Source organism: Streptomyces sp. NBC_01261 (genome assembly GCF_036226385.1).
GTDB lineage: Bacteria > Actinomycetota > Actinomycetes > Streptomycetales > Streptomycetaceae > Streptomyces.
On sequence record NZ_CP108463.1, the window covers coordinates 10555426 to 10786111 of the forward strand.

Below are 230686 nucleotides of genomic sequence, written 5' to 3' on the forward strand. Positions count from 1 at the left end.
ACTCATCGGACCCAACGGGGCAGGGAAAAGTACCCTGTTCGACGTCGCCTCCGGACTGCGCAGGCCCTCCTCGGGACAGGTCCGGCTGGACGGCCGGGACGTCACCCGGGCCCGACCCTCCGCCCGCGCCCGGCACGGACTCGCCCGCACCTTCCAGCGCCTGGAACTGTTCGGCCGGCTCAGCGTGCGCGACAACCTCCTCGTCGCCGCCGAACTCGGCCCCGAACGCCGCCGCGCCGACCAGGTCGTCACCGAGATCCTGCACCGCCTCGGTCTCACCGACCTCGCCGACACCTCACCCGACGCCCTCCCCACCGGAGTCGGCCGTCTCGTCGAGGTGGGAAGGGCGCTCGCGATCCGGCCGAAGGTGCTTCTTCTCGACGAACCCGCCGCCGGACAGGACGCGGAGGAGACCGAACGCTTCGCGGAACTCCTGCGCGCCCTCACCGACGACGGAACCGCCGTCGTCCTCGTCGAGCACGACATGAGCCTCGTGATGGCCGTCTGCGACGAGGTGTACGTCCTCGACCTCGGCAAGATCATCGCCGTCGGCCCGCCCGAGGTGATCCGCGGCGACGAAACGGTTCTCGCCGCCTACCTGGGGGACGCGTGAGCGCACTTCTCGAACTGCGCGGCATCCGCGCCGCCCACGAACGCATCACCGTCCTGCACGGCGTCGACCTCGACGTCGCCGCCGGACAGGTGGTGGCGCTGCTCGGCCCGAACGGCGCCGGAAAGACCACCACCCTGCGCGTCGCCGCCGGAGTCCACCCCGTCGAGTCGGGCCAACTCGTCCTCGGAGGACGGGACATGACCGGCGCCGACCCCCGCGACCTGGCCCGCGCCGGAGTCTGCCTCATCCCCGAAGGGCGAGGCGTCTTCCCGAACCTGTCCGTCCGCGACAACCTCCTCATGATGACCTTCACCGGCCGCAGCCGGGAGGAGATCGAGGAGATCGCGTTCGCCCGCTTCCCCGTCCTCGCCCGGTGCGCCGGACAGGCGGCGGGCACCCTCTCCGGCGGCGAACAGCAGATGCTCGCCCTCGCCCGCGGCCTCGCCACCGACCCCGCCGTCCTGCTGCTCGACGAACTCTCCATGGGGCTCGCCCCGTTGGTCGTCGGCCGGCTCTACGAACAGGTCGGCGAGATCGCCCGGCAGGGCGTCGCCGTGCTCGTCGTCGAGCAGTTCGCCGCCGCGGTCCTCGACATCTGCGACCACGCCGCCGTCCTCGTACGCGGCCGGGTCGAACGGCAGGGCCACCCCGACGGCGGGTTGCGTGCCGAACTGTCCGCTCTCTACCTGGGGAGTTCCACATGACGTCCACCGAGACGCGAGCGGACCGCTTCGTCCGCGAACTCACGGTCCTGAAAATCCCCGACCCGGCGGCCGGAAGGGCCGTTCTCTGGCTGCGCGCGGGCGCCGCCCTGATGACGATCGGCGTCGTCCTCGGCGTGTGCGCCTACTTCATCTCGCACGACACCAGCGACCCGCTGGTGCAGAACGATGCTCTCACCCTCGGCCTGGCCGCGGTCGCCGGGAGCGTCGTCGGTTCCGCGCTCTTCCTGCGGTACTCGCTCACCGGCTTCCTGCGGTACTGGATGGCCCGTCAGTCCTACGACGTGGAACTCCTCGCGGACCGACTGCTCGAAAGGGAACTCCGCCATGACCCCACCGGCACCGACGCTGCGCCCCGGTGACCAACTCGCCAGCACCGTCTGCGGCACCCGCGTGGTCGTCATCCGCGCACCCGGCGCGGCCCAACCACAGCCCCAACTGGCCTGCGGTGGAAGCCCGTTGGTTGCCGCGGCCGACGTGCCCCCGGCGAAACCCGGACCGGTCGGCACCACCACCCTCATCGGCAAGCGGTACGTCGACCCCACCGGGACGCTCGAACTCCTCTGCACCGCCTCGGGCGCGGGCGAACTCACCTGCGACGGCGCCCCCATGGCCCTGAAGGCGGCCAAGCCGCTGCCCGCCTCCGACTGACCGACCCACCCCTGTAAGGAGCCGTCATGGACCGCGACGACCTCATCCTCATCAGCGTCGACGACCACATCATCGAACCCCCCGACATGTTCGTGAACCACCTCCCCGAGCGCTACAAAAAAGAGGCGCCCCAGCTGGTGCACCGGGACGACGGCACCGACGTGTGGCAGTTCGGCGGCGCGACCATCACCAACTCGGCGCTCAACGCGGTGGCCGGTCGGCCCAAGGAGGAGTACGGCGTCGAACCGCAGGGCCTCGACGAGATCCGCCCCGGCTGTTACGACGTGCACGAGCGGATCAAGGACATGAACGCGGGCGGCATCCTCGCCCAGATGAACTTCCCGTCCTTCCCCGGCTTCTCGGCCCGCCTGTTCGCCACCAAGGACGTGGACTTCTCCCTCGCGCTCGTGCGGGCGTACAACGACTGGCACATCGACGAGTGGTGCGCCGCGTACCCGGGACGCTTCATCCCGATGGCGCTGCCCGCCATCTGGGACGCGGAGCTGTGCGCGGCCGAGGTCCGCCGGGTCGCCGAGAAGGGCGTCCACTCGCTCACCTTCACCGAGAACCCCGCCGTCCTCGGCTACCCGAGCTTCCACGATCCGTACTGGAACCCGCTGTGGCGCGCGCTGTCCGACACGGACACCGTCATGTCGGTGCACATCGGCTCCTCCGGCAGGCTCGCCGTCCCGGCCGCCGACTCGCCGCCCGACGTGATGATCACGCTCCAGCCGATGAACATCGTCTCGGCTGCGGCGGACCTGCTCTGGTCGCCCCCGATCAAGCAGTTCCCGAATTTGAAAATCGCCCTCTCGGAAGGCGGAACGGGCTGGATCCCGTACTTCCTGGAGCGCCTCGACCGCACCTTCGAGATGCACTCCACCTGGACCCTCCAGGACTTCGGCGGCAAGCTGCCCTCCGAGGTCTTCCGGGAGCACTTCCTGACCTGCTTCATCACCGACAAGCTGGGCGTACGGCTGCGCCACGACATCGGCATCGACAACATCTGCTGGGAGGGCGACTACCCGCACAGCGACTCCCTGTGGCCCGACGCCCCCGAGCAGCTGCACGACGTGCTGTCGAGCTGCGACGTTCCCGACGACGAGGCCCGGAAGATCACCTACGAGAACGCGATGCGCTGGTATTCCTTCGACCCCTTCACACACATCCCGCGCGAACAGGCCACCGTGGGCGCACTGCGCAAGGCGGCCGAGGGCCACGACGTCAGCACCCGCTCCCGCAGCCACCAACTCATCGAACCGGCCGAGAAGTTGGAGGCGTTCCGCTCCAAGGCCCGGGCGGCCGTGGCGGCGGCTGCCCGATGAGCGACCTGGTCCTGACGGAACGGGTAGGTGCCGTCTTGGTGGCGACCATGAACCGTCCGGAGTCCCGAAACGCCCTCAACCCGGAGCTGATTGACGAACTGTCAATCGTGCTCCGGGAGGCGGACACCGACCCGGCGGTCCGGGCGGTCGTTCTCACGGGCGCCGGACCGGTCTTCTGTGCCGGCATGGACCTCAAGGCGTTCGCGAAGGGCGGCGGCAAGTTCGACGGCCTGGTGTGGTTCTTCCGCGAGGGCATCACCACACCGGTGATCGCCGCCCTCAACGGCTCGGCACTCGCCGGTGGCTTCGAACTCGCCCTGGCCTGCGACCTGGTGGTCGCCGCGGAGGACGCCAAGCTGGGGATCGCGGAGGTGAAGCGGGGGCTTTTCGCGGCCGGTGGCGGTACGACCCTCGCAGACCGGGTACCGCTGGCCGTCGCCCTGGAGATGGGGCTGACCGGTGAGCTCGTCACCGCGGTGGACGCCAAGCAGTTCGGCCTGGTCAACCGCGCCGTCCCGGCCGGAGAGGTGCGAGAGACGGCACTGACGCTGGCCGGACGCATCGCCGAGAACGGCCCTCTCGGCGTCGCGATGACCAAGAAGCTGATGCGAGAACGCCGTTGGGCCGAACCGGCAGAGGTCGACTCGGTGTTCAGGAGCGCCGACGCGGTGGAGGGGGCACGGGCCTTCGCCGAACGCCGTAGCCCGGTATGGAGGGGGAAGTGACCGAACTCCGGTGTCCCCGAGGCCGCGGGACGGTCTCGGGGACACCGGTGCGAAGCGCGCGGTGCCTCAGTGCTGGAAAGCCCGCCGAGAGTCCGCAGCCGCGTCGTCCAGGTCGCTGATCTCGTCGACGAGCCCCCAGCGCAGCGCTTCCTCCACGCTCAACTCCAGCCCGGACAGGGCGAGATACGCCGTCCGCTCCCGGCCGACCCGGACCGGGATACTCGCCGTACCGCCCGCGCCCGGAATGAGCCCCATCCCGATCTCGGGCAACCGGATCACCGTGTCCGACGCGGCGACCACCCGCCCAGCGAACGCCGCGAGCTCGATCCCCGCGCCGACACACGCACCGTGCAGATACGCGGTCACCCGGCGAGCGCAACGGTGCAACAGCGCGCCCGGACTGCGGTGCACCCGCACCAGATGAGCCCGCGCCGGATCGCGCGACGTACCGAACTCGGCGAGATCGCCGCCGCTGCAGAAGGCCGGGCCATTGCCGCACAGATCGACCCGGCCGATCGACGGATCGGCGAGGGCCACCTGGAGCGCCTCGCAGAGCGCGTCCCGCGTCGCCGCGTCGAACGCGTTGCGCACCCAGGGCCGGTCGAGCGTGATGGACAGCCGGGGACCGTCACGGCCGAGCCGTACGGGAGTCTCGGCAGGGCGGTGGGTACGCCGGGGCGCGGCGGCCAGCCAGGAGCGGAAGTCCGCTCCGCCCTGAAGCGTCGAGTACGCGAGGGATTCGAGAACCAGCCTGTCCGGGATCGAGAGCCCGTCGCCCATCCGCAGCACCTGTACAAGTGCGACGGACGCGGCGGGTCGGCTCTCGACGAGGTCACTCAGTTGCCGGGCCGTGGCATGCGGATCCGCGCACCCCACCCACGGCTTGGGCGGATCGGGAACCCCGGTGAGCAGGATGTCGAAGCCCTCGACCGTCTCCCTGGGGTCCGCAGCCAGGCCGATCAGCACGCGGTCCCGGTCGCGCGGTTCCGTTTCCTGCGCCAGGGCGAGGTCCTCGGGGGCGTGGTCCAGGTCGACGATCACGAAGGGCGACTCCACAGTGATCTCCCTCCAGGCGTGGACCGGAGTGTAATTTGAGATCACCTCGGGAGAGAAGGGGGTTCGACTCATGGAGAATCACGTTCTCCGCGACTGGATGGACTCCGTCGAGCCGTTCCTGGACCCCCTCGCCGATGTCGCCCGCTCGTTCACGGACCTGACGGGCGTGCCGGTCGACCTGCCGACCGCCCTGTTCCTACGGGCCCAACTGGCCGGCCTGGAACGTCCGGGCAGGACATCCGCCAACGGCTCCTGTCACCTCCTCCAAGCCACCGACGGCTGGGCCGCCGTGAACCTGGCCCGCCCCGACGACCTGGCCGCCGTACCCGCACTGCTGGCGCTTCTCGGCTCACCGGATGAGCCCGAGGGTCTGCGGGCCGCGGTACGAGGGTGCAAGGCGGCCGAGGCCGTAGAGGGTGCGCGGCTGCTCGGTATCGCCGCTGCGGTACCAGGATCGGCCCAAGGCGTACGGCCCGCGGTTCACGCCGAGCGGTTCGGGGAACGGTGTACCCGCGCGATGACGGAGATACGGATCGTCGACTTCTCCGCGCTCTGGGCGGGGCCGTTGTGCGCGCGGCTGCTGGGGCTGGCGGGTGCCCGGGTCCTGAAGGTGGAGAGCGCGACGCGTCCCGACGGTGCGCGCTTCGGGACGCCCGCCTTCTATCGCTGGCTGCACGACGGACACGACAACCTGGTCGTGGATTTCGCCCCCGGCGCGCTGGACGAGATCGTCGCCGAGGCCGACGTCGTCATCGAGGCGTCACGGCCGCGCGCGCTGCGCCGACTCGGTCTCCGCGCCGAGGAGTTCCTCGCCGCCCGCCCCGGCCGGGTGTGGGTGGGCATCACCGGATACGGACGCGAGAACGACCGTATCGCTTTCGGAGACGACGCTTCCGTCGCCGGCGGACTGACGGGCTACGACCCGAACGGCGACCCCGTCTTCCTCGGCGACGCGCTCGCCGATCCCGTCACCGGCGTGTTCGCCGCTCAGGCCGCGGCCCGTTCACTCGCCGAGGGAGGCGGAGAGCTCCTCTGTGTCTCCATGGCGGCCTGCGCCGCGACACTCGCGGACGCGCGGACCCGGGTCCAACCGCCGTGCTGATAGGGAACGTTGAGGTCGAGGGCCACGCGGAGGCGGTGGACGTACGGATCAACGGCGGGCGGATCGCCGAGATCGGGTCCGGGCTGTCCGGGCCGGGTGACCTGGACGGTCAGGGCGGTGCGCTGCTGCCTGGCTTGCACGATCACCACGTACACCTCGCGGCGCTGGCCGCCGACGCCGCCTCCGTGCGCGTCGGGCCGACGGATGTGCGAGGCCGAACGGCGTTTGCGGCGGCCTTGGTTGGTGGGCCGCCGGAGGAGTGGGTGCGGGCGGTCGGCTATCACGAGAGTGTCGCGGGGGAGTTGGACCGGTGGGTGCTGGACGCGCTCGCGCCGGACCGGCCGGTGCGGGTGCAGCATCGGACCGGCGCGCTGTGGGTGTGGAACAGTGCCGCGCTCCGGGCGGTCGGGCTTGACGGCGACGGCCGGTTCTGGCGCGAGGACGAGCGGCTGCGTGGGCTTGTGCCGCCAACGCGGTTGGATCTGCAGGGTGTTGGGCGGCGGGCAGCGGCGCTCGGTGTCACGGGGTTCACCAACGCCGACCCGCACCCCGCGAGCGGGCTCACCCAGATGCTGGCGGTCCTTCCGCAACGGCTCCTGGTGATGGGTGTCGAGGAGCCCGTGAAGCTGATGCTCGACGATCCGACACTCCCCACGCCCGCCCAACTCGCCCGCACCATAGGGGAGATCAGACCCCGACCGGTCGCCGTGCACTGTGTGACCCGGGTGCAGTTGCTGGTGACGCTACTCGCCCTGGACGAGGTGGGACCGGCCGACGGCGACCGGATCGAGCACGGGTCGGTGATCCCGGCCGAGACGATTCCGTGGCTACGACGGCTCGGCGTGACGGTCGTGACCCAGCCCCACTTCCCGGTCGAGCGGGGCACCGCGTACGCCACCGACGTGGACCCCGACGACCGCCCGCACCTCTACCGCTGCCGGACCCTCATCGAGGCGGGCGTCCCGCTCGCCGCCGGCACCGACGCGCCGTACGGCACCGCGGACCCCTGGGCGGTCATGCGGGCGGCGACCGGGCGGGACGACGCGGAACGACTCCAACCCCGCGCCGCTCTGCGGCTGTTCACCGGTGAGCCCCGACACCCGGCGCGGCCACGCCGGTTGACGGTCGGCGCGGTCGCCGACCTGTGCCTGCTCCACGTACCGCTGCGCGAGGCCCTCCGTACGCTGTCCGGGGAACTGGTCCGTGCCACCTATGTGGCCGGCCGGCGCATCGGCGCCCTCTGACCTACACGCTGTACCCGCCGTCAACTCCCAACGCCTGCCCGGTGATGAACCCGGCCCGGTCCGAGGCGAGGAACGCGACCGCCTCCGCGATGTCGGTCGCCTCGCCGAAGCGGCGCATGGGGATGTTGCGCCGGGTGACGGCGAGGGCGGCCTCGTCCAGTTCGCCGGAGCTGATCAGACGGCCGGCGATACCGTCGTTGAGCATGCCGGGGGCCACGCAGTTCACGCGGACGCCGTAGCGGCCCTCCTCGGCGGCCAGTGCTCGCGCGACCGCCTCGACCGCGCCCTTCGCGCCCGACGACAGCCCGTCCCGTACCGGGAAGCGGCGGGTGGCGACGGTCGTGACGGCGACGATGTTGCCCCGGCTCTCGCGCAGCAACGGCAGCGCGGGATGCACCAGGTTGAAGAACGCCACGGCGTCGCCTTCGAGTTGGGCGCGGTACTCGCCGGGCGTCACCTTGCTCAGGTGGCGCATCGGTACGTGCGGGCCCGCCGCGTACACGAGGGTGTGGATGCCGCCGCCCACCTCGGAGACGGCCTCGGCGGTGGCGGACTCGTCGGTCAAGTCCACCCGCAGCGACCGGACTTGACGGCCCAGCTTCGTGACCTCGGCGGCCACCGCGTCCGCCGTCTCCTGGTTGGCCCGGTAGGTGAACACGATGTCGCTGCCCCGCTCGGCGAGAAGACGGACGATCGCCGCCCCGATCCCGCCCGAGCCACCCGCGACGAACGCGACACCTGGTCTGCTGGAGAAGTCCGGCACCGTAACCGCCTCACAATCCGAGGGACTTGGCGATGATGACCTTCATGACCTCGCTGGTCCCGGCGTAGATGCGGGTGATGCGTGCGTCCGCGTAGAGCCGGGCGATGGGGTATTCCAGCATGTAGCCGTAGCCGCCGAACAGTTGCAGGCAGCGATCGACCGCACGGGCCTGCATCTCGGTGCAGAACAACTTGACCTTTGCGGCGTCGGGTCCGCTCAGTTCGCCGGCGACGAGTTCGAGCACCGCGCGGTCCAGCATCGCCTGCGCAGCCTCGATCTCGGCGGCCACGGCGGCAAGTTCGAACTTCGTGTTCTGGAAGGAGGCGACCGTCTTTCCGAACGCCTTGCGTTCCTTGACGTAGGAGATCGTCGTGTCGAGAGCCGCCCGTGCCTGGGCGACCGACCCGATCGCCACCGTCATCCGCTCCTGCGGCAGGTTGTTGCCCAGATAGCCGAACGCGGCGCCCTCCTCGCCGAGCCGGTTGGCGACCGGGACCCGTACGTCGTCGAACGCCAACTCCACTGTGTCCTGCACCTTGATGCCCATCTTGTGCAGCACCCGGCCGCGCGTGAACCCGGCCATGCCGTCCTCGACGACCAGCAGGGTGAGCCCGGCGCGGCGATTGTCCGGGTCGGTCGACGTACGCGCCACGACGATGACGAGGTCGGCGAGGAGCCCACCGGTGATGAACGTCTTCGCGCCGTCGAGGACGTACGAGTCCCCGTCGCGCACGGCTGTCGTACGGATACCGGCGAGATCGGACCCCGTGCCCGGCTCGGTCATCGCGATGGCGGTGAGCAACTGCCCGGAGGCGAGGCCGGGGAACCAGCGCCCGCGCTGATCCCGGTCGGCGTAGGTGAGGAAGTACGGCAGTACGACGTCGAGTTGGGTGCGCACGGTCCCCAACGTCACCAGGGCACGGGCCGATTCCTCCTGGAGGACGACGTTGTAGCGGTAGTCCGCGAGGCCCGCTCCGCCGTACTCCTCGGGGACGGCCGTGCCCAACAGGCCCAGCGCACCCAGCTGTTCGAAGAGCGCGCGAGGGAGTCGGCCGGCCTCCTCCCACTCGGCGTAGTGGGGGACCACCTCCTTGGCGATGAAGTCCCGCGCGAGCCGGCGGAACGCCTCGTGGTCGTCGGTGAAGACGTCTCGGCGCACAACATCCCCTGTCAGGAAGCGAGTTCGACGACGGTGGCGTTGGCGGTGCCGCCGCCCTCGCACATGGTCTGCAGGCCGTAGCGGATCCCGTGGTCCCGCATGTGGTGGATCATGCGGGTCATCAGGACGGCACCCGACGCGCCGAGCGGGTGCCCGAGCGCGATGGCGCCGCCGAGCGGGTTGAGCAGCGCCGGGTCCGCGCCGGTCTCGGCCAGCCAGGCCAGCGGGATCGGTGCGAAGGCCTCGTTGACCTCGAAGACGCCCACCTCCGACAGGCCGATGCCGGTCTTGCGCAGCACCTTCTCGGTCGCCGGGATCGGTCCGGTCAGCATGAGGACGGGATCGGAGCCGGTGACCACGCCCGCGCGGTAGCGGACGATCGGCGTCAGCCCCAACTCCCGTGCCTTTTCAGGGGTGGTGACCAGCAGGGCGGCGGCTCCGTCGGAGATCTGGGAGGAGTTGCCCGCGTGGATCACCCCGTCCTCCTGGAAGGACGGTTTCAGCCTCGCGAGAGTGTCGACGCTGGTACCGCGCCGGATGCCCTCGTCGGCGGTCACCGGGCCCGCGCCGTCGGTCACCGGCACGATCTGCGCGTCGAACGCCCCGCCGTCCTGCGCGGCCGCCGCCCGCTCGTGCGACAGCGCGGCGAACTCGTCGAGGACACCCCGGCCCAGTCCCCACTTCTGCGCGATCTTCTCGGCCGAGACACCCTGATTGAAGGAGAACCCCTCGTAACGGGCGAGGACTTGGGGGCCGTACGGCATCCCACCGGCCCGCGAGGCGCCGAGCGGTACGCGGCTCATCACCTCCACCCCGCCCGCCACCACGACGTCCTGCTGACCCGACATGACCGCCTGGGCGGCGAAGTCCAGCGCCTGCTGGCTCGATCCGCAGGCTCGGTTCACTGTGGTCCCCGGGATGCTTTCGGGCCAGCCCGCGGCCAGCACCGCGTAGCGGCCGATGTTGCTCGACTGGTCACCCAACTGGCCGACGCAGCCCCACACCACGTCGTCGACGACCTCGGGGTCCAGACCCGTACGGTCGACAAGGGCCTGAAGGACGACGGCGGAGAGGTCGGCCGCGTGCACACCGGCCAGTCCGCCGTTCCGTCTGCCGACGGCGGTGCGGACCGCTTCCACCACCACTGCCTCACGCATCACATGTCCTCCGTAGCTGTCGGCGCGGCCGTTCCTGGCACCGCTGTTCCCGGCACCGCCCAGCGCCCCGTGTAGCGAGGCGGGCGCTTCTCCACGAAGGCTGCATACGCCTCCGGGACGTCTGCCGTGGCGAAGCTCATGGCCTGCGCCCGCGCCTCACCGGCAAGGGCCTCGCGCAGGGTGCGATCGGCGTTCTCGTTGAGGAGCGCCTTGTTCTGCGCGAGCGCGACCGGCGCTCCGGCCACCAGCCGGGCGGCGAGGTCGTCCACGAAAACGTCGATCTCGTCGGCGCCCACGACCCACGTCACCAGGTTCAGGGCGCGGGCCTCCTCGGCGTCGATCGACTCGGCCAGCAGCACGAGCCGCTTCGCCTGCTGCAACCCCACCAGCTTCGGCAGCAGCCACGAGCCGCCGCAGTCCAGGGACAGGGCGCGGCGCGCGAAGATCTGCGAGAACGTGCTCTCCGGAGTCGCCACGACGAAGTCGCAGCCCAGAGCGAGGTTCCAACCCGCCCCGAACGCTGCGCCGTTGACCTTGGCGATGGTGGGGATCGGCAGCTCGTGCAGCAGCAGCGTGACCTCGCTCAGGGTCCGCATCCGGTACAGGGGGTGCTCGCTGCTGACGCCGTTGCGGATGTCGGCCCCGGAGCAGAACGCGCCGTCGGCACCGGTCAGGACCAGTGCCCGCACCGTACGATCGCTGCCCGCCGCGGAGAGCGCTGTTCTCAGGGCGTCCCACAGCTCGGCGTCGATCGCGTTCTTGCGGTGGGGCCGGTTCAGGGTGAGCGTCCGAACGCCCTCGGTGTCGGTCGTGAGGAGGACCGGGTGTGCGGTCATCGCACAGCTCCCTGCGCCCGGAGAACGGCGATCTCCTCGTCCGTCAGCCCGAGTTCGGCGAGTACGGCGTCCGTGTGCTGGCCGAGAGCGGGAATCGCGCCCATCGGCGGGTCGTACCCGGCGATGACCGGGGGCGGTAGCAGGGCCGGGACCGGGCCCGACGGTGTGTCGATCTCGCGCCACCGGTCGCGGGCCCGCAGATGAGGGTGGGCGATGACGTCGCTGGGCGTGTTGTAGCGGGAGTTGCCGATCCCGGCCGCGTCCGCACGCTCCTGCACGTACGCGAGGTCGTGCCGTGCGCACCAGGCGCTGATCTCCGGCTCCAGCTCGGCGCGGTGCGCCACCCGCCCGGCGTTGCTCGCGAAGCGCGGGTCGTCCGCGAGGTCGGGCCGGTCGATCAACTCCCTTGCCAGGCGCTGCCATTCACGGTCGTTCGTCGTGCCGAGGACCACGGTGTGGCCGTCGGCGGTGCGGTGGGCGCCGTACGGTGCGACGGCGGGGGAACTCATGCCGAGCGGCTGTTGCTCGATGCCTGAGTGGCGGGTGTAGGTGAGCGGATAACCCATCAGCTCCGTCATCGTGTCGAACAGACTCACCGCGACGGACGAGGCCGCAGGCCCCGGTCCCACCCCGCGTTCCCTGCCGCACAGCAGCGCGACGATCGACAGGGCGGCGTACAGGCCGCTGCACACGTCGGCCATCGGCGGACCCGGTTTGGCCGGTGCCCCCGGGTGGCCCGTCACCGCGCAGGCGCCCGACTCGGCCTGTACGAGGAGATCGTAGGCGCGCTTGTGGGAGAGGGGGCCGCCGGCGCCGTATCCGTCGATCTCGACGGCGATGAGGTCGGGGTGACGCGTCTTCAAGTCCCTTGGGGAGAAGCCGAGTTTGGCCGTGGTGCCGGGTGTGAGGTTGGAGACGAGGACGTCGGCCCGTTCCAGCAGGCGGTGCAGGACGCCCATGCCACCGGGTGTCTTCAGGTCCAGGGCCACCGACTCCTTGCCGCGGTTGACCCAGACGAAGTGCGCTCCCAGACCCTTGACCACGTCGTCGTAGTGGCGGGCGAAGTCGCCGCCCTTGGGGTTCTCGACCTTGATCACGCGGGCGCCGAAGTCGCCGAGCGTGCGGGTGCACATGGGGGCCGAGATCGCCTGCTCCAGCGCGACCACGGTGATTCCGGCCAGCGGCCCGGTCGTTGTCGTCGTTCCAGAACTCGGCATGTCGGAACTCGTCATCTCAGATCGCCGTGTCTCGGATCGCGGCCGTGAACTGTGCCCGGAGTTCGTCCTTCAGCACCTTCTGGCTCGCGTTGCGCGGGAGTTGGTCGACGAGGCGGACATGCCGGGGCACCTTGAAGTTGGCCATGTTCTCGCGCGCCCAGGCGATCACCTCGGTCTCGGTCGGCGTCCGCTCCGGGGGCGCGACCACGAAGGCGCAGCCGACCTCGCCGAGCCGTTCGTCGGGAACCCCGATCACGGCGACCTGCTGGACGTTCTCACAGCCGAGAAGCAGCTTCTCTATCTCCGCCGGATAGGCGTTGAAGCCGCCGACGATGTACAGCTCCTTCTTGCGGTCGACGATGGCGAGGTTGCCGTCGTCGTCGAGCCGTCCGATGTCCCCGGTGTGCAGCCAGCCCTCGGCGTCGATCGTCGCTGCGGTGGCGTCGGGGTCGTCCCAGTAGCCGCGGGTGACGTTGTAGCCGCGGACGAGGATCTCGCCGTCGAGGCCGATCGGGACGTCGAGTCCGTCGGCGGCGACGATGCGGACCTGGACACCGGGAATGGCGCTTCCGGTGGTGTGGGCGACCGTCTCCTCGGAGTCGCCGACGCGGGTCGTGGTCACCAGCGCCGTCGACTCGGTCAGGCCGTAGGCGCTCATCACGATGTCGAACGACAACTCCGTTTTCATGGCGTGGATCAGTGATTCCGGGATCGTCGTGCCGCCCGTCATGGAGACCCGCAGTGACGACAGGTCGTACGTGGTCCGGTCCGGGTGGTTGACCAGGTCGTGGAAGATGGTCGGCGGTCCGAGGAGGATGCTCACCTTCTCCCTCGCGATGAGGTCCAGCGCCCGACCGGCGTCGAAGACGGGCATGGGGATGACGGTCACGCCGTGCATGAGCGAGGCCAGCCAGCCCGCCTTGTATCCGAAGCAGTGGAAGAACGGCGGGATCACCAGGAAGGTGTCGGACGCCTCGAAGGCGTACTCCTTCGCCATCCACCCGTAGGCGCGCAGGGACTGGCCGTGGGTGAGCATCACGCCTTTGGGGTGGCCGGTCGTGCCGGACGTGAACATCACGTCGGACACGTCGTCCGGGGTCAACCGGTCGATCGACTCATGGGCCGCGGACGCGGAAACGCCCTCTCCAGCACCGAGAAAGTCGTTCCAGGCCAGTTCGGCAGCCCCTTGCGGACCGAGGACGGACACCGTCTTCTGCAGCGCCGGCAGTCCCGGATCGGCCTTCCGCAGTTCGCCGATGTAGTCGTTGCCGAGGAAGGGCGAGGCGAACACGGCCGCCGCCTCCGACTTCCGCAGGATGTACGAGATCTCCTGCGCCTTGAACCGCGTGTTGAGCGGAACGAGGGTGGCTCCGGCGCCGTGGATGCCCAGCGCGGCGAAGATCCACTCCGCCGAGTTGGGGGCGCACAGCCCGACCCGGTCGCCCGGCTCGACGCCGAGTGCCATGACGGCGCGGACCGAGTCGACCATCTGCTCCTCCAGCTCCCGGAACGTCCACCGGCGGTCACCGTCGATGAGCGCCGTGGCGTCCCCGAAACGCCTGCCCGCCAGCCTGATGACGTTCGGGATGCTCAGGAATTCGTCGTCGTAGCGCATCAGTTGGCTCCAGGGCTAGCCGTTCGAGGGCAGATGCAGGATCCGCTTGGCGATGATGTTCCGCTGGATCTGTGAGGTGCCGCCGTAGACTGAGGCCGCACGGGAGTACAGGTAGTCGCCGAACAACTCGCCCCCTTCTCGCGACAGTTCGGCCGGGAACACCTCAAGTGCCGTGTCGTAGAGCCGCTGTTCGCTCCTCGTCATCAGCAGTTTGTCCACGGACGACTCCGGGCCGGCGACCTGCCCGGCGAGCCGTTCGGCGGTACGGCGACGGGCGTGCGCCACCAGGACCTCGTAGTCCACGACACACCGGCCGATCCGGGACAACAGCCCGTCGGGCAGGCTGCCTCGGTGCTCGGCGGCATGGCGCCGCAGCCGTTCGACGAGCAGCCCGTACTTCGAGATGTGCCCGGTGTCGAGGGCGTTGCGCTCGTACGACACCGTCGTCATCGCCAGCGCCCAGCCGACGCCCTCGGCGCCGATGCGCTCCGACGCCTCGATGCGGACGTCGTCCAGGAACAGCTCGCAGAACTCGTCGTCGCCGTTGGCCGCGCGCAGCGGTCGTACCGTCACGCCGGGCCGGTCCAGGGGCAGCACGAACGCCGAGATCGACTTGTGGGCGGGTGCCGCGCGGTCCGTGCGGGCCAGCAGCAGGCACAGGCCGGAGTACTGGGCGTAGCTCGTCCAGAGCTTCTGCCCGCGCACCGTGTAGTGGTCGTCGTGCCGCTCGGCGAAGCTGCTCATGCTTGCCAGGTCCGAACCGGCACCCGGCTCGCTGAAGCCCTGGCACCACACCTCGTCACCGGCCAACATCCTTGGCAGGAACCGGAGTCGCTGCTCCTCCGACCCGAACTCCAGGAGCGCGTGGGTGAGATAGCCGATCCGGGGGACACCCGGGGCCCGGCACACGCCCAGTTCGTCACTGATCGCCACCTGGTGCAGCGCGGTCAGTCCCCGGCCGCCGTAGCGCTCCGGGACGTCGAGGCCGACCCAGCCGCCCGAGTGCAGCAACCGGTGCCAGCGGCGCAGGAAGACCGGTACCGGTTCGTCCGACTGCCGCTCGGGGAGCGGGTGTTCGGCCAGCCAGGCACGGAACTCCCGCCGCAGCCGGTCCAGATCGGCCGGGTCGCCGAAGTCCAGCGGGGTGTCGGTCATCGCGACACCTCCGGTACGGCCAGCGCGGCGAGCAGCTCGTCCGTCGTGGCCAGCAGCGTCGCGCCCAGCCGCACCTTGCGCAGATACAGGTGCGCGATGTGCTCCCACGTCTGCGCGATACCGCCGAAGACCTGCATCCCCGCGTAAACCGCTTCCAGCGCCGAGGAGTTGACCTCTGCCTTGGCGACGCGGGCCGCCGTCAGGGCCCGCTCGGGTGGTTCGTTGTCGAGACACCAGGCCGCGTACCGCGTGACGCTGGTGCACGCCTCCACCAGGACGGTCGCGTCCGCGAGGAGATGCTGTACGGCCTGGAAGGAGCCGATCGCCTGTCCGTACTGGCGGCGGACACGGGCGTATTCGACCGCCCGCTCCACGAACGAGCCCGCCGCGCCTGCGAGTTCGGCGGACACGACGACAAGCGCGTAGGCCTGCCAACGGAGTAGGTCCGCTGGGGCGAGATGGCCGACGACCTCCACGGGGCCATCGGATGGCACCGCGCGGACCGAGCGCACGAGGTCCGTGCTCGGTGCCGTCGGGCCCAACTCGACCCGGGTGACCGCGCCTTCGGCGGTGACGCGGAGCGCGCAGTCGGCTCCCTCGCTGTCCCAGGCGACGAGATCTGTCGGCGTCCGTCCGGGGAAGCGGAGTTCACGGGTGAGCACGATGGTGGGGGTCGACTGCGGGGTGCCGTCGCCGAGCAGGCGGAGCAGCTCGGGGGCCAGCAGGACCGTGCCGAGCAGGGACGTCGTGAGCGGGCGGCGGCCGTGTTCCTCCGCGAGCAGCGCGCACTCCTGTGCGGTCGCCGCCGGGGGCGACGTGCGCCGTAGATCTCCCAAACCCAGTTCGGCCAGGGCCTGTTGGGCGGACGTACGGGTCGACGGCTTCACCTCGTCCGCCGATGTGACGGCGAACCGGGTCGCGAGTGAGCGCACCATGTCGCGGACCAGGACGAACTCCTCGCGGTCCACGCTCAGTTCTCCTCAGAGGGGTTGGCGCGCCGTTCGGCGCGGGCCGCGAGTTCGGTGATGATGCGGATATGGTCCGGGCTGGTCATCGTGGCCCGCTCGGCCATCAGCGCGGCCTCCATGCCGCCGCGCGACACCTGCTCGACGACCGCGGCGAGGGCCAGCTTGGTGGCGCGGAGGGCCTCGGCGGGCTGCGCCGCGAGCCGGTGGGCCAGTGCGAGCGCCTCGCGCATGAGGTCGTCGGGCGGGACCGTGCGGTTGGCGAGGCCGAGTTCGACCGCCTTGGGGGCGGGGATGCGGTCCCCGGTGAAGAGGTACTCCTTCACGCGCAGCAGGCTGGTGAGCATCGGCCACAGGGTGACCCCGCCGTCGCCGGCCACCAGGCCCACCGAGATGTGCGGGTCCGCGAAGTAGGCGTCCTCGGCGATCAGCACCAGGTCGCAGGCCAGGGCGAGACTGCAACCCAGGCCCACCGCAGGGCCGTTGACGGCGGCGATCACCGGCAGCGGGAAGCGGATCATCTCGGTCTGGATGGTGCGGTCGAGACGGATCGACCGCTCCCGCAGCTCCGGGTCGGTGTGGTGCCGCAGAAGATGGTCGAAGTCGCCGCCGGCGCTGAACGCGCGGCCCGCGCCCGTGAGGACGACGGCCCGGGCCGACGCGTCGTCCAAGAGTTCGCGCCACACCTCCGACAGGCGGCGGTGCAGTTCCTCGGACACGCCGTTCAGCCGGTCGGGGCGGTTCAGGGTGACGATGCGGACGTCTCCGTCGGCGGCCACGGTCAGCACGGGGGTCACCTTGCTCATACCGGGATGGTATTAAAGGTCAGACCGATACTGTCAATGGTGTTGCACGAAGAGGAGAATCACATTCTCCCCTTAGGTTGAGCCAGTTCTCCGGTCCAGCCGGTTCTCCGGTTGGGTCAGTTCTCCCGCCTGGTCAGTTCTCCGGATCGACGAGCTCCACGCCGTCCCGGCGGTCCACCTCGGCCGCCGCACGGGCGAAGCCGCACACATGGCGCGTCATCCGGCGCGTCGCCGCCTCGCTGTCGCGGTCCCGGATCGCCTCGGTGATCCGTGCGTGCGCGCGGGCGGTGAGCTTGCGGATGTCCACGTCCATGAACTGCTCGATGTTCGTGGCCGCGTGGATCGACTGCGAGAGAGCGCTCATGAACCCGATGAGAAGCTCGTTCTCACCGGCCCTCGCCACCGCGTTGTGCCAGTGGATGTTGGCGCGCAGGAAGCGCTGGATGTCCTCGCCCGCCGCGACGAGGTCCGCGTGGGCGTCGTTCAGCTCCACGAGATCGGCGTCCGTACGCCGCCTGGCCGCCAGTGCCGCGCACGCGGGCTCGATCGCCTCCCGGGTCTCGTGCAGGTCCTCCAGCCGGATCCGCTGCCCCCGGATCACCAACCGCACGGTGTTGGCGAGGGATTCACGCCCCGGCCGGTGCACGAAGGCGCCGCCCCCGCGCCCCGGCCTGATCTCCAGCAGCCGTTCGACCTCCAGGATGCGCAGCGCCTCGCGCACCGTCGCGCGGCTCAGCCCGGTCTGCTCGACCAGTTGCCGTTCCGGCGGCAGTGCCGTGCCCTCCGTGAACTCCCCGGAGAGAATCCGCTCGCGCACCTCCGCCGCCAGCACGTCCGACGCCTTCGGGACGGTGAGCGTGTCGAAGCGCGGCCGGGGCTCACCGGCCGTAGCGCGTCCCCGAAGGGTGCGGGAAGGGTGCTCGGCGCTCTGCACAGGTTCAGGCCTCTCGTCGGAAGCCGCGCTCTTCGGCCTCTTTGGCTGAACCATTCAACACAGCACGCGCGCCGGCTGTCACATCACCGTGCCGCGCAGCAGGCCTGGCGCCCGTCACATGACCATGCCGCCGTCCACCGGCAGGACCTGCCCGGTGATGAAGGACGCGGCGTCCGAGGCGAGGAACACGAAACTGCCCGCGATCTCCGCCGGCTCGGCCCAGCGGCCCAGCGGAATGCGCGCGAGCATCCGGGCCGAGAACTTCTCGTTGGTGCGGATGGTCTCCGTCATGGGCGTGGCGGCCAGCGGCGCGAGGGCGTTGACCAGCACCCGCCGGCGCGCGAGTTCGCGGGCCAGGGACTTCGTCAGCCCGATGATGCCCGCCTTGGCGGCCGAGTAGTTGACCTGTCCGAGGGTGCCGACCAGGCCCGCCGACGAGGTGACGTTGATGATCCGTCCCGTGCCGTCGTCCGGCAGGAACGGCAGCGCGGCCTGTGCGCAGTGGAACGTGCCCATCACGTGGATGTCGAGGACGCGCCGGAAAGCCTCCTCCTCCAGCTTGTCGAACATGGCCGGCGCGATGACCCCGGCGTTGTTCACGAGGATGTGCAGCGTCCCGTCGGCGAGTGTCGCCGCGCGGGCCATCGCCGCGTCGGCGGCGGACCGGTCCCGTACGTCGAGTGCGGCGCTGTCCGCCGTCAGGCCCGCGGCGTCGATCTTCCCCGCGACGGCCGCGGCGGCCGACTCGTCGACGTCGGTCACCAGTACCGCGGCACCCGCGCGCGCCAGCGCCTCCGCGACCGCGGAACCGATGCCGCCCCCGGCGCCGGTGACCAGTGCCGACCGGCCCGTGAGGTCGAACAGCCCTGTGCTGTCGGTCATTCAGTAGCTCCTCGGGAGTCCCAGTGTGTGTGATCCCAGGTAGTTCAGGATCATTTCCTGACTGATCGGCGCGATGCGCATGAGGCGGGCCTCACGGAAGTAGCGGGCCACGCCGTACTCCTCGGAGTAGCCCATGCCGCCGTGGGTCTGCAGGGCCCGGTCGGCGGCCGTGAACCCGGCGTCCGCGCACAGGTACTTGGCGGTGTTCGCCTCCCGCCCGCAGGGTCTCCCGTTGTCGTACAGCCACGTGGCTTTGCGCAGCACGAGTTCGGCGGCGTCGAGGTGCGCCAGGGAGTCCGCGAGGGGGAACTGGATGGCCTGGTTCATGCCGATCGGGCGGCCGAAGACGACGCGCTCCTTGCCGTACTGGACGGCCTTGTCGAGCGAGGCCCGGCCGATGCCGAGGGCCTCCGCGGCGATCAGCATGCGTTCGGGGTTGAGGCCGTCGAGGAGGTAGCGGAAGCCCTGGCCCTCCTCGCCGACGCGGTCCTCGACCGGGATGCGCAGGTCGTCGATGAAGAGTTCGTTCGAGGTGACGGCGTTGCGGCCCATCTTCGGGATGGGGCGGATGTCGATCCGGTCGCGGTCGATGTCCGTCAGGAACAGGGTCATCCCGTCGGTCTTCTTGGCGACCTCGTCGGCCTTGCTGGTGCGGGTCAGCAGCAGGATCTTCTCGGACTCCATGGCCTTGGAGATCCAGACCTTGCGGCCGTTGACGACGTAGTGGTCGCCGTCCCGTCGTGCGTACGTCGTGATGCTCGCGGTGTCGAGTCCGGCGCCCGGCTCGGTGACGCCGAAACAGACGTGCAGGTCGCCGCCGGCGATGCGCGGGAGCGTGCGCCGCTTCAGCTCCTCGGAGCCGTGCACCACCACCGGATGCATGCCGAAGATGGACAGATGGATCGCGCTGGCCGCGTTCATGCCGCCGCCCGACCGCGCCACCTCCTCCAGCAGCAGGCTGGCCTCGGTGATGCCGAGGCCGTGGCCGCCGTACGCCTCCGGGGTCGTGATCCCGAGCCAGCCGCCGCCCGCGACGGTGTCGTAGAACTCCGTCGGGAACGCGTGCGCCTGGTCCTTCTCCATCCAGTACCGGTCGTCGAAGTCGCGCAGCAGTCCGGCGACGGACTTGCGGATCGTTTCCTGGTCCTCGGTCAGCTCAAAGTCCATGGAATGCCGACCCTTCTCCGGTTCCGATTGCGAAACATATCAAAGGTCAGACCGAAGCAGTAGGGTCCAGATGTACGGCGATCCGCGCGACCGTGCCGGCGTTGTCCTCGAACAGGTGCGCCCGCATCCCCGCCGCGCGGGCGGCCTCGACGTTGGGGGCGAAGTCGTCGACGAACAGGCAGTCGCCGGGCCGCACTTGGAGCCGGGCGCAGGTGACGGCGAAGGCACGGGGGTCGGGCTTGCGGACGCCGATCTCGTGCGAGTAGACGATCTCGTCGACCAGTCGGTCGAAGTCGTACGCCGCCGACTCCAGCTCGCGGGCGCCCACGAAACTGTTGCTGAGGATGCCCAGCCGGCAGTGCGGGCGCAGCCCCGCCACGTAGTCGATGAGTTCGGTGTTCGGGGTGCCCAGGTACTCGTCCCACAGGTCGGCCAGGAAGGACTCGGTGTCCACCGGGCCGAGTCCGAGCCGGGCGGCGACCTGCTCGCGCACCTCGTCCTCGGTGACGGTCCCGATCTCCCCGGCGTCCCAGACCTCGGCCAGGCGTCGGTCGGCCGTGCCCGGCGGCAGGCCGAGGCGCTCGTCCCATCGGGCGAGCCAGCCGGTCCGGGGCGTCAGCTCCAGGACACCGCCTATGTCGAGGATCAGGCAGCGCGCGTTCATGCGGATTCCTCTCGGTCGTCTCCGCACGACCGTCGGGCCTCGCCTTTGGGCAAGGTCAACCGCCGCCGCCCGTCTACCGTGGAGTAACATCGCGCGGCAGGTCATCAGAGGAGGAACCGTGCCACGGTCCGAACGCTCGTCGCTGCTGCTCGCCGGTCTGTTGGCGACCGCGGGAGTCGCCCATCTCGCCTCGCCGAAACAGTTCGACGCGACGGTCCCGCGCGCCCTGCCGGGGTCGCCCCGGGCCTGGACGTACGCGAGCGGTGTCGTCGAACTGGCGCTGGCCGCAGGGGTCGCGGCGCCGCGGACCCGGCGTACGGCCGCACTGGCCACGGCGGGCTTCTTCGTGGGCGTGTTTCCCGCCAACGTGAAGATGGCGCTGGACTGGCGCGACCGCCCGACTCCGCAGAAGGCGGCGGCCATCGGGCGGTTGCCGCTGCAGGTACCTCTCGTACTGTGGGCCCGTAGTGTCGCGAAGAATGGGGAGGGACGGTCATGACGGGACGCCTGAACGTCGGTGACAAGGTCGAGGACTTCACGCTGCCGGACGAGACCGGTGCCGAGCGCGGCCTCACCGAACTGCTCGCCGAGGGGCCGGTGGTGCTGTTCTTCTATCCGGCCGCCCTGACCGCCGGCTGCACCGCCGAGGCCTGCCACTTCCGGGACCTGGCCGCCGAGTTCGCGGCCGTCGGCGCGCAGCCCGTCGGCATCAGCGGCGACTCCGTCGACAAGCAGCAGGAGTTCGCCGGGAAGCACACCCTCGGCATGCCGCTCCTCTCGGACACCGACGGCACGATCCGGGAGCGGTTCGGGGTGAAGCGCGGATTCTCCCTCGCGCCCACCAAGCGGGCCACCTTCGTCATCGGCGAGGACCGCACGATCCTGGAGGTCGTCTCCAGCGAGCTGCGGATGAACACCCACGCCGACCGCGCCCTCGCCGCCCTCCGCGCCCACCGGAAGTGACACAGGGGCCACAAATGCCGTATCGCGGTTGTTACGACGCGGTATAGGGACCATCCTGGACGATATGGAGCAGGCCTCCGCCGCGGCGGTCATCAATGCCCGAGGCATCGTGACGGGGTGGAGCGACGGTGCCCGGACACTGACGGGATACCCGGCCGAGGAGGCCGTGGGCCGGTCGGTGGCGGCACTGCTCGCCGAACCTCCCTCCACGGCGGCCCTGGCCGCGCTGACGGGAACGTTGGTCCTACGACACCGGGACGGAACCCCGCTTCCGCTCACCGTGCGGGCCTGCCCGGTGAGCGGGGCGGACGGCGCACCCGACGGATACGTCCTCACCGCCGAACCCCCCGCCGAACCGACGCCCGCACCCGAGCCCACCTTGGCGGAGCAGGCTTTCCAGCAGGCGTCGATGTCGCTCTCCGTCTTCGACACCGAGCAGCGCTACGTCCGTCTCAACGAGGTCGCCTGCCGGGTGATGGGCGTGCCCGAGGACGTCCTGATCGGCCGGTTCTTCCCGGAGAGCGTGGAGGACGCCGAACACAGCCACAGCTTTCTGAGCAACCTGCGCCTGGTCGCCGAGGCGGGCAGGCCGGTCCGCTACAACAGCTGGGCGGGCGCTCCGGCCCTGAACCGGGAGCACGCCTGGAGCATCGAGATGTGGCCCCTCAAGGACGACTCCGGCGAGGTGACCGCGGTCGCCCTCGCGGCGTTCGACAGCACCGAGCAGTACCTCGCCCAACAGCGACTGGCCCTGCTGAACGAGGCGGCGGCCGGCATCGGCACCACCCTCGACGTGGTTCGCACCGCCGAGGAACTCGTGGAGATCCTCGTGCCGCGCTACGCCGACTTCGCCAGCGTGGACCTGCTCCCGTGGGTGCTCGGCGCGGACGAACAACCACCGGCCCCGGACGGCGAGATCGTGCTGCGGCGCGTCGCCCACGGCTCCGTCACCGAGGGGGTGCCGGACGCCGCCGTGCGCCTGGGGCAGACGGACGTCTACCCGACGTTCTCGCCGCCCGTGCGGGCCCTGCGCGAGGGCAGGGCGGTGCGCAGCCAGGCCGGTGAACCCGACTTCGTCCGCTGGGTCGACGACCGCAACGCCCTTTCTCCCGAGGGGATTTCGCACCGCAAGGGAGTCCACTCGATGATCGCGGTGCCGCTGCGGGCCCGGGGCACCACCCTCGGTGTCGCGGTGGGCGTCCGCATGGCCCACCCGGACGACTACGTCGCCGACGACGCCGTACTCGCCGAGGAGTTGGCCAGCCGGGCCGCCGTCTGCATCGACAACGCGCGTCGCTTCGCCCGTGAGCGCTCCACCGCCCTCGCCCTCCAACACGGCCTGCTGCCCAGGGACTTGCCCGGGCAGGCGGCGGTCGAGGTGGCCCATCGCTATCTTCCGTCCGGGTCGCTCGCGGGCATCGGCGGCGACTGGTTCGACGTGATCCCGCTGTCCGGCAGTCGCGTCGCGCTGGTCGTCGGCGACGTCGTCGGACACGGCATCGCGTCCTCGGCGACCATGGGCCGTCTCTGCACGGCCGTCCGTACGCTCGCCGACGTGGACCTGCCGCCCGACGAACTCCTCACCCACCTCGACGACTTGGTCACCCACCTCGCGACGGACGACACCGGCGCCGAGGTCGCGGAACTCGGTGCCACCTGCCTCTACGCGGTCTACGACCCGGTCTCGCGCCGCCTCACGATGGCCGCAGCCGGGCATCCGCCGCCGGCCGTCGTGCTGCCCGACGGGACCGCGAGCCTCGTCCCCATGACGGCGGGACCGCCGCTCGGCGTCGGCGGACTCCCTTTCGAAGCAGTGGAGTTGGAGCTGCCCGAGGGGGCCACCGTCGCCCTGTACACGGACGGCCTGATCGAGGACCGCGACCGCGATGTCGACCACGCCACCGCGGAACTGTGCCGCACGCTGACCACGTCCGCCGAGTCGCTGGACGCGCTGTGCGACGTGGTGCTGAAGGCCGTGATGCCGGAGGAACCCAGCGACGACGTGGCCCTGTTGCTGGTGCGCACGCGGGCACTGGGCGCCGACCGGGTCGCCACCTGGGACATCGAACCCGACCCCGCGCGCGTGGCCGGGGCCCGGCAGGCCGCCACCGACCAACTCGCCGTCTGGGGGCTGGACGAGGAGTCCTTCGTCACCGAACTCGTCGTCAGCGAACTCGTCACCAACGCGATCCGGTACGGCGAACCGCCCATCCAGCTCCGCCTGATCCGCGACCGCGCCCTCATCTGCGAGGTCTCCGACGGCAGTTCGACCTCACCGCATCTGCGCCGCGCCCACGCCAACGACGAGGGCGGACGCGGCCTTCTCCTCGTCGCCCAGCTCACCCAGCGCTGGGGCAGCCGGCAGACCGGCAGCGGCAAGACCATCTGGGCGGAACAGCCGCTGCCGCCACCGGACTGACCGGACAACTCGCTCACCGGGCCGCCTATTCGAAGGGGCACCCCGGGTTCGGCGCGTCCTCCGAGAACGGCGCTCCGTGCGGCAGGACGTACAGCACGTCGAGGACGAGAGGGACGTTCCCCAGATTGCGGCCGATGTGCACGTTGCCCGAACCGGCCGGCTCCTGGATGGGGCTGCCCGCCCGGTACACGCCGTCGGAGGCGCAGCTGGAGTCGAAGTGGCTGAGCGTGCCCTGCTTGACGACGCCGTAGAGGGGGCCGTCGTGGTAGTGCCAGCCGGTGGCCTGGCCGGGCGGAATGGTGATCTCGCGCAGGGTGTAGTCGGTGTCGCCGATCGTGGTCTGGCTGATCAGCGTGGCGGTGACTCCGGGGCCTGCCGGGGTCGCCTGGGCGGTGCCGCCGACCAGCAGGGCGGCGGCGGCCACCGAGCCGGTCACGGCGGTACGGAACGCGGTGCGCATACGAGAACCTTCCGGTGAGATCCTGGGTATCCGCCGTGAACATAGAGGCAGGGAAGGCGAGTTGGGGGCAGAAACGCCGACTTCCACCTCGGGAACTCCCCGGAACTTCCTGAACTTCCGTGACTCCCCGGAACGGTCAGAACTCCTCGTGCGTCTCCGGGTCCCCGCCCAGCCGCTGAGGCGCGTGGTCGGCGATGGCGGCCAGCTGGGCCGGGCCCAGCTCGAAGCCGAAGATGTCGAGGTTCGCGCGCTGCCGGTCGGGGTCCGCCGACTTGGGGATCGGGATGGCCCCGAGCTGGGTGTGCCAGCGCAGCACCACCTGGGCCGGTGTCACCCCGAAGGCCTCGGCGACCGTCACGACGGCGGGGTCGTTCAGCAGCTCGGAACCGCGCCCCAGAGGACTCCAGCTCTCGGTGAGAACACCCTTCTCGGTATCGAAAGCGCGCAGTTCGTCCTGCGGGAAAAGCGGGTGCAGCTCGATCTGGTTGACGGAGGGCAGGACGCCGGTCTCCTTCTCCAGCTGCTCGATGTGTCCGGGGGTGAAGTTCGAGACGCCGATCGACCGGACGAGACCCTCCTCGCGGAGCTTGATCATGGCCTTCCAGGAATCGACGAATTTGCCGACACGGGGCAGCGGCCAGTGGATCAGATACAGGTCCACGTACTCCACGCCGAGCCGCGCCCGGGACTCCTCGAAGGACGCGAGGGTCTCCTCGTAGCCGTGGTGGCGGCCCGGCAGCTTCGTCGTCACGAGGATCTCCTCGCGCGGTACGCCACTGCGGGCGACGCCACGGCCGACACCGGTCTCGTTGCGGTAGTTCGTCGCCGTGTCCACCAGGCGATAGCCCATGCGCAACGCACCGGCGACGGCCTCCTCGGCCGTCGCGTCGTCCATCGGCCAGGTGCCCAGGCCGATGGCGGGGATCTTCGTGCCGTCGTTGAGCGTGTGCGTCGGGATGCTGATCACGGTCGACCTTCCCTTGACTGTGCGGTACAGCCAGTATGGGCGACCCGAACACCTGTCGCCCTGCGCGGGGATCGCTGACACGATCTTCCTTGGAACCCGTACGACCTGGGTACGACCCGGTAGGGAGGACCCGGTACGGACGACCGGCCGGGCACGGACGACGACGGAGCGGGCATGACGACGGACAGCGGCGGAGCGACGACGGACGAGACGGTGCGGGTGGCCGGCCTGGAGGTGCGGCCCGCCTCCGGGCACATCGGGGCCGAGATCACCGGTGTCGACCTGGCCGGTGAACTCGACGACGCCGTGGTCGCCGCGATCCGCGCGGCGGTCCTGCGCTGGAAGGTCGTGTTCTTCCGGGGGCAACGCCTCGACCACACCGGGCATATCGCGTTCGCGCGCCGCTTCGGGGAGCCCGTCGTGCTCGGGCGGCGCGGCAGCGCGTCACCGGCCGGCTTCCCCGAGGTCGAAACGACCGCCGACCGGCTGGAGCTGGGTGGCCGGTTCGGCATGGAGCACGAGGAGTGGCTGGAGCGACGCAGGCACACCCTCCTGCGCGGCTGGCACTGCGACCACGGCGCCCGCGTCGATCCGCCCGCCGCGACGATCCTGCGCGCGGAGACCGTCCCCCCGTACGGCGGCGACACCACCTGGTCGAATCTGGCCGCCGCGTACGCCGGACTCTCGCGGCCGGTAAGGGAGTTCGTGGACGGGCTGCGGGCCGAGCACCGGCTCGGCGTCGGCTACCAGCCGCGGCCCGGTGACGACGCGTACGTCCGTCACCTCCTGGACCACCAGGTCGCCTCGGTGCACCCGCTGGTACGGGTGCATCCCGAGACGGGGGAGCGGGTGCTGTTCGTCAACGGCTACTACCTGGAGCAGATCACCGACGTCTCCCGTGCGGAGAGCACCGCGATCCTGGAGATGCTGCTCGCGCAGGCGACCCGGCCCGAGTACACGGTCCGGTTCCGCTGGGAGCCGGGCAGCGTGGCCTTCTGGGACAACCGGGCCACCATCCACCTCGCCCCCAGCGACAACGCCCACCTCGGCTTCCCGCGCACCATGCACCGCGTGATGCTCACCGGCGACATACCGGTCGGTGTCGACGGCAAGCCCTCGGACCCGATCGTCGGCACCGAGCCCGGCCGCTGGTGACACCGAGGTCAGGCGGTGGGCTTCCACCCGAGCGCCGGTCCCAGCTTCGTCGCCATGTCCGTGAGGATCTGCACGTAGTCCTCGTGCTCGAACGTGAACGGCAGCGCGAACGCCACCTCGTCGATCTCCCTGAACGCGGCGTGCGCGTGCAGGAGTTCAGCGATCTCGTCGGAGGTGCCGACGATGTCCGGCGCGAACATCAGCCGGGCCGGACCCTGCGGTGACGCCGTCCGGGGAGTGCGCTTGCGGGCGAACTCCCCGTACTTCGCGCGCTGTTCGGGCGACGCGGAGTCGGTTGGGATGACCACCAGCCCCTGCGAGACGCGCGCGGCGTCGCCGTCGGGGTGGTGGGCGCGGAACGCGCGGACGTGGGAGAGCTGGATCTCCGCGAAGACCCTTGACTCGTCCGGCCCTTCCGCCTTGACGACACTGCTCGTCAGGAAGTTCATCCCGTGCTCGCCCGCCCACTTCGCCGAGCCCGTGCTGCCGCCGCCGTACCAGAGGCGACGGCCCAGGCCGGGGGAGTGCGGCTGGACCCGGTCGGAGAACACCTCGAAGCCCTCGACCCCGCTGAAGTCGGTGGCCGGTTTGCCCCGCACGAAGTCCAGGAGGCGGCGCACCCGCTCGTAGCCGAAGTCCTCGACGTCGGCCGTGTCCGGGTACAGCGCCTCCTTGAGCTGGTCGAAGTGCATCGGCGGGCCCACGCTCACGCCCGGGTTGATGCGGCCCCCGGACAGGATGTCGACGGTCGCCAGGTCCTCCGCCAGCCGCAGCGGGTTCTCCCAGCCGAGCGGGATCACCGCCGTGCCGAGTTCGATACGGCTGGTGCGCTGCGAGGCCGCCGCCATGACCGCGACGGGGGAGGAGATGCCGTACTGGAGATGGCGGTGGCGCAGCCACGCGCTGTCGAAGCCGAGGCGCTCGCCCAGTTCGATGATCTCCAGCGTCGACTCGTGGCCCCGGCGCGGATCGGCCTCGTCGAAGAGGCCGATCGTGAGGAAGCCCAGCTTTCGCAGCGGGCGTGAGGTGGGCGGCACGGGCTCCTCCGGCGGTCGTACGTCAGTTCCGTTCTGTCCTGATGGTGACAGGTGAACGTTGCGGGCGTGTGATCAGTGCAGCGGGATGGTGATCTCGTCCTCGACCGGCGGGTCGATCTCCTGGACACGGTTGCCGGTGGCCGCGAAGCAGCGCAGGCGGATCGCGTCCGGGGTCACGTCCAGCCGCAGGAAGCACTTGAAGAACGGCGGGCTGTACGTCACCGAGCTGGGCGAGAAGAGCTGCGTGTAGATCTTGCGCACCGGGAGGCGGAAGCGCGAGCGGCGGTCGGGACGGCTGCCGGCGCCCAGCAGACTCGCGACCAGTCGGATGCGGCGGGTGATGCGGACGGGCGGGCCCGGGGTGCGGGTCGGCGGGATGCCGAGGCGCTCGCAGATCACGGCCGACGCCTCTGCCTCGGTCAGGGTGAAGAAGCGGCGCAGGTGCAGGCGGCGCCCGTACAGCCTGCTGTAGAAGGCCAGGGAGTCGCCGCGCAGCGGGTAGCAGCGGAAGTCCTGCTCGGTCATGTTCGCGATGTCGACGCGCGGCACGGTGTGCGTCGCGTGCATGAACGCGCCGCCGCCACCCGAGACCACGTACTGGAGCGTGCGGCCGTCCGCCAACTGCACCGGATACCGCTGGTAGTTGTGGATGTCGCCGCCGATCGCGGCGACGAAGTGGTGGGCCGGGTCGCTGACGATGTCGTCGACCGTGCCGCCGCCCTCGATCGCACACGGGTGATGCTCGCCGTCCACGTACAGGGGCGAACCGGTGATGAGGATCTTCGGCGTGGGCCCCTTCGCCACCTCGCGCAGCCAGGCGCCCTGTTCGGCGTCGATCGTGCCCAACAGGCCCGTGTCGATACCGATGATGCGCACCGGACCCGCGTCGATCGCCCAGTACGGGCCCGGCTGCACGGCCGCTTGGACCGGCGAGGAACGCAACTCCCTTGCCTTGTGCAGGCGTTCGCCGTCGGACCGGGTGGGCCGGTGCCACAGCAGCGAGCGCAACCAGGCACGCGTCAGCGGGCGCGGGGCCTTCGGTGCGGGCAGCGCGGGCGCGTCGTCGCAGAAGACGCGCATGAAACCGCCGAGGCCCTCGTACCAGTCGTGGTTGCCGGGTATCGCGTAGATGGGCGCCGGATAGGCCTGGTACGGGCGGAAGAACTTCGTCTCGTAGTCGTCCGCGGTGCCGACGGGATAGATGACGTCACTGGCGACGACCGCGAACGCCGTGTCCTGACTGACCTTCAGAAAACCCGGCACGACGGCGTATTGGGGATCGTCACCCTCGCCCGTGTCACCGATGACCATGAAGGAGAAGGTGTCGGGATCGTCGCGCCGGATCACCTTGTCGGCGGGAGCGCCGACGGCCGCGCGCTGCGCCACCCAACGGCCGCGGGTGGAGCCGGTCGGGTCCCCGAACCAGGAGGCCAGCACGCCGTTGCGCGCGGCCCAGAGAGTCTTCGGGCTGAGCCACGAGACCTTCTCGACATGGGACGGCATGAGCTGCTGATACGCGCCGCGCTCCGCGGTGCCCCAACCGGCGCCCTCGGGAGTATCGCGTGAAGATTCAGACACCGGTGAACCGTAACAACGAGCCAACGCGGTACGAGAGGCAGGGGCCTGGCAACATCAACTCGACGTTGCTCAACCGAAAGGCCCCCGCATGCCCGGCGAAGCCGACTTCATCGATCTGATCCCCGACCCCGAACTCCGTTCGGACCGGCTGCTGTTGGGCATCCGTCACTTCGACGAACCCTTCCTCCTCTCCGTCTCCCTCTCCCAGGGTCTGGGCTCCAGCGACCTGTGGCTGGACCGGGGGAAGGCGGGCCGGACCTGGCTCGCGGAGTTCCGCCGGGTCGGCGACCGGGTCCTGTTCGCGGTCCGTAACAAGCACTTCCTGACCTCCGGCGACGCGGCCGCCGTACGGGCCGGGGACGAGTCCTTCGCGCTGTCCGTGCTGTGGAGCGGGCCCGTGCTGCGCGAGGAGAACGGCGCGGCGGTCGTCGACGCCACCGGGCTCGTCCTCGCCGACCACGACGGGATCGCCGAGCATCTGCACGCCCGCGAGCAGGGCGACTACACGATCGACGCGTCCACGAGCCTCCCGCTGGTCGCCGACAGCCGCACCGGCCCCACCGCCGTCCGGCTGCCCGCGCTGCTCACCTTCCGGGGTCCCGGCCGCGGCTCGGCGGTCCGTGCCGTCGCCGCCGACCCGCGCGCCCTCACCGTCGTCCAGCAGCTGAACCTGCTGCGGCTGCCCGCGTCCCCGCTGCCCGTCCGGCGCTACCACCCCGCCTCGGGCGGCTACGGCATCAGCTACGCCGACCACGGCCTCGTCGGCCGGGCGAGCACCCAGGTCAAGTTCCAGCCCCGCTTCCGCGCGGAACCCGGCGGCGCCCCGATCGTCTTCCGGATCGACCCGGCCGTCCCCGAACCCTTCCGCTCGGCGGTCGTCGAGGGCGGCAACTGGTGGCAGCGGGCCTTCGCCCGGATCGGCCTCCCCGACGCCTACCGGGTCGAGCCCGGCGGCGACGACTTCGACCCCTACGACTCCGACGTCAACGGGGTGGTCTGGGTGCACCGGGCGGGCCGCGGCTGGTCCCTCGGCCAGGGCCTGACCGACCCCCGCACCGGCGAGATCCTGCACGCCCGGGTCCGCCTCGGCTCCCAGCGCGTCGAGCAGGTCCGCGCGCTCGGCGAGTCCCTTCTCGCACCCTACGGCCGTCCGGACGAGGCCGAACGGCGCGCCGCCGTCGAGGAGTTGGTGCTGGCCCGGCTGCGTCAGCTCGCCGCGCACGAGATCGGCCACGCGCTCGGCTTCATGCACAACTTCGCCAGTACGGGACACCCCGAGCCGTCCGTCATGGACTACCCGCACGCGCGGATCGGCGTCACGGAGGAGGGCGATCTCGACCTGTCCGCCGCGTACGGCACGGGACTCGGGCCGTGGGACCACTTCCTGGTCGAGCACGGCTACGGCCGGTTCGACGACGGCGCGGAGGAGACCGCGCTCGCCCAACTCCGCCGCGAGGCAGCCGAGTCGGGCCTCGTCTACCTCTCCGACGAGGACGCGCAGGGCCCGAACGCCGCGCATGCCGACGCCGTGACCTGGGTGACCGGGCCGGACGCCGTCGAGGCGCTGGAGACGATGCTGCGGGCCCGCCGTATCGCCCTGGACGGCTTCTCCCGCGGAGTGCTGCCGCCCGACCGGCAGACCGGCGAACTGGAGGAACGGGCCGTCCTGCTGCACCTCCTGCACCGGCACGAGGTGACGGCCGTGGCCCGGCTGGTGGGCGGGGTGCGCTACGCGTACGGCCTCGCGGGCGAGGACGGCCCGGGCGTGCGGGCCGTCGACGCGGCCACCCAGCACACGGCGCTGACCCGACTCGCCGAACTGCTGCGCGCCGAGCAACTCGCCCTGCCGGGAGCGGTGTTGGACACGCTCACCCCGCCCGCGATCCGCTACGACCGGACGGAGCAGTACCTCGACACGGGTGCCGGCCGGATCTTCGATCCCTTCGAGGCCGTACGGGTCGCGACCGCACTGGTCACGGAGCAACTGCTGGACCCGGCCCGGCTCAACCGGGTCGCCTGGCAGCATGCCGCCGACCCCGCGACGCCCGGTGTCACCGACATCGTCGACGCGCTCCTCGCCACGACCTGGCGCCGTACCGATCCGGTATCCGCCGAACTGCCCGGCGGGGTCGCCGTGCAGCACGCGGCGGACTGGACCCTCCTGAACCATCTGCTGACCCTGCTCGACGACACGGCTCTCCACGCACCGGTCCGCATGGCACTGCGCGGCGCCGTCCGACGGGTCGGCACGGAGCTGCGCTGTCAGGGCGACGAACAGGCGCGTGAGGCGGGCGAGTTGATCCGGGAGTTCCTCGCCGACGCCGGGTCGGTGCGGGTCGACCCACTGCCCCGGGTGCCGCCGGGCGCACCCAACTGAGCCCGCCGTGGGGCCACGTGACGGCTACGGCGGTGGGCGGCTCAAGTCGGGCGGTGGCGCGCGGTGTCGGTCACCGCTCTTTGGGGCGCCTCGGTGTGCCGTACGGATCCGGGCGGCCGCGTGCGGGAGCGGTCGGGGTGCTGTAGGCGCCGCGGGGACTGGGCGGCGACGGGATGGCGGGACTGCCGTACGGGGTCGGTCGGCCCGGTGCCGGGGCGGCGGGGTTTCTGCGGGTGCTCCGGCTTCTGCTCCGGCGGCTGCCCGGTGGGGCGGGCGGGTTCTCGTATCCGCCTGGTTGGCCGGCTGCCGGGCGGTCCGGTGCGTTGAAGAGCGAGTCGGGGCGCTGGGCGGGCTGCTTGCCGCCGGTGTCCGGGCCGACCGGGTGGCGGGCGAAGGAGCGGTCCCAGTCGCCCTCGCCCATCACCAGCAGCGGGTCGAACATCACGACCACCCCGGCCAGCAGCAGGAAGATCGCCGGCCCCAACAGCATGGGCAGCAGTATGGAGTTGGCGGAGTCGCCCGTCCACGCGCCGGCGGTGCCGTGCAGATGGACGCTCACGGCGGCCATGCCCGTGTAGTGCATCCCGGACACGGCCACGCCCATCACCAGGCTGGCGCCCAGGCTCGCCAGGAAGCCCCGGATGGAGACGGCCGCCCACAGGGCCGCCGTCGCGGCGACGATCGCGATCACCACGGAGAGCGCGACCGTGCTGGTCCGGTACTCGATGTCGCCGTTCAACTTCAGGGCGGCCATGCCCAGATAGTGCATGGCGGCGACCCCGAGGCCGGTGATGACGCCGGCCGCTGAGAGCGTTCCGGCCGTGGCGCCGCGGTAGCCCACGGCGAACACGCCGATGCCGACCACGACGATCGCCACGGCCAGACTCAGCACCGTGAGGCCGACGTCGTAGCCGATCCGGGTCTCCTCGACCTGGAAGCCCATCATCGCGATGAAGTGCATCGTCCAGATGCCGCTGCCGATCGATGTCGCGCCGAGCGCGAGCCAACCCGCCTTCCACGACTGCTTGTTGTGCAGGGACCGCACCACGCAGCGCAGTCCCAGCGCCCCTCCCAGGCAGGCCATCAGATAGGCCGCCACCGGGGTCACCGCACCGTAGCGGAACCCGTCGATCGTGCCTTGCATGAGCCAACTCCCCCCAGAGTTGTGGCTTCTTGTGGGGGGAGTATGTACGGATCGGGCCCGGGGCGCGCAACCCTTTCACATCAGCAGTCGATTAACTCTGTGCATTCCGGGGTGCACTTGGGTCGCATCGAGGTCGATACGGGGACAGATGCGGTCAGGGCTGCTGCGGCTTCTCGCGGTCGATGAAGTCATTGGCCTTGTCCTGCGCCATGTCGACCTGCTTGGCGTGCTTGCCGCCCGTGCGCTTGTCGACCATGTCTCCCGCCCGTTCCACACCTTGCTTGGCCTGGTCGGGGTGCTGGCCCAGCATTCCCTTGACCTTGTCCATGAACGACATGGCTGTCCTCCTTCGGACGTGCGTTGGCCCTCCCAGCATCCCCCGGCTTCCCGGGTGCCGCATTTCGGTGCCGGAACCGTGGGTGGTGGCGGGTTCGCCGCCCCTCTGACGTCGCGGTTCCCGACCACTTCGGAAAGGCGTGGCGCTCCCTCGGCTCAGGCCCGTACAAGAGGCTCGACCCCGTCGGTGTCGCGGGCCTCCCGGGTGCGCGACACGGCGAGCAGAAGGGCCTGGAGGACCGCTCCGGACAGGCCCACCCACAGGGCGAACCGGTAGCCGACCCGGTCGGCGAGGAGGCCGCCCAGAGGTGCGCCGATCGCGACCGTGCCCCAGTTGAACGAGCGGATCGTCGCGTTCATGCGTCCCCGCAGCCGCTCGGGCGTGACCGCCTGGCGGTAGCTCATCTCGACCGGGCCTTCGAGCGAGATGGCGCCGGAGACCAGGAAGAAGGCCAGTGACACCGAGACCAGGGCCCACGATCCCCGCTGGGCGAGGATCAGCGGCAGCCAGCCGACGGCGGCGACGAGACGGCCCGCGATCAGGACGGCGGCGACGTCGAACCTCCGCGCCGCGCGTGCGGAGAACGCGCCGCCGGCCACTCCGCCGAGGCCCGCGCAGGCGTACGTCACGCCCAGGCCGAAGTCCCCGATCTTGAGGTCACGCAGCGCGAAGACCACGAAGACCGTGCTGACGACGGTGTTGAAGAGGAGCATCAGGTGCGAGGTCAGCGCGATGGACGCCAGGGTGCGATGGCGGTAGACCCAGGCAACTCCCTCACGCAGTTCGTTGAGCAGACTGCGCCGCGCGCCGCGATCGGGAACCGGGTCGTGGGCCCGTACCGAGGTGAGCAGCAGACCGGACACCAGATAGCTGACGGCGTCCACGAGTACGGCGAGCGGCGCGCCGACCAGCTTGATCAGTACTCCGGCGAGCAGCGGCCCGGTCGACCCGGCCGCCGCGTCGGCCTGTCCCACCCGGGCATAGCCCGCGTTGAGGAGTTCCTTGGGGACCAGCTGCGGGACGTAGGAGTGGTTGGCCGCGTCGAAGAACAGACAGAGCGAACCGAAGGCGAAGACACACGCGCACAGCGCGGCGATGCCGAGCCGGTCCAGGGTGTACAGCAGCGGGATCGCGCCGAGGAGGACGGCCCTGCCGAGGTCCATGGCCACCATGACCGGCCTGCGCCGGCAGCGGTCGACGAGCACCCCGGCCACGAGCCCGAAGAGCAGATACGGCGCCCAGCGGGCCGCGCTGACCAGACCCACCTCCGTGGCGGACGCGCTCAACGTGACGGCGGTGAGGATCTGCAGTGCCAGGCTGGTGATCTGCGAGCCGAACGACGAGATCGCGGAGGCGGTCCAGAAGCGTACGTACCCAGGAACGTCCACCAGGCGCGGCATGATCGGATCATATCAAGTAAGCGGTTTCTGATGGTAGTTGGAGGCGGCGTCGAGCCCCCGGGCGCGATGACCGGGGGCTCGACGGCGGCGACGGCTCCTACGTCACCGTCCGGTCAGCACTGCGGAAGGCTCCCGTTGTGGAAGGCCGTGTTGGTGTCGACGTACGCCCCGTACGTCCACCCGGTGGCGGTCAGCTCCAGTCCGTTCAGGTGGGCGTAGCGCTCGTCGACCGTGCGGTACCAGACGTTGCCCGCACCGAGGTTGTCGCCTCGGCTCCAGCAGGTGGCGAGGATCGTGTCGCCGGGCCAGAGGTCCGGGACGCCGACCGTGCCGGAGGCCACGGTGGTGCCGTTGAAGAGGGCCGCCCCGTCACCCGTGGTCAGGGGGATCAGTGCGCTCGCGGACGCGCTCGCCGCCGTTCCGAGAATCAGCCCGCCGGCGCTGAGTGCGGCGGCCACCGCGATCATGGCGCCACGGCGTCGTATCGTGCGTCTCATGTCTGCCTCCCGAGTACTTGGTCGAGTTCCTCGACCAGGGGTCAAGTCCATTGGCCGGCGGTCGAGTTGTTCGATCAGTGGTCGACTGCCGCCACGCACCAAGGTGTCGGTCGGGTCAGGGACAAACGTTGGACAATCCTTGAAGCGCGGGGGGAGGCGGTCGGGATGACGGTGGAATTCGGGGTGTTGGGCGGCGTCGAGGCCCACATCGACGGCCGGCCGGTCGCGCTGGGCCACACCCGGCAGCGGGGTGTGCTGGCGGTGCTCCTGGTCGACGTCGACCGCCCGGTGACGACCGATCAACTCACCGAACGGGTCTGGGGAAACCACGCACCCCGGCGGGCCCGCACCACCCTCCACAGCTACCTCTCCCGGCTGAGACAGGCCTTGGCCGCGACCGGTGAGGCGGTCATCGCACGGCAGCCCGGCGGCTACGTCCTCACCACCTCCGACACCGTGACCGTCGACCTGCACTCCTTCCGCCGTACGGCCGCCGAGGCCCGCGCCACCGACGACGACGCCCGGGCCGCCGGCCTTCTCGAACAGGCCCTGGGGTCATGGCGCGCGGAGCCCTTCGCCGCTCTGGACACGCCCTGGTTCAACGCCCTGCGCGACACCCTCGTCCAGGAACGCCTCGCGGCCCAACTCGACCTGGGCGACCTGCGGTTACGGCTGGGACAGCACGCCGCGCTGCTGCCGGAACTGTCGGCCCGCGCGGAGGCACACCCCCTGGACGAGCGGCTGGCCGGCCAGTTGATGCTCGCGCTGCACCGCTGCGGCCGTTCCGCCGATGCCCTGGACCACTTCCACCGCACCCGCGGCCGACTGGGCGAGGAGCTGGGCATCGAACCGGGCCCGGCGCTGCGGGACATCCAAACCGCCGTCCTACGCCAGGACACCGCACCCGCTCCGACACCCGGACCGCCGGCGTCGCCGTGCGCGGTTCCCGCTCAACTGCCCCTGGCTGTAGCCGCATTCACCGGACGCGACGGCGAACTCGCCCAGCTGGACGCCATTTTGCCCGCTACGGCCGATCCGGGCCCGGTGCCGCAGGCCGCCGTGGTCATCTCGGCGGTGTCGGGTACCGCCGGGGTCGGCAAGACCGCGCTGGCCGTGCACTGGGCCCACCGGGTCCGGAACGCCTTCCCCGACGGGCAGTTGTACGTGAACCTGCGCGGCTTCGACCCCGGCGGATCAGTGGTGGACCCGACCGAGGCCGTCCGGGGATTCCTGGACGCCTTCGGGGTGCCACCGGCCCGCATCCCGAACGGCCTGAACGCACAAGTCGGCCTGTACCGAAGCCTGTTGGCCGGGCGGCGGGTGCTTGTGGTGCTGGACAACGCCCGCGACGCCGCACAGGTCCGCCCGCTGCTGCCCGGCGCGGCCGGTTGTCTGGCACTGGTCACCAGCCGCAACCGGCTCGCCGGTCTGGCCGCGACCGAGGGCGCGCACCTGCTGGCCGTGGATCTGCTGACCACGGACCAGGCCCGGGAGTTGCTGACCGGCCGCCTCGGTGCCCGCAGGACCGCCGCCGAGCCCGCCGCCGTCGACGAGATCGTCACCCGGTGCGCCGGACTGCCCCTGGCGCTGGCGATCGTGGCCGCCCGCGCCGCCGACCGGCCGCACATCCCACTCGGCACCCTCGCCCATGAACTGCGCTCTGTCGACGGCCGGTTGGACGCCCTGGACGGCGGGGACGGGGACCCGGCCACCCAGGTGCGGGCCGTCCTCTCGTGGTCGTACCAGGCACTGAGCACCGACGCCGCCCGGCTCTTCCGGCTCCTCGGCCTGCACCCCGGACCCGACACCGCCCTGCCGGCCGTCGTAGCTCTGGCCGGACTGCCGCCCGCGCGGACCCGCGTACTGCTGACCGAGCTGATCCGCGGCAACCTGCTCACCGAACACACCGCGGGCCGCTACACCTTCCACGACCTGCTGCGCGCCTACGCCACCGAACTCATCACCACGCACGACAGCGACGCCACCCGGCGCTCGGCGACCCACCGGATGCTCGACCACTACCTCCACACCGCGCACGCCGCCGACGCCCTGCTGACCCGCAGACAGGACCCGATCACGCCGGCCCCGGCCCAACCGGGCGCCAGGCCGGAGGAGTTGGGCAATCGCCGGGAGGCACTGGCCTGGTTCACCGCCGAGCACTCCGTCGTCCTGGCCGCCGTGGAGCAGACGCCCGCCGGGTTCGAGGCCCACACCTGGCAACTCGCCGCGGCCGTCGCCACCTTCCTCAACCGGCAGGGGCGTTGGCCCGCGCTGGCCGCCGCCCACACGACCGCCCTGAACGCCGCCAGTCGACGCGAGGACAGGGCGGGACAGGCTCAGGCCCACCGCGGACTCGGCCTCGCGCACACCCAGTTGAACCACCGTGAGGACGCCCGCGCCCACTACGCCCTCGCGCTGGGCCTGTTCGAGCAGCTCGGCGACCACACCGGCCAGGCCCGCATCCACAAGCACCTCGGCAGGGTGGCATCGGACCGGGGCGAGTACCGGGAGGCACTCGGTCACGCGCACGAGGCGCTCGCGCACTACAGGGCCGTGCGCAACCGGCTCGGGCAAGCCGTCGCCCTCGACCACATCGGCCGGTACCAGGTCAGACTCGGGGACCAGGCGCGGACGGCCCTCGCCCACAGCAGGCAGGCCCTCGCGCTGGTAGAGGAGATCGGGGACGTCAATGGCCAGGCCTACACGTGGGGCAGCTTCGGCTACATCCACCAGCACCTCGGCGAGTACGGGCAGGCCGTCGAGTGCTACCGGCAGGCCATCGACCTGTTCCACAAGACCGACGACCGCTTCCACGAGGCCACCAGCCTCGCCGACCTCGGCGACACCCACCGTGCCGCGGCCGATTCCGACGCGGCCCGCGACGCCTGGATCGAGGCCCTGACCATCATCGACGAGATCAGCCTCCTGGGCACGGCTCCGCTGCGCGCCAAGATCCTGCACAGCCTCGACGCGCTTCCGTCACACCGCCGCGCCGGCACCGGGTCACCGGTCACGGCAGCACCGACGACGCCACCGCCCTCCCCGCCAGCAACGCGGCGACCGGATCGGCCGCCTCGTCCAGTTCGATGAGCACCGTGTCGGCGCCGGGTGTACGGGACATCACGTCGGCCCAGCCCTTCCAGTCGACGATGCCCGAACCCAACTCGGCCATGTAGGGCTGCTGTTGGGCGAACACTGTCTCGTCGATGGTGAGTTCCACGTCGATGGGCCTGACCGCGTCCTTCCAGTGCGCCAGCGCGACGCGCCGCGCGTGACGGCGTGCCACGGCCACCGGATCTCCGCCGCCGAGCGCGATGTGGCAGGAGTCGGGGCACAGCCAGACGTAGCGCGGATCGGTGAAGGCCATGAACAGGTCGATGTCGCGCTCGTACCAGAGTGTGCTGTTGGACTCGGTGTGGAAGGCGAGTCGCACGCCCTGCCGGGAGACGGCCTCGCCCACCGCGTGCGCGATGTCGGCCATGCGCGTCATGTACGGCACGTCGACGAAGAAGGGCGGGCGCGTCCCGAACGTCGTGCGCATCGGGAGTCCCGCGACGAGGAGTTCGGCCCCCACGTCGACGAGGAAGGCCGCTCGTCGCTCGGCGTCGGCGACGATCGCGGGCAGGTTGTCGGCGTCCCGCCAGTCGGGGCTGTCCTCCCCGGCGACGAACGCGCTCACCACGGCCAGCCCGCGGGACACCAGCTCGCGCCGGAAGCCCTGCGCACTGCCGAAGGCCCGCAGCGCCGACTCGATGTCGCCCGGCGCGAAGGTGAGTTCGATGCCCGTGACGCCGGCCTCGTCCAGCGCGTCCATCACCCGCGCCCAGAAGAGTTCGGGATGAGCCAGCGCCCATGCGCGTACGGCGTCCGGGGACGGGAGTTCCCAGAAGTCCGGGTGGTAGAAGGTGACGACATCGGTCGCGAAACGCGGGGTCACTCGGCACCTCCGCGCGCGTTGTAGACGACCACACCGTCCGCCTCGTCGACGGCCTTGCGGTAGCTCCGGAACACGGCCAGCGCCTCGTCCCGGAGTACGTCGCCCACGACCTCGATGCCCCGCGCCTCGAACTGCTCGGCCCAGTCCGCGCCCAGCGGGCCCTCGTCGAACGTGGTGATCTCCTCCAGCTCCGGGCCCTCGCCCGCGACCACCAGACCGCGCACTCCGGACCACAGGGCGGCGCCGTAACACTGGACGCAGGGGCGCCAGTTGACGACCAGCTCATGGGTCGGGAGGCCGGTGGCACCCAAGTCCCAGCCGCCCGCGGCCATGTGGGCCAGACCGAGGGCCATGACCTCCGCGTGTGCGCTGGACACTCCGGAGGCGAGAACGACGTTCACGCCCACCGAGACGATCCGGCCGGTGTCGCGCTCGGCGACGAGCGCCGCGAACGGACCGCCGTTGCCCTCCCGCCAGTTGCGGTCCGCGAGCCGGTGCACGAGGCGCATCCGGTCCTCGCGGCCGGGGACGACGGCGGGCACGTCGGCCAGCTCGTCGTCGATCCACGCCGGCAGTGCCACGCGGTATTCCTTCACGATGTCGATCACTTTCGGGCTTCCTTCACGTTCGGGTTTCCTCTCAGCGCGCGGTGAGCGGCGCGGTGCGGGTGGTCACCGCGCGGGCGGTCCGTACGGCCGTTACCGCGCCGGTCAGGGTCACGTTGGCGGCCATCGGGGTGGGGATCACGCCGGTACCGGCGACGTACAGGTTGTCGAAGCCCCACACCCGGCCGTCCGGGTCGCACACGCTGGTCCCGTCGTCGGCGGTGCCCGAGCGGACGGTGCCGGTCAGGTGCAGGGACGAACCGGGCGCGAGCAGGGCGAGTTCGGTCGCGGGGTCGAAGGGGCCGAACTCCTCGGCCAGGGAACGGACGTCGGCGAGTCCCCGGTCGATCAGCGCACGGTCGGCGTCCGTGTAGGCGAACTCGACGCCGATACGCGGCAGTCCGGCGAGGTCGGTCTCCAACGCGGAGAAGACGAGCCGGTGTTCGGGGCGCGGCTCGACAGGGACGAACAGCGACAGACCCACCGCGTGGGCGAGCGGGCGGCCGTGCTCGTCGACGTACGTCCGGTTCATGATCTGGCCGTGGAACGGCTGGGCGGGCCCGTTCTGCGGCAGCCACAGCGAGTCCGTGCTGAACTCGCCGGTGCGCGCGAGCGGCAGCTCGTCCAGGGCGATCCCGAACCGGTCCAGATCCAGGAGCACTTGGGCGGTGATGAACGCGTGCTCGTTGAGGTGGCGGCCGAGCGCGTCGGGCCGGATGCCCGAGGCGAACAGCAGTTGGGGGGTGCGCAGCGCGTCGGCGCACACGATCACGGTGTCCGCGTGGAGTTCGGAGTCCGTGCCGTCGGCGACGCGGCGCAGTCGGGCGCCGGTGACCTGGCCGTCCGTGATGAGCAGTCGGGTGGCGAGCGTCCCCGTCAGCAGGGTGAACGCCGGGTCGCCGCCCGCCGCGATCGCCGGGAAGATCGTCCCCGGCGCCGTGCGCGGCATGGGGCCCGAGTCCGTCGGCGTGACAGCCATGGGCATCGGCTGCGGGCGCCGGTCGGCGGGTGCGGTGTCGTCGTAGCGGCGGTGCAGGACGTCGAGGACGGTCCGGCCGACCTCGGTCGGGCCGATGGGGGAGGGGGAGACGGCGAGCAGACGGCGCGCGGTGTCCAGGTCGGCCGCCCAGCCGGTCGGGTCGCCGAAGTCGAAGACCTCGGGCCCGGCCGGCCACGGGGTCGCGGCGGTCCAGTGCACGCCCATGCCGCCCGCGTTCCACGCCAGCGCGGTCGCGGGCATCGCCTCGGCGTCCTCGCCGAAGGCCAGCGCGTGGAACATGCCGGGCGTCAGTCCGCCGAGGCTGTCCGCGACCTCGCGCACCACCTCGGCACCGGTGTACATGCCCTGGATACCGGATTCGACCCGCTCGTTGTACCGCGACCAGAGGTCCGGATCGGCGACGTCGTGCAGATGCAGCCCGGGTGCTTCCCCGATCGCGCTGCCGCCGTCGACCATCGTGATGCCCAGTCCCGGATCGCTCTCCCGCAGCAGCCGGGCCACCACGGAACCCATGATGCCGCTGCCCACGATGAGGACGTCGGTGCGCGGGGTGTCGGTCACAGGGAAACTCCAAAATCGTTTGCTGTGGGGGGAGTTAGGGACTGAGGACGAGCGGGCCGAACAACTCGGTGTCCATGCGGTCGAGTGCCAGCTTCACGGCGCCGATCAGCGCTGCGTCGCGGCCCAGGCCGGTGGCGCGCAGTTCGATCGCGGGGGTACGGGCGGCGCGCATCGCCGCGCGCACCCGGGGGAGCAGTACGTCGGCCGCGTCCTCCAGACCGCCGCCCAGCACGATGAGCGAGGGCGCGACCGTCCACGACAGGGTGGTGAGGATGGAGGTGATGTTCTCGACGAACTCGTCGACCTCGGCGAGCGCTTCGGCGTCCCCGGCCCGGGCGGCCTCGAAGCGGGCCAGCGCCACTGTGCGTTGCGCCGCCTCCGGTGAACTCAGCAACGCCACCGGGCGGTCCTGGACCGTGCCGGTCGGGATCGAGCGCGCCTCGACGATCTCGCCCGCCGCGCCGTCCAGACCCCGGTGCACGGCCCCTCGGATCAGGATGCCGAGACCGGTCCGGTTGCCGAGGATCGCCCACACCACGTTGTCGTGATCACCGGCCACACCCCGCCAACGCTCCGCCAGCGCACCGAGGTTGGAGTCGTTGTCCGCGAACCAGGGCATCCGGATCCGCTGTTCGAGCTCCTTGGGCAGGTGCACGCCTTCCCAGCGCGTGGTGTGCACGAGACGTCGTACGACACCCTCGTCGTCGATGGCGCCACCGCCCGCCACCGCACCGGCGCGCAGCCGGTCCGGCGAACCACCCGCGTCGTCGAGCGCCTCCCGCACCAGGGCCGCCGCGTCGTCGAGCGTGACCTTTGGGTCCTGGTAGGCGCGCAGCGGGCGGTGTGCCCGGCCGACGATACGGCCGCGTACGTCGGCGATCACGGCCGAGGCGTCGGCGGTGTTGATGTACACGGCCGCCAACAGGGCGTGTTCCGCGCGCAGTTCGTACCGCCGGGCCGGTCGCCCCGCACTACCGCTGATCGGTATCCGCTCCAACTCGGCGACCCAGCCCGCCTCGACGAGCGAGTCCAGGATCAGCTCGATCGTACGGCGGGACAGCCCGGCCCTCTCGGCGAGCGCGGTCAGTGTCGTGGGCCCCGCGGAGACCGCGAGCGCGCGCAGGACGACCGAGGTGTTGACGCGTCGCACGGCGCTCTGGTTCATCCCCGACATCAACACCCCTCCGCCCCCTCGGACCTGCCCCGTGCGACGGGCGCGAACCCACAGGTCTCGGTCACATGCGTCACCGCATCCCCGATCCGGCGATGCCCTGCACGAAGTACCGCTGCAGGAAGAGAAAGAGCACGAGGACCGGCAGCATCACGACGATCGCGCCGGCGAGGACCAGGCCGTAGTCGGTGACGTGCTGGGCCGCCTGGCTGGTGGCGGCGAGGCCGACCGGGAGGGTGTAACTCGCCGTGCTCTGGGCGACGATGAGCGGCCAGATGAAGTTGTTCCACGAGTTCAGGAACGACATGATCGTGATCGTCGCGACCGCGGGACCGGCCAGCGGCAGGAAGACCCGGAAGAAGATCCGGAACTCGCCCGCGCCGTCGATGCGCGCCGCCTCCAGCAACTCGTCGGGGACCGACTGCGCGTACTGCCGCATGATGAACACCGAGAGCGGCAGCGCCACGCCGGGCAGCGCGATACCGGTGAGCGTGTCGGCGAGGCCCATGTCGACGGTGATCACGAACTGCGTGACGAACACCGTCGTGAACGGCACCATCATCGCCGCCATCACCGCGCCGAACGCGAGCCTCCTGCCCGCGAACTCCAGCTTGGCCAGGGCGTATCCGGCCGCCGAGGCCGCCACGATGTTGCCGATCACCACCATGAGGGCGACCAGGACACTGTTGGTGAGGAAGCGCCCGAAGCCCTCGGTCCGGAACAGCCGCACGAAGTTGCCGAGCGTGACGTGCCGCGGCAGCCACGCGCCCGGGTCGGAGCGGATCTCGTCGAGACCACGCAGCGAACCGCTGACGACCCAGAAGAAGGGCAGCAGCGTGAGCAGCGCGCACAGCAGCAAGGCGCCGTAGAGCAGGGGGCGGCCAACGGACCGGTGTCGTACGGCGGTCCGGTCCTCGGCGGCGGCAGCAGCGACGGTCAGGTCGGCTTCTGCGTCGGTCGACGACGCGGCTACGGCGGTCATGTGCGGGGCCTCAGCAGTCGGAACTGGACGACACTCACCAGCATGACGAGCAGCAGCATCACGAAGGACGCGGCCGAGGACATGCCCAGCTGGCCGGACCCGAACTGGTGGTAGGTGTACAGCGATACGGACTCGGTGGACCCCAACGGCCCGCCGTCCGTGAGGAGATAGGGCTCGTCGAAGACCTGGAGGTAGAACACGGTCAGCAGCACCGACACCATGAGGGTGGTCGGAAGCAGCAGCGGTAGCGTGATGTGCCTCAACTGCCGCCATCTGCCCGCCCCGTCGAGTGCGGCGGCCTCGTACACGTCCTCCGGTACGGCCTGAAGTCCGGCCAGGAACAGGACCATCGCGGTGCCGAAGTTGCGCCAGACGCCGAGCAGGATCACCACGGGCATCGCGAGGTGCGGATCGTCCAGCCAGTTCGGGCCGGCGAGACCGACGTAGCCCAGCGCCTTGTTGACGGTGCCGCCCGCGCTGAAGGCGTACCGCCAGATCAGCGCGACGGCGACGACGTTGGTGACGACCGGTGCGAAGAAGACCGTACGGAACACGCCACGCAGCCGCCGGATCCCGGAGTTCAGCGCGACGGCCAGCGCGAAGCCGATCGCCATGGTCAACGGGACGCCGACGGCGACGAAGACGCCGGTGTTCAGGATGTCCCGCAGGAAGGTCGGATCCTGGAACAGGCGCAGGTAGTTGTCCAGGCCGGTGAAGTCGACCGCGAGCGGGTGGCGCAGGTCCGAGCCCCGGAGGTCGGTCAGGCTGAAGCCGAGCGCGGCCACCGTGGGGATCGCGGTGTAGAGCAGGAACACGACGGCGAACGGCGCGAGGAACAGCCACGCGACCGCCGTGCGGCGGGAGTTGCGTGCTCTGCGCAGCGCTCCCGGGACGAGCGTGGTGGTCATCCGCGGCTCACTCCGTGCCCGTGCCGAGGCTCTTGGCGTACGCCTGGATGCTCGCGGCGGCCTTCTCCGCGGTCTGCGTGCCCTTCGCGACGGTCTCCGTCTCCTTGCCCAGCCGGGTGGCGACCTGCTGCCAAGTGCCCATCTGTGGAAAGGCCTTGGTGTTCTTCAGCTGGGTGAGGAAGGCGTCCAGGAGCGGCTGCTTCTTGACGGCCGGAGCGTCCCAGGCGGAGATCACCGCGGGCAGCGAGCCGTACGTCGCGTACTGCGCGACCTGCGTGCTGGGTTTCGTGACGTAGCGGACGAACTTCCACGACGCGTCCGTGTTCCCGCTGTCGGCGAGGACGCCCCAAGTGCCCCCGGCGGAGAAGGAGACGCTGCCCGAGGCGCCGGCCGGCAGGGGTGCCGTGGCGACATGGGCCGCCGTCCAGCCGGTCTTCTTCGCGGCGGTGTCCAGCTGCCCGAGCACCCATGGACCGGTGATCATCGTGGCCGTCCTGCCGGACACGAAGTACGGCTGCGCGTCGAGGAAGGTGGGCGTGGCGGTGTCGGCCGAACCCGAGGTGAAGAACGACGCGTTGTACTTGAGGGCGTCGACCATCGCCGGTGTGTCGAGGGTCCAACTGCCTTTGGGTGAGAGGAGATTGCCGCCCGCCTGCCAGGCGTACATCGCGACGTCCTGGCCGTTGAAGATGTCCCAGCCGTTGTCCGCCCCGAGGCCGCGCACGGCTCCGGCACCCTTCAACGCCGCGAAGAACGGCACCATTTCGGCCCAGGTCGTGGGCGCCTCGACGCCCGCCTTCCTGGCGAGGTCGGCGCGGTAGACGAGGGCGTACGTGTACGCGTACCAAGGCACTGTGTAGGCCACGTCCTTGACCAGACCCGCGTCCCAGAGGCTTTTGAAGAAGGCGCCGGAGTCGACGAGTCCGTCCGGCACGGGCCGCAGGATCGACGGGTCGAGGAACTGCGCCTGCGACTCGGGGAAGAACTGGGCCACATCGGGGCCCTTCCCCGCCGCGACCGCCGCCTGGAGTTTCGTGTAGTACTCGGAGTTCGGTATCAGCGTGAACTTCACGGTGACGTCCGGGTTCGCGGACTTGAAGGGCTTGATCACCTTGTCGAGGACGTCGGCGTCGCCCTGCGCGGCCCAGACGTTGACGGTGCCGGTGGCCGGCTTGTCGTCGATCGGCTCGGCCGCGGTGTTCGCGGTGGCGGTCGCTGTGTCACCGCGCCCACAGCCCGTGAGGGCGAGGGTACCGAGCAGGGCGGTGCCGGCGGACAGTCTGAGGACGCCGCGGCGGGAGGGGTCGGACACTCGGGGCTCCTGTCTCATGGGGCGCTGAGGACAGTGAAGGGAATTCCGGAGCACCGCCGTATTCGGGTTCCGGGATTTTCGGGGAAAGCAGCGTTATCGGTCCGACGGCCGTAATGCGGCTGATGGGACCTCTGTGGCTGACTGCGACGTTAGGAAGGGTCTGTTTCGCCGGCGTGGCTCAGCCGTCACGAATAATTTCGGAACTTGTAGCGAAATCCCTGACAGAGGGAAAACCCTTGAGTGCCCCTGACCTTGGTGACATGGACGGGTCAAGACTGTCATCCTCCACCCAGCCACCCCCACGGATCCTCCACGGATTGGTCAAAGTTCGTACCGGTCCCGCACAGCTCGGCTCTTCCCGGACAGCAGACCCGGCTGCCCGGTCTGTCACCGGCCGCGTCCGCGGTCGTCGCAGTAGGAGTTAAGAGTGAGACGCATCCCCCGCAAGCGGATGGCGGTAGGAGCCCTGGTCTCCACCGCCGCCTTCCTGGCCGTCGGCATCCAGTCGGTGCCCGCGACCGCGAAGCCCGCATCCCCCCACCCGAGCCCGCTGCTCACCGGCAGCCTGGAGGCGAAGCTCACCCCGGCCCAGCGCACCGCGCTGGTGAAGAGCGCCACGCAGAGCAGCACGGCGACCGCCCGCACCCTGGGCCTCGGCGCCAAGGAGAAGCTGGTTGTCAAGGACGTCGTCAAGGACAACGACGGCACCGTCCACACCCGCTACGAGCGCACCTACGCCGGTCTCCCCGTCCTCGGTGGCGACCTCGTGGTGCACACCCCGCCCGCCACCGAGGCGACCGGCACGGTGAGCGCCACCTTCAACAACAAGCACACCCTCACGGTCCCCTCGACGACCCCGTCCTTCGCCAAGTCGGCCGCCGAGACCAAGGCCCTGACGACCGCGAAGGCCCTCGACGCCAAGGCGGCCGGCACCGACAGCGCCCGGAAGGTCATCTGGGCCGGCGACGGCACCCCGAAGCTCGCCTGGGAGACGGTCGTCGGCGGGTTCCAGGACGACGGCACCCCGAGCCAGTTGCACGTCGTCACCGACGCCACCACCGGCAAGGAACTCTCCCGCTTCGAGGGCATCCAGACCGGCACCGGCAACACCCAGTACAGCGGCGCCGTTTCACTGAGCACCACGCTGTCGGGTTCGACGTACCAGCTGTACGACACCACGCGCGGCGGCCACAAGACGTACAGCCTCAACAACGCCACGTCCGGCACCGGCACGCTGATGACGGACGCGGACGACGTATGGGGCACCGGCGCGGGCTCCAACACCCAGACCGCAGGCGCCGACGCGGCCTACGGCGCCCAGGAGACCTGGGACTTCTACAAGAACACCTTCGGCCGCAGCGGCATCAAGAACGACGGCGTCGCCGCCTACTCGCGCGTCCACTACAGCACGGCGTACGTCAACGCGTTCTGGGACGACAGCTGCTTCTGCATGACGTACGGCGACGGCACCAGCAGCACCCACGCGCTGACCTCGCTGGACGTGGCGGGGCACGAGATGAGCCACGGCGTCACCTCCAACACCGCCGGGCTCAACTACTCCGGTGAATCGGGCGGGTTGAACGAGGCGACCTCCGACATCTTCGGCACCGGCGTCGAGTTCTACGCCAACAACTCGACCGACGTGGGCGACTACCTCATCGGCGAGAAGATCGACATCAACGGCGACGGCACGCCGCTGCGCTACATGGACAAGCCGAGCAAGGACGGCGGCTCCGCTGACAGTTGGTACTCCGGCGTCGGCAACCTCGACGTCCACTACTCCTCGGGCCCGGCGAACCACATGTTCTACCTGCTCTCCGAGGGCAGCGGCACCAAGGTCATCAACGGCACCAGCTACACCAGCACCACCTCCGACGGTGTCGCCGTCGCGGGCATCGGCCGGGCCGCGGCCCTGCAGATCTGGTACAAGGCGCTGACGACGTACATGACGTCCAGCACCAACTACGCCTCCGCCCGCACCGCGGCGCTCAGTGCCGCCGGAGCGCTGTACGGCACAACGTCCGCCCAGTACGCGGGAGTCGGCAACGCCTTCGCCGGCATCAACGTCGGCAGCCACATCACCGTGCCGACCACGGGCGTCACGGTCACCAACCCGGGCAGCCAGTCCACCACCGTGGGTACGGCGGTGAGCCTGGCGATCACGGCCAGCAGCTCCAACAGCGGCACCCTGACGTACGCCGCGACCGGACTGCCGACCGGCCTGTCGATCAGCAGCTCCACGGGCGCCATCACCGGCACCCCGACGACCGCGGGCACCTACAGCACCACCGTCACGGTGACCGACTCCACCGGCGCGACCGGCACGGCGTCCTTCACCTGGACGGTGAGCGCCTCCGGCGGCGGCAGTTGCACCTCGACCCAGCTCCTGGGCAACGCGGGCTTCGAGTCGGGCGCCACGACCTGGACCGCGAGCAGCGGGGTCATCACCAACGACACCGACGAGGCGGCCCGCACCGGTTCGTACAAGGCGTGGCTCGACGGCTACGGCTCGACCCACACCGACACGCTGTCCCAGTCGGTGACGGTCCCGAGCGGCTGCACGGCCACGACGTTCACCTTCTACATCCACATCGACACGGCGGAGACGACCACCAGCACGGCTTACGACAAGCTGACGGTCACCGCCGGATCGACCACCCTGGCCACCTACTCCAACCTCAACGCGGCCAGCGGTTACGTCGCGAAGTCCTTCAGCCTGTCGGCCTTCGCGGGCACCACGGTCGCCCTGAAGTTCAGCGGAGTCGAGGACTCCTCGCTCCAGACCAGCTTCGTCGTCGACGACACCGCCGTCACGACCAGCTGATCCGCCCGTGAGTCCGGCACCCCGCACGCGCCCCCAGGCGTGCGGGGTGTTCCGGTCTCTCAGCTCAGCGGGTCCAGCGTCAGGTAGGCCTGCTGCGGGTTCCCGTCGTTCACCAGGGACTCCTGGGCGCCGACGTCGTCGAACGCGAACGCGTACGCCTTGCCGTCGGCCATCTGCGCGTGGATCTTGCGGGCGTAGTGGTTGGTCACCACGTCCTGGTAGAAGTTGGCCGTCGAGGTGTCCGGCTGGTTGGGGTTGACCAGGAGCGTGGAGCGGTTGAAGCCCGCGCAGAGCGTGCGTGAGATCGGGCCGCGCACCAGGTCGTTGGGGGCGTCGAGGTACTTGGAGCAGCCGAAGATGCTGGCCGCGTCCGGCTTCTGGAAGGTCGTGACGACCGCCCCGGAACTGTTGGTGAAGTTCATGACGTTGCCCGACACCCGGCCGAAGTACTTGGTGTTCGGCTGGTTGGCGAACGGCGTGACGGTCAGCGTCGACGACGAGTACTTCGACCAGACCCGGTTGATGTAGTCGTCCATCACGGTGCTCGGCAGAGCGCCCGTCTCGATCCCGTACGTCGGTGAGAGCGCTCGCAGAACCGTTCCGTCGGACCGGGTCTGGATCAGGTTGGCCCAGCCGCCCGGCTGCCCGCGCAGCGCGTTGAAGAACCCGGTGTAACCACCCGACTTGAGATGCCCGGTGGTCGCCGTGGACCCGTCGGACCGCTGCACGCCGACCGCGTACGGCGCCGAGAACATGTCGACCTGGGTGCTGTTGATCCACAGTCCGGAGTCGTTCAGCGTGTACTCGGACCAGTTGAAGAGGATGTTGCGGTTCGGGTCCGTGGGGTTCTGTACGGCCGGCTGTACCAGACCGCCGGTCGTCAGCTTGAACACCAGCTTCTGGCCGTACGAGAAGTAGATGCGGCCCGAGAACTTGGGGATCCGGATGGTGCTGGACTGCCCTGCGGCAGGGCCCGCGATCGACGCGTCCGGCGCCGGGGTGGGCGGGTTGCCACCGGCCGGCCAGGCGTGGAACGTGCCGTTGGCGTCGGCCCAACCCTGTTGGCCGGTGGCCAGGTTGGTGCCCAGGTCGTAGATGTAGACCGCGTCGCCGCGGCCCGAGTTGTTGGTGATCTTCAGCGGGATCGTGGCGGGCACCGCGGCGTCCGCCGTCACCGGCGTGGCCAGCGCGAGCATCGTGGCCACCGCGGTCGCGGCACCCAGTCGACGTACGAGTCTGAGGAGCACTGCTCACCTCCGTGTGGGGGGTGTACGAAAATTGGTCCGTACCTATGTGAGAGCGCTCTCAGAGTCGCGCCGAGGCGCGGGCATGTCAATGAGTTGAACGAAAGGTGCCCGCGGCGACTCGCTCCGTGGGCACCTGGATTGAATCAGTGAAGGCGGTCCGCCGATCAGAACGTACGGTTCAGCAGGTCGAGCAGCGCGACCCAGTGACGCTCGTCGGCCTCCGCGTCGTACGACGAGGTGTCGGCCTGCGTGTAGCCGTGCTGCGCGCCCGGGTAGACCTCGCAGCGGTGCCGGACGCCGGCCGCGGTGAGCGCGTCCTCGAACCGCTTGATCTGGTCCTCGGGCAGCGAGGGGTCCTGATCGGCGTGGCCGAAGTACAGCTCGGCGGTGATGTGTTCGGCGGCCAGATGCGGGCTGGTCGGGTCGTCGGTGGCCAGCCGTCCGCCGTGGAAGCCGGCCGCGGCCGCCACCCGGTCCGGGTAGGCACCGGCGGTGTACAGCGCCAGCCGGGCGCCCATGCAGTACCCGGCGATCGCGACCGGCCCGTCCGCGACCAGCGGGGACTCGGCCAGCCAGCGCAGGTACGCGTCGGCATCGCGCTCGACCAGGTCGGGCGTCAGCCCCATGAGCAGCGGACCGAGCTTCTGAAAGATCTCCGGACGCTCGTGCGGGTCGATGAACTCGGGCAGCTCCACCACCGGCGCGCGACCCTGCCGGTAGAACACGTTCGGCACCAGGACCGTGTAACCGGCCTCGGCCAGCCGGTCGGCCATCGACTTCAGGTGGGGGCGGAGCCCGAAGGCGTCCTGGTAGAGCAGCACGGCCGGACGGGGACTCTCGTCACCGGGATGCACCAGATAGGCGTCCGCGATGCCGTCCTCGGTGGGGATGTCCACGGCTGTGCCCTGTACGGCGGTCATGGCGGGTGTGCCTCCCTGGCGGATGGGCGCCGGGCCGACAGCCGGCCCGGAGCGGCGTGTTCCGATCATCGTGGCACGCCGTTCCACAGCCCCTCCGCCGGGGTCACTCGAAGCGGGAGACGTCGCCCGCGCCATTGCGGACGATCTCGGCCTCGCCGTTCGAGAAGTCGATGACGGTCGTCGGTTCCGTACCGCAGTCCCCGGAGTCGACCACCGCGTCCACCACGTGGTCGAGCCGGTCCTTGATCTCCCAGCCCTGGGTCATCGGCTCCTCCTCGTCGGGCAGGAGCAGGGTGCTGGACAGCAGCGGCTCGCCCAGCTCGGCCAGCAGCGCCTGGGTGACGACGTGGTCGGGGATGCGCACGCCCACGGTCTTCTTCTTCGTGTTCAGCAACTGGCGCGGCACCTCCTTCGTCGCCGGCAGGATGAAGGTGTAACTCCCGGGCGTGGAGGCCTTGATGGCGCGGAACACGTCGTTGTCGATGTGCACGAACTGGCCCAGCTGGGCGAAGTTCTGGCACACCAGCGTGAAGTGGTGCCGGTCGTTCAGCTGCCGGATCGTCTTGATCCGCTCCATGCCGTCACGGTTGCCCAGCTGACAGCCCAGCGCGTAGCAGGAGTCGGTCGGGTACGCGATCAGCGCACCCGAGCGCACACTGTCCGCGACCTGGGAGATGGTGCGGGGCTGCGGATTGTCCGGATGCACGTCGAAGTACTTGGCCACCCGCCGAGCTTATGCCGTGCCCGCGCCGGCCGCCGCGCGGGCCCGCTGTGGGCGGTCGGTCCGGCGGATGTGTACCTCGCCGAATCAGGGGAATCCGACGAGAGCGCTCGGGTCTCCCCCCCCCCGAACCCGGGCAGGACCGGCTCCGCCCGCGGCCCATCCCCCGTGGCCGCGGCGGGGCGGTTCCACCGCCGTCGAGTACAGGGGCGGTCCGTACTGGTGGTGCGGGGGCGCGGCTCAGCCGTGCAGCCGTACCGGTACTTCCTGCCAGCCGAAGGCGATGAACGACGGCACCTGGCGCAGCTCGTCCGCCACTACGGCGAGCCGGGCGTCCGGGAAGCGGTCGAAGAACGCGGGCAACGCGGTCAGGGCCTCCACGCGGGCGAGCGGAGCCCCGATGCAGCGGTGCACGCCGATGCCGAACGACAGGTGGTCGTCGGCGCCGCGGGCCGCGTCGAAGTCGTCCGCGTCCGGGCCGTAGTGCGCGGGGTCGAGCCCCGCCGCGGCGAACGTCGTGATGATGGCGTCCCCGGCCGGGACGGTGATCTCGCCGACGGTGAGGTCACTCACCGCGAACCGCAACGGCAGCGAGGCGATGGAGGGGTGGACACGCAGGGTCTCGTCGACGACAGCGTCCCAGCCGATCTTCCCGGCGCGTACCTCCGCCAACTGCTCGGGGCGCCGGAGCAGTGCGACGATCGCGTTGCCTATGAGGTTGACCGTCGTCTCGAAGCCCGCGCCGATCACCAGCAGCAGGGTGTAGAGGAGTTCCTCGTCGCTGAGCCGGTCGCCGTCCTCGTCGCGGACCCGGATCAGTTCGGTGGTGAGGTCGTCGCCGGGGTGCTCGCTGCGGTGGGCGATCAGCGCGGGCAGCACCGTACCGATCTGCCGCTGCACGGACGCCGCGTGCTCCGGGGACGGGTCCGAGGTGTCCATGATGGCCGCGATCAGCCGACCCGTGTCGTCCACCAACTCGTCGGGCACACCGAATAGTTCGCAGATGATCCGCATCGGCAGCGGACGGGCGAACGCCGCCCTGACGTCGACCACTTCGGCATCGTCGGCCGCCATCGCGTCGAGCAGTTCCACGGTGATCGTCTCGACCCGGGTCCGCATCGCCTCGGTACGCCGGTGCGTGAAGCTGGGCGCGACGAGTTTGCGCAGGCGGGCGTGGTCGGTGCCGTAGGTGGAGAGCATGTTGATGACGCCGATCCAGCCCAACACCCAGCCCCAGGAGGGGTGTTCGCCCATCTCCGACCACAGGTTCCAGTGCAGCCGGGGGTCCTTGCTGACCTGCGGGTCGAGGATCAGTTCCTTGAGGGTGTCGTAGCCGGTGGGGGCCCAGGCGGGGATGCCGCCGGGCAGCTCGACGGGCACGATCGGGCCGAGGGCACGCAACGTGGCGCTCTCGGCGGCCATGTCGGCGCCGAACGGGTCGAGGGCGATGCGGTCGGACACGGTCACGACAGGTCTCCTGGCTGGTCGGGGGAGTGGGGGCTGAACCGCACGGGCAGGGACGTCAGCGAGCGATGGAAGGGACCGGGACGCCAGGTCAACTCCGCACGCGGTACGACGGGTTCGAGGTCCGGCAGCCACAGGGTGAGCCGCTCGATCGCCTCCGTCGCGATCAGCAGCGTGTGCTGCTTGACCGGGCAGGCGTGCGGGCCCGCCGACCACGACAGGTGCGAGGCGTCCTTGGGATGCCGGCCGGTGACGACCTCCTGCTCGGCGAAGTGCGCGAGCGCGCCGTACGAGACGACGACCGGGATCGCGGGCCTGATCCACGCGCCGTGGAACGTCACGGGCGAACGGGCGTAGTGGATGCCGTAGTTGGCGAGCGGGGTCTCGTGGTGCAGGACCTCCACCACGGCGTCCATGACCGGCCGGGCGCCGCTGGTCAGTGTGGAGTAGTAGACCGAGGTGCCGAGGATGCGGGACAGGGCGTTGGACACCAGGTTCGCGGTCGGCTCGTGGCCCGCGCCGAGCGTGAGGAACACCTGCCAGGTGACCTCCTCCGGGGTGAGTCCGGCCGGATGGTCGAGCAGCCAGCTCGGGAGATCGTCGCCGCGCGACTCGGCCTTGGCGGCGATGAGTTCGAGGACGTAACCGCCGAACTCGGCCTCGCCCTCGGCCGCTTGGGCCCCGCCCTCCATCATCTTGCCCAGCGCCCGGTCCAGCCGCTCGCTCTGGCTGTCGGGCAGCCCGAACAGGCTGTTGAACACCAGCGCCATCAGCGGCCTGGCGAACTCGCCCACCAGATCGGCCTGTCCGCGCGGCCCGATCCGGCTGACCAGCACATGCACCGCCCGATGGACCCGGGTGCGCAGGTCGTGCGGCTCGATGCGCTCGAAGGCGTCGATCAGCGAGGCGCGGTAGCGGACGTGCTCGGTGCCGTCCGAGAACAGCGAGTTGGGCCGCCAGCGCATCATCCCGAGGACCGGTGAGTCCTCGGCGACCGTCGACTCCCACGGCCGGGGATCGTGCGAGAACGTGCCGGTGTCGCGCAGCAGCTCCAGCGCGGCCTGCCGCTCGGTGACGACGTACGCAGGTACGCCCGGGGCGAGTTCGGCCCAGCCGACCGGTCCCTGGGCGCGCAGGGCGGCGTAGTAGCCGTAGGGATCCAGCGCGAAGCCGTCCTCCCACAGTCGGACGGGTCGCGTGGGGCCGACGGGGGAAGTGGTGGTCACCGGTGCTCCGGAGGGTCGCGGTCGATCAGATGCTGGACCAGGGCGAGCAGCGCGTCGAGGGACGAGTCCGCGTCCCGGGCGTCACAGGTCACCAGCGGCGTGCCGGGCTCCAAGTCCAGTGCGGCGCGCAGTTGTTGCTCGGTGTGGTGCCGGGGCGCGTCCGGGAAGGTGTTGAAGGCGACGGCGTACGGCAGGCCGCTCTCCTCCACCAGCGCGAGCACGTCGAACGAGGCGTCGATGCGGCGGCTGTCGACCAGGACAAGCGCTCCGAGCGCGCCGTACGCGATGTCCTCCCACAGAGCCCGGAACCGCTCCTGCCCGGGCGTGCCGAACAGGTACAGCACGATCCCGCCCGGCAGGCTGATCCGGCCGAAGTCGATCGCGACGGTCGTTGTCGACTTCTCCCGCACCCCGTCGAGGTCGTCCACCGCGACGGACGCCTCGCTGAGCCGCTCCTCGGTGTGCAGCGGCCGGATCTCCGACACGGAGTCGATGAGCGTCGTCTTGCCCACCCCGAAGGGGCCCGCGATCAGGATCTTGACCAACTCGCGGGCGGTGTCCGGCAGATGGACACCGCCGGTCGTGCCGCCGCTAGTGGTGCTTGAGGGCGCGTAGGCCATCTGCGACTCTCTTCAGCAGGTCGGGATCGAAGCGTTCGGCGGGCGGGATCGGGGCGCGGGCGAGCACCAGGCTCCGGTCGAGCAGACCGGCGGCCAGGACCCGCACCGCGGACACGGGCAGCTCCAGCAGGGCCGCCGCCTCCAGCACCGTCAGTGAACCGCCGTACAGGGCGTCCAGCAGGGCGAGTTGAGCCGCGGGCAGGTCGGCCGGGGCGGGCTCGCCGCTGCCGCTGAGCACCGTCAGCCGCTCCAGATGCGAACGGCTGGGCCGGGCCACACCGCCGGTCGACAGATACGCGGGAACCAGAGGACGGCCGCCGCGGCGGCCCGTCATGCCGGTGCGCCGCCGTCAACTCCCCGCGGGGCGGCGGCCATCGCCTTCTCACCCAGCCGCGCCACCTGCGAGTGCACCCGGTGCGCCAGCAGATCCAGCCGCACCTCGGTGTCCCCGTAGGCCGCCACACAAGTCCCGTGATCCGTGGGGACGATGAGCACATAGCCGTGGTCCGACTCGATGACCACCTGCCGAATCTCGGCCCCCTCCCGGTCGGCGAACGCCGCCGCGGCGGTACGGCACGCCCCCTGCACCGTGCTGGTGATCGCGGCGACCCGTTCGCCCGAGGCCTGGGACAGCGCGTCGGTGTACCCCCGCACCAGCCCGTCCCGGGTCAACAGCACCGCCGCCACCACATGCGGCACCTCCAGGATCGGATCGAGCGCCCATGCCGTGTCGCCCCCATCGCGGCTGATCATCTAGCCGCTCCCCCTTCGTAGTCGGTCTGATGCGTCTCGTGCGCTGTCACTGCTTCGGCCGCCGCGGCCCGCTCTCCTACGGCGGTTCCGGCGTCGTCGTTCGCGGCGCGCGCGGCGGCGGTGCCGGACTGGAGGGCGCCGAGCGCGGCGGCGGCCTGCTCCGGGCTGCGCTCCGGCTGGTGTGTCTCGCGGGCGTGCGGGGTGGCCGGTGCGACCGGTGCGGTGGCCGCGGTCCGGCGACGCCGTCGGGGCAGGCCGCCCGCATCGGGTACGGCCTGATGCCCGGCCGCGTCGACTCCGGCCTGTTCGTCGCGCTCCGAGCCGTAGGAATGGGACGGTGCGGGGGCGGGCGTGCGGGTGGGTGCGGGGGCCCGGCGGGTAGAGCGCGGGGCGCCGGCCGCGGGCGGCTGCCGCTCGGGGTCGATGCGGCTGAGGAGATGGCTGTCGATGCGCAGGACCGCGCGGACACCGCCGTACGGGGAGGGCGAGGACACGTCGACGCTCAGGTCGAACTGCCTGGTCAGACGGCCGATCGCGGCGAACCCCATGCGCGGCGGGTCGCCCAGGTCGGTGAGCAGGATCGGGTCGGAACCGGCCACCATGCGCCGGGCGTGGTCGCGTTCGTCCTGGGTCATGCCGAGCCCCGCGTCGTCGACGGTGACGCAGGCGCCGTGGTGCACGTGTTCGAGGTTGACCACGACGTCGGTGTCCGGGGCGGAGTGCCGCAGCGCGTTGTCGATGAGTTCGGCGACGATGACGGCGACCGGTTCCACGGCGTGCGAGACGAGCGCGGTACCGGCTTCGAGGTGGTTGTGCACCCGCACCCGGTGGTACCCGGCGAGCCGGGCCTGCCCGCCGGTGACCGCCTCGACGAGGTGCGACTCCTCACGCGCGAGCCCGACCCACGCCCCGCACACCACGGCCGCGACCTGCGCACGGCGCAGCGACTGCTCGTTCTCGTGGTCCAGCATGAACAGGGTCTGCGCCAACTCTGGTTCGTCGTACCGCTGTTGGAGCGAGCGCAGGGCATCCTGCAGCCGGTACAGCGCGGCCTGGATCTCCCGGGTCGCCCCGCGCATGCCGGCCTGTGCGGCGGCGTCGATGCGGGTGCGCTGCGCGACGAGTTCCGAACGCGCCGCGTTCAGCACGCTTTCGAGGGCGATCCCGAGGGGCGAGCCGATGAACTGCGGCTGCCCAGGCCCCGGAACGGCGACCCGCGGATGCGTCAGCTGCCGGGCGGCGGCCGGAATCCGCTGCACCGCGAGATGCTCGACCTCGGCCGCCAACGCCGCCTGAACACCGTCCAGTCGGTCCCGTAGCGCGGTTATCTCCGCACGCTGCAGGGCACGTTGACGCCGCGACCGCAGCAGCCCGGCACCGAGCGCCAGCGCGGACAGCGTGCCGGCGGCGAGCGCACCGGCCACCATGTCCGGTAATTCGGTCATCGAATCGAGTCCAAGCGAAGTCGGGCAGGGCTGAGTTGGGGCCCTTGAGGCTGAGTTCCGGTCCCTCAGGCGGGGCGCCCGCAGCACAGTACACACCGTCATCGACCGCTCTCGCACGGTGTAACAGGACTTCCCTTCGAAACTGACCGGCCTCTGTTTGCTTCTGTGGCAAGTGTCTGAAATGGCCTGTGGGAAAGGAGAGTTGAGTGAATGTCTCTATGCCGGGTCGGAACGAGAGCGTGAATCGATCGTCATCACAAATGATTCAGCGGCAAAACCTTGTCTCCTCGCCCCTTTCGGTCATATGGTCCGGACATTCCGTCGTCGACGCCACCGAGGTACCCCATGGACCGCACCCGCCTGCAGGACCTCCTCGCCCGTGAGAGCGCCGACGCCGAGCGGCTCAACCCGCTGTCGAAGGCTGCCTACGCGCGTGCCGAGCATCTCTTCGGGCGGGTGCCGATGACCTGGATGAACAAGACGGCCGGAGCCTTTCCGCGCTACCTCGACACCGCCCGGGGCGCCCGGGTCACCGACATCGACGGTCACGAGTACATCGACTTCAGCCTCGGTGACACCGGAGCGATGGCCGGGCACTCGCCGGCCGTCGTCGCAGAGGCGGTGCGGCGGCGGTTCGCGGAACAGGGCGGTGCCACGGCGATGCTGCCGACGGAGGACGCCGAGTGGGTCGGCGCGGAGCTCACGCGCCGGTTCGGGCCCGCCCGGTGGAGCTTCGCGCTGACCGCGACGGACGCCAACCGTTGGGCGATCCGGCTCGCCCGGGCCGTCACCGGCCGTTCCAAGATCCTGGTGAACAGTTACAGCTACCACGGCAGCGTCGACGAGTCGCTCATCGTCGTCGGACCGGACGGCCACGGCACCGCCCGCCCAGGCAACGTCGGCGCCCCCTGCGATGTCACGCTCACCAGCCGTGTGGCCGAGTTCAACGATCCGGCCCAGCTGGAACGGGAGTTGGCGCACGGCGACGTCGCCGCCGTCCTCATGGAACCCGCGCTCACGAACATCGGCATCGTGCTGCCCGAGCCCGGCTACCTGGCCGCCGTCCGCGAACTGACCAGGAAATACGGCACGTTGCTCATCAACGACGAGACCCACACGTTCTCCGCGGGCCCGGGCGGCTGCACCGCGGCCTGGGATCTCGAACCCGACATGCTCACCATCGGCAAGGCGATCGGCGGGGGCATCCCGGCCGGTGCCTACGGCCTCTCCGTCGAACTCGCCGACCGGTTGCTCGGCCGCGCGGATCTCGACCTGATCGACATGGGCGGCGTCGGCGGCACCCTCGCGGGCAACGCGCTGTCCGTCGCCGCGATGCGCGCCACGCTCGAACACGTCCTGACCGACGAGGCGTTCGCCCACATGGCCAAGCTGTCCGAACGCTTCGCGGCCGGCGTGCAGCAGGGCATCGACGCCCACGCCCTGCCCTGGACGGTGAGCCGCCTCGGCGCCCGCAGCGAGTACCGCTTCGCCTCCCCGGCGCCGCGCACCGGCACCGAGTCCGAAGCCGCCGGGGACCCGGAGTTGGAGGACTTCCTGCACCTCTACCTAGCCAACCGGGGCATCCTGCTCACCCCGTTCCACAGCATGGCGCTGATGTGCCCCGACACCACCGAGCAGGACGTGGACACCCACACCCGGGTCTTCGCCGACGCACTCGCCGAACTGGCCTACTGACACAAGGAGTTGGGGACAAGCACGTGGACGACATCGACCGGGCCATCCTGCGCGAGCTGCAGACCGACGGACGTATCGCGTACGCCGACCTCGGACCGAAGGTCGGGCTGTCCGCGTCCGCCGCCCGACAGCGGCTCCAACGCCTCTTGGATTCCAAGGCGGTTCAGGTCGTCGGGGTGACGGACCCGATGGCCATGGGCGGGCAGGCCATGGCCATGCTCGGCATCGAGGTGGACGGCGACCCGCGTGCCGTAGCCGACCAACTCGCCCTGCGCGACGAGGTGGTGTACTCCGTGCTCACCTCCGGCGGCTTCGATCTGTTCGCCGAGGTGGTCACCCCGGGACCACGGGACCTGCTCGACTTCGTCAACGACGTGGTGCGGCCGATCGAAGGGGTGCGGAGTGTCCGGTCGTTCCCGTACTTCGGCATCCACACGCACCGGTTCCTGTGGGACGTGGGCTGACGCGCGCCCAAGAAGCTCAAGATGCCGGAGTGATCGCACAGGCGTCTAATGGGGATGTCGGAAATGTCACCCGGCGGAAAAGGCCGAGGCCATGGCGCCCACGGAATCCAGCGCAGGGGACGGCCGGACGGCTGCCAAGGGGATGCTGAGGTGTCTGGGGGAGTGGTGTGCCCGGCACTTCGTCATCGTCATCGTCGCCTGGCTCGTCGCTCTCGCCGCGCTCCAGGTCCTCAACAGGTCCTTCGGGGGCGACTATTCGGACGACTTCTCGCTGTCCGGTGTGCAGTCCCAGCACGGTCTGCAGGTCCTCAAGGAGCACGACCCGGCGGCCGGGGGCTACAGCAGCCAGATCGTCCTGCACGACAAGGACAAGCAGCTCACCTCCCTGAACTCGCAGATGTCCGAGACCGTCGGCGACCTGCAGAAACTCCCGCACGTCCTGTCGGTGCAGAACCCGCTGCCACAGCCCGGAACGCAGCCACCGGCGTCCACCGGCCCGAACGTCGGCCCCCTCTCCTCCGACGCGAGGACCGCGTACATCACCATCCGTTTCGACATCCAGCCGTCCACTCTGGGCGACGGCTACCTCCACGGCGTCGACACCTCCGTGAAGCCGCTGCGTGCCGCCGGCGCCCAGGTCGAGTACGGCGGACCGCTCGGCGAGCTGGCCCGGCCCGCCGCCAACGACCGGATCAGCGAACTCATCGGGTTCGCCGTGGCGATCGTCGTCCTGCTGATCGGCTTCGGCAGCGTGGTCGCCGCCGCGATGCCCCTGGTGACCGCGCTGATCAGCGTGATCGGGGGACTCGCGTGCCTGGGACTGCTGGCGACGGCCTTCACCTTCGCGACGGTGTCACCGACCCTCGCGACGATGATCGGCATCGGGGTCGGCATCGACTACGCCCTGTTTCTGATCACCCGGCACCGGCAGAACCTCATGAACGGCTCCGACCCTGTGAGCGCCGCCGGACAGGCCACGGCGACCAGCGGCCGGGCGGTGCTCGTCTCGGGCTGCACGGTGATCATCGCGCTGGCCGGACTGTTCGTGTCCGGCGTGCCCTTCATCGGCAAACTTGGGCTCGCCGCCGCCGTGACGGTCGTATCGGCGGTCATCGGCGCGCTCACGCTCGTCCCCGCCCTGCTCGGGCTCCTCGGCAAGCGGATCGACCGCTACCGGGTACGCCGCCCGGTCGCCGAGACCGACGCCGCGCCGGGCACCGAACCCACGGGCACCTGGCACCGGTACGCGCAGCGCGTGGAACACCGGCCGTGGACGTTCCTCGCGGCGGGTGTCGCGGCCGTCGTCGTCCTCGCGATCCCGGTCTTCTCCCTCCAGCTCGGCCACATCGGCGACGGCGCGGACCCCACCTCGTTCACGGACCGCCGCGCCTTCGACCTGATGACCGACGCCTTCGGGCCCGGCTCCAACGGCCCGCTCACCATCGTCATCGACCAGACGGGCGTCCCGACCTCCCAGCGCTCGGACCTCTCCAGCCAGGCCCAGAAGACCCTCGACGGGGTGCAGGGCGCCGCCAAGGTCACCCCGCTGACGACCACCAAGGACGGTGACGTCCTCGTCGGCACCGTCTACTCCAAGCAGTCCCCGCAGAGCGCCGACACCACCGACCTCACCAACCGTCTGGTCCACAACACGCTGCCCGACGCGGTCTCCGGCACCACCGCCAAGGGCTACGTCACCGGCACCACAGCAGCACAGGTCGACTTCCGCGACATCGTGTCGAGCCGGCTGCCCCTGATCATCGGCGTGGTGGTCGCGCTGGCCTTCATGATCATCCTCGCCGTCTTCCGCGGCCTCCTCGTCGCCCTCAAGGCCGCCGTCCTCAACGTGCTCTCCATCGCGGCCTCCTACGGCGTCGTCGTCGCCGTCTTCCAGTGGGGCTGGGGCGGCCCCGCGCTGGGCGTCTCCGGCAAGGTCCCCATCGAGAGCTACGTCCCGATGATGATGTTCGCGATCATCTTCGGCCTGAGCATGGACTACGAGATCTTCCTGCTCTCCCGCGTCCACGAGGCCTGGCTGCGGACCGGCGACGCCGAGGCCTCGGTCGCCCACGCCCTGGAGATCACCGCGCGCGTCATCACCTGCGCCGCGCTGATCATGGTCAGCGTCTTCGCTGCCTTCGTCGTCAGCGACAACATCGTGGTCAAGATGCTCGGCCTCGGCCTCGCCGTCAGCGTGCTCATCGACGCCACGGTCGTACGGCTGCTGATGGTGCCCGCGGTCATGACCCTGCTGGGCCGGCACGCCTGGTGGACACCCCGTTTCCTGGACCGGATCCTGCCGCACATCGACGCGGAGGGCGACCACGAGCAGCAGGCGTGAGCCTCAACTCCCGTACGGCGTCCGGGGTGTGCGTCTTCATCAGCTGACCGGTCGGGCCCGGGGCGTGAGCACCAGCATCGTCACATCGTCCCGGATCTCCGGGGAGTACCGCAGGAGGTCGGCCCACACCCGCTCGGCCATCAAGGCCGGTTCCCCGTCGCCGAGTTGGGCGAGCCGCTCGGTGAAGGGGTAGAAGGCGCCGCCCGTGTCCCGTGCCTCCCACACCCCGTCGGAGGCGAGGAACAGCCGGTCGTCGGGCCGCAGTTGGAGGCTCACCCCGCTCAGCGGACCGGCGTCGGAGAGCCCGAGGCCGAGTGGCGTCCACGCCTCGACGTCGATCTCCGTGACCCGGCCCGCGCGGAGCAGCACGGGAGAGGGATGCCCGCAGGCCACGATCCGCACCGCGTCCGCGTCCGCCGTGAACTCCAGCAGCACCGCCGTGGCGAACAGCTCCGCGTGCGCCGACCGCGCCGAGTCCACCACCAGCCGCCGGTCCAGCCGCGCCGCGACCGCCTCCAGGTCCGGCAGATCGAGCACCGCCTCCCGGAACGCCCCCAGCAGGGACGCCACCGTCGCGACGGCCGACAGCCCGTGCCCCTGCACATCGCCCATGACCGCCCGCACGCCGTACGGCCCGTCCCGCACGTCGAAGAAGTCCCCGCCGACCAGCGTCCCGCGCTGGGCCGCCCGATACAGCCCCACGCACCCCACCGGCCCCACCCGCTCCGGCAACGGCGGCACGACGGCCCGCTGCGCCGCCTCGGCCACTGTCCGCTCCAGATCCAGCTGGGCATCACGGCGACTGCGCACGAAGGACACGAACACGCTCAGCACCGCGACGAACAGGACCGTCAGCAGATCGGTCTGACCGGGATCGTTGAGATGGAACGCGGGGACGGTGAGCAGCCCGATCGTGGCCCCGCCCATCAGCGCGGTCGCGAGCGGCCCGTACGACAGACCCGCCAGCGGCGGAATGGCGCCCAGCAGAAAGCCGATGTCGATCGAGTGCGGGCTGACCAGCGTCGCCACGCCCACGCCCACGACCAGGGCCCCCGGCAGCACTCGCACCCACCGCGGCGCCGGCGCGCCCCGAAGCCACCCCCGCCGGGCCGGCTCCCGGACCCGGCGGAACGACGGCACGCGCACCTTTCCCACACCACCACGCTCCTACGGCGGGACCGGCCCCGCACGCCGAGCGCCTAGAACGGCGTGAGCGTCAGCCGTATCCCCGTGGGCGCCGTGTCCTGGACGTACGACGCGAAGTCCGCCACGTCGTCGAAGGCGAAGCCGTACGCCTTGCCGTCGGCGGTCGCCGCGTGGATCGCCTTCGCGTAGTGGTTCGTGAGGTCGGTGGCGTAGAAGCTCGATGCGTCGATGGTCGGCTGGGCGGGGTTCGACAGGAGCGTCGAGCGGTTGAAACCGGCGCCGAGGACGGCCGCGACCGGGCCCGTGGTGCCGTCGTTCGGGGCGGCCAGGTTGCCGTCGCAGAACAGCACGTCCCGGGTCGACGGTTTGGCGAACGAGACCGAGGCCGGGCCGGTGAAGGTGAACTGGCCGGCGCGCACCCGCCCGGTGAAGGCGCCCGCGTTCGTGGTGACGGTGAGGTCCTTGCCGGTGTACGTGCTCCACACCTGGTCGATGTACGGCGCGAAGTAGTCCGCGGCGAACAGGCCCGCGTCCAGCCCGTGCCCCGGCGCGATCACCCGCGTGTCGCCCACGACCAGCGGGGCGAACGCCTCGACCTTCCGTACCGCGTCGAAGACCGACGCCCGGCCGCCGTCGCGCAGGGTGCCCGTCGTCTGGTCCTGCGCACCGGTCAGCCGGATGCTCAGGGGCACGCTGAACATGTCGACCATCGTCGTGTTGCAGAACATGCCTGACGCGTTGTGCGTGAACTCGGCGCAGTCGTGCAGGACTTCGTAGTTGGGGTCGGACGTCACCCACCCGGCCGGGTACTGCAACGCGGGGTCGCCGTTGCCGTCCGCCACGGCCTTGAACCTGAGCTTCGCGCCGAGCGAGACATAGATGCGGCCCGAAAGGTACGGGAGCGAAATGGTCGTCTCCGCACCGGAGTCGAGGGTGATCGCGTAGTCGGTGAAACCGTCGGCACCGTTGTCGGAGAGCGCGATCGGCGCGATCGTCCCGTCGGGAGTGACCCGCACCTGCTTGCCGTCCACGTTTCCCACGACGTAGACGTGCACGTCGGCGTTGTCGAACGAGCCGCTGTTGTTGACCAGCGTCAGCGGGAGGGCGCCCGCCTGATCGGCTCTGGTCTCCGTGGACTTGGTGTCCGCGAGGGCGTGCGGTGCGAGCGCCGCGACGGCTGGGGCGGCCACCGCCGCACCGGCGAGGGTGAAGAGGAGCTTGCGGCGGCCGAGCGTGCGCTGGTGACGGGGAGTCATGTGGGGGACCTCCGGGCGAGTCGGACTGTTCGGAGCGACGGTGCCGACGCATTGAGAGCGCTCTCACAGCGAGCGCCGACACCGCCGCCGAGGCCCGATGTTACGCACGGCCAGGGGTTGAGCCAACGGTTCTGCGGGAAGTCGCCACCGTGCTGACCTGCACAGACGTGGCGGGATGGGTGGCTTAACCCGCACTTAAGGATCACTTAAGCGCCCGGCGAAGCGTTCACCCGTACTTCACCACCCGTACCCGGGAGCCTCTTCCCTCCCATCGCGCGGCCTCCTAGCCTCACGACGCCCCCTGTCACTTCGGCCCCATGTGCCTTCCTGTATCTCTCCCCATGTCCCTTCCCCGAAAGGCGACTTGACGCATGCGTCACCAACTCCTGGGCACGGCAAGACGGTTCGGCGTCGGAGTCGCGGCCGTGGCGGTCACGACCGCGCTCGCCGCGGCTGCCCCTTTCCCCGCCCCCGCCGCGGTGAGCGGCCCGTCCGAGCGGCCGTCCGCGCTCGTCGACCCGCTGATCGGCTCCTCCAACGGCGGCAACACCTACCCGGGCGCCACCCTCCCGTACGGCATGATCGCCTGGTCCCCGACCAGCACCACCGGCGACCAGACCAGCACGGGCGCCGCCAACGGGTACGAGTACGGCGCGACCCGCATCCGCGGCCTGAGCCTCACCCACGTCAACGGCGCCGGTTGCAACCCGGGCGCGGCGGGCGACGTACCGATCATGCCGTTCGTCGGCGACGTCACCTCGTCCCCCTCGGCCGACACCAAGGACGCCGTGTACGCGTCCAACTTCTCGCACGCCGACGAGAAGGCCACCCCCGGCCGCTACACCCTCGGCCTCGCCTCCGGCGCCACCGCCGACCTCGCCGTCAGCAAGCGCGCCGGAGTCGCCGACTTCACCTTCCCCGCCGACCGCCCGGCGAGCCTGCTCTTCCGCGTCTCCAACTCCCTCAACGGCAGCCAGGATGCGCACATCGACATCGACACCGTCCACCAGAAGGTGACCGGGTGGGTGTACACCGGCGCCTTCTGCGGTCGCCGCGCCAACGGCGGCGTCAACAACCGCAAGAGCTACTACAAGCTCTACTTCAGCGCCTCCTTCGACCGCGCCTTCTCCTCCGTCGGCACCTGGCACGACAGCACCGTGTCACCCGGGTCGACGACCGCCTCCGGAGGCGAGGGCTACGCCACCGGTGCCGACCGCGCGGGACGCGGTTCCGGCGGCTGGGTCGGCTTCGACACCACCTCTGACAACGATGTCCGCATGCGGATCGGCATCTCCTACGTCAGCCTCGGGGGAGCCGAGTCCAACCTGCGCCAGGAGATCGCACCGCACGCGCGCGTGGCCGACGTCGCCGAAGCCGGTGCCCGCGCGTGGGACCGCGAACTGAGCACCGTACGCGTCGACGGCGGCACCCCCGCCCGCCGCCAGACCTTCTACACGGCGCTGTACCACGCCCTCATGCAGCCCAACCTGATCAGTGACGAGGACGGCCGCTACTGGGGCATGGACCAGGCCGTGCACCGACTCGCTCGCGGGCAGCGGGCGCAGTACAGCAACTTCTCCGGTTGGGACCAGTACCGAGCCCAGATCCAACTCCTCGCCCTCCTCAAGCCCACCGTCGCGGGCGACTTCGCCCAATCGCTCTACAACTTCTCGAAACAGAACGGAGGGATCTGGGACCGCTGGGTGCACATCAGCGGCGCCACCCACGTCATGACCGGCGACCCCACCGCCGCGACCCTGGCCACCTTCTACGCCATGGGCGTCCGCAACTTCGACTACAAGGGCGCCTTCGACTCCCTCGTCCACCAGGCCACCGTCCCCAACCCGGACGAACTCTCGGACGCCGGCTGCCCCGGCCAGTGCGTGGGCCAACGCCCCAATCTCGCCCAGTACACGACCTCCCACTACGCAGCCCAGGACGCCTGCCACTGCTGGGGCGGCGCCGCCGAGACCCTGGAGGACGCCGTCGCGGACTCCGCCCTCGGACAGTGGGCGAAACTGCTCGGCCGTACCGCCGAGGCGAAGACCTTCACCGAACGCGGCGCCTACTGGCGCAACGCCTTCAACCCCGCCACCGGCTACATCCAGGCCCGCAACCTCGACGGCTCCTGGGTGGGCCCGTTCAACCCGGCGAGCGATCTCGGCTTCGCACAGGGCTCGGCCGCCGCGTACGTCTGGATGGTCCCCCAGGACGTACAGGGCCTGGCCGAGGCGATGGGCGGCCGTGAGACGGCGGCGACCCGGCTCGACGGCTTCTTCCACACCGCCGACGGCGCCTGGTCGGTCCGCGGCGGCGACGCGCTGCGCTACGACCCGACCAACGAACCCGACATCCACGCGCCCTGGCTCTACGACTCCCTCGGACAACCCTGGAAGACCCAGGCGACGGTCCGCCAGATCCTCGACACGGCCTACGGCACCGGCCCCAAGGGCCTACCCGGCAACGACGACCTCGGCACCATGTCCGCCTGGTACGTCCTCTCCGCCCTCGGGATCTATCCCCGCACCCCGGGCAGCGCCGACCTGCTGCTCGGCGCACCGCTCTTCCCGAAGGCGGTCGTCGACCGGCCCGGCCGCACGGACATCGTCATCACCGCACCCGACGCCGACGACACCCACCAGTACGTCGACGCCGTACGCCTCGACGGCCGTGACCTCACGCGCGCGTGGACCTGCGCGGGCCTGACGCTCAAGGGCGGCAGGCTGGACTTCCGGCTCTCCACCGAACCGAACACGAGCTGGGGGACCGACCCGGGACAACTGCCGAAGTGATGCGCATCGGGTGACGCACACCAGGTGACGCACACCGGCCCGGCGGAGTCCCGCTCCGCCGGGCCGGCCCGAAAATACGGTGGACGGCCGGGAGATCAACCGCCTACCGTGTGCCTGCACGCCCTGAGACCAGCGGAAGGAGGCGAGTGCCATGAGGTTCACAACACCCCAGCGCTCCCTCCCCGTTGACCCGGCGTGCCTCGCCTGACCTGACCGGGAGCGCTCCACGCAGCACCCCTCCCGGAGGAAACCCCATGACCGATCTGGTCATTCGCACGCTCGACGAGAGCGACGCCCACCTTTTCGACACCCTTCCCGACGCCCTCGGCGCCCGAGCCCAACACCGCCTGACGACCTGGCGGCCCGACCGGCAGCGGGTGGCCCTCCGCGACGGCACGGTCGTCGCACGCGCCGCCTGGTGGGGCGGCCCGAACGACACCGAACCCCTCGCCGTCGACTGCTTCGACCTGATCGAGGGCGAGGAGGAGGCCGGGGCCGAACTCCTGCGCAGCGCACCCTGGCGCGTCGACGTGGAACTGAACCTCCCCGCCGGCTGGCGCGACAACCCCGAGAACCGCGCGGCGGCCGAGGCACGCTTCACCGCCCTGCGCGCGGCCGGTTACGACCTCCTGGTCGAGCGTTTCATCTACCGATGGACCCCGGAGTGCGGCCTCCCCGAACGCCCCGGCCGCCTGGTCTTCGCCCCCGAACCGGACGACGCTGTGTTCTTCGACGCCCTGCGCCGCATCCACTCCGTCACCCTCGACGCCCACGCCCAACGGGCCATCCGGGAAGGGGGAGTTGACAAGGCCGCGCAGGAGGAGATCGACTTCTTCCGCTGGTGCCCGTCCCCGCGCGAGTGGTGGCAGATCGCCCGCACCCCCGAGGGAGACCTCGCGGGCGTCCACATTCCGGCCCACAACCCGTCGGGCCCCTGCATCGGCTTCATCGGAGTCGTACCGGAACAGCGCGGCCACGGCTACGCCCGCGACCTGCTGGCCGAGTGCACCCACTTCCTCGTAGAGCGCGGCGCCGAGTTCATCGCCGCGGCGACGGACCAGGGCAACTTCCCGATGGCCGCGCACTTCGCGAAGGTCGGCTATCCGGTCATCCGTGAGCGGGCCAGCTTCCATTTCGTCGAGTAGGCGAGTAGGCGCGTCGATTCGTAGATCCGTAGGGCCATAAGGCGGTCGGCCCGGGCTGTCATCAGTTCCGGGCCGACTGTCAGTGCCGGGTGCCATGCTGGCGGCAGGTCGATCTACGGCGGGATGGAGGCGGGCATGGGGTTCGTCGGCGAGGTGTGGCAGGTGCGCAGGGGCGAGGAGTCGGTCGGGGAGATCCTGATCGACGACGCCGACTTCCCGTGGCTGTCGGGCAAGTTCACCGCCGGTCCGGGGTTCGGTGACGTAGAGGAACTGTTCGCGCGGGAACTGGCCTTGACGAAGGCGGACGACGACGGGCACTGGGCACGGTGGGAGGAGGCCTACGACGAGATCAGCCGACAGGTGACGCTGACCTGTCCGGACGGGCCCGTGCCCGAGTTCCTGCTGCACATCGAGGGAGAGCGGGCCTGGTTCCGGTGGAGCGACGAGCCGTTCGACGAGGACGAGGAGCCGCCCGGTGGCGAGTGACCAGGCGACCGACCAGAGCGTCCGATCAGACAGGCTCGCTGTCCACCATCGCCTCGGCCGCGGCCAGGATCTCGGTGACCCGCTGCCCGAAGACCGCGTCGCACGCGTGCGGCTGCCCCGTGCGTACGGCCTCGCTCAGCGCGTCGGCGGCCCGTACCAGGGCGGACACCGCGTCGCCCGAGCTGTCCGGAAGGCTGGTCACCCCGGCCGCGCCGCGCAGTTCGACCGTGGCTCCCGCCGCGGCGGTCGGCGCGGTGAGGCTCAGCGTCAGCGTGCTGGACGCACCGCCGACGTGGTCCAGGACCAGCACGACCGTGTCTCCGGGACCCCGCACGGCGGCGGCCACCCGCCGTGCATCACCGAGGACCGGCAGCAACACGGACAGGGCATGCGGGCCCACGTCCCACAGCGCGCCCTTCTCCTGCCGCCAGGGCGAGGCCGCGAACGGGCTGTCGCTGGTGAACACCGAGCCGAGCCACTCGGCCCGAGCCGTGAACCAGCCCTCCGCGGCGGCCTGTTCGGCGATCCACGCCTCGGTCTCCGGCTGGAAGCGGGTGGTGAAGAACACCACCGACGCGACCCCGGCCTCCCGCACCGCGTCGACCACAGCCCGCCCCTGCTCCACCGTCGGCGCGAGGGGCTTGTCCAGCAACAGATGCCGACCCGCCCGCGCGGCCCGCACCGCCAACTCGGCCTGGATCGAAGGCGGCAGTGCCACGGCGACGGCGTCCACGTCCGCGAGCAGGGCGTCGACATCGTCGTAGGCCGGCACGCCGTACTGGTCGGCCAACTCCTTGGCGGCGTCGGGGCGGCGACCCCACACGCCCGCGAACTCCCACGCGTCGTGCCCACTGAGGGCGGGGGCGTGAGCCATCTGGGCCCAAGGGCCGGTGCCGAGCAGTCCGATGCGCATAGCGGTGCCTTTCCACGGTCGAACCTGGTGACGAGACCGGACCCGATCCGACCGGCCGGTCGCCGGTGAGCGTGCCATATGAACGGGGCGGGTGCGCAAGCCCTTACCGCGACCTGGCCCGCCGACCGAGGCACCGAGAACCTTGCGGCTGAGGCTCGGGCCCGCCCTGAGCAATCTCATCGCACGTGCGCGCCAAGGTCGTTGATAGCGGCCGGCACCGGTTTGCGGGGTTGTTCAGGCGTCGGGGGTCAGGGCGTTGATCGTCTCGACCTCTTCGGTGGTTGGGAGGAGTGCGGTGGGCTCCAGGACCTCGCGGATGCGATCCCCCTGCCCGGTCTCGTTGAGAGTGACCGGATGCCAGGGGGAGAACACCGCGCCATTGTCCGCGGCGGCCTTCAGCGGATCCGCCCCGGTGCGCATGATGGCAACGCCCGTGCGGGCAGCTGCCACTTGCCGCCCGCAACGCGTATGTTCCGTCCCGGACACGGTAGTTGGACGGCGAGGAGCGCCGCTGGATCCACGGCCCTCCTCGAAGTCCCGCTCACGTGAGCCGAGTTGAGCCGCAGTGCATCCGCGATCCTGCGCAGCCGAACTCAGCCGAACTCAGCCGATCCCGGCCTCAGCCCCGGCCCCGGTCGCAAAAGCCCCGCCGTCTCCGAACACCAACCGCGCGAAGTTCTCCCCGATACGCCGATGCCCCGCCGGATCGGGATGGACCTGGTCGGGGAGCGGCAGTTCGGCGTAGTCCTCATCGCCGTAGAGGGAACGGCCGTCCAGGTAGTGCAGGTTCGGGTCCTCGGCCGCTCGCTGCTCGACGACGCCGGCGAGTGCCTCGCGGATGACGGTGAGTGTCAGCCGCCCGAGGGCGCGTTCCGCCGGGTCGCCCGTTGCCCTGAACTGCAGCGTGCCGCCGTCGGGATCGGGCATGAGGGGGCCGGGAGTGTCCTCCTGGACCGGGCAGAGGATGGGGGACACGACCAGGAGCGGAGTGGTCGGATGGCCCTCGCGGATGGTGTCGAGGAAGCCGTGGACCGCCGGGGTGAAAGCGCGCAGGCGCATCGAGTCGGCGTTGACGATGTTGATGCCGATCTTGACGCTGATCAGGTCCGCCGGGGTGTCCCGCATCGCGCGAGCGGTGAACGGGTCGAGCAGCGCGCTGCCGCTGAACCCCAGGTTGACGAGCTCCACTTGGCCCCGGGCGGCAGCCAGAGCGGGCCAAGTCGCCGTCGGATGCGTGGCGTTCGAACCGTGGCTGATGGAACTGCCGTGGTGCAGCCACACCTTGCGCCCGTTGTCCGGCGCCGCTTCGACGGGGGCGTCGGTGCGCAGGGCGATCAGCTCGGTGGCCTCCGTGTGCGGGAGCCAGATCTCGATGTCCTTGTCGCCGGCCGGCAGGTCGGCGAACCGGGCGGTGCCGGGCCGCCCCTCCGTCAGCTCGAAGGACTGGGTCGCCATGTCGGTGATCGTGCGAACGTTGCCGTCGGCCACCGTGGCCTGGGCGGTGAGACGGCCGTCGACCAGAAGGTCGTACACACCGTCCGCCGGAGCGGGGAACCCCCGGTAGACACGCTTCGTGGGCAGCGTCTCCAGTTCGATCGTGGTGGCCCGGGTGCGGAAGACCAGCCGTACACCGGAGGGCTGTGCCTCGGCCACGGCGAGTTGGTCGTCGGGGATCTGGCGGCGCGCCCGCGCGGGCAGCCGATGCGGCAGCAGACCGTGCGCGGTTCTCTCCACGTCGAGGAAGCCGCGCAGCATGTCGGTGGTGACGGGTGTGGTGATCGTGTCGTGGTCGGTGCTCATCGCCTCAGCCTGTTGATCGAGATGTCCGGAAGGGGTGGTCAGGCCCTGAACTGGGATAGGTCGGACCTGGAATCGGAGTACGTCCAACACGGGATCGGAGTACGTCGGATCCGGAACCGGGACATGTCGGACCCGAAGCCGGGACGCGCCGGATCCGGGTTTCGTCAGTCGTGGGGCGCGGCCCGGTTCCGCAGCAGCTCGTCGAGGGAATCCACGACCCAGGCCCAGGATTCGCGCGCGTCCGGCTCGCTGTGGTCGAAGCCCCCGGCCAGTTCCAGGCTGACGTAGCCGTGGAAGACGCCGCCCAGCATCCGGACCGCGTGCGTCTGGTCCGGTTCCGTCAGGTCGTAGCCGCGCAGGATCGCCCGGGTCATCTGGGAGTGCCGCACCCCGGCGCTGGCGGCGGCCGTCTCGGGATCGAGCCGGAGCCGCGCGGCCGCGTACCGGCCGGGGTGCTTCCGGGCGTAGTCCCGGTAGGCCTCCGCGAAGGCGGCCAGGGCGTCCTTGCCGGCCCGCCCGGCCACCGCGTCGGAGACCCGGTCGGCGAGTTCCTCCAGCGCGAACAGGGCGATCCTGGTCTTCAGTTCCTGGGAGTTCTTCAGGTGCGAGTACAAGCTCGCGACCTTGACGTCGAACCGTCGCGCGAGTGCCGAGACGGTCACCTGGTCGAAGCCGACCTCGTCGGCCAGCTCCGCCCCCGCCAGGGTCAGCCGCTCCGGCGTCAGTCCTGCTCTGGCCATAACCATCCTCCCAATCGACGATAGTCATTATGCATTTGCCTAAAGGTTTTAGGCAAACTAGCGTGCCGTTCATGAAACCACTGACCGAGCGGGAGATCCGCGCCGCCTTCGTGAACTGCACCAAGGGCGAGGCCAAGCGCCTGTCCGTGCCCCGGGATCTGGCCGAACGGCCGTGGGACGACCTGGACTTCCTAGGCTGGCGGGACCCCCAGGCTCCGGACCGGGCCTACCTCGCCATCGAGCAGGGCGACCACCTGACGGCGATCGCCCTGCGCAGCCCCGGCGCCACCTCCTGGCAGACGCGGCGCAGCATGTGCTCGATGTGCATGACCATGCACACCGGAGGCGTCTCGCTGATGACCGCCGCGAGGGCGGGCAAGGCCGGGCAGCAGGGCAACTCCGTGGGCGCCTACATGTGCAGCGACCTCGCCTGCCCGCTGTACGTGCGCGGCAGGAAGGACGCGGGCGTCGGCGGACGGATGCCCGAATCGCTCACCCTGGAGGAGAAGATCCAGCGGACCGTCACCAACGTCACGGCGTTCATCGCCAAGGTCGCCGCTCGTTGAGCGGTCCCGAATCTCCAGCTCCGACTGGGCGGTTCCGATTGAGCAGTCCCGCTGCTGGATGCGTTCGATTTCTTCTATTGGACCTGCGGACCCGGGCCGGACAGGCTGGAGGATGCGTCCTGCCCGTCGTGACCCCGATCCGAGAACCGGGTTCGGGCTCCAGCGGTGCGGGACGGCACGTTTCCGCGTGACAGCCGGAGGAGGAGCACCCGCATGGACACCCGCCGTATCGGTGACGTCGAGGTCAGTGCGATCGGCCTGGGCGGTATGCCCATGTCGATCGAGGGGCGGCCGGACGAGGCACGCTCCCTCGCGACCATCCACGCCGCACTCGACGCGGGCGTGACGCTGATCGACACCGCCGACGCCTACCACCTGCACGCCGACGAGGTCGGGCACAACGAGACGCTGATCGCCAAGGCCCTCGCCTCCCACGACCGGGGCGCGGACGTCCTCGTCGCGACCAAGGGCGGCCATCTCCGCCCCGGGGACGGCAGTTGGACCCTGAACGGCAGTTCCGCCTACCTGAAGGAGGCCTGCGAGGCATCCCTGCGCCGACTCGGCGTGGAGGCCATCGGGCTCTACCAGTTCCACCGCCCCGACCCGAGGATCCCGTACGCCGAGTCCGTGGGCGCCGTACGCGAGTTGCTCGACGAGGGCAAGATCCGCCTGGCCGGCATCTCCAACGCCGACCCGGAGCAGATCCGACTGGCGAACGAGATCCTGGACGGCCGACTGGTCTCCGTGCAGAACCAGTTCTCCCCGGCCTTCCGCTCCAGCGAACCGGAGTTGGACCTCTGCGACGAACTGGGCATCGCGTTCCTGCCCTGGAGCCCCCTCGGCGGCATCACCCGCGCCGGTGAACTCGGTTCCGCCTACGCCCCGTTCGCCCGCATCGCCGAGAAGCACGGCGTCAGCCCGCAGCGTGTCTGCCTGTCCTGGATGCTCGCCAAGTCCCCGGTCGTCGTACCGATCCCGGGCGCCAGCCGCCCCGAGACGATCCGCGACTCGGCCGCCGCACCCGAACTCGCTCTCTCCGCCGAGGAGATCGCGGAGCTGGACGCCGTTTGAGAAGACCTTGATGTCTGAGGTGTAGTAGGGGCGGGCAAGGGTGGAAAGCGCTTGCCCGCCACCTGGCCACAGGGGGCCGGCCGGTCACAGGGGGAGGACCACCACCGATGGCATCGTCCACGGAGAAACCGCTCGACCACCGCTACCGCGACGAACACCCGATCCGCACCCTCGCCTATCTCTTCCGCGCCGACCGAAGACAACTGGCCCTGGCCGTCGCCGTGTTCACGGTCAAGCACAGCCCCATCTGGCTGCTCCCGCTGATCACCGCGTCCATCATCGACACGGTCGTCCAGCACCAGCCGGTCAGCCGCCTCTGGACGAGCACCGGCATCATCCTGTTCATCCTGCTGATCAACTACCCCCTGCACGTGCTCTATGTCCGCCTCCTCTACGGCAGCGTCCGCCGCATGGGCACCGACCTGCGCTCGGCCCTGTGCACCCGCATGCAACAGCTCTCCATCGGCTACCACTCCCGGGTCAGCGCCGGAGTGCTCCAGGCCAAGGTCGTGCGGGACGTGGAGACGGTCGAGCAGATGGTCCAGCAGACCGCGGAGACCGGCCTCGGCGCGATCACCGTGCTCACCGGCGGCCTGGTCATCATCGGCTTCCGCACACCGGAGTTCGTGCCCGTCTTCCTCGTCGTCGTACCGGTCGCCGCGCTCCTCGTGTCCCGGCTGCGGGCCCGACTGCGCACCCACAACGAGCGCTTCCGCCACGAGGTGGAGACCCTGTCCTCACGCGTGACGGAGATGACCCGCCTCATCCCGGTCACCCGCGCCCACGGCCTGGAGGGCAAGGCGCTGCGCCGCATGGACGGCACCCTGCGCCGGCTCCTCACCTCCGGAAACCGCCTCGACCTCCTCAACGGCCGCTTCGGCTCGCTCGCCTGGGTCGTCCTCAACGTCGTCGGCGTCCTGGTCCTCGCCGGCGCGGCCCTGGTGTCGTACTACGGCGTCTGGGGAGTCACCGCCGGAGACGTCGTCATGCTGAGCGCCTTCCTGACCACCCTCACCAACTCCACCACGTCCCTCACGACCCTGGCCCCGGTCATCACCAAGGGCCTGGAATCGGTCCGTTCGGTCGGCGAGGTACTCCAGGCCCCCGAGTTGGAGGACAACGAGGGCAAGGCGGAGGTCACCGAGGTACGCGGAGCCGTCACCTTCCGACACGTCGGCCACGCCTACGACAACGACCAGCTCCGGCCCGCCGTGCACGACTTCACCCTCACCGTCGCCCCCGGCGAGACGGTTGCCCTGGTCGGCGCGTCCGGCGCCGGCAAGTCCACCGTGCTCAACCTCGTCATCGGCTTCATCCGCCCCACCACCGGCCAACTCCTCCTCGACGGCACCGACATGAACACCCTCGACCTGCGCACCTACCGCCGCTTCGTCTCGGTCGTCCCCCAGGAGTCGATCCTCTTCGACGGCACGATCCGCGAGAACGTGGCCTACGGAATGGACGACGCCGACGAGGAGTCGGTGCGCGCGGCACTGCGGGACGCCAACGCCCTTGAGTTCGTGGAGAAGCTGCCGCAGGGTCTGGAGACCACTGTCGGCGAACGCGGGGCCCGACTCTCCGGCGGCCAGCGTCAACGCCTCGCCATCGCACGGGCGTTGATCCGCGACCCCAAGGTGCTCGTCCTGGACGAGGCGACCTCGGCCCTGGACACCCGCTCGGAAGCCCTCGTCCAGCAGGCCCTCGCCCGGCTGCTGCGCGGCCGTACGACCTTCGTGGTCGCCCACCGGCTGTCCACCGTCCGGGGCGCCGACCGGATCGTGGTGATGGGTGACGGGGAGATCCTGGAGGTCGGCACCCACGACGAACTCCTGCGCCGGGGCGGGGCGTACACGGCACTGCACAGCGGGCAGGTCGCCTGACCGGATCTCGCGGCCGTCCGTGTGGAACGGCGCGGGCTGGGCACACGGAGCGAAAAGCGAGAGAGGGGCGTTTCGTGCTGGTGCCGGACCCGAAGGCCGTCAGAAAACTGCTCACCCGGTACGCGGTGCTGCGCATCTCCCAGGCGGAGCGCCACCGACCGCAGGCGGCCGCCGAGTTGAACGACGTCGTCTACACCCTCTGCGTGATGATGGGCACCACCGGCATCCGGGAAGCCATCGTCAAGGCGGACACCCTGTTGGCGGCGGCGCGCAGCACACCGGGAGGCGTGGTCGCGGACGGCCGCGCCGCGGCGTAGAGCCGTCGGTGGATCCCTCAGGAGAACGCCACTTCGGGGACCGCCCTGCCGTGGAACGCCGAGCGGTACGCCTGCGGACTGGTGCCGACCACCCGGCGGAAACGCTCGCGGAACGCGGTGGGGGAGCCGAACCCGGCCTGCTGGGCGATGCGTTCGATGGCGTGGTCGCTGCTCTCCAGCAGGTACTGGGCGCGTCGTACGCGGGCCCGAAGCAGCCACTGAAGTGGTGTGCTGCCCGTCTGTTCGCGGAAACGGCGGCTGAACGTCCGCTCGCTCATACCCGATCGCGTCGCCAGCGCCCCCAGGGTGATCTCGTGGGAGAGGTTGTCCTCGATCCACTGGAGAAGCGGTTCGAGGGCCGAGCCCTGCGGGACCGGCGGGTGCCGGTGGACGATGAACTGCGCCTGCCCGCCCTCGCGTTCGAGCGGCGTGACCGACAGCCGGGCCGCGTCCGCGGCGACCGCCGAGCCGTAGTCCCGCCGAATGAGGTGCAGACACAGGTCAAGGCCGGCGGCGGCCCCGGCCGAGGTTAGGATCTGTCCGTTGTCGACGTACAGCACGTCAGGCCGCACCTCGACCAACGGGTAGGTGCGGGCCAGTAGTTCGGCTGCCACCCAGTGCGTGGTGGCCCGCAGCCCGTCCAGCAGTCCGGCCTCGGCCAGCACGAAGGCGCCCACGCAGATGGACACGATCCGGGTACCCGCCGCTGCCGCCTCCCGCAGTGCCGTCAGCACCCGGGGGGAGGGTGGCGCGGCCCGCTCCGAGCGCCCCGGGACGATGATGGTGTCGGCGTCCACCAGCGCTTCGAGCCCGTGGTCGACCCGCAGCGCGAACCCGTCCGTCCGCACGTCCGGCGTCTCGCCGCACACCCGCACCCGATAGGCGTTCTGCCCGTCCGGCAGCCGGGTACGGCCGAACACCTCCATCGGTGTCGCCATGTCGAACGGCACCACATGATCGAGGACGAGGATCGCGACGTTGTGCATGAAGTCCACGATAGACGGATTCCCGCCAGAGGTCTGACGAGCCTCTACATCGCAACTATCAAGTGAGAAGCAGTGGCGAGAATCCGTTGGAAGCTGTCGTTTCAGCCTCTGTGCTGCCGCACCGGACATCCCTAGCCTGGGCCGGTGACCAAGATCCTTCTCACTCTGCACGTCCTGGCCGCCATCGTCGCGGTCGGCCCCGTGACCGTCGCCGCCAGCATGTTCCCACCGGCGGCCCGCCGCGCCCTCACGGGCCCGGACGGACCCGACGCGGGCGTGACGACCGTACGACTGCTGCATCGCATCTGCCGGGTCTACGGCGCCGTCGGACTGGCGGTGCCCCTCTTCGGCTTCGCGACCGCCTCCGCCATGGGTGTCCTGGGCAGCGGCTGGCTCATCGCCTCCATCACGCTCACCGCGGTGGCGGCCGGCATCCTGATCGCGTTCGTGCTGCCCCGCCAGGACGAACTCCTGGAGCAACTCGGCGCACAGCGGCCCGTGGAGCGTTCCGGGACCGTTCAACTCGCCATGTTCACCGGCATCTTCAACCTGCTGTGGGCGACCGTCACCGTCCTCATGATCATCCGCCCGGGCTCGACCACGGGTGCCTGACCGGAGAGGTCAACCGGTGACGCGGACCAGGAGCAGTGCCACGTCGTCGTCGGGCTCCGGGCGCAGCGCGTCGAGGAGCATGTCGCTCGTCTGCTCCAGGGGGCGGCGGGAACTCTGCAACAGCCGGGTCAGCGCGTGCAGTCCCACGTCGATGTTCTCGCCGCGGTTCTCCACCAGCCCGTCGGAGTAGAGGGCGAGCAACGCGCCCGTGGTGAAGTCGACTTCGGCTGTTCCGAAGTCCACGCCGCCGACGCCGAGCGGGACTCCGCCGGGGATGTCGAGGAGTTCCGCGCTGCCGTCGGGGTGGATCAGGACGGGTGGCAGATGTCCGGCGCTGGAGAGTTCGCAGGTGCCGCGTCCGAGGTCGACGACGCCGTACGCGCAGGTGGCGATCGTGTCGCCGAGGGAACCGGTGAGGTCGTCGAGGTGGTGCAGCAACTCGGCGGGCGGCAGGTCGAGTCGGGCCAGTGCGCGGGTCGCGGTGCTCAACTGGCCCATGATGGCGGCGGCTTGGACACCCTTGCCCATCACGTCGCCCACGACGAGCCCGGTGCGGCCCGGGCCCAGTGGCAGCACGTCGTACCAGTCGCCGCCGACCTCGCTCAGCGCCGGGAGGTAGCGGGCCGCGATGTCGAGGCCCTCCTGCCGGGCCGGGGCCGGTGGCAGCAGGCTGCGTTGGAGGGTCAGCGCGGTGGTGCGTTCGCGGCCGTAGAGGCGGGCGTTGTCGATGCAGATCGCGGCGCGGGCGGCGAGTTCCGTGGCGAGGACGCGGTCCTGTTCGTCGAAGGGGCGCTCGTTGACGGTGCGGTAGAGGCTCAGCGTGCCCAGCACCTCGCCGCGGGCCATCAGCGGGACGGCCAGGTAGGAGTGGACGCCCGCGGTGCGCAGGGTCTGGGCGGCGCGGCCGTCCCGGGCGATGCGGCGCATCATCGGCGGGTCGACCCGCTCGACCAGGATCGGTCCGGCCTCGCGGACGCACTGGGTGATGATGCGGTGGGGGCCGTAGGTGGCCAACTCGCCCACCGGGTCCGCCGCGTGGATCGCGTCGGTGAGATAACCGGCGGCGACCGCCAGCGCGCGGAACTCGACCTGCGCGTCCTCGGCCACCGGGGTGATCGTGCCGTCCGTGACGACCGATTCCAGTACGTCGACGGCGGCCAGGTCGGCCACGTGCGGGACCGCGACGTCGGCCAGTTCCCGGGCGGTCTGCTGGAGGTCCAGCGTCGTGCCGATCCGCACCCCGGCCTCCGCCACGACGGAGAGGTGCTGGCGCGCCTGCGCGACCTCGGCCGCCGCCTGCTCCCGCTCGGTCACGTCCAGGACGGCCATCGCCAGCCCGAGGACCCGGCCCTGCGCGTCCTCGATGCGGTGGTACGACTCCGAGTACGCCCGGTCCACCACGTCGGCCGCCGTCCGGCCCACGGTCTGCTGGTCGAGCAGCGGCTTGCCGGTGATCAGCACGTGCCGCATCCGCGACTCGATGGCGGCGACGTCCAGACCGGGCAGCACCTCACCGACCCGGCGCCCGACGACCTCCTCCTCCGGGACGCCGTTGATGCGCTCCAGGGCCGGGTTGACCCCGACCCACCGCAGATCGGTGTCGAACACCGCGATGCCCACCGGCGTCTGACGCACCAGGCTGTGGGACAGGGCCAGGTCCCGCTCCACACCCCGTACCGTCGTGGCGTCCGCCGCAAGGCCCAGCAGATGCGGCTGACCGTGGCTGTCGCGCAGCCGCATCGTGCGGAACTCCACCATCCGCTCCGTGCCGTCCCGGTGCAGCAGCGGGAACACCCCCGCCCAGCGGGCGCCCGTACCGACCTGCGCGAACAGCTCACGGGCCCGGACCCGTTCGTCGGGCGACACCAGCAGCCGGTCCGCGCGCTGGGTCAGCGCCTCCTCGGGGGAGTAGCCGAGCAACTGCTCCGCCTCGGGACTCCACAGCCCGATGTACCCGCCGACGTCCAGCACCACCGCCGCGACCCGCAACAGGTCCAGCAGCCCGCCCGGGGCGGTCGAGAAACCGTCCTCGGCACCGTAAGCGTCCATCCCAGCCGCTCCTTCCGGCGCGGCGCGGCACCGCCAAGATCCGAACCGCGGGTCATCCGATTACGGCACAGCACGCCCCGCGGGGCAACACCGCGCGAGGTGAACAGGGGAAGGGGGCCGTATGGAGCACGCGCCCGCGCGGACGCCGCCGGACCCCCGGATTCTGGTCGTGCCCCGACCCCAAAGCCCTCAGGACACTCGATGCCCCTGCCGCTCCGCCTCGTCTCCCTCCTCGTCGCCACCTGCGTGGGCGCCCTCGCCCCCGCGTCGCCCGCCGCGGCCGACGACCACTCCCTCCAACGCGGCCTCGACGGCCTGGTCGCCGCCCCCGACGGCCCGCCCGGCGTGATCGTCGTGCTCCGCGACGGCGACCACCAGCGTGTCCTCCGCGCCGGAACCGCCGACATCACCACCGGCCGCCCCCTCGAACCGAGCGACCACACCCGGACCGCGAGCACCAGCAAGGCGTTCAGCGGAGCGGTGGCCCTGCATCTCGTACGACAGCACCGGCTCGCCCTCGACGACACGATCGGGACCCGGCTGCCCCACCAGCCCCGGGCCTGGCGGAAGGTGACCCTGCGCCAGCTGCTCCAACACACCAGTGGCCTCCCGGACTTCAGCGAGAGCACCCGCTTCCGCAGCCTCCTCCAGGCCGACCCGCACCGGCACTTCGACTCACGACGCCTGCTCGACTTCGTGGCCGGAGAGCCGCTGCGCTTCACGCCGGGCTCGCAGTACCGCTACTCCAACTCCGACAACATCGCCGTAGCGCTGATGGCCGAGGCGGCGACCGGCACGCGCTACGAGGACCTGCTGCGCCACGATGTCTACAAGCCGCTGGGGCTGCACGACACGAGCCTGCCGCTGGGGTACGAGATGCCGGAACCGTACATGCACGGATACGCCGTCGGCGGAGCGGCCGGGCCGGAGGACGTCAGCGAGGCGATCGGCATGTCGGGCGTGTGGGCGTCGGGCGGGATCACCTCCTCGCCCCGCGACCTGACCGCGTTCATCAGCGGCTACGCCGCCGGGGCCCTCACCTCGAAGGCGGTCGTGCGGGAACAGCGGCACTGGGTCCCCGGCGCCTCCGAACCGGCCGGCCCCGGCCGCAACAGCGCCGGACTCGCGCTCTTCCGCTACGACACCCGATGCGGGGTCGTTCTCGGACATACCGGGAACACCCTCGGTTACACACAGTTCATCGCGGCGACCCCCGACGGGCGGCGCTCGCTCACTTTCTCATTGACAACTCAGGTGAACCAGGCGGGGAACCCGGAACTGCTGCGGAAGGTGCGCGCGGTCGAAGAGGACGCGGTGTGCGGTCTGTTGGGGACATACGGGGCAGAGCGCCACTCCTGACCCGGGGTGCGCCCCTTCGCCTCAGGCGAACCGTTACTGCTCAACCGACCGTGCTGTCCGACCCGTTGACGAGGCCCTCCCGTTCCGAGGCGGCGGGCAGGGCCAGCCACTCCGCGATGGTCCGGGCGATCGGCTGACCGGTCTCCGCCTCGACGAAACCGAACTGGCCCGACTGGTTGCACTCCAGGAACCACCAGGTCCCGTCGCCGTCCTCGGCGAAGTCGAAGGCGCCATAGGCCAGTTCGGCATCGCGCATGTACGTCAGGACGGCCTCGGCGATGCGCGGCGGGACCTCGGTGGGGCGCCACGGCTGCCCTGACACGGCGAAACGGACGTCGACCTCGACGGGGTCGGGGTCCGGGGCGGTCGCCGTGCGGGCGGCCAGCATCCGGTCGCCCACCACGGTGAGCCGGATGTCGGCGCGCTTGGCGACCCGGCGTTGCAGCAGCGTGGGGCCGAACGCGACGGCGGCGAAGTCGGTGTCCGGCGCGACCCGGCTCGTCGGCACCGCCCGGGGCGGGTCCTGCGGATGGGCACCGGAGACCGGCTTGACCACCAGGTCCGGGAAGCGCCGCGAGAACTCGCGGGCGGCCTGCGGGAACGTGGTGATCAGGGTGGCCGGCACGGGCAGACCGCTGCGCTGCGCGAGACGCAGCTGCCAGGGCTTGTGCCGGGCGCGGCGGGACGCGTCGGGGTGGTTCATCCAGCGGGCGCCGGAGCCGCGGAGCATGCCGTAGAGCGCCTGTGAGGCCTCCTCGGTCAGCCACGCGGAGGGCTGGGGTGCGCGGGTCGCCGGCGTGCCCGGTCTGCGCACCCAGATGGACCGCAGCCCGCTCACGCTCACCAGCCGCCCCCCGGCGGACAGATGGCCGCGGAAGGCTCCGTGCACGTACTCACCGGACAGCGCGACCCCGCCGGTGAGGTCGGCGGGATCGATCCGGACCACGGGGACGCCGGACGCGTGCAGGTGGACCACCACCATGTCCGCCGTGACGTCCTCTTCGCAGGTAAGGACCAGGACGGTCATTTTCGTCGTTCCGTGTTCAGTCGTCGAAGTGAGTCTTCGATCCCGCGGTGGACGTCGTGGTCCCCAGTTCTCTCAGCAGAGCGAGATCATGGGCGGCGACCCGTCCGTCGGCGAGCACGTTCAACTGCAGTCCGGAGTCGTAGCTGTACGGAGCGCTGAGCTCCAACTGTGCTGCCGGGCGAGCGTAGTTGAGCGCGAACGGTTGCATCGTCTCTCCCTCGTCGGTACTGCCTCGTGCAAGCGGTGGCCACCCTGCGAGGTCGCTTGGCCCGCTGACTTCCGTCTGCTTCCAGAGACTTATACGAATCGAACGAGTGAATGGTTTCCTTACTCTGCGTAGTCAGAGTAAGGAGCGCGCCACGCGTGCCGGGGTCAGTCGAGCTCGCCCGGCAGCCCCTTCTCCTGCTCGCCGAGGGAGTTGCGCATCGTGCGAAGAGCGAGGAGAAGTACGGCGATGTCGTCCAGATACACGGGATCGGGCATCAGGTCGGTCGGCAGCACGAAGTAGAGGACGGCACCCCAGAAAACCCACTTGGGGCCGGTCGGAAGCCCTGCGCGCCGCATGGAGCGTCGCGTGCGGACGAGCCGCACCAGCACTCCGACGGCCACGGCGAGCAGCATCACCGCGAGCACCGCGGCGATGACGATCACGGTCGTGGTCGAGTCCACTGGCGCCCCTTTTTCCGGTACGGCCGCACGGCATGTGCCCTATCCGGATGCCCGGTTACGGCCCTGGTATGGCCGACGAGGGGAACATCACACCCGAACGCTTCGAAGAGCCTTGACAGCCGTTGACCCCTCGTCAGGCGCTGGTACGTTTTCACCGTGAGCGCGACCAACGGCACCGGAACCCACGTACGGATCGGCCTCGACGCCCCACCGCGTGTGGCCAGCCTCGGCGTCGGCGTGCACGGGACGGTGAGCCCGCGCGACGTGTTCCGACTGCCCGACCTCTGGCAGCTCCACCTGTACGGCTACGAGGCCGAGTTGACCGTCGACGGCGTGGTGCACGAGATCAGGCCCGGCCATGTGAGCCTGGTGCCGCCCGGCGCCCTGGTGCGGTTCCACTACCGGGGCCGCTCCGAGCATCTCTTCGCCCACCTGGAACTCCCCTCGGCCGGCGAGCGGTTGACCGTGCCCGTGATGCAGGACGCCGGCCCGCAGACGCCGGTGCTGACCGACCTGATGCGGCGGGCCGTGGCGGCGGCACCGCGCAACTCCGCCCGCGCGGCGGCCGAGTTGTGGACCGTGCTGTGGCGCGTGGCCGACCTGGCGACCCCGGCCGCGGGCGGAGCCACCGGCCCCCACCCGGCATTCGCCCTCGCGGTGGCCCACATCGAATCGAACCTGGCGGCCCAACTGACCGTCCCCGACGTCGCGCACGCGGCCGGCGTCTCGCACAACCACCTCATCCGCCTGTTCCGTGCCGAGACCGGCACCACGGTCGTCGCCCACCTCCGACACCGCCGCATGGAACGCGCCCGGCACCTGCTCCGCGAGTCGACCCTGTCCATCCCGGCGATCGCGGCCGCCGTCGGCATCGGCGATCTGCAGGCCTTCAACAAGGCGTGCCGACGCGAACTGGGGGCGTCACCCAGGGCGGTTCGCGCCGGCACCTCGTGACTCAATCCCGGCCGGCGCCCCTGTAGAGGTCCAACTCCCCGTCCAGCTCGACCGCCAGGACCGTCGCCGACTCGTCCACGTCGGCCGCGCCCGGGGCGTCGATCCATGTCACGCCCGGCACGTCGCCGAGGCCGCCGGTGACGTCGTGGCCGAGTTCGGTACCGGTGCCGAGGACCGTGACGCGCTTGACGGGCGTACGCAGGCCGCGCACCGACACCGACTCGCGGGGCGGGTCGAAGCACACCAGGTACAGGGTGCGGCGGTCGGCGGAGAGGGTGCTGGGGCCGTAGTGGTGCCCGGCGGGCAGACCGGCGACCGTGCCGTACACCGCCTCGGAGTGCCGGGCGATCCACGCGCCGAGCCCCTCAAGTCGCTCCGTCTGAGCGGGCGTTATCGTCCCGTCCTCCCTCGGGCCCACGTCGAGGAGCAGATTGCCGCCCATTCCGATCGTCTCCGTGAAGTAACGCACCAGCTGCCGCACCGACTTGTGGTGCTGATCCCCGTGCTGGAATCCCCACGAGTCGTTGACCGTCAGGCACAACTCCCATGGCCCGTCCGGAGCGTGCAGCGGCACGCCCTGCTCGGGCGTCGCGTAGTCCCCGTAGCTCAGCATGCGGGCGTTGAGGACGGTGTCGGGGTTCCCGGCGAGGATCAGCTCGGCCAACTCCCGCATGCCCCACTGCTCTTCGCTGCGCTCCCACTCGCCGTCGAACCACAACAGGTCGGGCCGGAAGCGGTCGACCAACTCGCCGACCTGGCCGTTGCGGTAGGCGAGGTAGCGCGCCCAGGCGGCCGGGTCCTCGTGGCCGGGCCGGGCGGAGGAGTACGGGTTGGTGCGAACCTCCTCCTCGGGCGGCTGGGGGTGCACCGCGCTGGCGTAGTCGGGGTGGTTCCAGTCCGAATGGGAGTAGTACAGGCCGACGTTGAGGCCCTCCTCGCGCAGTGCCTCCGCGTACGGCCCGATCAGGTCGCGGCCCGCCGGGGTGCGGCGGACCACGTCCAGGTCACCGTGGGCCGAGTCCCACAGGGCGACTCCGTCGTGGTGACGTGCGGTCAGTACCGCGTACTTGGCGCCGGCCCGCGCGAACAGCCGTGCCCAGGCCTTCGGTTCGTAGCGTGCGGCGGTGAACCCGTCGAGCTGCCGCATGTACTGGTCGTGCGGGACCTCGCCCGAGTAGAAGGACCAGGACTCCGGCACACCGTCGACGGCGTAGATCCCGTAGTGGACGAAGATGCCCAACTTGGCATCGCGGAACCAGGGTTGCATCGGCATGCCCCCAAGCTAGGACGAGGGGCTCGGCGGGCGCGTGGGCGTTGATCACCACTGGTGGTCGATTTTCACCATCAGTGTTGCGCTGCGTAGGCCTTCGGCACGGCAAAGGGGCCGGGAGGTCGTCCACGTGACGATGTCTCCCCGGCCCCGACGCCGATGGGCTACTGGTCCTCAGTCGGTCGGCCGCCGTCACTCGGCGGATCAGCGCGGTCGCTGTCGGTCGGCGGTGCGGGGCGCCGCGCCTTCGTCGCGCCCCTCAGCCGACCGAACGTCCGCTGGAACGAGGACCCGCCGGGCTGGGACGGTGCCCCGGGCATGGCGGCTCCGGCGGAGTCGCGCAGCGCGGCCAGCGCCTCGTTGGCCCGGTCCGCGGACTCCCGGTACAGGTCCCGGGACTTCGTCATCGCTTCGAGCGCCTCGGCGTACATGGCCACGAGCCTGCGCTCCCTGGCCAGTTCCTCCTCCATCGTCATCAGCTTCCACTGCTCGCGCAGCGCGGTGACGGCCTCCTGGCCGCCGTCCGGCAGGGGGCGCGCGGAGGCGGCGTAGCGGCAGAGGACGTCCACGAGTTCGGTGGGCTCGGAGCCGTCGAGGAAGACGCTGCGCACGGAGAACTCGCGCACGTCGTAGGAGGGAGCCACCGGACTGGTGGGCAGCACCACGGCACCGCCGCGCGGCACCTGGAAGTCGAACTCGCGCAGCAACGCCCAGTTGACGGAGCGTAGTTGGTCGGGTGTGGCCCGGTGCTCCACCACACAGTGCCGAAGACTCGCGGGCAGCAGCCGGGCCAGGGGCTCTCGGCCGTGCGCGTCCGGGGTCATGGCCTCGTGCACGACGACGTGGATGCTCCAGCCGTCCTGCGCGCAGCTGCGGAACAGGCGCCGCAGCTCCTTCTCGTCGGAAGGCAGCGGATTGACCTGCCCGAAGAGCAGCCCGGGGACCGTCACCTGGTCCCAGCCGGCGTCGGCGCTCTCGGGGTCCTCGGGCCAGAACATGGTCGCGGGGGAGGGCCACCGGGGATCCCAGACCCGCTCGGCCTCCGCGACCAGGACCCACTCCTGCCCCTCCGTCGAGACGGAGGAGGAGGCGGCGGAGCCGGAACCGGGCTCCGGGACATGCGGAAGCGTCAACCGTGCTCGAACGGTCACCGTCCCCTCGACCCGCCACCGCGCCTCGAAGACCCGGTCGAGCGGATCATGGACCTGATCGTGAACCTGACCCTGACCGGGGTCGGGTTGCTGATCCTGGTCCTCGTCGGGTTCCAGGTGGTCGTCGATGACCTCGCGGTCCTTGAGCCGTTGCAGCTGTCGCCGTACGACATCCGCGGCGTCGGCGGACCCGACGTGGCGGCCGCGAGCCAGCCACACCGTGTGGGGGATCGTGGGCGGAGCTGTGGAGGAGTTCGACATAGGCCAATCTGCGGGCGGGGGCGGTGCTGACCCACCAGTATCACCGTCGGAGATCTTGGCGGGTCAAGCGGGGGGTCGAGCAGGGATCGTGGAGTCTCGTATGCCCGTTTTTCCTGGGATACCGCGTGAGCTTACGCGCGGGGTGTGATCGGTTCGCTCCGGGCGGCCGGGTTTCACGCGTGCCTCTGACGTGGACCTGTCCGCAGAATGATGGGGCGGACGGGACCCGCCCACCATCCGCTCGGGGCGGGTCCCGTCCGTGTGCCACCGGGTCTCACCGTCCCCGACGCCTGTCCGCGGCCCCCGGGCGGGACGGGACGCCCGGTTCGGGCGGGGGCGCGCTGAACCCGGCCGGTACCGAGCGGGTCGTGCTCGTCGGGGACGGCGCCTGGAGGGGTACGACCGTCTCCTCGCGCGGCGGCCGGGTGCGCGGCAGCGGCTTGCCGACGATGCGGGTGTGCGTCATCCGCGAGGCGCAGGCCGCGCAGACCTCGGCCAGGGTCCACACCTGGCCGACCGCGGGATCGTGGCGCAGCACGAGCAGCACCGAGCCCGAGCAGTCGACCCGGGTCCCCTCGTGCGCCGCGCACCGCTGACGGCGGCAGCCGCAGGCCGCGTCGGGGCGTACGGTCGCCGCTCTGACGTGGGCCGCCGCATGGGCTTCGGCGAAGCGGCGCAGGGCCGCGATGTCACGCGACCGGGCGGGCATGCCGCACCCGGAGGAGCAGCTGACCGACGCGGTACGGTCGCGGTGACCTGTGATGCGAATAGTCCAGGTACGCCCGGGTCGACGGGCTGACGGGGCGTCAGGGTACGCGAGAGCCAAGACCACAGTTCCTTTGAGTGGAGGTGTTCACGCGGAGGAGGCGCTGAGTTAAGGGCTAGCTGAGTTAAGAACTACCCGTCGTGGGGCAGTTCACATCATTTGCGGACCCCAAGTATTCGTTCGACACCGCGATACGGTCGGCGCATGTCTGACGCGCGGCTGACCACCTCCTCCTTCCTCGTCCTCGGCATCATCGACAGACTGGGGGAGGCGAGCCCGTACGACGTGAAGACGGAGGCCGCGCGCACGGTCGCGCCGTTCTGGTCGGTGCCGCACGCGCAGGTGTACGCCCAGTGCGACCGGCTGCTGGAGGCCGGGCTGTTGTCCCAGGTGCGGCAGGAAAGTGGCCGCAACCGCCGGGTGTTGACCCTCACCGACCAGGGCCGGTCCGTCCTCCGGGGCTGGCTGGACGACCCGGAGTTCGTGCCGGTCGAGGCCAGGGAGCGCGGCATTCTCAAGTTGTGGTTCGGCGGCCGGCCCGACGTCCTCGCTCCGGTCCAGCTCGGCGAGCACGAGAAGACCCTGCGGGGCTACGAGGAACTCGCCGACGGAGTGAGCGAGTTGCTGACCCCGGGGCAGCGCGAGGCGCTGGAGTTCGGCATCCGGTACGAGCGGATGATGGTCGACTTCTGGCAGTGGGTGCGGCACCGCGACGAACGCGCGCAGGACCGTTGACCCCGACGGCGGTCGCCTCTACCGTTTCGATAGTCCAGACGAGACTATCGAGGGCCGGGCCGAGGCCCTGAGCCCGCAGGGGGGCCACCGTGCGTCGTCCGACGAACAGCACCTGGCGCCGCGCCACGATGATCGCGGTGACGGTCGTGTGCCTGGCGTACGCGCCGATCGCCATGACCGAACTCTGGCCCTACGCCAGCCCCGGAGCCCCCGCCCTCGGCGAGCGGGTCATGGGCCGCGTCGTCTCCCCGCACTACGTCACCGACGCCCTCGCCGGCCGCATCGCTCCCTACCGCCACAGCCTCGTCCCGATGATCGTGCACTCGGTCCTCGGCGGCGCCCTCATGCTCCTGGGCCCCGCCCAACTCCTCACCGCCGCACGCCGACGCACCCGTCTGCACCGCACGCTGGGCGTGGTCTTCGCGGTCACGGTGTACGTCTCGATGGCAGGCGCCGGCATCTACCTGGCGCGCACGGCCCCCAAGGACGCGTTCAGCGGCCCCGCGTTCTGGATCGTGCTCGCCACCCTCCTGGTCGGCACCGTCATGAGCGTGACCTTCGGCATCCTCGCCGCGGTCGGCGGACTCCCCGACCTGCACCAGCGCTGGATGCTCCTCTGCTACGGATTCCTCCTCACCGCACCGCTGCTGCGCCTCGAATGGGGCTTCCTGCCCCGGCTGTTGCCCGGCCTGACCATGGAGCAGATCAACCAGGTGGCGATCATGCACCTGGGCTCGGTGGTCGCGTTCGGCGCGCTGATCGCCTCGCGCGCACGAGACCGCCGTACGACGGTCGAGGGCGTGTCGGGTTCCTGGGCGCCGCTGCCCGTGCTCGTCGTCGCGCAAGTCGCCGGTGTGGTCGCCCTGTTGTGGATCGGGCGCTCCTTTGTCGACTTCGGTGCGACCGGGCGGCGACTGCTGGGGGCCTATCTCCTTCCCTACGCGGTCAGTTACGCCGTGACGGCCGTCAACGCCCGTCGCGCCGGACGGCAGGGTCGGCTCTGGGCGCGGGAGGAGTGGCGGCTGCATCTGACGGCCCTGTGCCTGGCGCCGGTGCTGTCGGTCGGTGCGGCTCCCGTCTTCCAACGTGCCCTGGGACTCGACCGGTTGACGGCGCTGTCCGCCGGGGTCGCCATCGGCTGCGGCCTGCTGGCCTTCGCCGCGACCACTGTCGTGAGCCTGCGCGTGATGTACGGCCGTGAGCTGCTGAAGCGGACCGCGCTCGCCGCCCCGGGCCCAACGCCCCGTCTGTCCACGCCGGTTGCGCAGGGCCGGCCATGACGAACGCACCGGCCGCACCACCGACGGGCGGACGTCCCCTCACGGCCGGAATCGCCATGCTGGCCACCGCCGTTGCGGTCGTCAGCCTCCTCGTCGGTGGACTCCTGACCGTGGTGAGTCTCACCGGCCATGTCTTCGGGGCGTGGCCCTCGCCCGAGTCCGTGAGCCCGGGGCTGATCGGCGCGGCGATGCTGGGCACCGCGCCGGGTCTGTTCACGGTCGCCAGGGCACGCCTCTGGGAGGAAGTACGCACGCTGGTCTACCCGTTGGGGATCGTGCTGGTGGGCCTGTTCGCCGTGACGCTGCTCAACGCGGGGCGGCTGTACATCGCGCGCGGCGGCTCGGTCGTCCCCGTTCTGTTCAGCCTCGGCTGGCTGTTCACGCTGGGGCTGCTGTGCGTGGCCGTGCTGATCACCCTGACCTGGCAGCACCTCACCCCGGCCGACCCACCGCCGTCCCGCACGTCTCCGCTTCCAGGCTGGTCGAAACCACCGCTCGCCGTGCTCGGTTCGGCCTGGCTGGGCATCGGCGCGGGCCTGTTGACGCGGCCCGGCTTCTGGGCCGACTTCGTCCCCTGGACCGTGAACCGGGTCGACGCCCAGGCCCTCGGCGTCTGGGCGCTGGCCCTGGGCGTCGGTGTCCTCGGAGCCCTGGCCGAGGACGACCTCGACCGAACTCGGCCCGCCCTGCTCGCACTTCCCGGCACTGCGATCGCCACGGCCGTCGTGCTGGCCTTCCGGGCGTCCAGCGTGAACTGGTCGTCCGGACCGGCCCTCGGCCTCGTCTGCATGCTGACGGGCCTGTTCCTCGCGGGCGCGAGCGGACGACTGCTGCTCGGTTCGGTCAGTGGGGATAGGCGCGCGGTGGCCGCTGCCGGGGCAGTTCGTCGCGGAACTCCTCGATGAGCGAACTCACTTGGCGGATCAGCGCGGTCCGCTCCAACCGGTCGAGGCAGAGGTTCCGGCGCGCGAGTCCCGGCGCGTCCACGCAGAAGTACAGCGCCATCAGCGGATTGATGAACAGTTCCCCGCCGCGCGTGCGTTCGGTGAAACGTACGTCTCCGAAGTCCCCGCGTACGGCCGCCGCGACGGAACCGTTGACGATGCTCGGATGGTCCGGCGTGGACTCCTGGGCGTGCGCCACCGCATCGAGACACAGCTGCCCCTCGCGGCTCTCGCGCGGAAGCGATAACGCGCCGAGATAGGCACCCTCACGTTCCAGCGCGGCCAGATTCTCCAGCACCAGCGAGTGGTTGACCCCGTGATCCGCGTCCACACCGAACCCGAGGCACGCCACCAGCCGCACCGGCACCTCGTCGAGCCCGTTCACCGCCGCGAGGCTGACCATGTCCTCCTCCGGTGTGCCCAGCCCGTGTTCGTCACCCCGCATCAGGATGTCGGTGCCGCCGTCCACCAGCACGACGGCGTCGACACCGCCGAGATGCCCGATCAGCGTGCGGTACGCGTCTCGCAGCGGCCCCACACCGGTCAGCGGGAACGCGTACACGGTGGACGGCATGTCGTGCAGGTCGAGCCAGCGGGCGAGGGACCGCTCGGGGAAGTGGTCGCCCCGGGCCGCCGTGTCCGGGCGTACGGCGGCGACGTCCTGGTCCACCCACACGTCCTGGTCGAGGCCGTACAGATCGGCGAAGGACAGGTTGGCGAGGTGCACCTCCTTGCCGGCCGAACGCAGCGCGAGGGCCGGCGGCAGCCCGGCGTGGACGTCGAAGCCGCCGCCCGCACCGGCGACGAGGATCCGGCGGGCATCGCGCAGGCGGCTGAGGAACGGGGGTTCGAGGAGAGGGAACACCGAGGGACGTCAACAGGCTCGTACGCCATGATGGGCGGGTGGACTTCGAGCCGTACCGGGGCGAGTTGGTGGCGTACTGCTATCGGATGCTGGGCTCGTTCCACGAGGCCGAGGACCTGGTGCAGGAGACGATGCTGCGCGCGTGGAAGGCCCGCGACCGGTACGACCCCGCCCGCGCGTCCGTGCGCACCTGGCTGTACCGCATCGCCACCAACGTGTGCCTCACGGCGCTCGAAGGACGGGCGCGCCGCCCCCTGCCGTCCGGCCTCGGCGCACCGGGCGAGGACCCCGGGACACCCCTCATCCCCGCGGCCGACATCCCCTGGCTGCAGCCCTTCCCCGACACGCGCTACGACATGGAGGTCCGGGCAGACATGCGGCTGGCCCTCGTCGTCGCCCTGCAACGGCTGCCCGCGCGCCAGCGGGCCGTGCTCGTGCTGCGCGAGGTGCTCCAATTCAGCGCGGCTGAGGTCGCCGACCAACTCGACACCACCGTCCCGGCCGTCAACAGCACACTCCAGCGCGCCCGCGCCGCCCTCACGGACGTGGGTGACGGCGACGCGATCGCCGAACCGGACGACCCCGAGGCACGCGAGGTCGTCGATCGCTACCTGCGGGCGTTCGAGGCCGCTGATGTCCCCGCCCTGATACGGCTGTTGGCCGACGCCGTGGTCCTGGAGATGCCGCCGGTCCCGCTCTGGTTCCGGGGCACCGATCACTACGGCGCGTTCATGCACCGGGTCTTCGAACTCCGGGGAACGGACTGGGCGTCGAGGCGCCTGGTCGCCAATGGACAGCCCGCGCTGGCCGCGTACGCACCGGACCCCGCGGGCGGTCACCGTCTGCACAGCCTTCAGGTCTTCGCGGTCACCGGCGACCGCATCACCCGCAATGTCGTCTTCACCGATCCGCGGGTGCTGGACGCCTTCGACCTGCCCCAACGGATTTCTGCGAACCAACCCCGCAAGCGGCGATGAGTTCGGCCGACGCCACCGGTACGTACGGGTGAGCAACGACCGAAAGGACACCCATCATGAGCGTCATCGTCATCCAGTTCAGCACACTGGACGGGATCGTCTCCGACCCCGACGGGTCCGAGGGCACCCCGGACGGCGGCTGGATCTTCCGCTACGGCCGTGAGGAGATCGACGGCGACAAGTTCCGGCTGGACAGCACCCTCGACGGCGGGGTCATGCTGCTCGGCCGCAGGACCTGGCAGGCGTTCTCGCGGCTGTGGCCGGGCCGCGACGACGAGTTCTCAGCGCGCATGAACGCCGGGGCGAAGCTGGTCGCGTCCCGAACCCTCACCGACGTGTCGGCGTGGGCGAACTCAAGCGTCCTCGACGGCGATCTCGTCGACGCCGTGAAGCGCGAGGAGCGGGATGTGATCGTCATCGGCAGCCTGCCCGTCGTCCGCTCGCTGATGGCGGAGGACCTGGTCGACGAGTACCGACTGATCACCTTCCCCACCGTCCTCGGCACCGGCGAACGGCTCTTCCCGGCGGGCGGTCCGCCCCTCCACCTGGAGTGCCAGGAGATCGAGAGGAGGGCCCACACCGTGTTCGCGCGGTACGGGAGGGCGCCACGCTGACATGCGCGAGGGGCCCGGCGGTACGGCCGCCGGGCCCCTCGATTTCAGCTGTGCGGGAGTGAGGCTTACGCGCCGCTCGCCCTGAGCATGTCCTCGCGCTCGACGAGCTTCACGCGCTCGCGGCCCTGCGGTTCGCCCAACGCCTTTTCGGCGGCGTCGAGTTGGTACCAGCCGTTCCAGGTGGTGAAGCGGACGTCGCGCTCGGCGAAGAACGCGTCCACGGACTCCGGGTCGGGCGAAGCGGGCGTGTGCAGACGGCCGTTGGCGTGGTCGTCGAGGAGGTTGGCGACCGTCTCGTTGGCGTCGCCCTTGGTGTGGCCGATGAGGCCGACCGGGCCGCGCCGGATCCAGCCGGTGACGTACGTCGACTGCAGGTGCTCGCCGGTCTCCTGGATGACCCGGCCGCCCTCGTCCGGGACCGTGCCGGAGTCGATGTCCCAGGGGAGCTTGGGGAGTTTGTCGGAGAGGTAGCCGACCGCGCGATAGATCGCGGTGACGTCCCAGTCCTTGAACTCGCCGGTGCCCTTGACGTTGCCGGTGCCGTCCAGCGCGGTGCGTTCGGTGCGCAGGCCGATGACCTTGCCGTCCTCGCCGAGGATCTCGGACGGGGACTCGAAGAAGTGCAGGAACAGCTTGTGCGGGCGGTCGCCGACATCGCGGATCGCCCAGTTCTCCAGGGTCTTGGCGACCATGTCGGCCTGCTTGTTGCTACGCCGGGTGGTGATCGAGCCCTCGTCGTAGTCGATGTCCTCGGGATCGACGATGACCTCGATGTTCGGGGAGTGGTCCAGCTCCCGCAGCTCCATCGGGGAGAACTTCGCCTGCGCCGGGCCGCGGCGCCCGAAGACGTGGACTTCGAGCGCCTTGTTTGCCTTGAGGCCCTCGTGGACGTTCGGCGGGATCTCGGTCGGCAGCAGTTCGTCGCCGGTCTTGGCGAGGATGCGGGCCACGTCGAGAGCCACGTTGCCGACACCGAGAACGGCGACCTTCTCGGCCTCCAGCGGCCAGGTGCGCGGGACGTCCGGGTGGCCGTCGTACCAGGAGACGAAGTCGGCGGCGCCGTGGGAACCGTCGAGCTCGATGCCCGGTATGGACATGTCGCGGTCGGCCGTCGCGCCGGTGGAGAAGACCACCGCGTCGTAGAAACTGCGCAGGTCGTCCAGGCTGATGTCGGTCGGGTAGTCGACGTTGCCGAAGAGGCGGATCTGCGGCTTGTCGAGGACCTGGTGCAGGGCCTTGATGATGCCCTTGATGCGCGGGTGGTCGGGGGCGACGCCGTACCGGATCAGGCCGAAGGGCGCGGGCATCCGCTCGAAGAGGTCGATGGACACGCCGGGTTCGGCGGCCACCCCGGACTTGAGCAGGGCGTCGGCGGCGTAGATCCCGGCGGGGCCGGCTCCGACGATGGCTACCCGCAGGGGGCGCGGCATGATCAGGTTCCCTTCGAGCGAAAACAAGCGACTCGACGGGAAGCCTAAACTAAGGCATGCCTAAGTCGGTATGCGGGTCCGATCTATGACCTCATAAGGCCGACTTATGGGGTGCCCAAGGCTGACGTTTGGCCGGTGTCATGGACCGTACGGGGGTTTTCTCAGCCCGCCGGCCGGATGTGCACCACGTCCTGGACCACCTCGGGCGGCGTGCTGAGCAACTGGACCATGACCCGGGCGACGGTCGCCGAGGGGAGCGGCTTCATGGCTCCCACCCTGGTCAGATAGCCGTCCGCCTCCCATATCGGGGCCGCGCGCTGCCGGTCCTCGCCGGGGAAGTTCTCGATGAAGGCGCTGTCCGAGATCGAGCCCAGGATCACCAGGGCGACCCGGATCCCGTCGCCGCGCAGCTCCCTGTGCATCGCGGCGGTGAAGCCGTTCAGGCCGTGCTTGCCGGCCGCGTACATCGCCATCAGCGGCATGTGGTCCAGCGTGATCTCGGAGGAGATGTTGAGAATGTCACCACCTCCCGCCGCCCGCAGCAGCGGCACCGCCGAGCGGATCGTGTGGATCGGACCCAGGAGGTTGGTGCCGATGCAGCTGTGGATGTCCTCGTCGGCGGTGTCCTCGATGGCGCGGATACGGGCTGCGCCGGCGCTGTTCACCAGGATGTCCACCCGTCCGAACCGCTCCTCGACCTGAGCGAACGCGGCACGGACGCTGTCTCCGCTGCTGACGTCGGTCGGGATCGTCAGCACCGACCCCGTCATCTCCCGCGCTGCCGCCTCCAGCCGGTCGGCGCGCCGGGCGAGCAACACCACCTGCGCCCCGTTCTCGGCGAGCTGCGCCCCGACGGCCCGCCCCACGCCGGTCGAACCTCCGCTGATCACGGCGACCTTGCTCTGCATGCCTGCCATGACGGCCTCCCCGGCGGGACGTTGACGAGTCGGAACGAGCTGTGACGATCAAGTGAGAGGCTACCTCTCGATAATAGAGAACGCCATATTCATCACAGGAGATCGGTCCTACGTCGCGGCGGTCCCGCCCGGCAGTCGGCGACGGGCTGCTTCCGTGCGGGAAACGGCTCGGTCATGCCCGCGCGGTTTCCCGGGAGAAATCGAGATTCACATCAGGAATCCCCGGATGCTGGGAGCCTCCCGTGGCGATGGACACCGCGGCCGTACGGCCCACGACCACAGACCCGGCACCGACGAACGACCCGGCGTCGACCACCGACCCCACGCCCCACCTCGCCGCCCAAGTCCGCGCCGACGGCGTCGAGTTCGTCCTGGCCGCCGTCGTCGACCTCGCGGACAAGCCCTGCGCCGAGCTCGTCCCCGTCGAGGCGGTCGAGGAACTCCAGTCCGACGGCGTCGGATTCGCGGGCTATGCCGCCGGCGCCCTCGGCCGGCAGCCCAGGCGACCCGGACGTCATCGCACTGCCCGACGTCGCCTCGTACACCCCACTGCCCCTCGTGTGCCCGGGACTTGCCCTCGTGCCCTGCGACCCGCACGTCGAGGGCAAACCCTGGCCGTACGCGCCCCGGATCATCCTGCGCGCCGTACTGGCGCGAGCCGCCGACCTCGGGCTCTCCCTCGCGGTCGGCGCGGAGATCGGGTACTTCCTCGTCCACCGCGACGAGCACGGCGCGCCGCGGCCATCGCGCACGGCGGCCTGTTGGTGATCGAGGGCAACGCGGCGGCCCGGTGCGGGACTTCGATGAAGGGCGTGGACATCGTCATAAGGGGTAACGTCGGCCTCATGAGCGCGTTCATGGGGCAGGTGGGACGGCTGGTGGTCTGCGGCATCTCTGGAGCGGCCCTGTGATCGCCGTCGTAGGAGCGGGCCTCATGGGCGCCGCCACGGCCTGGCAACTCGCCCGGCAGGGCCACGAGGTCACGCTCATCGAGGCGTACGAGATCGGCCACAAGTCCGGCAGTTCCCACGGCAGTTCGCGCATCTACCGCCGCGCCTACGGCGACCCCCTCTACGTCCGCCTGACCGGCCGGGCCCGCGAACTCTGGCAGGAGCTGGAGCACGACACAGGTACCCAACTGCTGCGCCTCACCGGGGGCTTGGACTTCGGCGCGGGCCGTGACCCCGAGGGCATCGCGGACATCCTGGCGGCAGCCGCCGTACCGCACGAACTGCTGACCGCGGCCGAAGCGGCGGACCGCTGGCCGCAGTTCCGCTTCGACGGACCCGTGCTCCATCACCCGGACGCGGGTACCGTCGACGCCGACGCGACGGTGGCCGCCGCCGTACGACGGGCCGCCGAACTGGGCGCCCGCGTCCTCACCGGCACCCGCGTCACCGGCGCGGAGATCCTCAACGACGGCCGCGTCGCGCTGAGTTCGGACGGCCCCACTGTCGTCGCGAACACGGTCGTGATCGCATCCGGCGCCTGGCTGCCCCAACTCGCCGCCCCACTGGGCATTCCCGAGCCCCTGCCGCCCCTCCAGGTGACCCAGCAGCAGGTCTTCCACTTCCGCCGCCGCGACCCGTCGGCGACCTGGCCCGTCTTCGTCCACAAGGACGAACTGAACCTCTACGGCCTCCCCTCCGGCAGCGACGGCGGACCGCTCCCGGCGTTCAAGGTCGCCCAGCACGACGAGGGCACCCCCACAACTGCCGACACCCGCACCGGCATTGTCGATCCGGCCTCGCGCGACAAGGTCACCGCGTGGGTGGAACGCACGCTCCCGGGCCTGGACCCCACACCCGTCGCCGAGGCGAGCTGCCTCTACACCACCACCCCCGACGAGGACTTCGTCCTCGACCGCACCGGGCCCTTCGTGATCGTCTCCCCGTGCTCGGGCCACGGCGCCAAGTTCACGCCACTCATCGGCGCGATGGCCGCCGACCTCGCCCTGGGCCGCGCCGAGCCCCACCCACGCTTCACGCTGAGCCGCCGATGACCTCCGACCCGCAACTCCCGGCAAACACAAGCCCATCGGCCGGAATGACCGCCATGGGCGCCGGCCGCGACGACGTCGGACTCCCCGTCCGCTTCCTGTCGGTCACCGCTCCCGATGATCACGGGAGGGACTGAAACGGTCTGGTGACAGGCCCGTTCGCTCGCTAGGCTGTTCGGCAGTACAGGGATCCTTCACGCGTCGGAGGCCGGGGTAGCGCGTCTCTCCGACGTGCTCGTTGGAGACGCCGATGGCGTACCGATCCCTGCTGCGTGTGCCCGGCGCGGCCTTCTTCCCGCTGGGCTTCCTGGCCCGCCTTCCCTATGCCACCTCGTCGCTCGCGACGCTCGTTCTCGTCCAGGCCGCCTCCGGCAGTTACGCCTTCGCCGGACTCGCCGCGGCGGCCCAGGGCATCGCCAACGCACTCGGCGCCCCCATCGCCGGGGCACTGGCCGACCGCCACGGCCACCGCCTCGTCGGGACGGTCACCGCACTCGCCAACGCCGCCGCCCTGACCGCCCTCGTCGTGGCGAGCCACAGCGGCCGCGCGAGCACGCTGACAGCCGCGGCCCTGTCCGGCCTCACCCAACCCCCGGTCGGCCCCCTCGTACGGGTCCACTGGTCCCGCCTGCTGCGCGCCCGCGCCCGGCCCGACCTCATACCGACCGCCTTCTCGTACGAGGCGACCGCCGACGAGATCAGTTTCGTCGCCGGACCCGCGCTCGTCGGACTGCTCACCGCCCTCGGCCCGACAGCGCCGACCCTGGCCGCCATCGCCCTCCTCGTCCTGGCCACCCTGCCCTTCGCCCTGTCGCTGGCCAAGGGGAGCACCGAATCCCGGCAGGACCCACGCGCGGAGCGAACTCCCTTGCCCCGCCTGCCACTTGTCGCGATGTTCCTCGCCATGGCCGCGATGGGCACGATCTTCGGCGCCGTCCAGACCGGTGTCACCGCCTACTCGAACGAGAGCGGGCACCCCGGCAGCGCCGGACTCCTCTACGCCGTCTTCGGCATCGGCAGCGCCCTGGCGGGCGTCGCCTGCGCCTGGCTCCCCGCGCGCTTCACCCTCCGCCGGCGGTACGTGACCTTCGCCGCGACGCTGCTGCTGGGCGCGCTCACCCTGGTCGCCGGGGAGCGGGGGCACGTGCTCCCCGCCGCCATGGCCGTCGCCGGGGTGACGGTCGCCCCGTACCTGATCAGCCTCTACGCCCTCACCGAACGCCTCGCGCCCGCCGACCGGGCGACCGTCGCCCTGACGATCCTGTGCGCGGGCGGCCCGCTCGGCACCGCGACCGGGCAGGCGCTGGCCGGATATCTGGCCGACGGCCACGGCAGCGGTGGAGCCTTCCTGGTGGCGCCGGTCGCGGCGGCAATGGCGTTTCTGCTGGCAGTCACCGTGGTTCTCGCACACTCCGCCCGAACCCGAGATCAACGATCCACCGGAACCCGGACATGAACGAGAGACGGCCATCCGCAGGGTCGGCCCTGTATCCGTTGCCGTCGCGCGCGAGACACCGGAGTCTTGGGGAAGGTGCCGGGCCACGAGGAGGACACACGATGGGGACGAGCGGTGACACGCCGGATGCCGAACGGCGACGGCTGGCCGAGGCCGACGATTCCGGGGTGCCCTGGCGCCGTTGGGGCCCCTATCTGAGCGAGCGCCAGTGGGGGACCGTACGGGAGGACTACAGCCACACCGGTGACGCCTGGTCGTACTTCACCCACGACCAGGCCCGCTCCCGCGCCTACCGCTGGGGCGAGGACGGCATCGCGGGCGTCAGCGACGACAAACAGCGGTTGTGCTTTGCGCTCGCGGTGTGGAACGGCCGCGACCCGATCCTCAAGGAACGGATGTTCGGCCTCACCAACTCCGAGGGAAACCACGGCGAGGACGTCAAGGAGTACTACTTCTACCTCGACAGCACGCCCACGCACTCCTACATGAAGTACCTCTACAAATACCCGCAGTCGGAGTTCCCGTACGAGGACCTCAAGGCCACCAACCAGGCCCGGGGGCGAGGCGACTTCGAGTACGAACTCCTCGACACCGGCATCTTCGACGAGGACCGCTACTTCGACGTGTTCGTCGAGTACGCCAAGGCGGGCCCCGACGACCTGCTGATCGAGATCACCGCGCACAACCGCGGCCCCGACGAAGCCCCGCTGCACCTGCTGCCGACCCTGTGGTTCCGGCACACCTGGTCCTGGGCCGGCGGCACCGCCGTACCGTCCATCCACCAGGAACCCGGCGGCCCGCTCCGTGCCGACCACGAGGAGTTGGGACCGCGCTGGCTGTACCGCGACGCGGACGCGGAGACCCTGTTCACCGAGAACGACACCAACAACGAGAAGATCTTCGGGAGTTCGAACTCCTCCCCGTATGTCAAGGACGGCATCGACCGCTACGTCGTCGGCGGCGAGACCGGAGCCGTGAACCCCGAACGGACCGGCACCAAGGCCGCCGTCCACCACGTGCTGACCATCCCGGCCGGTCAGAGCGCCACCGTCCGCCTGCGCCTCACCGCCACCGAACTGCCCGACTGGACCGGCGACTTCGACACCGTCATGACCCAACGGCGGGCGGAGGCCGACGAGTTCTACGACGGCATCACCTCCGCCGACGCGTCGGTCGACGAACGGCGGCTGGTCCGGCAGGCGTTGGCCGGCATGCTGTGGAGCAAGCAGTACTACTACCTCGACGTCGAGCGCTGGCTGTCCGAGCACGGCGTCGACCCGCTCGCCTCCGACCCCCGGGTGCGGAACAGCAACTGGTACCACATGGTCAACGACGAGATCATGTCGATGCCGGACACCTGGGAGTACCCGTGGTTCGCGGCCTGGGACCTCGCCTTCCACACCGTCGCCCTGTCGATGGTCGATCTCACCTTCGCCAAGGGCCAGTTGGACCTGCTGCTGCGTCGCCTCTACCTCCATCCCAACGGCCAGATCCCGGCGTACGAATGGAACTTCGGCGACGTCAACCCGCCCGTGCACGCCTGGGCCACCCTGTTCCTCTACGAGTTGGAGAAACACCGCACCGGCAAGGCCGACCGCGCCTTCCTGGAGAACGCCTTCCAGAAGCTGATGAAGAACTTCAGCTGGTGGCTCAACCGCAAGGACACCGACGGCAACAACGTCTTCCAGGGCGGCTTCCTCGGCCTCGACAACATCGGCGTCTTCGACCGCAGCGCGCCGCTCCCCACCGGCGGCCACCTCGACCAGGCCGACGGCACCGCGTGGATGGCGCTCTACTGCCAGAACCTCCTTGAGATCGCCATAGAGCTGGCCGTCGACAACCCCGTCTACATCGAGCAGGCACAGTCCCTCTTCGAGCACTTCGCGTGGATCGCCGTCGCCATGAACCGCATCGGCGCCGACAACGCGAGCCTGTGGGACGAGGAGGACGGCTTCTTCTACGACGTGCTGCGGCTGCCCGACGGCACGGCGACCCGGCTCAAGGTCCGCTCCCTCGTCGGACTGATCCCGCTCGCGGCCACCAGCCTGGTCGGCGGCTGGGCGGACCAGCGCTTCCCCGAACTGGTCGCCGGGGCAAGGGAGTTCATCGACCGCCACCCCGCCGTCGAAGCCACCATCTCCTCGCACGAGGCGCTGGGCCCGAACGCCGACGGCCGCTACCTCTTCGCCCTGTTCGGCGAGGACCGACTCCGGCGCATCCTGTCCCGGATGCTCGACGAGGGCGAGTTCCTCGGCCCGCACGGCATCCGCTCCCTCTCCCGCCATCACGCCGAGCACCCCTACACCTTCGAGGTGCACGGGGAGTCGTACGGCGTCGGCTATCTGCCCGCCGAGTCCGACTCCGGGATGTTCGGCGGCAACTCGAACTGGCGTGGCCCCGTGTGGTTCCCGGTCAACCTGCTGCTGATCCGCGCGCTGCTCAACCTGCACGCCTTCCACGGCGCCGACTTCACCGTCGAGTGCCCCACCGGATCCGGCCGACAACTCACGCTCTACGAGGTCGCCCGCGAGATCTCCGACCGGCTCACCGCCACCTTCCTGAGCGACGCCGACGGACACCGGCCGGTGCACGGCGCCCAGGCCAAATTCGCGAAGGACCCGCACTGGAAGGACCTGATCCTCTTCTACGAGTACTTCCACGGCGACAACGGCGCCGGTCTCGGCGCCTCCCACCAGACCGGCTGGACCGGCCTGTCCGCGGTCACCGCCACCCTCTTCCACACCCTGGGCGGCGAGGAGTGGTCGGCCCGGGGCCGCGAGAGCCTGCGCCCGACCGGCGACCGAGAGGAGCCCCTGTCATGACCGCCTGGCCCGAGCACCCGGTGATCTACGAGATCAACACCCTGATCTGGCTGGGGGAGTTGAGCACCCGCTACGGCCGCACCGTCACCCTCGGCGAGGTGCCCGCGCCCGCCTGGGACGAGGTCGCCCTCCCGGGTGTGGACGCCGTCTGGCTGATGGGCGTGTGGGAACGCAGCCCGGCCGGACTGGAGATCGCGCTGCGCGACGCCTCGCTCCAGGCGTCGTTCCGGGCCGCGCTGCCCGACCTCCGCCCGGAGGACGTCGCCGGATCGCCGTACTGCGTCCGCAGCTATGTCGTGGACGCGTCCCTCGGCGGCCCGGAGGGGCTGGCGGCGGCCCGCGCCCAACTGGCCGCCCGAGGCGTCCGGTTGATCCTCGACTACGTCCCGAACCACGTCGCCCCCGACCATCCGTGGCTGACCGAACGCCCCGACTGCCTCGTCCAGGGCACCCAGGACGACCTGTCCCGCGACCCCGCCGCCTTCCTGGAAGCCGGCGGCAAGGTCTTCGCCCGGGGCCGCGACCCGTACTTCGCGCCCTGGCCGGACGTCGTCCAACTCAACGCCTTCAGCGAGGAGTTGCGCACGGCTGCCGTCGACATCCTCGCCTCGATCGCCGACCAGGCCGACGGCGTCCGCTGCGACATGGCCATGCTGCTGATGACCGACGTGTTCACGAAGACCTGGGGCGAACGGGCCGGCACCGCACCGGCCGAGGACTTCTGGCCGTACACGATCCCCAAGGTCCGCGAGCGCCACCCCGACTTCCTCTTCGTCGCCGAGGCGTACTGGGACCTCGAATGGGCCCTGCGGCAACAGGGATTCGACCACTGCTACGACAAACGGCTCTACGACCGGCTGCTGCACGAGGGCGCCGATTCCGTGCACGGTCATCTGCAGGCCGACGTCCGCTACCAGCGCGGTCTGGTCCGCTTCCTGGAGAACCACGACGAACCCCGTGCCGCCGCCACTCTGTCACCCGAGCGGGAACGGGCGGCGGCCGTCACCATCGCCACCCTGCCCGGCGCGACGCTCTGGCACGAGGGCCAGTTCGAGGGGCGACGGGTACGCCCGCCGGTCTTCCTCTCCCGTCGGCCGGAGGAGCCAGTAGACAAGGAACTCCACGCGTTCCACCACCAGTTGCTCGCCGTCGTCGCCTCCTCAGGCATGCGTACGGGAGGGGAGTGGCAGTTGCTGGACTGCACGGGCTGGCCGGACAACCCCACCCACGAGAACCTGATCGCCTGGTCCTGGACAACGGATTCCAGCCGCCACCTCGTCGTCGTCAACCTCTCCGAACAGCCCGCGCAGGGCCGGGTCCGCGTTCCGTGGGCCGACCTCCGCGGCGGCTCCCACCAACTCGCAGAGCTGCTCACCGACATGACCTTTGATCGGGACGGCGACGAACTGGTCGACCCCGGCCTCTATGTCGAGTTGGAGGGGATGCGCTGGCATCTACTCGCGGTGATGCCCTGATCTTGACCTGTGGCCAACTGGTGAAGGATTGACGGGAGTTGTGAAAGGTGACAAGAATTCAGCTTGCTTCGCTGTGCTCTGGCTGAGCGGAGCATCTGCGAGCGGTCCGGTCGCGCACGCCCCCGATCATTTCCTTCCGTGCGCCCGCCGCTCGTTCTGCCACCTCCCACACCTTTTACCATCGTCGAGGCCCACTTTGTCACGTTCGCACCACCTCCGATCCCTGTCCGCCCTCGCGGCCACCGCGTTCATCGCCGCCGCCGCGCCCGTGCTCGCGGCCGGCCCGGCGAGCGCCACCGACGCCGACGCGTGCCAGTCCGCCACCGTGCAGTACCGCATCGTCGGCGCTGATGGAAACGTTGTCGGCGCCGACTGGACCTCGCAGGGCGGGTTCCTCCAGTGGGACACCATCCCCGGCACCGTCGAGGTCCGGCTGGCTCCCGACCAGAGCGTCGGGGACAGCTGCAAGTACCCCGTCTCGCTCGCCGAGTACACCGCCGAGGGCCCCAACTGGTACACCTCCGGCCACCAGACCATGGTCGACAAGGCCACGGTCTACCTCACCTCCAAGGACGTCGCCGGCGCGAGCGACGCCCAGCGCACCTGGCAGCAGCTGAAGGTCAAGTCACCTGACTGCTACGGCCAGATCGACCTGTACGGCGACGACGTCACCTACGACGGCGGTACGGGCGAGGGCCACGGCCCCCTGCCGTACGAGCCGGACAACATCATGACCCCGTACCACCTCATCGCGGCCTGGAACGGCGGCGACAAGGAGTGCACCCCGAGCACCCCGGACTCGCCCACCCCGACGCCGACGCAGCCCGCCTCGGCGCCGCCCGCGACGCCGTCGACCCCGGCCGGCAGCACGCCTCCCGCCGAGGAGTCGACCCCGCCGCCCAGCCCCAAGCCGTCGACGACGCCTCCCACGTCCGCGCACGTGCCGCCGCTGAAGTCGTCGCCCTCGCCCAGTCCGAAGGCGACGCCGAACGGCGGCAACCAGCCGCTGGCGGAGACCGGTTCCAACGCGCCGGTCGGCCTCATAGCCGGTGGCGCGGCCCTGGTGATCGCCCTGGGCGCCGGCGGGGTCTACGCGGCCGGCCGCGCCCGCCGTTCCTCCTGACACAGGCAGGCCCGGCGTGAACTGACCGCCCCGCTCCGTGAGTTGTCACGGGGCGGGGCTCACGGCCGTGGCCAGGGACGCCCGCCGAGCCGTTCGATGTCGGTGTTGAAGCGTCGTAGAAAGGCCGCGAAGGCGTCGATGTCCTCGTCCGACCAGGCGTCCATGATCTGGTCCAGGGACTGGACGAGACCCTCGCGTTCCTCGTCGAGCATCCGCGCGCCCTGGTCCGTGATGCGGAACTTGCGGGCCATGCCGCCCTGCGGGTCGGGGATGCGCTCGACCAGTCCGGAGCGCATGGCGGCCGCCGTCTGCCGGTTGAGGGTGGACGTGTCGAGACCGAAGGCGTCGCTCAACTCGCCGATGGACATGGGCCCTTGGACGCGGATCCGGCTCAGCAGGATGTAGGCGCTGCGCTCCAGCACGCCGTCCTTGCGGCGCCCGCCCTTCTGCGCGAGCAGCCCGTGCCGGCTGAGAAGCATCTGCTCGTACTCGACCTCGCGCGTGCGCCTGTCCATCGGTCCGCCGCCTCCTGCTTCCAGCCGGTGCCGCCGCCGTGTCCTGCGCTCCGGGGCGGCCCGGCCCATCCTCGCACGACGGTATGCATCATCCCCATCACATGGCTGATACATACGATGTGTACGATGCACATTCCTTCACGTCCCGACTGAACAGACATGCCGAGGAGTCCCGTCATGGACGCCCCCCAGCCTTCCGCCCGCGCAGGCGGCGTGATCGCCACGCTGGCCTTCGCCGGCACCACCGCGGCGATCATGCAGACGCTGGTCACGCCGCTCATCGCCGACCTGCCGGAGATGCTGCACACCTCGTCCTCGAACGCCGCGTGGGTGATCACGGCGACCCTTCTGGTGGCCGCGGTCTGCGTGCCGGTCGTCGGCCGCCTCGGCGACCTGCTGGGCAAGCGCCGCATGCTGCTCGCCTGCTCCGTCCCGCTGATCGTCGGCTCGGTGGTCTGCGCGCTGTCCTCGTCCGTCGTCCCGATGATCGTCGGCCGCGGTCTGCAGGGCATGGGCATGGGCATGGTCCCCCTCGGCATCGCCCTCCTCCGGGACGTCGTACCGCAGGAGCGCCTCAGCCCCTCCATCGCCCTGGTCAGCGCCTCCATGGGCATCGGCGGCGGCCTCGGCCTGCCGATCGCCGCGGCCATCGCTCAGTACGCCAACTGGCGTGCCCTGTTCTGGGGTTCGGCCGCTCTCGCCGTGGTCGTCGCCACGCTGATCTGGTTCCTGATCCCGGACGTACCGGCCGCCGCCAAGGGCCAGCGCTTCGACGCCCCCGGCGCCCTCGGCCTCGCCGTCGGCCTGGTCTGCCTGCTGCTCGGCATCTCCAAGGGCGCCGACTGGGGCTGGGGTTCGGCCACCGTCCTTGGCCTGTTCGCCGTCGCGCTCGTGGCCTTCCTGGCCTGGGGCGTATGGGAACTGCGCACCAGCGACCCGCTGATCGACCTCCGTACGACGGCCCGCCCCCGGGTCCTGATCACCAACATCGCCTCGGTCTTCGTCGGTGTCGGCATGTACTCCAGCATGCTGGTCGTCCCGCAGCTGCTCCAGTTCCCCGAGGCCACCGGCTACGGCCTGGGGCAGTCGATGCTCGCGTCCGGCCTCTGGATGGCACCCGGCGGCATCATGATGATGATCGTCTCCCCGCTCGGCGGAAAGCTCACCAACGTCCGCGGCCCGAAGTTCACCCTGATCAGCGGCGTGCTCGTCATCACCGCCGGCTACGCCCTGTCGATGGGCCTGATGAGCTCCGCCTGGGGCCTCATGGTCGTCTGCATCGTCATCAACAGCGGAGTCGGCCTCGCCTACGGCGCGATGCCCGCCCTCATCATGAGCTCGGTCCCCCTCTCCGAGACCGCCGCGGCGAACGGCTTCAACACCCTGATGCGCTCCCTCGGCACCTCGATCGGCGCCGCGGTGATCGGCGTGGTCCTCGCCCAGATGACCACCACGGCAGGCGGTTACACCTTCACCTCCGAGGGCGGCTTCCGCACGGGCCTCATCATCGGCGGCAGCGTCGCCCTGCTGGCGGCCCTGGTCGCGGCTGCCATCCCGGCGGTACGCGCAGCCGCCCCGAGCGAGGAGAAGGCCGAGGCGGTCAGCGAGCTGGAGGACGCGGGGGTCGAGTCCTGACCTCGGTGGGCTGAACGTACGGGGGGTGCTGCCCGGCGCCGGAGGACCGAGGGATCGCTCCTCCGGCGCGGCGGTGCTGACTAGCCCAAGTCCATTACCCCGGTGGGCAGTTGAGGGTCGGGCCACTGAGATTCGTAGCGCCACGTCCCCAACCCCCGTTCCGCGGCGAACGGTCCGGCACCCCTCTCGATCATCGCGACCGCCTCCCCGCGAGCCTTCTCCACCGCCCGGTGATCTGCCTCGCTCACCACTCCCAACCGGCGGCCGTGGGCGTACTCGTCCTCGTCCTTCCAGTCCCAGCGCGACAGGTCGGGCGCCACCACCAGGTCCAGCAGCAGGTCGAAGGTGTCGAAGCCGATGGACGTGCGGCGCATCGGATGCTGGAAGTTGACGTACCAGTGGGTGAGTTGGCCGTCACCCGTGGCATCGAAGAACGCGTTGACGCTGAACCACGTGTCGGGCGGCACCCATTGGAGCAGGGCCGTGTCCCGCCAGGACCACGGGCCGAGCTGCCAGTCGCCTGCGGCGAGGGTCGGCAGGGCGCGCAGGCGGGCGGTCTCGTCGCCGGTGAGGAGCCACTCGATCCAGGTCGTCGGGGCCAACAACTCGGCGCCCGGCCGGCACCCCAGGACCAGCGCCTCGGCGGTGTCCTCGACGACCCGCGACGCCTGAGCGCTCCACACCTTCCGGCGGAACACATCACGCCGTACGGCGGTCCGACCCGGCTGGAACTCCTGCATGCGTACCTCCGGACGCTCGGCTGACTCATGTCTGCCCGCGTGCCACCGCCCGGAACTCCAACGGCGTACGACCCTCCCGCTTGCGGAAGAACTTCGCGAAGTCGGTCGGCTCGCCGAAGCCGAGCGTGCGGGAGACGTCCGCCGCCGTGGCATCGGTGTGGACGAGGAGGCGCTTGGCCTCCAGGAGGACGCGGGCGTCGAGGTACCGCTTCGCGGTCGTGCCGGTCGCCGCGAGAGTCGCCCGGGTGAGGGTGCGCGGGCTGTAGCCCAACGCGGCGGCGTAGTCCGCGACTTGGTGACTGGTGCGGAAGTCCCGTGCCACGGCGGCGCTGTAGCGGCGGAACGTGTCGTCGGGCGGTGCGGACGACACCGGGTCCGGGCGGACGTGCGAGAGGCGGAGCAGGAGGACGGAGAGGAGCGTGCGCAGTGTCTGGAGGTGCGCGTCGAGGGGCAGTGAGGCCAAGTCGGTGTATTCGTGCGTCAGATGACGGAGTGTCAGGCGTGCCGCTCGCGCGTGCGGGCCCGTCGGGAGCAGGGGTGACTGGTCGAAGGGCGGATCGGCCAGGACGAAGCCGGGCTGCCAGATGACGATCGTGCCCCGGGTCGTCGTCAGGTCGGCGGGGACGTACTGGTGCACCTGCCCCGAGCTCACCCACAGCCAGCCGCCCTCCTCCACCGCGCAGTCCGTGAAGTCCACCCGGTGGCGCAGCGTGCCCTCGGTGACGTGGATCAGGTGGTGGAAGTCCGGCCGCTGCGGCGCCGACAGGTCGATGCCCCGACGCTCACCGCGCGCCAGCAGCTCGGTGAATCCCACGACGTCCATACCGATGGGCGCACTGAGTGACGGACGGTACGACACGTCCGCGATCTCGGGCCGATACTGACCGTTTTTTCCCATGGTGAGTCCCGAGCCTACCCCTGCCGGGCAGCGAACCGCTCCTACGGTCGAAAGCGCAGAGACCGGACTGGGCAAGGAGCTGGCGACGTGCGACTGATCGTGGGGATGACCGGAGCGACCGGGGCCGTCCTCGGTGTCCGACTGCTGGAGCAGCTCGCCGAGCTGCCCGAGGTGGAGACCCATCTCGTCCTGAGCCGCTGGGCCCGGACCACCGTCGAGCTGGAGACGGGACGCACCGCCCGTGAGGTCGCCGAGCTGGCCGACGTCGTCCACAGCCCCGAGGACCAGGGGGCCATCATCGCCTCCGGGTCGTTCCGCACCGACGGCATGGTCATCGTGCCCTGCTCCATGAAGACCCTGGCCGGCATCCGCACCGGCTACGCCGACGGGCTGATCGGACGGGCCGCCGACGTGATCCTCAAGGAACGGCGTCCGCTGGTCCTCGTGCCCCGCGAGACACCCCTGAGCGAGATCCACCTGGAGAACATGCTCGACCTCGCGCGCAAGGGCGTCCGCATCGTGCCGCCGATGCCCGCCTTCTACAACCACCCGGCCACGGTCGACGACATCGTCACCCACATCACCTCCCGCGTCCTCGACCAGCTCGACCTGCCCGCCCCCGCCGCCAAGCGCTGGGAAGGCATGCGACCCGCCCGCGACGCACGCGTCCACCCCGCCGCCTGACACACCACCAGAGACACCCGAGGCACCCCAAAACCCCTGCGCCACACGCCCCTTCACGTACGGAGCCCTCATGCCCTACGACGACCTCCGCGGCTTCCTGGACACCCTCGACAAGGAGAACCAGCTGCTGCGGATCACCGAACAGGTCCTTCCCGAACCGGACTTGGCCGCCGCCGCCAACGCGGCCGGACGCATCGGCGAAGGCGCTCCCGCCCTCTACTTCGACAACGTCAAGGGCTTCACGGATGCCCGTATCGCGATGAACGTCCACGGTTCCTGGCGCAACCACGCCCTCGCCCTCGGACTGCCCCCGGACACCTCCGTGCGCGAGCAGGTCGAGGAGTTCGCCCGCCGCTGGGACGCCTTCCCGGTCGCACCGGAGCGCCGCGAGGACGCGCCCTGGCGGGAGAACGCCCAACAGGGCGCCGACATCGACCTGTTCAAGGTCCTCCCGCTGTTCCGGCTCAACGACGGCGACGGCGGTTTCTACCTCGACAAGGCCGCCGTGGTCTCCCGCGACCCGCGCGACCCGGAGCACTTCGGCAAGCAGAACGTCGGCACGTACCGCATCGAGGTCATCGGCCGCGACCGCCTCGCCCTCCAGCCCGTCCCCATGCACGACGTGGCCCAACACCTGCACGCAGCCGAGGAGTTGGGTGAAGACCTCCCCATCGCGATCACCCTCGGCAACGACCCCGTCATCACGATCGTCGCCGGCACGCCGATGGGCTACGACCAGTCCGAGTACGAGATGGCCGGCGCCCTGCGCGGAGCCCCCGCACCCATCGCCACCGCGCCCCTCACCGGCTTCGACGTCCCCTGGGGTTCCGAGGTCGTCATCGAGGGCGTGGTCGAGAGCCGCAAGCGCCGGATCGAGGGGCCCTTCGGCGAGTTCACCGGCCACTACTCCGGCGGCCGACGCATGCCGACGATCCGCATCGACCGCGTCTCCTACCGCACGAACCCGGTCTTCGAGTCCCTCTACCTCGGCATGCCGTGGACCGAGGTCGACTACCTCGTCGGCCCCAACACCTGCGTCCCCCTCCTCAAGCAACTCCGCGCCGAATTCCCCGAGGTGCGGGCCGTCAACGCCATGTACACCCACGGCCTCGCGGTCATCGTCTCGACGAAGAAGCGCTACGGCGGCTTCGCCAAGGCGGTCGGCATGCGCGCGATGACCACCCCGCACGGCCTCGGCTACGTCACGCAGGTCATCGTCGTGGACGAGGACGTCGACCCGTTCGACCTGCCCCAGGTGATGTGGGCGATGTCCGCGAAGGTGAACCCCCAGGACGACGTGATCATCGTCCCCAACCTGTCGGTCATGGCCCTGGCACCGGCCGCCGACACCCCGGGAATCACCAGCAAGATGATCATCGACGCCACGACCCCGGTCGCACCGGACAACCGGGGCCACTTCGACACCCCGGTACGGGACCTGCCCGAGACCCCGGAGTGGGCCGACCGGCTGCGCGCCCTCATCGCCGCCCGATAAGAACCCGCGGAACCGACCTCAGGAGTCACCCGTCATGATCTGCCCCCGCTGCGCCCACGACACGGTCGACACCGTGACCACCTCGCCGGTCCCCGGCGTGTGGGACGTACTCCAATGCGCCCGCTGCCTCTACATGTGGCGCACCACCGAACCCGACCGCCGCACCCGGCGCGAGGCGTACCCCGTCGAGTTCCGCATGACGCGGGCCGACATCGACGCGGCGCCGGAGGTGCCTGTCGTACCGCCACTGGTCGTCCGCTGAGCGACTTGGCGCGAGGCCGGGTCAGATGGCCAGGATCGCGCGCACCCGCTTGCCGCCCCCGGTGAGCGGGGTGACGTCGAAGCGGTGGGCCAGGCAGCGGACCATGGCCAGGCCGCGTCCGCTCTCGCCCTCGGCCGTCATCGGCCGCACGCGGGGCGGGGCCGGGTTGTCGTCGTAGACCTCGACCGTGACGCGCTCGTCGGACAGTTGGAGGCGCAGCCGGCACTCGCCGCGGCCGTGCTCGGTCGCGTTGGCGACGAGTTCGGACACGATCAGGGTCGCGTCGTCGATCTGCTCCGCGTCCACCCGTGCCAGTTGATGGCGGGAACGCGCGAGGAACTCCGAGGTCAGCTTCCGTGCCTGACCCGCCGACGCGGCCTCGTCGGGCAGCAGGTACTCCACGCGTACGGAACGCCTATGGGTACGCCGATGCGTACGCATGGCGAATCACTTCCCCTCCTAGGACAACCCGGTATCCCCGCGGCGCCACCGCACCGGGGCCGCCGCAGATCTTGCGCGGCCGGTCCTACACAGTTCACTTGCCCTGAGTCCGTGATCGGCAACCAGGCGGCGACAGATGGTTGCCGACTGGTTTTCGTCGATCAGGAAATGTCCGTTCTCGGACTCAATTGGGTAAAGCGCCGGGCACGTCGAGGGGATTGCCTGGCAACCTGTCGATGTCCAAAGGTGGGGGAGGGGCCCCTGCGGAAGGCGGCTCCCGAAAGCCGCGACGCCCTTGGAGTGGACCATGGCCGCAGCGAAGCCGCAGCGCAGTCTTTCCGTGCTGACCTGGCTGCCCGCCGCGGTGATGGCGGTGGTGGCGGTCGGGGACGTCGTCACGGGCCCCGGACTCGGCTTCCTGCCACTGGCCTCCCTCGGCCCGGCCTTCGCCGGGCTCGTCGGCGGCTGGCGCCGTACCGCGTGGTTCGGCGCGGCGGCCCTCGCCCTGTGCGTCGGACTCGGTCTCTACGACGGCCTGTTCCAGGAACGCCGGGGCTTCCTGGCGATGGTGTCGGTGGTGGGCGTGACCGGCGCGGGCATCGCCGCCGCCGTGATGCGAGGCCGCCGCGAGGCCGAACTCGCCAGCGTGCGCTCCATCGCGGAGGTCGCGCAGCGAGTTCTCCTTCGGCCCGTGCCCCTGACCGCGGGACCCCTCCAGGCGGCGGTGTCGTACACCTCGGCCGTCGCGGAAGCGCGCATCGGCGGCGACCTGTACGAGGTGGTCGCCTCGCCGCACGGCGTGCGGGTGATCGTCGGCGACGTACAGGGCAAGGGGCTGGCCGCCGTGGAGACGGCCGCCGTGGTGCTCGGCGCGTTCCGCGAGGCCGCGCACGACGAACCCGACCTCGTCGGACTCGGCGAGCGCCTGGAACGCAGCGTCTCCCGCGTGCTGTCCGACGAGAAGTTCGTGACCGCCGTCCTCGCCGAGATCGGCACGGACCACGAGGTGCTCTTCCTCAACTACGGCCACCCGCCTGCGATGGTCGTCCGCCGCGACGGCACCGCCGACTTCCCCGCACCGCCCTCCTACGCCCCGCCGCTCGGCCTGGGCGGTGCGCAGGGCAGCGAGAGCCCGAAGCCGTTCTCCGTGCGCTTCGCGCCGGGTGAGCAACTGCTGCTGTACACCGACGGCGTCACCGAGGCCCGCGACGGCCGCGGCACCTTCTATCCGCTGGGCGAGCGGGCGCACCTGCTGAAGGAGCCCGACGCGCAGAGCGCCCTGGACTCCCTGCGCGAGGACCTGGTCCGGCACACGGCCGGACCGCTCCACGACGACGCGGCGATGCTCCTGCTGCGCTACCACGGCCATGCGTCCACGACGGAGGACGCGTCACCCCTCCGGTGAACCCGGGAGGTCCTGGGCGGCGACAGTGATCGGCTCATTTGCTTGTTTCGTCAATCAAGTAAACTGGTGGCATGACCACGCCCGAGCAGCCACTGCGCCCCATGAGTCCGCACGAGGAGGAGCTGGTGCGTGAACTCGCGCGGGTGATGCTCGTGCTGCCCCGGGCCGTCGACGCCGACATGGTGCGGGAGCAGCGCCTGCCGCTGTCCGAGTACACGACCCTCATGCATCTGTCGGAGGCGACGGACCGGCGTATGCGCATGAGCGAGCTGGCCTCCGTCTGCAGCCTCTCGCTGAGCGGCATGACCCGCGTCGTCACCCGTCTGGAGACCCAGGGGCTGGTCGGACGCGAGCGGTGCGCCGAGGACGCCCGGGGCTGGAACGCCGTCCTCACCGACCAGGGCCTCGCCCGCCTCCAGGAGGCATGGCCCGCCCATCTGTCCAGCGTCCGGCGCCATGTCCTCGACCACGTCGACGCCGACGACCTGACCCGGCTCCTCGGCGTGATGCGCCGTATCGCCACCTGACCCACCGAGCGGAACCAAGGAGTACGAGATGACCGCCCCGACCACCCCCTTCGCCATCACCCTCGGCCTGGACACGTTCGGTGACGTCACGAACGACGCCGACGGCACGCCGCTGACCCACGGCCAGGCCATCCGCCGTCTCGTCGAGGAAGGTGTCCTCGCCGACCGGGCCGGCGTCGACCACTTCGGCATCGGCGAGCACCACACCGAGTCGATGCCTCTGTCGGCCGCCGACGTCGTCCTCGCGGCCATCGCCGCGCGCACCGAGCGGATCCGCCTCAACTCGGCCGTGACGGTGATCAGTTCGGACGACCCGGTCCGCGTCTTCCAGCGCTACGCCACCCTCGACGCCGTCTCCGCGGGCCGCGCCGAGGTCATCCTCGGCAGAGGGTCGAGCACCGAGTCCTTCCCGCTCTTCGGCTACGACCTGAACGACTACGAGGAGCTGTTCGAGGAGAAGGTCGCCCTCTTCGCCGAACTCCTCAAGGAGAAGCCCGTCACCTGGTCCGGCACTACGCGTGCCGCCCTCGACGGAGTCTCCGTCTACCCGCACAGCGAGACGGGCTCGATCCCCACCTGGATCGGCGTCGGCGGCAGCCCCCAGTCGGTGATCCGCACCGCCCAGTACGGGTTCTCCCTGATGCTGGCGATCATCGGCGGGGACGTGGCCCGCTTCGCCCCGTTCTCCGAGCTCTTCCGGCGGGCGCTGGCGGAGTTCGGGCACCCCGCGCGGCCCATCGGCGTGCACGCGCCCGGCCATGTCGCGGCCACCGACGAACAGGCGGTGGAGGAGTTCGTGCCGGCCTTCCAGCAGCTGATCGCGAGCGTGGCGCGGGAGCGCGGCTTCCGCACCCCGACCCGCGAGAGCCTCATGCGGGACGTCGGCCCCGGCGGCGCCCTGCACGTCGGATCGCCCGAGACCGTGGCCCGCAAGATCTCCGGCACCCTCAAGACCCTGGACGCGACCCGCTTCAACCTGAAGTACGGGATCACCGGAATGCCCCACGACACCCTCATGACCAACATCGAGCTCTACGGCACGAAGGTCGCGCCGCTGGTGCGCGAGATGATGCAGGACTGACGCGACGCCGCCTCGGGGGAGGCGGCGACACGCAGTCCGCCGAGCCGCTAGTGGTGGTAGCCGAAGTCGCGCGTGAACGACTTGAAGGTGTGGCTGAAGTACCAGGTGTCCTGGGCGATCCCGGAGCAGTTGTTGGCGCCCCCGGTGCCCACACAATTCCCGTTGTCGCGCTGAAGTGCCCAGAACGAGAGCGTGTTGATGCCCCGGGCGACGGCCCACTTCTTCACCGTGACCGCGTTCTGCGTGGTGAAGGTCTCCGCCGGGCCGAAGTCGTCGATGCCGGGCATCTCGGTGACGCCGATCGTCTTCCACAGCTTCGCCGGGTTCTTCTTCGGGTAGAGCGCGGCGAGTTGGGAGTGCAGGCCGGTCGCGGCGGTCTTGGTGTCCTCCGCCATGTCGTGGGTGGCGCCGTCGTAGTAGTCGAACGTCATGATGTTGACGACGTCCACGCGCGCGCCGTTGTCGACCGCGTTCTGCAGCAGGGCGACGCCGTTGGGCGCGAGACCGGTGGTGGTCGTGGGCAGCGTGTAGGAGAACTCCACGCTGCGGCCGGTGCGTTGGGCCCAGTGCTGCACCTTCGCGATCGCCTTGTTGCGGCGGTCGATACCGGCCGTGTTGTTGATGGAGTCGGCCTCGATGTCGAGGTCGATCCGGCTCACGCCGTAGGTCGTGACCAGGCTCTCGTAGACCTTCGCGATGGCGTCGACGTCGGTGCAGCTGTCGGCCAGTTCGGTGTTGGTGGTGTCCGCCGCGTAGCCGCCGAAGGACGGGATGACGTTGCCGCCGCGCGCCTGGATCGTCGCGATGTCCTTGCCGAAGGTGGACTTCGCGATCGGCTGAGCGGGCAGGCCGTTCCAGTACGCCGAGCACGAACCGGCCGCCTCGGTCTGCAGGAAGGCCATCGTCAGGTACTTGTTCCCGGACGCGGCGGCCAGCGCCGCCGGGCTCTCACCGGTCCACGCCTCGAAGTACGGCGCCGCGACATGGTCGGGCATGGGCGGCACGCGGTGCGTCGCACTCGCGCCACCCCCGCCGAGCCCGACAAGCCCCGCGGACAAGGCGGTTACGGCCGCGCAGGACAGCGACGCGCGAAGAGGCCCAGGTCGTCTCATTGACGCTCCCATGCTGAGAGGAGAGAAGCCGCCCCTGACCGGGACGAACAGCGACCATATTTGGACTAGACCAATCACCTGTCAAGGTTCTTGACCGTGAACTGACCGTGTCGGCGCGGGAATTCGGCGAGGGGTGACCTGGGAGCTGGGAGTGTCACGCGCCAAGCCGCTTTTCAACGGTTCGGCAAACCCATTGGTTCGGACGCAGCGCGGGTCGGTGACGACGGCTGACAGGTCCGTTCCCGCCCGGAGCAGTCCTACGGTCCGTAGCGCGATCCCGTCGAGACGTGCGCGCAGGACACGCTGGGCCTCTTCCGCGCCGTCGAGCTGACGCAGGGAACCCACGATCTCGCGCACCGCCGGAATGCCGTAACCGGTACTGCGGAGGGCCGCGACGATGCGTGCCGTCCTGATGGCGGAGAGGTCGTAGCGGCGTGCCTGGAGGGAGGTGACGCGCTCGGGGGTGACGAGTCCTTCCTGTTCCCAGAAGCGCAGGGTCGAGGGGCGCACGCCGAGTGCTCTGGAGAGTTCGGTGATCGTCATCGCGTCGCTGTCCTGCTCGGAGGCCTGCTCGAACTCCGGTGTGTCCGCCTCGGCTTGGATCGCTCGCAACGCCCGTTGGGCACGCAGAGCCTCCTCGCGCTCGTGCGCGAGCCGCACATGGACCTCGTTGATCGCCGAGGCCGCCTCAGCGATCGTCCTCGTGCGCAGTTCCGCGAGCAACTTCCTTGCCACGACCGGCCCTACAGCACCCGCGATGCCTCGATAGGCGCGAAGTGCGTGGACGTGCAGCGGTGCGTAGGAACGGTATCCGTTGCTCGACCGGGCCGCCGGAGGGATGACGCCCAGCCGCTCCAGGTCGCGCACCTGTTGTACCGAGTATCCCGACTCGCGCGCGACATCGGCGGTCCTGAGCGTCTCCTGTCGCGGACCACTCGTCGGCTCACCCATCGCCCAACCCCACATGAGCACTTGAAGGTCATGCTTGAACCATGAGTATGGAACAGATCATCGCGACCGTACGAGACCTCACCGGCGCGCTCGTGCTCGTACCGGAACCAGGCAGCGCGTTTCCCGAACTCGCATGGGGAGACGCCTTCTTCTACTACGCCCCCGACGGCCAACTCCCGCGGCACGTCCAGCCGTACGCCACCGTCGTCACCAAGGACTACCCCGACGACACCGCGTCCGACCTCGACCCTCCGGGGCGTTGGCGCGTGAACGTCCACGTCGGCCGGGCGGCGTTCCGCGAACTCACGGGGGAGGAGCAGCCGCACAGCCTCGATCGGTCCCACGATTTCGCGGCCACCGACACCGTGCTGCCGCACCCGGTGTACGGGGCGCTCGGCTGGATCTGCGTCGTCAACCCCGGTGTGAAGACGGGGGAGTTGGTCGTGGAGTTGTTGCGGGGCGCACATGCCGACGCCCGTGCCGGATTCGCGCGGCGTATCCCCTGAACACTCCTGGAGCACCCCTTGAACCTCTCTGCCCCAACGGGCAGTTGTAGTGGATCCGCGGCGCGAATCATTGCCCCGGAAGACCTGGTGGGAGCATCCGGCCTGCGGTTACACAACGGTGATCACGATGTCAGGCCGGCCAGGAAGTGAGCACGTGCACGCCCGAGATGAAGTCCGACCGAAGGGCGCCGGAGCCCGGCGTACCTCGGTGAACGCCCCCGCAGTCAGCCCTGTCAACACCGTCACGCCTTCGCACGAGTTGCTGTCGCTCCAGGGCAAGGCGGGCAACGCCGGGGTCGTACGGATGCTCGGCCAAGGGGGCCACTCCTGGGCCGGAAGGGCGGGCGAGCCCGGTTCGACCGTGCAGCGGGCGGTGGTTCAGCGGAACAAGTTGTCGCACGGGAACATCTCGTTCACCAACGTGTCGCTCAAGTACCCGGAATCGCAGGGGAAGGCCACGCGGGTCCTGGAGCTTCTCTCCTCCAACAGCAAGGTCAAGTCCTTTCTCGGCGACCGGAGTTGCCGGATCACGCTGGAGAAGCGGACGACGGAGGCGCCGGCCAACGTGGTCGACAAGGGGGCCGAGGGCGTCTTCGTCACGCTGGCCTCGTACTACCTGGAGAACTACGACATCGGCTACATCGTGGGCATGCTGTGCCATGAGTTCGGCATGCATCCGATGGCCCAGGCCGCCCCCAACATGAGCGAGGAGGAGGAGAACTTCCGGGGCATGCCGTACCCGGTGCCGGGCCTTGAGGGGAAGGAGGTTCCCGACGGAGTCGCGTCGATGAACTCCGACACCGCCCAGCAGGCCGACCACGTGCTCGGCGTCATCCCCGGAAGCCCGCGGTACACCGTCTACCGTGACGTCACCCTGGAGATGGCGGACCTGCTGCTCCGGGACGTGCGCAACAAGGAGGAAGGCGCCCGGGAGCAGGACGTCACCGACCTGATCGACTGCTTCCTCATGGACGTGGCGTCGATCGCCGCGACGAACGACGACCGTAAGCGCGGTATGCCGCTCCTGGGCAACAGCGAGGGCGAGACGATCCGCAAGGACATCGCCGCGGTGTACAACGCCTACAAGGCCCGCCTCTCCCAGGACCTGCCCTTGGAACGCCGGCCCATCAAGCCCCTGTTCCCGCCGGAGAAGACCCCGGAAGCCGTCAAGGCCGACTTCAACACGCTCCTCAAGCGCATCGCCAAGGGGAAGATGTGGGCCTGGAGCATCGACAACAGCGGGTGAGGCCGACGTCGGTCGGAAAGGCGTCGGCCGGCGAGCGGTGCGCACCGGATTCGTACGGTCCGGGCTGTCCGGAGTATCGGACATCGCGCATGCTCACTGTTACGATTCAGTAGCGTTCGCCGCTCAGTCGACGCCCCGCAATCGCTCCGCGATCAGGACTGCCCGAGACCTTCCCCAGGAGACTCCCATGGCGCGCAGTACCGGCCGCGTGACGGCGACCGACGTCGCCAAGGAGGCGGGGGTCTCGCAGACCACGGTCAGCTATGTGCTGAACGACGTGTCGCACCAGAAGATCTCCGACCGGACCCGGCGCAAGGTGCTCGACGCGGTGGAGAAGCTGGGCTACGAACCTTCGGCCGCCGCACGCGCCCTGCGTCTGGGCCGCAGCGATCTCGTGCTGCTGTTCCTTCCGGACGTTCCCGTCGGCGGCACCCTGACCGCCCTGGTCGAACTGCTCGGCGACGAACTGGAGCGGCACGGCCTGAACCTCGTCACCCGACGCGAGCGGCACGCCCCGCTGAAGTCGCTGTGGCGTGAGCTGATGCCGGCCGCCGTGATGACGGCCTTCGATGTCGGCGCCGACGACGTGGCCAGCATGCGCGCGGCCGGTATCCACGTGGTCAGCGCCGGGATGGGCCCCGCGGTCGCCCCGGGTGTCCTGACCGTGCCCCAGACCCTGATCGGCGCGATGCAGGTCGAGCGGCTCGCGGCGACGGGACACACGCGCATCGGCTACGCGGCCCCCGGGGACGCCCGGCTCCGGGACTTCCTGGACCTGCGGCTCGACGGCGCCCGTACCGCCTGCGCCGAGCGCGGACTTGAGCCGCCGGTCGTGCTGGACGTGCCCCTCGACATCTCGGCGGCGGCCGCCGCGGCCGAGCAGTGGCACGCGGCCGTGCCCGCCGTCACGGGAGTGTGCGCCTACAACGACGAGACGGCCTTCGCCCTCCTCGCGGGGATGCGCCGGGTCGGCCTCGCCGCCCCCGGCGACCTGGCCGTGATCGGCGTCGACAACGACAAGTTGGCCCCGTTCGCGGTACCGCCGCTGACCACGATCGACAACAACCTCGATGTCGCCGTGGGCCGCATCGCCCGCATGATCGTCAACGGTGTGACCGGCCAGTCCCAGCCACCGGCACCCCAGGTGACCCCGCTGACGCTGGTCGTCCGCGAGTCCGCCTGACCCAGGCCGGTGTGACCAGGGCGTCTTCGGCCGACCGCGGGTAGGCCCGGCTCCCGGCGCGCGACAGCGCGGACTCCCCGCGTGCCCTGGCCCCGGCTCCCCGTGCCCCATGGCTCCACCGTCCGTCGCCGTTCGTCCGGAATCCCCCTTTCCAAAAAGCTGCTGCACGGCCCTTGTGGTCCTCCAGGCGCGGGGCTACGTTACGCATACGTTTCACTTGTACGTATCAGTGGCTGATTTCGGACCCACCGAAAAACGGTGGACATATAGCCCCTTCCGCCAGGAACGGCTGACCGCCAAGAACGGTCCAGGCCGCGTCAGGACCTGGTTTCCCACTTCCTCCGAGGCCCTTGAGGGCGGCTCGCCGCGCGATGCCGTCCGGTCAACCACTCACCAGCGGAGCACCCATGCGAAGAATCGCGCTGACCGCCGTATCGGCTGTCCTGATGTTGTCCGCGGCAGCCTGCGGCTCGGGATCGGGTTCCGGCTCGGGCAAGGCGGCCACCGGCGGCACCCTGACCCTGGCCCCCCTGGTCGCGGCCCAGCCGTGGGATCTGGCCGACGCCGGTCTCGGCAACAACACGCAGTACTACCAGCCCGTATACGACTCGCTGCTCCGGCTGTCCCCGACCGCCGAGGTCAAGCCCAACCTGGCGACCAAGTGGTCGTACAACGCGGCCCGCACGGTCCTCACGATGACCCTGCGCACCGGCGTGAAGTTCACCGACGGCACCGCGCTGGACGCGACGGCGGTCAAGATCAACCTGCTGCACACCGAGAAGGGCACCAGCGAGGCCGCGGGCCAGCTCAAGGGCATCACCGGCGTCAACGTCGTCAACGCCAGCACGGTCGCGATCGAACTCTCCGCCCCCGACCCGTCGTTGGTGCCGAACCTCGGCAACGTGGCCGGCATGATCGCCAGCCCCAAGGCCATCGCCGCGGGCACGATCAAGACCACCCCGGTGGGATCGGGACCGTACACCCTGGACAAGTCCGCCACCACGGACGGCAGTACGTACACCTTCGTGCGCAACCAGGGCTACTGGAACAAGGCCGCCTTCCCCTTCGACAAGATCGTCCTCAAGCCGCTGACCGACCCGACCGCCGTGCTCAACGCGCTGCGCTCCGGGCAGGTCAACGGCGCGCTGCTGGCCAGCGCCAAGAACGTCGCGCCGGCCAAGAGCAGCGGACTGACCGTCACCAAGTACACCTCCGGTGACGTCGAGGGCGTCTACATCTGGGACCGCGAAGGGAAGATCGTCAAGGCGCTCGGCGACGTCCGGGTGCGCCAGGCCCTGAACTACGCCTTCGACCGCTCCACGATCGTCAGGACGGCGAAGCAGGGACTGGGCAAGGCGACGACCCAGATCTTCAACCCGGGCGGCTCGGCCTTCGACAGCTCGCTCGACTCCACGTACTCCTACGACCCCGCGAAGGCCAAGCAGTTGCTGGCCGAGGCCGGCTATCCGCACGGCTTCTCGGTGACCGTCCCGGACGTGTCGTCGGTCTTCCCGGACCAACAGGCCGCCATGGTGCAGCAGTTGGAGGACATCGGGATCAAGGTCAAGGTCGACAAGATCCCGGTCACGCAGTTCGTCAGCGCCCTCCTCGCGGGCAAGTACCCGCTGTCGTACATGACGTTGGCCTCCTTCCGACCCTGGGACACCATCCAGATCGAGGTCGCGAAGAGCGCGCTGTGGAACCCGCTGCACAGCTCCGACCCGAAGGTCACCGACCTCATCACCAAGGCGCAGTCCGCGACCGGTGCCGTCCAGGACGCGCTGTTCAAGCAGCTCAACACCTACCTCGTCGACCAGGCGTGGAACGCGCCCTGGGACTCCGTGGAGAACACCTACGCCACGACCAAGAACGTCACCTTCACACCGCAGACGTTCGCCGCCGTCCCGCCGATCTACAACTTCAAGCCCGCTGGCTGACCGGGAGCCGGACCGGGCGGGAGCAGTGACACGGCTTCCGCCCGGCCGCCGATGAACTCCGGTCAGGGAGAGGCAAGGTGGAGAGACAGATGATCGTTTTCTTGGTCCGGCGCATCGTCGCCGGGCTGGTCCTGGTCCTGGTCATCGCGACCACGACCTTCGCGCTGATGGGCCTCACCGGCTCCGACCCGGTCCGCCAGATCGTCGGGCAGACCGCCACCCAGCAGCAGGTGACCGCCAAGTCCGCCGAACTCGGGCTCGACCAGCCCTTCGTGGTCCGCTACGGCCACTGGCTCGCGGACGCGGTGCACGGCAACCTCGGCAGCTCGTGGTTCAGCGGCGAGTCCGTGACGAGTTCGCTTGAGAACAGACTGCCGGTCACCCTGTCGATCGTGCTGGCAGCCCTCCTGGTGTCGGCCGTTCTGAGCACGGTGCTGGGCGTGGCCGCCGCGGTCCGCCGGGGCGCCCTGGACCAACTGGTGCAACTGCTCGCGGTGTTGGGGTTCGCCGTACCCAGCTTCCTGGTCGCCCTGGTGTTCGCCGTCGTGATCGGCGTCGACCTGGGCTGGCTGCCGGCGACCGGCTATGTGCCGCTGGCGGACTCGGCGGGCGGCTGGCTCCGGTCGATCACGCTGCCCGCGCTGTCGCTCTCCGTCGGAGCGATCGCCGCCACCGCCCAACAGGTACGCGGCTCCATGGTCGACGTCCTGCGCGCCGACTACGTACGCACCCTCCGCAGCCGTGGCATCGGCGAGCGCAGCCTGCTGTTCCGGCACGCCCTGCGCAACGCCGCCCCGGCCGCGCTGACCGTGCTGGCCCTGCAGTTCATCGGCCTGGTCGGTGGCGCGGTGGTCGTCGAGAAGGTCTTCGGCCTCAACGGGATCGGCAGTCAGGCGACCAGCGCCGGCTCGCAGGGCGACACCCCGGTGGTCATGGGCGTCGTCGTGGTCATGGTCGCCCTCGTCGTGGTGGTCAACATCCTGATGGACCTCGCATACGGCTGGCTCAACCCGAAGGTGCGTGTCGGATGACGCTTCCCCAGTCCCAAGAGCCGGCGGGCGCGGTCGCCACGGCCGTAGCCGCGCGGGGACGGGCCGGACTCCCGCGCCGACTGCTGCGCGACCCGGTGGCCGTCACCTGCCTGATCCTCCTCGCCCTCATCTCCCTGGCCGGCCTGTTCGCACCGCTCCTCACCAGCCAGGACCCGGCCCACACCTCACTGACCGACAGCCTCGCCCCGATCAGCGGCACCCACCCGCTGGGCGGCGACGGCGTCGGCCGTGACGTCCTGGCCCGACTCCTCTACGGCGGCCGGACCAGCCTGCTCGGCGCGCTGCTCGCGGTGGCCGTCGCCGTGGCGATCGGCGTGCCCGCCGGTCTGGTGGCCGGGTACTACCGCAAGTGGTTCGACGCGGTGAGCAGTTGGGTGTCCAACCTGCTGATGGCCGTACCCGCGATCATCGTGCTGCTCGTCGTGATGTCCGCGGTGGGCCAGAACACCTACCTCGCCATGGCGGTCTTCGGCCTGCTGATGTCACCGGGCGTCTTCCGGCTGATCCGCGCCTCGGTGATCTCCGTACGCGAGGAGCTGTACGTCGACGCGGCACGGGTGTCCGGCCTGACGGACGCCCGGATCATCCGCCGGCACATCCTGCCCGTCGTGCAGGCGCCGACCATCATCCAGGCCGCCCAGATGCTCGGCCTCGGCATTGTCATCCAGTCCGGGCTCGAATTCCTCGGCCTGGGCTCGGCGACGCAGGCGAGCTGGGGCTCCATGCTCAACGACGCCTTCGGCAACATCTACACGAAGCCGGTCCTGATGGTCTGGCCCGGAGTGGCGCTCGCCGTGACCGTCGCCGCCTTCGGCCTGCTGGGCAACGCCCTGCGGGACGCGCTGGACGGGGGCGCGACCGGCGGGCGGAAGAAGTCGCGTGGCACTACGACCCGTAAGCCGGCCGCGGACAAGAAGGCACCGCCCGTCACAGTTGAGGCGGGTGAGACGGACGACGCCCTGCTCGTCCTGGAAGGCCTGACCGTCTCCTACCCGACGGCCCAGGGCGAGAAGACCGTCGTCGACGGCGTCTCCCTGACGGTCTACCGGGGCGAAGTCCTCGGACTGGTGGGGGAGTCCGGCTCGGGCAAGAGCCAAACCGCCTTCGCCGTCCTTGGATTGCTCCCCCGTGAAGCCCAAGTCACCACCGCCCGGCTGGAGTTCGACGGCACGGAACTGGGACGGCTCGGCCGCGCCGCGATGAACCGCTACCGCGGCCACCGCATCGCCTACGTCCCGCAGGAACCGATGTCCAACCTCGACCCCTCCTTCCGCATCGGCGCCCAACTGGTCGAACCGGTACGCCGACACCTCGGGCTGTCCGCGGCCGAGGCGAAGGCGAAGACCCTAGGCCTGCTGGAACGCGTCGGCATCTCCGACCCCGAACGGGTCTTCCGCGCCTATCCGCACCAGATCTCCGGCGGTATGGCGCAGCGCGTCCTCATCGCCGGCGCCGTGTCCTGCGAACCGGACCTGCTGATCGCCGACGAGCCGACCACCGCCCTCGACGTGACCGTGCAGGCCGAGGTGCTCGACCTGATGCGGTCCCTTCAGCGCGAGCGGAACATGGGCGTGATCCTGGTGACCCACGACTTCGGCGTGGTGGCCGACATCTGCGACCGCGTGACGGTGATGCGGACCGGCGCGGTCGTGGAGTCCGCACCCGTGGCGGAGTTGTTCGCCGCTCCGCGGCATCCCTACACCCGCATGCTCCTGTCCTCCACGCTGGAGGACGCCGAGCCGCGGTCCGCGCTGAGCCCGAGCCGCACCGTGTCGGCGAGCGCCGCGGGGGCCACGGACACCGCAGGCGTCACGAACGGCGCGGGCATCACGCACACCGGACGTCAGGAGGGTCCGGCATGACCGGGACATTGAACGGGGCCAAAAACGGAGCCATGAACGGGACGCCGGACAAGGAACTCCCGGCCGAACCCCTTCTGGTCGCCGACCAGTTGGTCGTGGAGTACCCGGCGAAAGGCCGGCGCAAGCCGCCGTTCCGGGTACTGAAGGGCGTGTCGATCACCATCGGCGCGGGCGAGACCCTCGGACTGGTCGGCGAGTCGGGATCGGGCAAGACCACACTGGGCCGCGCCGTCCTCGGACTGGCCCCGATCGCCTCCGGCACCGTCCGCTACGACGGCAAGGTCGTCTCGGGTCTCGGCGCGAAGGAACGCCGGGCGCTCAGCAGTGACATCCAGGTGGTGTTTCAGGACCCGTACACCTCCCTCAACCCGGCGATGACCGTGAACGACATCCTCAGCGAACCGCTGCGCGTCGCGGGAACCCCTCGGACGGAGGCCGAGAAGCGGGTGCGGGACCTGCTCGACCACGTACGGCTGCCCGCCGACGCCGGGGACCGGCTGCCGCGCGAGTTCTCCGGCGGGCAGCGCCAACGCATCGCCATCGCACGGGCGTTGTCCCGGGACCCGCGCGTCATCGTCTGCGACGAACCGGTCAGCGCACTGGACCTGTCGACCCAGGCCCGGGTACTGGACCTGTTCGTCGAGATCCAGGAACGCACCGGCGTCGCCTACCTCTTCGTCACCCACGACCTGTCCGTCGTCCGGCACATCAGCCACCGGGTGGCGGTGATGCGCGGCGGAGAGATCATCGAGACCGGCGACGCGGCCAACGTCACCACAGCACCTCAACACCCGTACACCCAGCGACTGTTGCTTGCCGCGCCGGTGCCGGACCCACAGCGGCAGGCGGAACGCCGGGCCGAGCGCCGACGGCTGGTGGCCGCCACGGCGAATTCTCCGGGCGACTCCACAGCCGTATCCACGACCGCCCCGACGTCGGGAGACCGAGCATGACCCTGCCCAACCCCGTCCTCCCCGGCTTCCACCCGGACCCCAGCATCACCCGCGTCGGCGACGACTACTACCTCGCCTGTTCCAGCTTCGAGTACCTCCCCGGCGTACCGCTGTTCCACAGCCGCGACCTGGTGCGGTGGGAGCAGATCGGCAACGTGGTCACCCGGCCCGGTCAGTTGGCGGTGGAGAAGGTCCCGACGCTCGGCGGGGCCTGGGCGCCCACCATCCGTTTCCACGACGGCCGCTTCTGGCTGGTCGTCACCGACGCGATGGGGCGCGGCAGCCTCATCTTCACCGCCGAACGGGCCGAGGGACCCTGGTCCGACGGCATTGTCATGCAAGGCGTGCCGGGCATCGACCCGGACCTCGCGTGGGACGCCGACGGCACCTGTTTCGTCACGTACTCGGGACTCCAACTCGACGGCGACCACGCCGGCGAGCACCTCGGCATCCAGCAGGTCCGCATGGACCTGGAGACGGGTCAAGCCCTCGAAGAACCCCGGTCGTTGTGGTCGGGCACGGGCCTGATGTTCCCCGAGGCGCCGCACCTCTACGAGATCGACGGCACCTGGTACCTCCTGATCGCCGAGGGAGGCACCGAGCGCGGGCACTCCGTGAGCATCGCCCGCGGCACCCGTCCCGACGGCCCCTTCGAAGGCGGCCCGGCCAACCCGGTGCTCAGCGCCCGCAGCACCGCCCGCCCGGTCCAGAACACCGGCCACGCCGACCTCGTGCGCACTCCCGACGGCGGCTGGGCGCTGTTCCTGCTGGGGATGCGGCCCGGTGGTCTGACGAGGGCGTTCTCTCCGATGGGCCGGGAGACATTCAGCACGACGCTGGAATGGGTTGACGGCTGGCCGGTGGTCCAGCCGGTCCAACTGACCCCGCCCACCGCACCGGTTGAGCACCACGAAGACTTCACCGGCGCCCAACTCGGCCCGGAATGGCTCTCCATACGGACACCGGCCGCCGACTGGTCCTCACTCACCGAACGACCGGCCCACCTCGTCATACATGCCGACGGCTCCACCATGGACGACCCGCGACCGCGGTTCGTCGGCCGCCGTCAGCAGCACCAGGCGGCCGTCTTCTCGGTCCGCGTGGACAGCGCCGGAGGAGTCGGCGGGCTGAGCCTGCGGATCGACGAACGGCATCACTACGACATCGAGGTGGGCGCCGGAATCGCCCGCGCCCGCGCTCGGGTGGGCGGGCTGTGTCAGACCTGGGAGCAGCAGATTCCCCCGGGGCCGGGACCGGTGACCGTACGGATCGAGACCGAGCCGGTGCGGGGCATGGGCCTCGACGCCCTGGGCCCCGACATGGTCCGCCTGTCCGTCGAGACCGACACCGACACCGACAGCGGACCGGTCGAACTCGCCGCACTCGACGGCCGCTACGTCTCCGCGGAGACCGCCGCGTCCTTCACCGGCCGAGTCGTCGGCATGTACGCCGCTGAAGGAGCCGTCGCCTTCCACCAGTTCAGGTACCGGGGCGAGGACTGACACCTTCGCCCCCTCCACGACACCGACCGGCACCTGAGAGAAAGTCACCAGCACCGTATGGGCACCTCCTCCTCACGCATGCTCTTCGGAGCCGCGTACTACACCGAGTACCAGCCGTACGAGCGGCTCGCGCAGGACCTCGATCTGATGGCCGAGGCCGGGTTCAGTGTCATCCGGGTCGGCGAGTCGGTCTGGTCGACCTGGGAACCCCGTGAGGGCCACTTCGAACTCGACTGGCTGCAACCGGTGCTCGACGCCGCCAACGACCGAGGCATCAAGGCGATCGTGGGCACCCCGACCTACGCCGTCCCGCCCTGGCTGCGCCGCAAGTACCCGGAAACGGCGGCCCGTTCGGGCACCGGGCAGCCCATCCCGTACGGCATGCGCCAGGACGCGGACTACTCGCACCCCGCCTTCCGACATCTCGCCGAGCGGCTGGTCCGCGAGATCGTGGGGCGTTACGCCGACCACCCGGCGGTCATCGGCTGGCAGGTCGACAACGAACCCGGACTGCGGCTCTTCCACAACGACTCGGTGTTCCAGGGCTTCCTCGACCACCTCCGCGAACACTACGGCGACGTCGAGACCCTCAACCGCCGCTGGGGACTGACCTATTGGTCCCACCGGCTGCGGGACTGGGCGGACCTGTGGACCCCCGACGGCAACTCCACCCCGTCGTACGACCTCGCCTGGCGCCGCTATCAATCGCGGCTGACGCAGGAATACATCACCTGGCACGCCGAGTTGGTCCGCGGCCTCGTCCCTGAGCACCACTTCGTCACCACCTGCGTCGCCCTCGGCCAACAGGGTCTGGACATCGCGACGATCGGCCGGCCGCTCGACATCGCCGGGGCGAACATCTACTACGCCACGCAGGACGGGTTGGCCCTTCCAGGTCCCGACGAGCCGGAGGGCGGCCTGTATCCGTTCTTCGTCGCCTGGTCCGGTCCCGCCTGGCTCTACCTCCAGAACGACATGGCACGCGGCATCCGCCAGGAACCCTTCCTCGTCATGGAGACCAACGCCACCTCGATCGGCGGCTCAGCCGACAACTTCCCCCTCTACCGCGGCCAAGCCCGCCAGGCCGTGTGGAGCATGGTCGCGCGCGGCGCCAGGATGATCGAGTACTGGCACTGGCACTCCCTGCACTACGGCGCCGAGACCTACTGGGGCGGCATCCTCGGCCACAGCCTGGAACCCGGCCGGACGTACGACGAACTCTCCGAAATCGCGGGGGAGTTCAAGCAGGCCGGCGCCGCGATCGAGGGCCTACGGCCCCGCAGCGACGTGGCGATGCTGCTGTCCGCCGACAGCCGCTGGGCCATGGAGTTCATGGCACCGCTCCGGGGCAACACCCCTGCCTGGTTCGGTGATCCACAGTCCTACGACCGCATCGTCGCCGTCTTCTACCGGGGGCTGTTCGACGCCGGGCTGTCCGTCGACATCGTTTCCCCAGAGCAACTTCCCTCCATTCCGGAGGAGTTGGCGGACCGGTGGCCGGTGCTGGTCGTCCCGGCGCTGTACATCGCGGACGACGCGACGCTCGACCTGCTGCGCCGGTACGCCGAAGCCGGCGGCCATCTCGTCCTCACCCCGCGCACCGGCTACGCCGACGAGGAGGCTGTCGCCCGGCACACGGTCATGCCCGGAGTGCTGCGGCCTGTGGCGGGCGTGCGCTACCAGGAGTTCACCAATGTGCTGACCCCGGTCACGATCACCCCAGGGGACATGAACGGCCCCGCTCTGCACGGGCACGCCACCGCCTGGGCCGATGGACTGATCGCGGAGGGTGCCGCGGTCCTCGCCGGGTACGACCATCCGCACCTCGGCCAGTTCGCCGCCGTCACCACGCACGAGTGCGGCGCCGGCCGCGTGACCCACGTCGGCACGGTCCCGGACCGCGAACTCTCGCGCAGCCTCGCCGAGTGGGTCACCGCGGTCTCGCTCCCCTCCGACACCTGGCGCGAGGACCGGCCGCCGTCCGTCACCTGTACGTCGGCCACCACCGCCGACGGCGCCGTCCTGCGTTTCGTCCACAACTGGGCCTGGGGCACGGTCAGTTACCGCCTTCCTGGGCGCGTCCACGACTTGTTCACCGGTGAGCCCCTCGCCGCCGGAACCGCGCTCGAACTCGGGCCCTGGGACGTCCGGTTGCTCATCGAACGCGACGACGATCCCACTTCACCCGCACCCGCACCCGCATTTTCACCGTCACCTTCACCGAGGAGGACGCCGTGACCCGGCAGCCCACCACCGACGCCCCCTCCACCCCCTCCGCAACCGACGAAGCCGAGCTCGCCAGGCGCCTCGGTGCGCTCACCCTGGAGCAGAAGGTGAGGCTGCTGACCGGCGCCGACTTCTGGTCCCTCCACCCCGAACCCGCCGTCGGACTACGCCGGTTGGTCGTCTCGGACGGACCCGCCGGAGTCCGCGGCGAGTTGTGGGACGAACGCAGCCCCTCCGCCAACGTGCCCTCGCCCACCGCACTTTCCGCCACCTGGGACGAACCGCTGATCGAACGACTCGGCGGACTGCTCGCCCACGAGGCACGCGCCAAGGGCGTCGACGTCCTCCTCGCCCCCACCGTGAACCTGCACCGAACCCCTTACGGCGGACGGCACTTCGAGTGCTTCAGCGAGGACCCGCTGCTCACCGCCCGCATCGGCGTCGCCTACGTCCGAGGCGTCCAGGACGGCGGCGTCGCGGCCACCGTCAAGCACTTCGTCGGCAACGACTCCGAGACCCAGCGCATGACGCTCGACGCGCGCATCGGCGAACGCGCCCTGCGTGAGCTGTACTTGGCGCCGTTCGAGCGGATTGTCGGCGAGGGCCGGGTCTGGGCCGTGATGGCCGCCTACAACGGCGTCAACGGGCACCCGATGACCGAGAGCCCGCTGCTGCGCCAAGTGCTGCACGACGACTGGGACTTCGACGGCCTGGTGATGTCGGACTGGTTCGCCGCCCGCACCACCGAGCCGTCCGCCCGCGCCGCCCTCGACCTGGTGATGCCCGGCCCGATCGGCCCCTGGGGCGACGCGCTGGTCGCCGCCGTACGCAAGGGCAAGGTCGAAGAGTCCCTCGTCGACGACAAGGTGCTACGACTGCTGCGCCTCGCCGCCCGGGTCGGCGCGCTGACCGATGTGCCCGCCCCCGTCCTTCCGCCCCACTACGACGCCGAGTCCGTGGCGGCCCGCCTGCGCGAAACCGCAGCCGCCGGATTCGTCCTGGCCCGCAACGAGAACGCCCAACTACCCCTGCACCGGGCTGCGTTGACCAGGGTCGCCGTCCTCGGCCCCAACGCCGCCGCGGCCCGAACCCTCGGCGGAGGCAGCGCCACCGTCTTCCCGCCCTACACCGTCTCACCTCTCGACGGCATCCGTGCGGCCCTGGGCGCCGACGTCGAGGTCACCCACGGCGTCGGTGTCACCCCGCAAACTCGCGTACCCGCGGCGGCACTTGCCTACCTCCGCCACCCCGACGGCTCCGGCGAGGGCGTGGAGGTGAACTTCCTCTCCGAGGACGGAACTCTCCTCGGCTCCGAGCGCCGCGCCGGGGGCGCCTACACCTGGATGGGGTCCTACGGCCCCGGTGTGCCCACCGGTCAGGTCGCCCGGGTCGAGGTGCGCACCGTGATCCGCGCGACCGACGCCGGCCGGTACGCCATCGGCGGCTCGGGCATCGGACGCTTCCGGTTGTCCGTCGCGGGGTCCGAGGTGTTCGACGCGCGCCTTCAACTCCCGCCGGGCGCCGACCTGGTGGAGGGTCTGATGACTCCGCCGCAACGTCTGCACACCGTCGATCTGGCGGAGGGCGAGGAGACCGAGGTCGTCCTCACCCACGACACGGTCGCTCACGCCATGGTCACCCACGACGTCGACTCGTCGGACGACGCCCTCGGCGACGCGGTCACCATGTTCCAGCTCAACCTCCAGCCGCCGCACGGCAGCGACGACGAGGAGATCGAGCGGGCCGTGGCACTCGCCCGCGAGGCCGACGTCGCCGTAGTCGTGGTCGGCACCACCGAAGAGGTCGAGAGCGAGGGCTTCGACCGCGACAGTCTGGCCCTGCCCGGCCGGCAGGACGAACTCGTCCGCCGGGTCGCCGCGGCCAACCCCCGTACCGTCGTGGTGGTCAACTCCGGTGCGCCGGTGCTGCTTCCGTGGTCCGAGGAGGTGGCGGCGGTGCTGCTCGCCTGGTTCCCCGGCCAGGAGTTCGGCAACGCGCTCGCCGACGTCCTGCTGGGCGTCGCGGAACCGGGCGGCCGACTGCCGACCGTGTGGCCCGCCACCGAGCAGGGACTGCCCGCCACCGAGCCGATCGACGGCGTACTCGCCTACGACGAGGGGCTGTTCATCGGCTACCGGGGCGACGGCCGCACCGGCTCCCAGCCGCCCCGTTACGCCTTCGGACACGGACTCGGCTACACCACCTGGGACTACGTCTCGATCGACGCCCCCGGCGAGGTGCCGTCCGGCGCCGATCTCACCGTAGAGGTGCGTATACGCAACAGCGGCACCCGGCACGGAAAGGAGGTCGTGCAGGTCTACGCCGGCCGTCCGGGAGGTGCCGTCGAGCGCCCGCTCCGCTGGCTCGCCGGGTTCGCCGTGGTCGAGGCGGCACCCGGCGAGGAGACCGTCGCGACGGTCACCGTGGACGGGCGGGCGTTCCAGCACTGGGACACCGAAGTGGGCCGCTGGGAGGTCGAGTTGGGGACCTTCGCCCTGGAAGCCGGACCGTCCTCGGCGACCCTGCCGCTGGCCGCGGACATCGCCGTCGGCGACTCATGAGTGATACGCGGCCGGAAGCGGACCCGGTGGTCGCCCCCTGGCGGCAGACCGAGATCACCCTCACCGGGGCCCGCGACCACGCCAACCCGTACACCGACATCGACGTATGGGCCGAGTTCACCCACGACTCCGGCACGGTCCTGCGCCGCCCGGCCTTCTGGGACGGCGGCCGGGTCTGGAAGGTCCGGTTCGCCTCCCCGGAGGCGAACGGCCGCTGGACCTGGCGCAGCGGCAGTTCCGTCGCGGACGAAGGACTGTCAGGACAGGGCGGAACTCTCGTCGTGCACCCCGCCGTCGATGACACCAACTCCTTCCACCGGCACGGCTTTTGGCGGATGTCGCCCGGCGGACGGAGCCTGGTGCACGCCGACGGGACGCCCGCGCTGCTGGTCGGCGACACCGCCTGGGCCCTGCCCTGGCGGGCCACCGAGGAGCAGGTCACGGAGTACGCCGCCGACCGGCGGGACAAAGGCTTCAACGCGGCCCTGTTGATGAGCGTCCAGCCCGACATGGACGCGCGCGGACCGCGCGACCGCACTGTGGACGAGGGGTTCGACGTCGGCTTCGAGGACCTGCCCACCGGGCACGTCAATGTGCTCAACCCGGCGTATTTCCAGTACGTGGACCGGCTGATCGGCATCCTGCGCGACCATGGAATCGTCCCGGTACTCCAGCCGCTCTTCCACGGGTTCGGCTGGAAGGGCCTGCGGGTGGCCGGGCCGGTGGTCCCGCCGCAGGAGTACGCGCGCTACTGCCGTTATCTGGTGGCTCGTTACGGCGCCGGTCCCACCGTCTATCTGGTCGGCGCCGACGGTGAGGGCCACGAACCGCAGATCCCGGCGGGCGGTGCGGAGATCGGCCGCTGGGACGACCACGGCCAGCCCTGCGGCATCCACTACCGGCCGCACGCCGACAACTCGGCGCACCAGAGCGAGAGTTGGCTGCACTTCCAGTGGTGCCAGACCGGCCACATGGGCGGGCACGTCCAGGAACGCGTCGCCGACATGTGGCGCAACACCCCCGCCAAGGCGGTCGCCAACGCCGAGCCGACGTACGAGAACACCGGGCGTCCAGGCCGCGCCGCGGGCTGGTGGCAGGGACACGAGGCCTGGAGCAACCTCTGCGCCGGCGGCACCATGGGCGTGGTCTACGGCGCGGCGAGCCTGTGGCAGTGGCGGTTGCACGCCGCCGAACCCGGCCACGAGGAGTTCTTCCTGGCCGAGGACGCCGGCTGGCGCGAGGCACTGCACTTCGAGGGCTCACGCCACGTCGGGCTGATCTCCCGCATCCTCGAAGGTCTCCCTCTGACGGACATGCGGCCCGACTGGCGCTCCGCCCTGGCGCCCCGGGGCCTGTCCGTCCCCGGCGTGCTGTACCTCTGCTACGCGGAGGAGGGCGGCCCGCTGTTCATCACCGACCCGGAGAACGTCCCGCTTCCGTACCGGGTGGTCGATCCCCGCACCGGCGGTACCGTCCGCGAGGGCGTGCGCGCCACCGCCGTAGAACCCGTACCCGACGAAGGCGGAGCCCCACGGGTGTACATCTGCCATGACCCGAGCCGGAGTTGATCCCCGTGCATGTCTCACCACCCACCTTCGAGCACCACCGTGAACCCCTGGGCATCGGCGAATCCGCTCCCCGCCTCAGCTGGCGGACGGTCACCGACACCGGGGACTGGCACCAGGCCGCCCACCAGGTGGAGATCACCGCCGTCGACGGCACGGTCCTCGCCGACACCGGACGCCTGGAGTCCGACGCGTCCGTCCTCGTCCCCTGGCCGGGGCCACGCCTCGGCTCCCGGGAACGCGTCGGTGTACGCGTACGCGTCTGGGGCGAAGGGGAGGACGCGCCATCCCCCTGGTCGGAGCACGCGTACGCCGAGACCGGGCTCCTGGACGCGGCCGACTGGACGGCCTGCCCCGTCACCCCGGACCTCGGCACCCCCGCCGAGGAACCACTCCCCGTGGCACTGCTCCGCCGCGACTTCACCCTCGCCGGTCCCGTCGCCTCCGCCCGGCTGTACATCACCGCGTACGGCGTCTACGCGGCCGAGATCAACGGGGAGCACGTGGGGGACGAGGTCATGGCCCCGGGCTGGACCTCGTATCAACACCGCCTGCGCTACCAGACGTTCGACGTGACGCCGTTGCTGCGAACCGGTGAGAACACCATCGGCGCCCTGCTCGGCGAGGGTTGGTACACCGGACGCCTCGGCTTCCACGGCGGTAGCCGCGACATCTACGGTGAACACCGCGCGCTCCTCGCCCAGTTGGAGATCGCGTACGCCGACGGCACGACGCAGACCGTCCGCACCGACGAGCGCTGGCGTACGACGACCGGCCCGGTGCTGCGTTCGGAGATCTACGACGGTGAGGCGTACGACGCGCGGCGGGAGCGGCCGGGGTGGTCCGCGCCGGGACATGACACGTCCGGTTGGCGTCACGTCCGCGAACTCCCGCCCCCTGGAGCCGAGTTGGTGGCACCGACGGGTCCGCCCGTGCGACGCACCCAGACCGTCGCCCCGGTGGAGGTCATCACGACGCCGTCGGGGAAGACCGTCCTGGACTTCGGACAGAACCTGGTCGGCCGACTACGTATCCGAGTGAAGGGTCCCGCCGGCCACGAGGTCACCCTGCGCCACGCGGAGGTGCTGGAGCACGGCGAACTGAGCACCCGCCCCCTGCGGTTCGCCGCCGCCACGGACACGTACGTCCTGCGCGGCGAAGGCGTGGAGGGTGACGCAGGGGAGGGAGATGAAGGGGAGGGAGATGAAGGGGAGGGAGCGGTAGGCGAAGACGAGCGGGTTGAGACCTACGAACCTCTCTTCACCTTCCACGGCTTCAGGTACGCCGAGATCGGGAACTGGCCCGGACCGCTCGACCCGGCCGACGTCGAAGCGGTCGTACTCCACACGGACATGGCCCGCACCGGCTGGTTCGAGTGCTCCGACGCCCTCGTGAACCGGCTGCACGAGAACGTCGTGCAGGGCATGCGCGGCAATTTCCTCGACATCCCCACGGACTGCCCGCAGCGCGACGAACGCATGGGCTGGACCGGCGACATCCAGGTCTTCGCGCCCACCGCGTCCTTCCTCCACGACTGCTCCGGCATGCTGACCGGCTGGCTGCGCGACCTGTCCGCGGAGCAGCTGGCGCGACCGGACGGAGTGCCGCCCCTCGTCGTCCCCGATGTGTTGCCGGGCGCCTTCCAGGACGCGGGTGCGCAGGCGGTGTGGGCCGATGTCGCGGTGCTCCTGCCGTGGACCCTGTACCAGCGGTTCGGGGATCTGGAGGTGCTGCGCGCCCAGTACCCGAGCATGCGGGCCTGGGGCGAGGCCACGATCCGGCTCACCGCCGAGGGCGACGGACTGTGGCGCCAGGACTTCCAACTCGGGGACTGGCTCGACCCGCAGGCCCCGCCGGACCGTCCGGGTGAGGCGCGGACCGACGGCGACCTCGTGGCCAACGCGTATGTCATCCGCTCCGCCGAGGTCCTCGCCGAGGTCGCCCAACTCCTTGACGACACAGGACACTTGGACGGGAAGGAGGACGCCGCCCGCTTCCACGAGCACGCGCAGGCCGTACGCGAGCGGTTCGCCGACCGGTTCGTCACGCCGGACGGCCGGCTGTCCTCGGACTCCCAGACCGCGTACGCCCTGGCCATCGCCTTCGCGCTGCTGCCGACGGAGCGTCAACGGCGGGGCGCTGCCGAGCGGTTGGCGCAGATCGTGCGCCGCGCGTCCTTCCGTATCGCCACCGGCTTCACCGGCACGCCGTTGATCTGCGACGTCCTGTGCGCGGCGGGCGAGCCCCAACTCGCCTACCGCATGCTCCTGGAGAAGGACTGCCCGTCGTGGCTCTACCCGGTGACCATGGGCGCCACCACGGTCTGGGAGCGCTGGGACTCGATGCTGCCCGACGGCACCGTCAACCCCGGCGAGATGACCTCGTTCAACCACTACGCCCTCGGTGCGGTCGCCGACTGGCTGCACCGCACGGTCGCGGGTCTCGCCGCCGCCGGACCCGGCTGGCGCCGACTGCGTATCGCCCCCGTCCCGGGCGGCGACCTGACCTGGGCGAAGGCGGCCCACGACACCCCGTACGGCAGGGCCGAGGCGGGCTGGCGTATCGAGCATGTCCCGGGCAGCGAACGGGACGTCCTCGTCGTCGAGGTGTCGGTACCCCCGAACACCCGGGCCGAGGTCCAACTACCGGACGGCAGCGCCCCGTTCGAGGTGAGTTCGGGGCGTCATACGTTCCACCGCCCCTACACCGCCCCGGCCTGGCCGCCGGCCGCGATCCGGTTCCCGTGACTTGGGCGGCCTCCTCGCTCTACCCCGCGCTGTGGGCCAGTTCGGCGATGGCCTCGACGGCCTGGTCGAGTTCGGCCTCGGTGTTGTAGTAGTGCGGGGACAGCCGCACCAAGGGGTGGACGCCGCGGTGTTCGGTGTCGAACTGGCTGTGCTCGGCCACGGTCGTGGTGACGTTGATCCCCTGCTTCGCGAGCGCCGCGGCGACATCGGCCGTGGGGACGGCATCGACCTTCACGGTCACGATGGCGCACCGGTCGCGGCCCAGGTCGTACGTGGTGACACCCGGCAGTGCGTCGAGGCGGTCACGCAGATACGAGCCCAGGGCGATGGCGCGGTGGCCGATCTCGTCCATGCCGAGTTCCAGGGCCTGTTGGACGGCCGCGCTCAGCCCGAGGACGTTGGAGTAGCTGACCTCCCATGTCTCGAAGCGCCGCGCACCGTCGTGCCAGCTGAAACCGCGCTCGCCGTCCCAGGTCGCGGCCTCGATCTCGGTGACGTACGGGTCCAGGTACTCCAGGGCCTCGGGACGCACCCACAGGAAGCCCGTGCCGCGCGGGCCCCGCAGGAACTTGCGGCCGGTCGCGGTGAGCATGTCGCAGCCGATCTCGGCGACGTCGACGGGGAACTGGCCCACGGACTGGGTGGCGTCCAGCAGGAAGGGGACGCCGGCCGCGCGGGTGATCCGGCCGATCTCGGCCGCCGGGTTGACCAGACCGCCGCTGGTGGGGATGTGGGTGACGCCGACGAGCCTGGTGCGCTCGTCGATCAGGTCGGCCAGGGCCGCGGTGTCGAGCTGTCCGTCCTCGTCGTCGGGCACGACGACGACCTCGGCGCCGTGGCGCCGGGCGGTCTGCAGATAGGCGAGCACACTGCTGCCGTACTCGTCCCGGCCGGTGAGGATGCGGTCGCCGGGCTTGAACGTCATGGAGTAGAAGGCCGCGTTCCACGCGTGGGTGGAGTTGTCGAACAGTGCGATCTCGTTCGCCTGTCCGCCCACCAGCCGGGCGATGGCCCCGTGGGTGGCGTCGATGCGGTCCCGTTCCTGGCCTGCGGCTTCGTAGCCGCCTATGGCCGCCTCCAGCTCCAGGTGGGAGGTCATGGCCTCCAGGGTCCGACGGGACAGGAGACCGGCTCCCGCGTTGTTGAGGTGTACCCGGTTCGCGGTGCCCGGGGTGTCCTGGCGGAGCGCTTCGATGTCCATGTCCTGTGCTTCCCGTCTGTCCGAGGAACCCTTTCCTTCACGTTCTCAAGCCGCACCCGTTCAGTAAAGTGAATGTTTCTGGATGTGAAAGGTTAGGAATGCTGATGAATGAGGTGGCCCGGCGACGTCACCCCGTGCGAGCGGGCAGCCTGCCGACCGCGTACCCCAGAGCGGCGAGGAAAGTCCGGATCAGGGGATGCTCCCCGGCACCGGCGCGCACGGTCGCGAGTACGGTGCGGACGTGGACGGCGGAGGTGTCGAGCGCCAGCCGGGGCGTGCGGTCGAACCAGAGCATGTCGGGCAGGAAGGCCACCGCGTGGCCCTGTTCGACCAGCCGTGCGTGGGTCAGCATGTCCGCGGAGACAAAGGCGACGTCCGGCTCGAAGCCGGCCGCGTGGCAGACACCGGTCGCCCATGCGCGGGCGGGCGTGCCGACGGGTTCCATCACCCAGGGGTGCTCGGCCAGTTCGGCCACGGTCGTCACGGGCGCGGGGGTCGCGAGCCGCATGGCGTCCTCGTACAGGGGGTGGTGTTCGACCTCCGAGGACCGCGCCGGTCGCGGGTGACCGGGGAACGTCTCGTCGATCACGAGGTCGAAGTCCCGGGTGAGCAGGCCGGGCAGCGAGGTGTCGGGCTCGGCCTGCGTGGCCTCCACCCGCACCCGGGGATGGTGCTCGCGCAGCCAGGTCAGCGCGGCGGGCAGCAGCGCGAGCATGGCGGTCTGGAAAGCCGCGACCCTGAGCGTCCCCGACACCTCCCGCAGCGAGGCCGCGATCTCCGTCTCGGCGCGCTCCAGTTCCCGTAGGGCCTTCTCCGTACGGGCGACGAGGATCTCGGCCTGTGGCGTCAGCCGGACCCCACGCCCCTCCCGCTCCAGCAGCGGTGCGCCGACCTCGGACTCCAGGAGCGCCAGCTGCTGGGAGACGGCCGAGGGGCTGTACGACATGGCCGTCGCGACGGCGGCCAGCGTGCCGCGGTACTTCAACTCCCGCAGCACCTCCAGGCGGCGCAGGTTGTACATGCCCTTCACTCCGTCCATTGTCTACGACTGTCTACGGCCCGGTCGGCGGCGTCTGCTCGTCGTGGGAGCGTGTGCGCAGGGCGCGGAGGCGGGTGATGAGCGGACCGCCGTAGGTGGCGGACAGCGGCGCGAAGATCCACAGGACGTAGGCGTAGGAGAACACCCAGGCGAGACCGAGGCTCAGGACGAACCAGAGGCCGACCGCCCAGGAGGCGTCGGCGTGTCTGCGGGCCCGTGCGACATCGCCGATGACGAGGCCGCCGTCGGCCGAGACCTCTTTGAGGGCGACCTCGCAGAAGACGATGCCCGCCATGGTCCCGGCGAAAAGGGTCTGCGCCATCGGATTGGTGATCGCGGAGCCGATGACGGTCGTGGGGAACGGCAGGAACGCGACCAGCAGCAGATAGGGCGCGTGCCAGAACACGAAGGTCGGCGACAGCACGCGGATCTGGTCCATCAGCTGGTGGTGCCGCCGCCACACCGACCACAACAGGACGAACGCCAGCGCGAACGCCAGATAGGAATTCCGCTGGTCGACCAGGAAGCGGGCCAGCGCACCAGCCGACGCCCGCTCCTCCGTGTCCGGTCGCTCCAGTTCGACGGCCAGGAGCGTCATCGCGATCGCGAAGACAGCGTCCGTGAAGAAGGCCAGTCGCTCCGGCGAGAGCCCAGGCTCCGGCCGCACATCCTCGCTCATCCGAACTCCCACAGGTCAAGATCGTGCACCGATCCTAGAGAGTGCCGGGACAGGCACCCGTCAGGCGCGCTTGAAGTTTCAAACGGAGTCGGTCAGACTCTCGTTTGAGGGTTCAAACGACCCGATCCGTCTCGGGGCTTCGGGCTCTGCCCGAAATCTCCCTCCCTGGAGTTGTCATGTCACTCGCCTCTGAAGCCGTCGCCGTCCGCCGTGGTCCGCTCGTCGTCGCGGGAGGTGTCGTCGCCGCGATCGTGCTGGCCTCCGCGGCGGACACCGTCATCGCCCAACTCGCCCTGGCCGCAGGCGCGCCCGACGACTTCCAGCCCCTGAAGGCACCGTCGTACATCTTCCTGACGACGCTCGGCATCGTCGCGGGCGCCATCGGCTGGGCCATCCTGCGCAAGGCGTCGAAGGACCCCCAGGCGCTGGTGCGATGGCTGGTCCCGGCCCTCGTCCTGGTGTCCTTCGTCCCCGATTTCCTGCTCTACGGCGACGGTGGCGCGACCGGTGTCGGGGCGCTGCTCCTGATGCACGTGACGGTCGCGACGGCGGCGGTGGTCACCTACCGCAAGGTGATGCCCCTGTCGTAGGGACACCGGCGGCCACCGATCCGATGGCCGCCGTCGGCTGAGCTAGGCGGCTCCGACCGTCGAACGCCACAACTCCCCGACCTCCGCCGCCGCTTCCGGTGCCACGAGCAGCAACGGCTCACCGTACGAAGGGAGTTGCGGCATGGCCACCGCGCCCGCCTCGGTCGCGATGAGCAGGGCGGGCAGGCCGTCCACCGGGTGGAACTCGCCGATCGCGGCGGCCGTCGCCCGGCCCGCCGCGACCTGGACCAAGGACAGCGCGGTCGAACCCATGACGCGGGCCGTGCAGTGCCGGTCGGCCAGTCGCGCGAGGAGCGCGTCGAGGCCGGGCCAGTGCGCGTGGGCCGCCCACTCCGTCAGGAACACATGGCCGGTGAGCGTGGTGTGGTCCGCCGCGTGGATCGAAGTCCCGTTCAGGTGGGCCCCCTTGCCCCGCACCGCCGTGAAGACCTCACCCCGCCACGGGTCCGCCACCAACCCCAGCAGCGGACTGCCGTCCGGCTCCGCCAGCCCCAGCGAGAAGGAGCACCAGCCAAGCCCGTGGGCGTAGTTGGTGGTTCCGTCCACCGGGTCGATCACCCAGTGCGGAGCGTCGTCCGATGTCCCCTCCTCGGCGCCGTACTCCTCGCCGTCGATGCCCCAGTCGGGGAACTCCCGCCGCAGCACCGCCCGCACGTGGCGTTCCACCGCCTCGTCCGTGTCCGTGACGATGTCGGCCGGGCTCGCCTTCTGCCGGACCGGACCCGCACCTCCTCGGTTCCCGCCACGGATCGCCTCCGTCGCCCACTCGGCCAACTCCACGGCCACCCGCAGAGCACCGTCCAGGTCATGTCCGTTCGGCACGTTCGGCACAGCTCTTCACCACCCCGTTCAGGTCGTTGCCAATGATCGCGTCCACACCCCAGGCGAGCAGTTCGCCGCGCCGGTCCGCGTCGTCCACCGTCCAGCAACTCACCAGCACGTCCCGCGCATGCCAGTGAGCCACCGCCCCCTCGCTCAGGAACCGGTGCTCAGGATTGAAATGCAGCGGGCGTACGGCCCCCAACACACCCTCGGACGGCGGCAGTTGGCCGTACCAACTGAGGAACAACGTGATCCGCGCGTCCCGCACCGTCGTCACCGCCTCCGCCGCGCCACGGCCAACGGTCGCCGCGTGCTTATAGGGATGCCATCGCCGTGTACAGCCCGATCTTCGGGAACGCGTTGACGGAGAGCAGCGCCACCAGGAAGAACCGGCGCCCCGCCGCCACCAGATCCGGATTGTGCGCGACCGCCGTCCACCAGCGCGGGGTCCAGCCAGTCGAGTGGGCCGAGGCAAGGCGGTGAGGGAACGGCCAACGGTCCGGAAGGGCATGGTGGTTGCTCCGGGCATTCTGGTTCGGGGGCGGAACACACTGCTCCGGCGCACGATAGGCAGGGGCGCCGGTGAGGTTCGGGAACAACCGGATGAACGTGGACTTTTTTCGGGGCGACACTTCGGCGGGCGGCGTCTAGGGGGCCTCCGCCATGCGGCGAGCGACGCGTCGATCCTGCCCTGGGCAGTGATGGCCGAGGCTGTCGGCAGACCTAACCGTTCGTCAAGTGCAGAGCGGTTACGCCCGCGAGGACGAGGTCGATCCCGGCGAGGAACTGCTCGCGGTCGTCGTGCCCGCGCACTTGGTCCGCGACGGCCCGGGTGAACGGGTAGTCGTCGGGGTCGAGTTGCTCCCAGGCCGTCGATACGGCGTCGAGGAACTGGGCGCGGTCGGTGTCGGGCCCGAGAGTGCGGGCGCTCATGGTGTTCGCGGCGTTCTGGCCTGCGGCGCCGAGGATGTAGTGCATCAGCGCCGAGGTCGCGGTGAACCAGCCGGCCTCGGGCACCCCCAGTGCGCGGACCTGCCGGCCGATGGTCTCGAAGAGCCGCGGCGCCACCGGCCCCCAGGGGCTGTGGGAGATCTGCGTCGCGAGTTGCGTGGCGAGCCAGGGGTGCTCCTCGATCGCGTCGAACAGGCCGAGCGCGACGGCGCGGATCCCGTCCTGCGGCGCGTCCGGAGACCCGGCGGGCTCGACGGCCAGGGCCGCGGCTACGACGGCGTCGGTGGCGGCGCCGAGCAGCTCGCCCTTGTTCGCCACGTGCCAGTAGATCGCCCCGGGCCCGGTGGCCAGGCGCTCGGTCAGCGTCCGGAACGTCAGCCCGTCCTCGCCGACTGCGTCGAGCAGCTCGACGGCGGCCTCGACGATGCGCTCACGGGAGAGCGCCTCCGTACGCCGCTGTGACCGGCCCGTCCGTGTTGCCATGCGGCCATCTTGACATAACTGGAGCGCTGTTCCAACAATGGAACGGCATTCCAGAGAGGTCGGCCGGAGCTCACCCGGCGACCCGGATCCCGACGGAGTCACCATGGACACGCACATCACGATCATCGGCGCCGGACTCGGCGGCCTCACCCTCGCCCGCGTCCTGCACGTCCACGGCATCCCGGCCACCGTCTACGAGGCGGAGCCCGCCCCGACCGCGCGTGCCCAGGGCGGGATGCTCGACATCCACGAGGACAACGGCCAGCCGGCCCTCGCCGCGGCAGGCCTGACCGAGGAGTTCCGCGGCCTCGTGCTGGAGGGCCGCGAGGCGACACGCGTCCTCGCCCCGGACGGGACCGTCCTCTTCGACGACGACAGCACGCGCGGACGCCCCGAGGTGCTGCGCGGCGAACTGCGCCGCATCCTGCTCGACTCGCTCCCGGCCGGCACCGTCCGGTGGGGGCACAAGGTGAGCGGTGTCCGCGCCCTCGGCGAGGGCCGCCACGAAGTGACCTTCGCCGACGGCACCGCCGTCACCACCAGCCTCCTGGTCGGCGCGGACGGCGCATGGTCACGGGTCCGCCCGCTGCTGTCCGGCGCGGCACCCGAATACACCGGCAAGTCGTACATCGAGACGTACCTGTACGACGCCGACACCCGCCACCCCGCGGTCGCGAAGGCGGTCGGCGGCGGGTCCCTGTTCGCGCTCGCCCCGGGCAAGGGCATCCAGGCACACCGTGAGAGCGGCGGCACCCTCCACACCTACGTGGCGCTGTCCAGGCCGCGGGAGTGGTTCGCCGACATCGACTTCACCGATTCCGTCACGGCGGCCGAGCGGATCACGCGGGAATTCGACGGCTGGGCCCCCGAACTCACCGCCCTGATCACCGAAAGCGACACCCCGCTGGTCCTACGGCCCCTCTACGCCCTACCCGTCGAACACCGCTGGGACCGCGTGCCCGGGGTAGCCCTGCTCGGCGACGCCGCCCACCTCTCGGCCCCGAACGGCGAAGGCGCCAACCTGGCCATGTACGACGGCGCCGAACTCGGCAAGGCCCTCGCCGCGCACCCCGACGACCCCGAAGCCGCCCTCACCGCATACGAGCAGCCCCTCTTCCCGCGCAGCGCCGCGGCCGCAGTCGACGGCGCCGACCTCAACGAGGTGCTCTTCGGCGACAACACGCCGCAGAGCCTGCTCGACATGTTCACCGGAGGCGAGTCGACCCGGTGAGTCATGTACCCCGTGACCCGAGGGGCAGAGGACTCGCTTACTCCGGCAGGTCGGCGCTGTCGAGGTGGCGGTGCAGGAATTCGGTGATGACGTTCATGACGGTCGCGGACGACCAGGCGAGTGCAGCATCCGAATCCGCGAGGACTCAGAAATCGCCGTGATTTGCCCCGGCCACGACATAGCGGGTGCTCTCTACGCCGGCGCTGAGAAGAGCCTTGTGCACGTGCTGCGTCTGGGAGGGGGGACGAGCATGTCGTCGCTGCCGTGGAGCAGAAGGAACGGCGGGGCCGAAGCCGTCACGTAGGTTGCGGGATCCGCGGCGCTCACCGCCTCGGGAATTTCCGAGAACAGTGCGCCTGCCTTGCCGACACAGGCCGAGAAATGCGTGGCCGTGCGCTGGTAGTGGAGCCGCGGCTCCTCGTCGAAGTCGTCGGCGATCGCCGAGAACAGAGAGGTGCCGAAGGCGTCAACCACCGCCTGCGCGACACCTGTTGAGGCGGGGCCCGAGTCTCCGGCGAACTCAGGCAGGTCACTCGTGACACCCGTCAGTGCCGCCACATGACCACCGGCCGACTCTCCCCAGAGGGCAACCGCACGCGGGTCGATACCGAAGTCATCCGCATGCTGCCGCAGATGGGCGAGGGTGGCCCGCACATCGTGGACGGAATCCACGTAGGTGCCACCGTCGGGTACGACGCGGTATTCGACACTGGCGACGACAAAGCCCGATGCGGCAACGTGTCGACGTACATCGAACGCCATCGCCCTGTTGCAGCGAAGGAACGCCCCACCGGGAAGGAAGACGACCAGCGGAAGCCGGTCTCCCGTCGCGGGCCGCAGAATGTCGGCCTTCAGCTCACGCGACTCCCCATTCGGTAGATCCACGCTGCTGAAGACGACGTCAGGGCGGGGAGCTTGGGGGCGGACCGGCTCTCAGGTGTCATGTAGCGAGTTTGTAACCGTCGTAAACAAGCGTCAATGAACATGGAGAGGCTTCCTCCACTTCCACGGAGGAAGCCGTCGCCGTGTCGAACGTGATCGGCTGACTGCCGCCGGGCCGGCCTGAACTCCGCCTGAGAGACGGCAGGTTCGTCACAGGCGCCAGGATGATGTCGGGGGAGTGGCGCCGCGGAACTCCGCGGATTCGGTGAACTCGGTGATGCCGGCAGGCTGTGGATTGAGCACGAGCGAGCGTCGGCCGAGGATCGCGTCGAGAGACCCGCCTTCCCAGACCAGCCGGCGGGGAACCTCGACCTCGACGATCCTCGGCGTGACCTCCCGCTCGGAGGTGCCTCCGTCCGAGGCGCGGCCCGAGATCTCCGCCCCGACCACGACCTCCTCGGCCTTCGCGCCGAGCGACACGGCCGGGTGCCACTGCGCCCACCCGTCCAGCGCGACGCTCACGCGCCACGTGACCCCGACCGGTCTACGGCACCAGTACGATCCGGCCGCGCCGACCGCCCCGGGCGAGCTGGGCGTGGGCCTCGGCGGCCTGGGACAGGGGGTAGGTCTGCGCCACGCGTGGCGTCAGGACGCCGACCTCGGCGAGGGCGGAGAGGTAGGCGAGACGGGTGGGTTCGGGGCCGGCGGTGGTGTTGCGTACGACCACGCCCCGCTCCGGTGTCGGCAGCACGTCGACGCGCACGCTCACGAAGACGCCGCCGTCGCGGACGGCCGCCAGCGCGGGTGCGCCCAGCGCCGCCGCGTCGAGCACACCGTCCACGCCTTCCGGCACGAACCGGCGTACCGCGTCGCCCAGTTGCTCGTCGCGCGCCACGAACCAGGTGACACCACGGTCGCGGAGGAACTCCTCGTCCTCGGGCCGTCCCTGTGCGACGATCCGCACGCCCCGCGTCCGTGCCAACTCGACGGCGTAGCCGCCCACGGCACCGGCGGCGCCCGTGATGAGCAGGGTGTCGCGAGGGCGCAGGGGGAGGTGGTCCAGGGCCATCGAGGCGGTCATCGCGTTGAGGGGGATCGTCGCCGCGAGCGTCAGGTCCATGCCCTCAGGGGCGAGGGCGATGGAGTTGAGGTCGGTCACCAGGTACTCGGCCTGTGCCTTGGTGGGGCGCTGCACGGGGGAGTGGAACACGATGACCGGTGTTCCGACCTTGAGGAGGACACCCGTACCGACCGCGTCGATCGTCCCGGCGGCGTCCAGACCGAGACCCGTGTACTCGACCTCGTCCAACGGTCCGAAGAACCCGCCCCACACGGCGGCGTCGGCGGGATTCAGCGCGGCGGCCGCGACCTTGACACGGATCTCGAAGGGGCCCGGTTCCGGGAGAGGAACCTCCAGGACCTCGACGGCCTCGGGTCCACCGACCTTCTTGACGACTGCAGCGCGCATGATGTCCGCCATTCCGTTTGCGTATCCGAACACCACAAACGCTAGGCGGGTTACGATCGATTAGTAAGTAGGCACTTCAAAGTGCGTTACAGGCCGCTCGGTGGGCGAGGCTGACGTCTGTCGCCTGCCGTCACTGGTCGGTCTGCCGGGCGTCGTAGCGTCCTCGCGCCTCGTCGACCTCGTCCGTCTTCTCGGCCGCCCAGTCGCGCACCTGGGACAGCAGGCCGTAGAGGCCCTGCCCGAGCGGGGTCAACTCGTAGTCGACGCGTACCGGCACGGTCGGCGTGACCGTCCGGGTCACCATCCCGTCGCGTTCGAGCATGCGCAGCGTCTGGGTGAGCATCTTCTGGCTCACGCCCGGGATCTCGCGGCTGACGTGGCTGTACCGCATCGGCTCGCCGTACGACCCGAGAGTGCACATCGTCAGGCTGACCCACCGGTTGCTGATCGTCGAGAGCAGGGCCACCGCGGGGCAGTCGTGCATGTACGCCTCGTACGTGCCGGGCTCGATCTGACGCGCCTGCTTCGCCTTGGTGGCCACCTGGTTCTCCCGTCAGGACTGCAACGCACTCAAGAGTGTCTACGTACCAATCGATCGTAACCCGCCTGCCGTGCGTCCCATTTGCGTGACTGGAGTCGTTCCACTTCGCAAACGAGGGGTGTGCTTCGCTCCTTCGAGAGTTTCACCGCGCCGCCGGGCGTCGTGGTGTCGGTGGCGTGATCCCTGATGTGTCGGACGGTGGAGCGGTTCCCGTGGTCCGGGTGTTCTCGGGCATTCGTCGATTGCTGGCCTCACGGATGGATGTGTTGATTAAAACGAACGATGTGTTCACTATTCCTCCCCTAGTTCGGTATAGTGAACACATGGTTCATTCGATCGCGGATTCTCGGGTCGCCGCACAGGCCGGCGCCTACCTCGACGACACCTACTTGGAACACGTCGACACGCGGGTGATCGCGGTCGGCGAGAGGGACGGGACGCCCTGGGCGGCCGTAGAGCACTGTCTGTTCCATCCGCAGGGCGGGGGACAGCCTGCCGACCGCGGGTGGTTGGGGGATGCGGAGGTCGTTCCGGTCCGGGATCGGGAGTCGGGGCTGGTTGTGGCTACGGCGGCTGAGGGCGGGGGGCTTCCGGACCTTGCCGTGGGGGAGTGGGTGCGGGCCCGGATCGATCTGCGGGAACGGATGCTGCATGCCGCGCTGCACACGGCCGGGCATCTCGTCGAGGCGGTCGGGCGGTCGCAGGGGTGGGAGATGGTCGGGAGCATTCACTTCCCCGGTCAGGCTCGGATCGAGTTCCGGGCGCCGCACACGGACGCGCGGCTGGGCGACCCGGACGGGCGGGAGGAAGCGACCGCCGCGCTGCGCGCCGCCGTGGCGCGCGCGGTCGCCGATGATCTGCCGGTCTTCGCGCGGTACCTCCCCGACGGTCGGCGCGTGGTGCATCTCGACACGCTGCACTCCGCGCCCTGCGGCGGCACGCATGTGCGCAGCCTCGGCGACCTGGCCGACGTGGTGCTGCCGACACTGAAGGTCAAGAAGGGCCGCGTCCGCGTGTCCTACACCGCGACCCACCGGAGCCGTTGATGACACCCCCGCCGTCCGGCCGTCGGCCGGTGAGCAGTACCGCGGCCGCGGTCGGCGCGAAGATCCGGCTGCGCCGTCAGCAGCGTGGGATGAGCGCGGCGGAGATGGCCCGGCGGGCCGGGCTGAGCAAGGCCACCCTGTCGCAGTTGGAGGCCGGGAACGGCAATCCTACGATCGACACCCTGGACGCGATCGCGATCGCCCTGCGCATCCCGATCGCCGACCTGCTGGCACGCGACGCCGACACCGGACCGGTCTTCCGGCCGGGCACGGACATCGAACCCGGCGAAGTCTCAAGGGAGTTGCTACGCCGGATCAGCAGCGGCAACAGCCTGGAGATCTGGCGGCTGCGCATCCCGCCGGAGACGGAGCTGGCCGGCGTACCGCACGCCACCGGCACCATCGAGCACCTGCTCGTCGCCACCGGGCACGTCACCGCCGGCCCCGTCGACACGCCGGAGGACCTGGGCCCGGGCGACATGCTCGCGTTCGCCGGTGACGCCCCGCACTTCTACCGGACCGGTGCCGATGACGTCGACATCACCGTCGTCTTCGCCTCTCCCATCAGCACCTGAGACACCGTCAACAACCAATACCTCAGCAGTATTTGAGACCGAGGAACCCCCGCTCATGAGCACCTCCACCATCGCCACCACTCCCTCCAGCCGTGCCTTCATCAGTGACAACATGGCCGGGGCGTCCCCGGAGATAGCCCGTGCCGTCGCCGACGCGGCCACCGGGCAGGTTCTGCCGTACGGCAACGACCCCTTCACCGACAGCGCCCGCCGCAGGCTCGGTGAGATCTTCGAGCGGGACGTCGATGTCTTCCCGGTCTCCACCGGGTCCGCGGCCAACGGCCTGAGCCTGGCCGCCCTCACCCCGCCGTGGGGGAGTGTGCTGTCCCACCCGGACAGCCACATCAACACCGACGAATGCGGTGCGCCGGAGTTCTTCACCAACGGGGCCAAGCTCGTCGGAGTTCCGGGCGCCGACAGCAAGATCGACCCCGGGGCGCTGCGGGCGGCGGTGCGTCGGCGGGCCGGTGACGTGCACAGTGTGCAGCCGTCCGCGGTGAGCATCAGCCAGGCCACCGAGAGCGGCAGTGTCTACACCCTGGCGGAGATCCGCGAACTGTCCGCCATCGCCAAGGACGCGGGGGTGCGCGTCCACATGGACGGGGCGCGCTTCGCCAACGCCCTGGTCCAACTGGGCGCCACCCCGGCCGAGATGACGTGGAAGGCGGGCGTCGACGTGCTGTCCTTCGGCGCCACGAAGAACGGTGCCATGACCGCCGACGCCATCGTCTCCTTCGATCCCGCGCTCGCCGGTGAACTGGCCTTCCGCGCCAAGCGTGCCGGCCAGCTCGCCTCCAAGATGCGCTTCAACACGGCCCAGATCGACGCGTACCTCACCGACGATCTCTGGCTGCGCAACGCCCGCCAGGCCAACGCGATGGCAGCCCGACTCGGCGATGGCCTCAAGTCCATTGGCGGGGCGGGTCTGTTGGCCATTCCGCAGGCCAACATCCTCTTCTGCCGTCTGGCCCAGGAGGTCACCGAAGGACTCCTCGCGGAGGGGTATGCCTTCTACCACGACCGGTGGGAGCCGGGGATCGTCCGCTTCGTCACCGCGTTCTCGCACAGTGCCGACGACATCGACCAACTGCTGGACGCGGTCCGCCGCCACACCCACTGACGGGTGTCGCCGCGGACCGCGTACCGGCTGACGCTCAACTCGGCGCCGGGAAAGGCGAGTTGGCGCCCACGGAGGTGCCGGGGGAGAGGGTGTGCCTCGTCAGGCGGTGACGAGCGGCTGGTGCGGGGGAGCGAGGGTCGGGCGGCTGATGTGCAGGTTCCTGGTGACCTCGGTCAGGTCGGCGATGAACATGCCGGCGAGTTCGGCGGTGAATCCGGTGCGCACCACGAGACGTAGGACGGAGACGTCCTGGCAGGGCGCGGGGAAGCTGTACGCGGGCAGATGCCAGCCGCGGGCGCGCATCGCGTGGGAGACGTCGAACACCGTGAAACCCTGCGTGCCGGGCGTCAACCGGAAGGCGAACGCCGGGAGTTCGGAGCCGTCGGTGATCAACTCGTAGGGCGCGATGGTCTGGATGCGCGCGGCGAGTGCGCGGGCCGTGGTGCGGCTCTGGGACGCCAGACCGCGCAGCCCTTCGACGCCGTAGCGCAGGAAGCTGTAGTACTGCGCTACGACATGGGCGCCCGGGCGGGAGAAGTTGAGGGTGAAGCTGGGGGAGCTGCCGCCGAGGTAGTCGACCTCGAACACCAGGTCGTCGGGAAGGGCTTCGGCATTACGCCACAACGCCCAGCCCAGGCCCGGGAAGACGTGGCCGTACTTGTGCCCCGATGTGTTGATGGAGGCGACGCGTTCGAGTTGGAAGTCCCACATGAGGCCCGGGTCGAGGAACGGGGCGACCATCGCGCCGGACGCGCCGTCGACATGCACGGGAATGTTGGTGCCGGTGGCAGCCTGGTAACCGTCCAGGGCCATGCAGATGTCCGCGACGGGCTCGTAGGAACCGTCGAAGGTGGATCCGAGGATCGTCACCACGCCGATGGTGTTGTCGTCGCAGTAGGCGGTGAGGGTGTCGGCCGTCAGGTGATAGCGGCCCGGCTCCATCGGGACGTAACGCGGCTCCACCTCGAAGTAGTTGGCGAACTTCTTCCAGCAGACCTGGACGTTCGCGCCCATCACGATGTTCGGGCGTGAGGTGTCCTTGCCCTGGGCACGGCGGCGTTCCTGCCAGCGGCGCTTGAGCGCGAGCCCGCCGAGCATGGCGGCCTCGCTGGAGCCGGTGGTCGAGCAGCCGCGGACCTGCTCCGCGTGCGGCGCGTGCCAGAGCCGGGCGAGCATCCGTACGCAGCGCTCTTCCATCGCCGTAATCTGCGGGTACTCGGCGCGGTCGGCGAGGTTCTTCTCGGCGGTCTCCGCCATCAACTCCCTTGCCTGCGGCTCCATCCAGGTCGTCACGAAGGTGGCGAGGTTGAGACGCGCGTTGCCGTCGAGCATCAGCTCGTCACGTACGCGGCGGCAGACCAGGTCGGGCTCCGACGCGAACTCGGGCAGCTCGTCGACGGGCTGGAGAAGGTCGACGGCCGGCGGGAGGCCGCCGCCGCGGGTGGCGGTCAGGGTGTCGAACTCGGCTTCGGGCAGGACGTCGGTATGCGGGATGGGCATGAGTGTCTGGATGCCTTTCTGGTCCGTGCGGCCCCGTGCACTCCGACGCTAGATCGCCGAGCGGTGCGGCGTATGTGCCGATTACACCGATCCAGTGATCGATTTGCGGACTGATGAACTGGATTTTCCCTTGTACATACTGGGCATTACTTTTTGCAGGGCTGATCTTGCCTGTCGGTGGGCTCTGACCAGGTTCTTTTGGGCGGCCGGGGTTGGTCTGTGTGTCTGGGGGCCGCCCCTTTGGCGCCGAGCACGGGGTGCCGTAGGGACAGCCTTTCTGTTGGGCAACGCGGTTTCGTTGGCCGCGAACGTCGCGGCGCCGCCGGTGCTGGTCGGGAGGTGAAGATCCTTTGCCGGCGCGGGTGTTGGTGCGGCGTCAGCGGATCACTTGATTCGGGCTATTGAGCAAGTCCCCCTGGTGAGTGGCCAGTTCAACCGGGCGGGTGTGTTTCGGTTGGCCGTTCTGAGCTGGACGGTGGTCAGTAGGATCGGCGCGGGGCACCGGGCTCCCCGCACCACTCGCGGGGTCGGGTCTTCGCCGAGGGCTTCATCCTGATGGTGAACACCCCGCAGACCGGGCACGCCTGGGCTTTTTTCATCGGCCGTGGCAGGTGCACCCAGTGGCCCGTCCGCCGGCCGATCGACCCGGACGACGGACGCTCCGCTGCTTCCACGACACCAGCGCCGCCGCGTCGAAGCCGTCCCGCTCGATCGTCACGCTGCTGCGGATCCCGGCAGGTCAGTGGCCGTGTCGTCCCGCCATCGCGCCAGATCCCGACTCGCCGTGGACATGGGCCGGACCGGAGCCCAAAGATCACCTGCAGCGCCGCTTCCGCTTGGCACCGCCGTAGCGGTGGACAGTCGGCTCCGGCAGGACTCGAACGCCGTGTCGCCCAGCGGTTCCCGCGTCGCTCACCGCAACCGGACATCAAGGATAGGAACATGTCATGAGCCTGCTCGGCCACAACCACCAATTGTCTCGACGCAGGTTCCTGACCCTCGCCGGCGGCGCCGCGGTGGCCACCGCGACCGGCATCGGATTCGCCCAGTCGGCGTCCGCGACATCCGCGGCTTCCGCAGTGACCGGCTACGGGATCGACTACTCCGACGCGTCGCTCACCGCCGGTTCGGTCGCCGCGGCGGGTTACGGCTTCGTGTGCCGGTACCTCAGCTGGCTGCCGAACTCGAAGGTCCTCACCCTGTCCGAGGCGCAGGCCCTGACCGCCGCGGATCTGGGCATCGTCTCCAACTGGGAGTCCGACGGGCTGCAGGACTGGCAGAGCGGTGTCCCCGCAGACCCCTACTCCCAGGGGGCCGGGCATGCCACCGAGGCGCAGCGGCAAGCGCTGGCCAACGGGATGCCGTCGTCGCGGCCGATCTACTTCAGCGTCGACTTCGACCTTCAGCCCTCGATGTATTCCGCGCTCAACTCCTACTTCGACGGCGTCGCCTCGGTGATCGGCCGGTCTCGGACCGGTGCGTACGGCGGCTACCACGTGATCGGGGAGCTCTTCGACAACGGGAAAATAGCCTGGGGCTGGCAGACGTACGCGTGGTCCGGTGGGAACTGGGACAGTCGCGCGCAGTTGCGGCAGGTCCAGAACGACATCACCGTCTCCGGCCATGACGCGGACCTCGACCAGGCGATGGCCGCCGACTTCGGGCAGTGGGGCGGCACGGGCGGCGGCAGTGGTGGAGGTGTCATCCTGCCGTCCTGGCCGAACATCACCGACGGCATGACGGGGCCCAGCGTGCAGGCGGCGCAGTATCTCCTTCGCTATCACGGTGCCTCGATCACCGCGGATGGTCAGTTCGGGTCGGGCACGCTCGCCGCTGCGAAGAGTTTCCAGTCCGCGCATGGTCTCGGCGTGGACGGTCAGATCGGCCCGCAGACGTGGTCGGCGCTGGTCGTCCAGGTTCAGGACGGCTCCAGTGGCGACGCAGTCCGGGCCGCCCAGGTGGAGCTGAATCGGTTCGGCTACGGCCTCACTGTCGACGGCAACTTCGGCTCGGGCAGTGTCAGCGCCGCTCGGGCTTTCCAGTCCGCGCACAGCCTGGGTGCGGACGGCCAGGTCGGACCGCAGACCTGGCAGATGCTCGTGGGCACCGGGAACGGCGCCTCGGGCGGTAGCACCGTCGCGCCGCCCTGGCCGAACGTCATCGACGGCGACACCGGGAACAACGTGCTGGCCGCGCAGTACCTACTGCGGTACCACGGTGCCTCGATCACCGCCGACGGTCAGTTCGGGTCGGCCACCCTTGCCGCTGCGAAGAGTTTCCAGTCCGCGCATGGTCTCGGCGTGGACGGTCAGATCGGCCCGCAGACGTGGTCGGCGCTGGTCGTCCAGGTTCAGGACGGCTCCAGTGGCGACGCAGTCCGCGCCGCCCAGGTGGAGCTGAACAAGTTCGGCTACGGCCTCACTGTCGACGGCAGTTTCGGCTCGGGCAGTGTCAGCGCCGCTCGGGCTTTCCAGTCCGCGCACGGCCTGGATGTGGACGGCCAGGTCGGACCGCAGACCTGGCAGATGCTCGTCGGCAGCTGATTGCGAGTCCCTCCGGCGGCGGGTGTGCGGGGCGGGGCGACGGCGCCGGTTCGTTCGTCCCGCACTCGCTTGCCGTGGGGGAGACAGACCCGCTCTCCGGGGTGCTCAGGGCGGCCGAGTGGACGGTGATTGACGGGTGCTCGGTGGCGCTGACGACGCGCTCGTTGAGGTCAGCCGGGATCGCTTCGGGGGAGAGGCAGATCGGGTAGGGCTCCGGGGTGACAACCTGGCCTCGGGGGCGTCTGCTTCGACCGGCCCGAGTGACCGCTGGTGTCGGCGCCCTACGCGCCCTACGCGCCCTTCGCGCCGTTCGTGAAGAAGGCCATGGGCGACTTCCAGGGTTCAGGCCCTGGTGATGTCCCGGCCCGGCATCGGCTCCGCGAGTGCTGTCCGCCATTCGGGCGCACCGAAGGTGTTCGCGAAGTACTGCGTCTCGTGCACCACGTGCCCGTGGGCGAATTCCATGATGCTCACCGAGTACGAGGGCGCCCCGTCGTACGTGATCACACACTCGCTCACCCACAGTTCCCCGCTGCCGGTGATCCGGAGGACGGTGAAGTGCCGGTCGGCAGGGTGGCCGCCGCGTTGCGCCGCGATCGTCGCGCGACCCCGGAACCGTTCCCCCGACTGGGGATAGTCGAGGATCGCGTCCGGCGCGTAGATCGCGTGCTCGGTTTCGCCGTCTCCCCGCTCCGAGGCCTGCCAGTGTTCCTCGATCGCGGCACGGGTTCGGATGTCAGGGTCCATCGCGCGGTCCCTTCTGGGGGCGGCCGAAAACGATCCGGGGGCTTGTCGACGCCGCGACCCGGGCGCCGGGTGCTGGGCCCAGGCACACAACGGCAACAGCGTAGACCGTCCGGCCAAAGCAGGCCTGGCCGCAGCCCTCGCCCGGAACGATTCGTGGACCGTGCTGTGATCTCGACGCCGGGGGTGGCCCCTCCGTGTATCGGAGAGGGTTCGCTTAGCGACGAGCGCCGCCACCCGGCCCGTTCAGGGAGATGTCGTCGGCGTAGTACGTGCCCTGTGCGTACCAGCCGTGGACGTAGATGGTCGCGGTGGTCTGGGACGCGCCAGTGGTGAAGGAGACGGTCAGTCGGCGGTAGGCGGAGAGGGAATTGGTCCAGGTGGAGGTGGCCCCGTTCACGCCCAGGTAGACGTAGGCGCCGCGGACCCAGCCGCTGAGTGAGTAGGCGGTGTTCGGTCGTACCGCGACGGTCTGGTCGCACTGCGCGGTCTCGCTCGAACTCACCGTCCCCCGGAGGGCTTTGGAGCCCGAGTGCACGGGAGAGGTGACGATCGATCCCGGGTTGCCGGCGCAGGTCCACGGCGAGATCCTGCCCGACTCGAAGCCGGGGTTGGTCAGGACGTCCGCGGCCCCGACCGCGCTCGGGGCGATCGACGCCGGGGCAGCCGAAGGGCTTGCCGGGGGTGCGGCCGGGGTGGCTTCGGTGGGGCTGGGGATCAGGAGGGAGCAGCCGAAGCCGGCGACGGCCGCCGCGGCGACCGCGACCACCACGGCCGCCCGGCGCTGTCCGGGCCCCAGGCGCGGGCGGTCCACGGGGCTCGGGGGCCCGACGTCGCCGTAGGGCGCGGGGAGTTCCTCCGTCCTGCCGCCGGGGACGGACGGGAGTTCCTCTGTGTCGCCGCCGGTCGGGGTGTGCGGGACGGGTGTGGCCTCGGTTGTGTGGGTGCGGTAGTGCTTGTCCTGGCGTATGTCGTCGAGGAGTTGGGCCAGCGCGTCGGTGCGGCGCGGGCGCAGCACGCGGACGGGTTCCAGCGCGGTGCGGTCGTCCGGTGGGCCGGAGGCGGGTGGTGTGGGCACGGTGCGTTCCTTCCGTCCCGTGGCGGGGACCGGGGCTGTCCCTTGCGGAATTGATACGCAACTCGCGCGTCGGAGGTTCAGCCGGTGCACCGCAAGCTCCAGGGCGCGTTGGTCCGGCAGGACCGCACAGCGCGTACGTGGGGAGTCGGCCGCTTTCCTTCAGGTCGGCTGCGGTTGGCTGCGACTCGCGCACTTGATCGCCGAAGCGCCTGAGGACGACCGTCGGAAACCGGCACTTCGGCAACCAGTTCATCCCTCGCTGCTCGATTCCATTCCCCGTATCCGGGGTCTGCGCAGACGCCCCGGGGATTCACACCGAGGATCGCCCGACATGGCGCCGCACCGTTAGTGAGCGGCGCCGGGTCCGCTGAGCGGAACAGGGGGCGACGGCGGGCTGTCGGCGGAACACGCTGTCCACGAACAAGGCGATATCGGATAGGGGATATCGGATATCGGGTTTCCGGTCGACAAGTCAGAGGAGTCACGACGATGAAGATCCGAAACAGGATCACTGTCCTGGCGGCGACGTTGGTGAGTTGCGCGGGCATGGTCACGTTGGCGACGGGGGCCAGCGCCGCCACGCCGACCGCGGACTCTGCGGCGGGTATCACCGCCCGCGTCACGGCAGCGGCTTCCGCGAGCAGCTATCACACGATCAAGAACATGGCCTACAGCCAATGCGTGGACGCGCCCGGCGGGGTACTCAACGTCAGACTTCAGCTGGCCAACTGCAACGGTTCCAGCACCCAGAACTGGGCGTTCGTGTCGACCGGTGCGACGGACACCTACTACCTGGTGAATCAGGCGAGTGGGTACTGCGCCGAGGTCAACAACGGCACCAGCGTTCCCGGAGAGGCCGTCGACGAATACCTCTGCGACGGGCTGGCGTCGGAGCAGTGGGTCGAAACCGCCGCGATCGTTGACCAGAAGGTCGGCGCGAAATTCCGGCACGCGGGCACCAACCTGTGCCTCGACACGGTCAGCAGTACCGGCAGCCAGCTCATGCAATGGAGCTGCGACGACGCACACCCGGCAGCGGCCCAGGTGTGGACCGTGAGTTAGATCGTTCCTGAGAGGCCTGCCGTTTACCGTGCCGGCGATTCCCGCCTTGTCGAAAGGGCGGGGTGGGCGGTCGGATGGATATCGCGCCTGCCCCGCATTCCGAGAATCCCACAAAGGCTTTGCCCGTGCCGCGTTCCGTGACTGAGAATTCTCGGCGTGGCAGACAGGGGAACCAGCGAAGAAGAGGCACCGGACGGCCTGTTGCGCTGGTGCCTCGTGGCCAACGTGGCGCGGGAGACCGCGAGCACGGCGAGGGCGGCCTCGACATCCAGCACGGCACGAAGTACTTCCGCACGGGTGCCCTGCTGTGGATCGCGCCCGTCCGGTGGGACCCCGGCTGGGGTCGCTGGCCTGCGGTGGGCAGGCACCGCGGGAACGGTCGCCGGTACGTCAACATGGTCGTGCGGGCGGAGGACCTGGAGAACTTCCGGGCCAAGGGTGTCTACAGCGAGGCTCTCGTCCGGGGCCTCAACGGCTACCGGCACGACCCGGCCGCCCCGCGGACCCTGCAGAAGCCGTGGACGCGCGAGCGGGCCCGGAGCTGGGCGGACGGCTGCAACAGCCACCGGGAGCCGCTCTTCATCGAGGGCCACCCCTACGCCCACCCGAGGATGTCCGTTCCCAACCCTCCGCCGGCGGAACTCCAGGTCGACGGTGAGACGCTCCACCTCGCCCACTTCGGCACCAGGGGAGCCCGTTACAGCCGTAGACCACCGCCCGGGGAATGGACTCCCGAGCCCTGAGCGGGACGTTCGACAGTCTCGCCGGGGTCCGTGCGCCGACGCGGAGCCGGCCGAGGTTTCCCTCCGGGCCGGGAACAGTGTGAAAGTCTCCTGTTCCCGCCCCCGGAGTGTCACCAAGGCCGGCGCAGCGCGGCATCAGTACTGCTCGGTCTCCACGAAACCGGCGTCCACGTCGTCGTCGGCACCATAGGTGTCGGCAGCGGCGGACAGATTCAGTCCGGGCGGGCTGTCCTTGAGGCCGAGGCCCATGCCGGCCAGCTTCTCCTTGACCTCGTCGATGGACTTCGCACCGAAGTTGCGGATGTCCATCAGGTCGGCCTCGGAACGCGCCAGGAGTTCACCCACCGAGTGGACGCCCTCGCGCTTGAGGCAGTTGTAGGAGCGGACTGTGAGCTCAAGCTCCTCGATCGGCAGGGCGAGATCGGCGGCGAGGGCGGCGTCCGTCGGGGACGGGCCCATGTCGATGCCCTCGGCGTCGATGTTCAGCTCGCGGGCGAGACCGAACAGCTCGACCAGGGTCTTGCCGGCGGACGCCATGGCGTCGCGGGGACGCATGGCCTGCTTGGTCTCGACGTCGACGATGAGCTTGTCGAAGTCGGTGCGCTGCTCGACACGGGTCGCCTCGACCTTGTACGTGACCTTCAGCACGGGCGAGTAGATCGAGTCGACCGGGATACGCCCGATCTCCTGACCGACCTGCTTGTTCTGGACGGCGGAGACGTAGCCGCGACCGCGCTCGACGGTCAGCTCCATCTCCAGCTTGCCCTTGCCGTTGAGCGTGGCGAGGACGAGGTCGGGGTTGTGCACCTCGACACCGGCCGGGGGCGCGATGTCGGCGGCGGTGACCAGACCCGGACCCTGCTTGCGCAGGTACATCACGACCGGCTCGTCCTGCTCACTGCTGACGACGAGCTGCTTGATGTTGAGGATCAGGTCGGTGACGTCCTCCTTGACGCCCGGCACGGTGGTGAACTCGTGCAGCACTCCGTCGATACGGATGGACGTGACCGCCGCACCCGGGATCGAGGAAAGGAGCGTACGGCGCAGGGAGTTGCCAAGGGTGTAGCCGAAGCCCGGCTCCAGCGGCTCGATCACGAACCGGGAGCGGAACTCGTCGACGACCTCTTCGGTCAACGAGGGGCGCTGAGCGATCAGCATGCGGTGTTGCCTCCAGTGGTTTGGCGCCCGCTATGTGACGCCGTAGACACCACGAAGCCTACGGGGCGGCACGGGCGATACGGGCTCCGCCGTGGCCGAACCGCCCGTCTCCCCGACCTGGCGAGGGGACTTTGGGCTGATCGCAGCCGCCCGCCACCCCCACCCACAACCGTTTCCGCCTTGCCCATGCCCCCAGCACTCGGGTGCGCGGGACGGGCAGGTATGGATGTGAGGTCAGGGTCGGCTGATGTCGTGGTCATGGAGTATATGCGGCTCCAAGATCGGATCGATCAGCGCGGGGCGGTGCGGAGCGTGCGTGGATCGTGCGGAGCCGAGTGGGTCGGGCGACGGTGCCCGGTCACTCGGTGCCGCGTGACCAGGCAGCCCGGAGCCGGGCGTAGACCCCGCCCGCCGGCCGCAGCTCGTCGGGGCGCCCCCGCTCGATGACCCTGCCGTCGTCCATCACCACCACGCTATCGGCGGTGGCCGCCTGGGACAGACGGTGGGCGACGGCCTGGTAGTTCCCCACCTGGCCCGCTCGGTCGCCGGCCCCGACCACCGCTGGCTGCTGCCGTCCTTCATGGTCGTCGGCTCGCCCCTGCTTCTCGCCTCCGACGTCGTCGGCCGGGTGATCGCCCGCCCCGGCGAGATCCAGGTGGGCATTGTCACGGCCTTCGCCGGAGCACCCGTCTTCATCGCCCTCGTCCGCCGCCGAAGAATCGCCGAACTGTGATCGCCCCGACCGTGCCCACCTCCGCACCCACCCCGCGCACCGGCCGCCGCACGGTCTGGTCCGGAGTCACCAAGATCTACTCCGCGGACAAGGGCGTACGGCTCGAAGCGCTCGCGCAGGCCCGCCCCGACCTGCTGATCGACGCCGTACAGCCGGACGGCACCCTCCAAGTCGCCTCGCAGCTGCCGGAGATCAGCAAGATCGCGCCTGTCGTCGGGCTCAGCATGTACCGCCCGATCGAGACCATCGCGGCCACCGCCGACCGGCTTACCCACTCCCTGGGCGTCGATCTAACCGACAAAGCGGCCAAGACCGGTTACTTGCGGGCACACACCAAACTGAAGACCGCCATCGACGCCGGCCCCGACCTGCGCGTGGGCTTCGTGTTCGGCATCGACAAGGACACCGTCGGCGTGATGAACCCCAAGACCTGGGCCGTCCTCAAGACGGTGAGCGCGCTCGGCATGAACCTGGTCCCCGTGCCCGGCGGCGCAGACAACACCTACAGCCAGGCGGTCAGTTGGGAGAACGTCCCGTCCATCCCGGCGGACCTGCTGGTGTGGGCCGTCTCCGACCCGCTGCCGGACAACCCCCTGTGGAAGCGTGCCCCCGCCGTCCGCGCCGGGCAGCTCTGGAAGCCCGACCTGGCCTCCTGGTACGCGTACAGCTGGTCGAACTGCACGGTGCTGCTCGACGGGCTCGCCACCCATGTGCACAGCGCGCGGCCGGGCGTCGGCCCGCAGTCCGCCTCCTGACGTTCCTCAACTCACCCGCGTCAAGCCCACAAACACCCCTCCACACTTCTCCGCATCCCTCAACACCCCTTCTCCCGAACGACTTTGGACTACCCCATGCTCACCTCATCTCCGGCCAGGGCGTCCGGTCCGCGCCGTCTGCTGACCGTTGTGGCCGCCACCGCGATGGCGCTGACCCTGGCCGGCTGCGGCTCCTCTTCTGCCTCCACCTCGTCCGGCGGTACGGCAACGTCCCGGACGGTCGCCACCGCTCACGGCAAGCGCTGGAAGGCCACGCCCAAGGTGACGACCGGCGCGGACATCGACTACGAGGAGATCGCCGAGCTCAGGCCCGACCTGATCGTCGGCGTCGACGTCCCCTACCTGTCCAAGGCCTACGAGAAGCTGTCCGCCATCGCGCCGACCACCTTCGCGCCCTTGAAGGACACCGCCACCTGGTCCGCATACCCGGACGCGACAGCGCGGTACGACGACAGGATCGCGGCGGTACGCAAGATCTACGGCACGGAACTGGCCGACGCCCGCTGGGACGTCATCCAGGGCGGCTTCGACAACGGCAACTACTGCCTCTACGGGGCCGATTCACCGGTCGGAGCGATCCTGAGCGAATCGGCGTACGGTTCGCGTCGGCGACCGCCTCCGTCGCCGAGGGCGACACCGAGTCCGTGTCCTACGAGCGGGCGGACCTGCTCAAGGACGCCGACTGCGGCGTCTACTACACGAACAACGACGGTTCCCCCGCCAACAACATCCAGAAGCTGTTCGCCCTCCAGGCATTCAAGGACCTCCCGGTGACCAAGTCCCACCACCTGGTGGGTACTTCGGACTTCCTGCCAGGCTCCTACTCGGACGCCATCGGCGTGCTCGACGGCCTGGAAAAGGCCCTGCACACGTAGCCGAGGACGGACCGAACACCGGGGGTGGCCCGTTCCAGTAGGCGATAGGCCGCCCCCGCGTTCATCACGCGCAAGCAGGCCGAAGGAGACGCCGAATCCTGGCCCCGGGCGGACTTCGTCGAGCAGGTCGTCGCCCTGCAGTGCCGACGGCAGACGCGATCCGCGACGCGAGCCGGGTCCACACAGATCTACGACAGGTCCCCGATCTGCACGCACGCCCTCGCCGCCTATCTGGGACGCCCCGTCCCGGAGGCGCTCTCCGCAGAGATCGGCCGGATCACCCGCGAACAGATCTACGAGCGGCAGGTCTTCTTCATCCGCCCCTACGACCTGGTGGAGGTGCCGCCCGGTGAAGTCGCCGATCGGGCGGCACTGATCGCGACGACCATGGCACGGCTCCTGTGGTGACCCACAACTCCGCAAGGGCGGGGGGTAGTTGGGCGATGATCTGGCCGGCGGACAGCTGGTGGGGGTAGTGGTGCACGCGGGTGGCGGGGTCGGGGATACCGACCTTGTCGAGCCACTCCACGGCCAGGGCCGAAACAGCGCGCCGTCATCGCGATGGCGCTCGCCCTGGGCACCCGGCTCATCGTGGCCGACGAGCCCACCACGGCCCTGGACGTCACCGTCCAGGCGGAGATCCTGGAACTCCTGCACCGCTGCCGCGCCGACTTCGGCACCGCCGTGCTCCTCATCACCCACAACATGGGCGTCGTCGCCGACCTTGCGGACCGGGTGGCCGTGATGAGCGAGGGCGAGATCGTCGAACAGGCCCCGGTCCGCGCACTGTTCGCGACGCCCGCCCACCCGTACACCCGCGAACTCCTCGCCGCCGTACCGGTCTTCGGCGAGCAGAGCCGTACCCCGGCGTCCGCGCAGGACGACGAGCGGCCGGTCGTACGGGCCGCCGGTCTGGTCGTCGACTACCCGGGGCGGCTGGGCAGGAAGGGCTTCCGGGCGGTCGACGACGTGAGCTTCGAGATCCGGCCGGGCGAGGTGCTCGGCCTGGTGGGGGAGAACGGCAGCGGCAAGACCACCATCGGCCGGGCGGTCGCCGGTCTGACGGCCGCGACCGGCGGTGAACTCACCGTGTTCGACGAGCCGTCGGCGACCCGGCTCAGCACCCGCGGCCGGGCCGGTCACATCGGATACGTCTTCCAGGATCCGGCGGCCAGCTTCAATCCGTTGCTCACCATCGGCGACAGCATCGCCGAACCGCTGACCGTCCACCGGCGCGAACTCGGGGCCGCGGCCATCCGGGCCGAGGCCGAGGCGCTCCTGAACTCCGTCCATCTGCCCAGCGGTTACGGCGACCGCTACCCCCACGAACTCAGCGGCGGCCAGCGACAGCGTGCCGCCCTGGCCCGGGCGCTCGCCCTCCGGCCCCCGCTGCTTGTCGCGGACGAACCCACCTCGGCCCTCGACGTGTCCGTCCAGGCGCAGGTGCTCGACCTCTTCGCCGAGCTCCAGCGGGAGTTGGGCTTCGCGGCGCTGTTCATCAGCCATGACATCGGTCGTGGAACAGGTCGCCGACCGTGTCGTCGTGCTGCACCGGGGCCGGAGCGCCGCGTCCGGTTCCACCGCGCGGGTGCTGGGCAGTCCACAGGACGACTACACCCGGCGGCTGGTCGCTTCCCTGCCCGTCGCCGACCCGGTACGACAGAGCCGCCGGCACAGCCTTGGCGAAGGAGTCGCAAGCGCATGACCGACACCGTGAACGATCTTGTCGCAGAGGTACTGAACAGCACGCCCGTCATCGACGGCCACAACGACCTGCCCCTGGCGCTGCGCGCCCGCTCCGGCTACAGCGTCGAGGGGCTGGACGACGGCCGCCCCGACCTCCACACCGACCTGCCCCGGCTGCGCGCCGGAGGGGTCGGCGCGCAGTTCTGGTCGGTGTACGTCTCGTCCCAACTCCCCGAGCCCGAGGCCGTGGTGGCCACACTGGAGCAGATCGACGCCGTGTACCGGCTCGTCGCCCGCTACCCGGACACCCTGCGGATCGCCTACACCGCGGCCGACGTAGAGCACGCGCTCGCCGACGGTCGGATCGCCTCGCTGCTCGGCATCGAGGGCGGCCACAGCCTCGCCGAGTCCCCGGGCGTCCTGCGGTCGTACGCCCGGCTCGGCGTCCGGTACGTGACCCTCACCCACAACGACAACACCACCTGGGCGGACTCCGCCACCGACGAGCCCGGCGTCGGCGGCCTGAACGACACGGGCCGCGCGATCGTCGCCGAACTCAACCGCACCGGCGTGCTCGTGGACCTCTCCCACGTCGCCGACTCCACCCAGCGCGCGGCCCTCGCCGCCTCGACCTCCCCGGTGCTGTTCAGCCACTCCTCCGTGCGCGCTCTCAACGACCACCCGCGCAACGTCGCCGACCCGGTCCTGGAACTGTTGCGGGACAACGGCGGTGTCATCCAGCTCACCTTCGTCCCGTACTTCATCTCCGGCGAAGTCGCCCAGTGGGGAAAGGAGTTGCAGGCCGAGCGTGAACGTCTCGGGCTGTCCGCGCTGCCGTGGACCTGGCCGCGCGCACCACGTCCCGGCGAGGACCCGGCCCGGGTCGCCGAGGAGTTCGCGACGGCCTCCACCGAGCCCGCCGACGACCGGCTGCTCCGCTGGACCGAGAAACACCCGCGCCCGGAGGTGACGGTGGCCCAGGTCGCCGATCACGTCGAGCACGCCCGCGAGGTGGCGGGCCGGAACCACATCGGCCTCGGCGGCGACTACGACGGCGTCGACCACCAGCCCACCGGCCTCGGCGACGTCTCCGGCTACCCGGTGCTGCTGCGCGAACTCGCCGACCGCGGCTGGTCCCGGTCCGACCTGGAGGCGCTGACCGGCCGCAACGTGCTGCGCGTCCTGCGTGAGGCCGAACACCGCGCGACCGAACCGCTGTGGCCCACGGCTCCGTTGCGCTGACATACCGACAGAGGCATGCGATCCGCCCGCGCCGTGGAGGGGGACTCGGCGCGGGCGGATCCTGGGACGCGGGTCGGTCAGTCCTGCGCCGCCCGCGCCGGTCCGGAGACGTCGACCGTCTCGCCGACGGCCGCGGGCTCGGCGAACGCCGGCTCCTCAGGGGCCGGTGACGAGGCCGTCTCCGGTGCGGTCCTCGGCTGACGGCGTGACAGCCCCACGCCGACCAGACACAGCGCACCCCCGGTGAGCGCCAGGCCGGACGGGAACTCCCCCAGCGTGGGCCAGGCCAGCAGCACGGTGAGGGCGGGCACGATGTACGACACCGCTCCCAGGCGCCCCGCCGGCATGCGCGCCAGCGCGTACGACCAGGTCCAGAAGGCCAGTGCCGTCGGCAGCAGCCCCAGGTACAGCACCCCCGCCCAGGCCCCGGCCGACGCGTCGCCCAGATCCGTGACGAGCTGACCCGCGAAGGGCAGGCAGGCGACGGCACCGATCGTGCTGGCGTACGCGGTCACCTGCAACGGCGACGCGTGGGACAGCGCCGGCTTCTGGAAGATGACGCCGACGGCGTGACCCGCCGCCGCTGCCAGGCAGAGCAGCACACCGAGGACGGCCGAGTCGCCGCCCCCGCTGGACGCCCCCGCCAGCGCCGCGCCCACGAAGGCCACCGCGAGGCCGATCAGCAGGGGACGCGGGAAGCCCTCGTGCAGCAGGAACCCGGCGAGCAGCGCCACCAGCAGCGGACCGGCGCCGATGAGCAGCGCCGCCGTCCCCGCGTCCGTGTGCCGCTCGCCCCAGTTCAGCGCCACCATGTACAGCCCGAACCAGAACACGCCCATGCCGGCGATCCCCGGCCACGCGGCGCGCGGCGGCAGGCCCTCGCGCCGGAACGCCACGACGGCGAGGAGCGCGACGGCACCGATGAGGAGCCGGCCGAGCGCGAGGGGGCCGGGCCGCACGCTCTCGCCGATGTGCCGGATCGCCACGAACGCCGAGGCCCACAGGACCATGGTGAGCACTGCGGCGACCAACGCGGAGACCGGAGTCTTCGCGAGGGTGGGGGACGTCTCATGCTGTGCCATCGGGCAACTCCCTGTTCGCTCCGCGCAGGACGCGGCGGAGAATCTTTCCCGTGCTGTTGCGGGGCAACGCGTCGATGAACTCGACGTCCTCGGGGACCTTGTACCAAGTGAGCTTCGAGGCCGTGGTCGAGCGGATCGTGGCCGCCAACGCGGCGAGCCGGTCGACTCCGGGCGCGGGGACGACGTAGGCGCGCAGGCTTGTCGTGCCGTCGGCCCGGCGCACCGAGCAGACGGCGGCCTCGCGTACTCCGGCGATGCCGGTGATCAGGTCCTCGACCTCGATGGGGTGGACGTTGGCCCCGGCGACGATCTCGATGTCGTCCACCCGCCCGAGCAGCCACACCAGTTCCTTGGCGTCCACGCGCGCGGAGTCCCCGGTGGCGAACCACTCGTCCGGGCGGAGCCGGTGCGGCGGCAGGCCGCCGCGCCGCACACCGGGGCCGATACCGGGGCCGGAGATCTGCAACCGCCCGACCTCGCCCTCCGGTACGGGCTCGCCCGCGTCGTCGACGACGCGCACCCGGTACGGCGGAAGAACGCGGCCCAGGCTGTACGGGTGGATCTCGTCCGGGCCGTTGGCCAGGACGGCGTGCCCGATCTCGCTGGTGCCGCAGATGTTCAGCAGCCGCGGTCCCAGCACGCGGCGCAGCCTGTCCTCCAGCGGCCGGGGCAACGTCTCCCCGGCGACCAGCGCCAGCCGTAACCGGCCCAGCAGGTCGGCGACTTGGGGGCGGGCCAGCAGCCTGGCGTAGAAAGTGGGCTGTGCGTAGAAGACGCTCACGCCGTGGCGTTCCAGGAGTTGGGGGACGTTCGTCTCGTCCGCGCGCTGCGGGGACAGTACGACGACGGCGCCGCGCTGGAGCGGGAGCAGGACCGAGTTGCCCAGTCCGTAGGCGAAGTACATGCGCGACACGGAGTAGCAGACCTCGCCCTGACGGAGCGTCAGGACACTGCCGATCGCCCGGTCGAAGTGCAGGGCGTCGCCGTGGTCGTGGAAGCAGAGGCGGGGCGCTCCCGTGGTGCCGGACGTGAACACGGCGAAGGCGGGGGCGTCGGACGCGAGCGGTTCGGGAGCGTCGGCGCCCGCCGGGTCGTAGGCCTCCGTCAGTTCTCTCGGGGTCACGCTGCGACCGCGGAACTCCTCGCGGAGCGACGCGTCGGCGACGACCAGCGAGGCCTCGGCGATCTCCTCGCTGGAGCGCAGTTCGTCGGCGTGGAAGAACGTGTTGACCGGTACGGCCACGGCGCCGATCCGCAGGACGGCCAGGAACGTCACCACGAAGGCCACGCTGTCGGGCAGCGCCAGCAGTACCCGTTCGCCGCGCCCGACACCAAGTCGCCGCAGGGCGGCGGCGGTTCGGCGCACCTGCTCGTACACCTCGCCGTAGGAGTAGCGGTGCGTGCCTTGGAGATACGCGGTCCGGCCGAGCCAGCCGTTGCGGCGCGCGAGGTCCTCCAGCCGTACGGAGAGGTTGCCGTCCGCCGGGACGGTCTCGGGCGGCGCGGCGGGTATGCCCGTGAGGATGTCCGTCACCTGCACACTCCCTCGATCTCGACCAGCAGGTCGGGACGGCAGACCGCGACGTTGAAATACGAGACGTCCGTGTCGGCGGGGAGCGTCGACTCGACGATGTTCCGTACGACGGGAAGGTGCTCGGCGTCGCGTACGTAGACCTTGACCTGGTCGAGGTCCTTGACGTCGTACCCGACACCGTCCAGGCCGTGGCCGCTGAGATTGTCGCCGCCGACGAGCGCCCCGATGTTGCGCAGCGTCTCCTCGGTCTGCAGGGCAACGCTGTCGGGGTGGACCGTGTCGTCGCCCAGGATGCTGGCCGTGCCCGAGACGAACAGGGTCCCCGTCGCGGACTCCGGTGCGCCGACGTCCTTGAGGAACGTGGCCCGGGCGAAGCTCGGCGACTTCGGCCCGTACTGGGAGGGGTACTTGTACGCGGGCGTCTGCCGAGGGTTCTCCAGGTGGACGGCCCGACCGGGCTTCGCCGCGAGGAAGCAGACGTCGACGCCCGGGGAGAGGGTGCCGATGCCGGTGGCCGCCGACAGCTGGGGGAAGCGGTCGGCGGAGGCGGCGAACGCCTCCGCCCGGCCCACGCAGAAGTCGCGGTAGATCTCCATGCCCTCCGCGTTGGGGCTGGTGATGCCGCCGATGAGGTTCCACATGCGGACCAGGTCGGTGTAGCCGTGCTCCCACGCGAACTCCAGGGCGTTCGCGTACAGTTCGCGCACCGGACGGCGGTACACCGGCTGAGGGCCGAGGCGAACGGCGTAGAAGAGGTGCTCGCCGTCCTCGGCGAAGACGGCGTCGCCGGCGACGCCGGTCCGTACCGGGAGAGCGGTCCGCCAGATCTCCTCGACGGGACGCACGTGCTCGTTGGTCATGTGGGTGGTCAGGAGCGGAGCGGCGTCGTCCAGTGCGGCTTCGGCGGGGACGTCCGTGAAACGGATCCGCCCCAGGATGCTGCCGCGCGGGGCCACAGACCCCTCCGGCGCGACGGTCGTGACGGGAACCAGGTCGGACCAGAGGCCCTGTAAGCGTGCCTCGGGCTGACGGTTACTCATGGATCTCCTTGTCTCTGCCGCGGCCGTCGGGGGTGTGACGGAGGCGGTCGACCGGCAGGCGCTGCACGGGTGTTGCGGGACGGTGAACAAAGCGGGCAAGGGTTCGGCACCTGATCTGTTCCTGTTGAAGAATCCATGGTGGAAGCCTTGGCCGGGCAGCCACAGGCTTGCGTCAGGCACGATTACGAGGGGGAGACGAACCGTGAGCTTCGACGGCATAACGGATCTGCCGGACGTCCCACAGGCGGGCACCGCGGCGAGCGACGTGTACACGCTCGCCCTGCGGAGCGAATACGTCGACATCCAACGCTGCGTACGGGAACTCGGCATCTCGGAGGCGGAGGCCGCCGCGGCCATCGAGGGTCTCCTCCGGCTGCGGCTCCTGCATCTGGTCCACGGCTGCACCTACGCCTATGTCGCCGTCAACCCGATGTCCGCCTCGCTGCAACTGCTGGCCGTGCAGGACGAGGCCCTGCGCCAGCGGCAGCACGAACTGGAGCGGCTGCGGCAGCAGATGCACAGCCTGCTGCCGCTCTACCAGGCCAACTTCTCCAGCGAGCCGCACCATCCGCACGTGCAGCGCGTCGACGACCCGAGAGCCGCCCGGGGGGTCCTCACCACGATCACGGTCGAGGCGAAGCGGGAGATCCTGTTCTCCCTCCCGGCCCTGGATCCCTGGGAGGAACCCGCGGACCTGGACCGCGGGGCGTGGCTGCGGAGCGCGGGGACGCGCTCCGAACTCCTCCGGGTGCTGTTGCCGGAGGCGGCCAGGTTCGACGTCCGGGTGCGCGAGCGGGTGGAGACGCTGATCGCCGACGGCGGGCAGGTGCGCACGGCCGTCCATGCCCCGGCCTGGCTGCTGGTCGTCGACGCCGAGGTCGCCGTGGTCCCCGTCGCGGACGGTCCCGGCCTCAGCGTCGTGCGCGAGCAGTCCGTGGTCGCGGCCCTACGGCGCACCCTGAGCGGCGCGTGGGACGAGGCACGGCCCTTCGACGGCAGCTACGACCACGACAGCGCCCGCTCCACCTCGGCCCTGATCGACGAGGCCATTCTCCGCATGCTGCTCAACGGCCTTGAGGACAAGGTGATCGCCCGGCGACTGGACATCTCCCTGCGCACCTGCCAACGGCGCATCGCCGAGCTCATGGACGCCCTGGGAGCCAGGACGCGCCTCCAGGCCGGCTATGTGCTCGGGCAACGCGGCCGGGGCGGGGAGCGGACGGCGGCGTAGCCGGGGCGTAAGCCACACTCCCGGCTCGGCGCCGGGCCGGGAGCGACAGCGGGTGTGGCGGACTTCAGCACGGGCCCAGCCGAAGAACCATGGTCCTGGCCATCGCGACCTTCGTCCCGAAGGCGACCGCCGGAGTCCTCCTCCCGGCTGAACCGCATGTCGCTTCGACCCACGTTGAAGTGATTCCGTGCCGTCTGGCACGGTGCGAAACTGATTTCAATCGCACCAAGAATGGACTCATGAGCACTTATTGCTCTGAAGCCATTGATAGATGAACGAATTGACAAACGGACGGCCGAGCACGGGGGATGCCATGCGGGTGCTGGAATCGGTGAAGTGGCGGAAGTCGACGCTCGTAGGAGCAGCGGCCACATCACGGCGGCGGCCGTGACGGCGCGGGTGTTCGTCGTCGACGGCCACCCCCTCTTCCGGGCCGGAGTGCGGCAGGTAGTGGAGGACGCGGCCGACCTGGAGATGGCGGGCGAAGCGGCCACGGGGGAGGAGGCGGTCGTGGCCCTGCGGGACGGTCACGTGGTCGCCGATGTCGTCCTCATGGACCTGCTGCTCCCGGGCTGTTCCGGTATCGAGGCGACCCGGGCCATTGTCGCGGACGCACCTGTCGGGCCCGACGCACCGCGGGTGCTTTTCATCTCGGGGTCCGCCGAGGACGACGCGGTCGTGGCCGCCCTGCGGGCGGGCGCGCGGGGCTACATGCTCAAGGGTGCTCCGGGCGAGGAACTGGTGCGGGGCGTTCGCACGGTGGCGCAGGGCGGAGCGGTGTTCAGCGCGGCCGTGGCCGACCGCCTCGGCCGCTACTTCTCCGCCGTCCATGAACTGCCCTTCCGGGCCGCCTTTCCCGATCTCACCGAACGCGAGCGCGAAGTGCTCGACCTGGTCGCCCGGGGCCTGAGCAACCGCCGTATCGCCCGCGAGCTGGTCCTGTCGGAGAAGACCGTGCGCAATCACGTCTCCCGGGTGTTCGGCAAGCTCCGGGTGGCGGACCGGGTGGAGGCGGCGATGCGGTCCCGGGACGCGGGGCTCGGTGTCTGACGGGGCGAATGCGGGACCGCGTGGGCCGGAGATGTCGTCGCCCACGGGCCGCCACGGTAGGGCGCCGCGCGCCCCGGGTACCTGGGTCAGGTGTCCTGTCCGTGTCCCGGCCACGGGGTCCACGGGTCCGCACTGGTCAACGTGGTGCCGTGAGCACCGTTGCGGTACCAGCCCTGCCCGGGAGTCGCCCTGACGCGGTCGTCAGGGCGACTCGGTGCCGAGCGGAGCGGACACCCTCGGAGCGCCCTCGGCGAAACGATGACCGTCGGGGACCGACTCCCGGGTGCGCGCCTCCAGCCGTACGGAACTCATCGCGCCGCCTCCAACCGCGCCGGGCGCCAGCCCAGTTCGGGTGCGACCAGGTGGCGTACGTCGTGCAGGATCTGCTCGTACTCCTCGCGGCGGAACTCGTACGGCAGCTCAAGGCGCAGCTCCGACACCGCCGACACGACCGGGTCCGCGCTGAGTTGGTCCAGGATCTGGTCCGCCGTGCCGACCACGTCCGGTGCGAAGAGGGTCCGCCTCGGGCCCTGGGGAGCCAAGGTGCGGGCTTGGCGGCTCGCAGCGTACTCCTGGTAGCGGGTGCGGGTGGCGCGGTCCGCGCTGTCGAAGGGCACGATCACGCGGCCCACCGCGACGCGGGCGCTGGACCGGAGGCGCCGGTACTCGGCGAGGAGGTTCGACTGGGCCGTGGTGAAGTCGTCGGTGCCCTCGCCGGTGACGATGTTGCCGGACAGCAGGTTGAGGCCGTTCTCGCCGGCCCAGCGAGCCGAGCGCAGGCTGCCGCCGCCGTACCAAATGCGGTCCACCAGACCGGGGTTGTGCGGTTGCAGGCGTGGTCGTTGGGTGTTGCCCGGCGACTGGATCACCGTGTCCGGGCCGCCGAGGAAGTCGCCGCGCAGGTTGTCGACGACGCGGGCGACCCGGCCGTAGGACAGGTCGAAGGAGCGCCAGTCGCCGTCGTGCACGAGGTCGCCGAGGATGTCGGCGTGCGGCATGCCGGTGGAGAAGCCGACCTGGAGCCGGCCGCGGGAGAGTACGTCGGCCAGGGCCAGATCCTCGGCCAGGCGGAACGGGCTCTCGTAGCCGATCGGGATGACCGCGGTCCCCAACTCGACGCGCTCGGTGCGCTGTCCGGCCGCGGCCAGGAACACCGCGGCCGAGCCGACGCCGTGTTCGAGGTGGCGTTGCCTAATCCAGGCGCCGTCGTAGCCCAACCGCTCGCCGTACTCGAAGAGTTGGAGCGTCTCCTCCAGGCCGGTGTAGGGGTCGTCGTCGGCGAAGTTGCCCGGGGTGAGGAAGGCGAGGGAGGTGAGGGTCATGCGGTCCGTGTCCTCAGGTCGTGGTCGTCCCGGTGGCCGGGGATCGCCGCGAGCAGCTCGCGGGTGTACTCGTGCTCGGGGTGGGTGAAGAGGTCCTCGGGCGCGCCCACTTCCACGATGCGACCCGCCCGCATGACCGCCACCTCGTGCGCGATCTGCCGTACGACGGCCAGGTCGTGCGAGATGAACAGGTACGCCACTCCCGTGTCGGCCTGCAACTCGGCCAGCAGGTCCAGGACTTGGGCCTGGACGGAGACGTCGAGCGCGGACACCGGCTCGTCGCAGACGACCAGATCCGGTGAGAGGGCCAGGGCACGGGCGATCGCCACGCGCTGGCGCTGCCCGCCCGACAGCTCCGCCGGACGGCGCTCCAGCGTCGAGGCGGGCAGCGCGACCCGGTCGAGCAGGTCGCGGGCGCGTTCGAGGCGGGAGGCGCGGTCGCCGACCCTGAACGCGCGCAGCGGTTCGGTGATCACCTCGCCGATGGAGAAGCGCGGGTCGAGGGAGGCGTACGGGTTCTGGTAGACGAGCTGGGCACGGCGCCGCAGTTGGCGGGCCTGCGAGCCCCGCGCGGTCGTGACGTCGGCGCCGTCGAAGAGGATGCGTCCGTCGGTCGCGTCGGTCAGGCGGAGCACCAGCCGGGCCGTGGTGGACTTCCCCGAGCCGGACTCGCCGACCAGCGCCAGGGTCCGGCCGCGGTCCAGGGTGAAACTGACGTCGTCCACGGCGCGCAGGATGCGGGACTCGCCGTCCGCGCGGGGGAGTCTGAACTCCTTGACCGCGTTGCGGACTTCGACCAGCGGAGTCCCCTCGGTGGCCGCGGGCGCGGTGGCCGGGAAACTCGCACGAGCGGTGGCCAGGCTCGGCGCGCTCGCCAACAACCTCTGTGTGTAAGCGTGTTGGGGGTCGGCGAGGACATCACGGGTCGGACCGGCCTCGACGACCCGCCCCCGCGACATCACGACCAGGCGCTGGGACCGGTCGGCGGCGACACCGAGGTCATGGGTCACCAGCAGGATCGCCGTGCCCAACTCCTCGGTGAGGCCTTGGAGATGGTCGAGGATGACGCGCTGCACGGTGACGTCGAGCGCGCTGGTCGGCTCGTCGGCGATGATCAGCTTCGGGTTCGCGGCGATGGCGACGGCGATCAGGGCGCGTTGCCGCATGCCGCCGGAGAGTTCGTGCGGGTACTGCCGGGCTCGCGTGGCCGCGTCGGGCAGCCCCGCCCGGTCCAGGATGCCGATCGCTTCCGACGGGGCGGAACGCCGGGTCGCCAGCCCGTGGATGCGCAGGACCTCGGAGACCTGTTCGCCGATGCGTTTGACCGGGTTGAGGGACACCGACGGGTCCTGGGGGACCAGGCCGATCCCTGCGCCGCGCACGGTGCGCAGCTCCGCCTCGGACAGGGTGGTGAGGTCGTGCCGGCCGAAGCGGATCGTGCCGCTGTCGATGGAGGCGTTCGGTGCCAGCAGCCGGGTGATCGCATGTGCGGTGGTGCTCTTGCCGGACCCCGACTCGCCCACCACGGCGGTCACTTCACCCGGCCGCACGTCGAGGTCGACGTCCCGCACCGCCTGCACGGTGGCGCCGCGGGTGCGGTACGACACCGACAGGCCGCGTATCTCCAATGCCCCCTGCCCGTTCGGTCCGGTGCTCGGTGTTGTCGTCAAGTCCTCACCCGTTCCGGGGTCGTTCGTCACACGGTCGGTCATCGCTGCCGCGCCCATTCGCCGTCCAGGGCGCGTGCGATGCGGTTGGTGGCCAGCACGGTCGCGGCGATCGCCAGTCCGGGCAGCGCCGTCAACCACCAGGCGTTGGCGAGGTAGTTGCGGCCGTCGGAGATCAACGTGCCCCACTCCGGCGCCGGGGGCGGGGCGCCGTAGCCGAGGAAGCTCAGGGCCGACACGGCGAGGATCGAGGAGCCGAAGTCGAGGGTGGCCAGGACGATCACCGGGCCCGCCGCGTTGGGCAGGACATGCCGGCCCAGGACCGAGTACCAGCGGGATCCGCAGGAGCGCGACGCCTCGACGAAGACCGCCTGCCGCACCCGCAGCACCTCCGCCCGCGTCACCCGCGCGAAGCTCGCGACGCTGGCGATCCCGACCGCGACCGCCACCTTCACCGTGCCGTAGCCCAGCGCGGTGACCAGGGCGAGGGACAGGAACAGGGCCGGGATCGACAGCAGTACGTCGACGAAGCGCATCAGCACGTCGTCGACCCAGCGTCCGACGAACCCGGCGACCAGACCGATCAGACTGCCCATCACGAAGGCGACCGCGACCGCGATCAGCGTTGCCTTCAGGGAGAGTTGGGCGCCGTGGACCACCCGGGAGAACACGTCGCGGCCCAGTTCGTCGGTGCCGAACCAATGCGCGCCGCTGGGGCCGCGGAAGTTCTCCGACGGCACCCCTGTCAGCGGATCCTTCGAGGTGAACAGGTCCGGCCAGAAGGAGGCCAGCACCACCAGGACGACGATCAGGACCGACAGCAGCAGACCCGGGCGGCGCACCAGGAACCTCCGGACGCGCCGCGGGTCGACGCGGCGCCCCGGTCCGGAGCCGCCGTCCGGTCCGGAGCCGCCGTTCGGTTCGGGGCCGCCTGCCGGTTCGGCCGGTCGGGCCGGGAGGCCGAGTGCGGCGCCGGTGGCTTCGTCGATCAGTTCCTGGCTCACGCGAGTACCGCCTTCCGGCCCGAGGCCATCACGATCCGCGGGTCCAGCAGCGGATACACGAGGTCGACGACCAGGTTCGTCACCACGAAGATCAGCGCTCCGAACACCACCACCCCCTGGACCAGCGGGATGTCCTGGGCGGTGACCGCGGCGGCCGTCACCCGGCCGAGGCCGTCACGCGAGAACACCGTCTCGACGACCACCGACCCCGCGATCAACTGCCCGACCAGCAGCCCCACGACCGTCAGCGCCGGCAGTGACGCGTTGCGCAGGGCGTGCCGCAGATGGACCCGCCAGCGGCCGGCGCCCTTGGCGCGGGCGGTCTCCACATAGGCCTGGTCCAGCGCCGTGAGGAGGCTCTTGGCGAGTACCTGGGCGACCTGCGCGCCGGTCGGGATCGCCAGGGTCACGGCCGGCAGGACCAGCCCCCGCAGCCCGTCGTTGCCGAAGGCGGGGAACCAGTGCAGCCGGAAGGAGAACATCTCGACGAGCAGCAGACCGGTCCAGAACGTCGGGACGGACACCCCCAACGGCGGGAGCGACAGCAGCAGTTGGCGCAGCCAGCGCTGGGAGGTGTAGGTCGCCAGCACGGCCAGGCCGCCGCCGAGGACCACCGCGAGCAGCAGCGCGGCACCGGTCAACTGGAGTGTCTGCGGCAGCGCGTCGGCCAGCGTCGAGGTCACCGGACGGCCCGTGGAGACCGCGTCGCCGAAGTCCCCGCGGACCGCCTTGCCGAGGTACTCGGCGTACTGCACCAGGACCGGCTTGTCGAAGCCGTACTGGTGGCGCAGCGCGGCGAGTTGGGCCGGATCGACCTGCCCGGTGTCCGCCCCGGCCCCGGCCATCGCGGAGACCGGGTCACCGGGCAGGTAGTCCAGCACCAGGAACGACACCGTGTACGCCGCCCACAGCACGCCGATCGCCTGCGCGACGCGTTTGATCACATAGCGGCGCATGCGCTAGCCGATCCAGGTGTCGTGCAGCTGGATCCGGCTGGAGGCGTCAAAGTCCAGGTTGTGCACCTTCTTCGACACGCCGAGCTGGGTCTGCAGCTCCACCACGGGTACGACGTACGCGTTCTGCACGATCAACTGCTGTGCCTGCCCCGCCAGTTCCTTCCGCTTGGCGGCGTCCGTCGTGGCCGCCTGCTGGGTGAGCGCCGTGTCCAGCGGACCCGCCGGGAGGCGGTAGGCGTTGGCCAGCTTGGTGGAGTACAGGGTGCGCAGGATGTCGGGGTCGGCCCGGGTGAGGTTGCCCCACAGTCCGTCGAAGTCACCGCTCTGCTGCACCGTCGCGACCTGGGAGATCTGCAGCTCCTTGAGTGCGATGTCGACGCCGACGGCCTTGAGTTGCTGCTGGATCAGCTCCAGCGCCGGCTGGTTAGTGGCCGAGTTCGCGAACCACTTGACGGTCAGGCTCAGCTTCTTGCCGTCCTTCTCACGGATGCCGTCGCTGCCCGTCTTCCAACCGGCCGCGTCCAGCAGGGACTTGGCCTTGGCCGCGTCGAAGGACAGGTCGGCGCCCAGGTTCTCGTAGTCCGGTGTGGTGCGCGCGAGGATGCTGGTGGCCGGCTGGGTGCCGGTCGGGAAGACGGTGTCGGCGATCTCCTGCCGGTTGACGGCGTACTCGATCGCCTGCCGCACCTTGATGTCCTTGAGGACCGGCCGGGAGTTGTTCAGCGCCAGGTTGAACACCGCACCGGGATTGGCCCGTCGGGCCAGGGCCACCTGGCCGCCCTTCAGCGCCGCCTCGTTGGCCTTGCCGACGCTGCTGATCGCGTCCACCTGCCCGGACTGGAGGCCGCCGGCCCGCACACCCGCCTCGGGCACCACCTTGAACACCAGCTTGTCCAGATACGCCTCGCCCTTCTTGCTCCACAGGGAGGAACCCCAGTCGTAACCCGTACGCCTGGCCAGGGTGATCGACTGGTTCTGCACATAGCTCTTCAGCGTGAAGGGCCCGGACCCCACCACTCCCTGGCTGCATTTCTGCTGCGGGGTCCTCTGCACGCTCGCCGAGGACTCGATGCCCAGCGAGTGAGTCGAAGTCGCCTGCAGGAACTGGGCGTTGGGCTGCTGGAAGGTCACCTTGACGGTGAGCGGGTCGACCACGGTGGTGCTCTTGACGCCGCTCAGATAGCCCTCGGCGAGGGTTCCCAGCGCGCCGAGTCTCGGCACCGCGTCGAAGTTGTCCTTGACCACCTGCGCGGTCAGCTTGGACCTGTCGCTGAAGGTGACACCCGATCTGAGGTGGAAGGTGAACGTGGTCGCGTCCGAGCTGACCTCCCAGCTCTTCGCCAGCCACGGCACGATCTTGCCGGTCCTGGGATCCTGGTCGGTGAGAGAGTCGACGAGCTGCCGTACCGAGTAGATGGTGTCGTTGCTGCCCACCTGCTGCGGGTCCACGCAACCGGAGTCGGAGCCCACCGCGAAGGTCAGGGTGCCACCGGACTTGGCCTGGCCGCTGCCGCTGTCGGAGCCGCCGCCTCCCGATCCGCAGGCGGTCAGCAGGATGCTGGTGGTCAGGAGGGCGGTGAGTGCCGTCCATCGGGCGGGGCGGATGTCCGGATGTGCTCTCACGGAGAGTGCTCCTACTCGTGTCACTACGCATGGGGTGCCCGCGGATCACGGCCGCGCACACGGGCGCGCCGCTCCGGTCGGCTCAACGCCGTTGACGGGCAGTGCAGTTGGAGGGTCAAGCGGGAAGGGGGGCGCGGCGGGTGCGGATGCCGTCCGTGAACACGGACAGGACCGCGAGAGGCTGCGGAAAAATGCCTGCGGGCCGCGACGGACGTCAGACGGACGTGGTCAAGGCGGTCAGGCGCGACACAGACAGCTGGTGAAGCGCTGCAGGTCGATGTGGCGGCGGCGGGAGAACCGGGAGAAGACGGTCGCGGCCGTCAGGGAGGCGACGGAGACGCTCGGGTCACTGCTGTGTCGCACGACCGTCCTCCCCGTCTCCGACCCTGGCCAAGGGCCCCGCGCTTGCAGGGATCGTCGGTGATCCTGCCGGGCTTTCACCTGGAGCACCCCACCGCGTCGGAGGGTTGCCGGTCAGCAAGCCAGGGCTTGACGCTGACACTCGATGCCGGTCGCGATCGTACGGAGCGACGTCGTCGTACGTCAATGGCGGGTCCGGCGCGACGAGGGAGATCGACCGGGCGGCCCAGCCCGACTTGACCTTGACGTGCGCGTCAACTCTTAACGTCGGTGGGCGCCGTACACGGTGTGCGGCCGTCAACGACCCGCCAGGAGCCCGTAGATGCCTCCGTCGAACATCCCCGCCACGCACCGCGAGGTCCGACTCGCCTCCCGTCCCCAAGGTGCCCTGGAATCGCGCCACTTCACCGTGGCGGAGGTCCCCGTCCCGGAACCGGGACCCGGGCAACTGCTGGTCCGCAACCGCCTGATGGGCGTCGCCGCGTCACTGCGCACGCTGATGGGGGAACAGGCGGGGCTGCCCCTGCCGTCGTTCGAGGTCGGCGGACCGCTGTCGGCCCCGGCCGTCGGGGAGGTGGTCACGGCCCCCGAGGGCGGGACCCCGCGCCCCGGCGATCTGGTGTCGCACTGGGCGGGGTTCCGCGAGTACGCCGTGGTGGACGCCGACGCGGTGCAACCCGTCGACCTGACGGTTCTGCCGGACCCCGTGGCATACCTCTCGCAGGGACCGGCGGCCTGGATCGGCGTCGTCCGGGGCGCCGAAGTACGCGAGGGGGACACGGTGTTCGTCTCCGGCGCGGCGGGCGGACTCGGCACCCTGGCCGGGCAGTTCGCCCGGCTGCGCGGAGCCGCCCGGGTCATCGGCAGCACCAGTTCACAGCGCAAGGCCGACTACCTGGTCGGGACACTGGGCTACGACGCGGTCGTGCTACGCGGAGCCGAACCCATCGAGGAACAGCTGCGCAAGGCGGCCCCGGACGGCATCGACGCGGTCGTGGACAACGTCGGCGGTGAGCAACTGCGGGCCGCGCTCGCCCTGGCCCGGCCCGGTGCCCGAGTGGGGCTGATCGGAGCGCTCTCCGCGCAGATCCCGGGCGAGAACACGGCGCCCGTCGAGATCGACACGTACTCGCTGATCGTGCGCGGGATCCAGCTCCGCGGCATCAGCGGCGCGCGCCACCGGGACGCGCTGACGGAATACCCGGAGACCTTCGGCCGTTGGCTCCGCGAGGGCTCGGTCACCGTCCCGCACACCCGCCTGTCCGGAATCGACCAGGCACCCCGGGCCCTGATGGAACTGCTCGAAGGACACCACATCGGCAGCGTGGTCGTGGAGTTGTAGTCGTCGGCCACCCGACTTCCGGAGGACGGAATGCGCATCGGCGACGCGGCGGCGGCCGTGGGTGTCACCACCCGAACCCTGCGCTACTACGAGCAGCGCGGCCTGATCACGGCTCGGCGTACGGCGTCGGGACAGCGGGAGTACGAGGAGGAGGACGTACGCCGACTCCACGCCGTCCGCGAGCTGTTGGACTCCGGCCTCACCATCGGCGACGTGCGGCTCCTCATCGACATCCTGGACGCGCTGCCCGGCCGCCCGGAGGTGCCGGCGGCCCACACGGGGCCGTACGCGGAGACGTGCGTCGTCCCTCAGGTGGCCTTCCGGCGACTGGCCGAACTCGACGCGCGCATCCGGGGGTTGACGGAGGTACGGGATCGCCTGGCCGACCGGCTCGACGTACGGTTCGGTGTCCTGGTCGGCCAACTCATCGGCCTGGACGTCCCCATGAGCGATGCCCCCGCCGGTTCCTGACACGGCCGCCGCCGAAGGTCCGCACACAGGCGGGCTTGCGGCGCCGGGCGGCGCCGGGAGATCATGCGCGTGCCCGGCGGGCGCCGGACGCGAGCCCGGAGTGCCCCTGCGCCGAGGCGCCGCAGGTTGCCGACGTCAGGACGGAGGGGAGTCATCGTGAGGACATCACCCCTCGGTCCGGTCCGCACCGCGGCTCTGCTCCCGGTCCGCACGAAGCGCCGGCACGTCGACCTGTGCCGGACCCACACCGCGCTCTGTCGCTGACCGGTCCCTCCGGCTCTCTCCCGGCAGGCCCGCGCCTCTCTCGCGCCTGACCGGTTTCGACCTCGCGTGTCCGGGCGTCGGCCCGTACCCGGGGAACTCCGTCACCCCACCACGCCACCGGCCGCGACGACACCGGCACCGGTGAGACGAGAACGGACGAGTCATGAGCGCGAAACAGCCCCGAACGCTGAAAACCGTCACCGGAGCCGGCGGCACCTCGGAGACCTACGACCTGGCCGTCGACCCCACCCGGTCCACGCTGGACACCGCTGTCCGGGTCGCGAAGCTCGCCGAGGCGGCGAGGATCGACGCACTGTTCACCGCGGATCTGCTCAGCTTCGACGCCCAGGGGCGATCGGCTCGCAGGAGCCGCTGGTCTTCGTGTCCGCCCTGAGCCAGGTGACCTCGCGGATCGGCCTGATCGCCACGGTCTCCACGACCTTCCACCCCCCGTTCAACCTGGCCCGGCTGTTCGGCACCCTTGACCACGCCGCGCCCGGATCGTCCTCGTAGGTCAGGGGGTTCACGTGCGGCTCGATCCATACCGCTCCGTCTGCCGCGGCATCCTCGACCACTTCGCGCACCAGTCGCAGAAGGTTCTCCCGGGGGCCCTCGCGCACCAGCCTGGCAGCGACTTGATCCATGGACATGAAGTCCTCGAACGACGTGAAGCCGCCGGAGCCCGGCGGTTGTTCGCCGTGCTCGCCCGTCAGTTCCGCGAGGGTGGCGGGGCGCATGGCGCCTTCGAGATGAAGATGGAGGTGGGCCTTCGGCAGTCGGGCGCCGCGATCGGGGAAGGGCGTGAGATTCAACGGGCCATCGAGCGATCCATCTCCCGTGCCAGGGTGTCCAGCCCCGTGACGACGACGGTGGCTGACGTGGTCCGGGGGTTGCCGGGGACCTGTACGTCGCGCTGGACTCGACCACCGACGTGGTCGGCTTCCGGTTCGGGGATCTCCACCTCGGTTCCGCCCTCGGAGAGCGCGAAGATAACGGAGTGCCCTGTCCGGCAGTGCCAGGCGACCAGGGCGTGTACGAACTCCGCGTAGGCGGCGGAATCGACTTCGAGTGTGCCCGGATCGGCCCAATGCCTGCCCTGGCCTATTCCCGAGGGCAGGTTCAGTTCCGCCTCGAAGAGCTGAAGCCGGCGTAGGAAGAGGCGCCCGGTACCGTTCGACCGGAAGTTCCGGTGGGTAGTGGGCACTTGGGTATTTCGGTGCCTGGCGGTGCCTGCTGGGTTTTGCGATGGGCGCCCGTCCTTCGAGCGAACAGGCGTCCATCGGAGGTCGACAACGGGTGAGGAAATGTGGGTCAGTTGAGTGGAGGGGACGTCAAGTCGCGACCCTGAGGGTGAGTTACCCCTTCGTCGCGAACGACAGGGTGCCGGAGGCGGTCGTATCGCCGTTCTGAGTGATCTGGAAGGCCCAGCCGTCCTCGGCCGGCCCGCATTCGACCTGGACGGGTGCGTTCCACTCGGTGAAGCGCAGGGCTTGCATGTGGCAGCCGTTCAGGCGGCCTGGCGAAGCTCCAGCCAGGCAGGCCGCCTGGCGGGCCGCCTCCAGGAGGACCATGCCGGGTACGTGGTCGCTGGGGTGGTCGAAGAAGCGGGGGTGGCGCAGGTCGGCCGGTGCCACCAACACGGTTCCGGCGGGCGCGCGGACCAGCATCACATCGCCGGGGGAGGGGACCGACACCTCGGCGGGTGACGGGCGCGCGTGCGCGTTGTCCGGTACGGGGTCGGCGGCGGCGTTCGGGCCGCGGAATGCCTCGTACTCCTCCTCCGACAGGACGCGGACGCGTCCGAAGGCCGAGCCGAACTCCCGCCCGGCGGCGGAGAATTGGATCCGTACGTTCAGTGCGACCGGCCAGGGAACGTCGTCGATATTGCGTACGTCGTGCACCTCGGCCCGGCACAGTACGTCCGTGGCGCCGTAACCGACCACCGGCTCCGCGCTGTTGTCGAGCCGGAAGCCGACGCTTCTGATGATGGGCTTGCTCGTGCTCGGTGCGCCGAGGAAGCGCTGACAGATGTACAGGCCGACCTGACGGATGGTCTCGGCGGCGAGCATCGGATCGTGCCGGTCGCCAGATCCAGAACCGATACCGGAACCGGAGCCGATATCCGACGTAGCGGACGTGGCATACGAGCGTGGCCACTGCGCCGCGAGGAGGAAACGGCCGTCGGGCAGCGCTCGGGCATCGGTGAGCAGGACTTCGGCGACCGCGTTCCGGTGTACGAGAGTCCTGGACACGCAACTGTCCCAGCTCAGCGTCAGCTCTTCCGGGTCGGCTTCGGGAGGTGCGAGAAAAGGTGATTCAGTCATAAAATAATAGAAGCTATGGTTCCCTGGCATCGGTGCGGGAAACGGCTGCCTGTCGGCTAGATTCACCGGAAAAGACGATCCGGCACGCAGGACAGGGACGACCGAGAATATGCAGGAACGTGCGGAAGCCACCCGACGGGCTGTTCTGGCGACGGCCGCGGTGCTGTTCGAACAGCATGGGTACGTCGGTACGAGCATCAGCGACGTGGTGCGTACGAGCGGGTACACCAGCGGGGCGATCTATTTCCATTTCGGCAGCAAGGAAGGGCTGGCCCGGGGTGTCCTGGAAGTCCATTTCGCCGAATGGCCGCGGTATGTGGAGCGTTGGGAAAATGAGGAGGGTCCCGTTCTCGACCGGTTGGTGGGTCTGAGCCTCGCCGTGGCCCGGGAATTCCGTGACAACGTGATCGTCCGCGCCGGCAACAGACTCTGGAGCGAGCGCAGAACCATCCCCGTCTCCCTGCCCCGGCCCTTCGTGGGGTGGATCGACGCCGCCGCCCACATGCTCACCGCCGCCGCGGAAGCGGGTGAACTCGCCCCCGGCGTCGATGCCGAGCGCGCCGCACGCGTCCTCGTCTCCAGCTTCTTCGGGGTGCACACCGTCTCCGACGCACTGGACGACCGCCGCAACATCGAGGACGCGGTGAGCGACCTGTGGATGATGCTGCTGCCGGGGTTGCAGGCGGCGCCGGTGGATCCGGCGAAGTGCCTGGAGGGGGCGAGGACGTTGCTGGCGGCCACGCGGGGGTGGCCCGAGCCGAGTATGAAGTGAACGAGCGCGCGTTCTGAACTGCCGTTGCCTGACTGAGGCGTTGCCGCTCTCCGCGGCCGTCGTCGCCCCCTCCTCTCCGCGCGCCTCCGTCGACGTGCCCCGCCTGTCTCCAACAGATCACCGGAATCCGGTGAGGACCGCTCACCTGCCCTACGACAAACCTGGGGTGCAGGGACTTCGGCAACGCCCGGCAAGGAGGCGGTCTCATGAGTGAGCAAGTGGCGGTGGTGATCGGTGCGGGCGGTGGCCTGGGTTCTGCCACGGCGCTGGTCCTCGCGAACGCCGGGTTCAGCGTGACGGCGGTCGACCGTACGGAGAAGGCGCTGGACCAACTGCCCGACGGCATCCACCGCGTGGTGGGCGACGCGACCGACCCGGTCGTGGCCAGGAACGTCGTCGACCGGATCGCCACCGAGTCCGGACCCCCCGAGGTACTGGTGAACACCCTCGGCGCCTTCCGCCCGGGAGAGGCACTCGCCGCGACTCCCGAGGACCTGCGGGTCATGCTGGACGTCAACCTCGGCGCCGCGCTGTGGCTGAGCCAGGCCGTGGCGCCGTACATGCGCCGACGCGGCGGGGGCGCCATCGTGCACGTGTCCGCCCGGCCGGCGAGCGAGCCGACCGCCGGCATGGCCGCCTACAGCCTCGGCAAGGCGGCGCTCAACCACCTCGTCCGCATCCTCGACCTGGAGCTGCGCCCGGACGGTATCCGCGTGAACGCCGTGGCGCCGCAACTCCTCGACACGGCCAGGAACCGAGCGGTGCTCGCTCCGGAGGCGCTGGCCCACGCCGTCCCGCCGGAGGCGATCGCGAACATCATCGCCTTCCTCGTCGACGGCCTCGTGACGGACATCGGCGGAGCGATCGTGCCGGCCTACGGCGCGTAGTCCGGACAGGTCCCTCCCCCCCCCGAACGCCCCACACCGCCATCTCAATACACGTCCCACCCCCAGACACGTCACCCCACCCGAAGGGAATCACCATGTCCTCGACGAACCGCCGATCGTTCCTCGCCCGCAGCGCGGTCCTGGCGGCCGTGCCCACGGTCGCCGCGCTCGCCGACGGCGCGTTCGCCGGCCAGGCGTCCGCCGCCACTCCCACGCTGCCCGACTACGCACCGATACCGCCGTCCGCACTCGGCCCCGCCGTCAACTCGCAGGGCTACTACGTCGGTCGGGTCGAGCGGAACCTGTACTGGGTGACCGACGGCACGTACCAGGCGGCGTTCCTGACGACTCGCGAGGGTGTCGTGCTGTTCGACGCGCCTCCCACCATCGGGCACAACCTCCAGCGGGCGATCGACGAGCTCGCGGCGGCCAACGGCGTCTCGAACAGGGTGACCCACATCGTCTACTCCCACCACCACGCCGACCACCTCGGGGCATCGTCGTTGTTCGGCCGGCATGTCGTGCGGATCGGGCACGCCGAGAACAAGCGGCTGCTGGCCCGCGACAACGACCCGACGCGCCCGCTGCCCGACGTGACGTTCGAGAACCGCTACTCGCTGCGCGTGGGCGGCGAGCGCATCAACCTCGCCTGGCACGGCACCAACCACTCGCCCGACAACATCTACATCCACCTGCCGGACCACGACACGCTCATGCTGGTCGACGTCAACCTGCCCGGCTGGGTCCCCTTCGACAGCTTCAACCTGAACGAGGACGTCCCCGCCTCCCTAGCCGCGCCGGCCAAGGCGATGACATATCCGTGGAAGCACTACATCGGCGGCCACATGGGGCGGCTCGGCACCCGTCAGGACATGGTCGTCTACCAGCGGTACGTGAACGACATCGTCGACAACGTCAAGAAGGCGCTGACGGCGGTCGACCCCACGCCGTACTTCGCGAAGTACGGCGACAACTCCTGGGCCGCGGTCAAGGAGTACCAGGCCGCCCAAGTCGCCTACGCCGCCGACCCGGTCATCAAGAAGTACACCGGTGTCCTCGCCGCCGCCGACGTCTACACGGCCAGCACGACGTTCATCATCCTCGAATCGCTCCGTCTCGACCTCGGTCTGGGCTCGCAGGTCCATGCCTGATCACGCCCCAACACACGGGAAGGGACACTGAGATGCCGGGCCGACTGGCCGGAAAAGTCTGCGTCGTCACCGGCACGGGCGGGAGCATGGGGCGTGCCACCGCCCTGGCGTTCGCCCGGGAAGGTGCCCGGGTCGTCGGGTGCGACGTGACGGTCGAGGCGGCGGAGGAGACCGTCGCGTCGGTGCGCGCGGAGGGCGGTGCGATGGTGTCGTTGCAGCCGTGCCGTCTCGATGATCCCGCCGAAGCCGCCAGGCTCGTCGACTTCGCGGTGGAGCGGTTCGGCCGGATCGACGTCCTGTTCAACCTCGCCGCCAGGGCCCACTTCGACTGGCTCGAAGACGTCACCGACAAGGACTGGGACGGCGCGCGCCGCGAAGAGGTCGACCTCGTCTTCTACCTCACCCGGGCCGCATGGCCCCAACTGAAGGCCAGCCAGGGCGTGGTGGTGAACATGGCCTCCCTGAACGGCTCCCTCGGCTTCAAGGGCTTCCCGTCCCTGTCCCATACGACGAACAAGGCCGCGATCATCGGCATGACCCGTCAACTGGCCATGGAGGGAGGCGAGTTCGGCATCCGCGTGAACTCCGTCTCGCCCGGCCTGATCGAAAGCCAGGCCACCCGCGAGCAGTTGGAGAACGACGACTTCTCCCGCCAGATGCTCGGCCGGACCCTCCTGGGCCGAGTGGGCCGACCCGAGGACGTGGCGAACGCGGCACTGTTCCTCGCGTCCGACGAGAGCGCCTACGTGACCGGTGTCGACCTCGTCGTCGACGGCGGCATGAAGGTCTGGTGACCGACAACTCGCCGGTGCGGTAAGGCCGTTCACCTCACCCGGTTCATCCGGTCGCGCCCACGACGAGCTGGTAGAAGATCGGCTCGCCGGTCGTCGTCACGCGGTGCTGGAACCGGGTTCGTTCCAGCACCGTGAGACGTCCGTCGGCCACCAGTCGCTCGACCGCGGCACCGAAGCCGTTCGGATCCGACGCGTCCATCCACCGCTCGTCGATCGTGAAGACGACAGGGGCGCCGGGCGGCAGGAGCCCGAGCGCGTTCTCAAGCGCCGGTGGAGTGGCGTGCGTGCCGCCGAACGCCCCTGCCGACACCAACCCCCCTGGCGCGTACGGGCGTAGAGCCTCGCGGAGTGGTTCGGGGCGTAGGAAGTCGCCGACCACGTAGTCGGCGTAGACACCCGGCCGGTCGCGCAGACTCGCCTCGCGCGCGGCCGGCAGCGCGTCGACCCCGACGACCTGAGCTACGCCCCCGTCCCGCACGAGTTGGCCGACCAGCCCCGTGCCGGAGCCGACGTCGAGGACCGTCAGTGAGCCGGGCTCCAACCCGAGGCGCTCGGCCGCGCGCAGGAAGCCCGCTGCCGCGACCTGGGGTGATGTGCACTCCAGCAGTTCCTGGACGACATGCTCGTACAGGCCGGGCACGGCGTAGATCCGCGTGTACTCGTGCAGGTGCACCAGTTCGTGCTCGCTCAGCGCGATGTACTCGCCGTCGGTCTCCGGCGGGCCGAGCAGACGGACGCCCGCAAACACATCTGACATGTCCGCGAGGCTATGCGAACGCGTTTGAGTGCCGCCACCTTCGCACGCCGCCCCTTCACACGACGGACCACCTCGATACGGCCCTCGCCTCATGCCCAGGATCACCGGCGTACAGGCGTCAGTTCGCCGCCGGGATGCCGTGCAGCGCACCGACTACGCTGACCGCGTGGCTGAAGGACATCGCATGACCCCCGACCCGCGGGCCGCAGCGGGTTCGGGCCGCTCGGCGGGCCGGGGCCGACCCGGACTCATCGACCGCCGCGACCTGGTCGCCGCCCTGGACCGTGCGGCCGAGAAGCAGGTGACGCTGGTCTCGGCGCCCGCCGGCAGCGGGAAGACGTCGCTGCTGCGCACGTGGGCCGACCGGCCGGACCAGGACCGCCGCATCGCGTTCGTGTCCGTACGGCCGGGCCAGCGGGACGGGCAGTTGTTCTGGCTCGCTCTGCTGGACGCGGTCCGCGCCGCGGCCGGTACCGACGATGTGGGCGAGCCGTCGGCCGTGACTCCCGGTTCCGACGGCGGTGCCGTCATGGACAAGGTGCTGTCCGAGATCACGGCGTCCCGGAAGCCTTTCGTCCTCGTCATCGACGACCTGCACGAGCTCGGATCCGCCGCGGCCGTCGAGCAGTTGGGGACACTACTGACCGGCCTTCCGCAGGGTGCCCACGCGATCGTGGCCACCCGCCGTGACCCCTCGCTGCGCCTGCACAAGCTGCGGCTGGCCGGTGAACTCGCCGAGATCCGCGCCGCGCAGCTCCGCTTCACCGAGGCCGAGACCCGCGAACTCCTGGCCGCCACCAAGATCGTGCTGCCCGACCCCGTGGCCGACAGGCTGCACCAGCGCACCGAGGGCTGGGCGGCCGGACTGAGGCTCGCCGTGCTGTCCCTGGCCGGGCACCCGGACCCCGAGCGGTTCGTCGCCGAGTTCTCCGGCAGCCACCGTACGGTCGCCGAGTACCTGCTGGCCGAGATGCTGGAGCGCCAACCACCGCACGTACAGCGGCTGTTGCTGTGTACCTCGCTGCTCGACCGGGTCAACGGCGAGCTGGCCGATCTGCTCACGGGCGCGACCGGGTCGGAGCGCATCCTGCTGGACCTGGAGGACGCCAACGCGTTCGTCGTGGCGCTCGATCCCGGCCGGACCTGGTTCCGCTACCACCACATGTTCGGCGATCTGCTCCGGCTGGAACTGCGCCGCACGCTCCCCGGGAACATCCCGGAACTGCACCGGCTGGCCGCGCGCTGGTTCGCCGAACACGCCCAGGCCGCCGACGCCGTCCGGCATCTGCAGGCCGTCGGCGACTGGGCCGAGGCGGCGCACCTGCTCGCCGATCACACCGTCAGTCTCACCCTGGACGGACAGGCCGGAACCGTGGTCGCGCTGCTGCACGCCTTCCCGGTCCGCACCGGTGAGGAGCGCCCGGAGCTGGCCCTCGTGCACGCCAACGCCGATCTGCACCAGCACCGCCTGGACGAGGCCCAGGCACACCTCGACATCGCGCGGTCGTACGCCGACACGACCGCACCCGACCGCCGGCCTCGACTGCGGATGGCGATCGCGTCGCTGGACCTGCTGCTGGCCCGGCTGCGCGGGCACTTCGACGCCGTGTTCGAGCAGGCCGACGCACTGCCGTCCCCCACCACCGGCCAGTCCACCACCGAGGTCGCGCTCGCGGGTGACCTGCGGGCGCTCGCCCTGCTGAACCTGGGCGTCACCGAGGCCTGGTCGCTACGGCTCGACGACAGCGAACGGCACCTTCAGGAGGGTGCCGCACTCGCCCACGACATCGGCCGCCCGTACCTGGAGGTCGCCTGCCTCGCCCACCTCGGGTTCGCCTCCGGCAACCGTTCCTTCACCCTGGTCCGGCGCCGCTGCGAGGAGGCCCTGGCGCTCGCCGACCGGTACGGCTGGGGCGCCGAGCCGGTGATCGTGCCCGCGCAGGTGTCCTTCGCCGGGACGTTGATCTGCACGGGCGAGTTCGACCTGGGGCAACAGTGGCTGGACCGCGCCCGGCGGGCCACGCAGTCCGACGGTGAGCCCGGGGTCCGGCTGCTGGTGCACCTGGTCTCCGCGATGCTTCCGGCGGCGCGCGGTCAACTCCACGAGACCCTGGCCGAGTTGAGCGCCGCCGAGCAGGTGCGGTCGCACATGAGGGGCGAGCACGGGCTCTGGTCCCGTGTGACCGGCTGGACGGTGGCCACCCAGGCCCGCCTCGGCATGGTCGACCAGGCGCGGACCACCCTCGCCGCCCTCGGCGAACGGCGGGCCGCCGCCGGTGAGATCCGGGCCGCGGCCGCGGTGATCCGCCTCGCCGAGCAGGACCCCGCAGGTGCCCGCCGCGAACTCCGGCCGGTCCTCGACGGCACCGCCCCCGTCAACTCCTTCCTCACCCCGATCGAGGCCCACCTCCTGGACGCGCTCGCCTGCCGCGACCTCGGCGACGAGCGCGCGGCGGGAGCGGCCGTAGAACAGGCGCTGAACCTCGCCGAGGCGGACCGGATGATCCTGCCGTTCGTGATGACCGGTGCCTGGGAGTTGCTGGAGTCGCTGCCGCAGCGGACGTCGCACGCGGCGCTGGTCTCCGACATCCTGGACGTTGTGCGCGGCACCGCCACCGGGGGGCCGGACCGGCCGCCTTCGGTACCCGCCGAGAACCTCAGCCCGAGCGAACTGCGCGTCCTGCGGTACCTGCCGACGAACCTCACCCGCCCCGAGATCGCCGGCGAACTGTCGGTGTCGCTCAACACCGTCAACACCCACATTCGGCGGATCTACGCGAAGCTCGGCGCCGGCGACCGGTCCTCGGCCGTGCAGCGCGGCCGTGAGCTGCGGCTGCTGTCGAACGGTCGCGGCTGAGAACCGTACGCTCACCGGATTCAGGCGACGCGGAGTCACCCGGCCGGCCCCGACCATGGGGCCATGGGTGATGACCCCCTCCTGTACCAGATCCGGGTCTGCGGCCACCTCGGCCCCACCCTGCTGACGGCGTTCCCGGAGTTCGCGCCCGAGCAGCAGGGCACCGAAACCGTGCTCACCGGGCTGCTGCCGGACGCCTCGGCGCTCTACGGCGTCCTCGCCGAGGTCGAGGCACTCGGCCTCGACCTCCTCGAAGTACGCAGAGTCGGGCCCCGGCTCCCGCACGACCTCTCGGTCCGGCCGATCGTGCGGCCGAGCCACCCCATATGCAAGGGAGAAGGTTCCGTGAGTACCGAGCAGCAGGACACTCTCGACGCGATCCTGCGTCGGTCGGCCCTACCCGTCGGCAGTGACGTCAGCGAACAGCGGCGCCTGCTCCATGAGTTGACGTCGGCGCAGCCGCTGCCCCCCGACGTGACCATGACGTCGACCACGCTCGGCGGTGTCCCCGTCGCCGCGATCACGGTCGACGGAGTCGAACCCCGGCACGTCGTCCTGTACTTCCACGGCGGCGTCTACGTTCTGGGCGACGCGGCGAGCGCGGCCGGTCTGGCCTCGCAGATCGGGCGCCGGATCAGCGCCAAGGTCTACTCCGTCGACTACCGGCTCGCCCCCGAGCACCCGTACCCGGCGGCGGTGGACGACGCGCTCGCGACCTACGAAGCCCTCCTGAAGGACGGCATCGCCCCCTCGGACATCGTCCTCGCCGGGGAGTCCGCGGGCGGGGGGCTCGTCGTCGCGACCCTGGTCAACGCCCGCGACCGCGGACTGCCCCTGCCCGCCGCGGCCTACGTCATGTCGCCGTACGTCGACCTCACCCTGGCCGGGGCGAGCATCGACACCAAGCGCGAGGCCGATCCGCTGCTCAGCCGGGAACTCCTCGAACCCCGGGTCACCGACTACACGGCGGGACAGGACGCCGCTCTCGGCCTGATCAGCCCCGTCTTCGCGGACCTGTCCGGGCTGCCGCCCCTGATCGTCCAGGTCGGCAGCCACGAGGTTCTTCTCGACGACGCCGTACGCCTCGCCCAGCAGGCGGCCGCAGCGGACGTCGAGGTCACGCTGGAGGTCACGCCTCGGGCCCCGCACGTCTTCCAGGCCTATCAGCCGCTCCTCGACGAGGCGGCCGTAGCGCTGGACCGGGCGGGGGAGTTCTTGTCCGCGCGGTTGGACAGCGCGGACAGCGATACCGGAAAGCCGGTGTCGTAGGAGCCCGGCGGCGATCTGTCCCCCGACCACTGACGTCGTGGTCGTCGGCGGGCCCCCGGCTCAGTCCTCCGAGCGCTGCTGCCCGGTACGACCCCTGCGAGCGTCGGCGACCGAGTCGGCTACCGGCACCACGATCCAGCAGAGGTAGGCCCAGTGCGTGAAGAGCGAGACCGGGATCGAGATCAGGAAGCCCAGTGCCACCATGCCGAGGCGGCGGATGGCCCGGGCGAAGAGCTCGGGCGGCGTGCCGGGGCGCTGGAGGCTGTCGCGGGGGACCTCGCGGACCATCAGGATGAACAGGAGACAGGCCAGGAACTGCACGACGGCGTAGAAGATGAACCGCGCCTGGAACGCTCCGTGGCCGCCGATCACGTCGGTCGCGAACGGGGTGATCACCAGCGTCAGCAGCCAGTACATGGTGAGGGACGTCAACCGGGTGTTGGTCGCCGTGACGTAGCGGAAGACCCGGTGGTGGGAGCGCCAGTGCGCGGCGATCACCACGAAGCTGATCATGAACGCCAGATAGCTCTCACGGTGTGACGTGGCCGAGTGCCACACCTCGGAGTTGGTCGACCCCTCCGGCACCGGCAGTTCCAGCGCCAGCAGCGTGAGCGCGATGGCGACCACCGCGTCCCCGAAGAACGTGAGCCGCTCGCCGGAGACCGCCCGGGCCTCCATGTCCCGGTCCTCGGACGGCAGTTCTTGATCAGTCGAGACATCCATGGCAGCAGAGAATGCCACAAGCCGACGGGCGCCTCGGACGCGCCTGGTACCGAGGGCCCGGCCGGGGGAGTGGTACTGCTGGTGCTACCCGTACGGCTGGCGGCGGGCGCGTGCGGAAGCGGATCATCGGACGGACAGGGCATGGCCCCGACCGGAGACACCTCAGACAGCTGATCGCGCAGAACGGACCGCCGCATGACCATGGCCTACCTCGCACAGCCCGAGCAGCAGCAGAAACTGGAATGGCTCGACGGCGGTGAGTTCGCCGTACTCCTCGACGCCGCGGCCACCGGCGGACAGTTGACCGTGGGGCGGTTCTCCGTCGCCAAGGGCGAGGCGCCGCCGTACCACAAGCACACCCGTGAGGACGAGGTCTTCATGCTCATCAAGGGGAGTGCGCTGCTGTGGTGCGACGACGAGGAGATGGAGCTGTCGGAGGGCGGCATCGTCTTCCTGCCGCGGAACGTGCCGCACGGTTACCGGATCACGTCCGACACGGCCGACCTGCTGATGATCTGCACACCCGGCGGCATCGAGGGCATGTTCCGGCACGCGGGACGTGACCTCACGACCCCGCGTCCCGAGGGCTTCGAGATCTCCCGGGACATCATGGCCGAGGCCGCCGACATGTACGGCCAGATCATCGTCGGCCCGCCGCGCTGACCCATCCCTCCCGAGCACCACCGCACCGACCGGAACCACGAAAGGCACAGCCATGTCCCGGCAACAGCGCCAGGCCCTCGACGAGATGCTGCGGCACGGCCCGCTCGACCTCGGCGGGGACGTCCCCCAACAGCGCGCCCTCTTCCACGACATGATGACGTCCATCCCGTTGCCGCCCGACGTCAGGACGACGGAGGGCGAACTGGGCGGCGTACCGGTCGTCACCGTCGAGACACCGGCGAACGACCCGGCGACCGTCCTTCTGTACCTGCACGGCGGCGCGTACGTCATCGGCTCGGCGGCCGACGCCGCGGGTCTGGCCGCCGAGGTCTCCCGGCGCACCGGTGCGCGCGCCGTCTGCGTCGACTACCGGCTGGCACCCGAGCACCCGTTCCCCGCGGCGGTCGACGACGCCCTGGCCGTGTACCGGGCCCTGCTCGACGACGGAACTCCCAGTACGGCCATCGCCTTCGTCGGGGAGTCCGCGGGCGGCGGTCTCGTCGCCGCGACGCTGGTCGCCGCCAAGGACGCGGGCCTGCCCCAGCCCGCCTCGGCCGCGGTGTTCTCCCCGTGGACCGACCTGACCGTGTCCGGCGACAGCGCGGTGGGCAAGGCGGCGGTCGACGCCTCACTGACCCCGGAAGGCCTGCGCATCCGCGCCCGCGACTACCTCCGCGACACGGACCCGACCACCCCGCACGCCAGTCCCGTCTTCGCCGACCTGACCGGCCTGGCACCCCTGTTCATCCAGGTCGGCTCGTACGAGATCCTCCTGGACGACGCCGTACGACTGGCCGCGCGCGCCGCCGAGCACGACGTCCACGTCGAACTCCAGGTCTGGCCCCAAGTCCCGCACGTCTTCCAGGCGTTCGCCGCGCTGCTCGACGAGGGCGCCGCCGCGCTGGACGCCGCCGGAGCGTTCATCCGGGCCCGGTGGGCCGAGGGCGCCGACGACGCCGCCGACGAGCCCGGCGAGTAAAGACTCCGCCGTACGGCCGTTGAACGTCCGTGTGCCGCACGTCAGTTGGACGACAATGTGGTGCATGGCTACGACGAACCACTTCGGCATAGCTCTGCGGGGGTGGCGCGAGCGGGTGTCACCGCAGGACAGCGGGCTGGAGGCGGCCGGGGACCGGCGCATCCCCGGGCTGCGCCGGGAGGAACTGGCCCGGCTGGCCGGACTGTCGGTCGACTACGTGGTCCGGCTGGAACAGGGCCGCGCCCGCAACCCCTCGGCCCAGGTCGTCACCGCACTGGCAAGAGCGCTACGCCTCGAACCGTCCGAGCGCGACCACCTGTTCCGCTGCGCCCACCTCGCACCACCCTCGGCAGGGAACGTGTCCCGGCACGTCCCCGCGAGGGTGCACCGGCTGGTGGGCCAGCTGGCGGGCAACCCCACCGCGGTGTTCGCCGCGGACTGGACCCTCGTGAGCTGGAACGCGATGTGGTCCGAGGCGGTCGGTGACCCGCGTACGTACGGCTGGGGTCAGGGCAACCTCGTGGCCGGCATGTTCCGGTCCAGCGGTGGACGACGGCGGGAACCGATCGCGGCCTGGCCGGTACGGTCCTGGGCGGGTGAGGAGGTCGAGGAGGAGGACCTCGTCGCCGACCTGCGGATGACGGCGGCCGCCCATCCCCACGACGCGCGGCTCGCCGCCTTCGTCGACCGCATGCTGCACGACAGCCCGCGCTTCGCCCGCCTCTGGTCCAGCGGCACCGCCCGCACCAACGTCGGCGACCGCAAGACCGTCGAGCACCCCCGGGTCGGGAACATCGACCTGGACCTGGACGTCGTGATGGCGGCCGGCACCGACCTGAGGATCGTCACGTACACGGCGGTGGCAGGGACGACGGACGCGGAGAAGCTGGACGCCCTGCGCGCGACCTGTCCGGAGCCGGATCGGGGTCTGGCCCATGCCATGTCGGGGGCCGACGGCCCGAGTTGAGCACGACGGGCGCGGCACGTCCTTCCTCGTCCGTGACGGAAAGGGCATCGGTGATCAGGCGGATGGCGAGGTCCTGGCCGTCGGTGATGCGGTCGATGTGCTCCGCAGCGCCCTCTCGAACGTCGGGCGATGAGTGGAGGTGTGGGCGTACTCCCGCTCGGACCACGCGACGCGTGCGTTGATCAACTCGTCCTCAGCTGCACGGCGTTCGGGTCCGCTGAGCCGTGCTCGCCACCAACTCGCGTTCAGCGTCTGCCGGTTGAGCATCGCATCGACGAGCTTGCCACGGGCGGACGCGTCGAGCCCGTAGGCATCGGCGAGGACCCGCACCTGGGCCGCCTGTACTTCTGCCGGCGGAGCGCTGGGGCGCGAGGAGACGCACCAGGTCCATGCCGCGTAGCCGACGTCTTCGAGTGGGTCCCCGGGAGCGGCGGTGTCGAAGTCGATGAGGGCGAACGGCAGCCCGTCACGGAACACGGTGTTGTTCGGCCCAGGGTCGTGATGGCACACGACGACGCACGGCTCGGCGAGCGCGCTGCCACGCGTGGCGTCGTGCAGGGCACGGAGTAGGACTCCGGCCGCGGTGACTTGGGCGTCGGTCCAGTGCTGGAAGCGCGGAGGCACATGGCCGGGCAGGTAGCTGAACGTGTCACGTCCGGCTTCGTCGAGGCCGAGGTGACGTGGAGCTCCGGTGAACCCGTGCTGTTCGAGGTGGCCGAGGAGCCGCGCGACGAAGGGCGAGGCTGGCGTGGTGGGGCGGCGGACCGTGTCACCGATACGTACGACGCCGGGGGTGATACGGCCTCCGGACAAAGGGACTTCGCCGTTTTCGGCGGGCGGGTGCGACTGCTCCATTCGTCGGTCCCTTCTCGGCCCGGGCGTTCTTGGCCCTGCGAGGCGAGCCGGCCTGCTTCGGCCACTCCTGCTCGAACAGCCCTCGCATCCGCACCAGATGCTCACCCAATTCCGCACGCGCAGCGACAACCACGCCGCGGCGATCACCCGGGGCACGCTCTGCAACACGGTCGCTGCCCTTGAGATGGTGTGGTTCGGGCGCCGTCGGACCGCTCCGCGTCGTTTGTTACGCTCCCCGAGCCTCCCGCGGGGGAAGTCCGGTGAGAATCCGGCGCTGACCCGCAACGGTGTGCGCGGCGGCCCCCGGTCGTCGCGCGAGTCCGATCGCCCGTGGGTGGTGCGACCCGTTGACTGCTCGCCGTGGACTGCGAGAGGGGACCGAGCGGCCGGGCACGGTCGTCCGGGCCGTCTCCTCGATCGAGGCTCACCAGGCGGCCCCAGGTGAAGGACCGCCGACCGTGCTCAGACGTCCGACAACCGGCTCCGGCCGTGGCCAGAGTCCAAGGCGTGACCGCCGCCGAATACCCCAACCCCTCCTGCTGCTCGGGCTGTTGCTCCTGCTCTGCGTCTCCCTCGTGTGCGGCGTCGGTCTCGGCGCGGCCGGGATCGGCACGGCGGACATGTTCCGGTTCCTGTGGGCCGGGGCCACCGGCGGCACCGTGCACGCCTCCGACGCCGCCGCCTACACCATCGTCTGGGAGATCCGGCTGCCCCGGGTCGTCCTCGCGGCCGTCGTCGGGGCCGGACTCTCCGCCGTCGGCGTGGCCGTACAGGCCATGGTCCGCAACGCGCTCGCCGATCCGTTCGTGCTCGGCATCTCCTCGGGCGCGGCGGTCGGCGCCAACGCCGTCATCCTGCTGGGCGCCTTCGCGGGGTTGGGGGTGTGGGCGCTGTCGGCCTCGGCGTTCGCCTCGGCACTCGCGGCCATGGTCCTGGTCTACGCCGTGGCCCGCTCGCCGCACGGCCTCACGCCGCTGCGGCTGATCCTGACGGGAACCGCGCTGGCCTACGGCTTCGAGGCCGTCACCACCGTGATGGTGTTCGGCGCGGCCCGGGGCGAGGCGGCCCGCTCGGCGATGATGTGGCTGCTGGGGAGCCTCGGCGGGGCGACCTGGGCGCAGGTGCCCTTGGCCGCCGTCACCGTGGCGGCAGGCTGGACGTGGCTGCGATGCCGGGCGGAGTCGCTCAACGCGCTCGCGATGGGGGACGAGACCTCCGCCGCGCTCGGCGTCCAACCCGCCCGGCTGCGCCGGGAGTTGTTCCTCGTGACCGCCGCCGTGACCGGGACCGTGGTCGCGGTCAGCGGAGCCATCGGCTTCGTCGGACTGATGGTGCCGCACCTCGTACGGATGCTCGTCGGCGCCGATCATCGCAAGGTCCTCGCGGTCGCCCCGCTCGCCGGAGCGGTGCTCCTGGTGTGGGCGGACGTCCTGTCCCGGCTGCTGCTCGCGCCCACCGAACTGCCGGTCGGCGTGATCACCGCGGTCGTGGGAGTGCCCGCGTTCCTGCTGCTGATGCGGCGCGGCGGCTATGCGTTCGGGGGGCGTTGATGAGGCTCGACATCGAGGGGCTGTCGGTCGACGCGGGCGCGGTGCGCCTGGTGGAGGACATCCGGCTGGTCGTGGACAGCGGGGCCTTCGTCGGGCTCGTCGGCCCCAACGGCAGCGGAAAATCAACCCTGTTGAGGTGCGTGTACCGGGCGCTGCGACCGGCCGACGGCGTGGTCCGGCTCGACGGCGACGACGTGCACGCCATGGAACCACGCGCCGCCGCCCGGAAGTTGGCCGCGCTGCCGCAGGAGTCGTCGGCCGAGTTCGACTTCACCGTCGCCGAAGTGGTCGCCATGGGACGACTGCCCCACCGGGACCGAACCGCCGCCTCGGACCGGGAGATCTGCGCCGGAGCCATGGAACGCACCGGTGTCACCCACCTCGCCGACCGCGGCTTCCTCGCCCTGTCCGGCGGCGAGAAGCAACGCGTCCTGATCGCCCGCGCCCTCGCTCAACGGCCCCGTGTCCTCGTCCTCGACGAACCCACCAACCACCTCGACATCGCCCACCAGTTGGACGTGCTGTCGCTGGTCCGCGACAGCGGCCTGACCGTGTTGGCGGCCCTGCACGACCTCAACCTCGCCGCCGCTCACTGCGACCTGCTGTACGTGATCGCGGACGGCTGGATCCTCGCCTCCGGCGCACCGCACGAGGTCCTCCAACCCGATCTGCTGGCCAAGGTGTTCGGGGTCCGCGCGCATCCCGTACGGCACCCGGAGACCGGCGCCGTCCAGCTCCTGTTCGACCTGCTCCCGCCCACCCCGTAAGGACAACAACAACCCTCATGCGCAAGCTACTTGCCGCCGCCCTCTGCCTCGCCGCGACCACCACCGCCGGTTGCGGTGCCACGGTCGAGCCCACGCCGCGGAAGGCCATGTCCTCCGCCGTCAGCCTCACCAACTGCGGCCAGAAGGTCACGTACAGGACGGCCCCCAAGCGGGTCGTCACCAACGACGTCGGCATCACGGAGCTGATGTTCGCCCTCGGCCTGGAGAACCGCATGGCCGGGTTCGCCATGCCCGACGACAAGGGCGACCTGACCGACGTCCCCTGGAAGGACGGCTACAAGAAGGTGAAGTGGCTGTCCAAGGACCAACTCACCAAGGAGAACGTCCTCGACGCCCGCGCCGACCTCGTCTTCGCCGGCTGGAACTACGGCTTCCGCGAGGACGGCGGCTTCACCCCCGACGCCCTGAAGAAACTCGGCATCCCCTCGTACGTCCTCACCGAGTCCTGCCACAACGGCCGCACCGACACCTCGCGCGGCATCATGCCGCCCCTCGACGCCCTCTACACCGACCTCACCAACCTCGGAAATCTCTTCGGCGTCGAGAAGCGAGCGGCCACCCTGATCGCCGACTTCAAGAAGCAGGTCGCGGCCGTACGGAGCAAGGCCCCGGCCAAGAGCCCCACAGTCTTCCTCTACGACAGCGGCCAGGACTCCCCGTTCACCTCCGGCCGCTACGCCGCCCCCGACCAGATCATCAGCGAGGCCGGCGGCACCAACGTCATGCATGACGTCAACGACTCCTGGACCACGGTCGGTTGGGAGACCGTCGTCCAGCGCGATCCCGACGTCATCGTCATCTGCGACTACGGCGACGTGACCGCCGAACAGAAGAAGAAGTTCCTCCTCTCCTACGCCCCGCTCCGCAACGTCTCCGCCGTCAGGCACCACCGCATCCTCGTCCTCGACTACGTCGACCTCGTCGAAAGCCCCCGCAACCCGTCGGCCATCGCCCGGCTCGGCGCGTATCTGCGGACGGTGGCCGCGGCGAAGGCGGCCAACTAGGGCCAGTGCGGCGGCCCTTGCGGGTCAAGGAGCCTGGCGCAGGGCGGCACCCATCCACTCCCGGACGACCGCAGCACGGGCCCGGTCCGAGTCCGGGTCCGGTTTGGCCGTGCCGTTGATCGTCGCCACCGGGGAGCGGTACTGGGTCAGCGGCTTGAGGCCGGTCTCCTCGGCCGGCACCCGACGGATGTCGTCCAGGCCGGCACCCAAGTCCCGCAAGGTGCGTACGAGTTCGAATCGGGCGACGTCCCCGATGATGTACGGCTCCCGTTCGTTCACGCCCACCACCATGAGCTCTCAAGAGGCCTGAGAATCAAGGAGGTTGGCCACGGTGAGACCCCGGGCAGCCGCCTCGCGCTACGGACGACCCGTGCCCACTTGGTCGTAGCGGCCCAGGAAACGGAACGCACCGTCCCTGACCTGGTACAGGAACCCGGTGTTCTCCGGATCCAGCGCGCGAGTCGTGCCCTGGACGAAGCGGATCGGCTTGGCCACCCCGTCGTACGCGGTGTGGAAGAGACGCTCGGCGACCTGCGCGGGCTCGATCGCGGTGGTGGTCCCGAGCGCGTCCAGGGCTCGGGCGACGAGACCGACGGCGTCGTACGCCTCGGCGGACCAGCGGCCGGGCGGCCCGCCGAAACGCGCCCGAAAGGCCGCGGTGAACGCCTTCGCGGCCGGGGTGCCGGCCGACCGCGCTTCGGTGTACGGCGCTTCGAAGACCCACCCCTCGGCCGCCTGCCCCGCCGCCGTGAGGAAGTCGGCGCGCATGACGGGCTCGAAGCCGGTCACCGCCCCCGCGAACCGGGCCGCGGTCAAGGCGCGGGCGCAGGCCGCCGCACGGCGCGGTGACGTGCCGCCGTAGACCACCGCTTGCGGATGTGTGGCCAGCGCCCGGGAGACAACAGGGCCGAAGTCGCTCGCAGAGGGCGCCACTTGGTGGACGGTGACGGTACCGTCGTCGGGCGGTGTCTCGACCAGGTTCCGGCTGATGTCGACAGCCGCCTCGCCCGCCGCGCCGTCCTGGACGATCGCCGTGTGACGGCTGGGGCGGGTCCTGGTCAGGTAGAAGAGGATCGGCAGGGTCCGTGAGCTGTCGGACGCCCTCGTCACACACAGGGTGCGCAGGGTCGTGGCGGACAGCCCCGCGGCGTCGTCGGCGGCCGACACCAGGACCACCGGCATGGACGCGGTCGCGTAGAGCGGGGCGGCGGCACGGGCACCCGCTGTTGTGCTGGGGCCGATGACCGCGACGACCGACGGCCGGGCGAGCACGCGGCGGGCCGTCGCCCGTGCGCGGGTCGCGTCGCCTCCGTCGTCGAAAGGGGAGAGGGCGAGGCGGTAGGTGACGTTCTTGCGGGCGTTGTGGGCGGCGACCGCGAGGACCGCTCCCTGCATCTGCGCTGTACCCACTGCTTTCTGAGCACCCGTCAGGTCCGCGTGGAGGGCGAGAGTGTGCGTGGGCACGTCGTCGCGTGAACCGCTCGTCGACGTGTGTCCCCGGGCGAGCAGGACCGCCGCGCCGGTGCCCGACGCGGCGAGTACGGCGGCTGCCGAGCCGCCGATCGTCAGGATGCGGCGGCGGGAAACATCTTGATCCGTAGGCGTGTTGAGCGGCTCGGGTGCGGACGGCCCCTCCGCACGGGGTGGCGGGTCGAGGGCGCGGGCCGAGCGCTCGGCGACCAGTCTCAGGACGGCGGGCGGCAACCACTCGGGTGCCGATGACGGGCCGTCGTCCGGGTGCTTCTCGCCCATGAGTGCGGAGTGCACCGCCGCGGCCGTCGGCCGCAGCGCGGGGTCCTTGGTGAGGCAGGCGTCGATCACCGTCCGCAGCGGCGGCGGGAGTTGGGCCAGGCCGGTGGGGTCGTGGGGTTCGTGCACCGTGCGGTACAGGACCGCGGGTGCCTCGCCGGTGCCGAACGGGCGCCGGCCGGTTGCCGCGTACGCCAGCACGCAGCCGAGGGAGAACAGGTCGCTGCCCGGACCGACCTCGCCGCCACGGGTCCGGGTCTGCTCGGGGGAGAGGTAGCCGGGGGTGCCGACGACCGCGTCGGGAGCGGTGAGCGCGGTCGTGCCGACGCCCTTGGCGATGCCGAAGTCGATGAGCCGGGGGCCGTCGGGCACGAGGAGGATGTTGCCGGGTTTGACGTCCCGGTGCACCAGGCCCACGGCATGCAACTCGCCCAGCGCTTGCGCCAGTTGGGCCCCGAGCCTTGCGACCGCGTCCGCCGGGAGCGGCCCGAGGCCGTCCACCGCCTCGGCCAGCGACGGGCCGGGGACGAACGCGGTGGCCAGCCACGGTTCACGCGCCTCGGGGTCAGCGGCCGTCACCGCGACCACCCAGCGGCCGGTGAGCCCGGTGGCCAGCCGCACCTCGCGCCGGAAGCGGGCGCGGAAGGCGGGGTCGGCCGCGTACTCGGCGCGGATCACCTTCAGCGCGACCGGGGTCCCGTCGGCGGTACGGGCCAGGTAGACCACGCCCATGCCGCCCACGCCCAGCCGGGCGAGCAGCCGGTGCCCGCCCAGGTTCTCCGGGTCCCCGGCCCGCAATGCCTGCATCCCACTGCTCCTGTGCCGTGTGTCAGGAAGCGGACAGTCCCACCGGGCCGTCGTAGACGAAGCGCCCGCCCTTGACCTGGTAGTGCTGCACCTGCCGGGTGATGAGCTGCTGGTCGGCGTCGAACGCGTACGTGGTGACCAGCCCCTTGAACCGGGCCTTGGCGAGGGCGTCGGCGACCTGGGTGCGGCTGGGGCGCTTCTTGGCGCTCCCGGCGAGAGCGGTGAGCCGGTCGGCCAGCAGACGCGTCACGTCGTACGCCTCCGCCGCCCAGTCGCCCGGCGCACCGCCGAACCGCTTGCGGTAGGCCGTGGCGAACGGTCGCACGGCCGCGGCGGCCGGGTCGATGTACGGAGCCAGGACCTGCCAGCCCTCGCCCGCCGGGCCCGCCGCCGAGACGAAGGCGGGTGTGGCCGACGGAATGTCCAGGAAGCGCGGGCCGGTGAAGTCCCGTGCGGCCAGGGCGCGGGCGAGCGGGGCGGCGCGTTCGGGGGTGCCGGTGTAGTAGAAGCTGTCGACGCCGTGGGCGAGCATGTCGGCGACGACGGTCGACACGTCGGGCGCGAGGGCGGGGACGACCCGGGCGTACAGGGCGACACCGCCCGCGTCGGTCGCGCTGTGGACGACGTTGACGGACTCCATGCCGGTGATCCCGCCCGCGCGATCGACCAGCAGCCCCGGGCGGCGAGACCCCTGCGCGGTCAGCGCGGTGACGGTGGCGTACGCGGAGTACGCGGCCAGCGGAGCGGCCCGGAAGTATCTGCGCGGCTTGGCCAGCAGGGCCGACTGGACGGCGGAGACCGAGAGTTCGGACACGGTCACCAAGGGCAGTCCGGCACTCTCGTACACCTCCACGGCACTCCGCGCCGAGGCGTAGCCGGTGGGGCCGAGAACGGCGAACACGTCGCGGTCGCGGGTCAGTTGGCGGGCCACGGCCTGGGCACGGGCCGGCTCGCCCCGGTCGTCCAGCACCCGCAGCGTGAGCGGGAACGGTTTGTCCTCCCGTGCGTTGAACTGCTCCACGGCCAGTCGCGCGGCCCGCTCCTGTGCCGTCCCCGCCGCCTTCAGCGGGCCGGTCAAGTCGGCCTGGATACCGATGACCCACTCCCGACGGGCGGCCGAACTCGCCGGTGTCCTCCCGCCGTTGTCCCGCAGTACCGCCCACAACGCAGCGCCGCCACCGGCCGTGAGCAGCGCCGTACCGCCTGCCGCCATGGCCAACACCCTTCGGCGCCCCGGCCGTTGGGGTGCGGACTCGCCGGAGATCTCGGTCGGCTCGATACCGGGCAGCGCCAGCATCTCCGCCGACCGGTCGGCGACCATCCGGACCACCGGGTCCGGCAGCCAGCCGATCGAACCGGTCGGCGCGTCCTCCACCAACTCCGCGTCCACCTCGGCGAGTCGGGGCCGCTGCTCGGGCTCCTTGGCGAGGCAGCGCTCCAACAGGTCCCGCAGCTCGACGTCCTCGACGCCGTCCAGATCCGGCGTGTCGTGCACGGTCCGGTACAACAGCGCGTCCGCCGCGCCGCCCCCGAACGGCAGCCGCCCGGTCACCGTGTACGCCAGCACGCAGCCCAGCGAGAACACATCGCTCGCCGGCCCCACCGGCAACGCCCGCGCCTGCTCCGGGGAGAGGAACCCGGGCGTGCCCACGACCATGCTGTCCGAGGTCAGCTCCGTCTCCTCGGCCGCCGTGGGCCGGGCGATACCGAAGTCGATCAGCCGGGGCCCGTCCAGCGCGAGCAGCACATTGCCCGGCTTGACGTCCCGGTGCACCAACCCCGCCCGATGTACGGCGTCCAGCGCCCGCGCCAACACCTTGCCCAGCACCCGCACCACCCGCGCCGGCAGCGGCCCGCACTCCGCCACCGCCTCGGCCAGCGACGGCCCCGGCACGAACGCGGTCGCCAGCCACGGCGCCGGGCCCTCCGTGTCCGCGCCCAGCACCGGCACCACCCACGGACTGTCCACCCCGCGCGCGGAATCCGCCTCACGCCGGAACCTCGCCCGGAACTCCGCCTGTTGGGCGAACTCGGGCTGGATCACCTTCACCGCGGCAAGCTCCCCGGCTTCACCCCGGGCCAGGTAGACCACACCCATGCCGCCCGCGCCCAGACGCCCCAACAGCCGGTATCCGCCGAGCCGCGACGGATCGGAGGGCAGCAGCCGCTCCATCACGACCCGCCCTTCGTGCCCGACCCGGATGGACTCGGCTCACCGGACGCCGACCCGCCGGAGCGTCCGATCTCCTGCTCCACCCTCAGCAGCATCCTCGGAAGCACCTCCGCCACAAGGGAGTTGAGCTCCTCCTCGCTACGACCGCGCCCGCCGCACACGGACGTACCGCTCACCACCGTGCCCAGCACGGCCTGTTGCCACCAGTACGGATACGGGCCCCCGTGCGTGTCGCTGACGCACTGTCCCGTCTCCAGGAGCAGATCGTCGCCGCTGGTGTTGCCGCCCTCGCCGCGCGCGAACGACAACGACTGCAGCCCCGTGAGGCGTTCACCCGGCCGCTGGGTCTGTTCGGTGCAGTCGAGGTCCTCCTCCAGCATCCGAGCCTGTTCCCACGACGCGTCCAACGCCGTGCGATGCACGGTGACCGTCGCGGACAGCCGTACGGCACCCTTCGCGCCCGAGGCGGGCACCTCGAAGTGCCGGGTCAGCGTGGCCAAGGCATCGCCGGGCAACGGGCGCAGTCGCCACAGACAGTCGTCGCCCAACACCGCCCACTGCCCCGGATCGCTTTCGTACGGCGTAGCCCGCACCACCCCGGTCCCGAACAACTCCGGTCCGGGGATGACCTGTTGGACCAGACCCCGAGCCTGCGCCGCGGTCTTCGGCTCCCTGTTCGGATCCGTCCCGGGGGTGGCCGACGCCGTGGGCCGCGGGTCGGCGGTACTGCTCCGGGACGTCCCGGGCGCCGTCGTCGGCGGTGACGCGGAATCTCCGCCACCCCCCGTGCACCCCACCACCAGTGCCCCGCAGAGCGCCGCCACCCCGCTGACACGCAGTGCTCCGGCATACGCCACGACGTCGCCCCCTCCACAGCCTGCCGCGCGGCCGACCCCATGCCAGTACCGATGCGCTCGGTCACGGGACGGTTCCCCGCCCGCCGCGGCTGTTTCCGGCTTCGCACAGGATGCGTACAGTCGAGACGAGCGTAGTGCCCCGGGCGCCTCAACTCACCCTGTGCGGAGGGAAGTTCGGAGCTGCGGCAGAATCACCTGACGAGTTCGGTCGGCTCGTCCAGCTGCGTCAGCTTCCGCGGATTGCGCACCACATAGATACGGGTGACCCGCCCGTCCTCCACCACGACACTGATCGCGGACGGTTCGCCGTCGAACTCGATGCGGCCCGCCGGTTCGCCGTTGAGCCACACGGGCGCGGTGTCGAGCACGGCCACCAACTCGTGGGCGCGGGCGAGGATCGGCGCCACCAGCTCGACGCCGTGGATCGGGGCGAGCGCGGCGGGGACCACCCCGCCACCGTCGGTCACCAGCACCACGTCCGGTGCCATCACCTCCATCAGCTCCTGCAACCGCCCGGTGCGCAAGGCGCGCAGGAACCGTTCCACCACGGCCTGTTGCTCCGACCGGCTCACCCGTACCCGCGGCCGTCGGGCCGCCACATGGTCCCGGGCCCGCCGCGCGACCTGCCGTACCGTGGCCGCGGACTTCCCGATGACCTCGGCGATCTCGCCGTACGGCATCTCGAAGACCTCGCGCAGCACGAACACCGCTCGCTCGGTGGGCCCGAGCGTCTCCAGCACGGTCAGCATGGCGATCGAGACGTTCTCCGCGAGTTCGACGTCCTCGGCGACATCGGGACTGGTCAGGAGCGGCTCCGGCAGCCACTCGCCGACATACTCCTCGCGGCGCCGCGACACCGTGCGCAGCCGGTTGAGCGCCTGCCGGGTGACCAGCCGGATCAGGTACGACCGCGGGTCCCGCACCTGCGACCGGTCGACGTCGGCCCACCGCAGCCAGGACTCCTGGAGCACGTCCTCCGCGTCGGCCGCCGATCCGAGCATCTCGTAGGCGACCGTGAACAGGAGACCGCGGTGGGCGACGAAGGGGTCCCCGGTCGTCTCGTCGGTGGTCATGCCGTCGACGCTACGTCGGCGTCGGCGAGCCCCGTGCGGGAGACCAGCGGAATCTCGCACGAGTCCGAGTAGCCCTGCGAGGTGATCCCGTGCGCGGTGTTGCACCTGGCCGCCATGTTGGCGAAGCCGATGAACACGGTGAGTTCGACGAGCGCGGCCGGACCGAGCCGGTCGAGCAGGCTCTTCGACAGCTCGTCGGTGACGGTCGGCGGTGTGTTCGTCATGGCCTCCGCGTACGCGAGCACATCCCGCTCCAGCGGTGTGAACACCTCCGACCGCCGCCAGCGCGGCACCTGGCTCGCCTTGGCCAGGTCGAGGTTCTGGTTCAGCGCGTGGAAGTAGTTGACGTCCAGGCACCAGCTGCAGCCGATCTGGGCCGCGACGGCCATGTGCGCGAACGTCTTGAGGCTCGGGTCGGCCGCGTCCCACGTGCCCACCTTCGCCGCGAACTCCTGGTTCGCCTCGGCCAGTCGGGGCTGGTTCCACAGCACTTCGACGGGCTCGGGAACCGTCCCGAGCTGCTTGATCATGGTCTCGCGGAGCTCGGCGGGAAGCTCGGCCCTGGGAACGCGAGGCGTCACGGTGTTCTCCTTGTATCTGTCGTATGTGAGCCTGGTTGGCTGTTCGACATGAAGACACCGGCCGGCTCGCGGATGTGACACCAGGACCGGGCGCACCGGTCGGCCACCGTGCTTGGCCGCTTCGCGCGGGGGTACTCGGCCGTCATGATGATCGCCGAGAACGAACACGTGGACCTCGCCGCATCCGGCGCCGCGATGGGCCTGGTGGTGGCCTTCGCCGGTGGACTCGTCATCGTCGCGTTGCTGGTGTGGGCGGTCCGGCTGGGCATCGATGTACGTCGGCGGGAACCGGCGCCGCCGCGGTCGGACGAGCAGCCCCGGCTGCCGGAATCCGGTCCCGTAGGGGAGATCCGCGAACAGCGGGAGCCGGACGAGGTGCCGCGTACCCCCGACGGCGAGCGGCTCCTGCCGCACGACCTCCACAACTCCGGAGGCCGGCGCAGCGAGAACCAGGAGCGTCCGCGCTGGAACGAGGGGTCCGGCGGTTCCTGATGGCCGGCACCCGCACCGTACGGGCGGGCCGCCGTAGCCTCGACATCCACCGGCCCGACAAGGTGCTGTTCCCCGCCGACGGGAACGGCAAGGAGTACACGAAGGGCGACCTCGTCGCGTACTACCGGGCCATAGCCCCCTTCATGCTGCCGCACCTGCGCGGACGCCCGCTGATGCTGGAACGGCACCCGGACGGCATCGATGGCCCCCGGTTCATGCAGAAGAACGTCCCGGCGCACTACCCGGACTGGATCAAACGCGTCGAGGTGACCAAGGAGGGCGGCACGGTCACGCACCTCGTCTGCGACGACACCGCCACACTCGTGTACCTCGCCGACCAGGCCTGCCTCACCCCGCACCGCTGGCTGTCCCGGACCGCCAGGCTCCACCGGCCCGACCGCCTGGTCTTCGACCTCGACCGGTCGGACGGAGGCAGCGGAGGCAACGGGGACGACTTCGCCGTCGTACGCCAAGCCGCCCTGCTCCTGCGGGAGTTGCTCGACGAACTACGGCTGCCGTCCGCGCCGATGACCACCGGGTCGCGCGGTCTGCACCTGGTCGTGCCCCTCGACGGGCAGCAGGACTTCGACGCGGTACGCGCCTTCGCCAAGGACGTCGCCGACCACCTCGCCGCGGCCCACCCCGGCCAACTCACCACGGCCGCACGCAAGAAGGACCGCGGCGACCGCCTCTACCTCGACATCCAGCGCAACGGCTACGCGCAGACCGCCGTCGCCCCCTACGCCGTCCGCGCGAAAGCCGGGGCACCGGTAGCCGTCCCCATCAGCTGGGCCCAACTCGACGACCCGGACCTCGACGCCCGCCGCTGGACCATCACCGACGCCCTGGACCAGGCCCGCACCAACCCCTGGGCGGGACTGGCGAGTCGGGGACGTTCCCTCGCCCCGGCCGGGCGGCGACTGGACGACCTGCGCGGCTGAGTGACCAACGCCTCGAAGCGAAGATCAATCAGGACGACTGGCGGGTCGGTCTCGGGGTACTCACCGGTTCATGCGAATGAGTGTGGTGGACGTGGGTTCGAACACGGTTCGGCTCGTGGTGGCGGACCTGGAGGACGGCGTACCACTGCCCGTGCACACGGCCAAGTGGAAACTACGGCTCTCCGAGCGCGTCGGGCAGCCGTACGGGGAGATCCCCGAGGACTCCGTACGCCACCTCGTGAAGGCGGTGTCGGCCGCCGCGGAAACCGCCCGGAGCTGGGGCGCGGCAGGCCCACTCGCCTTTGCCACGGCGGTGGTTCGCGGTGCGCCGAACCGGCTCGACGTGCTCCGCGCGGTCCGCACCGAGACCGGCGTACGACTGTGCACGCTGCCGGGAGAGGTCGAGGGCGAGCTGACCTTCCTCGGGGCCCGGCGCTGGATGGGCTGGCGCGCCGGACCGCTCGCGCTCTTCGACATCGGCGGCGGATCCTTCGAAGTCGCCTTCGGGCGCGGCCGGTTGCCCGACTTCGTCGCCTCCCTGCCACTCGGCGCGGCCCGACTGACCCGCGACTTCCTCTACGGCCAGGACCCGCCGCCCGACCGTGCGGTCAAGGCGCTGCGTCGCGAGGTACGGCACCAACTGCGGGACGTGGCCGCACGGATCCGCTGGGAAGGGCCCCGCACCACCGTCGTGACGTCCCGCACCTTTGAACAGCTGGCCCGGCTCTGCGGTGCCGCCCCCGGACGGCAAGGTCCCTTTGTGGAACGGCGGTTGGCGCGGGCCGACCTGCGCGTGGGCCTCGACCGGCTGGCCGCCCTCGCCGCCCCGGACCGGGCCCTGCTCCCCGGCGTCTCGGCACCGCGGGCCGCCCAGAGCCTGGCCGGAGCCGTGGTCGGGCACACGGCCATGAAGCTCACCGGCATCAAGACCGTCACCGTCTGCCCCTGGGGCATCCGCGAGGGAGTGATGTTGCGGTACATCGAGGACGGCGGGGCCTGGTGGACGGAGATGGCACGGCGCAGCGACGACACCGAAGCCGCGGGGGCGATCGCCCTGCGCATCGCGCCGGTGCCGGAGCGGACCCCCGTCGGCAGGTAGCGGACGTCGACCGGCACGCGCCGGCAGGTGGCGGACATCCGCGCCGCGCCGGCCTACGCCGGGCGTGAGATCTCGGTGACCGCCGTCGAGATGCGCTGTTGTACGTCCTCGGGCAGCGGTGCTCCGTTGACCGAGTCGACGAGTTCCTCGGCCAGTTGATGGAGTTTGGTGTTCGAACGCTGGGAGACGTCGACCAGGACGCTCCACGCGTCGTCGCGGCTGAGACCGAAGGAGGCCATGAGCACTCCGCGGGCCAGGTCGATGACCGGCCGGGTCAGCATCGCGCGCTTGAGCTGCCCGACCTCGACGCGCAGCTCCTCGGCCTCGTCGGACACGTCTTTCTCCTCCATCAGGTGGTGCGTGGTGGGGGAATGTTCGCGCCGGAGGTTGACCACCCCGTCGGCGGCCTTGTGCCCTGTCCTGCGGCTGAACAGCGACGACGTGTCGGTGAGCGCGAACAGCCTCGCGACAGCGGCGCTGGCGGCCCGGACGTCGAGTGTCTTGCCGTCCGCCAGGGCGAGTCCGCGGACGGACAGCAGGACGTTGAGCCCGGCACAGTCGCAGAAACCGACTCCGGCCAGGTCGAGGTCCAGCCCTCCGGACGACCGGGCGAGTGCGAGCCCCAGGGCGCGCCGCACCGCCTGTTCCGTGTCGATGTCGATCTCCCCGGAGACCACGACGACCGTCCGGGTACCGGCCGGCCGCGTCACGATCTTCAGGGACGCGGAGACCGACGACGGATCCGCCGCCGAGGACGGGGAATCCACCGTGGAAACGGGGGACACCGCGCATATCGTCCGGACCCCGCTCCCGCGAGGAGCGCTACGTTCGTGTTCTTGCATGGCTGCCGCTCCCGAGGCATCCGCCCTGTTTTCTGCCCGGTCAAGTCTCACCCGCGGCATTTAGCGCGTCAAGATATACACGAAATCTGTTTCGTGTCTCGGGATACGTGAAAGACGGGGCCTATGCTGGGGGTCATGGACGGAGTACCCGAGACACACGCCGGATGGACGTTCCTCACCAGTCACGCGCGCGTGCTGGCCGCGATCGCCGAGGATCACCGCACCCGAATCCGTGACATCGCCGTGCGATGCAGGCTCACGGAAAGAGCCGTGCAGAAGATCATCGCCGATCTGGAGCGGGACGGTTATCTCACCCACACGCGGGAGGGGCGGACCAACGCGTACCGCATCCAGCCGGGAACCATCCTCCGGCATCCGGCCGAGGCCGGGATGACCGTCGAGGCGTTGCTCTCCACCCTCGCCCAGCACGACGATCGGCGCGAGCACCCGTCCACGGCGCCGGCCGACGAGCGGGACTCCGAACTCGCCGAGTGACCGGCCGGGTCGGGGCGGGGGCCAGCACGGCGTCGGGCGCCGCGCTCTGAACGACGCGCGGCCGAGGATCTTCGCCAGTTGCGGCCGGACCGTCTCCAGGGGTTCGTGCTTCATTCCCTCGTTCTGGTGGACGCTCATTCGCCCACCCGGTTGGTAACCTTTCGTCACGTTTTGGCGGCCAGGAGTCATTGCCTTCGTACATTTGTTTCAGGGTGCCGCGCGGGGGAAGGCGCAGGGTGAGTGCTTCGGACAGGAGGCACGTCCGTGGGAGCCGGTGTATGCCGGATCGCGGGTGTGTTCCGCCTGCTCAGTGTGTGCCCGCTCCCATGGGGACCGTCCTTCGACAACCCCTTGAGGGAGTTGTGAGCACCACCATGGACACAGTCACCGTCACCCGGAAGCGTCATCCGCACAACGACGCCCCCCGCACGGCCGCCGCCTTCAACCGCCTCTCACATCTGCCCGCCGGACCCGAGCGGGTCGCCCTGCGCGACGAACTCGTCCGGGTCTGGCTGCCCATGTCCGAACGCATCGCCGGCCGCTATCGGGGAAAGGGCGAGCCCTACGAGGATCTGCGCCAGGTCGCGGCACTCGGTCTCGTGAAGGCCGTCGACGGCTACGACCCCGACCGCGGCCACGCCTTCGAGAGCTACGCCGTGCCGACCGTCACCGGTGAGATCAAGCGCCACTTCCGCGACCACATGTGGGCCCTGCACGTGCCCCGGCGCGTCCAGGAACTCCGCAACAAGGTGCGCGTCGCCCTGCGGGACCTGGCCGCGACGGGGCCGGACCGGCGCCCGAGCGTGGCCGAGATCGCCGAGTGCGCGCAGCTGAGCGAGGAGGACGTACAGGCCGGTCTGGAGGCGCTGGACAGCTTCACCACACTCTCGCTGGACGCCGAGACGCCGGGTGAGGACGCGGGTATGACGCTGGTCGGCCTGCTGGGGGAGTGGGACGCCGGTTTCGACCTGGTCGTCGACCGCGAGGCGGTCAAGCCCGCCCTGCGGACGCTGCCCGAGCGCGAGCGCGTCATCCTCTACCTCCGTTTCTTCCGCGGCATGACCCAGAGCTGCATCGCGGAGCAACTCGGTGTCTCCCAGATGCACGTCTCCCGGCTGATCACCACCTCCTGTGCCACGGTGCGCGAACGCGTACTCGCCGACGCCGCCTAGCCGTGCCGGAAAGGGGAGGCCGGCCGCCCCGCGGGAGTGATCCCGGGGCGGCCGGTGGCGGGCTCACTGCCGAACCCTCCCGGGAGCGGTTGGGCAACCTGCCGCCCTCTTCGGACTACCGGGCTGGGGCCGGTTCAAACAACAACCGGCCCATGGGAAGGGTGCGGCGCACCACCGGACGACCCCGCGTCGCCCGGTGTGCACGCGCGGTGACAGGCCGGCGGGGGAGGGGGTTCCTCGCCGGCTCCCAGGTGGCCGTCGTACCCTCAACGACGCGGAACACAGGGCCTGTTGGGCCATTCCGCTTGCGGTCGGAGCGAGTGCGTACGGGACGTCGCGGCGTACCGGTATGCTCTCGACTGTTGTCTGACGGCAACTATGGTCGCGAGACGGTTCGGTGGGGAGGGTAGGACCATGGTGGTGCCACAGCCGCGGGCCGACGACCTGCTGTCGGTGGGTGGCGAAGGGGTCGGCCCGGACACCTGGGTGGCCTGGCAGCCCGCCGTCCTGCTGGTCGAGGACGATGCCGGTGACGCGCTGTTGGTGGAGGAACTGGTCGCCGACAGTGCGCTGAAGATTCGCCTCCAGTGGGTGCGGTCGATGGCCGAGGCCGCCGAGGTGCTCGCGGTCGACGTGCCGGACTGCGTCCTGCTCGACCTGCATCTGCCGGACGCCCAAGGACTTGAGGCGCTCTCCCGGATCCGGGCGGGCGCCGAGCGGGCGGCTGTCGTGGTCCTCACCGGCCTCGCCGAGGAGGAGACCGGACTGGCCGCCGTCGCCGCCGGCGCACAGGACTACCTGGTCAAGGGCCGGGTCGAGCCGGGCCTTTTCGGCCGGGCCGTGCGCTACGCGATCCAGCGCAAGCAGGCCGAGCGGGCGGCCGTCGCGCTCCAGGCCAGCCGCATGCAGGCCCAGGAGAACGCCCGCCTGGAACGGGGACTGCTGCCCCGCCCCCTGCTGCGCGGCGAGGGCGTCGAAGCGGTGGCCCGCTACCGTCCCGGGCGCGCGCAGGCGCTGCTCGGCGGTGACTTCTACGACATCGTGCAGAGCGTCGACGGCACGGTCCACGCGGTGGTCGGTGACGTCTCCGGACACGGACCGGACGAGGCCGCCCTCGGTGTGGCCCTGCGCATCGCCTGGCGCACACTGGTCCTCAGCGGTGTCACGGGCGCCGAACAGGTGGCCCGCCTGGAGGAACTCCTGGTCGCCGAGCGCGCCCGGAGCGAGGTCTTCGCCACCCTCGTCAGTCTCGTGGTCGCACCCGGCGAACGGACCGCCAAAGTCGTGCGGGCCGGACACCACGGGCTGCTGATAAGGGACGGCGGCCGGGTGGAATGGGTGGAGGTCGCGGGCGGCCCGGCCCTGGGCGTGGTCCCCGGCCTCGCGGACTGGCCGGTCGAGGAACTGGCCGTACCGACCGATGCCGCCGTGGTGCTGTTCACCGACGGCCTCTTCGAGGGGCATGTCGGGCGCGGCTCGGAGCGGCTGGGAGAGGACGGGCTGCTACGGCTCGCCCGCGAACGCGCCGCGCTGGCACCGGAGCCGTTCGTCGACGAACTCATCGCCTGCGCCGAGAGCCTGGCCGAGGCGCAGGGCGGCCTGGCGGACGACGTGGCCGTGATGCACCTGCACTGGACGTGAGGCACCTGCCCCGGACGTGATTCAGTTCGCCGGAAGTGAGCAGGTGAGGACGAGAGGGTGTCGAAACGAGACGAACGGTGAGGGACATGGCGGGCGGAAGAGGGATCGGGCGCCGGTTCACGGTGCAGGGGTGGTTCTTCCTGGCGCTGTCGCTCATGGTGCTGCTGGTGGTGATCGGCACCGCGATCGGCGCCAACCTGCTGAGCCAGACGGCCCGGGTCAGCGACGACCTGCTGCTGCGCGTCCAGCCCTCCCAGACCGAGGCGTACCGGCTGCAGGCCGCCCTGGTCAACCAGGAGACCGGCATCCGCGGCTACGCGATCGCCGCCGACAAGCAGTTCCTCGCCCCCTACACCACCGGCCAGCAGGACGAGGCCCGCTCGGCCGCGCGACTGCGCGGACTGCTCCGCGACCGGCCCGAGCTCCTCGCCGATCTCCGCGCGGTGGAGCGCGGCGCGGCAGCCTGGCGGAAGGACTACGGCGAGCCCCTCGCCGCCACCGTCACCCCCGGCCGGCCGCACGCCGTCGACCAGGCCACCGTGGACAGCGGCAAGCACGAGTTCGACCACCTGCGCACCCTCTGGGCGAAGCAGAACGCGGACATCTCGAAAGCCGTGAAGGAGGGCCGGGCCCACCTCGCCCACCAGCGGACGGCGCGCGACTCCGTCATCAGCGCCATGGTCGCCGCCTTCCTGCTGACCGGCGTCGCCCTCGCCGTACTCGTACGACTGCTGGTGACCCGGCCGCTCGAAGCGCTGAGCAAGGCGTCGGAACAGGTCGCGGGCGGCGACTTCGCGCACCGCATCACCGGCGACGGCCCGGCCGACCTCACCGCGGTGGCCGGAGCCGTCGAGGGCATGCGCAGACGGATCGTCGCCGAACTCGACGCCTCCCGCGACCAGGAGGAGATCCTGAGCCGGCAGGCCGTGGAGCTGGACGCCCAGGCCGTCGAACTGCGGCGGTCCAACGCCGAGTTGGAGCAGTTCGCCTACGTTGCCTCGCACGATCTGCAGGAGCCGCTGCGCAAGGTCGCCTCGTTCTGCCAGCTCCTGGAGAAACGCTACGGCGACAAGCTCGACGACCGCGGCCTGCAGTACATCGACTTCGCCGTCGACGGTGCCAAACGCATGCAGGTCCTCATCAACGACCTGCTCACCTTCTCCCGCGTCGGACGTCTCGACGACACCCGGGAGCGGGTCGGCCTCGGCCAGCCGCTGGACAAGGCCCTGCGGAACCTGGCGGCGGCCGTGGAGGAGTCGGAGGCCCGGATCGACCGGCCCGAGACCCTGCCCGAGGTCGTCGGCGACCCGACGCTGCTGACGATGCTCTGGCAGAACCTCGTGGGCAACGCCCTGAAGTTCCGCCGCCCGGACCGCGCCCCGCACGTGACCGTCACCTGTGACCCCGACCCCGAGAGCCCCGGCATGTGGCGCGTGTGCGTCGCCGACAACGGCATCGGCATCCCCGAGGAGTTCGCCGACAAGGTCTTCGTCATCTTCCAGCGACTGCACAGCCGCGACGCCTACGGCGGCACCGGCATCGGACTCGCCCTGTGCAAGAAGATCGTCGAACACCACGGCGGCCGGATCTGGATCGAGTCCCGGGTCGGCGAAGGCACCCGCTTCTGCTTCACGCTCCCCTCCGCCGATGCGACCGACGCCGTCGAAGCCCCCGAGACCGCCGAGCCCGTCGACGGCACCGGCACCTCCGTCTCCACTGAAGAGAAGGCCCTGACATGACCCTCCCTGACGCGACCCCGATCGATGTCCTTTTGGTAGAGGACGATCCCGGCGACGAACTGATGACCCGGGAAGCCTTCGAGGACAACAAGATCGGCAACACCCTGCACGTCGTCCGCGACGGCGAGGAGGCCCTCGACTTCCTCTACAAGCGCGGCGAGCACACCGACGCCCCGAGGCCCGACCTCATCCTCCTCGACCTCAACCTGCCGAAGTACGACGGCCGTCAGGTCCTGGAGAAGATCAAGTCCGACCCGGAGCTGGCGCACATCCCCGTCGTCGTCCTGACCACGTCGTCGGCCGAGGAGGACATCCTGCGCAGCTACAAACTGCACGCCAACGCCTATGTCACCAAGCCGGTCGACCTCGACCAGTTCATCGCCGCGGTCCGGCAGATCGACGACTTCTTCGTGCAGGTCGTCCGGCTGCCCCATCGCTTCGGCTGAGGGACTAGGGTCACTGGTACGAGGTGATGAACCGGGCGGCGAGTTGGTGAGGGCCATGGTGTCGGAAGACGACCGAGCCGACGAGATCACCGGGGTGTTCCTGCACCGGCTGCCGGAGGACACCTGGTGGTGGTCGGACGAGATGTTCCGCCTGCTCGGCTACGAACCCGACGCCGTCACGCCCACTGCCAAGCTGCTGCGCGGCCACGTCCACAGCGAGGACCACACCGGCCTCGACAGCGCCCTGGAACACGGCAGGACCACCGGCCTCCCCTTCAGCTGCTACCTCCGGGTGGTCGGCACCCCGGACGAGGGACGCAGCGTCGTCCTGGTCGGCGACGGCCGTACCGGCGACGACGGCGAGGTGGTCGTGCTGCGCGGGTTCGCCGTCGACGTGACGAAGTCCGTACGGCAGGAGGCACGGCGCACCGCCGACTCCGACATCGACCGGGCCCGCGTCTCGCAGGAGGACGTCGACCTGGCGCGCGGCGTGCTCATGGCGCTCTACGGCATCGACGCGGACGTCGCCATGCGCGTCCTGCGCCGCCACTCCCAGCACGCCAACGTCAAACTCCGCACGCTGGCCCAGTCCGTGCGCGAGGCGGCGCCCACGGCGCCGGGCCGCCCCCAGCACGACCTGCACCAACGGATCTCGGCGGTGCTCTACCCCGACCGCGACTGAGCGGGCGTCCAAGCTCCCGGAGACGGGCCTGCTTGGGGGTGGCAATCTCGGGTAGGCCAACCCCATGAGCGGCGAATCACCACACTGCCGACTTCCCTGAGGTGTCGAACGCGTGGCACCGCACGGGGAGGCGGACCGGAAACCGGCGCAAGCGGACGGCACGGACGCCGTCGCGGGCCGGATCGCCGATGCCGTGGACGGCCTGGCCGAACTCTGGACCACGGCGGCGGCCGAGGCGTCCGTACGGCTCTCCGCGCATCAGCTGCGCGCCCTGCACGCCCTGGAGGCCGCACCGGGCGAGAACCTGACCATGCTGGCGGAACGGCTCGACGCCGGCCTGCCCACGGTCAGCAGACTGTGCGACCGGCTGGAGGCGGCCGGACTGCTGCTCAGGGAGGCCGCACCGCACAACCGCAGGGAGATAAACCTGCGCCTCACCACGCACGGCCGCGAGGTGCTCGCCGAGGTGGCCGAGCTCAGGTCCCGGGCGCTGACCGAGGTCGTACGCGGCATGGAACCGGACGACCGTGCGGCGCTGGAGCAGGGCCTGCGGGCGTTCGTCGCGACGCTCCGGGATCCGCCGGCCGACGAGGACGGGTGAATCCGCGCCTCACGATGCGTCGGCGCCGCGCCCGTTCCAGTCCAGGCAGACCACGGCGGCGTCGGCCGTCAGGTCGGTACTGCCGAAGTGCTCGACCAGGCTCGCCACCACCGAGCGCGCGACCTCCTGCGGAGCCTGCGTCGGCGCCGCGTCGAGGGCCCGGCGCAGGGCGTCCTCGCCGAACAGGGCGCCCTCCGGCGAACGGGCCCCGTGGACGCCGGTGCTCACCGCCACGAGCCGGTCACCGGGCCGTACGGAGAAGATCTGCTCCTCGTAGGCCGTCTCCTCGAACATGCCGAGCGGGAGCTGTGCCTCCAGTTCGATCTGCTTCACCGTGTCGCCGCGTCGGCGGTAGAGCCGGGGCGAGCCCGCGTCGACGGCCTGGACGGTGCCCGTCGCGAGGTCGAAGCGGAGCAGCAGGGTCGAGGCGTACACCTTGCCGCCGAACTGGGCATAGACGGCCTGGTCGGCAAGGCGGGCCTGGTCGGAGAGGCTCACGCCGGCCCGGCGGGCGTTGCGCAGGGCGCCCACGGTGACGCTGGTGAGCAGGGATGCGTCGATGCCGCGGCCCATGCCGTCCGTGACCGTCACGATGAGCCGGCTGCCGTCGGTGCTCCAGTCGAAGTTGTCGCCGCCGACGGTGTACGCGGGCTCCAGATGGGCGCCGATCACGAACTCGGGCCGCCCGCAGCCGCGGCCCGGAAGCAGCTGCCACTGCATCTCGGCGGCCAGCGTGAGCCGCCGCGTACGGCGGGCCAGGAGGTACAGGTCGGTGTCGCGCTCCGCCGTCGCGATCTCGTGGCCCAGCGCGGTCGCGAACTCGGCGAGAGCGCGCACCCCGGCGGTGTCGGCACCGGCGGCGGGCAGCCGGGCGGAGAGGACGCCGAGCCGGTCGCCGCGCACGGTGACGGGCACGTGCACGGCCGCCGTCCCGTCCTCGGGCGCTTCGACGACGGGTGTCTGGACGGTGAACGCTCGTGCGGCCGGGCCGTCGTAGGCCGAAAGGGGTTCGCCGGTGCCCGGCGGCGGGGCGACCGGACGCAGTACGCGCAGGCCGTAGTCGGCGAGGAGGAGGGTGACGTCCCGGGCTCCGGCGCGGTCACCGAGCAGGCGGCGGGCCGTCTCCACCAGAGCGTTGGGCGGGGCCGACCGCAACTCGCTCTCCACAGAGGGGAGCGACTCAGAGGTGCTCACGGCGTTCACCCTTCCGGCTCAGTGCCTTCACACTAGCGTCACGCCGGTGAGCGCGGGGTGCGACCGGGGCCACCTCACCGCCCCCGCCAGTCCAGGCACACCACCAAGGCGTCGTCGTCCGGAGTCGGCGTACCGCGATGGCCGGTCAGCTCCCGCAGCACGGCCCTCGGCACCTCGGCGGCGGGCAGCAGCCTCGTGTGCTGGATCGCCCGCGCCAGCGCCGCGTCCCCGTACGCCTCGCCCTTGGGCGACGCGACGGCGTACACCCCGTCACTGACGAACAGGAGCCGGTCCCCGGGCTCGATCCGGAAGTCCTGCTCGATGTAGTCGGTCTCCTCGAACATGCCCAGCGGCAACTGCGCGTCGAAGGCGATCCGCTCCACCACCCCGTCGCGCAGCCGCAGCGTCTGCGGCGATCCGGCGTCCACCACCCGGGCCCGCCCGGTGGTGAGGTCGAAGTCGAACATCAGCACGGACATGTGGCTGCGGCCCTGGTAGTGCGCGTACACGGCCTGGTCCGCGAGGGCCGCCTGGTCGGCGAGGGGGATGCCCGCCCGGCGCGCGTTGCGCAGGGCGTTGACCGCCAGGTTCGTCAGGAGCGATGCCTCTATGCCCTCGCCCATGCCGTTCGAGACGTAGAGCGTGAGGTGGTCGGCCGTGGCGGACCAGTCGAAGTTGTCTCCGTGGATCGCGTACGCGGGCTCCAGCTGCGCGCCCAGGTCGAACTCGGAACGGGAGCACGAGCGGCCGGGCAGCAGCTGCCACTGCATCTCCGCCGCCAGCGTGAGCCGGTCCTTGCGCCGGGCCCGCAGATACAGGTCCGTGTCGCGCTCGGCGACCAGCACCTCGTGCCCCAACACCTCGGCCAGCTCGGCGAGTTCGGGCAGGCACTCACGCGCGTGGTCGCCGCCGGGCAGCGTCACCGAGAGCACGCCGAAACGGTCCCCGCGCACACTGATCGGAAGATGCACGCGCACACTGCCGTCGCCGAGGTTGCCCTCCACGAACGGTTCCTGGGCACCGAAGGCGCGGCCCGCCGGGGTGTTGTGCAGGGAGACCGGCGGCAGGGTGTGCGGCAGGTCGGTCACGGGCTGCAGGACGGTCAGGCCGTAGTCGGCCATGAGCAGGTCCACGGAGTCCGCCGCGTAGTGCCGACCCAGCAACTGCCCGACGACGTCGGGCAGTTCGTGGGGAGCCGCCGTGCGCAGCGCCCGCTCGACAGCCATGAATCTGTTCACGATCGTAGGTATGCCAATCTCTCACCCGAGGCACGCGTCGCCCGCTCTGCGGTGGGCCGTACGGCCTTGGCGCCGCGTGTCGTCTCGTCCATCCGTGTCCGTTGCGCGTGCCTAGTAGGCTGGGGTCCGTCCCTGTGCCTGCGAGAGTGTGACCGTGACGTCCTTCCACCCCCGCCCCGAGCCCGACGAGGTCGCGCGCGTCACCTCTACGGCCGCGGAACTGCTGGAAGTCCTGTGGGGGCGCGCCTCTACGGCGCCGGCGTCGGCCTCGCAGCTACGGGTCCTGTTCATCCTGGAACACCACGAGGGCATCAACCTGCGCACCCTCGCCGACCACTTGGCCTCGACCCCGCCGTCGACCAGCCGGCTGTGCGACCGTCTGCAGGCCGCCGGGTTCGTCGACCGCGAGGTGAGCCCCACGGACCGGCGCGAGGTGCGCCTGTACCTCAGCAGCCTGGGGCGTTCCTTCTTGTCGGACCTGCGGGCCCGGCGCGAGGAGGCGCTCGGGGCGGTGCTGGAACAGATGCCGGTCGCCGGGCGCAGCGCGCTCCTCACCGGCCTTGAGGCGTTCTGTGCGGTGGCGGCGGCGCAGATACACGACCACGACGACTCCTCCGGCAGCCGTACCGCCTGACCGGGCCGTCCGACAGCCGACCGCTCGGCCGCTGCCCGCTGTTCGTGGCCGACGCACGGAGTGGCCCCCGCCGACCGGGACATCCCAGATCCTTCCCCCTGCTGCGACGACACCCGCTACTTTCTTGCCTCATGGCCATAGTTGTCAAACGGCAAGTTTCGCGGGTGCCGGTGCCGACTCGTGGTCGAGCAGGGGAGGTTCGGTGCAGATTGCGGGCCGGTCAGCCGAGTTCGGCGCCCTTGGCCGCGGCCTCGGACTCGGAGTGCGCGTCACCGGTGGCGAGCGTGCCGCCCGAGCTCTCCAGGTGCGCACGCACGAACCACTGGAACTGCTCCAGGTCGCGCAGCTGCCCGATCAGCAGGTCCTCGGTGGCGGGGTCGATGTCCCCCGCCTCCTTGATCCCGGCCCGGATGTCCTCGATCAAGCCCGTGTAGACGAGGTCGAGCGCGCCGAGGTGGGCGATGGCGTCGGCCCGGCCGATGGAGTAGTCGTCCCAGGTGCGCTCGGCGACCAGCGTGCCGGGGGTGCCCGGCGCGACCCCGCCGAGCGCGGCGATGCGCTCGGCCACGTCGTCGGCCATCTCGCGCACCCGGTCGACCTGCGGGTCGATCATCTCGTGCACGGCGATGAAGTGCGGCCCGACGACGTTCCAGTGCACGTGCTTCAACGTCAGGTGGAGATCGTTCAGCGAGTGGAGACGCAGCCGGAGCACACCGATCAACCGGCCCGCGGCCTCGCGCTCGATACCGGGAACGGTGTACTTCGGGGTCAGGTCCTTGATCTCGCCGGTCATGGTTCACCTCAGGTCATTCGGTAGGGCGTGCGGTTCCTTACCTGGTCACGGGTGCCCCGGTCCGGCGAGGTCAGACATCCCGTCCCTGAGCGATACGTCACGATTGGCCCGAGTGCCCTCCGCCGGGCAGGAGATCCTGGATCTTGGCCTTGAACCCCTGCCTGAGCACGGCCGCGCGATCACTGTCGCCCTTGAGGACGGAGGACGCGGCGGCCTCGATCTGCTCCAGGGTGGAGTGCGGCGGGACCGGCGGTACGGCGGGGTCGGTCACGAAGTCCAGCACGCACGGCCGGTCGGCGGCCAGCGCGCTCTCCCAGGCGCCGGTCACCTCGTCGGGCTTCTCCACACGGATGCCGGTCAGTCCGAGGGAGCGGGCGAAGTCGGCGTAGGCGACGTCCGGGATCGACTGCGAGGGCAGGAACTGCGGGGCGCCCTCCATGCCCCGCATCTCCCACGTCACCTGATTCAGATCCCGGTTGTTGAGCACGGCGACGATGAGCCGCGGATCCGCCCATTCCTGCCAGTACTTGGCGACGGTGATCAGCTCGGCCATGCCGTTCATCTGCATCGCCCCGTCCCCGACGAGCGCGATGGCCGGTCGGTCACCGTGCGCGAACTTCGCACCGATGGCGTACGGCACCCCCGCGCCCATCGTGGCGAGCGTCCCCGACAGCGAGCCGCGCATCGCACCGTTCAACTTCAGGTGCCGGGCATACCAGTTGGCGGCCGAGCCGGAGTCGGCGGCCAGGATCACGTCGTCCGGGAGCAGGCCATTGAGCGCGTGCACGACGTGCTCGGGGTTGACCGGATCGGCCTCGACGGCGGCCCGCCGCTCCATGACCTCCCACCAACGGCCCACATTGGCCTCGATCTTGACCCGCCACGCCGGATCCTCCATCTGCTCCAGCAGCGGCAGCAGCCGGCGCAGCGTCGCGGCGGCGTCACCGACGAGATTCACCTCGAAGGGATAGCGCAGCCCCACCATGTGCGGATCGATGTCGATCTGAACGCCCCGCGCCTTCCCGAACTTCGGCAGGAACTGCGAGTAGGGGAACGACGACCCGATCACCAGCAGCGAGTCGCACTCGCGCATCATCTCGTACGACGGCTGAGTGCCCAACAGGCCGATCGCGCCCGTGACATAGGGCAGGTCGTCGTCCAACGCGTCCTTGCCGAGCAGCGCCTTGGCCACCCCGGCACCGAGCCGGTCGGCGACCGCCATCACCTCCGCACGGGCACCCCGCGCGCCCTGCCCGATCAACACGGCCGTCTTCCCACCGGAGTTCAGCACATCGGCGGCCCGTCGCAGATCGTCGTCGTCCGGCACCACCGTGGAGTGCGGCATGCCCAGACTGGACGGCACCATCTTGAAGGCGTGCTCGGGCGGGGCGTAGGGGAGGTCCTGGACGTCGGCCGGAATGATCACGGCGGTCACCGTGCGGCGTGCCATGGCGGTGCGCAGCGCCCGGTCGAGGACGTTGGGCAGCTGCTCCGGGACGGTGACCATCTCGCAGAAGTCGGAGGCGACGTCCTTGTAGAGGCTCAGCAGATCGACCTCCTGCTGGTAACTGCCGCCCATGGCACTGCGGTTGGTCTGTCCGACGATCGCGACGACGGGCACGTGGTCGAGCTTCGCGTCGTAGAGGCCGTTGAGGAGATGAATGGCGCCGGGCCCCGAAGTGGCCACGCAGACACCTACCTTGCCGGAGAACTTGGCGTACCCGACGGCCTCGAACGCGGCCATCTCCTCGTGCCGTGCCTGGACGAAACGGGGGTTGTCGTCCGCGCGGCCCCAGGCGGCGAGGAGCCCGTTGATGCCGTCGCCCGGGTAGGCGAAGACGTGCGTGACGTCCCACTCGCGCAATCGCTGGAGGAGGTGGTCGGAGACCTTGGTGGACATGGGCGGGGTCCTTCCGGTGGGGGTGTCCGTCCGGTACGGCCTACGGGTGCCCCGGATCGGTACGGACCTACGGGTACCCCGGAAGTCGGCTTCCCCCGCTGCCTTCATTTCCCTGGCATGCCGCGGGCCGGAAGCCCTCGGCCTCCGGCCCGTTGTCCGGCCCCTGTTCCTCCGACCCGTCAGTCGTCACCTCTGACGATGTTGCCCTCGGTGAGTGTCCCCGGAGGCGGTGTCACGCTGTTGTCGTCGACGGGCGGGATGCAGGTGCGTACGGCCTTCCCGTTACGGCGACGGGCCTTCGCCCAACCGGTCTCGGGCGGCAGATGCAGTTCTTCCTTCTTGACGGTGCGCGCGGTCACAGCGCTTCAACTTCTCTCTCTGCGTCAGAAATGTTCGGTCCTGGAGCTAACCGTTCGGGTCCCCGCCGCCCACGGACTCAAACGCCGACGGGCGGACTCGGCTCCCGGACCGTGGAGATCAACTCCGGGCGAACTCAAGGAGATCCGCGTTGAATCGCTCGGCGAATTTCGGCACCATCGCCAGGCCGTGCGGGGCGCCCGGGTAGACCTTGTAGATCGCGTCCTTGACAAGCTTCGACGATTTGTCGCCGGAGGCCACGATGGGCACGATCTGGTCGTCGTCGCCGTGCACGATCAACGTCGGGACGTCGATCTTCTTGAGGTCCTCGGTGAGGTCGGTCTCGGAGAATGCCTTGACGCAGTCATAAGCGCCCTTGATTCCCACGGTCATGCTCCAGAGCCAGAACTCGTCACGGGTTCCCTGGGTGACGGTCGAGTCGTCCCGGTTGGCGCCGTAGAACGGGGCACTGAGGTCCTTGTAGAACTGCGAACGGTCCGACTCCACGCCGTTACGGATCTCGTCGAAGACCTCGATCGGCAGCCCTTCCGGATTCGCGTCCGTCTTGAGCATGAGCGGCGGGATCGCCCCGACCAGGACGGCCTTGGCGACCCGGCCCGAGCCGTGCCGGCCGAGGTAGCGGGTGACCTCGCCGCCACCGGTCGAGTGCCCGACCAGGATCACGTCACGGAGATCCAGGGCTTCGATGACCGACGCGAGATCGTCGGCGTAGGTGTCGAGGTTGTTGCCGTCCCAGGGCTGACCGGAACGCCCGCCCCCGCGCCGGTCGTGCGCTACGGCCCGGAAGCCGTTGTCGGCCATCAACTTCAGCTGGGGATCCCACGCGTCGGCGGTCAGCGGCCAGCCGTGGGAGAAGACGACGGGCTGCCCCGCTCCCCAGTCCTTGTAGAAGATCTGCGTGCCGTCCGAGCTGGTGGCGAAGGGCATGGTGTTTTCCTCCCGAAATGATCGAACTGTTTGAGTACGTCATACGGAGATTCAACGACGGCAAAGGGTCAGCGGCGAGAGGCGACCGGAATGAGCACGTCGACCACAACACTCTAGGCGAGGCGAGGAACTTCCGCGTGTCGAGCGAATTCCCGGCCGCCTCCACCGTAACCCGGGGGTGGAGCGAAAAACGTCAGACCGCGGTTCGATCTTTCGCACCCGTGCGATCGCTACCGTTTCGGCCATGCCAGAACTGACAGCACGGAACGTCGGCCCGTCCGGAATCGAGATCGCCTACGAACGTTTCGGTGACCCCGAGGCGGCGCCGGTCCTGCTGATCATGGGGGCGGGCGCCCAGATGATCAACTGGCCGGAGGGATTCTGTCAGGCGCTGGTCGACCGGAGTCTGCACGTGATCCGGTTCGACACCCGCGACGCCGGCCGCTCGACCCACTTCCCCGACGCGCCCGTACCGGACTTCCCGGCGGCTCTGGCCGGCGACCTCTCCACGGCGTCCTACACGCTCTCCGACCTGGCGGCCGACACCGTCGGCCTGCTCGACGCACTCGGGATCACCGGGGCACACCTCGTCGGCTCCTCGATGGGCGGGATGATCGCCCAGATGATCGCGATCGAGTACCCGGAGCGGACCCGCTCGCTCACCTCGATGATGTCCACGACCGGCGAGCCCGGCGTCGGTGAGGCCGACTTCTCCGTGTTCGCCGAACTGGGAGCACCGCCGCAGGACCGGGAGGCCTTCGTCGAGTGGCAGGTGCGCGCCCTGCGACTCGCCGCGTCACCGGGCTTCCCGTTCGACGCGACCGCCGCGGCCGAGCGGGCCGGCCGCGTCTTCGACCGGGGCTACGACGCCCTCGGCATCCAGCGCCAGGGCCTCGCGGTGGTGGCCACGGGCGACCGCACCGAGCGGTTGCGGTCGCTGCGTGTGCCCACACTGGTGGTGCACGGCGCCGACGACATCGTGTGCGACGTCAGCGGCGGTCGCGCCACGGCTGCCGCCGTTCCGGGCGCCGACCTGGTGATCCTGGGTGGAATGGGCCACGGCCTTCCGCAGGAACTGTGGCCCGAACTCGCCGACCACATCAGCGAGTTCATCCACCACGTCGAGACGGTGACAGCCTGACCGACACCTCCAGGGCTGGTACCCGATCGATTCGAGCGTGCCCGGGCCGTCGTCGATGCCTCGCGCGGCGGGGAAATTCATTGGACAACTCACCAGCAGTCGGTGACCGTTGACGGAATGCGACAGGAGACGCTTTGGGGTGCGGACGTCGCCCAGCGGTATGACACACCCGGCACCGGCATGTTCGCCCCCGACACACTGAGGCCGACCGTGGACCGCCTCGCGCGACTCGCGGGGGACGGCGCCGCGTTGGAGTTCGCCATCGGAACCGGGCGGGTCGCCGTGCCGCTCGCCGAGCGCGGAGTCCCAGTCACCGGGATCGAGTTGTCGGAGCCGATGGTGGAGCAACTACGCACCAAGGCCGACGAAGCGACGATCCCCGTGGTCATGGGGGACATGGCGACCACCGTCGCGCCCGGGACGTACAGCCTCGTCTATCTCGTCTACAACACGATCTCGAACCTGCTCACCCAGGCCGAGCAGGTCGAGTGTTTCCGCAACGCCGCCCGTCATCTCGCGCCTGGCGGACGGTTCGTGATCGAGCTCTGGGTACCGGAGTTGCGCAAACTTCCGCCGGGGCAGACGGCCACTGTCTGGCGGGCCGACTCCGACTACATCGGCCTGGACACGTACGACACCCTGCGCCAGCACGTCGTATCGCACCACATCCGGTTCGACGAGACCGAGCAGGCGCGGCTGGAGCGCAGCCCGCACCGGTACATCTGGCCGGCCGAACTCGACCTCATGGCCCAGCTCGCCGGGTTCGAGCCGGAGAGCAGGCACGGGGACTGGTCCGGCGCCGGGTTCACCGCCGAGTCGCGTTCCCATGTCTCCGTGTACCGGGTGCCGCCGAAGTCGTAGCGGCTTCAACTGGACGGAAAGACAAGGCACTTACGGCACCTGTGTCCCACCCACCACACCGTCCGGGGCATCCGTCAAAGGGATACGTGCGGTGATGCGTTTGCCGACGGGTTCGCGCTGTGCCTCGAAGCCTCGCGCTACCGCCCGTACGATCTCCAGCCCGTGCTGCCCCACCCGTTGGGCGTCGGCGGCACGCGCGACCGGGAGCACCGGGTCGGAGTCCCACACCGCCACCTCGACCTGGCCATCGACGATCCGCAGATCCATCAGCACCGGGCCGGGCGCGTACTTACGGGCGTTGGTGACCAACTCGCTGACGACCAGCTGCGTGAGGTCCATGGCACGGTCCGACACCGGCAGTCCGTATTCGGCCTGGGCCCGGGCGAGGAACATCGCGGCCAGTCGGCGGGCCTCGGCGATGCATGAGCCGTCCCCGTCCAACGCCACGGTGGACCGCAGGGCCCGGACCTGCGGCGCTGTGTCGTCGTCCTCCGATGAATCTTGTTCCATCCGGATCGTTTCACCGCCTTCCGCGTGCCCGGCGCCTACCCCGTGAAGCAACGCGCACTCCGTCAATCTCCATCGGTCCATCGGACAGCTCCACCGGACACAAGCATCAACCGTACGATGCGGGGCAGCACTTCGGATGAAAATCCTGATCCGTAGCGCTCGCCGACTTGTGTATGAGGACAGATGGTGGACACCGAACACGCGGGGCAGCCAGGGCCGTTGTCGGTCAGGACCGACATCGTCGACGGCACCTTGGTCGTGGCTGTTGCCGGAGAGATCGACCAGCAGACAGGCGGCACACTGAGGGAGGCGCTGACCCTGCCGGAGGGTGCCGCACCGCGCGTGGTCATCGACCTGCGCCACGTCACCTTCATGGACTCCAGCGGCATCAACATCCTCATCGCCGCGCACACCGCCCTCGCCGAAGCGGGCGGCTGGCTGCGACTGGCCGGGGCCGCCCCGCCCGTGCTGCGCATCATCCAACTCGTCGGTATCGACGGATTCATCGAGTGTCGTCCGACGGTCCAACAGGCCCTCGACAGGTGACCGTTGGGGAGCGTTGCGCGTCGGGACGGTCGTGAGATCCGCTGGCCGGGTGTTCAGGCGTGGTGATAGACAGGCCGCGTGACAGAGATCCTGGAGTTCCCCGTCCTGCTGCGGCTGATCGACGAGCGGTCGGTCGCGTTCCGGGCCGCGGTCGCCTCCGCGCCGAACCTCGACGCACAGGTGCCGACCTGCCCGGAGTGGACGCTGCGCGACCTCGTGCGGCACCTCGGCGGGGTGCAGCGCCGCTGGGCCGGAATCGTCACCGCGGGGCCCGCCGACGCCCGACCCGACGTGACGGTCTCGGAGGCTCCGCGGGAGCGTGCGGACCTGCTGGCCTGGTCTGCCGAGTCCACGGAGCAACTCCTGCGTGCACTGCGGGAGTTCGGCCCGGATCGCGGCTGCTGGACATGGTGGGCCGGATCGCAGTCTCCGCAGACCTCCGGCGCCGTGGCCCGGCACCAGGTCCAGGAGGCCATGGTCCACACCTACGACGCCCAGATCACCGTAGGAGACCCGCAGCCGCTGCCGGGTGAGGCGGCACTCGACGGTATCGACGAGTTCCTGTCCACCAGCTGCGCCGGGACGGACCCGTGGCCGCACGAGCCCGCTGCCGTCGAGTACCACGCCACCGAGGGCCGTTCCTGGCGCCTCTCGCTCTTCGCCGACGGCTCACGAGTCACCGAACTCCTCGCGCCCGCCACCGGCACCGGAGAGGACGCGGCCGGCGCCACCCTCCAGGGCACCGCCGGTGAGCTGGTCCTGGTCCTGTACGACCGCATCCCGGTGAACTCCCTGAAGGTGGACGGCGACCCACGCCTCTTCGACCTGCTCCTGGCCTGGGACCCGACCGCGTAGGACGTACCGACGCGGGCCGCCTCCGCTACGCCCCGCTCGTGATCGCGGTCAGTTCCAGGTCGAGCGCCGGGGCGATGCCGCTGACGTCGCGGCCGACTCTTCTCCGCACCTTCCGTACGAAGTCCGCGGCCTTCTCCGCGGGCAGCCACACGCGTGCGACGGACGGTGCCACGAGGGCCACCTCGACGCCCGCGAGCGGCCCCGGCGCGGGTCGTACGGCGATGTCCCCGTCGCCCGCCGGGAACATCAGGCCCAGCGCGAGCAGCTCCCAGGCGAAGGTCCAGGTGACCTCCGCACCGTCGGGCCCGAGCAACACCAGGCGCACCGCCAGACAGTCGTCCGGCCGGTACACCAACTCCGCGGTGACGATGGCCGCTTCGCCGTCCGCGAGCACCACGAGCCCGGTCGTGCCGACCCTCAGTGGAACGCCACCCGAGCGCTCCGTCACGACACCAACTCTCTTTCGCCGGGCGCGGTTTCGCCCGGGGAGTCGGCGAACGTCCGCGGCCGGCGGGAGGGGCTGGGGGAGTGCAGCAGGCGTACGGCTGCCATGGCCTCCTCCGCTGTGCGGGTGCCGGTCAGCACGCACAGGGTGTAGGCGGCGTTCTGCAGGGGGACGGCGACGGCCATGTCCCCGTCGGCCGCGAGCGTCAGATAACGGTCGACCGCCTGTTGCAGTACTGCCGGGTTCGGCACGATCACGTCAGGCCTCCACGTTCTCGGCGGAACCCGGGTTCGTCGACACGCGGTCGCGGCTGGAGGGAAGGGGCACGATGACACTCCTCGCACGGGAAGAAGGGTGCCTGCTGACCGAAGCACTGGACTGCGCTCGCTTGTGCCCCGTCCGTAGGGTCCGAAACAGATCCGACGTACGGCCCGGGACGGATCCGGCCGTGCGCGATGTGCCTTGTCGCGTCCAGGAGTTCAGGCGCGTTCGGGGGTCGACCCCGACCGCTGATGTGGGTGCGGGGCCTGCCCACCGGTCCTACGGATCGGTGAACAGGCCCCGCACTATTGCTGGTTGCTGGTTGCTAGTTGCGACGGCCCGCCGGATCGTGGGTGACCGAGTCCTGGTCGCCTGTACCGGAGGTCGGCCCTGAGGTGTCGGAACCGGTGCCCGTGCCGCCCGGGGTCTCCTGGGCGCGGTCGGCGTTGCCGGGCCACCAGGCGGCGTGGCCGATCAGGGCGGTGAGGCTCGGGGTGAAGAACATCGCCATCACGAAGGCGGCGACGGCGATGCCGAAGGAGACGGCGAAACCCATCTCCGTGAGCAGCGCGTTGCCGGCCAGCATCATCGTCGCGAAGGTCGCCGCGAGGATGAAACCGGCCGCGGCCACGGTCGGTCCCGCGTGCCGTAGCGCCATGCTGGCCGCCTCGCGCGGATCGCGGCCCTCGCGGGCCTCCTCGCGGAGCCTGGCGATCATGAGGATGTTGTAGTCCGTGCCGATGGCGACCACGAAGAGATACATGATCACCGGGAGCATGAACATCAGCCCCGGGTGTCCCTGAGCGTCCTGGAAGATCCACACGGTCGCACCCAGCGTGGCGCCGAAGCCGAGCCCCACCGAGGCGATGAGGTACCACGGTGCGACCACACTGCGCAGGAGCAGGCCCAGGATCAGCATGATCAGCAGGGCGGCGACGGGGAACACGGTCCGGTAGTCGTGGTTGACCGCGCTGTTGATGTCCTTGAAGATCGAGGACATGCCGCCGACCAGCGCCTCGGTGCCGTCGGGCGCGGAGGAGTGCGCGACGTCGCGCACCCGGCCCACGGCGTCGATCGCCTTCTCCGTGGACGCCTCGTACTTCAGCGTGACGGTGAAGTCCGCCGTGGTGCCGTCCTTGTTGACCTGGCTCATCCGGGCGTTCGCCACACCGTCCACGGCCCCGAGCTTCTCGGCGTAGGCGGTGAAGGCGGACCTGTCGAGCGGCTTGCCGTCGGTGCTGGAGAGATAGACGTCGGTGGGGGCCGCGGCGCCCGCCGAGTACGCCTTCTGCATCTCGTCCTGGACGACCATCGACTCCTTGGTCTTGGGCATGGAACCCGAGGCCAGGTCGAAGGTGGCCTTGTACCCGAGCGTGCCCAGCGACAGCGCGACGAGGACGAGCCCGGAGAGCGCGGCCGTGAGCGCGGGCCTGCGCTGCACACCGCGGCCGAGGGCCGCGAACCGGGCGTTCTGCGGCTCCTGTTGCCACGACTTGGAGGGCCAGAAGACCTTCGGCCCGATCAGCGACACGACGGCCGGGATCAGTGTCAGGCCCGCGATCAGGGTGACGGTGACCGAGATGGCCAGCGCCGGACCCATCTGCTTGAGGAAGCCCAGCGTGGACAGCACCAGCGCGAGGAACGCGATGATGACCGCGCCGGCCGCCGAGGCGATGGCCTCGCCGACCCGGGCGACCGCGTTGACCATGGCCTGCTTCGGCTCGTCACCCGCCCGCAGACGTTCTCTGTAGCGGAACATCAGGAACAGGAAGTAGTCCGTGCCCACGCCGAACAGCACGACGATCAGGATCGACGAGACGGAACTGTTGGCCTGGAGACCGAACAGCTTGGTGGCGTACGCGATCAGCCCGTTGGCGATCGACGCCACCACACCGATCAGGACCAGGGGAAGGAGGGCGAGGATCGGCGCCCGGAAGATGATCAGCAGGGTCACCAGGATGATGAGGAACGTCCCGATGCCGATCAGCGCCTCGCCGCGCTTCGAGGAGTCCTGCTGGTCGAGCGCCTGCGCGGCGGAACCGCCGAGCTTCACGTCGAGGTCCGTGCCCTTGGCCAGCTGCTTGACGTCGTCGCGCAGCACCTTCGCGGCATCCGCCTGCACCGGCTGACCGGCCTTCTTGCTGTCCATCTGGACCAGGGTCATGGTGTACCTGCCGTCCTTGGACGGCGGGCCGGGGACCACTTTCTGCACCTGGTCGATGTGCTTCTTGCCCAGCTCGGTGGTGATCCGGGCGACATCCTTCTTGTCGGCGGCGGTCAGCTTGCCGCCGTCGGTCCGCTGGTACAGCGCGATCGCGGACGGCGTGAAGGCGCTGGGGAACGCCTTCACCTGCAGATCCGCGGCTTTGATGGACTCGTAACTCTTGGGCAGGAAACTGCTCTCGTCACTGTTGGAGGGCAGGCCGGGCGCGGTGGCGACGATCGCGACCGCGGCGATCAGCCAGGCCACGATGGTCCAGACGGGATGTCTGACGACCCCGGTGCCTATACGTCGAAACATGCGGGAGGTCCTCCTGGGAAGGAAGATCACCGCAGCCCGGGGAGCGGACCCCGGCATCGGCGACCCCGACCGGTCCTCACCCGTGGGGCCGGTCGAACGGTTGTCTGTGGTCTTGTCATATCGGTCACGCGTGAAGATTCATAACACACGTATTGGCGCGACACAGGTCCGCACGAACGGGTGGTTGTCTGTGACTCGTCCTCCTCCAGCACGTTGTGCCGCTGGGCGGCACGCTCGCCGCCTTCGGAGACCGCCGGTCAGGCGGGTGCGAGGAGAGGGAATCATGGGAGCAGCGCAGTGGTCCACGGCTTTTGGAGCCGCGGGGTTGGTCCTTTTGGCCGTCACGACATCCGCCGGGACGCCGGCCGCCGCCCAGAACCGGGCTCCGCACCTCCGTCAGGCGGGCCACGTCGTCCTCACCGGCGCGGACGACGGGCGCACGGTGCCCGCGAGCTCCGGTGGCGATGTCGAGATCCGGCTGACCCACTCCCGCGAGCGCGGATTCACCTACGCCTGGACCGCTCCGGAGTCCGGTGACTCCGCGGTACTCGCACATGCCGCCGACGCCACGTACCCGTCCGGAGACGCCACGGCGGTCTTCCACGCGGTCTCCCGCGGCGTCGCCACCGTCAGCGCGCAACGCCGCTGCGTCCCCGACCCCGGCAGCCTCTGTCCCCTGCTCGTCGAGACCTGGAAGGTGACGATCGAGGTGAAGTGACCGGCCATCGGTCGGCCCCGCTCCCGGCATCGGTAGGGTGTTTCCGGAGGTGGTCAAGTGACGGACAGCGTGCGGGAGTTGAGCAAGCCGCCGGAATCCACGACCGTGGTGGTGATCGGCGCGGGCCCGGCCGGGCTGACCGTCGCGAACCTGTTGCGGCGCAGCGGGATCGACTGCGTCGTCCTGGAACGGCAGACCCGCGAGTACGTGGCACAGCGCCAGCGCGCCGGCATCGTCGAGACCCGCGCCGTCCGCATGTTCGACTCCTGGGGGCTGGCCGACCGTGTCCTGGGCGGCGTCCCGCACGACGGCATCCTGGAGCTGCGCGTCGACGGCGAGACCCATCTGGTGAACGACTACGACGGCTCCGAGGGCCCTACGGCCCGCCTCTGCCCCCAGCAGATGCTGGTCCAGAAGCTCACCGCCGCGTACCTGGAGGACGGCGGCGACCTGCGCTTCGAGGCCGCGGACGTCTCCGTGCACGACCTGACCGGCGACCACCCCACCGTCCGCTACCGCACGGGGGACGGTGGCCTCCGTACGATCACCTGCTCCTACGTCGCGGGCTGCGACGGCGACCACGGCATCAGCCGGGGCGCCGTCCCCGACGGGGCCCTCACGCCGTACGCCTTCGATCACGGCATCGGATGGCTGACGGTCCTGGCCGACGCCCCGCCGCCGGCCCACCCGCTCCTGGCCGTCAGCCCGCAGGGCTTCGCCGCGCACTTCCCGCGCGGTCCGTACACCAGCCGCTACTACCTCCAGTGCCCGCCGGACGACCGCCCCGACGCGTGGTCCGACGCCCGCGTCTGGGACGCGCTGCGCACCCGGCTCGGGGACCCGGCCCTCGTCTCCGGCCCGATCACCGACCGTGAGATCTTCCGGCTCCGCAGCCTGGTCCACGACCCGATGCAGTACGGACGCCTCTTCCTCGTCGGCGACGCGGCGCACATCGTCTCGCCGATGGGCGGCAAGGGGATGAACCTCGCTCTCTACGACGCCGATCTCTTCGCCCGCGCCGTACGGGACGCCGTCCACGACCACGACGACACCGCTCTGCGCACCTACTCGGAGCGGTGCCTGCGTCGCGTGTGGAGCGACCAGGAGTTCTCGCACTGGATGACCCGGATGCTCCACGACGCCGGTGACGTCACCAACTCCGGTCCTTTTCGGCGCGGTTTGGCCCGCGCTCGACTCGACCGGCTCTTCACGTCCGCCGCCGCGGCCGGTGCCTTCTCCGAACTCATGACGGGGATGGATTTCGGAGAGGGCACCGGGCCGCGGACGCGTTGAGGCGCTACGCCGCGGGGCCGCCGACGGTCAGGTGGCGGGCGAAGAACCGGACCGCGCTGTCCGCCTCGAACCGGGGCAGTTCCTTGTGGGAGCCTGAGTTGACGTGCAACGACTTCTCCTTCGAGGCGAAGGCGTCGAACAACGCGAGACCGGACGAGCGGGGGATGTGCTCGTCGTCCCACTGCAACGCGAACTCGATCGGGACGGTGATCCGCCGCGCCGTCTCGGCGAGCGAGTCGTCGTACCAGAAGAGGCCCAACACCGCGGCGGTGATGCGGGGTTCGGCCGCAGTCAGCGGTACCCCGATCGCGGTGCCCATGTTCAGGCCGTAGTAGCCGACGGGTCCTCCGGTGCCGATCTCCGGGAGTTCCTGGAGGGCGTCCAGGGTCGCCAGCCACTCCGGTACGGCACGCTCGGCGAGGTGGGCGTTGTAGCGGACGACGATCTCGCCGACCGGTTCGCCCGCCGCCATCTTCCTTTGCATCAGGGCGATTTCGCGCTCGTCGTGCGGCGTGCGCGGTCGGTCGCCGTGGCCGGGGGCGTCGATGGTGGCGACGTGGAAACCGGCGCCGTTCACGAGGCGTTCCGCACGCCCGGCCATGGCCGGTGCCTTGCTGTGGTTGCCGCCGCCGTGCCCCATCAGGACCAGGGGAGCGCGTACGGAGGCGGAGGCCGCGGGGGACCAGAGCGCGCCGGTGAGGTCGCCGACGGTGAAGTCGCGGACGAGGACACCGTTCGACGATGTCTCAGCGGTGAAGTGCACTGAATGTTGGGAGAGTTCCATGATGTTGCCTTTCGGGATCGCCTTGATGTGAGGCGCTCCCGGCGACACCTATGCCGCTGGCCCAACCGTGGAAAAGAGGGGGAGCACCCACCTGGATACTGCGTTCATGGGGCTCACCTCCTCATGCGGTGTCACGGCCAACGGCAAGTTAGCAGCCCGGTCGCCGTCGCGGCCAACGCTTTTCCGTCCCGACACCGCTGCATGCGCGTACATCTAATGTTCTTGACACCTTCCCGGGCCGACGACGTAAGTTGAGGCGATCGGTCCCGGACGGATGGAGGCCCCGATGCGCGTACGCGACGCCGCACCCCAGGGTGCCGTCCCGGGCGCGTGGCTGATCATCCGGCGGCATGTCGACTACTGCCGTACCGCCTCCGCCGTCTGTCCTTCCGCACGCCCCTGACCCATGTCGGCCCCTCGGGCCGGCCGTCTCGACGTGTTCTCGGAAGGAACCCCATGTCCGGCCCCGCCCTGCGGCTCGCCCTCGAAATCGACGGTGACGGCGCCCATCCCGCGGCCTGGCGCCGCGCCGCCCACTCGCCCGACCAACTGCTGAGCCCGCGCCGCGTGGCCCGGGTCGCCGCCTCGGCGGAGAACGCCGGGTTCACCCTGCTCACCCTGGACGACGGCGTACTCCCGCCCGGTGCCGGGCCCGACGTGGTCGGCCGGATCGGCGCGGTGGAGCGGGCCGCGTTCATCGCCGCGTCGACGAGCGTCGTCGGCATCGCGCCGGTCGTGCCGCTCACCTACGCCGAACCCTTCCACGTATCAAGCCAGTTGGCGTCCCTGGACCACATCTCGGTCGGGCGCGCCGGGTGGGTGGTGAGCGAGGAGACGCGGGCCGAGGCGGCCTCCGTCTGGGGACGCCCGCCCGTCGACGGGGCCGCGGCCCGCGCCCGCGAGTCGCGTGACGGTGTCGAGGTCGTCCGCGACCTGTGGGACTCCTGGGAGGACGACGCGGTCATCCGCTCCGTCGCCACCAGCCGCTACCTCGACCGCGACCGGTTGCACTACGTCGACTTCACCGGCGGCACCTACACGGTGAAGGGTCCGGCGATCGTGCCGCGTCCACCGCAGGGTCAACTCGTCGTGCTCGGCAGCCCCGACCGCGTCCCCGGCGATCAGCTCGACGTGTCCTTTGTCGAGGGCCGCGACCTCGCCGCCGTCACCGCGAGCGCGTCCGCCGCCGGAACACCGCGCACCTTCGCCGAGGTCGAGGTCGCCCTCGACACCGCGCACGCCACGGCCGAGGAACGCGTCGCCGACCTTGAACCGCACGCGCCCTGGAGTGATCGGGGGCGCCTGCGCCACATCGGCTCCGCCGCCGGACTCACCGCGCTGCTGGGGGAGTTGAGGGGTGTGGTGGACGGAGTGCGCCTGCACCCGCTGGTGTTGGACGAGGATCTCCCCGAGTTGTCCCAGCTGGTCCTGCCCCATCTCTTCGAACGACGTCACGCCGTACGCCCGTTGCCCGGCGCGTCCCTGCGCACCCACCTGGGCCTCGACCGGCCCGCCAACCGCTACGCCGCCGCGGCCGCCCAGGAGGACGCACGATGACCCGCACCGACCCCCTCGACGTCCCCCGCCCCGACGCCCAGCTCCACTTCGGTGTCTTCTTCCAGGGCGTCAACCACTGGACCGTCTGGTCCGACCCGGCCAGCGGTTCGCAGATCGACCCCGCCAACTTCCGGCGCGTCGCGCAGACCGCCGAACGGGGCCTGTTCGACGCGTTCTTCCTGGGGGAGGGGCTGCGGCTGCGCGAGGTCGACGGCCGGATCCACGACCTCGATGTCGCCGGACGGCCCGACGCCATCACCCAACTCGCCGCGCTGGCAGCCGTGACGGACCGCATCGGTCTGGTCAGCACGTCCAACACCACCTTCAACGAGGCCGCGGATCTCGCCCGCCGTCTGTCCGGCCTCGACCTGCTCTCCGAGGGCCGCGCCGGCTGGAACGTGGTGACCACCGACAACGCCTGGACCGGCGCCAACTTCC

At 70.5% G+C, this 230686-nt stretch carries 210 protein-coding genes, 6 pseudogenes and 1 riboswitch (2 of these 217 running past the window's edge); of the genes and pseudogenes, 108 read left to right on the forward strand and 108 right to left on the reverse strand.

The window, feature by feature from the left end:
• The 6 genes in view from OG226_RS46885 to OG226_RS46910 are tightly spaced (at most 26 nt apart) and all read left to right on the forward strand, a layout consistent with a single transcriptional unit that may run on beyond the window.
• A protein-coding gene (locus tag OG226_RS46885; protein ID WP_328685620.1) for an ABC transporter ATP-binding protein crosses the window boundary here: on the forward strand, positions 1–613 show its 3' portion. It extends 98 nt beyond the left edge of the window; 613 of the gene's 711 nt are visible here — the last part of the coding sequence; the start codon falls outside the window, past its left edge; its stop codon occupies positions 611–613.
• Positions 610–1317 carry an ABC transporter ATP-binding protein gene (locus tag OG226_RS46890; RefSeq protein WP_327406566.1) on the forward strand — a complete coding sequence of 236 codons (708 nt, stop codon included), beginning with the start codon at positions 610–612 and terminating at the stop codon, positions 1315–1317. The genes OG226_RS46885 and OG226_RS46890 overlap by 4 nt, the downstream gene beginning before the upstream one ends.
• The gene (locus tag OG226_RS46895; RefSeq protein ID WP_328685621.1) at positions 1314–1697 is read left to right on the forward strand and encodes a hypothetical protein; all 384 of its coding nucleotides are present in this window, start codon (positions 1314–1316) and stop codon (positions 1695–1697) included. Before OG226_RS46890 ends, OG226_RS46895 begins: the two co-directional genes overlap by 4 nt.
• Positions 1663–1986: a hypothetical protein gene (locus OG226_RS46900; protein WP_329352635.1), complete on the forward strand. Its 324-nt coding sequence runs from the start codon at positions 1663–1665 to the stop codon at positions 1984–1986. Before OG226_RS46895 ends, OG226_RS46900 begins: the two co-directional genes overlap by 35 nt.
• 26 nt (positions 1987–2012) lie before the next feature.
• Positions 2013–3311, forward strand: a complete 1299-nt coding sequence (locus OG226_RS46905; RefSeq protein ID WP_329352636.1) for an amidohydrolase family protein — start codon at positions 2013–2015, stop codon at positions 3309–3311.
• Complete coding sequence (locus OG226_RS46910; protein WP_329352637.1) at positions 3308–4036, forward strand: enoyl-CoA hydratase-related protein; 729 nt, start codon at positions 3308–3310, stop codon at positions 4034–4036. The genes OG226_RS46905 and OG226_RS46910 overlap by 4 nt, the downstream gene beginning before the upstream one ends.
• Before the next feature lie 66 nt (positions 4037–4102).
• On the opposite strand, the gene OG226_RS46915 is transcribed toward OG226_RS46910, so the two are convergent.
• Positions 4103–5092 (reverse strand): enoyl-CoA hydratase/isomerase family protein, encoded by a 990-nt coding sequence (locus OG226_RS46915; RefSeq protein ID WP_329352638.1) that lies wholly within the window; start codon positions 5090–5092, stop codon positions 4103–4105.
• Between the two features lie 70 nt (positions 5093–5162).
• On the opposite strand from OG226_RS46915, the gene OG226_RS46920 reads away from it, so the two are divergent.
• A complete protein-coding gene (locus tag OG226_RS46920; protein ID WP_329352639.1) occupies positions 5163–6194 on the forward strand; it encodes a CoA transferase in 1032 nt (343 codons plus the stop codon).
• The gene (locus OG226_RS46925; RefSeq protein WP_329352640.1) at positions 6188–7438 is read left to right on the forward strand and encodes an amidohydrolase family protein; all 1251 of its coding nucleotides are present in this window, start codon (positions 6188–6190) and stop codon (positions 7436–7438) included. The genes OG226_RS46920 and OG226_RS46925 overlap by 7 nt, the downstream gene beginning before the upstream one ends.
• Before the next feature lies 1 nt (position 7439).
• On the opposite strand, the gene OG226_RS46930 is transcribed toward OG226_RS46925, so the two are convergent.
• From OG226_RS46930 to OG226_RS46990, 13 genes are all read right to left on the reverse strand, one after another.
• Positions 7440–8201 (reverse strand): SDR family NAD(P)-dependent oxidoreductase, encoded by a 762-nt coding sequence (locus OG226_RS46930; RefSeq protein WP_329352641.1) that lies wholly within the window; start codon positions 8199–8201, stop codon positions 7440–7442.
• 10 nt (positions 8202–8211) lie between these two features.
• Complete coding sequence (locus OG226_RS46935) at positions 8212–9360, reverse strand: acyl-CoA dehydrogenase family protein (protein ID WP_329352642.1); 1149 nt, start codon at positions 9358–9360, stop codon at positions 8212–8214.
• A gap of 11 nt (positions 9361–9371) precedes the next feature.
• Complete coding sequence (locus tag OG226_RS46940) at positions 9372–10517, reverse strand: thiolase family protein (RefSeq protein ID WP_329352643.1); 1146 nt, start codon at positions 10515–10517, stop codon at positions 9372–9374.
• Positions 10517–11353: an enoyl-CoA hydratase/isomerase family protein gene (locus tag OG226_RS46945; RefSeq protein WP_329352644.1), complete on the reverse strand. Its 837-nt coding sequence runs from the start codon at positions 11351–11353 to the stop codon at positions 10517–10519. Before OG226_RS46945 ends, OG226_RS46940 begins: the two co-directional genes overlap by 1 nt.
• Positions 11350–12570 carry a CaiB/BaiF CoA transferase family protein gene (locus OG226_RS46950; protein WP_329352645.1) on the reverse strand — a complete coding sequence of 407 codons (1221 nt, stop codon included), beginning with the start codon at positions 12568–12570 and terminating at the stop codon, positions 11350–11352. The genes OG226_RS46945 and OG226_RS46950 overlap by 4 nt, the downstream gene beginning before the upstream one ends.
• A 16-nt stretch (positions 12571–12586) precedes the next feature.
• Entirely contained in the window at positions 12587–14185 is a 1599-nt protein-coding gene (locus OG226_RS46955; protein WP_329352646.1) for a FadD3 family acyl-CoA ligase, read from the reverse strand.
• A gap of 15 nt (positions 14186–14200) precedes the next feature.
• On the reverse strand, positions 14201–15340 hold the full coding sequence (locus tag OG226_RS46960; protein ID WP_329352647.1) for an acyl-CoA dehydrogenase family protein: 1140 nt from the start codon (positions 15338–15340) through the stop codon (positions 14201–14203).
• Positions 15337–16308, reverse strand: coding sequence for an acyl-CoA dehydrogenase family protein (locus OG226_RS46965; protein WP_329352648.1), 972 nt, complete (start codon positions 16306–16308; stop codon positions 15337–15339). The genes OG226_RS46960 and OG226_RS46965 overlap by 4 nt, the downstream gene beginning before the upstream one ends.
• Positions 16309–16310: 2 nt before the next feature.
• A complete protein-coding gene (locus OG226_RS46970) occupies positions 16311–17111 on the reverse strand; it encodes an enoyl-CoA hydratase/isomerase family protein (protein WP_329352649.1) in 801 nt (266 codons plus the stop codon).
• Positions 17112–17244: 133 nt separating this feature from the next.
• Positions 17245–18045: a FadR/GntR family transcriptional regulator gene (locus tag OG226_RS46975; protein WP_329352650.1), complete on the reverse strand. Its 801-nt coding sequence runs from the start codon at positions 18043–18045 to the stop codon at positions 17245–17247.
• Between the two features lie 114 nt (positions 18046–18159).
• Positions 18160–18927 carry an SDR family NAD(P)-dependent oxidoreductase gene (locus tag OG226_RS46980; RefSeq protein WP_329352651.1) on the reverse strand — a complete coding sequence of 256 codons (768 nt, stop codon included), beginning with the start codon at positions 18925–18927 and terminating at the stop codon, positions 18160–18162.
• Positions 18928–20094: an acyl-CoA dehydrogenase family protein gene (locus tag OG226_RS46985; RefSeq protein WP_329352652.1), complete on the reverse strand. Its 1167-nt coding sequence runs from the start codon at positions 20092–20094 to the stop codon at positions 18928–18930.
• Between the two features lie 46 nt (positions 20095–20140).
• Positions 20141–20758 (reverse strand): HAD family hydrolase, encoded by a 618-nt coding sequence (locus OG226_RS46990; RefSeq protein ID WP_329352653.1) that lies wholly within the window; start codon positions 20756–20758, stop codon positions 20141–20143.
• 118 nt (positions 20759–20876) lie between these two features.
• Between OG226_RS46990 and OG226_RS46995 the strand changes: the two genes are divergently transcribed.
• From OG226_RS46995 to OG226_RS47005, 3 genes are all read left to right on the forward strand, one after another.
• Positions 20877–21257, forward strand: coding sequence for a DoxX family protein (locus OG226_RS46995; RefSeq protein WP_328685641.1), 381 nt, complete (start codon positions 20877–20879; stop codon positions 21255–21257).
• Positions 21254–21721 (forward strand): peroxiredoxin, encoded by a 468-nt coding sequence (locus OG226_RS47000; RefSeq protein WP_329352654.1) that lies wholly within the window; start codon positions 21254–21256, stop codon positions 21719–21721. Before OG226_RS46995 ends, OG226_RS47000 begins: the two co-directional genes overlap by 4 nt.
• A 64-nt stretch (positions 21722–21785) precedes the next feature.
• Positions 21786–24140, forward strand: coding sequence for an ATP-binding SpoIIE family protein phosphatase (locus OG226_RS47005; protein ID WP_329352655.1), 2355 nt, complete (start codon positions 21786–21788; stop codon positions 24138–24140).
• Positions 24141–24165: 25 nt separating this feature from the next.
• On the opposite strand, the gene OG226_RS47010 is transcribed toward OG226_RS47005, so the two are convergent.
• Together OG226_RS47010 and OG226_RS47015 are read right to left on the reverse strand one after the other, a co-directional pair.
• Positions 24166–24600, reverse strand: a complete 435-nt coding sequence (locus OG226_RS47010; RefSeq protein WP_328685644.1) for a cupin domain-containing protein — start codon at positions 24598–24600, stop codon at positions 24166–24168.
• A gap of 136 nt (positions 24601–24736) precedes the next feature.
• Complete coding sequence (locus OG226_RS47015) at positions 24737–25567, reverse strand: aldo/keto reductase (protein ID WP_328685645.1); 831 nt, start codon at positions 25565–25567, stop codon at positions 24737–24739.
• Between the two features lie 174 nt (positions 25568–25741).
• Here OG226_RS47015 and OG226_RS47020 point away from each other — a divergent pair, with 174 nt between their 5' ends.
• Positions 25742–26722 carry a TauD/TfdA dioxygenase family protein gene (locus OG226_RS47020; protein WP_329352656.1) on the forward strand — a complete coding sequence of 327 codons (981 nt, stop codon included), beginning with the start codon at positions 25742–25744 and terminating at the stop codon, positions 26720–26722.
• Positions 26723–26730: 8 nt separating this feature from the next.
• Here the strand turns inward: OG226_RS47020 and OG226_RS47025 are convergent, their stop codons facing one another.
• Positions 26731–27759 carry an LLM class flavin-dependent oxidoreductase gene (locus tag OG226_RS47025; protein WP_329352657.1) on the reverse strand — a complete coding sequence of 343 codons (1029 nt, stop codon included), beginning with the start codon at positions 27757–27759 and terminating at the stop codon, positions 26731–26733.
• A 72-nt stretch (positions 27760–27831) separates the two neighbouring features.
• The gene (locus tag OG226_RS47030; protein WP_329352658.1) at positions 27832–29337 is read right to left on the reverse strand and encodes a metallophosphoesterase family protein; all 1506 of its coding nucleotides are present in this window, start codon (positions 29335–29337) and stop codon (positions 27832–27834) included.
• Between the two features lie 88 nt (positions 29338–29425).
• On the opposite strand from OG226_RS47030, the gene OG226_RS47035 reads away from it, so the two are divergent.
• The gene (locus tag OG226_RS47035) at positions 29426–31714 is read left to right on the forward strand and encodes a zinc-dependent metalloprotease (RefSeq protein ID WP_329352659.1); all 2289 of its coding nucleotides are present in this window, start codon (positions 29426–29428) and stop codon (positions 31712–31714) included.
• Positions 31715–31784: 70 nt separating this feature from the next.
• Here OG226_RS47035 and OG226_RS47040 read toward each other — a convergent pair whose 3' ends face one another.
• The 4 genes from OG226_RS47040 to OG226_RS47055 form a co-directional block, all read right to left on the reverse strand.
• A complete protein-coding gene (locus OG226_RS47040) occupies positions 31785–32858 on the reverse strand; it encodes an MHYT domain-containing protein (protein ID WP_329352660.1) in 1074 nt (357 codons plus the stop codon).
• 154 nt (positions 32859–33012) lie between these two features.
• Complete coding sequence (locus OG226_RS47045) at positions 33013–33195, reverse strand: antitoxin (RefSeq protein WP_019056963.1); 183 nt, start codon at positions 33193–33195, stop codon at positions 33013–33015.
• 155 nt (positions 33196–33350) lie between these two features.
• Positions 33351–34595 (reverse strand): MFS transporter, encoded by a 1245-nt coding sequence (locus OG226_RS47050; RefSeq protein ID WP_329352661.1) that lies wholly within the window; start codon positions 34593–34595, stop codon positions 33351–33353.
• A 113-nt stretch (positions 34596–34708) separates the two neighbouring features.
• Complete coding sequence (locus OG226_RS47055) at positions 34709–35092, reverse strand: hypothetical protein (protein WP_329352662.1); 384 nt, start codon at positions 35090–35092, stop codon at positions 34709–34711.
• A 165-nt stretch (positions 35093–35257) separates the two neighbouring features.
• Between OG226_RS47055 and OG226_RS47060 the strand changes: the two genes are divergently transcribed.
• On the forward strand, positions 35258–38182 hold the full coding sequence (locus tag OG226_RS47060) for an AfsR/SARP family transcriptional regulator (protein ID WP_329352663.1): 2925 nt from the start codon (positions 35258–35260) through the stop codon (positions 38180–38182).
• Here OG226_RS47060 and OG226_RS47065 read toward each other — a convergent pair.
• The 7 genes from OG226_RS47065 to OG226_RS47095 form a co-directional block, all read right to left on the reverse strand.
• Positions 38103–39029, reverse strand: coding sequence for a sugar phosphate isomerase/epimerase family protein (locus tag OG226_RS47065; RefSeq protein WP_329352664.1), 927 nt, complete (start codon positions 39027–39029; stop codon positions 38103–38105). The genes OG226_RS47060 and OG226_RS47065 overlap by 80 nt on opposite strands.
• Complete coding sequence (locus tag OG226_RS47070) at positions 39026–39637, reverse strand: nucleoside deaminase (protein ID WP_329352665.1); 612 nt, start codon at positions 39635–39637, stop codon at positions 39026–39028. Before OG226_RS47070 ends, OG226_RS47065 begins: the two co-directional genes overlap by 4 nt.
• A 31-nt stretch (positions 39638–39668) precedes the next feature.
• Positions 39669–41195 (reverse strand): GMC oxidoreductase, encoded by a 1527-nt coding sequence (locus OG226_RS47075; RefSeq protein WP_329352666.1) that lies wholly within the window; start codon positions 41193–41195, stop codon positions 39669–39671.
• Positions 41196–41229: 34 nt separating this feature from the next.
• Positions 41230–42360: an ROK family transcriptional regulator gene (locus tag OG226_RS47080; RefSeq protein WP_328686630.1), complete on the reverse strand. Its 1131-nt coding sequence runs from the start codon at positions 42358–42360 to the stop codon at positions 41230–41232.
• Between the two features lie 79 nt (positions 42361–42439).
• The gene (locus OG226_RS47085; protein ID WP_329352667.1) at positions 42440–43348 is read right to left on the reverse strand and encodes a carbohydrate ABC transporter permease; all 909 of its coding nucleotides are present in this window, start codon (positions 43346–43348) and stop codon (positions 42440–42442) included.
• Positions 43345–44256, reverse strand: coding sequence for a carbohydrate ABC transporter permease (locus OG226_RS47090; RefSeq protein WP_329352668.1), 912 nt, complete (start codon positions 44254–44256; stop codon positions 43345–43347). The genes OG226_RS47085 and OG226_RS47090 overlap by 4 nt, the downstream gene beginning before the upstream one ends.
• A 7-nt stretch (positions 44257–44263) precedes the next feature.
• Positions 44264–45568 (reverse strand): extracellular solute-binding protein, encoded by a 1305-nt coding sequence (locus OG226_RS47095; protein ID WP_329352669.1) that lies wholly within the window; start codon positions 45566–45568, stop codon positions 44264–44266.
• A 427-nt stretch (positions 45569–45995) separates the two neighbouring features.
• Here OG226_RS47095 and OG226_RS47100 point away from each other — a divergent pair, with 427 nt between their 5' ends.
• Positions 45996–48392 carry a M4 family metallopeptidase gene (locus OG226_RS47100; protein WP_443066963.1) on the forward strand — a complete coding sequence of 799 codons (2397 nt, stop codon included), beginning with the start codon at positions 45996–45998 and terminating at the stop codon, positions 48390–48392.
• 59 nt (positions 48393–48451) lie between these two features.
• Here OG226_RS47100 and OG226_RS47105 read toward each other — a convergent pair whose 3' ends face one another.
• The 9 genes from OG226_RS47105 to OG226_RS47145 all read right to left on the reverse strand — a co-directional run bounded on the left by OG226_RS47105 (position 48452) and on the right by OG226_RS47145 (position 56788).
• Positions 48452–49588: a glycoside hydrolase family 64 protein gene (locus OG226_RS47105; RefSeq protein ID WP_328686632.1), complete on the reverse strand. Its 1137-nt coding sequence runs from the start codon at positions 49586–49588 to the stop codon at positions 48452–48454.
• Between the two features lie 215 nt (positions 49589–49803).
• A complete protein-coding gene (locus OG226_RS47110) occupies positions 49804–50559 on the reverse strand; it encodes a dienelactone hydrolase family protein (RefSeq protein ID WP_329352671.1) in 756 nt (251 codons plus the stop codon).
• Positions 50560–50662: 103 nt separating this feature from the next.
• Positions 50663–51283, reverse strand: a complete 621-nt coding sequence (locus tag OG226_RS47115; RefSeq protein WP_329352672.1) for an L-threonylcarbamoyladenylate synthase — start codon at positions 51281–51283, stop codon at positions 50663–50665.
• A gap of 237 nt (positions 51284–51520) precedes the next feature.
• Positions 51521–52747: a cytochrome P450 family protein gene (locus OG226_RS47120; RefSeq protein WP_328685661.1), complete on the reverse strand. Its 1227-nt coding sequence runs from the start codon at positions 52745–52747 to the stop codon at positions 51521–51523.
• Positions 52744–53970, reverse strand: a complete 1227-nt coding sequence (locus OG226_RS47125; protein ID WP_328685662.1) for a cytochrome P450 — start codon at positions 53968–53970, stop codon at positions 52744–52746. Before OG226_RS47125 ends, OG226_RS47120 begins: the two co-directional genes overlap by 4 nt.
• A complete protein-coding gene (locus tag OG226_RS47130) occupies positions 53967–54590 on the reverse strand; it encodes a GTP-binding protein (protein ID WP_328685663.1) in 624 nt (207 codons plus the stop codon). Before OG226_RS47130 ends, OG226_RS47125 begins: the two co-directional genes overlap by 4 nt.
• On the reverse strand, positions 54562–54924 hold the full coding sequence (locus tag OG226_RS47135) for a DUF742 domain-containing protein (protein ID WP_328685664.1): 363 nt from the start codon (positions 54922–54924) through the stop codon (positions 54562–54564). The genes OG226_RS47130 and OG226_RS47135 overlap by 29 nt, the downstream gene beginning before the upstream one ends.
• Positions 54921–55343 (reverse strand): roadblock/LC7 domain-containing protein, encoded by a 423-nt coding sequence (locus OG226_RS47140; RefSeq protein WP_328685665.1) that lies wholly within the window; start codon positions 55341–55343, stop codon positions 54921–54923. The genes OG226_RS47135 and OG226_RS47140 overlap by 4 nt, the downstream gene beginning before the upstream one ends.
• On the reverse strand, positions 55340–56788 hold the full coding sequence (locus OG226_RS47145; protein WP_328685666.1) for an ATP-binding protein: 1449 nt from the start codon (positions 56786–56788) through the stop codon (positions 55340–55342). The genes OG226_RS47140 and OG226_RS47145 overlap by 4 nt, the downstream gene beginning before the upstream one ends.
• A 345-nt stretch (positions 56789–57133) precedes the next feature.
• Here OG226_RS47145 and OG226_RS47150 point away from each other — a divergent pair, with 345 nt between their 5' ends.
• From OG226_RS47150 to OG226_RS47160, 3 genes are all read left to right on the forward strand, one after another.
• Positions 57134–58483, forward strand: coding sequence for a transaminase (locus OG226_RS47150; RefSeq protein WP_328685667.1), 1350 nt, complete (start codon positions 57134–57136; stop codon positions 58481–58483).
• 23 nt (positions 58484–58506) lie between these two features.
• A complete protein-coding gene (locus OG226_RS47155) occupies positions 58507–58947 on the forward strand; it encodes an Lrp/AsnC family transcriptional regulator (protein WP_019056942.1) in 441 nt (146 codons plus the stop codon).
• Between the two features lie 91 nt (positions 58948–59038).
• On the forward strand, positions 59039–61288 hold the full coding sequence (locus OG226_RS47160; RefSeq protein ID WP_329352673.1) for an MMPL family transporter: 2250 nt from the start codon (positions 59039–59041) through the stop codon (positions 61286–61288).
• A 39-nt stretch (positions 61289–61327) separates the two neighbouring features.
• On the opposite strand, the gene OG226_RS47165 is transcribed toward OG226_RS47160, so the two are convergent.
• Together OG226_RS47165 and OG226_RS47170 are read right to left on the reverse strand one after the other, a co-directional pair.
• Positions 61328–62443, reverse strand: a complete 1116-nt coding sequence (locus OG226_RS47165; RefSeq protein ID WP_443066964.1) for a PP2C family protein-serine/threonine phosphatase — start codon at positions 62441–62443, stop codon at positions 61328–61330.
• A 44-nt stretch (positions 62444–62487) separates the two neighbouring features.
• Positions 62488–63690: a beta-1,3-glucanase family protein gene (locus OG226_RS47170; protein WP_329352675.1), complete on the reverse strand. Its 1203-nt coding sequence runs from the start codon at positions 63688–63690 to the stop codon at positions 62488–62490.
• Positions 63691–64061: 371 nt separating this feature from the next.
• Here OG226_RS47170 and OG226_RS47175 point away from each other — a divergent pair, with 371 nt between their 5' ends.
• The 3 genes from OG226_RS47175 to OG226_RS47185 all read left to right on the forward strand — a co-directional run bounded on the left by OG226_RS47175 (position 64062) and on the right by OG226_RS47185 (position 68113).
• Positions 64062–66482 (forward strand): GH92 family glycosyl hydrolase, encoded by a 2421-nt coding sequence (locus OG226_RS47175; protein ID WP_329352676.1) that lies wholly within the window; start codon positions 64062–64064, stop codon positions 66480–66482.
• Positions 66483–66736: 254 nt separating this feature from the next.
• The gene (locus OG226_RS47180) at positions 66737–67627 is read left to right on the forward strand and encodes a GNAT family N-acetyltransferase (protein ID WP_329352677.1); all 891 of its coding nucleotides are present in this window, start codon (positions 66737–66739) and stop codon (positions 67625–67627) included.
• Positions 67628–67762: 135 nt separating this feature from the next.
• Positions 67763–68113, forward strand: a complete 351-nt coding sequence (locus OG226_RS47185; RefSeq protein ID WP_329352678.1) for a hypothetical protein — start codon at positions 67763–67765, stop codon at positions 68111–68113.
• 25 nt (positions 68114–68138) lie between these two features.
• Here OG226_RS47185 and OG226_RS47190 read toward each other — a convergent pair whose 3' ends face one another.
• The 4 genes from OG226_RS47190 to OG226_RS47205 form a co-directional block, all read right to left on the reverse strand.
• Entirely contained in the window at positions 68139–69026 is an 888-nt protein-coding gene (locus tag OG226_RS47190; protein WP_329352679.1) for a Gfo/Idh/MocA family protein, read from the reverse strand.
• Positions 69027–69260: 234 nt separating this feature from the next.
• A complete protein-coding gene (locus OG226_RS47195) occupies positions 69261–69446 on the reverse strand; it encodes a hypothetical protein (protein ID WP_329352680.1) in 186 nt (61 codons plus the stop codon).
• A gap of 183 nt (positions 69447–69629) precedes the next feature.
• Entirely contained in the window at positions 69630–70826 is a 1197-nt protein-coding gene (locus OG226_RS47200; RefSeq protein WP_329352681.1) for a GDSL-type esterase/lipase family protein, read from the reverse strand.
• 164 nt (positions 70827–70990) lie between these two features.
• The gene (locus OG226_RS47205; RefSeq protein ID WP_328685677.1) at positions 70991–71566 is read right to left on the reverse strand and encodes a TetR/AcrR family transcriptional regulator; all 576 of its coding nucleotides are present in this window, start codon (positions 71564–71566) and stop codon (positions 70991–70993) included.
• Between the two features lie 71 nt (positions 71567–71637).
• Between OG226_RS47205 and OG226_RS47210 the strand changes: the two genes are divergently transcribed.
• The 4 genes from OG226_RS47210 to OG226_RS47225 all read left to right on the forward strand — a co-directional run bounded on the left by OG226_RS47210 (position 71638) and on the right by OG226_RS47225 (position 75400).
• Positions 71638–72132: an FBP domain-containing protein gene (locus OG226_RS47210; RefSeq protein WP_329352682.1), complete on the forward strand. Its 495-nt coding sequence runs from the start codon at positions 71638–71640 to the stop codon at positions 72130–72132.
• 213 nt (positions 72133–72345) lie between these two features.
• Positions 72346–73203 carry an aldo/keto reductase gene (locus tag OG226_RS47215; RefSeq protein ID WP_329352683.1) on the forward strand — a complete coding sequence of 286 codons (858 nt, stop codon included), beginning with the start codon at positions 72346–72348 and terminating at the stop codon, positions 73201–73203.
• A 107-nt stretch (positions 73204–73310) separates the two neighbouring features.
• On the forward strand, positions 73311–75083 hold the full coding sequence (locus OG226_RS47220) for an ABC transporter ATP-binding protein (protein WP_328685680.1): 1773 nt from the start codon (positions 73311–73313) through the stop codon (positions 75081–75083).
• Between the two features lie 74 nt (positions 75084–75157).
• Positions 75158–75400: a DUF5133 domain-containing protein gene (locus tag OG226_RS47225; RefSeq protein WP_328685681.1), complete on the forward strand. Its 243-nt coding sequence runs from the start codon at positions 75158–75160 to the stop codon at positions 75398–75400.
• A gap of 17 nt (positions 75401–75417) precedes the next feature.
• Here the strand turns inward: OG226_RS47225 and OG226_RS47230 are convergent, their stop codons facing one another.
• Positions 75418–76386, reverse strand: a complete 969-nt coding sequence (locus tag OG226_RS47230; RefSeq protein WP_329352684.1) for a GlxA family transcriptional regulator — start codon at positions 76384–76386, stop codon at positions 75418–75420.
• Positions 76387–76530: 144 nt separating this feature from the next.
• Here OG226_RS47230 and OG226_RS47235 point away from each other — a divergent pair, with 144 nt between their 5' ends.
• On the forward strand, positions 76531–76998 hold the full coding sequence (locus tag OG226_RS47235) for a hypothetical protein (RefSeq protein WP_328685683.1): 468 nt from the start codon (positions 76531–76533) through the stop codon (positions 76996–76998).
• 9 nt (positions 76999–77007) lie between these two features.
• Here OG226_RS47235 and OG226_RS47240 read toward each other — a convergent pair whose 3' ends face one another.
• The gene (locus OG226_RS47240; RefSeq protein ID WP_328685684.1) at positions 77008–79047 is read right to left on the reverse strand and encodes a SpoIIE family protein phosphatase; all 2040 of its coding nucleotides are present in this window, start codon (positions 79045–79047) and stop codon (positions 77008–77010) included.
• 201 nt (positions 79048–79248) lie between these two features.
• On the opposite strand from OG226_RS47240, the gene OG226_RS47245 reads away from it, so the two are divergent.
• On the forward strand, positions 79249–80406 hold the full coding sequence (locus tag OG226_RS47245; protein WP_329352685.1) for a serine hydrolase domain-containing protein: 1158 nt from the start codon (positions 79249–79251) through the stop codon (positions 80404–80406).
• Positions 80407–80446: 40 nt separating this feature from the next.
• On the opposite strand, the gene tgmB is transcribed toward OG226_RS47245, so the two are convergent.
• From tgmB to OG226_RS47260, 3 genes are all read right to left on the reverse strand, one after another.
• The gene (tgmB, locus tag OG226_RS47250; protein ID WP_328685686.1) at positions 80447–81433 is read right to left on the reverse strand and encodes an ATP-grasp ribosomal peptide maturase; all 987 of its coding nucleotides are present in this window, start codon (positions 81431–81433) and stop codon (positions 80447–80449) included.
• A 16-nt stretch (positions 81434–81449) separates the two neighbouring features.
• Positions 81450–81641: a putative ATP-grasp-modified RiPP gene (tgmA, locus tag OG226_RS47255; RefSeq protein ID WP_327406634.1), complete on the reverse strand. Its 192-nt coding sequence runs from the start codon at positions 81639–81641 to the stop codon at positions 81450–81452.
• Positions 81642–81805: 164 nt separating this feature from the next.
• On the reverse strand, positions 81806–82102 hold the full coding sequence (locus tag OG226_RS47260; RefSeq protein ID WP_328685687.1) for a YkvA family protein: 297 nt from the start codon (positions 82100–82102) through the stop codon (positions 81806–81808).
• A 156-nt stretch (positions 82103–82258) separates the two neighbouring features.
• Between OG226_RS47260 and OG226_RS47265 the strand changes: the two genes are divergently transcribed.
• Positions 82259–83056: a helix-turn-helix transcriptional regulator gene (locus OG226_RS47265; RefSeq protein ID WP_328685688.1), complete on the forward strand. Its 798-nt coding sequence runs from the start codon at positions 82259–82261 to the stop codon at positions 83054–83056.
• Between the two features lies 1 nt (position 83057).
• On the opposite strand, the gene OG226_RS47270 is transcribed toward OG226_RS47265, so the two are convergent.
• The 3 genes from OG226_RS47270 to OG226_RS47280 form a co-directional block, all read right to left on the reverse strand.
• A complete protein-coding gene (locus OG226_RS47270; protein WP_328685689.1) occupies positions 83058–84329 on the reverse strand; it encodes an alpha-L-fucosidase in 1272 nt (423 codons plus the stop codon).
• A 161-nt stretch (positions 84330–84490) separates the two neighbouring features.
• Positions 84491–85738 carry a hypothetical protein gene (locus OG226_RS47275; protein WP_328685690.1) on the reverse strand — a complete coding sequence of 416 codons (1248 nt, stop codon included), beginning with the start codon at positions 85736–85738 and terminating at the stop codon, positions 84491–84493.
• A gap of 274 nt (positions 85739–86012) precedes the next feature.
• Positions 86013–86447 carry a hypothetical protein gene (locus OG226_RS47280; RefSeq protein ID WP_328685691.1) on the reverse strand — a complete coding sequence of 145 codons (435 nt, stop codon included), beginning with the start codon at positions 86445–86447 and terminating at the stop codon, positions 86013–86015.
• Positions 86448–86708: 261 nt separating this feature from the next.
• On the opposite strand from OG226_RS47280, the gene OG226_RS47285 reads away from it, so the two are divergent.
• The 3 genes from OG226_RS47285 (at position 86709) to OG226_RS47295 (ending at position 89424) form a co-directional block, all read left to right on the forward strand.
• Positions 86709–87239, forward strand: coding sequence for a PadR family transcriptional regulator (locus OG226_RS47285; RefSeq protein WP_328685692.1), 531 nt, complete (start codon positions 86709–86711; stop codon positions 87237–87239).
• A gap of 89 nt (positions 87240–87328) precedes the next feature.
• The gene (locus OG226_RS47290; RefSeq protein WP_329352686.1) at positions 87329–88519 is read left to right on the forward strand and encodes a DUF2306 domain-containing protein; all 1191 of its coding nucleotides are present in this window, start codon (positions 87329–87331) and stop codon (positions 88517–88519) included.
• On the forward strand, positions 88516–89424 hold the full coding sequence (locus OG226_RS47295) for a hypothetical protein (protein ID WP_329352687.1): 909 nt from the start codon (positions 88516–88518) through the stop codon (positions 89422–89424). Before OG226_RS47290 ends, OG226_RS47295 begins: the two co-directional genes overlap by 4 nt.
• Here OG226_RS47295 and OG226_RS47300 read toward each other — a convergent pair.
• On the reverse strand, positions 89363–90328 hold the full coding sequence (locus OG226_RS47300) for a DUF1152 domain-containing protein (RefSeq protein WP_329352688.1): 966 nt from the start codon (positions 90326–90328) through the stop codon (positions 89363–89365). The two genes, OG226_RS47295 and OG226_RS47300, sit on opposite strands and share 62 nt — an antisense overlap.
• 38 nt (positions 90329–90366) lie before the next feature.
• Here OG226_RS47300 and OG226_RS47305 point away from each other — a divergent pair, with 38 nt between their 5' ends.
• Positions 90367–91305 (forward strand): sigma-70 family RNA polymerase sigma factor, encoded by a 939-nt coding sequence (locus tag OG226_RS47305; protein ID WP_328685696.1) that lies wholly within the window; start codon positions 90367–90369, stop codon positions 91303–91305.
• A gap of 56 nt (positions 91306–91361) precedes the next feature.
• Positions 91362–91919, forward strand: a complete 558-nt coding sequence (locus OG226_RS47310; protein ID WP_328685697.1) for a dihydrofolate reductase family protein — start codon at positions 91362–91364, stop codon at positions 91917–91919.
• A 65-nt stretch (positions 91920–91984) separates the two neighbouring features.
• On the opposite strand, the gene OG226_RS47315 is transcribed toward OG226_RS47310, so the two are convergent.
• Both OG226_RS47315 and OG226_RS47320 read right to left on the reverse strand, forming a co-directional pair.
• The gene (locus OG226_RS47315; protein WP_328685698.1) at positions 91985–93349 is read right to left on the reverse strand and encodes an FAD-dependent oxidoreductase; all 1365 of its coding nucleotides are present in this window, start codon (positions 93347–93349) and stop codon (positions 91985–91987) included.
• A gap of 161 nt (positions 93350–93510) precedes the next feature.
• A complete protein-coding gene (locus OG226_RS47320) occupies positions 93511–94266 on the reverse strand; it encodes an SDR family oxidoreductase (protein ID WP_329352689.1) in 756 nt (251 codons plus the stop codon).
• A gap of 471 nt (positions 94267–94737) precedes the next feature.
• Here OG226_RS47320 and OG226_RS47325 point away from each other — a divergent pair, with 471 nt between their 5' ends.
• From OG226_RS47325 to OG226_RS47350, 6 genes are all read left to right on the forward strand, one after another.
• Positions 94738–95034: a hypothetical protein gene (locus tag OG226_RS47325; protein WP_328685700.1), complete on the forward strand. Its 297-nt coding sequence runs from the start codon at positions 94738–94740 to the stop codon at positions 95032–95034.
• A gap of 139 nt (positions 95035–95173) precedes the next feature.
• Positions 95174–96268, forward strand: coding sequence for an FAD-dependent oxidoreductase (locus OG226_RS47330; RefSeq protein ID WP_328685701.1), 1095 nt, complete (start codon positions 95174–95176; stop codon positions 96266–96268).
• A gap of 247 nt (positions 96269–96515) precedes the next feature.
• Positions 96516–97721 carry an MFS transporter gene (locus OG226_RS47335; RefSeq protein ID WP_328685702.1) on the forward strand — a complete coding sequence of 402 codons (1206 nt, stop codon included), beginning with the start codon at positions 96516–96518 and terminating at the stop codon, positions 97719–97721.
• Between the two features lie 101 nt (positions 97722–97822).
• Positions 97823–100543 (forward strand): MGH1-like glycoside hydrolase domain-containing protein, encoded by a 2721-nt coding sequence (locus OG226_RS47340; protein ID WP_328685703.1) that lies wholly within the window; start codon positions 97823–97825, stop codon positions 100541–100543.
• Positions 100540–102018: an alpha-amylase family glycosyl hydrolase gene (locus OG226_RS47345; RefSeq protein WP_328685704.1), complete on the forward strand. Its 1479-nt coding sequence runs from the start codon at positions 100540–100542 to the stop codon at positions 102016–102018. Before OG226_RS47340 ends, OG226_RS47345 begins: the two co-directional genes overlap by 4 nt.
• A gap of 196 nt (positions 102019–102214) precedes the next feature.
• Positions 102215–103141 carry a hypothetical protein gene (locus OG226_RS47350; RefSeq protein WP_328685705.1) on the forward strand — a complete coding sequence of 309 codons (927 nt, stop codon included), beginning with the start codon at positions 102215–102217 and terminating at the stop codon, positions 103139–103141.
• A gap of 59 nt (positions 103142–103200) precedes the next feature.
• Here the strand turns inward: OG226_RS47350 and OG226_RS47355 are convergent, their stop codons facing one another.
• On the reverse strand, positions 103201–103656 hold the full coding sequence (locus OG226_RS47355; protein WP_328685706.1) for a MarR family winged helix-turn-helix transcriptional regulator: 456 nt from the start codon (positions 103654–103656) through the stop codon (positions 103201–103203).
• A 177-nt stretch (positions 103657–103833) separates the two neighbouring features.
• On the opposite strand from OG226_RS47355, the gene OG226_RS47360 reads away from it, so the two are divergent.
• A complete protein-coding gene (locus OG226_RS47360; protein ID WP_328685707.1) occupies positions 103834–105291 on the forward strand; it encodes an MFS transporter in 1458 nt (485 codons plus the stop codon).
• Between the two features lie 80 nt (positions 105292–105371).
• Here the strand turns inward: OG226_RS47360 and OG226_RS47365 are convergent, their stop codons facing one another.
• The gene (locus OG226_RS47365; RefSeq protein WP_329352690.1) at positions 105372–106031 is read right to left on the reverse strand and encodes a DUF402 domain-containing protein; all 660 of its coding nucleotides are present in this window, start codon (positions 106029–106031) and stop codon (positions 105372–105374) included.
• A 25-nt stretch (positions 106032–106056) separates the two neighbouring features.
• Positions 106057–106929: an AraC family transcriptional regulator gene (locus OG226_RS47370; RefSeq protein ID WP_329352691.1), complete on the reverse strand. Its 873-nt coding sequence runs from the start codon at positions 106927–106929 to the stop codon at positions 106057–106059.
• An 87-nt stretch (positions 106930–107016) separates the two neighbouring features.
• Between OG226_RS47370 and OG226_RS47375 the strand changes: the two genes are divergently transcribed.
• From OG226_RS47375 to OG226_RS47385, 3 genes are all read left to right on the forward strand, one after another.
• Positions 107017–107613, forward strand: a complete 597-nt coding sequence (locus OG226_RS47375; RefSeq protein WP_329352692.1) for a non-oxidative hydroxyarylic acid decarboxylases subunit B — start codon at positions 107017–107019, stop codon at positions 107611–107613.
• Between the two features lie 70 nt (positions 107614–107683).
• Entirely contained in the window at positions 107684–109108 is a 1425-nt protein-coding gene (locus OG226_RS47380; RefSeq protein ID WP_329352693.1) for a non-oxidative hydroxyarylic acid decarboxylases subunit C, read from the forward strand.
• 34 nt (positions 109109–109142) lie between these two features.
• A complete protein-coding gene (locus OG226_RS47385) occupies positions 109143–109370 on the forward strand; it encodes a non-oxidative hydroxyarylic acid decarboxylases subunit D (RefSeq protein ID WP_329352694.1) in 228 nt (75 codons plus the stop codon).
• A gap of 21 nt (positions 109371–109391) precedes the next feature.
• Here OG226_RS47385 and OG226_RS47390 read toward each other — a convergent pair whose 3' ends face one another.
• Complete coding sequence (locus OG226_RS47390) at positions 109392–109811, reverse strand: ATP-binding protein (protein ID WP_328685712.1); 420 nt, start codon at positions 109809–109811, stop codon at positions 109392–109394.
• A 307-nt stretch (positions 109812–110118) separates the two neighbouring features.
• Between OG226_RS47390 and OG226_RS47395 the strand changes: the two genes are divergently transcribed.
• From OG226_RS47395 to OG226_RS47405, 3 genes are all read left to right on the forward strand, one after another.
• Positions 110119–111216 carry a PP2C family protein-serine/threonine phosphatase gene (locus tag OG226_RS47395; protein ID WP_329352695.1) on the forward strand — a complete coding sequence of 366 codons (1098 nt, stop codon included), beginning with the start codon at positions 110119–110121 and terminating at the stop codon, positions 111214–111216.
• A gap of 71 nt (positions 111217–111287) precedes the next feature.
• Entirely contained in the window at positions 111288–111743 is a 456-nt protein-coding gene (locus tag OG226_RS47400; protein WP_328685714.1) for a MarR family winged helix-turn-helix transcriptional regulator, read from the forward strand.
• 28 nt (positions 111744–111771) lie between these two features.
• Positions 111772–112824 carry an LLM class flavin-dependent oxidoreductase gene (locus tag OG226_RS47405; RefSeq protein WP_329352696.1) on the forward strand — a complete coding sequence of 351 codons (1053 nt, stop codon included), beginning with the start codon at positions 111772–111774 and terminating at the stop codon, positions 112822–112824.
• A 71-nt stretch (positions 112825–112895) separates the two neighbouring features.
• Here the strand turns inward: OG226_RS47405 and OG226_RS47410 are convergent.
• Positions 112896–113936, reverse strand: a pseudogene (locus OG226_RS47410) (chitinase); the annotation flags it as partial.
• Between the two features lie 81 nt (positions 113937–114017).
• Complete coding sequence (locus tag OG226_RS47415; protein ID WP_329352697.1) at positions 114018–114887, reverse strand: MerR family transcriptional regulator; 870 nt, start codon at positions 114885–114887, stop codon at positions 114018–114020.
• Positions 114888–114934: 47 nt separating this feature from the next.
• On the opposite strand from OG226_RS47415, the gene OG226_RS47420 reads away from it, so the two are divergent.
• The 12 genes from OG226_RS47420 to OG226_RS47475 all read left to right on the forward strand — a co-directional run bounded on the left by OG226_RS47420 (position 114935) and on the right by OG226_RS47475 (position 134227).
• Entirely contained in the window at positions 114935–115393 is a 459-nt protein-coding gene (locus OG226_RS47420) for a DUF6194 family protein (protein ID WP_328686634.1), read from the forward strand.
• A gap of 208 nt (positions 115394–115601) precedes the next feature.
• A complete protein-coding gene (locus tag OG226_RS47425) occupies positions 115602–116639 on the forward strand; it encodes a hypothetical protein (protein WP_329352698.1) in 1038 nt (345 codons plus the stop codon).
• A 187-nt stretch (positions 116640–116826) separates the two neighbouring features.
• On the forward strand, positions 116827–117822 hold the full coding sequence (locus OG226_RS47430) for a LacI family DNA-binding transcriptional regulator (protein ID WP_328685718.1): 996 nt from the start codon (positions 116827–116829) through the stop codon (positions 117820–117822).
• A gap of 407 nt (positions 117823–118229) precedes the next feature.
• Positions 118230–119759 carry an ABC transporter substrate-binding protein gene (locus tag OG226_RS47435; protein ID WP_329352699.1) on the forward strand — a complete coding sequence of 510 codons (1530 nt, stop codon included), beginning with the start codon at positions 118230–118232 and terminating at the stop codon, positions 119757–119759.
• An 89-nt stretch (positions 119760–119848) separates the two neighbouring features.
• On the forward strand, positions 119849–120790 hold the full coding sequence (locus OG226_RS47440; RefSeq protein ID WP_328685720.1) for an ABC transporter permease: 942 nt from the start codon (positions 119849–119851) through the stop codon (positions 120788–120790).
• The gene (locus OG226_RS47445; protein ID WP_329352700.1) at positions 120787–122673 is read left to right on the forward strand and encodes a dipeptide/oligopeptide/nickel ABC transporter permease/ATP-binding protein; all 1887 of its coding nucleotides are present in this window, start codon (positions 120787–120789) and stop codon (positions 122671–122673) included. The genes OG226_RS47440 and OG226_RS47445 overlap by 4 nt, the downstream gene beginning before the upstream one ends.
• A 32-nt stretch (positions 122674–122705) precedes the next feature.
• Positions 122706–123626, forward strand: a complete 921-nt coding sequence (locus tag OG226_RS47450) for an ABC transporter ATP-binding protein (protein WP_329353719.1) — start codon at positions 122706–122708, stop codon at positions 123624–123626.
• Entirely contained in the window at positions 123623–125128 is a 1506-nt protein-coding gene (locus OG226_RS47455) for a glycoside hydrolase family 43 protein (protein WP_329352701.1), read from the forward strand. The genes OG226_RS47450 and OG226_RS47455 overlap by 4 nt, the downstream gene beginning before the upstream one ends.
• Positions 125129–125185: 57 nt before the next feature.
• Entirely contained in the window at positions 125186–127366 is a 2181-nt protein-coding gene (locus tag OG226_RS47460) for a beta-galactosidase (RefSeq protein ID WP_329352702.1), read from the forward strand.
• Positions 127363–129915: a beta-glucosidase family protein gene (locus OG226_RS47465; protein WP_329352703.1), complete on the forward strand. Its 2553-nt coding sequence runs from the start codon at positions 127363–127365 to the stop codon at positions 129913–129915. The genes OG226_RS47460 and OG226_RS47465 overlap by 4 nt, the downstream gene beginning before the upstream one ends.
• Positions 129912–131483 carry an apiosidase-like domain-containing protein gene (locus OG226_RS47470; RefSeq protein WP_329352704.1) on the forward strand — a complete coding sequence of 524 codons (1572 nt, stop codon included), beginning with the start codon at positions 129912–129914 and terminating at the stop codon, positions 131481–131483. The genes OG226_RS47465 and OG226_RS47470 overlap by 4 nt, the downstream gene beginning before the upstream one ends.
• Before the next feature lie 5 nt (positions 131484–131488).
• Positions 131489–134227 carry a glycoside hydrolase family 78 protein gene (locus OG226_RS47475; RefSeq protein ID WP_329352705.1) on the forward strand — a complete coding sequence of 913 codons (2739 nt, stop codon included), beginning with the start codon at positions 131489–131491 and terminating at the stop codon, positions 134225–134227.
• A 19-nt stretch (positions 134228–134246) separates the two neighbouring features.
• Here the strand turns inward: OG226_RS47475 and OG226_RS47480 are convergent, their stop codons facing one another.
• The 3 genes from OG226_RS47480 to OG226_RS47490 form a co-directional block, all read right to left on the reverse strand.
• Positions 134247–135428 carry an aminotransferase class V-fold PLP-dependent enzyme gene (locus OG226_RS47480; RefSeq protein ID WP_329352706.1) on the reverse strand — a complete coding sequence of 394 codons (1182 nt, stop codon included), beginning with the start codon at positions 135426–135428 and terminating at the stop codon, positions 134247–134249.
• A 127-nt stretch (positions 135429–135555) separates the two neighbouring features.
• Positions 135556–136449: a LysR family transcriptional regulator gene (locus OG226_RS47485; RefSeq protein WP_443044970.1), complete on the reverse strand. Its 894-nt coding sequence runs from the start codon at positions 136447–136449 to the stop codon at positions 135556–135558.
• Positions 136450–136480: 31 nt separating this feature from the next.
• Complete coding sequence (locus tag OG226_RS47490) at positions 136481–137146, reverse strand: TMEM175 family protein (RefSeq protein WP_328685729.1); 666 nt, start codon at positions 137144–137146, stop codon at positions 136481–136483.
• Between the two features lie 176 nt (positions 137147–137322).
• Here OG226_RS47490 and OG226_RS47495 point away from each other — a divergent pair, with 176 nt between their 5' ends.
• The gene (locus tag OG226_RS47495) at positions 137323–137736 is read left to right on the forward strand and encodes a DUF6069 family protein (RefSeq protein WP_329352708.1); all 414 of its coding nucleotides are present in this window, start codon (positions 137323–137325) and stop codon (positions 137734–137736) included.
• Positions 137737–137778: 42 nt separating this feature from the next.
• On the opposite strand, the gene OG226_RS47500 is transcribed toward OG226_RS47495, so the two are convergent.
• The 3 genes from OG226_RS47500 to OG226_RS47510 form a co-directional block, all read right to left on the reverse strand.
• Positions 137779–138579: an inositol monophosphatase family protein gene (locus OG226_RS47500; protein ID WP_329352709.1), complete on the reverse strand. Its 801-nt coding sequence runs from the start codon at positions 138577–138579 to the stop codon at positions 137779–137781.
• Positions 138563–138856, reverse strand: a complete 294-nt coding sequence (locus tag OG226_RS47505) for a hypothetical protein (protein WP_329352710.1) — start codon at positions 138854–138856, stop codon at positions 138563–138565. Before OG226_RS47505 ends, OG226_RS47500 begins: the two co-directional genes overlap by 17 nt.
• Before the next feature lie 446 nt (positions 138857–139302).
• Positions 139303–140013: a TetR/AcrR family transcriptional regulator gene (locus tag OG226_RS47510; protein WP_329352711.1), complete on the reverse strand. Its 711-nt coding sequence runs from the start codon at positions 140011–140013 to the stop codon at positions 139303–139305.
• A 103-nt stretch (positions 140014–140116) separates the two neighbouring features.
• Here OG226_RS47510 and OG226_RS47515 point away from each other — a divergent pair, with 103 nt between their 5' ends.
• On the forward strand, positions 140117–141244 hold the full coding sequence (locus OG226_RS47515) for an FAD-dependent oxidoreductase (RefSeq protein WP_329352712.1): 1128 nt from the start codon (positions 140117–140119) through the stop codon (positions 141242–141244).
• Positions 141245–141436: 192 nt separating this feature from the next.
• On the opposite strand, the gene OG226_RS47520 is transcribed toward OG226_RS47515, so the two are convergent.
• From OG226_RS47520 to OG226_RS47535, 4 genes and pseudogenes are all read right to left on the reverse strand, one after another.
• Complete coding sequence (locus OG226_RS47520) at positions 141437–142129, reverse strand: alpha/beta hydrolase (protein ID WP_329352713.1); 693 nt, start codon at positions 142127–142129, stop codon at positions 141437–141439.
• A gap of 207 nt (positions 142130–142336) precedes the next feature.
• Positions 142337–142660: pseudogene (locus OG226_RS47525) on the reverse strand (SRPBCC family protein); the annotation flags it as partial.
• A 10-nt stretch (positions 142661–142670) separates the two neighbouring features.
• Positions 142671–143594, reverse strand: a complete 924-nt coding sequence (locus OG226_RS47530; protein ID WP_329352714.1) for a zinc-binding dehydrogenase — start codon at positions 143592–143594, stop codon at positions 142671–142673.
• A 130-nt stretch (positions 143595–143724) separates the two neighbouring features.
• The gene (locus OG226_RS47535; protein ID WP_443044893.1) at positions 143725–144135 is read right to left on the reverse strand and encodes a winged helix-turn-helix transcriptional regulator; all 411 of its coding nucleotides are present in this window, start codon (positions 144133–144135) and stop codon (positions 143725–143727) included.
• Between the two features lie 323 nt (positions 144136–144458).
• Here OG226_RS47535 and OG226_RS47540 point away from each other — a divergent pair, with 323 nt between their 5' ends.
• Genes OG226_RS47540 through OG226_RS47550 form a run of 3 tightly spaced genes read left to right on the forward strand, consistent with a single transcriptional unit; the run spans position 144459 to position 146876 of the window.
• Positions 144459–145181 carry a metal-dependent hydrolase gene (locus OG226_RS47540; RefSeq protein WP_329352715.1) on the forward strand — a complete coding sequence of 241 codons (723 nt, stop codon included), beginning with the start codon at positions 144459–144461 and terminating at the stop codon, positions 145179–145181.
• 29 nt (positions 145182–145210) lie between these two features.
• Positions 145211–145756, forward strand: coding sequence for a helix-turn-helix domain-containing protein (locus tag OG226_RS47545; protein ID WP_329352716.1), 546 nt, complete (start codon positions 145211–145213; stop codon positions 145754–145756).
• A 55-nt stretch (positions 145757–145811) separates the two neighbouring features.
• Positions 145812–146876 (forward strand): threonine aldolase family protein, encoded by a 1065-nt coding sequence (locus OG226_RS47550; RefSeq protein WP_328685739.1) that lies wholly within the window; start codon positions 145812–145814, stop codon positions 146874–146876.
• A gap of 99 nt (positions 146877–146975) precedes the next feature.
• Here OG226_RS47550 and OG226_RS47555 read toward each other — a convergent pair whose 3' ends face one another.
• Positions 146976–148376, reverse strand: a complete 1401-nt coding sequence (locus OG226_RS47555) for a glutamate decarboxylase (protein WP_328685740.1) — start codon at positions 148374–148376, stop codon at positions 146976–146978.
• A 947-nt stretch (positions 148377–149323) separates the two neighbouring features.
• Between OG226_RS47555 and OG226_RS47560 the strand changes: the two genes are divergently transcribed.
• A complete protein-coding gene (locus OG226_RS47560; protein WP_329352717.1) occupies positions 149324–150919 on the forward strand; it encodes a peptidoglycan-binding protein in 1596 nt (531 codons plus the stop codon).
• A gap of 342 nt (positions 150920–151261) precedes the next feature.
• Here OG226_RS47560 and OG226_RS47565 read toward each other — a convergent pair whose 3' ends face one another.
• Together OG226_RS47565 and OG226_RS47570 are read right to left on the reverse strand one after the other, a co-directional pair.
• Positions 151262–151666, reverse strand: coding sequence for a nuclear transport factor 2 family protein (locus OG226_RS47565; protein ID WP_329352718.1), 405 nt, complete (start codon positions 151664–151666; stop codon positions 151262–151264).
• A gap of 226 nt (positions 151667–151892) precedes the next feature.
• A pseudogene (locus tag OG226_RS47570) lies at positions 151893–152381 on the reverse strand (carbohydrate binding domain-containing protein); the annotation flags it as partial.
• Positions 152382–153230: 849 nt separating this feature from the next.
• Between OG226_RS47570 and OG226_RS47575 the strand changes: the two are divergent.
• Entirely contained in the window at positions 153231–153803 is a 573-nt protein-coding gene (locus OG226_RS47575) for an RICIN domain-containing protein (RefSeq protein ID WP_329352719.1), read from the forward strand.
• Between the two features lie 209 nt (positions 153804–154012).
• Entirely contained in the window at positions 154013–154546 is a 534-nt protein-coding gene (locus tag OG226_RS47580; protein WP_329352720.1) for a hypothetical protein, read from the forward strand.
• Between the two features lie 135 nt (positions 154547–154681).
• On the opposite strand, the gene OG226_RS47585 is transcribed toward OG226_RS47580, so the two are convergent.
• The gene (locus OG226_RS47585; protein ID WP_033280953.1) at positions 154682–155704 is read right to left on the reverse strand and encodes a DNA-directed RNA polymerase subunit alpha; all 1023 of its coding nucleotides are present in this window, start codon (positions 155702–155704) and stop codon (positions 154682–154684) included.
• Between the two features lie 493 nt (positions 155705–156197).
• Here OG226_RS47585 and OG226_RS47590 point away from each other — a divergent pair.
• The 5 genes and pseudogenes from OG226_RS47590 to OG226_RS47610 form a co-directional block, all read left to right on the forward strand.
• Positions 156198–156437, forward strand: a pseudogene (locus tag OG226_RS47590) (iron chelate uptake ABC transporter family permease subunit); the annotation flags it as partial.
• Positions 156434–157192 (forward strand): ABC transporter substrate-binding protein, encoded by a 759-nt coding sequence (locus tag OG226_RS47595; protein WP_329352721.1) that lies wholly within the window; start codon positions 156434–156436, stop codon positions 157190–157192. The pseudogene OG226_RS47590 and the gene OG226_RS47595, both read left to right, overlap by 4 nt.
• A 96-nt stretch (positions 157193–157288) precedes the next feature.
• Entirely contained in the window at positions 157289–157987 is a 699-nt protein-coding gene (locus tag OG226_RS47600) for an ABC transporter substrate-binding protein (protein WP_329352722.1), read from the forward strand.
• 635 nt (positions 157988–158622) lie between these two features.
• Positions 158623–159793: pseudogene (locus tag OG226_RS51770) on the forward strand (ATP-binding cassette domain-containing protein); the annotation flags it as partial.
• Positions 159790–161016 (forward strand): dipeptidase, encoded by a 1227-nt coding sequence (locus OG226_RS47610; protein WP_329353720.1) that lies wholly within the window; start codon positions 159790–159792, stop codon positions 161014–161016. The pseudogene OG226_RS51770 and the gene OG226_RS47610, both read left to right, overlap by 4 nt.
• 77 nt (positions 161017–161093) lie before the next feature.
• Here the strand turns inward: OG226_RS47610 and OG226_RS47615 are convergent, their stop codons facing one another.
• The 3 genes from OG226_RS47615 to OG226_RS47625 are packed head-to-tail and all read right to left on the reverse strand — an operon-like array spanning position 161094 to position 164672.
• Entirely contained in the window at positions 161094–162098 is a 1005-nt protein-coding gene (locus OG226_RS47615) for a DMT family transporter (protein ID WP_328685749.1), read from the reverse strand.
• Complete coding sequence (locus tag OG226_RS47620) at positions 162085–163632, reverse strand: class I adenylate-forming enzyme family protein (RefSeq protein ID WP_329352723.1); 1548 nt, start codon at positions 163630–163632, stop codon at positions 162085–162087. The genes OG226_RS47615 and OG226_RS47620 overlap by 14 nt, the downstream gene beginning before the upstream one ends.
• The gene (locus OG226_RS47625; protein ID WP_329352724.1) at positions 163629–164672 is read right to left on the reverse strand and encodes an FkbO/Hyg5 family chorismatase; all 1044 of its coding nucleotides are present in this window, start codon (positions 164670–164672) and stop codon (positions 163629–163631) included. The genes OG226_RS47620 and OG226_RS47625 overlap by 4 nt, the downstream gene beginning before the upstream one ends.
• A gap of 202 nt (positions 164673–164874) precedes the next feature.
• Between OG226_RS47625 and OG226_RS47630 the strand changes: the two genes are divergently transcribed.
• Positions 164875–165903, forward strand: coding sequence for a LuxR C-terminal-related transcriptional regulator (locus OG226_RS47630; RefSeq protein WP_329352725.1), 1029 nt, complete (start codon positions 164875–164877; stop codon positions 165901–165903).
• A gap of 336 nt (positions 165904–166239) precedes the next feature.
• A complete protein-coding gene (locus tag OG226_RS47635; protein WP_329352726.1) occupies positions 166240–166953 on the forward strand; it encodes a response regulator transcription factor in 714 nt (237 codons plus the stop codon).
• 308 nt (positions 166954–167261) lie between these two features.
• Here OG226_RS47635 and OG226_RS47640 read toward each other — a convergent pair whose 3' ends face one another.
• The 6 genes from OG226_RS47640 to OG226_RS47665 form a co-directional block, all read right to left on the reverse strand.
• On the reverse strand, positions 167262–168275 hold the full coding sequence (locus tag OG226_RS47640; RefSeq protein ID WP_329352727.1) for an LLM class flavin-dependent oxidoreductase: 1014 nt from the start codon (positions 168273–168275) through the stop codon (positions 167262–167264).
• A complete protein-coding gene (locus OG226_RS47645) occupies positions 168272–170002 on the reverse strand; it encodes an ABC transporter ATP-binding protein (protein WP_329352728.1) in 1731 nt (576 codons plus the stop codon). The genes OG226_RS47640 and OG226_RS47645 overlap by 4 nt, the downstream gene beginning before the upstream one ends.
• Positions 169984–170946 (reverse strand): ABC transporter permease, encoded by a 963-nt coding sequence (locus tag OG226_RS47650; RefSeq protein WP_329352729.1) that lies wholly within the window; start codon positions 170944–170946, stop codon positions 169984–169986. The genes OG226_RS47645 and OG226_RS47650 overlap by 19 nt, the downstream gene beginning before the upstream one ends.
• Positions 170943–171902 (reverse strand): ABC transporter permease, encoded by a 960-nt coding sequence (locus tag OG226_RS47655; RefSeq protein WP_329352730.1) that lies wholly within the window; start codon positions 171900–171902, stop codon positions 170943–170945. Before OG226_RS47655 ends, OG226_RS47650 begins: the two co-directional genes overlap by 4 nt.
• 3 nt (positions 171903–171905) lie before the next feature.
• Complete coding sequence (locus OG226_RS47660) at positions 171906–173525, reverse strand: ABC transporter substrate-binding protein (RefSeq protein ID WP_329352731.1); 1620 nt, start codon at positions 173523–173525, stop codon at positions 171906–171908.
• 237 nt (positions 173526–173762) lie between these two features.
• Positions 173763–173888, reverse strand: coding sequence for a putative leader peptide (locus OG226_RS47665; RefSeq protein ID WP_328685759.1), 126 nt, complete (start codon positions 173886–173888; stop codon positions 173763–173765).
• A gap of 33 nt (positions 173889–173921) precedes the next feature.
• A riboswitch (SAM riboswitch) is annotated at positions 173922–174035 on the reverse strand.
• A 172-nt stretch (positions 174036–174207) separates the two neighbouring features.
• Between OG226_RS47665 and OG226_RS47670 the strand changes: the two genes are divergently transcribed.
• The 4 genes from OG226_RS47670 to OG226_RS47685 all read left to right on the forward strand — a co-directional run bounded on the left by OG226_RS47670 (position 174208) and on the right by OG226_RS47685 (position 176475).
• Positions 174208–175227, forward strand: a complete 1020-nt coding sequence (locus OG226_RS47670) for an MDR family NADP-dependent oxidoreductase (protein WP_329352732.1) — start codon at positions 174208–174210, stop codon at positions 175225–175227.
• A gap of 30 nt (positions 175228–175257) precedes the next feature.
• A complete protein-coding gene (locus OG226_RS47675) occupies positions 175258–175698 on the forward strand; it encodes a MerR family transcriptional regulator (RefSeq protein WP_329352733.1) in 441 nt (146 codons plus the stop codon).
• 427 nt (positions 175699–176125) lie between these two features.
• The gene (locus OG226_RS47680) at positions 176126–176356 is read left to right on the forward strand and encodes a hypothetical protein (protein ID WP_329352734.1); all 231 of its coding nucleotides are present in this window, start codon (positions 176126–176128) and stop codon (positions 176354–176356) included.
• A complete protein-coding gene (locus OG226_RS47685) occupies positions 176344–176475 on the forward strand; it encodes an LLM class flavin-dependent oxidoreductase (RefSeq protein WP_329352735.1) in 132 nt (43 codons plus the stop codon). The genes OG226_RS47680 and OG226_RS47685 overlap by 13 nt, the downstream gene beginning before the upstream one ends.
• A gap of 11 nt (positions 176476–176486) precedes the next feature.
• Here the strand turns inward: OG226_RS47685 and OG226_RS47690 are convergent.
• The 3 genes and pseudogenes from OG226_RS47690 to OG226_RS47700 form a co-directional block, all read right to left on the reverse strand.
• Positions 176487–176774, reverse strand: a pseudogene (locus OG226_RS47690) (hypothetical protein); the annotation flags it as partial.
• Positions 176771–177166, reverse strand: coding sequence for a DUF6086 family protein (locus tag OG226_RS47695; RefSeq protein ID WP_329352736.1), 396 nt, complete (start codon positions 177164–177166; stop codon positions 176771–176773). The pseudogene OG226_RS47690 and the gene OG226_RS47695, both read right to left, overlap by 4 nt.
• Before the next feature lie 151 nt (positions 177167–177317).
• Complete coding sequence (locus OG226_RS47700; protein WP_328685764.1) at positions 177318–178214, reverse strand: ScbA/BarX family gamma-butyrolactone biosynthesis protein; 897 nt, start codon at positions 178212–178214, stop codon at positions 177318–177320.
• A 181-nt stretch (positions 178215–178395) separates the two neighbouring features.
• Here OG226_RS47700 and OG226_RS47705 point away from each other — a divergent pair, with 181 nt between their 5' ends.
• From OG226_RS47705 to OG226_RS47720, 4 genes are all read left to right on the forward strand, one after another.
• The gene (locus OG226_RS47705; RefSeq protein ID WP_329352737.1) at positions 178396–179058 is read left to right on the forward strand and encodes a ScbR family autoregulator-binding transcription factor; all 663 of its coding nucleotides are present in this window, start codon (positions 178396–178398) and stop codon (positions 179056–179058) included.
• Positions 179059–179264: 206 nt separating this feature from the next.
• Positions 179265–179945, forward strand: a complete 681-nt coding sequence (locus tag OG226_RS47710; RefSeq protein ID WP_329352738.1) for an SDR family NAD(P)-dependent oxidoreductase — start codon at positions 179265–179267, stop codon at positions 179943–179945.
• A gap of 95 nt (positions 179946–180040) precedes the next feature.
• Positions 180041–181096, forward strand: coding sequence for an MBL fold metallo-hydrolase (locus tag OG226_RS47715; RefSeq protein WP_329352739.1), 1056 nt, complete (start codon positions 180041–180043; stop codon positions 181094–181096).
• A gap of 32 nt (positions 181097–181128) precedes the next feature.
• A complete protein-coding gene (locus OG226_RS47720; protein WP_329352740.1) occupies positions 181129–181890 on the forward strand; it encodes an SDR family NAD(P)-dependent oxidoreductase in 762 nt (253 codons plus the stop codon).
• A gap of 43 nt (positions 181891–181933) precedes the next feature.
• On the opposite strand, the gene OG226_RS47725 is transcribed toward OG226_RS47720, so the two are convergent.
• Positions 181934–182647 carry a hypothetical protein gene (locus OG226_RS47725; protein WP_328685769.1) on the reverse strand — a complete coding sequence of 238 codons (714 nt, stop codon included), beginning with the start codon at positions 182645–182647 and terminating at the stop codon, positions 181934–181936.
• Between the two features lie 184 nt (positions 182648–182831).
• On the opposite strand from OG226_RS47725, the gene OG226_RS47730 reads away from it, so the two are divergent.
• Entirely contained in the window at positions 182832–185504 is a 2673-nt protein-coding gene (locus OG226_RS47730; protein ID WP_329352741.1) for an AAA family ATPase, read from the forward strand.
• Positions 185505–185567: 63 nt separating this feature from the next.
• The gene (locus tag OG226_RS47735) at positions 185568–186773 is read left to right on the forward strand and encodes an alpha/beta hydrolase (RefSeq protein ID WP_329352742.1); all 1206 of its coding nucleotides are present in this window, start codon (positions 185568–185570) and stop codon (positions 186771–186773) included.
• A gap of 60 nt (positions 186774–186833) precedes the next feature.
• Here OG226_RS47735 and OG226_RS47740 read toward each other — a convergent pair whose 3' ends face one another.
• Positions 186834–187496, reverse strand: coding sequence for a TMEM175 family protein (locus OG226_RS47740; RefSeq protein WP_328685772.1), 663 nt, complete (start codon positions 187494–187496; stop codon positions 186834–186836).
• 195 nt (positions 187497–187691) lie between these two features.
• Between OG226_RS47740 and OG226_RS47745 the strand changes: the two genes are divergently transcribed.
• The 3 genes from OG226_RS47745 to OG226_RS47755 all read left to right on the forward strand — a co-directional run bounded on the left by OG226_RS47745 (position 187692) and on the right by OG226_RS47755 (position 190105).
• A complete protein-coding gene (locus tag OG226_RS47745; protein WP_328685773.1) occupies positions 187692–188159 on the forward strand; it encodes a cupin domain-containing protein in 468 nt (155 codons plus the stop codon).
• A gap of 52 nt (positions 188160–188211) precedes the next feature.
• Entirely contained in the window at positions 188212–189138 is a 927-nt protein-coding gene (locus tag OG226_RS47750) for an alpha/beta hydrolase (protein WP_328685774.1), read from the forward strand.
• Between the two features lie 64 nt (positions 189139–189202).
• A complete protein-coding gene (locus OG226_RS47755; RefSeq protein ID WP_328685775.1) occupies positions 189203–190105 on the forward strand; it encodes a helix-turn-helix transcriptional regulator in 903 nt (300 codons plus the stop codon).
• A gap of 54 nt (positions 190106–190159) precedes the next feature.
• On the opposite strand, the gene OG226_RS47760 is transcribed toward OG226_RS47755, so the two are convergent.
• Positions 190160–190960, reverse strand: a complete 801-nt coding sequence (locus tag OG226_RS47760; protein ID WP_329352743.1) for an aminoglycoside phosphotransferase family protein — start codon at positions 190958–190960, stop codon at positions 190160–190162.
• A gap of 521 nt (positions 190961–191481) precedes the next feature.
• Between OG226_RS47760 and OG226_RS47765 the strand changes: the two genes are divergently transcribed.
• The 3 genes from OG226_RS47765 to OG226_RS47775 are packed head-to-tail and all read left to right on the forward strand — an operon-like array spanning position 191482 to position 194302.
• A complete protein-coding gene (locus OG226_RS47765) occupies positions 191482–192510 on the forward strand; it encodes a FecCD family ABC transporter permease (RefSeq protein WP_443067029.1) in 1029 nt (342 codons plus the stop codon).
• Positions 192510–193277, forward strand: a complete 768-nt coding sequence (locus tag OG226_RS47770) for an ABC transporter ATP-binding protein (RefSeq protein ID WP_329352745.1) — start codon at positions 192510–192512, stop codon at positions 193275–193277. The genes OG226_RS47765 and OG226_RS47770 overlap by 1 nt, the downstream gene beginning before the upstream one ends.
• A gap of 17 nt (positions 193278–193294) precedes the next feature.
• Positions 193295–194302 carry an ABC transporter substrate-binding protein gene (locus tag OG226_RS47775; protein ID WP_329352746.1) on the forward strand — a complete coding sequence of 336 codons (1008 nt, stop codon included), beginning with the start codon at positions 193295–193297 and terminating at the stop codon, positions 194300–194302.
• Between the two features lie 24 nt (positions 194303–194326).
• On the opposite strand, the gene OG226_RS47780 is transcribed toward OG226_RS47775, so the two are convergent.
• From OG226_RS47780 to OG226_RS47805, 6 genes are all read right to left on the reverse strand, one after another.
• A complete protein-coding gene (locus OG226_RS47780; RefSeq protein ID WP_329352747.1) occupies positions 194327–194581 on the reverse strand; it encodes a hypothetical protein in 255 nt (84 codons plus the stop codon).
• 78 nt (positions 194582–194659) lie between these two features.
• Positions 194660–196858, reverse strand: a complete 2199-nt coding sequence (locus tag OG226_RS47785) for a bifunctional serine/threonine-protein kinase/ABC transporter substrate-binding protein (protein WP_329352748.1) — start codon at positions 196856–196858, stop codon at positions 194660–194662.
• A 22-nt stretch (positions 196859–196880) separates the two neighbouring features.
• Positions 196881–199031: a bifunctional serine/threonine-protein kinase/ABC transporter substrate-binding protein gene (locus OG226_RS47790; protein ID WP_329353721.1), complete on the reverse strand. Its 2151-nt coding sequence runs from the start codon at positions 199029–199031 to the stop codon at positions 196881–196883.
• A complete protein-coding gene (locus tag OG226_RS47795) occupies positions 199031–199888 on the reverse strand; it encodes a hypothetical protein (protein WP_329352749.1) in 858 nt (285 codons plus the stop codon). Before OG226_RS47795 ends, OG226_RS47790 begins: the two co-directional genes overlap by 1 nt.
• Positions 199889–200079: 191 nt before the next feature.
• Positions 200080–200961, reverse strand: a complete 882-nt coding sequence (locus OG226_RS47800) for an RNA polymerase sigma-70 factor (protein ID WP_329352750.1) — start codon at positions 200959–200961, stop codon at positions 200080–200082.
• On the reverse strand, positions 200958–201542 hold the full coding sequence (locus OG226_RS47805; RefSeq protein ID WP_329352751.1) for a carboxymuconolactone decarboxylase family protein: 585 nt from the start codon (positions 201540–201542) through the stop codon (positions 200958–200960). Before OG226_RS47805 ends, OG226_RS47800 begins: the two co-directional genes overlap by 4 nt.
• Before the next feature lie 144 nt (positions 201543–201686).
• Here OG226_RS47805 and OG226_RS47810 point away from each other — a divergent pair, with 144 nt between their 5' ends.
• From OG226_RS47810 to OG226_RS47820, 3 genes are all read left to right on the forward strand, one after another.
• Positions 201687–202034, forward strand: coding sequence for a DUF6479 family protein (locus OG226_RS47810; RefSeq protein ID WP_329352752.1), 348 nt, complete (start codon positions 201687–201689; stop codon positions 202032–202034).
• Positions 202034–202975 carry a non-homologous end-joining DNA ligase gene (gene ligD, locus OG226_RS47815; protein ID WP_329352753.1) on the forward strand — a complete coding sequence of 314 codons (942 nt, stop codon included), beginning with the start codon at positions 202034–202036 and terminating at the stop codon, positions 202973–202975. The genes OG226_RS47810 and ligD overlap by 1 nt, the downstream gene beginning before the upstream one ends.
• Positions 202976–203045: 70 nt before the next feature.
• On the forward strand, positions 203046–204074 hold the full coding sequence (locus OG226_RS47820; protein ID WP_328685787.1) for a Ppx/GppA phosphatase family protein: 1029 nt from the start codon (positions 203046–203048) through the stop codon (positions 204072–204074).
• Between the two features lie 53 nt (positions 204075–204127).
• On the opposite strand, the gene OG226_RS47825 is transcribed toward OG226_RS47820, so the two are convergent.
• Complete coding sequence (locus tag OG226_RS47825) at positions 204128–204859, reverse strand: ANTAR domain-containing protein (RefSeq protein ID WP_329352754.1); 732 nt, start codon at positions 204857–204859, stop codon at positions 204128–204130.
• Between the two features lie 192 nt (positions 204860–205051).
• Between OG226_RS47825 and OG226_RS47830 the strand changes: the two genes are divergently transcribed.
• From OG226_RS47830 to OG226_RS47860, 7 genes are all read left to right on the forward strand, one after another.
• The gene (locus tag OG226_RS47830; protein ID WP_328685789.1) at positions 205052–205411 is read left to right on the forward strand and encodes a helix-turn-helix transcriptional regulator; all 360 of its coding nucleotides are present in this window, start codon (positions 205052–205054) and stop codon (positions 205409–205411) included.
• 374 nt (positions 205412–205785) lie between these two features.
• Positions 205786–206583: a SigB/SigF/SigG family RNA polymerase sigma factor gene (locus OG226_RS47835; RefSeq protein ID WP_329352755.1), complete on the forward strand. Its 798-nt coding sequence runs from the start codon at positions 205786–205788 to the stop codon at positions 206581–206583.
• A gap of 414 nt (positions 206584–206997) precedes the next feature.
• Positions 206998–208224 (forward strand): PP2C family protein-serine/threonine phosphatase, encoded by a 1227-nt coding sequence (locus tag OG226_RS47840; RefSeq protein WP_329352756.1) that lies wholly within the window; start codon positions 206998–207000, stop codon positions 208222–208224.
• A gap of 86 nt (positions 208225–208310) precedes the next feature.
• Positions 208311–209963: a sensor histidine kinase gene (locus OG226_RS47845; protein ID WP_329352757.1), complete on the forward strand. Its 1653-nt coding sequence runs from the start codon at positions 208311–208313 to the stop codon at positions 209961–209963.
• Positions 209960–210409, forward strand: a complete 450-nt coding sequence (locus OG226_RS47850) for a response regulator (protein WP_328685793.1) — start codon at positions 209960–209962, stop codon at positions 210407–210409. Before OG226_RS47845 ends, OG226_RS47850 begins: the two co-directional genes overlap by 4 nt.
• Positions 210410–210464: 55 nt before the next feature.
• The gene (locus OG226_RS47855; RefSeq protein WP_328685794.1) at positions 210465–211091 is read left to right on the forward strand and encodes an ANTAR domain-containing protein; all 627 of its coding nucleotides are present in this window, start codon (positions 210465–210467) and stop codon (positions 211089–211091) included.
• Between the two features lie 112 nt (positions 211092–211203).
• Positions 211204–211692 carry a MarR family winged helix-turn-helix transcriptional regulator gene (locus OG226_RS47860; RefSeq protein ID WP_329352758.1) on the forward strand — a complete coding sequence of 163 codons (489 nt, stop codon included), beginning with the start codon at positions 211204–211206 and terminating at the stop codon, positions 211690–211692.
• A 9-nt stretch (positions 211693–211701) separates the two neighbouring features.
• Here OG226_RS47860 and OG226_RS47865 read toward each other — a convergent pair whose 3' ends face one another.
• Positions 211702–212895, reverse strand: a complete 1194-nt coding sequence (locus OG226_RS47865; RefSeq protein ID WP_329352759.1) for a PP2C family protein-serine/threonine phosphatase — start codon at positions 212893–212895, stop codon at positions 211702–211704.
• 65 nt (positions 212896–212960) lie between these two features.
• Positions 212961–214112 carry a PP2C family protein-serine/threonine phosphatase gene (locus tag OG226_RS47870; protein ID WP_328685797.1) on the reverse strand — a complete coding sequence of 384 codons (1152 nt, stop codon included), beginning with the start codon at positions 214110–214112 and terminating at the stop codon, positions 212961–212963.
• A 160-nt stretch (positions 214113–214272) separates the two neighbouring features.
• Between OG226_RS47870 and OG226_RS47875 the strand changes: the two genes are divergently transcribed.
• Positions 214273–214758 carry a MarR family transcriptional regulator gene (locus OG226_RS47875; protein ID WP_329352760.1) on the forward strand — a complete coding sequence of 162 codons (486 nt, stop codon included), beginning with the start codon at positions 214273–214275 and terminating at the stop codon, positions 214756–214758.
• A 220-nt stretch (positions 214759–214978) separates the two neighbouring features.
• Here OG226_RS47875 and OG226_RS47880 read toward each other — a convergent pair whose 3' ends face one another.
• The 4 genes from OG226_RS47880 to OG226_RS47895 form a co-directional block, all read right to left on the reverse strand.
• Positions 214979–215551: a Dps family protein gene (locus OG226_RS47880; protein ID WP_328685798.1), complete on the reverse strand. Its 573-nt coding sequence runs from the start codon at positions 215549–215551 to the stop codon at positions 214979–214981.
• A gap of 97 nt (positions 215552–215648) precedes the next feature.
• Positions 215649–217451: a thiamine pyrophosphate-requiring protein gene (locus tag OG226_RS47885; RefSeq protein WP_328685799.1), complete on the reverse strand. Its 1803-nt coding sequence runs from the start codon at positions 217449–217451 to the stop codon at positions 215649–215651.
• A 179-nt stretch (positions 217452–217630) separates the two neighbouring features.
• On the reverse strand, positions 217631–217810 hold the full coding sequence (locus OG226_RS47890; protein WP_328685800.1) for a hypothetical protein: 180 nt from the start codon (positions 217808–217810) through the stop codon (positions 217631–217633).
• Positions 217811–217928: 118 nt separating this feature from the next.
• Positions 217929–218756, reverse strand: coding sequence for an alpha/beta fold hydrolase (locus tag OG226_RS47895; RefSeq protein ID WP_328685801.1), 828 nt, complete (start codon positions 218754–218756; stop codon positions 217929–217931).
• A 244-nt stretch (positions 218757–219000) separates the two neighbouring features.
• On the opposite strand from OG226_RS47895, the gene OG226_RS47900 reads away from it, so the two are divergent.
• Both OG226_RS47900 and OG226_RS47905 read left to right on the forward strand, forming a co-directional pair.
• Positions 219001–219897 carry an alpha/beta fold hydrolase gene (locus OG226_RS47900; protein ID WP_328685802.1) on the forward strand — a complete coding sequence of 299 codons (897 nt, stop codon included), beginning with the start codon at positions 219001–219003 and terminating at the stop codon, positions 219895–219897.
• Between the two features lie 117 nt (positions 219898–220014).
• Entirely contained in the window at positions 220015–220758 is a 744-nt protein-coding gene (locus OG226_RS47905) for a class I SAM-dependent methyltransferase (protein WP_329352761.1), read from the forward strand.
• A gap of 30 nt (positions 220759–220788) precedes the next feature.
• Here the strand turns inward: OG226_RS47905 and OG226_RS47910 are convergent, their stop codons facing one another.
• The gene (locus tag OG226_RS47910; protein ID WP_328685804.1) at positions 220789–221268 is read right to left on the reverse strand and encodes an ATP-binding protein; all 480 of its coding nucleotides are present in this window, start codon (positions 221266–221268) and stop codon (positions 220789–220791) included.
• Positions 221269–221451: 183 nt separating this feature from the next.
• Between OG226_RS47910 and OG226_RS47915 the strand changes: the two genes are divergently transcribed.
• Together OG226_RS47915 and OG226_RS47920 are read left to right on the forward strand one after the other, a co-directional pair.
• Positions 221452–221814: an STAS domain-containing protein gene (locus OG226_RS47915; RefSeq protein ID WP_328685805.1), complete on the forward strand. Its 363-nt coding sequence runs from the start codon at positions 221452–221454 to the stop codon at positions 221812–221814.
• A 78-nt stretch (positions 221815–221892) separates the two neighbouring features.
• Entirely contained in the window at positions 221893–222669 is a 777-nt protein-coding gene (locus OG226_RS47920; protein WP_328685806.1) for a maleylpyruvate isomerase family mycothiol-dependent enzyme, read from the forward strand.
• A gap of 25 nt (positions 222670–222694) precedes the next feature.
• Here the strand turns inward: OG226_RS47920 and OG226_RS47925 are convergent, their stop codons facing one another.
• From OG226_RS47925 to OG226_RS47935, 3 genes are all read right to left on the reverse strand, one after another.
• Positions 222695–223117 (reverse strand): SsgA family sporulation/cell division regulator, encoded by a 423-nt coding sequence (locus tag OG226_RS47925; RefSeq protein WP_329352762.1) that lies wholly within the window; start codon positions 223115–223117, stop codon positions 222695–222697.
• Positions 223114–223371, reverse strand: coding sequence for a DUF5133 domain-containing protein (locus OG226_RS47930; protein ID WP_329352763.1), 258 nt, complete (start codon positions 223369–223371; stop codon positions 223114–223116). The genes OG226_RS47925 and OG226_RS47930 overlap by 4 nt, the downstream gene beginning before the upstream one ends.
• 329 nt (positions 223372–223700) lie before the next feature.
• Entirely contained in the window at positions 223701–225896 is a 2196-nt protein-coding gene (locus OG226_RS47935; protein ID WP_329352764.1) for an MMPL family transporter, read from the reverse strand.
• Between the two features lie 283 nt (positions 225897–226179).
• On the opposite strand from OG226_RS47935, the gene OG226_RS47940 reads away from it, so the two are divergent.
• Positions 226180–226614: a hypothetical protein gene (locus OG226_RS47940; RefSeq protein ID WP_329352765.1), complete on the forward strand. Its 435-nt coding sequence runs from the start codon at positions 226180–226182 to the stop codon at positions 226612–226614.
• A gap of 57 nt (positions 226615–226671) precedes the next feature.
• Positions 226672–227907 carry a 4-hydroxybenzoate 3-monooxygenase gene (locus OG226_RS47945; RefSeq protein ID WP_329352766.1) on the forward strand — a complete coding sequence of 412 codons (1236 nt, stop codon included), beginning with the start codon at positions 226672–226674 and terminating at the stop codon, positions 227905–227907.
• A gap of 4 nt (positions 227908–227911) precedes the next feature.
• On the opposite strand, the gene OG226_RS47950 is transcribed toward OG226_RS47945, so the two are convergent.
• On the reverse strand, positions 227912–228691 hold the full coding sequence (locus OG226_RS47950) for an alpha/beta hydrolase (protein ID WP_328685812.1): 780 nt from the start codon (positions 228689–228691) through the stop codon (positions 227912–227914).
• Positions 228692–229147: 456 nt separating this feature from the next.
• Here OG226_RS47950 and OG226_RS47955 point away from each other — a divergent pair, with 456 nt between their 5' ends.
• Together OG226_RS47955 and OG226_RS47960 are read left to right on the forward strand one after the other, a co-directional pair.
• Entirely contained in the window at positions 229148–230248 is a 1101-nt protein-coding gene (locus OG226_RS47955) for an LLM class flavin-dependent oxidoreductase (protein ID WP_329352767.1), read from the forward strand.
• Positions 230245–230686, forward strand: partial view of an NtaA/DmoA family FMN-dependent monooxygenase gene (locus OG226_RS47960; protein ID WP_329352768.1) — the 5' end (the start) only. 959 nt of this gene lie beyond the right edge of the window; the window shows 442 of its 1401 coding nt (coding positions 1–442); its start codon is at positions 230245–230247; its stop codon lies beyond the right edge, outside the window. The genes OG226_RS47955 and OG226_RS47960 overlap by 4 nt, the downstream gene beginning before the upstream one ends.

Bases quoted from the DNA above. Each gene is read 5' to 3' on its own strand.
- OG226_RS46895 (WP_328685621.1), top strand. From the start codon at position 1,314: ATGACGTCCACCGAGACGCGAGCGGACCGCTTCGTCCGCGAACTCACG.
- OG226_RS46900 (WP_329352635.1), top strand. From the start codon at position 1,663: ATGACCCCACCGGCACCGACGCTGCGCCCCGGTGACCAACTCGCCAGC.
- OG226_RS46905 (WP_329352636.1), top strand. From the start codon at position 2,013: ATGGACCGCGACGACCTCATCCTCATCAGCGTCGACGACCACATCATC.
- OG226_RS46910 (WP_329352637.1), top strand. From the start codon at position 3,308: ATGAGCGACCTGGTCCTGACGGAACGGGTAGGTGCCGTCTTGGTGGCG.
- OG226_RS46920 (WP_329352639.1), top strand. From the start codon at position 5,163: ATGGAGAATCACGTTCTCCGCGACTGGATGGACTCCGTCGAGCCGTTC.
- OG226_RS46940 (WP_329352643.1), bottom strand. From the start codon at position 10,517: ATGCGTGAGGCAGTGGTGGTGGAAGCGGTCCGCACCGCCGTCGGCAGA.
- OG226_RS46945 (WP_329352644.1), bottom strand. From the start codon at position 11,353: ATGACCGCACACCCGGTCCTCCTCACGACCGACACCGAGGGCGTTCGG.
- OG226_RS46950 (WP_329352645.1), bottom strand. From the start codon at position 12,570: ATGCCGAGTTCTGGAACGACGACAACGACCGGGCCGCTGGCCGGAATC.
- OG226_RS46955 (WP_329352646.1), bottom strand. From the start codon at position 14,185: ATGCGCTACGACGACGAATTCCTGAGCATCCCGAACGTCATCAGGCTG.
- OG226_RS46960 (WP_329352647.1), bottom strand. From the start codon at position 15,340: ATGACCGACACCCCGCTGGACTTCGGCGACCCGGCCGATCTGGACCGG.
- OG226_RS46970 (WP_329352649.1), bottom strand. From the start codon at position 17,111: ATGAGCAAGGTGACCCCCGTGCTGACCGTGGCCGCCGACGGAGACGTC.
- OG226_RS46980 (WP_329352651.1), bottom strand. From the start codon at position 18,927: ATGACCGACAGCACAGGGCTGTTCGACCTCACGGGCCGGTCGGCACTG.
- OG226_RS46985 (WP_329352652.1), bottom strand. From the start codon at position 20,094: ATGGACTTTGAGCTGACCGAGGACCAGGAAACGATCCGCAAGTCCGTC.
- OG226_RS46990 (WP_329352653.1), bottom strand. From the start codon at position 20,758: ATGAACGCGCGCTGCCTGATCCTCGACATAGGCGGTGTCCTGGAGCTG.
- OG226_RS47000 (WP_329352654.1), top strand. From the start codon at position 21,254: ATGACGGGACGCCTGAACGTCGGTGACAAGGTCGAGGACTTCACGCTG.
- OG226_RS47005 (WP_329352655.1), top strand. From the start codon at position 21,786: ATGGAGCAGGCCTCCGCCGCGGCGGTCATCAATGCCCGAGGCATCGTG.
- OG226_RS47010 (WP_328685644.1), bottom strand. From the start codon at position 24,600: ATGCGCACCGCGTTCCGTACCGCCGTGACCGGCTCGGTGGCCGCCGCC.
- OG226_RS47020 (WP_329352656.1), top strand. From the start codon at position 25,742: ATGACGACGGACAGCGGCGGAGCGACGACGGACGAGACGGTGCGGGTG.
- OG226_RS47035 (WP_329352659.1), top strand. From the start codon at position 29,426: ATGCCCGGCGAAGCCGACTTCATCGATCTGATCCCCGACCCCGAACTC.
- OG226_RS47040 (WP_329352660.1), bottom strand. From the start codon at position 32,858: ATGCAAGGCACGATCGACGGGTTCCGCTACGGTGCGGTGACCCCGGTG.
- OG226_RS47045 (WP_019056963.1), bottom strand. From the start codon at position 33,195: ATGTCGTTCATGGACAAGGTCAAGGGAATGCTGGGCCAGCACCCCGAC.
- OG226_RS47050 (WP_329352661.1), bottom strand. From the start codon at position 34,595: ATGCCGCGCCTGGTGGACGTTCCTGGGTACGTACGCTTCTGGACCGCC.
- OG226_RS47055 (WP_329352662.1), bottom strand. From the start codon at position 35,092: ATGAGACGCACGATACGACGCCGTGGCGCCATGATCGCGGTGGCCGCC.
- OG226_RS47060 (WP_329352663.1), top strand. From the start codon at position 35,258: ATGACGGTGGAATTCGGGGTGTTGGGCGGCGTCGAGGCCCACATCGAC.
- OG226_RS47080 (WP_328686630.1), bottom strand. From the start codon at position 42,360: ATGAACCAGAGCGCCGTGCGACGCGTCAACACCTCGGTCGTCCTGCGC.
- OG226_RS47085 (WP_329352667.1), bottom strand. From the start codon at position 43,348: ATGACCGCCGTAGCCGCGTCGTCGACCGACGCAGAAGCCGACCTGACC.
- OG226_RS47090 (WP_329352668.1), bottom strand. From the start codon at position 44,256: ATGACCACCACGCTCGTCCCGGGAGCGCTGCGCAGAGCACGCAACTCC.
- OG226_RS47105 (WP_328686632.1), bottom strand. From the start codon at position 49,588: ATGCTCGCGCTGGCCACGCCGGTGACGGCGGACGCCGCGGTGCCCGCC.
- OG226_RS47110 (WP_329352671.1), bottom strand. From the start codon at position 50,559: ATGACCGCCGTACAGGGCACAGCCGTGGACATCCCCACCGAGGACGGC.
- OG226_RS47130 (WP_328685663.1), bottom strand. From the start codon at position 54,590: ATGGCCTACGCGCCCTCAAGCACCACTAGCGGCGGCACGACCGGCGGT.
- OG226_RS47135 (WP_328685664.1), bottom strand. From the start codon at position 54,924: ATGACGGGCCGCCGCGGCGGCCGTCCTCTGGTTCCCGCGTATCTGTCG.
- OG226_RS47140 (WP_328685665.1), bottom strand. From the start codon at position 55,343: ATGATCAGCCGCGATGGGGGCGACACGGCATGGGCGCTCGATCCGATC.
- OG226_RS47145 (WP_328685666.1), bottom strand. From the start codon at position 56,788: ATGACCGAATTACCGGACATGGTGGCCGGTGCGCTCGCCGCCGGCACG.
- OG226_RS47150 (WP_328685667.1), top strand. From the start codon at position 57,134: ATGGACCGCACCCGCCTGCAGGACCTCCTCGCCCGTGAGAGCGCCGAC.
- OG226_RS47160 (WP_329352673.1), top strand. From the start codon at position 59,039: ATGGCGCCCACGGAATCCAGCGCAGGGGACGGCCGGACGGCTGCCAAG.
- OG226_RS47170 (WP_329352675.1), bottom strand. From the start codon at position 63,690: ATGACTCCCCGTCACCAGCGCACGCTCGGCCGCCGCAAGCTCCTCTTC.
- OG226_RS47175 (WP_329352676.1), top strand. From the start codon at position 64,062: ATGCGTCACCAACTCCTGGGCACGGCAAGACGGTTCGGCGTCGGAGTC.
- OG226_RS47180 (WP_329352677.1), top strand. From the start codon at position 66,737: ATGACCGATCTGGTCATTCGCACGCTCGACGAGAGCGACGCCCACCTT.
- OG226_RS47185 (WP_329352678.1), top strand. From the start codon at position 67,763: ATGGGGTTCGTCGGCGAGGTGTGGCAGGTGCGCAGGGGCGAGGAGTCG.
- OG226_RS47190 (WP_329352679.1), bottom strand. From the start codon at position 69,026: ATGCGCATCGGACTGCTCGGCACCGGCCCTTGGGCCCAGATGGCTCAC.
- OG226_RS47195 (WP_329352680.1), bottom strand. From the start codon at position 69,446: ATGCGCACCGGGGCGGATCCGCTGAAGGCCGCCGCGGACAATGGCGCG.
- OG226_RS47200 (WP_329352681.1), bottom strand. From the start codon at position 70,826: ATGAGCACCGACCACGACACGATCACCACACCCGTCACCACCGACATG.
- OG226_RS47205 (WP_328685677.1), bottom strand. From the start codon at position 71,566: ATGGCCAGAGCAGGACTGACGCCGGAGCGGCTGACCCTGGCGGGGGCG.
- OG226_RS47210 (WP_329352682.1), top strand. From the start codon at position 71,638: ATGAAACCACTGACCGAGCGGGAGATCCGCGCCGCCTTCGTGAACTGC.
- OG226_RS47215 (WP_329352683.1), top strand. From the start codon at position 72,346: ATGGACACCCGCCGTATCGGTGACGTCGAGGTCAGTGCGATCGGCCTG.
- OG226_RS47220 (WP_328685680.1), top strand. From the start codon at position 73,311: ATGGCATCGTCCACGGAGAAACCGCTCGACCACCGCTACCGCGACGAA.
- OG226_RS47230 (WP_329352684.1), bottom strand. From the start codon at position 76,386: ATGCACAACGTCGCGATCCTCGTCCTCGATCATGTGGTGCCGTTCGAC.
- OG226_RS47240 (WP_328685684.1), bottom strand. From the start codon at position 79,047: ATGGACGCTTACGGTGCCGAGGACGGTTTCTCGACCGCCCCGGGCGGG.
- OG226_RS47245 (WP_329352685.1), top strand. From the start codon at position 79,249: ATGCCCCTGCCGCTCCGCCTCGTCTCCCTCCTCGTCGCCACCTGCGTG.
- tgmB (WP_328685686.1), bottom strand. From the start codon at position 81,433: ATGACCGTCCTGGTCCTTACCTGCGAAGAGGACGTCACGGCGGACATG.
- tgmA (WP_327406634.1), bottom strand. From the start codon at position 81,641: ATGCAACCGTTCGCGCTCAACTACGCTCGCCCGGCAGCACAGTTGGAG.
- OG226_RS47270 (WP_328685689.1), bottom strand. From the start codon at position 84,329: ATGCCGATGCAACCCTGGTTCCGCGATGCCAAGTTGGGCATCTTCGTC.
- OG226_RS47275 (WP_328685690.1), bottom strand. From the start codon at position 85,738: ATGTCGAACTCCTCCACAGCTCCGCCCACGATCCCCCACACGGTGTGG.
- OG226_RS47280 (WP_328685691.1), bottom strand. From the start codon at position 86,447: ATGCCCGCCCGGTCGCGTGACATCGCGGCCCTGCGCCGCTTCGCCGAA.
- OG226_RS47285 (WP_328685692.1), top strand. From the start codon at position 86,709: ATGTCTGACGCGCGGCTGACCACCTCCTCCTTCCTCGTCCTCGGCATC.
- OG226_RS47295 (WP_329352687.1), top strand. From the start codon at position 88,516: ATGACGAACGCACCGGCCGCACCACCGACGGGCGGACGTCCCCTCACG.
- OG226_RS47310 (WP_328685697.1), top strand. From the start codon at position 91,362: ATGAGCGTCATCGTCATCCAGTTCAGCACACTGGACGGGATCGTCTCC.
- OG226_RS47315 (WP_328685698.1), bottom strand. From the start codon at position 93,349: ATGCCGCGCCCCCTGCGGGTAGCCATCGTCGGAGCCGGCCCCGCCGGG.
- OG226_RS47320 (WP_329352689.1), bottom strand. From the start codon at position 94,266: ATGGCAGGCATGCAGAGCAAGGTCGCCGTGATCAGCGGAGGTTCGACC.
- OG226_RS47325 (WP_328685700.1), top strand. From the start codon at position 94,738: ATGCCGCCGGCGCCCTCGGCCGGCAGCCCAGGCGACCCGGACGTCATC.
- OG226_RS47335 (WP_328685702.1), top strand. From the start codon at position 96,516: ATGGCGTACCGATCCCTGCTGCGTGTGCCCGGCGCGGCCTTCTTCCCG.
- OG226_RS47340 (WP_328685703.1), top strand. From the start codon at position 97,823: ATGGGGACGAGCGGTGACACGCCGGATGCCGAACGGCGACGGCTGGCC.
- OG226_RS47345 (WP_328685704.1), top strand. From the start codon at position 100,540: ATGACCGCCTGGCCCGAGCACCCGGTGATCTACGAGATCAACACCCTG.
- OG226_RS47355 (WP_328685706.1), bottom strand. From the start codon at position 103,656: ATGGACAGGCGCACGCGCGAGGTCGAGTACGAGCAGATGCTTCTCAGC.
- OG226_RS47360 (WP_328685707.1), top strand. From the start codon at position 103,834: ATGGACGCCCCCCAGCCTTCCGCCCGCGCAGGCGGCGTGATCGCCACG.
- OG226_RS47365 (WP_329352690.1), bottom strand. From the start codon at position 106,031: ATGCAGGAGTTCCAGCCGGGTCGGACCGCCGTACGGCGTGATGTGTTC.
- OG226_RS47370 (WP_329352691.1), bottom strand. From the start codon at position 106,929: ATGGGAAAAAACGGTCAGTATCGGCCCGAGATCGCGGACGTGTCGTAC.
- OG226_RS47380 (WP_329352693.1), top strand. From the start codon at position 107,684: ATGCCCTACGACGACCTCCGCGGCTTCCTGGACACCCTCGACAAGGAG.
- OG226_RS47385 (WP_329352694.1), top strand. From the start codon at position 109,143: ATGATCTGCCCCCGCTGCGCCCACGACACGGTCGACACCGTGACCACC.
- OG226_RS47390 (WP_328685712.1), bottom strand. From the start codon at position 109,811: ATGCGTACGCATCGGCGTACCCATAGGCGTTCCGTACGCGTGGAGTAC.
- OG226_RS47395 (WP_329352695.1), top strand. From the start codon at position 110,119: ATGGCCGCAGCGAAGCCGCAGCGCAGTCTTTCCGTGCTGACCTGGCTG.
- OG226_RS47400 (WP_328685714.1), top strand. From the start codon at position 111,288: ATGACCACGCCCGAGCAGCCACTGCGCCCCATGAGTCCGCACGAGGAG.
- OG226_RS47405 (WP_329352696.1), top strand. From the start codon at position 111,772: ATGACCGCCCCGACCACCCCCTTCGCCATCACCCTCGGCCTGGACACG.
- OG226_RS47415 (WP_329352697.1), bottom strand. From the start codon at position 114,887: ATGGGTGAGCCGACGAGTGGTCCGCGACAGGAGACGCTCAGGACCGCC.
- OG226_RS47420 (WP_328686634.1), top strand. From the start codon at position 114,935: ATGGAACAGATCATCGCGACCGTACGAGACCTCACCGGCGCGCTCGTG.
- OG226_RS47430 (WP_328685718.1), top strand. From the start codon at position 116,827: ATGGCGCGCAGTACCGGCCGCGTGACGGCGACCGACGTCGCCAAGGAG.
- OG226_RS47435 (WP_329352699.1), top strand. From the start codon at position 118,230: ATGCGAAGAATCGCGCTGACCGCCGTATCGGCTGTCCTGATGTTGTCC.
- OG226_RS47440 (WP_328685720.1), top strand. From the start codon at position 119,849: ATGATCGTTTTCTTGGTCCGGCGCATCGTCGCCGGGCTGGTCCTGGTC.
- OG226_RS47445 (WP_329352700.1), top strand. From the start codon at position 120,787: ATGACGCTTCCCCAGTCCCAAGAGCCGGCGGGCGCGGTCGCCACGGCC.
- OG226_RS47450 (WP_329353719.1), top strand. From the start codon at position 122,706: ATGAACGGGACGCCGGACAAGGAACTCCCGGCCGAACCCCTTCTGGTC.
- OG226_RS47455 (WP_329352701.1), top strand. From the start codon at position 123,623: ATGACCCTGCCCAACCCCGTCCTCCCCGGCTTCCACCCGGACCCCAGC.
- OG226_RS47460 (WP_329352702.1), top strand. From the start codon at position 125,186: ATGGGCACCTCCTCCTCACGCATGCTCTTCGGAGCCGCGTACTACACC.
- OG226_RS47470 (WP_329352704.1), top strand. From the start codon at position 129,912: ATGAGTGATACGCGGCCGGAAGCGGACCCGGTGGTCGCCCCCTGGCGG.
- OG226_RS47480 (WP_329352706.1), bottom strand. From the start codon at position 135,428: ATGGACATCGAAGCGCTCCGCCAGGACACCCCGGGCACCGCGAACCGG.
- OG226_RS47485 (WP_443044970.1), bottom strand. From the start codon at position 136,449: ATGTACAACCTGCGCCGCCTGGAGGTGCTGCGGGAGTTGAAGTACCGC.
- OG226_RS47490 (WP_328685729.1), bottom strand. From the start codon at position 137,146: ATGAGCGAGGATGTGCGGCCGGAGCCTGGGCTCTCGCCGGAGCGACTG.
- OG226_RS47495 (WP_329352708.1), top strand. From the start codon at position 137,323: ATGTCACTCGCCTCTGAAGCCGTCGCCGTCCGCCGTGGTCCGCTCGTC.
- OG226_RS47510 (WP_329352711.1), bottom strand. From the start codon at position 140,013: ATGGCAACACGGACGGGCCGGTCACAGCGGCGTACGGAGGCGCTCTCC.
- OG226_RS47515 (WP_329352712.1), top strand. From the start codon at position 140,117: ATGGACACGCACATCACGATCATCGGCGCCGGACTCGGCGGCCTCACC.
- OG226_RS47530 (WP_329352714.1), bottom strand. From the start codon at position 143,594: ATGCGCGCTGCAGTCGTCAAGAAGGTCGGTGGACCCGAGGCCGTCGAG.
- OG226_RS47540 (WP_329352715.1), top strand. From the start codon at position 144,459: ATGGTTCATTCGATCGCGGATTCTCGGGTCGCCGCACAGGCCGGCGCC.
- OG226_RS47550 (WP_328685739.1), top strand. From the start codon at position 145,812: ATGAGCACCTCCACCATCGCCACCACTCCCTCCAGCCGTGCCTTCATC.
- OG226_RS47555 (WP_328685740.1), bottom strand. From the start codon at position 148,376: ATGCCCATCCCGCATACCGACGTCCTGCCCGAAGCCGAGTTCGACACC.
- OG226_RS47560 (WP_329352717.1), top strand. From the start codon at position 149,324: ATGAGCCTGCTCGGCCACAACCACCAATTGTCTCGACGCAGGTTCCTG.
- OG226_RS47565 (WP_329352718.1), bottom strand. From the start codon at position 151,666: ATGGACCCTGACATCCGAACCCGTGCCGCGATCGAGGAACACTGGCAG.
- OG226_RS47575 (WP_329352719.1), top strand. From the start codon at position 153,231: ATGAAGATCCGAAACAGGATCACTGTCCTGGCGGCGACGTTGGTGAGT.
- OG226_RS47585 (WP_033280953.1), bottom strand. From the start codon at position 155,704: ATGCTGATCGCTCAGCGCCCCTCGTTGACCGAAGAGGTCGTCGACGAG.
- OG226_RS47600 (WP_329352722.1), top strand. From the start codon at position 157,289: ATGCTCACCTCATCTCCGGCCAGGGCGTCCGGTCCGCGCCGTCTGCTG.
- OG226_RS47610 (WP_329353720.1), top strand. From the start codon at position 159,790: ATGACCGACACCGTGAACGATCTTGTCGCAGAGGTACTGAACAGCACG.
- OG226_RS47615 (WP_328685749.1), bottom strand. From the start codon at position 162,098: ATGGCACAGCATGAGACGTCCCCCACCCTCGCGAAGACTCCGGTCTCC.
- OG226_RS47625 (WP_329352724.1), bottom strand. From the start codon at position 164,672: ATGAGTAACCGTCAGCCCGAGGCACGCTTACAGGGCCTCTGGTCCGAC.
- OG226_RS47640 (WP_329352727.1), bottom strand. From the start codon at position 168,275: ATGACCCTCACCTCCCTCGCCTTCCTCACCCCGGGCAACTTCGCCGAC.
- OG226_RS47645 (WP_329352728.1), bottom strand. From the start codon at position 170,002: ATGGGCGCGGCAGCGATGACCGACCGTGTGACGAACGACCCCGGAACG.
- OG226_RS47655 (WP_329352730.1), bottom strand. From the start codon at position 171,902: ATGCGCCGCTATGTGATCAAACGCGTCGCGCAGGCGATCGGCGTGCTG.
- OG226_RS47670 (WP_329352732.1), top strand. From the start codon at position 174,208: ATGCCTCCGTCGAACATCCCCGCCACGCACCGCGAGGTCCGACTCGCC.
- OG226_RS47675 (WP_329352733.1), top strand. From the start codon at position 175,258: ATGCGCATCGGCGACGCGGCGGCGGCCGTGGGTGTCACCACCCGAACC.
- OG226_RS47680 (WP_329352734.1), top strand. From the start codon at position 176,126: ATGAGCGCGAAACAGCCCCGAACGCTGAAAACCGTCACCGGAGCCGGC.
- OG226_RS47705 (WP_329352737.1), top strand. From the start codon at position 178,396: ATGCAGGAACGTGCGGAAGCCACCCGACGGGCTGTTCTGGCGACGGCC.
- OG226_RS47710 (WP_329352738.1), top strand. From the start codon at position 179,265: ATGAGTGAGCAAGTGGCGGTGGTGATCGGTGCGGGCGGTGGCCTGGGT.
- OG226_RS47715 (WP_329352739.1), top strand. From the start codon at position 180,041: ATGTCCTCGACGAACCGCCGATCGTTCCTCGCCCGCAGCGCGGTCCTG.
- OG226_RS47720 (WP_329352740.1), top strand. From the start codon at position 181,129: ATGCCGGGCCGACTGGCCGGAAAAGTCTGCGTCGTCACCGGCACGGGC.
- OG226_RS47725 (WP_328685769.1), bottom strand. From the start codon at position 182,647: ATGTCAGATGTGTTTGCGGGCGTCCGTCTGCTCGGCCCGCCGGAGACC.
- OG226_RS47730 (WP_329352741.1), top strand. From the start codon at position 182,832: ATGACCCCCGACCCGCGGGCCGCAGCGGGTTCGGGCCGCTCGGCGGGC.
- OG226_RS47735 (WP_329352742.1), top strand. From the start codon at position 185,568: ATGGGTGATGACCCCCTCCTGTACCAGATCCGGGTCTGCGGCCACCTC.
- OG226_RS47740 (WP_328685772.1), bottom strand. From the start codon at position 187,496: ATGGATGTCTCGACTGATCAAGAACTGCCGTCCGAGGACCGGGACATG.
- OG226_RS47745 (WP_328685773.1), top strand. From the start codon at position 187,692: ATGACCATGGCCTACCTCGCACAGCCCGAGCAGCAGCAGAAACTGGAA.
- OG226_RS47750 (WP_328685774.1), top strand. From the start codon at position 188,212: ATGTCCCGGCAACAGCGCCAGGCCCTCGACGAGATGCTGCGGCACGGC.
- OG226_RS47755 (WP_328685775.1), top strand. From the start codon at position 189,203: ATGGCTACGACGAACCACTTCGGCATAGCTCTGCGGGGGTGGCGCGAG.
- OG226_RS47760 (WP_329352743.1), bottom strand. From the start codon at position 190,960: ATGGAGCAGTCGCACCCGCCCGCCGAAAACGGCGAAGTCCCTTTGTCC.
- OG226_RS47770 (WP_329352745.1), top strand. From the start codon at position 192,510: ATGAGGCTCGACATCGAGGGGCTGTCGGTCGACGCGGGCGCGGTGCGC.
- OG226_RS47775 (WP_329352746.1), top strand. From the start codon at position 193,295: ATGCGCAAGCTACTTGCCGCCGCCCTCTGCCTCGCCGCGACCACCACC.
- OG226_RS47785 (WP_329352748.1), bottom strand. From the start codon at position 196,858: ATGCAGGCATTGCGGGCCGGGGACCCGGAGAACCTGGGCGGGCACCGG.
- OG226_RS47790 (WP_329353721.1), bottom strand. From the start codon at position 199,031: ATGGAGCGGCTGCTGCCCTCCGATCCGTCGCGGCTCGGCGGATACCGG.
- OG226_RS47800 (WP_329352750.1), bottom strand. From the start codon at position 200,961: ATGACCACCGACGAGACGACCGGGGACCCCTTCGTCGCCCACCGCGGT.
- OG226_RS47810 (WP_329352752.1), top strand. From the start codon at position 201,687: ATGATGATCGCCGAGAACGAACACGTGGACCTCGCCGCATCCGGCGCC.
- ligD (WP_329352753.1), top strand. From the start codon at position 202,034: ATGGCCGGCACCCGCACCGTACGGGCGGGCCGCCGTAGCCTCGACATC.
- OG226_RS47820 (WP_328685787.1), top strand. From the start codon at position 203,046: ATGCGAATGAGTGTGGTGGACGTGGGTTCGAACACGGTTCGGCTCGTG.
- OG226_RS47830 (WP_328685789.1), top strand. From the start codon at position 205,052: ATGGACGGAGTACCCGAGACACACGCCGGATGGACGTTCCTCACCAGT.
- OG226_RS47835 (WP_329352755.1), top strand. From the start codon at position 205,786: ATGGACACAGTCACCGTCACCCGGAAGCGTCATCCGCACAACGACGCC.
- OG226_RS47840 (WP_329352756.1), top strand. From the start codon at position 206,998: ATGGTGGTGCCACAGCCGCGGGCCGACGACCTGCTGTCGGTGGGTGGC.
- OG226_RS47845 (WP_329352757.1), top strand. From the start codon at position 208,311: ATGGCGGGCGGAAGAGGGATCGGGCGCCGGTTCACGGTGCAGGGGTGG.
- OG226_RS47850 (WP_328685793.1), top strand. From the start codon at position 209,960: ATGACCCTCCCTGACGCGACCCCGATCGATGTCCTTTTGGTAGAGGAC.
- OG226_RS47855 (WP_328685794.1), top strand. From the start codon at position 210,465: ATGGTGTCGGAAGACGACCGAGCCGACGAGATCACCGGGGTGTTCCTG.
- OG226_RS47870 (WP_328685797.1), bottom strand. From the start codon at position 214,112: ATGGCTGTCGAGCGGGCGCTGCGCACGGCGGCTCCCCACGAACTGCCC.
- OG226_RS47880 (WP_328685798.1), bottom strand. From the start codon at position 215,551: ATGACCGGCGAGATCAAGGACCTGACCCCGAAGTACACCGTTCCCGGT.
- OG226_RS47885 (WP_328685799.1), bottom strand. From the start codon at position 217,451: ATGTCCACCAAGGTCTCCGACCACCTCCTCCAGCGATTGCGCGAGTGG.
- OG226_RS47895 (WP_328685801.1), bottom strand. From the start codon at position 218,756: ATGCCCTTCGCCACCAGCTCGGACGGCACGCAGATCTTCTACAAGGAC.
- OG226_RS47900 (WP_328685802.1), top strand. From the start codon at position 219,001: ATGCCAGAACTGACAGCACGGAACGTCGGCCCGTCCGGAATCGAGATC.
- OG226_RS47905 (WP_329352761.1), top strand. From the start codon at position 220,015: ATGCGACAGGAGACGCTTTGGGGTGCGGACGTCGCCCAGCGGTATGAC.
- OG226_RS47910 (WP_328685804.1), bottom strand. From the start codon at position 221,268: ATGGAACAAGATTCATCGGAGGACGACGACACAGCGCCGCAGGTCCGG.
- OG226_RS47915 (WP_328685805.1), top strand. From the start codon at position 221,452: ATGGTGGACACCGAACACGCGGGGCAGCCAGGGCCGTTGTCGGTCAGG.
- OG226_RS47935 (WP_329352764.1), bottom strand. From the start codon at position 225,896: ATGTTTCGACGTATAGGCACCGGGGTCGTCAGACATCCCGTCTGGACC.
- OG226_RS47940 (WP_329352765.1), top strand. From the start codon at position 226,180: ATGGGAGCAGCGCAGTGGTCCACGGCTTTTGGAGCCGCGGGGTTGGTC.
- OG226_RS47950 (WP_328685812.1), bottom strand. From the start codon at position 228,691: ATGGAACTCTCCCAACATTCAGTGCACTTCACCGCTGAGACATCGTCG.
- OG226_RS47955 (WP_329352767.1), top strand. From the start codon at position 229,148: ATGTCCGGCCCCGCCCTGCGGCTCGCCCTCGAAATCGACGGTGACGGC.